The sequence below is a fragment of the Halobellus sp. H-GB7 genome, assembly GCF_030848585.1.
Lineage (GTDB): Archaea > Halobacteriota > Halobacteria > Halobacteriales > Haloferacaceae > Haloquadratum > Haloquadratum inordinatus.
Genome location: NZ_JAVDDW010000004.1, coordinates 57,138 through 275,429 on the forward strand (window position 1 = coordinate 57,138; position 218,292 = coordinate 275,429).

Annotated in this window: 236 protein-coding genes and 7 tRNA genes (2 of these 243 running past the window's edge); 107 read left to right on the forward strand and 136 right to left on the reverse strand. The window is 65.5% G+C overall.

Annotation, left to right across the window (positions count from 1 at the left end):
• Nucleotides 1-177, forward strand: partial view of a hydroxymethylglutaryl-CoA synthase gene (gene hmgB / locus RBH22_RS08820; RefSeq protein WP_306677261.1) — the end only. The gene continues 1,161 nt to the left of window position 1, outside the view; the window shows 177 of its 1,338 coding nt (coding positions 1,162-1,338); the start codon falls outside the window, past its left edge; it ends in the stop codon at nt 175-177.
• A gap of 68 nt (nt 178-245) precedes the next feature.
• On the opposite strand, the gene RBH22_RS08825 is transcribed toward hmgB, so the two are convergent.
• Entirely contained in the window at nt 246-953 is a 708-nt protein-coding gene (locus tag RBH22_RS08825) for a helix-turn-helix domain-containing protein (RefSeq protein ID WP_121569834.1), read from the reverse strand.
• Between the two features lie 204 nt (nt 954-1,157).
• Between RBH22_RS08825 and RBH22_RS08830 the strand changes: the two genes are divergently transcribed.
• On the forward strand, nt 1,158-1,859 hold the full coding sequence (locus RBH22_RS08830; protein WP_256289082.1) for a metal-dependent hydrolase: 702 nt from the start codon (nt 1,158-1,160) through the stop codon (nt 1,857-1,859).
• Nucleotides 1,860-1,934: 75 nt separating this feature from the next.
• Nucleotides 1,935-2,483 carry a GNAT family N-acetyltransferase gene (locus RBH22_RS08835; RefSeq protein ID WP_306677262.1) on the forward strand — a complete coding sequence of 183 codons (549 nt, stop codon included), beginning with the start codon at nt 1,935-1,937 and terminating at the stop codon, nt 2,481-2,483.
• 32 nt (nt 2,484-2,515) lie between these two features.
• Here RBH22_RS08835 and RBH22_RS08840 read toward each other — a convergent pair whose 3' ends face one another.
• Nucleotides 2,516-3,112 carry a transporter gene (locus RBH22_RS08840; protein ID WP_306677263.1) on the reverse strand — a complete coding sequence of 199 codons (597 nt, stop codon included), beginning with the start codon at nt 3,110-3,112 and terminating at the stop codon, nt 2,516-2,518.
• Nucleotides 3,113-3,192: 80 nt separating this feature from the next.
• Nucleotides 3,193-3,651: a pyridoxamine 5'-phosphate oxidase family protein gene (locus RBH22_RS08845; RefSeq protein ID WP_256289085.1), complete on the reverse strand. Its 459-nt coding sequence runs from the start codon at nt 3,649-3,651 to the stop codon at nt 3,193-3,195.
• A 142-nt stretch (nt 3,652-3,793) separates the two neighbouring features.
• Here RBH22_RS08845 and RBH22_RS08850 point away from each other — a divergent pair, with 142 nt between their 5' ends.
• Nucleotides 3,794-5,296 (forward strand): replication factor C large subunit, encoded by a 1,503-nt coding sequence (locus RBH22_RS08850; RefSeq protein ID WP_306677264.1) that lies wholly within the window; start codon nt 3,794-3,796, stop codon nt 5,294-5,296.
• On the opposite strand, the gene RBH22_RS08855 is transcribed toward RBH22_RS08850, so the two are convergent.
• From RBH22_RS08855 to RBH22_RS08875, 5 genes are all read right to left on the reverse strand, one after another.
• Complete coding sequence (locus RBH22_RS08855) at nt 5,289-5,825, reverse strand: hypothetical protein (protein ID WP_306677265.1); 537 nt, start codon at nt 5,823-5,825, stop codon at nt 5,289-5,291. The two genes, RBH22_RS08850 and RBH22_RS08855, sit on opposite strands and share 8 nt — an antisense overlap.
• A 73-nt stretch (nt 5,826-5,898) precedes the next feature.
• A complete protein-coding gene (locus tag RBH22_RS08860) occupies nt 5,899-6,639 on the reverse strand; it encodes an amino acid ABC transporter ATP-binding protein (protein WP_306677266.1) in 741 nt (246 codons plus the stop codon).
• A complete protein-coding gene (locus RBH22_RS08865; protein WP_306677267.1) occupies nt 6,636-7,463 on the reverse strand; it encodes an amino acid ABC transporter permease in 828 nt (275 codons plus the stop codon). Before RBH22_RS08865 ends, RBH22_RS08860 begins: the two co-directional genes overlap by 4 nt.
• Nucleotides 7,464-7,493: 30 nt before the next feature.
• The gene (locus RBH22_RS08870; protein WP_306677268.1) at nt 7,494-8,390 is read right to left on the reverse strand and encodes a basic amino acid ABC transporter substrate-binding protein; all 897 of its coding nucleotides are present in this window, start codon (nt 8,388-8,390) and stop codon (nt 7,494-7,496) included.
• Nucleotides 8,391-8,626: 236 nt separating this feature from the next.
• Nucleotides 8,627-9,469: a COX15/CtaA family protein gene (locus tag RBH22_RS08875; RefSeq protein WP_121569843.1), complete on the reverse strand. Its 843-nt coding sequence runs from the start codon at nt 9,467-9,469 to the stop codon at nt 8,627-8,629.
• Between the two features lie 141 nt (nt 9,470-9,610).
• Here RBH22_RS08875 and RBH22_RS08880 point away from each other — a divergent pair, with 141 nt between their 5' ends.
• Both RBH22_RS08880 and RBH22_RS08885 read left to right on the forward strand, forming a co-directional pair.
• The gene (locus RBH22_RS08880; RefSeq protein ID WP_306677269.1) at nt 9,611-10,783 is read left to right on the forward strand and encodes a M24 family metallopeptidase; all 1,173 of its coding nucleotides are present in this window, start codon (nt 9,611-9,613) and stop codon (nt 10,781-10,783) included.
• A gap of 126 nt (nt 10,784-10,909) precedes the next feature.
• On the forward strand, nt 10,910-13,153 hold the full coding sequence (locus tag RBH22_RS08885; protein WP_306677270.1) for an NADP-dependent malic enzyme: 2,244 nt from the start codon (nt 10,910-10,912) through the stop codon (nt 13,151-13,153).
• Nucleotides 13,154-13,184: 31 nt separating this feature from the next.
• Here RBH22_RS08885 and RBH22_RS08890 read toward each other — a convergent pair whose 3' ends face one another.
• Nucleotides 13,185-13,862, reverse strand: a complete 678-nt coding sequence (locus RBH22_RS08890) for a reverse transcriptase-like protein (RefSeq protein ID WP_256545722.1) — start codon at nt 13,860-13,862, stop codon at nt 13,185-13,187.
• 174 nt (nt 13,863-14,036) lie between these two features.
• Here RBH22_RS08890 and RBH22_RS08895 point away from each other — a divergent pair, with 174 nt between their 5' ends.
• A complete protein-coding gene (locus RBH22_RS08895; RefSeq protein WP_256545723.1) occupies nt 14,037-14,579 on the forward strand; it encodes a CBS domain-containing protein in 543 nt (180 codons plus the stop codon).
• 48 nt (nt 14,580-14,627) lie between these two features.
• Nucleotides 14,628-15,554, forward strand: coding sequence for a DMT family transporter (locus RBH22_RS08900; protein ID WP_306677271.1), 927 nt, complete (start codon nt 14,628-14,630; stop codon nt 15,552-15,554).
• A gap of 39 nt (nt 15,555-15,593) precedes the next feature.
• Here RBH22_RS08900 and cmk read toward each other — a convergent pair whose 3' ends face one another.
• Complete coding sequence (gene cmk, locus RBH22_RS08905; protein WP_256289098.1) at nt 15,594-16,208, reverse strand: (d)CMP kinase; 615 nt, start codon at nt 16,206-16,208, stop codon at nt 15,594-15,596.
• Nucleotides 16,209-16,558: 350 nt separating this feature from the next.
• On the opposite strand from cmk, the gene RBH22_RS08910 reads away from it, so the two are divergent.
• From RBH22_RS08910 to RBH22_RS08920, 3 genes are all read left to right on the forward strand, one after another.
• Nucleotides 16,559-16,840, forward strand: coding sequence for a hypothetical protein (locus RBH22_RS08910; protein ID WP_306677272.1), 282 nt, complete (start codon nt 16,559-16,561; stop codon nt 16,838-16,840).
• Nucleotides 16,841-16,968: 128 nt separating this feature from the next.
• The gene (locus RBH22_RS08915; RefSeq protein WP_306677273.1) at nt 16,969-17,565 is read left to right on the forward strand and encodes a DUF1684 domain-containing protein; all 597 of its coding nucleotides are present in this window, start codon (nt 16,969-16,971) and stop codon (nt 17,563-17,565) included.
• A gap of 102 nt (nt 17,566-17,667) precedes the next feature.
• A complete protein-coding gene (locus RBH22_RS08920; RefSeq protein WP_306677274.1) occupies nt 17,668-18,759 on the forward strand; it encodes an aminopeptidase in 1,092 nt (363 codons plus the stop codon).
• Nucleotides 18,760-18,787: 28 nt separating this feature from the next.
• Here the strand turns inward: RBH22_RS08920 and RBH22_RS08925 are convergent, their stop codons facing one another.
• Nucleotides 18,788-19,840, reverse strand: a complete 1,053-nt coding sequence (locus tag RBH22_RS08925; RefSeq protein ID WP_306677275.1) for a hypothetical protein — start codon at nt 19,838-19,840, stop codon at nt 18,788-18,790.
• Nucleotides 19,841-19,911: 71 nt separating this feature from the next.
• Nucleotides 19,912-20,676 carry a DUF1405 domain-containing protein gene (locus tag RBH22_RS08930; protein ID WP_306677276.1) on the reverse strand — a complete coding sequence of 255 codons (765 nt, stop codon included), beginning with the start codon at nt 20,674-20,676 and terminating at the stop codon, nt 19,912-19,914.
• A 133-nt stretch (nt 20,677-20,809) separates the two neighbouring features.
• On the opposite strand from RBH22_RS08930, the gene pdxS reads away from it, so the two are divergent.
• Nucleotides 20,810-21,718 (forward strand): pyridoxal 5'-phosphate synthase lyase subunit PdxS, encoded by a 909-nt coding sequence (gene pdxS / locus RBH22_RS08935; RefSeq protein ID WP_306677277.1) that lies wholly within the window; start codon nt 20,810-20,812, stop codon nt 21,716-21,718.
• A 149-nt stretch (nt 21,719-21,867) separates the two neighbouring features.
• Here the strand turns inward: pdxS and RBH22_RS08940 are convergent, their stop codons facing one another.
• Nucleotides 21,868-22,743: a homoserine kinase gene (locus tag RBH22_RS08940; protein WP_306677278.1), complete on the reverse strand. Its 876-nt coding sequence runs from the start codon at nt 22,741-22,743 to the stop codon at nt 21,868-21,870.
• Nucleotides 22,744-22,973: 230 nt separating this feature from the next.
• Here RBH22_RS08940 and RBH22_RS08945 point away from each other — a divergent pair, with 230 nt between their 5' ends.
• On the forward strand, nt 22,974-24,329 hold the full coding sequence (locus RBH22_RS08945; protein ID WP_256289106.1) for an NAD(P)/FAD-dependent oxidoreductase: 1,356 nt from the start codon (nt 22,974-22,976) through the stop codon (nt 24,327-24,329).
• A gap of 6 nt (nt 24,330-24,335) precedes the next feature.
• On the opposite strand, the gene RBH22_RS08950 is transcribed toward RBH22_RS08945, so the two are convergent.
• The 12 genes from RBH22_RS08950 to RBH22_RS09005 form a co-directional block, all read right to left on the reverse strand.
• Nucleotides 24,336-24,947, reverse strand: a complete 612-nt coding sequence (locus RBH22_RS08950) for a DUF6149 family protein (protein WP_256545732.1) — start codon at nt 24,945-24,947, stop codon at nt 24,336-24,338.
• A 178-nt stretch (nt 24,948-25,125) separates the two neighbouring features.
• A complete protein-coding gene (carB, locus tag RBH22_RS08955; protein WP_306677279.1) occupies nt 25,126-28,371 on the reverse strand; it encodes a carbamoyl-phosphate synthase large subunit in 3,246 nt (1,081 codons plus the stop codon).
• A gap of 209 nt (nt 28,372-28,580) precedes the next feature.
• On the reverse strand, nt 28,581-28,814 hold the full coding sequence (locus RBH22_RS08960; RefSeq protein ID WP_256545734.1) for a hypothetical protein: 234 nt from the start codon (nt 28,812-28,814) through the stop codon (nt 28,581-28,583).
• Between the two features lie 82 nt (nt 28,815-28,896).
• A complete protein-coding gene (locus RBH22_RS08965; protein WP_256289110.1) occupies nt 28,897-29,430 on the reverse strand; it encodes a DUF5815 family protein in 534 nt (177 codons plus the stop codon).
• 113 nt (nt 29,431-29,543) lie between these two features.
• On the reverse strand, nt 29,544-29,795 hold the full coding sequence (locus RBH22_RS08970; protein ID WP_121569861.1) for a hypothetical protein: 252 nt from the start codon (nt 29,793-29,795) through the stop codon (nt 29,544-29,546).
• 99 nt (nt 29,796-29,894) lie between these two features.
• Nucleotides 29,895-30,146 carry a hypothetical protein gene (locus RBH22_RS08975; RefSeq protein WP_121569862.1) on the reverse strand — a complete coding sequence of 84 codons (252 nt, stop codon included), beginning with the start codon at nt 30,144-30,146 and terminating at the stop codon, nt 29,895-29,897.
• Between the two features lie 46 nt (nt 30,147-30,192).
• A complete protein-coding gene (locus tag RBH22_RS08980; protein WP_306677280.1) occupies nt 30,193-31,359 on the reverse strand; it encodes a HAMP domain-containing sensor histidine kinase in 1,167 nt (388 codons plus the stop codon).
• Nucleotides 31,360-31,533: 174 nt separating this feature from the next.
• Nucleotides 31,534-32,595 (reverse strand): phosphate uptake regulator PhoU, encoded by a 1,062-nt coding sequence (locus tag RBH22_RS08985; RefSeq protein WP_306677281.1) that lies wholly within the window; start codon nt 32,593-32,595, stop codon nt 31,534-31,536.
• Between the two features lie 133 nt (nt 32,596-32,728).
• A complete protein-coding gene (gene pstB, locus RBH22_RS08990) occupies nt 32,729-33,634 on the reverse strand; it encodes a phosphate ABC transporter ATP-binding protein PstB (protein WP_256545737.1) in 906 nt (301 codons plus the stop codon).
• A complete protein-coding gene (gene pstA, locus RBH22_RS08995) occupies nt 33,627-35,261 on the reverse strand; it encodes a phosphate ABC transporter permease PstA (protein ID WP_256289116.1) in 1,635 nt (544 codons plus the stop codon). The genes pstB (RBH22_RS08990) and pstA (RBH22_RS08995) overlap by 8 nt, the downstream gene beginning before the upstream one ends.
• The gene (gene pstC / locus RBH22_RS09000; RefSeq protein ID WP_306677282.1) at nt 35,261-36,388 is read right to left on the reverse strand and encodes a phosphate ABC transporter permease subunit PstC; all 1,128 of its coding nucleotides are present in this window, start codon (nt 36,386-36,388) and stop codon (nt 35,261-35,263) included. The genes pstA (RBH22_RS08995) and pstC (RBH22_RS09000) overlap by 1 nt, the downstream gene beginning before the upstream one ends.
• An 80-nt stretch (nt 36,389-36,468) precedes the next feature.
• Nucleotides 36,469-37,674 carry a substrate-binding domain-containing protein gene (locus RBH22_RS09005; RefSeq protein WP_306677283.1) on the reverse strand — a complete coding sequence of 402 codons (1,206 nt, stop codon included), beginning with the start codon at nt 37,672-37,674 and terminating at the stop codon, nt 36,469-36,471.
• Between the two features lie 139 nt (nt 37,675-37,813).
• Between RBH22_RS09005 and RBH22_RS09010 the strand changes: the two genes are divergently transcribed.
• A complete protein-coding gene (locus tag RBH22_RS09010) occupies nt 37,814-38,818 on the forward strand; it encodes a halo transducer protein (RefSeq protein ID WP_306677284.1) in 1,005 nt (334 codons plus the stop codon).
• Nucleotides 38,819-38,883: 65 nt separating this feature from the next.
• On the opposite strand, the gene RBH22_RS09015 is transcribed toward RBH22_RS09010, so the two are convergent.
• A complete protein-coding gene (locus tag RBH22_RS09015) occupies nt 38,884-39,513 on the reverse strand; it encodes a heme-binding protein (protein WP_306677285.1) in 630 nt (209 codons plus the stop codon).
• Between the two features lie 139 nt (nt 39,514-39,652).
• Between RBH22_RS09015 and RBH22_RS09020 the strand changes: the two genes are divergently transcribed.
• Entirely contained in the window at nt 39,653-39,913 is a 261-nt protein-coding gene (locus tag RBH22_RS09020; RefSeq protein ID WP_256545743.1) for a HalOD1 output domain-containing protein, read from the forward strand.
• A gap of 261 nt (nt 39,914-40,174) precedes the next feature.
• On the opposite strand, the gene RBH22_RS09025 is transcribed toward RBH22_RS09020, so the two are convergent.
• Nucleotides 40,175-40,248: transfer RNA gene (locus RBH22_RS09025), tRNA-Ile, on the reverse strand.
• A 226-nt stretch (nt 40,249-40,474) separates the two neighbouring features.
• The gene (locus RBH22_RS09030; protein ID WP_256289124.1) at nt 40,475-40,960 is read right to left on the reverse strand and encodes an FxsA family protein; all 486 of its coding nucleotides are present in this window, start codon (nt 40,958-40,960) and stop codon (nt 40,475-40,477) included.
• A gap of 135 nt (nt 40,961-41,095) precedes the next feature.
• Between RBH22_RS09030 and RBH22_RS09035 the strand changes: the two genes are divergently transcribed.
• Nucleotides 41,096-42,814, forward strand: coding sequence for a DUF255 domain-containing protein (locus RBH22_RS09035; RefSeq protein WP_306677286.1), 1,719 nt, complete (start codon nt 41,096-41,098; stop codon nt 42,812-42,814).
• A 66-nt stretch (nt 42,815-42,880) separates the two neighbouring features.
• Nucleotides 42,881-43,702: a TrmB family transcriptional regulator gene (locus tag RBH22_RS09040; protein WP_256289127.1), complete on the forward strand. Its 822-nt coding sequence runs from the start codon at nt 42,881-42,883 to the stop codon at nt 43,700-43,702.
• A 36-nt stretch (nt 43,703-43,738) separates the two neighbouring features.
• Here RBH22_RS09040 and mptA read toward each other — a convergent pair whose 3' ends face one another.
• From mptA to RBH22_RS09065, 5 genes are all read right to left on the reverse strand, one after another.
• Nucleotides 43,739-44,668 carry a GTP cyclohydrolase MptA gene (gene mptA / locus RBH22_RS09045; RefSeq protein ID WP_121569874.1) on the reverse strand — a complete coding sequence of 310 codons (930 nt, stop codon included), beginning with the start codon at nt 44,666-44,668 and terminating at the stop codon, nt 43,739-43,741.
• Between the two features lie 124 nt (nt 44,669-44,792).
• Nucleotides 44,793-45,188 (reverse strand): hypothetical protein, encoded by a 396-nt coding sequence (locus RBH22_RS09050; protein ID WP_256289255.1) that lies wholly within the window; start codon nt 45,186-45,188, stop codon nt 44,793-44,795.
• A 103-nt stretch (nt 45,189-45,291) separates the two neighbouring features.
• The gene (locus RBH22_RS09055) at nt 45,292-45,522 is read right to left on the reverse strand and encodes a hypothetical protein (protein ID WP_306677287.1); all 231 of its coding nucleotides are present in this window, start codon (nt 45,520-45,522) and stop codon (nt 45,292-45,294) included.
• A gap of 157 nt (nt 45,523-45,679) precedes the next feature.
• Nucleotides 45,680-46,924, reverse strand: coding sequence for an FAD-dependent oxidoreductase (locus tag RBH22_RS09060; protein ID WP_306677288.1), 1,245 nt, complete (start codon nt 46,922-46,924; stop codon nt 45,680-45,682).
• Nucleotides 46,925-47,011: 87 nt separating this feature from the next.
• Entirely contained in the window at nt 47,012-47,836 is an 825-nt protein-coding gene (locus RBH22_RS09065; RefSeq protein WP_256545760.1) for an NAD(+)/NADH kinase, read from the reverse strand.
• Between the two features lie 214 nt (nt 47,837-48,050).
• Here RBH22_RS09065 and RBH22_RS09070 point away from each other — a divergent pair, with 214 nt between their 5' ends.
• Nucleotides 48,051-49,370 carry a KaiC domain-containing protein gene (locus RBH22_RS09070; protein ID WP_306677289.1) on the forward strand — a complete coding sequence of 440 codons (1,320 nt, stop codon included), beginning with the start codon at nt 48,051-48,053 and terminating at the stop codon, nt 49,368-49,370.
• 22 nt (nt 49,371-49,392) lie between these two features.
• Here the strand turns inward: RBH22_RS09070 and phoU are convergent, their stop codons facing one another.
• From phoU to RBH22_RS09095, 5 genes are all read right to left on the reverse strand, one after another.
• Nucleotides 49,393-50,070: a phosphate signaling complex protein PhoU gene (gene phoU, locus RBH22_RS09075; RefSeq protein ID WP_256545762.1), complete on the reverse strand. Its 678-nt coding sequence runs from the start codon at nt 50,068-50,070 to the stop codon at nt 49,393-49,395.
• 119 nt (nt 50,071-50,189) lie between these two features.
• On the reverse strand, nt 50,190-51,068 hold the full coding sequence (pstB, locus tag RBH22_RS09080) for a phosphate ABC transporter ATP-binding protein PstB (RefSeq protein WP_256545763.1): 879 nt from the start codon (nt 51,066-51,068) through the stop codon (nt 50,190-50,192).
• 10 nt (nt 51,069-51,078) lie between these two features.
• The gene (pstA, locus tag RBH22_RS09085; RefSeq protein ID WP_306677290.1) at nt 51,079-52,734 is read right to left on the reverse strand and encodes a phosphate ABC transporter permease PstA; all 1,656 of its coding nucleotides are present in this window, start codon (nt 52,732-52,734) and stop codon (nt 51,079-51,081) included.
• Between the two features lies 1 nt (nt 52,735).
• Complete coding sequence (pstC, locus tag RBH22_RS09090; RefSeq protein WP_121569881.1) at nt 52,736-53,695, reverse strand: phosphate ABC transporter permease subunit PstC; 960 nt, start codon at nt 53,693-53,695, stop codon at nt 52,736-52,738.
• A 66-nt stretch (nt 53,696-53,761) separates the two neighbouring features.
• Nucleotides 53,762-54,784: a PstS family phosphate ABC transporter substrate-binding protein gene (locus tag RBH22_RS09095; RefSeq protein WP_306677291.1), complete on the reverse strand. Its 1,023-nt coding sequence runs from the start codon at nt 54,782-54,784 to the stop codon at nt 53,762-53,764.
• A 364-nt stretch (nt 54,785-55,148) separates the two neighbouring features.
• Here RBH22_RS09095 and RBH22_RS09100 point away from each other — a divergent pair, with 364 nt between their 5' ends.
• Nucleotides 55,149-56,150, forward strand: a complete 1,002-nt coding sequence (locus tag RBH22_RS09100; protein WP_256545766.1) for a phosphate uptake regulator PhoU — start codon at nt 55,149-55,151, stop codon at nt 56,148-56,150.
• A gap of 25 nt (nt 56,151-56,175) precedes the next feature.
• Here RBH22_RS09100 and RBH22_RS09105 read toward each other — a convergent pair whose 3' ends face one another.
• Nucleotides 56,176-56,553, reverse strand: a complete 378-nt coding sequence (locus RBH22_RS09105) for a 30S ribosomal protein S8e (protein WP_121569884.1) — start codon at nt 56,551-56,553, stop codon at nt 56,176-56,178.
• A gap of 326 nt (nt 56,554-56,879) precedes the next feature.
• On the opposite strand from RBH22_RS09105, the gene RBH22_RS09110 reads away from it, so the two are divergent.
• Entirely contained in the window at nt 56,880-57,392 is a 513-nt protein-coding gene (locus tag RBH22_RS09110; RefSeq protein ID WP_306677292.1) for a DUF5813 family protein, read from the forward strand.
• A gap of 24 nt (nt 57,393-57,416) precedes the next feature.
• Here the strand turns inward: RBH22_RS09110 and RBH22_RS09115 are convergent, their stop codons facing one another.
• Nucleotides 57,417-57,647 carry an Lrp/AsnC ligand binding domain-containing protein gene (locus RBH22_RS09115; protein ID WP_121569886.1) on the reverse strand — a complete coding sequence of 77 codons (231 nt, stop codon included), beginning with the start codon at nt 57,645-57,647 and terminating at the stop codon, nt 57,417-57,419.
• Nucleotides 57,647-58,330, reverse strand: coding sequence for a TrkA family potassium uptake protein (locus RBH22_RS09120; RefSeq protein WP_306677293.1), 684 nt, complete (start codon nt 58,328-58,330; stop codon nt 57,647-57,649). Before RBH22_RS09120 ends, RBH22_RS09115 begins: the two co-directional genes overlap by 1 nt.
• A gap of 156 nt (nt 58,331-58,486) precedes the next feature.
• Here RBH22_RS09120 and RBH22_RS09125 point away from each other — a divergent pair, with 156 nt between their 5' ends.
• Together RBH22_RS09125 and RBH22_RS09130 are read left to right on the forward strand one after the other, a co-directional pair.
• A complete protein-coding gene (locus tag RBH22_RS09125; protein ID WP_306677294.1) occupies nt 58,487-58,720 on the forward strand; it encodes an Lrp/AsnC family transcriptional regulator in 234 nt (77 codons plus the stop codon).
• A 153-nt stretch (nt 58,721-58,873) separates the two neighbouring features.
• Nucleotides 58,874-59,194, forward strand: a complete 321-nt coding sequence (locus tag RBH22_RS09130) for a hypothetical protein (protein WP_256289148.1) — start codon at nt 58,874-58,876, stop codon at nt 59,192-59,194.
• Between the two features lie 41 nt (nt 59,195-59,235).
• Here the strand turns inward: RBH22_RS09130 and tmk are convergent, their stop codons facing one another.
• Entirely contained in the window at nt 59,236-59,835 is a 600-nt protein-coding gene (tmk, locus tag RBH22_RS09135) for a dTMP kinase (protein ID WP_256289149.1), read from the reverse strand.
• Between the two features lie 122 nt (nt 59,836-59,957).
• Here tmk and RBH22_RS09140 point away from each other — a divergent pair, with 122 nt between their 5' ends.
• The 5 genes from RBH22_RS09140 to cofG all read left to right on the forward strand — a co-directional run bounded on the left by RBH22_RS09140 (nt 59,958) and on the right by cofG (nt 65,009).
• A complete protein-coding gene (locus tag RBH22_RS09140) occupies nt 59,958-60,884 on the forward strand; it encodes a complex I NDUFA9 subunit family protein (protein ID WP_256289150.1) in 927 nt (308 codons plus the stop codon).
• A gap of 218 nt (nt 60,885-61,102) precedes the next feature.
• A complete protein-coding gene (locus tag RBH22_RS09145) occupies nt 61,103-62,284 on the forward strand; it encodes a tubulin/FtsZ family protein (RefSeq protein ID WP_306677295.1) in 1,182 nt (393 codons plus the stop codon).
• A complete protein-coding gene (locus tag RBH22_RS09150; RefSeq protein ID WP_306677296.1) occupies nt 62,253-63,038 on the forward strand; it encodes a hypothetical protein in 786 nt (261 codons plus the stop codon). Before RBH22_RS09145 ends, RBH22_RS09150 begins: the two co-directional genes overlap by 32 nt.
• A 17-nt stretch (nt 63,039-63,055) precedes the next feature.
• Nucleotides 63,056-63,766: a 2-phospho-L-lactate guanylyltransferase gene (gene cofC, locus RBH22_RS09155; protein WP_306677297.1), complete on the forward strand. Its 711-nt coding sequence runs from the start codon at nt 63,056-63,058 to the stop codon at nt 63,764-63,766.
• Nucleotides 63,767-63,830: 64 nt separating this feature from the next.
• Nucleotides 63,831-65,009 (forward strand): 7,8-didemethyl-8-hydroxy-5-deazariboflavin synthase subunit CofG, encoded by a 1,179-nt coding sequence (cofG, locus tag RBH22_RS09160; RefSeq protein ID WP_306677298.1) that lies wholly within the window; start codon nt 63,831-63,833, stop codon nt 65,007-65,009.
• A gap of 23 nt (nt 65,010-65,032) precedes the next feature.
• On the opposite strand, the gene RBH22_RS09165 is transcribed toward cofG, so the two are convergent.
• From RBH22_RS09165 to cofH, 3 genes are all read right to left on the reverse strand, one after another.
• Nucleotides 65,033-65,581 (reverse strand): metal-dependent hydrolase, encoded by a 549-nt coding sequence (locus tag RBH22_RS09165; protein ID WP_306677299.1) that lies wholly within the window; start codon nt 65,579-65,581, stop codon nt 65,033-65,035.
• A 58-nt stretch (nt 65,582-65,639) separates the two neighbouring features.
• Nucleotides 65,640-66,797, reverse strand: coding sequence for a tubulin/FtsZ family protein (locus RBH22_RS09170; protein ID WP_306677300.1), 1,158 nt, complete (start codon nt 66,795-66,797; stop codon nt 65,640-65,642).
• A 147-nt stretch (nt 66,798-66,944) separates the two neighbouring features.
• Nucleotides 66,945-68,354: a 7,8-didemethyl-8-hydroxy-5-deazariboflavin synthase subunit CofH gene (gene cofH / locus RBH22_RS09175; RefSeq protein ID WP_306677301.1), complete on the reverse strand. Its 1,410-nt coding sequence runs from the start codon at nt 68,352-68,354 to the stop codon at nt 66,945-66,947.
• Between the two features lie 150 nt (nt 68,355-68,504).
• Between cofH and RBH22_RS09180 the strand changes: the two genes are divergently transcribed.
• Nucleotides 68,505-69,542, forward strand: coding sequence for a phosphoribosylaminoimidazolesuccinocarboxamide synthase (locus RBH22_RS09180; protein WP_306677302.1), 1,038 nt, complete (start codon nt 68,505-68,507; stop codon nt 69,540-69,542).
• Between the two features lie 245 nt (nt 69,543-69,787).
• On the opposite strand, the gene RBH22_RS09185 is transcribed toward RBH22_RS09180, so the two are convergent.
• Nucleotides 69,788-70,777 carry a formyltetrahydrofolate deformylase gene (locus RBH22_RS09185; RefSeq protein WP_306677303.1) on the reverse strand — a complete coding sequence of 330 codons (990 nt, stop codon included), beginning with the start codon at nt 70,775-70,777 and terminating at the stop codon, nt 69,788-69,790.
• Between the two features lie 188 nt (nt 70,778-70,965).
• On the opposite strand from RBH22_RS09185, the gene purS reads away from it, so the two are divergent.
• The 3 genes from purS to RBH22_RS09200 all read left to right on the forward strand — a co-directional run bounded on the left by purS (nt 70,966) and on the right by RBH22_RS09200 (nt 72,687).
• Entirely contained in the window at nt 70,966-71,217 is a 252-nt protein-coding gene (purS, locus tag RBH22_RS09190; protein WP_256289161.1) for a phosphoribosylformylglycinamidine synthase subunit PurS, read from the forward strand.
• 167 nt (nt 71,218-71,384) lie between these two features.
• On the forward strand, nt 71,385-72,062 hold the full coding sequence (purQ, locus tag RBH22_RS09195; protein ID WP_256545779.1) for a phosphoribosylformylglycinamidine synthase I: 678 nt from the start codon (nt 71,385-71,387) through the stop codon (nt 72,060-72,062).
• A 115-nt stretch (nt 72,063-72,177) separates the two neighbouring features.
• Nucleotides 72,178-72,687 carry a TspO/MBR family protein gene (locus tag RBH22_RS09200; protein ID WP_256545780.1) on the forward strand — a complete coding sequence of 170 codons (510 nt, stop codon included), beginning with the start codon at nt 72,178-72,180 and terminating at the stop codon, nt 72,685-72,687.
• Nucleotides 72,688-72,769: 82 nt separating this feature from the next.
• On the opposite strand, the gene RBH22_RS09205 is transcribed toward RBH22_RS09200, so the two are convergent.
• Nucleotides 72,770-73,867 (reverse strand): archaeosine biosynthesis radical SAM protein RaSEA, encoded by a 1,098-nt coding sequence (locus RBH22_RS09205; protein ID WP_306677304.1) that lies wholly within the window; start codon nt 73,865-73,867, stop codon nt 72,770-72,772.
• A gap of 169 nt (nt 73,868-74,036) precedes the next feature.
• On the opposite strand from RBH22_RS09205, the gene RBH22_RS09210 reads away from it, so the two are divergent.
• On the forward strand, nt 74,037-75,974 hold the full coding sequence (locus tag RBH22_RS09210; protein WP_256545781.1) for an aldehyde ferredoxin oxidoreductase family protein: 1,938 nt from the start codon (nt 74,037-74,039) through the stop codon (nt 75,972-75,974).
• A 244-nt stretch (nt 75,975-76,218) separates the two neighbouring features.
• Here the strand turns inward: RBH22_RS09210 and RBH22_RS09215 are convergent, their stop codons facing one another.
• Nucleotides 76,219-77,133 carry an MBL fold metallo-hydrolase gene (locus RBH22_RS09215; RefSeq protein ID WP_306677305.1) on the reverse strand — a complete coding sequence of 305 codons (915 nt, stop codon included), beginning with the start codon at nt 77,131-77,133 and terminating at the stop codon, nt 76,219-76,221.
• A gap of 115 nt (nt 77,134-77,248) precedes the next feature.
• Here RBH22_RS09215 and RBH22_RS09220 point away from each other — a divergent pair, with 115 nt between their 5' ends.
• From RBH22_RS09220 to RBH22_RS09250, 7 genes are all read left to right on the forward strand, one after another.
• Nucleotides 77,249-77,647: a DUF5778 family protein gene (locus RBH22_RS09220; protein ID WP_256545783.1), complete on the forward strand. Its 399-nt coding sequence runs from the start codon at nt 77,249-77,251 to the stop codon at nt 77,645-77,647.
• A 69-nt stretch (nt 77,648-77,716) separates the two neighbouring features.
• Entirely contained in the window at nt 77,717-78,787 is a 1,071-nt protein-coding gene (locus RBH22_RS09225; RefSeq protein ID WP_256545784.1) for an Lrp/AsnC family transcriptional regulator, read from the forward strand.
• Between the two features lie 32 nt (nt 78,788-78,819).
• Nucleotides 78,820-79,602 carry an NAD(P)-dependent oxidoreductase gene (locus RBH22_RS09230; protein WP_306677306.1) on the forward strand — a complete coding sequence of 261 codons (783 nt, stop codon included), beginning with the start codon at nt 78,820-78,822 and terminating at the stop codon, nt 79,600-79,602.
• Nucleotides 79,587-80,987 carry a glutamyl-tRNA reductase gene (gene hemA, locus RBH22_RS09235; protein WP_306677307.1) on the forward strand — a complete coding sequence of 467 codons (1,401 nt, stop codon included), beginning with the start codon at nt 79,587-79,589 and terminating at the stop codon, nt 80,985-80,987. Before RBH22_RS09230 ends, hemA begins: the two co-directional genes overlap by 16 nt.
• Before the next feature lie 117 nt (nt 80,988-81,104).
• Nucleotides 81,105-81,380, forward strand: coding sequence for a 4a-hydroxytetrahydrobiopterin dehydratase (locus tag RBH22_RS09240; protein ID WP_256289170.1), 276 nt, complete (start codon nt 81,105-81,107; stop codon nt 81,378-81,380).
• Nucleotide 81,381: 1 nt separating this feature from the next.
• Nucleotides 81,382-81,753 carry an LWR-salt protein gene (gene lwrS / locus RBH22_RS09245; RefSeq protein ID WP_306677308.1) on the forward strand — a complete coding sequence of 124 codons (372 nt, stop codon included), beginning with the start codon at nt 81,382-81,384 and terminating at the stop codon, nt 81,751-81,753.
• 102 nt (nt 81,754-81,855) lie between these two features.
• Nucleotides 81,856-82,563, forward strand: a complete 708-nt coding sequence (locus tag RBH22_RS09250; RefSeq protein WP_256545788.1) for an HAD family hydrolase — start codon at nt 81,856-81,858, stop codon at nt 82,561-82,563.
• Between the two features lie 39 nt (nt 82,564-82,602).
• Here RBH22_RS09250 and RBH22_RS09255 read toward each other — a convergent pair whose 3' ends face one another.
• Nucleotides 82,603-84,516, reverse strand: coding sequence for a molybdopterin biosynthesis protein (locus RBH22_RS09255; RefSeq protein WP_256289173.1), 1,914 nt, complete (start codon nt 84,514-84,516; stop codon nt 82,603-82,605).
• The gene (gene glp, locus RBH22_RS09260; RefSeq protein WP_256289174.1) at nt 84,513-85,808 is read right to left on the reverse strand and encodes a gephyrin-like molybdotransferase Glp; all 1,296 of its coding nucleotides are present in this window, start codon (nt 85,806-85,808) and stop codon (nt 84,513-84,515) included. The genes RBH22_RS09255 and glp overlap by 4 nt, the downstream gene beginning before the upstream one ends.
• A gap of 213 nt (nt 85,809-86,021) precedes the next feature.
• Here glp and RBH22_RS09265 point away from each other — a divergent pair, with 213 nt between their 5' ends.
• From RBH22_RS09265 to speB, 5 genes are all read left to right on the forward strand, one after another.
• Entirely contained in the window at nt 86,022-86,390 is a 369-nt protein-coding gene (locus RBH22_RS09265) for an Hsp20/alpha crystallin family protein (RefSeq protein WP_306677309.1), read from the forward strand.
• Nucleotides 86,391-86,397: 7 nt separating this feature from the next.
• A complete protein-coding gene (locus tag RBH22_RS09270) occupies nt 86,398-88,074 on the forward strand; it encodes an AarF/ABC1/UbiB kinase family protein (RefSeq protein ID WP_306677310.1) in 1,677 nt (558 codons plus the stop codon).
• Between the two features lie 192 nt (nt 88,075-88,266).
• A complete protein-coding gene (locus RBH22_RS09275; RefSeq protein ID WP_256545792.1) occupies nt 88,267-88,707 on the forward strand; it encodes a DUF5518 domain-containing protein in 441 nt (146 codons plus the stop codon).
• Nucleotides 88,708-88,797: 90 nt separating this feature from the next.
• On the forward strand, nt 88,798-89,172 hold the full coding sequence (locus RBH22_RS09280; RefSeq protein ID WP_121569916.1) for a translation initiation factor IF-5A: 375 nt from the start codon (nt 88,798-88,800) through the stop codon (nt 89,170-89,172).
• Between the two features lie 6 nt (nt 89,173-89,178).
• Nucleotides 89,179-90,009, forward strand: a complete 831-nt coding sequence (speB, locus tag RBH22_RS09285; RefSeq protein ID WP_256545793.1) for an agmatinase — start codon at nt 89,179-89,181, stop codon at nt 90,007-90,009.
• Between the two features lie 60 nt (nt 90,010-90,069).
• Here speB and RBH22_RS09290 read toward each other — a convergent pair whose 3' ends face one another.
• The gene (locus RBH22_RS09290) at nt 90,070-90,516 is read right to left on the reverse strand and encodes a pyridoxamine 5'-phosphate oxidase family protein (protein WP_256545794.1); all 447 of its coding nucleotides are present in this window, start codon (nt 90,514-90,516) and stop codon (nt 90,070-90,072) included.
• An 87-nt stretch (nt 90,517-90,603) separates the two neighbouring features.
• On the opposite strand from RBH22_RS09290, the gene RBH22_RS09295 reads away from it, so the two are divergent.
• The 8 genes from RBH22_RS09295 to RBH22_RS09330 all read left to right on the forward strand — a co-directional run bounded on the left by RBH22_RS09295 (nt 90,604) and on the right by RBH22_RS09330 (nt 98,560).
• Nucleotides 90,604-91,368, forward strand: a complete 765-nt coding sequence (locus tag RBH22_RS09295) for a Nif3-like dinuclear metal center hexameric protein (RefSeq protein ID WP_256545795.1) — start codon at nt 90,604-90,606, stop codon at nt 91,366-91,368.
• A 76-nt stretch (nt 91,369-91,444) separates the two neighbouring features.
• Entirely contained in the window at nt 91,445-93,760 is a 2,316-nt protein-coding gene (locus tag RBH22_RS09300; protein ID WP_306677311.1) for a methyl-accepting chemotaxis protein, read from the forward strand.
• A 1-nt stretch (nt 93,761) separates the two neighbouring features.
• A complete protein-coding gene (locus RBH22_RS09305) occupies nt 93,762-94,457 on the forward strand; it encodes a bacteriorhodopsin (RefSeq protein WP_306677312.1) in 696 nt (231 codons plus the stop codon).
• A gap of 75 nt (nt 94,458-94,532) precedes the next feature.
• Nucleotides 94,533-95,636 (forward strand): deoxyhypusine synthase, encoded by a 1,104-nt coding sequence (locus tag RBH22_RS09310; RefSeq protein WP_256545798.1) that lies wholly within the window; start codon nt 94,533-94,535, stop codon nt 95,634-95,636.
• Between the two features lie 385 nt (nt 95,637-96,021).
• Nucleotides 96,022-96,324, forward strand: a complete 303-nt coding sequence (locus RBH22_RS09315; RefSeq protein ID WP_256289184.1) for a hypothetical protein — start codon at nt 96,022-96,024, stop codon at nt 96,322-96,324.
• Nucleotides 96,325-96,425: 101 nt separating this feature from the next.
• Nucleotides 96,426-97,034, forward strand: a complete 609-nt coding sequence (locus RBH22_RS09320; RefSeq protein ID WP_121569924.1) for a translation initiation factor IF-2 subunit beta — start codon at nt 96,426-96,428, stop codon at nt 97,032-97,034.
• Between the two features lie 711 nt (nt 97,035-97,745).
• Entirely contained in the window at nt 97,746-97,913 is a 168-nt protein-coding gene (locus RBH22_RS09325) for a hypothetical protein (protein WP_306677313.1), read from the forward strand.
• Nucleotides 97,910-98,560, forward strand: a complete 651-nt coding sequence (locus tag RBH22_RS09330) for a hypothetical protein (protein WP_306677314.1) — start codon at nt 97,910-97,912, stop codon at nt 98,558-98,560. The genes RBH22_RS09325 and RBH22_RS09330 overlap by 4 nt, the downstream gene beginning before the upstream one ends.
• A gap of 119 nt (nt 98,561-98,679) precedes the next feature.
• On the opposite strand, the gene RBH22_RS09335 is transcribed toward RBH22_RS09330, so the two are convergent.
• Both RBH22_RS09335 and RBH22_RS09340 read right to left on the reverse strand, forming a co-directional pair.
• Complete coding sequence (locus RBH22_RS09335) at nt 98,680-99,033, reverse strand: hypothetical protein (protein ID WP_306677315.1); 354 nt, start codon at nt 99,031-99,033, stop codon at nt 98,680-98,682.
• Nucleotides 99,034-99,128: 95 nt separating this feature from the next.
• A complete protein-coding gene (locus RBH22_RS09340; protein ID WP_306677316.1) occupies nt 99,129-99,629 on the reverse strand; it encodes a hypothetical protein in 501 nt (166 codons plus the stop codon).
• Between the two features lie 423 nt (nt 99,630-100,052).
• On the opposite strand from RBH22_RS09340, the gene RBH22_RS09345 reads away from it, so the two are divergent.
• Nucleotides 100,053-101,264, forward strand: coding sequence for an inorganic phosphate transporter (locus RBH22_RS09345; RefSeq protein ID WP_256546650.1), 1,212 nt, complete (start codon nt 100,053-100,055; stop codon nt 101,262-101,264).
• Here the strand turns inward: RBH22_RS09345 and RBH22_RS09350 are convergent, their stop codons facing one another.
• The gene (locus RBH22_RS09350; RefSeq protein ID WP_256289193.1) at nt 101,265-101,696 is read right to left on the reverse strand and encodes a universal stress protein; all 432 of its coding nucleotides are present in this window, start codon (nt 101,694-101,696) and stop codon (nt 101,265-101,267) included. It abuts the gene before it with no gap.
• A gap of 159 nt (nt 101,697-101,855) precedes the next feature.
• Here RBH22_RS09350 and RBH22_RS09355 point away from each other — a divergent pair, with 159 nt between their 5' ends.
• Together RBH22_RS09355 and RBH22_RS09360 are read left to right on the forward strand one after the other, a co-directional pair.
• Nucleotides 101,856-103,001, forward strand: coding sequence for a cobalamin-independent methionine synthase II family protein (locus tag RBH22_RS09355; RefSeq protein WP_306677317.1), 1,146 nt, complete (start codon nt 101,856-101,858; stop codon nt 102,999-103,001).
• Nucleotides 103,002-103,125: 124 nt separating this feature from the next.
• Complete coding sequence (locus tag RBH22_RS09360) at nt 103,126-103,755, forward strand: class I SAM-dependent methyltransferase (RefSeq protein WP_306677318.1); 630 nt, start codon at nt 103,126-103,128, stop codon at nt 103,753-103,755.
• Nucleotides 103,756-103,801: 46 nt separating this feature from the next.
• On the opposite strand, the gene RBH22_RS09365 is transcribed toward RBH22_RS09360, so the two are convergent.
• The 6 genes from RBH22_RS09365 to pyrF form a co-directional block, all read right to left on the reverse strand.
• A complete protein-coding gene (locus RBH22_RS09365) occupies nt 103,802-104,644 on the reverse strand; it encodes an ion transporter (RefSeq protein WP_306677319.1) in 843 nt (280 codons plus the stop codon).
• A 352-nt stretch (nt 104,645-104,996) separates the two neighbouring features.
• A tRNA-Val gene (locus tag RBH22_RS09370) sits at nt 104,997-105,071 on the reverse strand.
• Between the two features lie 84 nt (nt 105,072-105,155).
• On the reverse strand, nt 105,156-105,689 hold the full coding sequence (locus RBH22_RS09375) for a cob(I)yrinic acid a,c-diamide adenosyltransferase (protein WP_256289197.1): 534 nt from the start codon (nt 105,687-105,689) through the stop codon (nt 105,156-105,158).
• Nucleotides 105,686-105,934 (reverse strand): glutaredoxin, encoded by a 249-nt coding sequence (locus tag RBH22_RS09380; RefSeq protein ID WP_256289198.1) that lies wholly within the window; start codon nt 105,932-105,934, stop codon nt 105,686-105,688. Before RBH22_RS09380 ends, RBH22_RS09375 begins: the two co-directional genes overlap by 4 nt.
• A 165-nt stretch (nt 105,935-106,099) precedes the next feature.
• A complete protein-coding gene (locus RBH22_RS09385) occupies nt 106,100-106,231 on the reverse strand; it encodes a hypothetical protein (RefSeq protein WP_306677320.1) in 132 nt (43 codons plus the stop codon).
• A gap of 117 nt (nt 106,232-106,348) precedes the next feature.
• Nucleotides 106,349-107,161 carry an orotidine-5'-phosphate decarboxylase gene (gene pyrF, locus RBH22_RS09390; protein WP_306677321.1) on the reverse strand — a complete coding sequence of 271 codons (813 nt, stop codon included), beginning with the start codon at nt 107,159-107,161 and terminating at the stop codon, nt 106,349-106,351.
• A 175-nt stretch (nt 107,162-107,336) separates the two neighbouring features.
• On the opposite strand from pyrF, the gene hmgA reads away from it, so the two are divergent.
• Nucleotides 107,337-108,548: a hydroxymethylglutaryl-CoA reductase (NADPH) gene (gene hmgA, locus RBH22_RS09395; protein WP_256545803.1), complete on the forward strand. Its 1,212-nt coding sequence runs from the start codon at nt 107,337-107,339 to the stop codon at nt 108,546-108,548.
• A gap of 16 nt (nt 108,549-108,564) precedes the next feature.
• Here hmgA and RBH22_RS09400 read toward each other — a convergent pair whose 3' ends face one another.
• From RBH22_RS09400 to RBH22_RS09415, 4 genes are all read right to left on the reverse strand, one after another.
• On the reverse strand, nt 108,565-108,918 hold the full coding sequence (locus RBH22_RS09400) for a hypothetical protein (protein WP_306677322.1): 354 nt from the start codon (nt 108,916-108,918) through the stop codon (nt 108,565-108,567).
• A gap of 3 nt (nt 108,919-108,921) precedes the next feature.
• Complete coding sequence (locus RBH22_RS09405; RefSeq protein ID WP_306677323.1) at nt 108,922-109,458, reverse strand: DUF5817 domain-containing protein; 537 nt, start codon at nt 109,456-109,458, stop codon at nt 108,922-108,924.
• A gap of 94 nt (nt 109,459-109,552) precedes the next feature.
• A complete protein-coding gene (gene icd, locus RBH22_RS09410) occupies nt 109,553-110,815 on the reverse strand; it encodes an isocitrate dehydrogenase (NADP(+)) (RefSeq protein ID WP_256289204.1) in 1,263 nt (420 codons plus the stop codon).
• Between the two features lie 167 nt (nt 110,816-110,982).
• Nucleotides 110,983-111,846 carry a hypothetical protein gene (locus RBH22_RS09415; RefSeq protein WP_256545806.1) on the reverse strand — a complete coding sequence of 288 codons (864 nt, stop codon included), beginning with the start codon at nt 111,844-111,846 and terminating at the stop codon, nt 110,983-110,985.
• A 188-nt stretch (nt 111,847-112,034) separates the two neighbouring features.
• On the opposite strand from RBH22_RS09415, the gene RBH22_RS09420 reads away from it, so the two are divergent.
• Nucleotides 112,035-112,715 (forward strand): DsbA family protein, encoded by a 681-nt coding sequence (locus RBH22_RS09420; protein WP_306677324.1) that lies wholly within the window; start codon nt 112,035-112,037, stop codon nt 112,713-112,715.
• A gap of 61 nt (nt 112,716-112,776) precedes the next feature.
• Here the strand turns inward: RBH22_RS09420 and RBH22_RS09425 are convergent, their stop codons facing one another.
• Nucleotides 112,777-113,163 carry a helix-turn-helix domain-containing protein gene (locus tag RBH22_RS09425; RefSeq protein ID WP_256545808.1) on the reverse strand — a complete coding sequence of 129 codons (387 nt, stop codon included), beginning with the start codon at nt 113,161-113,163 and terminating at the stop codon, nt 112,777-112,779.
• Between the two features lie 120 nt (nt 113,164-113,283).
• On the opposite strand from RBH22_RS09425, the gene RBH22_RS09430 reads away from it, so the two are divergent.
• Entirely contained in the window at nt 113,284-114,339 is a 1,056-nt protein-coding gene (locus RBH22_RS09430) for a ring-cleaving dioxygenase (protein ID WP_306677325.1), read from the forward strand.
• On the forward strand, nt 114,336-114,992 hold the full coding sequence (locus tag RBH22_RS09435) for an alpha/beta hydrolase (RefSeq protein ID WP_306677326.1): 657 nt from the start codon (nt 114,336-114,338) through the stop codon (nt 114,990-114,992). Before RBH22_RS09430 ends, RBH22_RS09435 begins: the two co-directional genes overlap by 4 nt.
• Before the next feature lie 42 nt (nt 114,993-115,034).
• Here the strand turns inward: RBH22_RS09435 and RBH22_RS09440 are convergent, their stop codons facing one another.
• Entirely contained in the window at nt 115,035-115,730 is a 696-nt protein-coding gene (locus tag RBH22_RS09440) for a metallophosphoesterase family protein (RefSeq protein ID WP_306677327.1), read from the reverse strand.
• A gap of 162 nt (nt 115,731-115,892) precedes the next feature.
• On the opposite strand from RBH22_RS09440, the gene map reads away from it, so the two are divergent.
• Genes map through RBH22_RS09455 form a run of 3 tightly spaced genes read left to right on the forward strand, consistent with a single transcriptional unit; the run spans nt 115,893 to nt 118,396 of the window.
• Nucleotides 115,893-116,783, forward strand: coding sequence for a type II methionyl aminopeptidase (gene map / locus RBH22_RS09445; protein WP_306677328.1), 891 nt, complete (start codon nt 115,893-115,895; stop codon nt 116,781-116,783).
• A 5-nt stretch (nt 116,784-116,788) separates the two neighbouring features.
• Entirely contained in the window at nt 116,789-117,400 is a 612-nt protein-coding gene (locus RBH22_RS09450) for an HIT domain-containing protein (protein ID WP_306677416.1), read from the forward strand.
• Between the two features lie 24 nt (nt 117,401-117,424).
• Nucleotides 117,425-118,396 (forward strand): cation diffusion facilitator family transporter, encoded by a 972-nt coding sequence (locus tag RBH22_RS09455; RefSeq protein ID WP_306677329.1) that lies wholly within the window; start codon nt 117,425-117,427, stop codon nt 118,394-118,396.
• Nucleotides 118,397-118,495: 99 nt separating this feature from the next.
• Here RBH22_RS09455 and RBH22_RS09460 read toward each other — a convergent pair whose 3' ends face one another.
• The 30 genes from RBH22_RS09460 to RBH22_RS09605 all read right to left on the reverse strand — a co-directional run bounded on the left by RBH22_RS09460 (nt 118,496) and on the right by RBH22_RS09605 (nt 138,106).
• Entirely contained in the window at nt 118,496-119,077 is a 582-nt protein-coding gene (locus tag RBH22_RS09460) for a S26 family signal peptidase (RefSeq protein ID WP_306677330.1), read from the reverse strand.
• 169 nt (nt 119,078-119,246) lie between these two features.
• A complete protein-coding gene (locus RBH22_RS09465; RefSeq protein WP_256289214.1) occupies nt 119,247-120,500 on the reverse strand; it encodes a tRNA (N(6)-L-threonylcarbamoyladenosine(37)-C(2))-methylthiotransferase in 1,254 nt (417 codons plus the stop codon).
• A 69-nt stretch (nt 120,501-120,569) separates the two neighbouring features.
• Complete coding sequence (locus RBH22_RS09470; RefSeq protein ID WP_306677331.1) at nt 120,570-121,715, reverse strand: ABC transporter permease; 1,146 nt, start codon at nt 121,713-121,715, stop codon at nt 120,570-120,572.
• Entirely contained in the window at nt 121,712-122,377 is a 666-nt protein-coding gene (locus tag RBH22_RS09475) for an ABC transporter ATP-binding protein (RefSeq protein ID WP_121569949.1), read from the reverse strand. The genes RBH22_RS09470 and RBH22_RS09475 overlap by 4 nt, the downstream gene beginning before the upstream one ends.
• The gene (locus tag RBH22_RS09480; RefSeq protein WP_306677332.1) at nt 122,374-123,555 is read right to left on the reverse strand and encodes a hypothetical protein; all 1,182 of its coding nucleotides are present in this window, start codon (nt 123,553-123,555) and stop codon (nt 122,374-122,376) included. The genes RBH22_RS09475 and RBH22_RS09480 overlap by 4 nt, the downstream gene beginning before the upstream one ends.
• Nucleotides 123,556-123,723: 168 nt before the next feature.
• The gene (gene secY, locus RBH22_RS09485) at nt 123,724-125,193 is read right to left on the reverse strand and encodes a preprotein translocase subunit SecY (RefSeq protein WP_256545817.1); all 1,470 of its coding nucleotides are present in this window, start codon (nt 125,191-125,193) and stop codon (nt 123,724-123,726) included.
• A gap of 3 nt (nt 125,194-125,196) precedes the next feature.
• Nucleotides 125,197-125,697: an uL15 family ribosomal protein gene (locus RBH22_RS09490; RefSeq protein ID WP_256289218.1), complete on the reverse strand. Its 501-nt coding sequence runs from the start codon at nt 125,695-125,697 to the stop codon at nt 125,197-125,199.
• Entirely contained in the window at nt 125,694-126,158 is a 465-nt protein-coding gene (locus RBH22_RS09495) for a 50S ribosomal protein L30 (protein ID WP_306677333.1), read from the reverse strand. The genes RBH22_RS09490 and RBH22_RS09495 overlap by 4 nt, the downstream gene beginning before the upstream one ends.
• Nucleotides 126,158-126,811 (reverse strand): 30S ribosomal protein S5, encoded by a 654-nt coding sequence (locus tag RBH22_RS09500; protein WP_256289220.1) that lies wholly within the window; start codon nt 126,809-126,811, stop codon nt 126,158-126,160. Before RBH22_RS09500 ends, RBH22_RS09495 begins: the two co-directional genes overlap by 1 nt.
• The gene (locus RBH22_RS09505; RefSeq protein ID WP_306677334.1) at nt 126,808-127,362 is read right to left on the reverse strand and encodes a 50S ribosomal protein L18; all 555 of its coding nucleotides are present in this window, start codon (nt 127,360-127,362) and stop codon (nt 126,808-126,810) included. The genes RBH22_RS09500 and RBH22_RS09505 overlap by 4 nt, the downstream gene beginning before the upstream one ends.
• The gene (locus RBH22_RS09510) at nt 127,362-127,817 is read right to left on the reverse strand and encodes a 50S ribosomal protein L19e (protein WP_121569956.1); all 456 of its coding nucleotides are present in this window, start codon (nt 127,815-127,817) and stop codon (nt 127,362-127,364) included. Before RBH22_RS09510 ends, RBH22_RS09505 begins: the two co-directional genes overlap by 1 nt.
• Entirely contained in the window at nt 127,817-128,521 is a 705-nt protein-coding gene (locus RBH22_RS09515) for a 50S ribosomal protein L32e (RefSeq protein WP_306677335.1), read from the reverse strand. The genes RBH22_RS09510 and RBH22_RS09515 overlap by 1 nt, the downstream gene beginning before the upstream one ends.
• Nucleotides 128,522-128,524: 3 nt before the next feature.
• The gene (locus RBH22_RS09520) at nt 128,525-129,061 is read right to left on the reverse strand and encodes a 50S ribosomal protein L6 (RefSeq protein ID WP_121569958.1); all 537 of its coding nucleotides are present in this window, start codon (nt 129,059-129,061) and stop codon (nt 128,525-128,527) included.
• Between the two features lie 4 nt (nt 129,062-129,065).
• Nucleotides 129,066-129,458, reverse strand: a complete 393-nt coding sequence (locus RBH22_RS09525) for a 30S ribosomal protein S8 (RefSeq protein WP_121569959.1) — start codon at nt 129,456-129,458, stop codon at nt 129,066-129,068.
• A gap of 2 nt (nt 129,459-129,460) precedes the next feature.
• Nucleotides 129,461-129,637, reverse strand: a complete 177-nt coding sequence (locus tag RBH22_RS09530; RefSeq protein ID WP_049985035.1) for a 30S ribosomal protein S14 — start codon at nt 129,635-129,637, stop codon at nt 129,461-129,463.
• Nucleotides 129,634-130,155, reverse strand: coding sequence for a 50S ribosomal protein L5 (locus RBH22_RS09535; RefSeq protein ID WP_121569960.1), 522 nt, complete (start codon nt 130,153-130,155; stop codon nt 129,634-129,636). Before RBH22_RS09535 ends, RBH22_RS09530 begins: the two co-directional genes overlap by 4 nt.
• Nucleotides 130,152-130,877, reverse strand: a complete 726-nt coding sequence (locus tag RBH22_RS09540) for a 30S ribosomal protein S4e (protein WP_256545821.1) — start codon at nt 130,875-130,877, stop codon at nt 130,152-130,154. The genes RBH22_RS09535 and RBH22_RS09540 overlap by 4 nt, the downstream gene beginning before the upstream one ends.
• The gene (rplX, locus tag RBH22_RS09545) at nt 130,874-131,239 is read right to left on the reverse strand and encodes a 50S ribosomal protein L24 (RefSeq protein WP_121569962.1); all 366 of its coding nucleotides are present in this window, start codon (nt 131,237-131,239) and stop codon (nt 130,874-130,876) included. The genes RBH22_RS09540 and rplX overlap by 4 nt, the downstream gene beginning before the upstream one ends.
• A 12-nt stretch (nt 131,240-131,251) precedes the next feature.
• Nucleotides 131,252-131,650 (reverse strand): 50S ribosomal protein L14, encoded by a 399-nt coding sequence (locus tag RBH22_RS09550; protein WP_121569963.1) that lies wholly within the window; start codon nt 131,648-131,650, stop codon nt 131,252-131,254.
• The gene (locus tag RBH22_RS09555; protein ID WP_121569964.1) at nt 131,650-131,976 is read right to left on the reverse strand and encodes a 30S ribosomal protein S17; all 327 of its coding nucleotides are present in this window, start codon (nt 131,974-131,976) and stop codon (nt 131,650-131,652) included. The genes RBH22_RS09550 and RBH22_RS09555 overlap by 1 nt, the downstream gene beginning before the upstream one ends.
• Nucleotides 131,967-132,470, reverse strand: a complete 504-nt coding sequence (locus tag RBH22_RS09560) for a ribonuclease P protein component 1 (RefSeq protein ID WP_306677336.1) — start codon at nt 132,468-132,470, stop codon at nt 131,967-131,969. Before RBH22_RS09560 ends, RBH22_RS09555 begins: the two co-directional genes overlap by 10 nt.
• Nucleotides 132,471-132,473: 3 nt before the next feature.
• Nucleotides 132,474-132,680 carry a 50S ribosomal protein L29 gene (gene rpmC / locus RBH22_RS09565; RefSeq protein WP_121569966.1) on the reverse strand — a complete coding sequence of 69 codons (207 nt, stop codon included), beginning with the start codon at nt 132,678-132,680 and terminating at the stop codon, nt 132,474-132,476.
• A gap of 3 nt (nt 132,681-132,683) precedes the next feature.
• Nucleotides 132,684-133,619, reverse strand: coding sequence for a 30S ribosomal protein S3 (locus tag RBH22_RS09570; protein ID WP_306677338.1), 936 nt, complete (start codon nt 133,617-133,619; stop codon nt 132,684-132,686).
• Nucleotides 133,619-134,089 (reverse strand): 50S ribosomal protein L22, encoded by a 471-nt coding sequence (locus RBH22_RS09575; protein ID WP_256289225.1) that lies wholly within the window; start codon nt 134,087-134,089, stop codon nt 133,619-133,621. Before RBH22_RS09575 ends, RBH22_RS09570 begins: the two co-directional genes overlap by 1 nt.
• Nucleotides 134,090-134,091: 2 nt before the next feature.
• Nucleotides 134,092-134,514 carry a 30S ribosomal protein S19 gene (locus RBH22_RS09580; RefSeq protein WP_121569969.1) on the reverse strand — a complete coding sequence of 141 codons (423 nt, stop codon included), beginning with the start codon at nt 134,512-134,514 and terminating at the stop codon, nt 134,092-134,094.
• A gap of 2 nt (nt 134,515-134,516) precedes the next feature.
• Entirely contained in the window at nt 134,517-135,248 is a 732-nt protein-coding gene (locus RBH22_RS09585; protein WP_121569970.1) for a 50S ribosomal protein L2, read from the reverse strand.
• 2 nt (nt 135,249-135,250) lie between these two features.
• Nucleotides 135,251-135,505: a 50S ribosomal protein L23 gene (locus tag RBH22_RS09590; RefSeq protein WP_121569971.1), complete on the reverse strand. Its 255-nt coding sequence runs from the start codon at nt 135,503-135,505 to the stop codon at nt 135,251-135,253.
• Nucleotides 135,502-136,248, reverse strand: a complete 747-nt coding sequence (gene rpl4p, locus RBH22_RS09595) for a 50S ribosomal protein L4 (RefSeq protein ID WP_256289226.1) — start codon at nt 136,246-136,248, stop codon at nt 135,502-135,504. Before rpl4p ends, RBH22_RS09590 begins: the two co-directional genes overlap by 4 nt.
• Nucleotides 136,249-136,251: 3 nt before the next feature.
• Nucleotides 136,252-137,268, reverse strand: a complete 1,017-nt coding sequence (locus RBH22_RS09600) for a 50S ribosomal protein L3 (RefSeq protein WP_121569973.1) — start codon at nt 137,266-137,268, stop codon at nt 136,252-136,254.
• Between the two features lie 4 nt (nt 137,269-137,272).
• A complete protein-coding gene (locus tag RBH22_RS09605) occupies nt 137,273-138,106 on the reverse strand; it encodes an RNA methyltransferase (RefSeq protein WP_121569974.1) in 834 nt (277 codons plus the stop codon).
• Nucleotides 138,107-138,337: 231 nt separating this feature from the next.
• Between RBH22_RS09605 and RBH22_RS09610 the strand changes: the two genes are divergently transcribed.
• The 4 genes from RBH22_RS09610 (at nt 138,338) to RBH22_RS09625 (ending at nt 139,674) form a co-directional block, all read left to right on the forward strand.
• Nucleotides 138,338-138,408 (forward strand) — tRNA-Gly (locus tag RBH22_RS09610).
• Nucleotides 138,409-138,550: 142 nt separating this feature from the next.
• Complete coding sequence (locus RBH22_RS09615) at nt 138,551-138,730, forward strand: hypothetical protein (protein WP_256289227.1); 180 nt, start codon at nt 138,551-138,553, stop codon at nt 138,728-138,730.
• A 131-nt stretch (nt 138,731-138,861) separates the two neighbouring features.
• Complete coding sequence (locus RBH22_RS09620) at nt 138,862-139,281, forward strand: CBS domain-containing protein (protein ID WP_256545825.1); 420 nt, start codon at nt 138,862-138,864, stop codon at nt 139,279-139,281.
• A gap of 78 nt (nt 139,282-139,359) precedes the next feature.
• Nucleotides 139,360-139,674, forward strand: a complete 315-nt coding sequence (locus tag RBH22_RS09625) for an MTH1187 family thiamine-binding protein (protein WP_306677339.1) — start codon at nt 139,360-139,362, stop codon at nt 139,672-139,674.
• 4 nt (nt 139,675-139,678) lie between these two features.
• On the opposite strand, the gene RBH22_RS09630 is transcribed toward RBH22_RS09625, so the two are convergent.
• Nucleotides 139,679-142,876: a BGTF surface domain-containing protein gene (locus tag RBH22_RS09630; protein WP_306677340.1), complete on the reverse strand. Its 3,198-nt coding sequence runs from the start codon at nt 142,874-142,876 to the stop codon at nt 139,679-139,681.
• 432 nt (nt 142,877-143,308) lie between these two features.
• Here RBH22_RS09630 and RBH22_RS09635 point away from each other — a divergent pair, with 432 nt between their 5' ends.
• Both RBH22_RS09635 and RBH22_RS09640 read left to right on the forward strand, forming a co-directional pair.
• Nucleotides 143,309-143,746 (forward strand): type IV pilin N-terminal domain-containing protein, encoded by a 438-nt coding sequence (locus tag RBH22_RS09635; RefSeq protein ID WP_306677341.1) that lies wholly within the window; start codon nt 143,309-143,311, stop codon nt 143,744-143,746.
• Between the two features lie 4 nt (nt 143,747-143,750).
• Entirely contained in the window at nt 143,751-144,188 is a 438-nt protein-coding gene (locus RBH22_RS09640; RefSeq protein WP_306677342.1) for a type IV pilin N-terminal domain-containing protein, read from the forward strand.
• Between the two features lie 183 nt (nt 144,189-144,371).
• On the opposite strand, the gene RBH22_RS09645 is transcribed toward RBH22_RS09640, so the two are convergent.
• The gene (locus tag RBH22_RS09645; RefSeq protein ID WP_256545829.1) at nt 144,372-144,560 is read right to left on the reverse strand and encodes a hypothetical protein; all 189 of its coding nucleotides are present in this window, start codon (nt 144,558-144,560) and stop codon (nt 144,372-144,374) included.
• A gap of 223 nt (nt 144,561-144,783) precedes the next feature.
• Between RBH22_RS09645 and RBH22_RS09650 the strand changes: the two genes are divergently transcribed.
• Entirely contained in the window at nt 144,784-145,545 is a 762-nt protein-coding gene (locus tag RBH22_RS09650) for a molybdopterin-binding protein (RefSeq protein WP_306677343.1), read from the forward strand.
• 36 nt (nt 145,546-145,581) lie between these two features.
• Here the strand turns inward: RBH22_RS09650 and RBH22_RS09655 are convergent, their stop codons facing one another.
• Nucleotides 145,582-146,757 (reverse strand): CBS domain-containing protein, encoded by a 1,176-nt coding sequence (locus RBH22_RS09655; protein WP_256289235.1) that lies wholly within the window; start codon nt 146,755-146,757, stop codon nt 145,582-145,584.
• Nucleotides 146,758-146,868: 111 nt separating this feature from the next.
• Here RBH22_RS09655 and RBH22_RS09660 point away from each other — a divergent pair, with 111 nt between their 5' ends.
• From RBH22_RS09660 to RBH22_RS09670, 3 genes are all read left to right on the forward strand, one after another.
• Entirely contained in the window at nt 146,869-148,926 is a 2,058-nt protein-coding gene (locus tag RBH22_RS09660; protein ID WP_306677344.1) for a DEAD/DEAH box helicase, read from the forward strand.
• Between the two features lie 134 nt (nt 148,927-149,060).
• A complete protein-coding gene (locus RBH22_RS09665; protein WP_306677345.1) occupies nt 149,061-150,911 on the forward strand; it encodes an SLC13 family permease in 1,851 nt (616 codons plus the stop codon).
• A gap of 56 nt (nt 150,912-150,967) precedes the next feature.
• Nucleotides 150,968-151,040: transfer RNA gene (locus tag RBH22_RS09670), tRNA-Pro, on the forward strand.
• 252 nt (nt 151,041-151,292) lie between these two features.
• Here RBH22_RS09670 and RBH22_RS09675 read toward each other — a convergent pair.
• A complete protein-coding gene (locus RBH22_RS09675; RefSeq protein ID WP_306677346.1) occupies nt 151,293-153,098 on the reverse strand; it encodes a formate/nitrite transporter family protein in 1,806 nt (601 codons plus the stop codon).
• Nucleotides 153,099-153,157: 59 nt separating this feature from the next.
• Between RBH22_RS09675 and RBH22_RS09680 the strand changes: the two genes are divergently transcribed.
• On the forward strand, nt 153,158-153,454 hold the full coding sequence (locus RBH22_RS09680; protein WP_256545834.1) for a hypothetical protein: 297 nt from the start codon (nt 153,158-153,160) through the stop codon (nt 153,452-153,454).
• A 247-nt stretch (nt 153,455-153,701) separates the two neighbouring features.
• Entirely contained in the window at nt 153,702-154,928 is a 1,227-nt protein-coding gene (locus RBH22_RS09685; RefSeq protein ID WP_306677347.1) for a PAS domain-containing protein, read from the forward strand.
• Nucleotides 154,929-155,058: 130 nt separating this feature from the next.
• Here the strand turns inward: RBH22_RS09685 and RBH22_RS09690 are convergent, their stop codons facing one another.
• A complete protein-coding gene (locus RBH22_RS09690) occupies nt 155,059-157,434 on the reverse strand; it encodes a hypothetical protein (protein ID WP_306677348.1) in 2,376 nt (791 codons plus the stop codon).
• Between the two features lie 60 nt (nt 157,435-157,494).
• Nucleotides 157,495-157,899 carry a DoxX family protein gene (locus tag RBH22_RS09695; RefSeq protein WP_256289241.1) on the reverse strand — a complete coding sequence of 135 codons (405 nt, stop codon included), beginning with the start codon at nt 157,897-157,899 and terminating at the stop codon, nt 157,495-157,497.
• Between the two features lie 91 nt (nt 157,900-157,990).
• Between RBH22_RS09695 and RBH22_RS09700 the strand changes: the two genes are divergently transcribed.
• The gene (locus tag RBH22_RS09700) at nt 157,991-158,473 is read left to right on the forward strand and encodes an FKBP-type peptidyl-prolyl cis-trans isomerase (protein WP_306677350.1); all 483 of its coding nucleotides are present in this window, start codon (nt 157,991-157,993) and stop codon (nt 158,471-158,473) included.
• A gap of 88 nt (nt 158,474-158,561) precedes the next feature.
• Nucleotides 158,562-159,260: a hypothetical protein gene (locus RBH22_RS09705; RefSeq protein ID WP_306677351.1), complete on the forward strand. Its 699-nt coding sequence runs from the start codon at nt 158,562-158,564 to the stop codon at nt 159,258-159,260.
• Nucleotides 159,261-159,286: 26 nt separating this feature from the next.
• Here RBH22_RS09705 and RBH22_RS09710 read toward each other — a convergent pair whose 3' ends face one another.
• From RBH22_RS09710 to RBH22_RS09720, 3 genes are all read right to left on the reverse strand, one after another.
• Nucleotides 159,287-159,940, reverse strand: coding sequence for an L-threonylcarbamoyladenylate synthase (locus tag RBH22_RS09710; RefSeq protein ID WP_306677352.1), 654 nt, complete (start codon nt 159,938-159,940; stop codon nt 159,287-159,289).
• Between the two features lie 83 nt (nt 159,941-160,023).
• A complete protein-coding gene (locus RBH22_RS09715) occupies nt 160,024-160,533 on the reverse strand; it encodes a redoxin domain-containing protein (protein ID WP_256289245.1) in 510 nt (169 codons plus the stop codon).
• Complete coding sequence (locus RBH22_RS09720; RefSeq protein WP_256545841.1) at nt 160,533-160,802, reverse strand: glutathione S-transferase N-terminal domain-containing protein; 270 nt, start codon at nt 160,800-160,802, stop codon at nt 160,533-160,535. The genes RBH22_RS09715 and RBH22_RS09720 overlap by 1 nt, the downstream gene beginning before the upstream one ends.
• A 156-nt stretch (nt 160,803-160,958) precedes the next feature.
• Here RBH22_RS09720 and RBH22_RS09725 point away from each other — a divergent pair, with 156 nt between their 5' ends.
• On the forward strand, nt 160,959-162,440 hold the full coding sequence (locus tag RBH22_RS09725; RefSeq protein WP_256545842.1) for a hemolysin family protein: 1,482 nt from the start codon (nt 160,959-160,961) through the stop codon (nt 162,438-162,440).
• A gap of 271 nt (nt 162,441-162,711) precedes the next feature.
• On the forward strand, nt 162,712-163,398 hold the full coding sequence (locus RBH22_RS09730; RefSeq protein WP_256545843.1) for a peroxiredoxin: 687 nt from the start codon (nt 162,712-162,714) through the stop codon (nt 163,396-163,398).
• A 51-nt stretch (nt 163,399-163,449) separates the two neighbouring features.
• Here RBH22_RS09730 and RBH22_RS09735 read toward each other — a convergent pair whose 3' ends face one another.
• Together RBH22_RS09735 and RBH22_RS09740 are read right to left on the reverse strand one after the other, a co-directional pair.
• A complete protein-coding gene (locus RBH22_RS09735) occupies nt 163,450-164,646 on the reverse strand; it encodes an inorganic phosphate transporter (protein ID WP_256288894.1) in 1,197 nt (398 codons plus the stop codon).
• 6 nt (nt 164,647-164,652) lie between these two features.
• Nucleotides 164,653-164,832: a hypothetical protein gene (locus RBH22_RS09740; RefSeq protein ID WP_256288917.1), complete on the reverse strand. Its 180-nt coding sequence runs from the start codon at nt 164,830-164,832 to the stop codon at nt 164,653-164,655.
• Nucleotides 164,833-165,013: 181 nt separating this feature from the next.
• On the opposite strand from RBH22_RS09740, the gene RBH22_RS09745 reads away from it, so the two are divergent.
• Entirely contained in the window at nt 165,014-165,994 is a 981-nt protein-coding gene (locus RBH22_RS09745) for a winged helix-turn-helix domain-containing protein (protein WP_306677353.1), read from the forward strand.
• Between the two features lie 409 nt (nt 165,995-166,403).
• Here RBH22_RS09745 and RBH22_RS09750 read toward each other — a convergent pair whose 3' ends face one another.
• Nucleotides 166,404-166,934, reverse strand: a complete 531-nt coding sequence (locus RBH22_RS09750; protein WP_256288892.1) for a metallophosphoesterase — start codon at nt 166,932-166,934, stop codon at nt 166,404-166,406.
• 133 nt (nt 166,935-167,067) lie between these two features.
• Between RBH22_RS09750 and RBH22_RS09755 the strand changes: the two genes are divergently transcribed.
• Nucleotides 167,068-168,009 (forward strand): cation diffusion facilitator family transporter, encoded by a 942-nt coding sequence (locus tag RBH22_RS09755; protein WP_256545846.1) that lies wholly within the window; start codon nt 167,068-167,070, stop codon nt 168,007-168,009.
• Nucleotides 168,010-168,042: 33 nt separating this feature from the next.
• Here the strand turns inward: RBH22_RS09755 and RBH22_RS09760 are convergent, their stop codons facing one another.
• Together RBH22_RS09760 and RBH22_RS09765 are read right to left on the reverse strand one after the other, a co-directional pair.
• On the reverse strand, nt 168,043-169,074 hold the full coding sequence (locus RBH22_RS09760; protein ID WP_306677354.1) for a GntG family PLP-dependent aldolase: 1,032 nt from the start codon (nt 169,072-169,074) through the stop codon (nt 168,043-168,045).
• 107 nt (nt 169,075-169,181) lie between these two features.
• Nucleotides 169,182-169,733, reverse strand: a complete 552-nt coding sequence (locus RBH22_RS09765; RefSeq protein ID WP_306677355.1) for a DoxX family membrane protein — start codon at nt 169,731-169,733, stop codon at nt 169,182-169,184.
• 181 nt (nt 169,734-169,914) lie between these two features.
• On the opposite strand from RBH22_RS09765, the gene ddh reads away from it, so the two are divergent.
• Nucleotides 169,915-170,853, forward strand: coding sequence for a D-2-hydroxyacid dehydrogenase (ddh, locus tag RBH22_RS09770; RefSeq protein WP_306677356.1), 939 nt, complete (start codon nt 169,915-169,917; stop codon nt 170,851-170,853).
• A gap of 230 nt (nt 170,854-171,083) precedes the next feature.
• Here the strand turns inward: ddh and RBH22_RS09775 are convergent, their stop codons facing one another.
• Both RBH22_RS09775 and RBH22_RS09780 read right to left on the reverse strand, forming a co-directional pair.
• Nucleotides 171,084-172,256: a hypothetical protein gene (locus tag RBH22_RS09775; protein ID WP_306677357.1), complete on the reverse strand. Its 1,173-nt coding sequence runs from the start codon at nt 172,254-172,256 to the stop codon at nt 171,084-171,086.
• Between the two features lie 340 nt (nt 172,257-172,596).
• Nucleotides 172,597-172,669 (reverse strand) — tRNA-His (locus tag RBH22_RS09780).
• 174 nt (nt 172,670-172,843) lie between these two features.
• Between RBH22_RS09780 and RBH22_RS09785 the strand changes: the two genes are divergently transcribed.
• Nucleotides 172,844-173,299 carry a DUF5814 domain-containing protein gene (locus tag RBH22_RS09785; RefSeq protein WP_256288887.1) on the forward strand — a complete coding sequence of 152 codons (456 nt, stop codon included), beginning with the start codon at nt 172,844-172,846 and terminating at the stop codon, nt 173,297-173,299.
• 132 nt (nt 173,300-173,431) lie between these two features.
• Here RBH22_RS09785 and RBH22_RS09790 read toward each other — a convergent pair whose 3' ends face one another.
• The 3 genes from RBH22_RS09790 to RBH22_RS09800 form a co-directional block, all read right to left on the reverse strand.
• Nucleotides 173,432-173,848 (reverse strand): ribbon-helix-helix protein, CopG family, encoded by a 417-nt coding sequence (locus tag RBH22_RS09790; protein WP_256288886.1) that lies wholly within the window; start codon nt 173,846-173,848, stop codon nt 173,432-173,434.
• A gap of 170 nt (nt 173,849-174,018) precedes the next feature.
• Nucleotides 174,019-174,687 carry an RPA family protein gene (locus RBH22_RS09795; RefSeq protein WP_256288885.1) on the reverse strand — a complete coding sequence of 223 codons (669 nt, stop codon included), beginning with the start codon at nt 174,685-174,687 and terminating at the stop codon, nt 174,019-174,021.
• The gene (locus RBH22_RS09800) at nt 174,688-175,617 is read right to left on the reverse strand and encodes a replication factor A (protein WP_256545850.1); all 930 of its coding nucleotides are present in this window, start codon (nt 175,615-175,617) and stop codon (nt 174,688-174,690) included.
• A gap of 201 nt (nt 175,618-175,818) precedes the next feature.
• Here RBH22_RS09800 and RBH22_RS09805 point away from each other — a divergent pair, with 201 nt between their 5' ends.
• Both RBH22_RS09805 and RBH22_RS09810 read left to right on the forward strand, forming a co-directional pair.
• Nucleotides 175,819-176,124: a hypothetical protein gene (locus RBH22_RS09805; protein ID WP_306677358.1), complete on the forward strand. Its 306-nt coding sequence runs from the start codon at nt 175,819-175,821 to the stop codon at nt 176,122-176,124.
• On the forward strand, nt 176,124-177,317 hold the full coding sequence (locus tag RBH22_RS09810) for a sugar phosphate nucleotidyltransferase (protein ID WP_306677359.1): 1,194 nt from the start codon (nt 176,124-176,126) through the stop codon (nt 177,315-177,317). The genes RBH22_RS09805 and RBH22_RS09810 overlap by 1 nt, the downstream gene beginning before the upstream one ends.
• 99 nt (nt 177,318-177,416) lie before the next feature.
• Here RBH22_RS09810 and RBH22_RS09815 read toward each other — a convergent pair whose 3' ends face one another.
• Nucleotides 177,417-177,959, reverse strand: a complete 543-nt coding sequence (locus tag RBH22_RS09815) for a Tfx family DNA-binding protein (RefSeq protein ID WP_256288881.1) — start codon at nt 177,957-177,959, stop codon at nt 177,417-177,419.
• Nucleotides 177,960-178,040: 81 nt separating this feature from the next.
• The gene (locus RBH22_RS09820) at nt 178,041-178,508 is read right to left on the reverse strand and encodes a TRAM domain-containing protein (protein WP_121568449.1); all 468 of its coding nucleotides are present in this window, start codon (nt 178,506-178,508) and stop codon (nt 178,041-178,043) included.
• A 118-nt stretch (nt 178,509-178,626) separates the two neighbouring features.
• Between RBH22_RS09820 and RBH22_RS09825 the strand changes: the two genes are divergently transcribed.
• Complete coding sequence (locus RBH22_RS09825) at nt 178,627-179,322, forward strand: hypothetical protein (RefSeq protein WP_306677360.1); 696 nt, start codon at nt 178,627-178,629, stop codon at nt 179,320-179,322.
• 21 nt (nt 179,323-179,343) lie between these two features.
• Here RBH22_RS09825 and RBH22_RS09830 read toward each other — a convergent pair whose 3' ends face one another.
• The 3 genes from RBH22_RS09830 to RBH22_RS09840 all read right to left on the reverse strand — a co-directional run bounded on the left by RBH22_RS09830 (nt 179,344) and on the right by RBH22_RS09840 (nt 182,070).
• Complete coding sequence (locus RBH22_RS09830; protein ID WP_306677361.1) at nt 179,344-179,943, reverse strand: PH domain-containing protein; 600 nt, start codon at nt 179,941-179,943, stop codon at nt 179,344-179,346.
• Nucleotides 179,944-179,985: 42 nt separating this feature from the next.
• On the reverse strand, nt 179,986-180,954 hold the full coding sequence (locus RBH22_RS09835) for a hypothetical protein (RefSeq protein WP_306677362.1): 969 nt from the start codon (nt 180,952-180,954) through the stop codon (nt 179,986-179,988).
• A gap of 120 nt (nt 180,955-181,074) precedes the next feature.
• Nucleotides 181,075-182,070, reverse strand: a complete 996-nt coding sequence (locus tag RBH22_RS09840) for a radical SAM protein (protein WP_256288878.1) — start codon at nt 182,068-182,070, stop codon at nt 181,075-181,077.
• 138 nt (nt 182,071-182,208) lie between these two features.
• On the opposite strand from RBH22_RS09840, the gene RBH22_RS09845 reads away from it, so the two are divergent.
• Entirely contained in the window at nt 182,209-183,336 is a 1,128-nt protein-coding gene (locus RBH22_RS09845; protein WP_256288916.1) for a DUF373 family protein, read from the forward strand.
• 34 nt (nt 183,337-183,370) lie between these two features.
• Here the strand turns inward: RBH22_RS09845 and RBH22_RS09850 are convergent, their stop codons facing one another.
• A complete protein-coding gene (locus tag RBH22_RS09850) occupies nt 183,371-184,213 on the reverse strand; it encodes a polyprenyl synthetase family protein (RefSeq protein ID WP_121568454.1) in 843 nt (280 codons plus the stop codon).
• Nucleotides 184,214-184,313: 100 nt separating this feature from the next.
• A complete protein-coding gene (locus RBH22_RS09855; protein ID WP_256545854.1) occupies nt 184,314-185,615 on the reverse strand; it encodes a hypothetical protein in 1,302 nt (433 codons plus the stop codon).
• Nucleotides 185,616-185,900: 285 nt separating this feature from the next.
• Between RBH22_RS09855 and RBH22_RS09860 the strand changes: the two genes are divergently transcribed.
• Nucleotides 185,901-187,289, forward strand: coding sequence for a hypothetical protein (locus tag RBH22_RS09860; RefSeq protein WP_306677363.1), 1,389 nt, complete (start codon nt 185,901-185,903; stop codon nt 187,287-187,289).
• Nucleotides 187,290-187,397: 108 nt separating this feature from the next.
• Nucleotides 187,398-187,895, forward strand: a complete 498-nt coding sequence (locus tag RBH22_RS09865; protein ID WP_306677364.1) for a type IV pilin — start codon at nt 187,398-187,400, stop codon at nt 187,893-187,895.
• 53 nt (nt 187,896-187,948) lie between these two features.
• Here RBH22_RS09865 and RBH22_RS09870 read toward each other — a convergent pair whose 3' ends face one another.
• The gene (locus RBH22_RS09870) at nt 187,949-188,572 is read right to left on the reverse strand and encodes a methyltransferase domain-containing protein (RefSeq protein WP_306677365.1); all 624 of its coding nucleotides are present in this window, start codon (nt 188,570-188,572) and stop codon (nt 187,949-187,951) included.
• 141 nt (nt 188,573-188,713) lie between these two features.
• Between RBH22_RS09870 and ahaH the strand changes: the two genes are divergently transcribed.
• The 15 genes from ahaH (at nt 188,714) to RBH22_RS09945 (ending at nt 202,993) form a co-directional block, all read left to right on the forward strand.
• On the forward strand, nt 188,714-189,046 hold the full coding sequence (ahaH, locus tag RBH22_RS09875) for an ATP synthase archaeal subunit H (RefSeq protein ID WP_121568459.1): 333 nt from the start codon (nt 188,714-188,716) through the stop codon (nt 189,044-189,046).
• Nucleotides 189,033-191,309, forward strand: a complete 2,277-nt coding sequence (locus tag RBH22_RS09880) for a V-type ATP synthase subunit I (protein WP_256545859.1) — start codon at nt 189,033-189,035, stop codon at nt 191,307-191,309. The genes ahaH and RBH22_RS09880 overlap by 14 nt, the downstream gene beginning before the upstream one ends.
• Before the next feature lie 274 nt (nt 191,310-191,583).
• Complete coding sequence (locus RBH22_RS09885) at nt 191,584-191,820, forward strand: hypothetical protein (protein ID WP_121568461.1); 237 nt, start codon at nt 191,584-191,586, stop codon at nt 191,818-191,820.
• A 22-nt stretch (nt 191,821-191,842) separates the two neighbouring features.
• Nucleotides 191,843-192,424 (forward strand): V-type ATP synthase subunit E, encoded by a 582-nt coding sequence (locus tag RBH22_RS09890; protein ID WP_256545860.1) that lies wholly within the window; start codon nt 191,843-191,845, stop codon nt 192,422-192,424.
• Nucleotides 192,421-193,467, forward strand: coding sequence for a V-type ATP synthase subunit C (locus RBH22_RS09895; RefSeq protein ID WP_306677366.1), 1,047 nt, complete (start codon nt 192,421-192,423; stop codon nt 193,465-193,467). The genes RBH22_RS09890 and RBH22_RS09895 overlap by 4 nt, the downstream gene beginning before the upstream one ends.
• Nucleotides 193,464-193,787, forward strand: coding sequence for a V-type ATP synthase subunit F (locus RBH22_RS09900; protein WP_256288869.1), 324 nt, complete (start codon nt 193,464-193,466; stop codon nt 193,785-193,787). The genes RBH22_RS09895 and RBH22_RS09900 overlap by 4 nt, the downstream gene beginning before the upstream one ends.
• Nucleotides 193,788-193,789: 2 nt before the next feature.
• The gene (locus RBH22_RS09905) at nt 193,790-195,547 is read left to right on the forward strand and encodes an ATP synthase subunit A (protein WP_306677367.1); all 1,758 of its coding nucleotides are present in this window, start codon (nt 193,790-193,792) and stop codon (nt 195,545-195,547) included.
• Between the two features lies 1 nt (nt 195,548).
• Nucleotides 195,549-196,970 (forward strand): V-type ATP synthase subunit B, encoded by a 1,422-nt coding sequence (locus RBH22_RS09910; RefSeq protein WP_306677368.1) that lies wholly within the window; start codon nt 195,549-195,551, stop codon nt 196,968-196,970.
• A gap of 178 nt (nt 196,971-197,148) precedes the next feature.
• Nucleotides 197,149-198,870, forward strand: coding sequence for a PAS domain-containing protein (locus RBH22_RS09915; RefSeq protein ID WP_306677369.1), 1,722 nt, complete (start codon nt 197,149-197,151; stop codon nt 198,868-198,870).
• Nucleotides 198,871-199,083: 213 nt separating this feature from the next.
• A complete protein-coding gene (locus RBH22_RS09920; RefSeq protein ID WP_306677370.1) occupies nt 199,084-199,830 on the forward strand; it encodes a bacteriorhodopsin in 747 nt (248 codons plus the stop codon).
• 139 nt (nt 199,831-199,969) lie between these two features.
• Nucleotides 199,970-200,791: a lycopene cyclase domain-containing protein gene (locus RBH22_RS09925; RefSeq protein ID WP_306677371.1), complete on the forward strand. Its 822-nt coding sequence runs from the start codon at nt 199,970-199,972 to the stop codon at nt 200,789-200,791.
• Between the two features lie 2 nt (nt 200,792-200,793).
• On the forward strand, nt 200,794-201,897 hold the full coding sequence (locus RBH22_RS09930; protein WP_306677372.1) for a Brp/Blh family beta-carotene 15,15'-dioxygenase: 1,104 nt from the start codon (nt 200,794-200,796) through the stop codon (nt 201,895-201,897).
• A 34-nt stretch (nt 201,898-201,931) separates the two neighbouring features.
• Entirely contained in the window at nt 201,932-202,615 is a 684-nt protein-coding gene (locus RBH22_RS09935; RefSeq protein WP_256545867.1) for a V-type ATP synthase subunit D, read from the forward strand.
• A gap of 210 nt (nt 202,616-202,825) precedes the next feature.
• Nucleotides 202,826-202,898 (forward strand) — tRNA-Asp (locus tag RBH22_RS09940).
• A gap of 22 nt (nt 202,899-202,920) precedes the next feature.
• Nucleotides 202,921-202,993: transfer RNA gene (locus tag RBH22_RS09945), tRNA-Asp, on the forward strand.
• A 62-nt stretch (nt 202,994-203,055) separates the two neighbouring features.
• On the opposite strand, the gene RBH22_RS09950 is transcribed toward RBH22_RS09945, so the two are convergent.
• Genes RBH22_RS09950 through RBH22_RS09960 form a run of 3 tightly spaced genes read right to left on the reverse strand, consistent with a single transcriptional unit; the run spans nt 203,056 to nt 204,999 of the window.
• Entirely contained in the window at nt 203,056-203,442 is a 387-nt protein-coding gene (locus RBH22_RS09950) for a CrcB family protein (protein ID WP_306677417.1), read from the reverse strand.
• A gap of 2 nt (nt 203,443-203,444) precedes the next feature.
• Entirely contained in the window at nt 203,445-203,786 is a 342-nt protein-coding gene (locus tag RBH22_RS09955) for a CrcB family protein (RefSeq protein ID WP_256545868.1), read from the reverse strand.
• Between the two features lie 10 nt (nt 203,787-203,796).
• Nucleotides 203,797-204,999, reverse strand: coding sequence for a DUF87 domain-containing protein (locus RBH22_RS09960; RefSeq protein WP_306677373.1), 1,203 nt, complete (start codon nt 204,997-204,999; stop codon nt 203,797-203,799).
• A gap of 75 nt (nt 205,000-205,074) precedes the next feature.
• Here RBH22_RS09960 and RBH22_RS09965 point away from each other — a divergent pair, with 75 nt between their 5' ends.
• Complete coding sequence (locus RBH22_RS09965; protein ID WP_306677374.1) at nt 205,075-205,527, forward strand: carboxypeptidase regulatory-like domain-containing protein; 453 nt, start codon at nt 205,075-205,077, stop codon at nt 205,525-205,527.
• Between the two features lie 117 nt (nt 205,528-205,644).
• On the opposite strand, the gene RBH22_RS09970 is transcribed toward RBH22_RS09965, so the two are convergent.
• Entirely contained in the window at nt 205,645-206,922 is a 1,278-nt protein-coding gene (locus tag RBH22_RS09970; RefSeq protein WP_306677375.1) for a tRNA(Ile)(2)-agmatinylcytidine synthase, read from the reverse strand.
• Between the two features lie 144 nt (nt 206,923-207,066).
• Here RBH22_RS09970 and RBH22_RS09975 point away from each other — a divergent pair, with 144 nt between their 5' ends.
• A complete protein-coding gene (locus tag RBH22_RS09975) occupies nt 207,067-208,044 on the forward strand; it encodes a transcriptional regulator (RefSeq protein WP_121568474.1) in 978 nt (325 codons plus the stop codon).
• A gap of 183 nt (nt 208,045-208,227) precedes the next feature.
• On the opposite strand, the gene RBH22_RS09980 is transcribed toward RBH22_RS09975, so the two are convergent.
• From RBH22_RS09980 to RBH22_RS10005, 6 genes are all read right to left on the reverse strand, one after another.
• On the reverse strand, nt 208,228-208,485 hold the full coding sequence (locus RBH22_RS09980) for a glutathione S-transferase N-terminal domain-containing protein (RefSeq protein WP_121568475.1): 258 nt from the start codon (nt 208,483-208,485) through the stop codon (nt 208,228-208,230).
• 83 nt (nt 208,486-208,568) lie between these two features.
• The gene (locus RBH22_RS09985; RefSeq protein ID WP_306677376.1) at nt 208,569-209,963 is read right to left on the reverse strand and encodes an aryl-sulfate sulfotransferase; all 1,395 of its coding nucleotides are present in this window, start codon (nt 209,961-209,963) and stop codon (nt 208,569-208,571) included.
• 148 nt (nt 209,964-210,111) lie between these two features.
• The gene (locus tag RBH22_RS09990; protein WP_306677377.1) at nt 210,112-211,524 is read right to left on the reverse strand and encodes an NCS2 family permease; all 1,413 of its coding nucleotides are present in this window, start codon (nt 211,522-211,524) and stop codon (nt 210,112-210,114) included.
• 81 nt (nt 211,525-211,605) lie between these two features.
• Nucleotides 211,606-212,325, reverse strand: coding sequence for a phosphoribosyltransferase family protein (locus tag RBH22_RS09995; RefSeq protein WP_256545875.1), 720 nt, complete (start codon nt 212,323-212,325; stop codon nt 211,606-211,608).
• Between the two features lie 144 nt (nt 212,326-212,469).
• Nucleotides 212,470-213,000, reverse strand: coding sequence for an orotate phosphoribosyltransferase (gene pyrE, locus RBH22_RS10000; protein ID WP_306677378.1), 531 nt, complete (start codon nt 212,998-213,000; stop codon nt 212,470-212,472).
• A 184-nt stretch (nt 213,001-213,184) separates the two neighbouring features.
• Nucleotides 213,185-213,727, reverse strand: coding sequence for a CDP-2,3-bis-(O-geranylgeranyl)-sn-glycerol synthase (locus RBH22_RS10005; protein WP_306677379.1), 543 nt, complete (start codon nt 213,725-213,727; stop codon nt 213,185-213,187).
• Nucleotides 213,728-213,861: 134 nt separating this feature from the next.
• On the opposite strand from RBH22_RS10005, the gene RBH22_RS10010 reads away from it, so the two are divergent.
• Nucleotides 213,862-214,449 carry a DUF502 domain-containing protein gene (locus RBH22_RS10010; protein ID WP_121568481.1) on the forward strand — a complete coding sequence of 196 codons (588 nt, stop codon included), beginning with the start codon at nt 213,862-213,864 and terminating at the stop codon, nt 214,447-214,449.
• 206 nt (nt 214,450-214,655) lie between these two features.
• On the opposite strand, the gene RBH22_RS10015 is transcribed toward RBH22_RS10010, so the two are convergent.
• From RBH22_RS10015 to RBH22_RS10025, 3 genes are all read right to left on the reverse strand, one after another.
• A complete protein-coding gene (locus RBH22_RS10015; protein ID WP_121568482.1) occupies nt 214,656-215,585 on the reverse strand; it encodes a branched-chain amino acid transaminase in 930 nt (309 codons plus the stop codon).
• A gap of 134 nt (nt 215,586-215,719) precedes the next feature.
• Nucleotides 215,720-216,445: a 3,4-dihydroxy-2-butanone-4-phosphate synthase gene (ribB, locus tag RBH22_RS10020; RefSeq protein WP_306677380.1), complete on the reverse strand. Its 726-nt coding sequence runs from the start codon at nt 216,443-216,445 to the stop codon at nt 215,720-215,722.
• Nucleotides 216,442-217,152 carry a DUF120 domain-containing protein gene (locus RBH22_RS10025; protein WP_121568484.1) on the reverse strand — a complete coding sequence of 237 codons (711 nt, stop codon included), beginning with the start codon at nt 217,150-217,152 and terminating at the stop codon, nt 216,442-216,444. Before RBH22_RS10025 ends, ribB begins: the two co-directional genes overlap by 4 nt.
• A gap of 274 nt (nt 217,153-217,426) precedes the next feature.
• Here RBH22_RS10025 and argS point away from each other — a divergent pair, with 274 nt between their 5' ends.
• Nucleotides 217,427-218,292, forward strand: partial view of an arginine--tRNA ligase gene (argS, locus tag RBH22_RS10030; RefSeq protein WP_306677381.1) — the beginning only. 889 nt of this gene lie beyond the right edge of the window; only the first 866 of its 1,755 coding nucleotides appear in the window; the start codon lies at nt 217,427-217,429; the stop codon falls past the right edge of the window.

Consider the following 218,292-nt stretch of genomic DNA (forward strand, 5'->3'; position numbering starts at 1 on the left):
GTCGACGCGCAACTGGCGGACCGCTACGATCTCTCCTTCGAGGAGTACGAACTCGTCCACGACGTCCACAACCACCAGAAGGAAGTCGAGGTCGAGGAGTTCACCCAGCCCGAGGGCGAGTTCGTCTTCACCGGTTGGGGCCGGATGAACGAGCGGCGCTACGAGTACGTCGAATAGGTCGCTACGAGGAGCGCGGATCGGCGGCAGCGACTGTTCTTTCTCTCGCGGCGACCGCAGTCGAGTACCTACGGGAGTCGCCGCAGGTCGTCAAGCATCTCGTCGAGATCCCGATTCGAGATCGCGAGCGAGAAGCCGTCGATCGTGGCGAGCGCGGGCGCGTGCTCCCAGAGGTCGTCCTCGGTGAGCCCGTGGAGGATGACGGCGTTCGGCGTCGGATTGACGACGCGCATCGCGACCAGCGGCGACTCCCCGCGGGTGACACCCGTGAACACCAGCGCGCGCGAGGTCGACTGGCCGTAGAGGCGGTAGAACTCCTCCGAGGAGAGACGCGTGATCGCTTCGATGCTGTTGATAACGGTGTGGCCGCTGATCCGGTCCTGATCGCCGCGGACGAGTTCGGTCGCGTCCATCGCGTCGTACAGCGTCTCCAGCGGAATGGACGTCGGATACTCCCGGAGGTCCTGGACGATGTCGCTCTCGAATCCCGCAGAGATGACGCGAGCGTACTGGCGGATGCGACCCCCGCCCCGAGATTCGTCGATATCGAGGAGCGCCTCGACCATCCGTCGGACGACGCCGATGCCGGGGCTCTCGCGCCGCCCGCTCTCGTAGTCGGAGATGACCGACGAAGAGACGTCCAACTGTTCGGCGAGCGCCGTCTGTGAGACGTCGAAGTCCGTGCGCCACTTGCGAAGCGTCGCGCCCGGATCGTCACTCAACGTAATTTCGCCCGCGATTCGCCGTGCGAGATCCTCTCGAGGGACCGTCGTCACGGCTTCCAGCCCTCCGCGATCGACCGCTCACGATACATACTGCTGGGAACTGGGGGAGGCGGCCGCAAAAGCGTATCGAACGGGGGGTTCGACGAACGCCGAGAGTATAACCGCCGGGCGGGGCCGACAGGATCGCTGTCGCGGGGCGAGCAGCGGTGTAGCAACGCACGAACGTTCAAGTCTGGTCGGGCGTAGAGTACCGTCGTGCCATCGACGCTCGTCCACGTCGCGCTCGCACTCCTCATCGCCGCCGCGCTCCTCGGAGAGGAGTTCGACGGTCGGAGCGCACTCGTCGTCACCGCGGCGACCGTGCTCCCCGACCTCGACGTGGCGCTCGAACCGATCCTCTCGGGCGCACACCGCTCTGTCGGCCACACCCTGCTCTTCCCCGCGGCCCTGTTCGCCCTGCTGTGGTGGGACGCCCGACGCGGCGCCGACTCGATCGTCCGCCAGCGATACGGCAACCGCGGGCTCCGAGTCGCGTTCGTCGCGGTCGGCTGCCTCTTCGGAGCCGCGATCGTCCCCGACCTCGTCGTCGGGGGCGTGAACGCGTTCTATCCACTCCACGATACGTTCTACACGGTCGACGGGCGACTGTTCTACTCGACGGACCGCGGGTGGGTCCAGACGTTCGTCGATCTCTCACCACCCGAGACGGAATCACGGCGCACGACGGAGAACTTCGCGTTCCGGACGGTGTTGGACGTCGAACCGACACTCGGCGTCGAGACGGCGAGTGGCGACGGGAGCAGCGGCTCGGGACAGCCACAGCGCGTCGAGCGCATCTTCCCGGTGGCGATGACGGGCTTTCGCGCGTGGTTACTGCCCCTCTCGGCATTTGTGACCGCCGTCCGACTGTGGCAGACGCGGCGCGCTACCGGAGCGGGCGCGGACGCCGAGGAGTGATCGGACGGTCGAGCCTTCACTACCGGTTCGGCGGAGATGGCAGCGTTCTTGCGCTCCGGACGTCGAGTGAGACTGATGACCGAGCAGGCAACGTCGGCCGACGCCACGATCAGATCGTACGACACTGATACCGACCGCGACGCGCTCTGGGAACTGAAGCGCGGGTTCGAGCTCGGAATCGGCGCGGACACCGGTGGCGAGGAGAAGGGCGCGGTCTACGAGGAAAAACTGACGGCGGAGTACCGCGAGCGCTGGCTCGCGTGGGTCGACCGCTGCGTCGACGAGGACCCAGACAGCGTCCTCGTCGCCGTCGACGAAGCGGCAGCAGCGGAAAACAGTGAGAACGGCGACGGCGACGTCGTCGGCTACGCGTTCGTCCTCCCGGAGTCGCTGTCGTTCGTCTGGGACGCCGCGATCCTCAACGAGATCTTCGTCGCTCCCGACTACCGCGGAACGGGCGTCGCCGACGCGCTGATGAACGCCGCCGTCAAGAGCGCGCGTGCCCAGGACCTCCCGCTCGATCGGATGGTTCTCGACGTGGACCGCGAGAACGACAGAGCACAGGCATTCTACGAGCGATACGGCTTCGAGCACTGGGGCGAGATGGTCGCTCGCGATCTGTAACGCAGAGCGGCCGATAACTCAGATTCGGAGCCTCACGCGCGCCCGGGCGTGGCGAGCGCACCGAGCGCCCCGCCGAACGCGCCGAAGACGAGCGGGTAAACGAGCCCTGCGAGCAGAATCGCCGTGACTAGCGTCGGTCCGGCCGTGGCGTCGCCGACGTCGACGGCGAAGAGGAACGCGCCGACGACCGCGAGCGGGAGGTAGCCGAGGATGACCGATGCGCCGCCGACCGCGCCGGCCATCGGGGTCTCGGACCGGCTCAGGGCCGCCACGAGCGCTCCCGCGAGTGCGAGCGCGACCGGCGGGAGGACGAAGAGCGCCGCGGAGAACGTGTCGCCGCGCCCGACGAGGTTCACGGCCGTCGAGCCGAACAGCCCAGGGATCTCGCTGGTGACGAAGTGTGCGTTGTAGAACACCCAGCCGACCAGTTTCCACGTTCCGGGCTCGCCCGTGGCGATCTCTAGAACCCGGGCCGCAAGCGAGTTCGAGATCTGCTGGCCGGTCACTGCGTACGTGAGCGCGTACGAAACGAGATACGCGAGGACGCCGCCCAGCGCGGCGATACCGAGCGTTCGACCGTCCGGGGCGTAGCCTCGCCGCGACGTCGGTGTCGACTCGGATCGTGCCATCGGTTCCACGTGAGAGTACTCCCATAGGTGTCTTGTGGTCGAGTGAGACGCCGACGAAGTCGCCGTCGGCAAGCACCCGGTTACTCGATTCCGGTCGCCGGTTTCTCGCGGCGGCCGGTGATCTCTTCGGGGCGCAACCGGTAGAGCGTGTACTCCAGCTCCCGAGGCGGTTCCTCGTAGATGGTAAAGAACGGGATGTCGATCGAGCGGATCGCCTCGACGACCGTCCCGTCGATACTCGCTTCGGGGATCTCCACCAGCGGCCCGCGGACGACGACGGACTCCCAGCCGCTGCTGCCCTCGGCGGTGACGACGAGCGCGGCTCGATCGGAGCCGGCGAGGTACTCGCGTTTCTCGGAGTCGGTTCCGAACCCGAGGCGGAGATACACCTCGCCGGCGTTGGCGTCGTACCCGTAGGAGACAGGAATCGCGTATGGGTCGTCGTCGCTGGCGAGCGCGAGCACGCCGACGCCGCCCGTCCCGAGCAGTTCGTCGATCGCTTCGCGGTCAAGCACGACAGCGCTCTCGTCTGCGGACATACGTGACAATAGGTGCCACGGAACCATAAACTGTCGCTCGATTATAACAAAAGGGAGCCGTTCGGGAGCCGGCACCGACAGCGCGCGATCTGCGCGGTGCCACCCCGCAACCACTAAACGGGCCTCGCTCCTTCCACTGGTAATGACGGACTGGACCGAACGGTACCGCCCGACGACGTTGTCGGAGGTCCGCGGCAACAACAAGGCCCGCGACGCCCTGAAAGAGTGGGCCGACACGTGGGACGACCACCGCGAGCCGGTCGTCCTCCACGGCGCGCCCGGCGTCGGGAAGACCTCCGCCGCCCACGCCCTAGCGAACGATATGGGCTGGGAGGTCGTCGAGCTCAACGCCTCCGACGAGCGGACGGCAGACGCCATCGAGCGGTTCGCCGGACGGGCCTCGCGGAACGCGACGCTCGCTGGGTCGGTCGGCGGCGACAGCGGCGGCCGCCAACTGGTGATAATGGACGAGGCCGACAACATCCACTACCAGTACGACCGCGGCGGCAAGCAGGCCGTCACGCGCCTGCTCAAGGAGGCCAACCAGCCGATCGTCCTCATCGCCAACGAGTACTACGATATGTCGAACGGGCTGCGGAACGCCGCCCAGGAGATCGAGTTCCGCGACGTCTCGGCGCGCTCGATCGTCCCGGTGCTCCGAGACACCCTGCGGAAGGAAGACATCGAGTTCGAGGAGGAGGCGCTCGAACGGATCGCCGAGGCCAACAGCGGCGACCTCCGCGCGGCGGTGAAGGACCTGCAGGCGACCGCCGACGGGAAACCCCGGGTCACGCTCGAAGACGTGACCACCGGTTCGCGAAACCGCGCGGTCGGCCTGTTCGAGTTCCTCGACGCCGTGCTGAAAGAAAAGCCCGCTCAGGAGGCGCTACAGACCGCCTACGACGTGGACGAGACCCCCGAAGACCTTCTCAAATGGGTCGAAGACAAGGTCCCGCTCGTCTACGAGGGCGAAGAACTCGCCCGCGCCTACGAGTTCCTCGCGAACGCCGACGTCTGGACGAGCCGGGTCTACGCGACCGACTACGACTACAGTTGGTGGCGCTACGCGACTGACAACCTCGCCGGGGGTGTCGCGGCCGCACGCGACCACACCCGCGGCGGCTGGACGCGCTACGGCGGCGCGCCCTATCGGTCGACGCGGGACGCGACCCGCGACGAGGTCGTCCGCTCGATCGCCGAATCCGGCGGCTTCTCGATGTCGACCGCTCGGCTCGACGTTCTGCCCTTCCTCGCGGCGATGACGCACCACTGCAAGCCCCGAGAGCTGACCGTGGCGATGGCCGCCTGGTACGACCTCGACGAGGCGGCCGTCTCCTACATCACGGGGAGCGGCGAGACGACGAACAAGGTGCAGTCGATCGTCGAAGACGCTGCCGACCTCCGAACTGACGAACTCGAAGCACACGCGGGTGGGGCGTTCGCCGGCGGCGACCGAGGGGCTGGCGACGCCGAGGCCGGCGACGGGAGCGCCGGTGCGGACGCGAGCGACGACGAGGGCGACGACTCCCAGCAGACGCTCGGCGCGGAGGTGCTGGACCGCGACGAAACCGAGGCCGACGACGGCGGTGACGGGGCCGACGCGGCGGATGACGACGGTCAGGCCGGACTCTCGGACTTTATGTGAGTTCGGAGGTGCCTGCCCACGTCGCCGCCGCGTCGAGTATCGGGCCGCCGAACGCGGTGAGTGGAGCGAAGAGTGCACCGACGACCACGGCGGCCGGGCTTCCGGTGAGAAGCAATCCGACGAGCGCGCCGCCGACGCCGCCGAGCGCGTAGCCAGCCGTCGCACACCGCAGGCCACGTTCTCGCGAGGTGTCACGGAACAGTACCGTCACCAGCGCACCGAGCGCGATCGGGAGTCCCTCGACGATGGCTGCAACGAGGAGCCCACCGAGGAGAACGCCGACCGTAAATCGGGCGAGGCCGACGGTCGCACCGATCGGCGCGTCCTGGATTCCGACCGGCGAGCCAGCGGCGAGTGCGCCGACACCGACCAGGATCGCGATGGCGTGGACACCGACGAGCGTCCAGGTGAGACGTCGTCCGAGCACCGTCGCGACGAGGAGGCTCAGGCCAGCCAGAAGCGGCAGGACGACGAACGTCGCAGCCGCAGCGAGGAGGAGGACGAATCCGGGGCCGGGGACGTTGGTCACGGGCGGCGCTACGGAGAGCGCCGGTAAGTGCTTTCCCGCAGTTCGTCGCAGAAAGAGAGGACGGCAGTCCCGATCAGAGCAGTTTCGAGAGGAACTGCTCGCCGCGGTCGGTTCGCGGGTTCTCGAAGAACGACTTCGGCTCGCCGGTTTCGACGATCCGGCCCTCGTCCATCAGGACGATCCTGTCGCCGACCTCGCGGGCGAAGCCCATCTCGTGGGTGACGACCATCATCGTCATCCCGTCGTCTGCGAGCCCGCGCATCACTTCCAGCACTTCCCCGACGAGTTCGGGGTCGAGTGCGCTCGTCACCTCGTCGAAGAGCATCACTTTGGGGTCCATCGCGAGCGCCCGCGCGATCGCGACGCGCTGCTGTTGGCCGCCCGAGAGCTGATTGGGGTAGGAGGCTCCCTGTTCGAGGAGGCCAACGTCTTCGAGCAGCTCTTCGGCGCGAGTGCGAGCGGCCTCCTCGTCGATACCGCGGACCTTCCGCGGCGCGAGCGTGATGTTCTCCAGCGCCGTCTTGTGCGGGAAGAGGTTGAACGACTGAAACACCATCCCGATGCGCTGTCGAAGTCGGTTGATGTCCGCGTCGGGGTCGGAGATCGACCGCCCGTCGAGGCGGATCTCGCCAGCCTGGATCTCTTCGAGGCGGTTCGCACAGCGCAGCAGCGTCGACTTGCCGGATCCCGAGGGACCGACGACGACGCACACTTCGCCGTCTTCGATGTCGAGCGAGATCTCCTTGAGGACGTGCGTCTCGCCGAAGTACTTGTCCACGTGGTCGAACTCCAGTAAGGAGTGGTCCGCAGTCATTGGGACTCACCGCCCCAGTCCGAACGGGCTTCGAGGTACTCGACGAGGCGACCCATCGGAATCGTGATCGACAGGTACGCGATCGCGACCAACACGAGCGGCGTCCACGGGTCGAACGTGGCGCTGTTGACGTCGCGGAACTGTTGGATGAGTTCGGGAATCGCGATGACCGTCAAAAGCGAGGTGTCCTTCACGAGGATGATCTGGTCGTTGCCGACCGCCGCCAGCGCGTTGCGCCACGCCTGTGGGATGACGACTTCGCGCATCGCCTGCACGTATCCCATCCCGAGCGAACGCGCGGCCTCCATCTGTCCGTCGGGCACCGCACCGATCCCGCCGCGGACCGCCTCGCCGACGTACGCCGCGTGATTCAGCGTCAGCGAGATGATCGCCGTCGGAAGCCCCCAGTTCGAGATCGGGAACGTCCCCGGCCACAGCGTCGGGACGCCGAAGTAGATGACGAAGATCTGAAACAGCAGCGGCGTCCCGCGGAAGAACTGCACGTAGGCGGCGGAGATCCCCCTCGTGATCCGCGTCTTCGAGACGCGCGCGAGCCCGACGAAGATCCCGGAGGTCACAGAGAGCACGCTCCCCGTGACGACGATGCCGAGCACCAGCCCGTAGGCTCTGATGAACTGCGGGAGGATCGTCGGGATCAGCCCGTAATCGACTTGGACGGACAGAATGTACAGAACGAGCAAGACGACGCCCAGCGCGAACAGACTCGACAGTCCGACACCGAGATACTTCAGCGTCTGATCGTCGAAAAACCCGTCCGCGGTGGCGTTGGCTTCGGCCGGCGCGCCCGAGTATGAATCTGCCATAGTTGGGACGAAATACAGATCTGTCGAGGGTTATCCCGAGAAGTACTCCGAGTAGATCTCGTCGTACGTGCCGTTGTCCCTGATCGTCGCGAGCGCCTCGTTGACGCGCTCGCGGAACTCGTCGTCGTCCTGACGGAACGCGATACCGTAGTTCTCGACGGTGAGCGTCAGGTACGGCGGTGCTTCCTGTCCGCTCTCGGCGGCCGCACCTTCGCCTTCGAGGAACACCACGTCGTCGCGTTCGTTCGCGAACTCGGCGTTCACGGTGTTGTCGTTGATGATGGCGTTGACCTGGCCGTTGATCAGGGCCTGGAACGCGCCGGAGATCTGGTCGTACTTCTTGAGGTCGAGGTCGCCGTCGAATTCCTCTTTCAGCTGTTCGGCGGCGTTGGCACCCGTCGTGCCCTTCTGGACGCCGATCGGCTGTCCCTGAAGATCCGCCTTCGAGGAGATCGAACCGCCCTCACGAACGATGACCGTCTGGTAGGCGGTGAAGTATGGATCCGAGAAGTCGACTTCCTGCGCCCGCTGGTCGTTGATCGTCATCGCGGACATGATGATCCGGAAGTTGTTGTTGTTGAGCGAGGGGATGATCGAGTCGAAGCTCGTCGGCTTGAACTCGTAGTCGATCCCGAGCTGGTCTTCGAAGACCGCCGCCGCGATGTCGACGTCGAAGCCCGTCAGTTCCCCCGAGGTCGTCTCGTACTCGAAGGGACGGTACGGGATGTCCGAGCCGATGACGACCTTCGAGGGGACGGCCGATTCCGTCGTCGTCGCCTCGGTTTCACCCGACTCCGTCGTCGACGACCCGCTGTCGCCGGAAGTCGTTTCAGTTGCCTCTCCACCAGACCCGCCGCCGGTACACCCGGCGAACAGCCCGCCGGCGATGACGCCGGCACCAGTCTTCACGTAGGTCCGTCTGTCCATAACACCGTTGAGTTATAGAGAGGAATATAACAACGTGTCGTTTCGGTATACGTCCGTTCACCCAACTAACGGCTTTTCGACCGCTCGTGGGACAAAATTCGATCCGGCGGCGACGTCGTGCGATTAGTCCGAGTCCCCCTCGCCGTGGGGCGATTGGAGAGGCGCAGTCGGCGCAGTCGGCCGGTTACATCGTGGGGCGTCGCGCCGGATCGATCGAGTCGGCGTCGCGTCGCGGGTCAGTCGCTTCCGGGAACGCCGCGCGAGCCCGCCGAGTCGGCGCCGCGTCGAACCGTGTACCACGCGACGGCGACGAGCCCGAGCGCAGCGAGGCTGCCGGCGATCGAGACGTACTGGAGCGTCCCACCGTACACCAGCCGACCGACGACGAGCAACGAGACGACGACGAGCGCGGCCGCGCCGGCGAGTCGGCGAACGCGGCGTGACGCTCGGGCCGCGTCCGTGCCGGCCGTCGGCGACGACCACACGGCCGTGGCGAGGAGCGCGGCGTAGGTACCGAGCCCGAGGAGGTAGTAGGCGGCCTGTACGGGCGGGCCGAACGTGACGAAGGCGTGCGGCGTCAGTGCGAGGAGGACCGGAAGCAAGAGCCCAGCCGTGGTGAGCGACTTCCGCATCCGATCGTAGCTCGCGCCGGCGGAGCCGTACGTCCACGCCGCCGCCAGTGCGACGCCGGTGAAGATGATCGACGCCGTGCTGAAGTGCGCCAGCAGGATCGCCCACTGGTAGGTCTTCACCGTGAGCGCGCCGAGGATGATCTGGGAGGGAAGCAGAATCGTCGCACCGGCGAGCGCGAGACGAACGCGTCGGTCAGCGCCCTCGCGCCACGCCAGGATCGTCGTCCCGAGGACGAGGAAGCCGGTGATCATCGCGACGAGTCGGTGGAACCACTCGATGAAGCTACTCCAGTTCGCCGGGAACAGTCCGAGGAATCCGTCACACAGCGGCCAGCGGCCGGCGCAGGTCAGCCCCGCGCCCGCCGCCGCAGTGTACACGCCGAGCACCATCAGAATGCCCGTGAGCGCGGCTGAGATGCCGACGAGCCGACGGAGACGTGTGTCCATATCCACGGCTCGGGACCGGAGATACTTGAATCGCTCTCTCGGCGGGCGAGACCCTCGGTCGGCCGTCGATGACGAGCGATGTGACACCGAGGCCGCGACGGTTTCGACACGTTTCAAGTCGCAGCGGCGGTACCCGGAGGTATGACCGACGAGACACCGCCGACTGCGGCTCCGGACGACGACGCAGACCGGGACCGAACGCAGGAACACCTCGATCACCGCCGCGAGCGACTGACCGAGTTTCTCGACAGCGAGGGACTCGATGCGATCTGGTTCGGTCAGCCGAACTCCTTCGCGTGGCTGACGACGGGCAGCAACGTCGTCGACCGCGACGCCGACGTGGGCGTCGCCGCCGCCGGCTACACCCGCGACGACGGCTTCGTCGCCGTCACCAACAACATCGAAGCCGAACGGCTCGCCGACGAGGAACTGCCGGAGCCGTTCGATATCACGTCCGTCCCGTGGTACGAGTCCTCGCTGGCGTCGGCCGTCGCAGACGCGACCGCGGGCGCGGGCGCCGCCGACTTCCACGTCCCCGGATTCGACGACCTCGACGCGAGTCGGCTCCGCCGCCCGCTCTCTGCGACGGACGTCGAGCGGTACCGAGCGCTCGGCCGCGACGTCGCCGACGCGCTCGAACGCGTCGCGCGCGAACTCCAGCCCGGCGACACGGAACACGAGGCCGCCGCGGGGCTCCGCATCTCGCTCGCGACGCTGGGGATCGAAGCGCCCGTGACGCTCGTCGGCGGCAGCGAGCGCGCGCAGACGTACCGCCACTTCACGCCAACCGGTGCGCAGCTCGGCGACTACGCGCTCGTCTCCGTGTCGGCCGAGCGCGGCGGGCTCTACGCCAGCGCGACCCGGACGGTCGCGTTCGACAGCGCACCGGCGTGGCTCGCGAGCCGTCACGAGACGGCGATGCGCGTCGAGGCGTCGGCACTCGACGCGACGCAGCGCGCAGTCGGGGGCAGTGAGAGCAGCGGCACAGCCGGCGACGTCTTCGACGCCATCGCGGGCGCGTACGACACACTCGGTGAACCCGACGAGTGGCGAAACCACCACCAGGGCGGCGCTACCGGCTTCGACACGCGTGAGTGGATCGCAGCACCCGAGAGCGACGAGCCGATCGAGGCACCGCTCGCGTACGCGTACAACCCGACGGTCCGCGGCGCGAAGTCAGAAGACACCGTGCTCGTCACCGAAGACGGGGTCGAAGTCCTGACGAGCACCGGCGAGTGGCCCACCCGCTCTGTAACGTCGGCCATCGACGGGTCGGCGTTCACCATCGAGCGGCACGACGTCCGCACGCTCTGACGCCGGGCTGGGGACACTCTCCGGGGTAGCACGCCGGCCGTCGTAGCGAGTGACCAATCCGTACGTCGTCTGTCGAATGACGCTTCGACAGATAGCTTTTTTTGTGCAGCTATCCTCGCCGCCGCTATGGGACTTGACGACGACGCGAGAGAGTATCACCGCGAGGAGCCGCCTGGGAAGATCGAGATCTCGACGACGAAGCCGACGAACACCCAGCGTGACCTCTCGCTGGCGTACTCGCCGGGCGTCGCGGCCCCGTGCCGCGACATCGACGCGGACCCGACGCGCGCCTACGAGTACACCGCGAAGGGGAACCTCGTCGGCGTCGTCTCGAACGGCAGCGCCGTCCTCGGCCTCGGCGACATCGGCGCGCAAGCGTCCAAGCCCGTGATGGAGGGGAAGGGCGTCCTGTTCAAGCGCTTCGCCGACATCGACGTGTTCGACATCGAACTCGACCTCGACGATCCCGACGCGATCGTCGACACCGTTCGGGCGATGGAGCCGACGTTCGGCGGCATCAACCTCGAAGACATCAAAGCCCCCGAGTGCTTCGAGATCGAGTCGCAACTGCGCGAGGAGACGGACATTCCGATCTTCCACGACGACCAGCACGGGACGGCGATCATCTCGGGCGCGGCCCTCCTGAACGCGTCCGACGTCGTCGACAAAGCACTCGAAGACCTGAACGTAGTCTTCTCCGGCGCGGGCGCGTCCGCGCTCGCGACGGCTCGCTTCTACACCTCCCTCGGCGTGCAGCGAGAGAACATCGTGATGTGTGACTCCTCGGGCGTCATCGGGACCGACCGCGAGGGGCTCAACGAGTACAAAGCCGAGTTCGCCTCCGACACCGACGACGACACGCTCGAAGAGGCGATGGCTGGCGCGGACGTGTTCGTCGGCCTCTCGGTCGGCGGCATCGTCTCGCAGGAGATGGTCGCCTCGATGGCGGACGATCCGATCGTCTTCGCGATGGCGAACCCCGACCCCGAGATCAAATACGAGGACGCGAAGGCCGCCCGCGACGACACCGTGATTATGGCGACCGGGCGCTCGGACTACCCGAATCAGGTGAACAACGTCCTCGGATTCCCGTTCATCTTCCGCGGCGCACTCGACGTCCGCGCGACGGAGATCAACGAGGAGATGAAGCGCGCGGCGGCGAAGGCCCTCGCAGAACTCGCCCGACAGGACGTGCCGGACGCCGTCGTGAAGGCCTACGGCGACCAGCCGCTCCAGTTCGGCCCCGACTACGTCATCCCGAAGCCGCTCGACCCCCGCGTCCTCTTCGAGGTCGCGCCCGCGGTCGCGAAAGCGGCGATGGACTCCGGCTGTGCCCGGAGCGAGGTCGACCTCGAGGCCTACGAGGAGCGCCTGGAGGCGCGCCTCGGCAAGTCTCGCGAGATGATGCGCGTCGTCCTCAACAAGGCGAAGTCCGACCCCAAGCGGGTCGCGCTCGCGGAGGGCGGCGACGAGAAGATCATCCGCGCGGCCTACCAGATGCAAGAGCAGGGGATCGCCCAGCCGATCCTCGTCGGCAACGCCGAGGAGATCGCAGAGACGGCGGCCGACCTCGGCCTCGAATTCCAGCCCGAGATCGTCGACCCGCGCAGCGGCGATTGGGACCACTACGCCGACCGCCTGTACGAACTCCGTCAGCGCGAAGGCGTCACGGAGAACGAGGCGCACGAGCTGATCCGCAGGGACAGCAACTACTTCGCCAGCGTGATGGTCGAACAGGGCGACGCCGACGCGATGCTGACGGGGCTGACTCACCACTACCCCTCGGCGCTCCGCCCGCCGCTGCAGATCATCGGTACCGCGCCGGACGCAGACTACGCGGCCGGCGTGTATATGCTGACGTTCAAGAACCGCGTCATCTTCGCGGCCGACACGACGGTCAACTTCGACCCCGACTCGGACGTGCTCGCGGAGATCACGAAGCACACCGGCGAACTCGCCCGGCGGTTCAACGTCGAACCGCGCGCGGCGATGCTGTCGTACTCGAACTTCGGCAGCGTCGAGAACGCGAGCACCCGGAAGATCCGCGACGCCGTCTCGATGCTCCACGCCGACGCCGACATCGACTTCCCCGTCGACGGTGAGATGCAGGCCGACACCGCCGTCGTCGAGGACATTCTGGAAGGCACCTACGACTTCTCTCAGCTCGACGAGCCCGCGAACGTCCTCGTGTTCCCCAACCTCGAATCCGGGAACATCGGCTACAAGCTCCTCCAGCGCCTCGGCGGCGCGGAAGCCATCGGGCCGATGCTCGTCGGGATGGACAAGCCGGTGCACGTCCTGCAGCGCGGCGACGAAGTGAAAGACATCGTCAACCTCGCCGGCGTCGCCGTCGTCGACGCACAGGAGTAATCGCGCCACTGCGGGCGCGTTCGACCTCCGATCAGTCGCTCGCGCGGTTCTCGAACCGCGACGGCGGCGGGAACTGCGGGTCGTTCCCGTCGCGGACGTCGTCGGCGAGGCCCGTCCCCCGCGTTCCGGTGTCGATCGGGTCGGGGAGGACACAGCGGTCGGCGCGCCGGTTCACGTGCGCGTAATCCTGCGGCGCGTTCGCGAGCGGGTGTGCGGGATTCTCTCGGCCGTCGATTCGCGCCGCTCGGAGTTCGTCGAAGCCGGCGATGCGGGCGCGGATGCCGCGCCAGTGGGACTCGCTGCCCGGCGGGATCCGCTCGACGCCGTGCGGCCGCCACTCGGTGTCGCCGCCGGCTCCGGCCAGCACTTCGCTGTTGACTGCGGCCGCGAGGTCGTCGTGGTCGACGAGGACGCCGACGCGGGCGTTCCCGGGCGTCCTTGCCGCGAGCACGTCGAGACCCAGATGGAGCGCGCGATATTCGGCGACGTTGTTGTTCGGCGCAGTGTCGGGCAGGGAGACCCGCGCGACGCGGGTCCCGTCCCGGGTCTCGATCACGGCACCGAGGCCGCCGCCGGCACCGTCGCGACGATAGGACCCGTCGGTCGCGACGTAGAAGTGTCGATGGTGGGTGCGCGGCGGATGCGCGATGTGCGGCGTCGGCGAGTCGTCGAACAGGTCACGGAGCGTCGGACGGCCGTGAGCGGCCATACCCCTGCTAGCCAACGCGGATTCTTAAATATATCCTCGATAACGGTGCGAGCATATATAAAGCAGACTCGAACAGGTGGGTGCAGTCCATCGAGAGTCCGCTACCGGCCGAGACACGAGCGTTCGGTCCGACCCAGGCCAAACGCTTAGACGGCGACCGGCCAATACTCCCGTATGGCTCAGATCCAGACGCTGACCGCTCGCGATCTGATGACGACCGACGTGGAGACGGTGTCGGTCGACGACGACGTGAGCGAGGTGCTCAGCCGACTCGCCCGCGCGGACTTCAACGGCTACCCCGTCGTCGACGAGGACGGCTCGCTCGCGGGGATCGTCACCCAGCACGACCTCGTCGGGCTGTTCCAGACGCAGGACCGGACGCTGTGGATCCCCGTCGGCTTTCCGCCGTTCTTAGAGACGCTCACCTACGCGGTCGACGTCTCCTGGGACGACCTCGATCTCGGCATCGACCTCCTGCGAAACACGAACAAGCCGATCAGCGGGGTGATGACGTCGGACGTCGTGACCGTCGAGCCCGACGCGTCGATCGACGAGATTCTGGACCTCCTGGCCGACGAAGAGCGCGACATCAACCGGCTGCCGGTGCTCGACGACGGCGAACTCGTCGGGATCGTCGCCCGCCAGGACGTGATCCGCGCGATTCGGGACGAGCGCCGCGCCACTGAGGCGGGAGCTGACGAGTCGGGCACGGAGTGAACGCCGGGAGAGCGAAACGTTGAGGGCGGCCGCCACCGCACCTTCGCTGTGACCCGGTATCGAAACCTCCTCTTATTCGTCCTCCTCGCGGCGGCGTGGGGCTCCGCGTTTATGGCGATCAAGGCGGGACTGGAGTTCATCCCGCCGGTGCTCTTCGCAGCGCTCCGGTACGACGTCGCCGGCCTGTTAATGCTCGCGTACGCGTTCTACGCGACCGACCAGCCGATCCCACAGACACGCGGCCAGTGGGCCGTCGTCGGCATCGGCGCGACGCTTCTCATCGCGGGCTATCACACGCTGCTTTTCATCGGCGAGACCGACCCGGCCGTCACCTCGGCGGCAGCGGCGGTTATCGTGAGTCTCAGTCCCGTGTTGACCACGGGGTTCGCGCGCGTGTTCCTCCCAGAGGAGCGGCTCACGACTGTCGGCATCGTGGGGCTCTTGCTCGGCCTCGTCGGCGTCGCAATCCTCTCGAACCCCGATCCGAACAACCTCCTCACCGGGGGTGCGGTCGCGAAACTGCTCATCTTCGGCGCGGCCGCGGCGTTCGCGCTCGGGTCGGTATTGACGACTCGTATCGACGCCTCGTTGCCGATCGAGACGATGGAAGCGTGGTCGATGGTCGGCGGCGCGCTGATAATGCACGGCGTCAGCATCGGTATCGGCGAGTCGTTCGCCGACGTCGTGTGGACTGTCGAATCGATCGCGGCGCTCGCGTACCTCGCGCTCGTCGCCAGCGCGCTCGGCTTTCTCGTCTACTTCGATCTCTTGGAGCGCCTCGGAGCCATCGAGATCAACCTCGTCTCCTACGTCGCTCCGGTGTTCGCCGCGCTCGCCGGTTGGGCCGTCCTCGACGAGGTCCCGACGACCTACACCGTCGTCGGCTTTCTCGTGATCTTCGTCGGCTTTCTCCTCCTCAAGCGGCGGGCGATCCGCGCGGAGTTGCCGCGGCTCAGACGGCTGGTCCGCTCGTAGCGTTCGCGACCCACACAGAAGAAGTCCGCTCGCTTCGGGTTACAGTTCGACGTCTTCGGTATGGAACGCACCCTCGTCGACTTCGGGGTCGTACTCCTCGACCGCGGTGAGGACCATCTCCAGCGTCGCCGTGGGACTCCAGCGGGCCGTGTTGATCGAGAGGTCGTAGAAGGACTGATCCGACACGTCGATGTCGTAGTAGGATTTGTACCGTCCGGCCTCGCTGACCTCGCGAACCCGCATTTCGGCTTCCATCTCCTCGCGGTCCCGCGTGCGCTCGACGCGCACCTCCTCGGGGGCGTCGAGCCAGATCCGGAGATCGGCGCGGTTGCCGGCGAGCCAGCCGGCGAGCCGCGATTCGAGGATGAACGGCTTGCTCGACGCCCCCCACTTCTCGGCGATCGTTCGGAGGCGACGGTCCAGCGCGCGGTCGATCTCGTCGGTTTCGTCGGTCTTCGCGATGAGTTGTGAGAGCGACAGGTCCCGCTCGTCGGCGAGGTCGCGGAAGATGTCGCCGCCGGAGACGTAGCCGCAGTCGAGCGCCGACGACAGCCCCTCACAGAGGGTCGTCGCGCCACAGCCCGGCGGTCCCGAAACCGTGATGAAGAGGTTGCTGTCGACCGACCGCGCCGTCGGGACGTCGTCGTCTGTCATAGACGTTCGGGACTTACCGCCTGAGCACAAAAATCCGCGGGACTGAAGGGCGCTTCGCCGTTCGAGAGCACGTCACGAGGCGGTCCTCACCACGGGCATCGTACACACGGAGAGGGTGAGACTCACCGTGCTACCATCGCCGACGGTCGACCAAGTGTGGGGACGGCTGCTTGCACTGTCGGAACGCCATCGAAGGATTAGATCGCCGTATAAATCGTCTCGGCCGCTTTCAGTCTGCAATAAAACGTATTAGCCGGCGGCTTCTCGCGTGAACGATTATGAAGTGACGGGAACGCTCTGGCGGCTATATGACCCCTGCTACCGTAGTAGTGATCGAGGTGTCCCCGTAAATGTCGAACTCCCACCGCCCGTTCGGTTCCGAGCGGATCGGTCGCATCCGTGAGGTGATCGAGTCGCCGCCGGCCTCCCTCCAGGCCCCGATCAAGTTTCTCGCTGCGCCGGTCCGGTTCGTGTCCTTCTGGGCCGCCGTTGCCCTCCCGTTTCTGTATCTGCCCCTTCTCGCCGGCGGCCTCGAAGGGAGCGAACCGAACGCGTTCGTCGCCCTCCTCGCCGTGAACGCTGTCGCGCTCGTCGTGGGACACAGCTACCACACCGACGGCGACGCCCGGTGACGGAAGACAGGTAGTGGAGGCTGTCCTCGCCGTCCATCTGGCTCGCCCGCTCTGGACTGCCGAGAGCGATTCGCAACTACTCGCAGCAGAACCGTCAAAGGTTACGGCACGGCGCGCGTGGATTCGATATGACCGAGACACACGACTCGTCGGAATCAGATCCGTCCGACGATTCGGCGGCGTACGTCGCAGAGCTGCGAGCAAATCGCGAGGAGAAAGACGAGTTCTTCGGCTCGCATCCGCAGTCGCCCATTCCCCCGGAGCACCGCGATTCGTTCGACGGGCTGGCGTATTTCGATCCCGCGCCGGATCTCCGCGTCGAGGCGACGGTCACCGCTCACGACGACCCCGAGCCGGTGCCGATGGAGACGACCGCCGGCAACGAAGTGCGCTACGTTCGCGTCGTTACCTTCGCGTTCGAGCTCGGCGGAGAGACCCACGAGGTCCACGGCTACAAACAGCGTCCGGACGACGACGAGGAGCCGATCTTCGTCCCGTTCCGCGACAAGACGACCGGACAGGAGACCTACCGCGGCGGGCGGTACATCGAACTGCACCCCGAGGGCGACCTCGCCGACGACGAGACGGTCGTGCTCGATTTCAACCTCGCGTACACTCCCTTTTGCGCGTTCAGCGAGACGTTCGAGTGTCCGCTCCCACCCGAGGAGAACTGGCTGGAGACGGCAATTCGAGCGGGCGAGCGCGACTGGTCGCCGTCCGAGTGAGCGGGTAGTCACGATCCCGCGCCATCGTGAGTCTGCGGCGCTCGAAACTCGCGGGCGACGAGGGGGCGAAAGGTGTTTGGTGCGCACGGACGACCCACAGGTATGGACCCGCGAATCCGCGAACACGCAGGGATCGTCGCCGACCACTCGGCCGACATCGAGGCCGGCGACCGCGTCGTGATCAGCGCGCCGGCCGCCGCAGAGGACCTCGTGGTCGCACTCCACGAGGAGTGCGCCGACAGAGGGGCCCATCCCGTCTCGCTGAACAGCGACTCGCGTGCGACGCGGGCGTTCCTCCGCAACCACGACGGCGACTTCGAGACGCCGGAGCACCTGCTCGCGATGTACGAGGAGATGGACGTCTACATCGCCGTCCGCGGCGACGTCAACGCCACCGAGACGGCCGACGTCGCCCCAGAGCGCAACGCCGCCTACCGGCGCGCGATGAAGCCGGTCCTCCAAGAGCGGCTCTCGAAGACGTGGTGTCTCACGCAGTATCCCACGTCCGGGAACGCCCAGCTCGCGGGGATGAGCACCGAAGCCTACGAGGGGTTCGTCTGGGACGCCGTCAGCCTCGACTGGGAGGCCCAACGCGAGCACCAGGCGCAGATGGTCGAGATCCTCGACGAGGCCGACGAGATCCGGATCAAGTCGGGCGAGGAGACCGACGTGACGATGCGCCTCGCGGGCAACAAGACGCTCAACGACTTCGGCGAGAAGAACCTCCCCGGTGGGGAAGTGTTCACCGCGCCAGTGCGGGACTCCGTCGAAGGCGAGGTGTACTTCGATATGCCGCTCTATCGCCAGGGTCGTGAGATCGAAGACGTCCGCGTCCGGTTCGAGGACGGCCGCGTCGAATCCTACAGCGCCGGTCGGAACGAGGACGTGTTAGACGGGATCTTCGAGACCGACGAGGGGGCGCGCTACCTCGGCGAACTCGGGATCGGGATGAACCGCGCGATCGACCGTTTCACCTACAATATGCTGTTCGACGAGAAGATGGGCGATACGGTCCATATGGCCGTCGGCTCGGCGTACCCCGAGACCGTCGGGGAGGAGAACGAGCGCAACGAGAGCGCCGAGCACGTCGATATGATCGTCGATATGAGCGAGGATTCGGTCATCGAGGTCGACGGCGAGGTCGTCCAGCGCAACGGGACGTTCGTCTTCGAAGACGGCTTCGACGAAGCGTAAGATCCGGCTCTCTCGCCACCAGCCGGCGTCACTCCCAACTGAGCCCAATCGAATTTTCCGGCGCGTCGAGCGGACTCTTCGGCAGCCCCGGCTGCACGTCGGGATCGTTGTAGCCCGCGGGCGCGACGTCGTTCGGGCCATCGGGGTAGAACAGCGACGCGAGCAGTTGAATGTGATCGCGGCCGACGCCGAGTTCGAACTGGCCGCCGCCGTAGAGTGAGACGTCGCGCGCTTCGGCCCACTCGATCGTCTCGAACAGCGACTCGACGGTCCCGAAGCGTGAGGGCTTGATGTTCAGCCACTCTGGCTCGAACGGTCGCGCTTCGACGGATTCGACGCCCGTGATCGGGTAGTCCCACGACACGCGGCCTTCCTCGCCGTCAAAGAGCGGTCGCGTCTCCGATGTGAGTCCAGGGTCCTCGATGACGGCCTCGGGGAAGGCATCGAGCAGTCGCCCGTAGAGATTCGGATCGGGTTCGGTGTCGACCTGCGTCCCCTCGTAGAGCCCTTTCAGATCCAAAATCCGAACCGCGTCGGTCGCGGCGGCCGCCTCCACGACCTCGTCAGTCCACTCGGCTGTCGGATCCAGTTTGAACTCGGTGTCGGGATACGCGTCGAGAATCGCATCGAGACGGTCGGTCGTCGGCGGGTCGCCGAGGCGCGTCGAGACGACGAAGCGGAGCGGCGCGGGATCGCGGTCGACTGCCTCAGCCAGCGAAAGGGCGTTCTGCCGGAGCGCGAGATCCAGCGCGGCCGACTCGACCGCCCAGCGCCGGTAGTGCCGCGCCGTCTCACGCTCGGGCGACTTCGTCGGGAACAGGTCGACGTCGTCCAGATGCGCCGAGAACGACGCGAACGTGTACTCGCCCGCGAAATCGAACGCCGGCGCGTCCGCGAGCGCGTCGTGATCTTCGGTGTCGTAGGCGACATCCTCGCCGCGGCCGGTGTGACCCGCACCGGAGAGATGGAACGTCGTCGTCGTTCTGACGAAACCGCTCGACGTGTCGCGGTCGCGTCGCGTTCGGTCGGTCGATTCGATCGAGAGCGAGAGGTCGGCGACAGCGTCGAAGAGATCGCTCATCGAATCAGGGTACGCGTGGCGCGGGCAAAAGCGTGGGCGGTGGTGCGGTGGTGACCGGCGGCCGAGAGGCGTTACCCGCGCTCGATCTGCAACTCCAATTTCTTCACGCGCGTCGCGAGCGCGGCGAACGTGGCGACGAACGTGAGGACGACGGCCCCGGCAGCCGCGAGTTGGAGTGCAGTCGTGCCGCCGACGACCGCGCTGTCGGCGAGCGGAATCGACGTGTGGTGCGGGTCGCCCACGATGGGTACGAAGTAGTCGACGACGTCGTTGAAGCCGTACCAGACGAGCGCGACGGCGACGGCGCGGACCGGGAAGTCCGAGATCCGATGGAGGACGAACGCCTCGACGACCATCGCGAGGTGACTCACGAACAGGAAGACGTACAGTGGGAACCACGTGATGTCGAGGAACGCGTCGGCGAAGACCGAGAGCACGTACGGCGTCCAGAGGCCGAGTTTCCAGCAGCCGAAGAACGCCAACGCGACGAGGTACTCGTTCGTCCGTCCGAGCTTCCAGCTCGCAAACGCCAGCGCGATGAACAGCGTCGCCAGCGGACTGTCCGGAACGAACGGCCACATCACGACCGGTTCGGCCGCGAACTGCCAGGTGATGAGCGGATCCGAGAGCGGCAGCGGGTGAAAGCCGTAGTACCAGAAGCCGAAGGCGGTCCCGAGCAGATTGATCGCGACGACGAGCCACGCGAACCGGAGGCCGACGTTTTCGAGCCACGTCGGCAGCGGCGCGAGCCACCACGGGAGCCCGTCGGGTACCGGCAGGCCGTCGCCCGAGACGAACCGACGAAGCCCCGAAGACGACGCGGGAGACGATGTCATACAGGTGGCTCGGAGTGCGGCGAAAAAGGGGTGCCGGTTCGGGACCGAGCGCCGCCGACGTGGCAATTTGTTGGCCCGTCAGCGGCGGCCGTGGGGTGAACTGTTTAAGTGCGTCCGACCGCAACCGAGTAGTATGTCCGAGGAGACTGATCTGTCCGAACTCCGTCGCGGGACCGACCTCGTCAAGCGCGGGTTCGCACAGATGCAGAAGGGCGGCGTCATTATGGACGTCGTCGACGCCGAACAGGCGAAGATCGCCGAGGAGGCCGGTGCGGTCGCGGTGATGGCGCTCGAAGCCGTCCCCGCGGACATCCGAAAGCGCGGCGGCGTCGCGCGGATGGCCGACCCCGCAGACGTCAAAGAGATCGTCGAGTCCGTCTCCGTCCCGGTGATGGGCAAGTCCCGGATCGGCCACACGAAGGAAGCGCAGATCCTGCAGTCGGTCGGCGTCGATATGATCGACGAGAGCGAGGTGCTCACCCCCGCCGACGAGCGCTACCACATCGACAAGCGCGGCTTCACCGCGCCGTTCGTCTGCGGTGCGCGCAACCTCGGTGAAGCGCTCCGCCGGATCGACGAGGGCGCGGCGATGATCCGAACGAAGGGCGAGGCCGGCACCGGCGACGTGAATCAAGCCGTCCACCACCAGCGCAACATCAAGGGCGCGATCCGCGAACTCGAAGGCAAGACCCACGAGGAGCGCGAGAAGTGGGCCCGCGAGCACGAAGCGCCCGCCGATCTCGTCCACGAGACCGCCGAGATGGGTCGGCTGCCGGTCGTGAACTTCGCCGCCGGCGGCATCGCCACGCCCGCGGACGCGGCCCTGATGATGCACCACGGGTGTGACGGAATCTTCGTCGGCTCCGGTATCTTCGGCGCCGAGAACCCGCCGGCGATGGGCGAAGCGATCGTCGAGGCCGTCAACAACTGGGACGACCCCGACACCCTCGCCGAAATCGCCTCGAACCTCGGTCAGGGAATGAAGGGCGAGGCCAACACCGACCTCCCCGAAGAAGAGAAACTGCAGGGCCGCGGCGTCTAAGCGGACGTTCGGGTCCGCAGTCAAGTCTCGTCTAGTTCCGTTTCACGCGCGCTGTTCCGCTCGTTTTCGCCGTTGCATACATCCAGTCCCGGCCGATAGCGCGGTGCAGCGGCTCTCGAAACTGAACACACGAAGATGTAGCGACGGCGTCAGTACAGCGTCGCGCCCCGACTCACGCGCGTCTGGTACGCGCGGGAGTCGACGCCGGCGTCGGCGAAGCCGTCGACCATCGCCGCGGCGACGTCCCGACGGTCGGACTCGCTGCACGGCGCGATGACGGCCGGGCCGGCACCCGAGACGGTCACGCCCGTCGCCCCCGCCTCGAGAGCGGCTTCGCGGACCGTATCGTAGCCGGTAATGAGTTCCGCGCGGGCGGGGGTGACGACGCGCTCGTCCATCCCGGTGCCGACGAGTTCGGGGTCGTCGCGGCACATCCCGATGGCGAGCGTCGCCGCGGAGCCGACGGTGTGAACGACGTCTTCCATCGCCGCCGACTCGGGGACGACGCCGCGGGCGTCGCGGGTCGAGACGGCGATCTCGGGGAGACACGCCACGAGCGGGATCGAGGCGTCGACAGTCGTGACCGCGTCGCCGCGGGCGACGGTGAATCCACCGAGCAATGCGGGTGCGACGTTGTCGGCGTGGGCCTCACCGGAGACGACCGCTTCGCCCTCGGCGGCCACGGGGACGAGTTCCTCACGGGAGAGCCCGCGGTCGTAGAGCGCGTTCAGCGCGACGGCCGCCGCAGCCGAACTGGCCGCCGACGATCCGAGTCCCGAGGAGGGGCGGACGCCCTTGTCGATCCGGATGTGCGCCGGCGCGTCGAGTTCCTCGGCGACGGCGCCGACGACGTTCTTCTCGGGGTCCTCGGGGATGTACTGGCTCCCGACGCCGGTCATCTCGATCGTCGTCCGGTCGGCCTTCTCGACGCGGACGACGTCGGCGGGACGGTCGAGGGCGACGCCGAAGACGTCGAAACCGCTCCCGAGATTCGCGCTCGTCGCGGGGGCCCTGACCGTCTGCATACGCGTTCCGTTGCCCAACGGCGGGTAAAAAGGTAGCGAACGACGGTAATAGGGATTATCGTAAGTCCGCATAGATTTCTCGCCGGACGATACGGCGAGAATCTCTGAACAGTTACGACAATCCCTATAACTCGGCGGGATCCCGTCGGGCGGTCCTGCCGCTCGGCGGCGACACGCGGCGCCGACACCGGGAACGGAAAGCACTTTCCGGGCTGTCGAGTACTGCGCGTATGATCGGCGTCGTCGGCGGCGGGATCGCAGGTCTCGCGGCCGCCTATCGGCTACAGCAGCGCGGGCACGACGTACAGGTGTTCGAGGCCGCGCCACAGCTCGGCGGCCTCGCGGCCACCTACGAGACGCCGGGTGACGACATCGAGCAGTTCTATCACCACCTCTCGAAATCGGAGGAGACCATCGTCGACCTCGCCGAGGAACTCGGCGTCGGCGACCGGATCGAGTGGCGCGTCGGCACCAACGGCTACTACGTCGACGGCGTCGTCCATCCGCTGGACACCCCCTGGGAGATTCTCGCGTATCCGCATATGAGCCTCTACGACAAGTTCCGGCTCGGGATGCTCACGCAGGGCGTCGACGTTCGCGGCGGACTCCCAGACTTCGACGCCTACGACGACCTCGCGGAGTACGAGCACGTCACCGTGCGGGAATTCGTCGAAGAACACACCACGACGAGCGTCTACGAGAACTTCGTCGATCCCCTGCTCGACGGGAAGTACGGGGACAGAAAAGACGACATCTCCGCGGCGTGGTTCCTCGGACGCGTGCGCTTCCGCGGCGAGCGCGACCTCTTACGCGGCGAGATCCTCGGGTACTTCGACGGCGGGTTCGGCGTGCTTCTGGAAGCACTCGTCGACGCGGTTGGTCGGGAGAACATCACGGCGAACGCGCCCGTCACGGACCTCACAGTCGAAGATGGGCAGATCCAGTCGCTCACTGTCGATTACGACGGTACCCAGGCGGCCCCCGGAGCCGACGCCGAGGAGACACACGAGGTCGACGCCGCGGTCGTCGCGACGATGCCGAACGTCCTGGAATCACTGACGGGCTTTTCCTGTGAGATCGACTTCCAGGGGGCGATCTGCGGTCTCGTCACGATGGAGGAGTCGCTGCTCGACACCTACTGGCTGAACGTCGCACACGACGCACCGTTCGGCGCGCTCGTCGAACACACGAACTTCGTCGAACGGGAGCGCTACGGCGGCGACCACCTGCTGTACGTCGCCTCCTACGTGCAAGACGAGACGGAGGACCTGTGGCAACTGGACGACGACGAGGTGCGGGAGAGGTGGCTCGCAGAGATCGAATCGATGTTTCCGGACTTCGATCGGGCAGCCGTCTCCGAATTCCGGATCGCCCGCAACCCCCGCGCTGCGCCGATCTACGAGTGCGGCTATCTCGACCTCGTCGTCCCCTACCAGCTCGACGAAGAGGTCGGCGAGGGCGTCTACTACGCGGGGATGGCCTCGGAGGCGCAGTACCCCGAGCGCTCGCTCAACGGCGGGGTCGTCGCCGGCTACGAGGTGGCCGACCGGATCGACGCGCAGATCGGGTCGAAAACGGACGAGTAACGCGAATTAGGCTTCCGATTCGTCGGTCTCCGCGTCGGCGTCGACGTCCTGGAGGCCGGGCGCGATGTCGACGTCGACGTCCTCGGGTTCTTCGCGACCGCCGACGCGGACGTCGCCGTCCTCGCCCTCGACGTAGACGTCGTCGGCGAAACCGCCCACGGCGTGCGGGTGTTCGGGGTCGTCGAGTCGCTCCGGCGTCGCGGGCGCGTCGGGAATCTCTTTGGTCCGGAAGTCGCCGAGCGGGTTCGCGATGTCGATGTCGTAGCGCTCGAAGAAGTCCGCGTAACGCTCGTAGTGGGCTTCCAGTTCGTCGACGGGGAACTCCATCATCTCGGTCCAGCCGTAGTTGTAGAAGTCGAAGTTGGCCTGGATGTGGGTGATCTCGCGGGCTTCCGCCTCGCTGAACCCCTCTTCGAGCGCGCGGACGTACGTGTCGAACGTCAACTCGAAGAACGTCTCCATATGCGGTTCGCGCTCCTCGCGGTGGTCGGGGTCCGCCTTCTGCCCGAAGACGCGGACGTGGAGGTCGACGAGTTTGTCCGTCGCGATGTCGCCGACGACCGGCATCGTCAGCGCTTTCTTCGCCGCGAAGTGCCGGAGGTTCTGACGGAGTTTCATCGGTTCCGCTTGGGACCGACAGACCTTCAATCACACGCGTGCAGGCGCTGCATCGCTCACGAACGGCCAAAAGAGACAAATGAGAAGAACTGAGAGAGCGAAAGTCGACTCTGCGTCACCGACTTCGTCGTCGGCGAACGCCGCTCAAGAAGTCTATGAGGACTTACGATACTCCCTATCAGTCGTCGGACTGTGCGCCCCAGTTCTCGACGCGGCGCGGGCGATCGGAGACGGCTTCGACGTCGATCGGGTCGTCCTTCGCGTCGAGCGCCTCCAGTGCGGCGAACGCAGAGGCGGTCGTCGAGAAGTACGTGATCTCCTCTTCGACACAGACCTCGAGCGCGTCGCGGTCGCGGGAGACGACGAGGTCGATCTTGCCTTCACGGAGCGCCGAGACGAGGTCTTCTTCGTCGTCGAACGTCGCGAGGTCGAAGTACTCCGCGTAGCCGTTTTCGAGGGCGTCGCCGTCTTCGGTTCCGGGTTTGGGGAACTCCTCGGCCGAGAGGTCGACCCACGCGGTGCCGGACTCGGGGATCGACTTGCCCGTCGCGTCCTGGGCCTTGTCGTAGGCCTTCGCGAACGTGGACGCCGTACCCATCACTTCCCCGGTCGACTTCATCTCCGGGCCGAGGCGCGGGTCCGAACCCGGGAGGCGGTCGAACGGCAGGACGACCTCCTTGACGCTTACGTCCTCGGGGATCTTCTCGGGGACGTCGAGGTCCTCGAGGGTCTCGCCGGCCATCACCTTCGCGGCGAGTTTCGCGATCGGAACGTCCGTCGCCTTCGAGACGAACGGGACCGTCCGCGAGGAGCGCGGGTTCGCCTCCAAGACGTAGACCTCGCCGTCCTTCACGGCGAGTTGGACGTTCAGGAGGCCGACGGTGTCGAGTGCGGTCGCGATGTCTTCTGTGACCTCGCGCACGCGGGCCATCGTCCCTTTGTCCAGAGAGCGCGGCGGGATCATACACGCGGAGTCGCCCGAGTGGACGCCCGCGCTCTCGACGTGTTCCATAATGCCGCCGATGATCGCGCGCTCGCCGTCGGAGACGGCGTCGACGTCGAGTTCGATGGCGTCGGCGAGGAACTGGTCGATGAGGATCGGCTTGTCGGGGGAGACGCGAACGGCCTCCTCGATGTACTCTTTCAGCTCTGCGTCGGAGTGCACGACGTCCATCGCGCGGCCGCCCAGCACGTAGGAGGGGCGCACGAGGACGGGGTAGCCGAGTTCGTTCGCGAGGTCAAGCGCCTCTGCCTCGCTGGTCGCGGAGCCACCCTCGGGCTGGAGGATGCCGAGGTCGTCCATCAGGCGGTTGAAGCGGTCGCGGTCCTCCGCGAGGTCCATCGCGTCGACGCTCGTCCCGAGGATTTCACAGTCGAGGCCGCGGCGCTGGAGTTCCGATTCGAGCGGGTGGCCGATGTTGACGGAGGTCTGGCCGCCGAACTGGACCATCACGCCGTCGGCGTCGGCTGCCTCGACGACGTCGGCGACTTCCTCGGCCGTGATCGGCTCGAAGAACAGGCCGTCGGAGGTGTCGTAGTCGGTCGAGACCGTCTCGGGGTTGTTGTTCACGACGTGCGCGTCGATACCCATCTCGCGCAGGGCCTGTACGGCGTGGACCGAACAGTAGTCGAACTCGACGCCCTGGCCGATCCGGATCGGGCCGCCGCCGACGACGACGACGCTCTCGACGTCGCGGTCGACGCGGAGTTCGCCCGCCGCGGCGTCGCCCTCGTAGGGGCCGGAGTAGAACTCGGGCTTGCGCGAGGAGTAGTAGTACGGCGTCTGTGCGGCGAACTCGCCGGCACAGGTGTCGACCTGTTTGTACGTGCGACCGGGGACGGCGGTCTCGACGTCAGCAACGCTTTCGCCCGTCGAAGCGGCGATTTCGGCGTTTGTCACGCCGGCCGTCGCAGCGGTCGTGAAGTCGCCCTCCTGGGCCGCGTCCATCGCCTCGGAGACGCGCTGGTAGCGTTCGAGGTACCACTCTTTGATGCCCGTCAGCTCTTGGACATCGTCGACGCTGTACCCGCGGTCGAACGCCTCGAAGATAGCGTAGGTGCGGTCGGGGGTCGGCCGTTCGAGCAGTTCTGTTTCGAGTTCCTCGTCTGAGACGCTCTCGACGTCGGTCGCGGGCTCGTACTCCGTCGAGCGGATCGCCTTCAGCATCGACTCCTCGAAGGTCCGCCCGATGGCCATCGCCTCGCCGGTCGACTTCATCGCCGTCGAGAGCGTGAAGTCGACGTCGTCGAACTTGTCCTTGGGCCACCGCGGGATCTTGGTGACGATGTAGTCGATAGCCGGCTCGAAGGCAGCGGTCGTCTCGCCGGTGATCTCGTTTTCGATCTCGTGGAGCCGTTTCCCGAGCGCGACCTTCGCGGTCACGCGGGCGATCGGGTAGCCGGTCGCCTTCGAGGCCAGCGCGGAGGAGCGCGAGACGCGCGGGTTCACTTCGACGACGCGGTACTCGCCGCCGGGCGTGCCGTCGTCGTGCCAGGCGAACTGGATGTTACAGCCGCCCTGGATGCCGAGTTCGCGGATCACTTCGAGCGCGGCGTCGCGCATCTCCTGGTGACCCTCGTCGGGGATGACCTGCGAGGGCGTGACCACGATGGACTCGCCGGTGTGGATGCCCATCGGGTCGATGTTCTCCATATTGCAGATGATGATACAGGAGTCGTCGGCGTCGCGCATCACTTCGTACTCGAGTTCGACCCAGCCCGAGATGGACTCGGTGATGAGCACTTCGGAGTTCCGGGAGAGGCGGAGACCCTTGCGGACGCGCTCGTAGAGTTCCTCTTTCTCGTGGACGACGCCCGACCCGGAGCCGCCGAGGGTGTAGGTCGTCCGCGAGATGACCGGCAGCCCGCCGACCTCCTCGACGGCGTCGTCGACGCGGTCCTGGAGGTCAGCTTCGGTCATCCGCTGCACTTCTTCGCCCTCGTCGAGCGAAATCGTCGTCGACGCGGGGACGGGCTGGCCGATGTTCTCCATCCGCTGGCGGAACAGGTCGCGGTCCTCGGTGGCGTAGATGGTGTCGAGCGGCGTGCCCATAATCTCGACGTCGTACTCCTCGAGGATGCCCTGCTCTGCGAGTTCGGCCGTGACGTTCAGGCCGGTCTGGCCGCCGAGGCCGGCGATGACGCCGTCGGGGTTCTCCTCGCGGATGATCTCCGAAATCGCCTCGGGCGTGATCGGCTCGATGTAGACCCGGTCTGCCATCTCCGGGTCCGTCATAATCGTCGCGGGGTTCGAGTTGACGAGGACGACTCGCGCGCCTTCTTCCTGCAGCGCCCGGCAGGCCTGTGCGCCGGAGTAGTCGAACTCGGCCGCCTGTCCGATCTGAATGGGTCCGCTACCGATGAGCAGTATCGTCCGGTCTTCGGACGCTGCCTCACCGTCTGTCGAGATGTCCTCGTCAGTCATCACTGTGAGGCAGTCCGTACATCGTAATAAGCCCGGCGAAATACTACGAGATGCGAAAGGTCATTTCGAAATTCGTAATCGCTCCGGGCCGGTGCGCTGTCCTCCGTGCGCGCCGATACACAGCAGTGGCGAGACCCCGATCGGGAGCTTCATCGACGACTATCGAACGGTCCGATCCACGAACGAAAAACTGTCTCGATACAGCTGTCTCAGCGAGACGGCTCGTCGAGTCGGTAGCGGTACGGGCTCCCGTCGATGACGGTGACCGCCGCCCCACGCTCTGCGGCCCGTCCGAGCACGGTCGCGACGCGATAAGACGTCTCGAAACCGTCGACGCCTCGCGCGCGCAGGTGATCGAGAATCTCCCGGGCGGTCAGTGGTTCCTCCGCGGTGGCGAGTACGTCGCAGACCTCCTCGAACCCGGAGGGCCGGGTGATGCTCATACGCGAATGTAGAACGCGACAGGGCTTAGGATTCAGTGCGACGTGCGTCAGACGCGGTGAAACGCAGCGATCGAGACCTTACTCAGGCGTAGACGTCGTCCGCGGAGAGATCCCGTTCGGCGCGGTACTCCTCGACGAACTCGCTCACGTCGAAATCCAGCATCTGCCGTTCGAACTCCGAGACGGCGGTCTCGTCGTCGGCGTGGCTGACGGCGTGTTCCATCAGTTCGACCACGAGTTCGACGATGATCTCGTGGAGCCGTCGCGCCTCGAAGTCGGTCACCCAGACGATTCCGGCGCCAACGTCCCCGTCGTCGCTCACGTCGGCGGAGACGACGCGCTGGGGGAACTCCTCGAGGACGATGCCCATCAGGTGTGCCGTGCCGAACTCCGGCATTTCCTCGCTCGTCGTCTCGACAGCCTCCCGAAGAACGGAGACGAGAAACTCCGGCAGAAATCGCTCCGGCGGGTGGACGTCCATCACGACCGCGTGACGCTCTCCGCACGCGCACTCGAACTCGCGCATCCCCAGATCGAGCGTCCCGATCGACTTCGTCTCACCGCACGGCAGTTCGAGCGTCTCCCCGCCACCGCCCGGAACCTGCGGTTGTGCCATACGCTGCGTTGTCGACGGCGGGGGTTAAACGTCGCGTTCCGAAATCGGCCGTGACTCCGGAGCGACTCGCTCGCGTCCCGTCGACGCCGTCGAAAAAACGGAGTGGTATCCCCTCAGTTGCTCGCGGTCGCGTACAGGAGCGGCCCGATGACCAACAGTGCGAGGCCGAGGAACAGGTAGTGCAGTGGGACGAGCGACTGCGGCGTCAGCGCGAAGATCAGCCCGAACACGATCACGTTGAGCGCGAGCAGTTTTTGTGATTTCAGGGGGAGCACGCCAACCGTCGCGAGCACGAAGACGAGCAGTAACGCCTGCCCGACGTTGTAATTGAGCAGGAAACTGTCGACGAGCTGTAAGGGGAGCATCCTTGTCCGGAGTTTCGGCGCGAATCGAGTATTAAAGTTCCGTTCTTCGCGGGCCGCGACGCGGCAGCCCGTGCGGTTGCTCGATCGTTCTCGGCTCGATTACTCGGGCTTCGGTCCCGTGATGTCCATCGGACGGATCCAGCCGTACCAGATCACGAACACCATCCCGCCGTATCCGAGGATGAACACGACGATACCGACGCCGTCGTAGCCGGCTTCCGCGAGCAGGCGGCGAGCGATTCCGGACCCCGCGACGCCGATCAGGAGGATGGCAGCCAACAGGAGTTTGCTACGGGTCAACTCGAAGAGCTGGGTGCGTTCGGTGCGTCCGCCGGCGTCGTCCTCGGTCATTACCGCCAGTTGGAGCCGAAGACCCCTCAATGACTCGGTCGGCCGCTCACCGGCTGGACTCGTCGGCGGTCTCGAACTCGATGCGAACGCCGCCGTCCGAACAGTCTGCGAGTGCGACCTGCCAGCCGTGCGCCGTCGCGACGTCGTAGACGATCGCGAGCCGGAGGTCGCGACGGTCCGTCTCGTTCACCGGGCGGTAGCCGAAGGGATCGACGCCGACGTCGCGTTCGAGACCCGGACCGTCGTCGGCGACGTAGAATCCGTCCTCGTCGAGCGCGCCGATGCGGATCTCGACTGACGACCCGCCGCGGGCGACGGCGTCGTCGAACAGGCTCTCTAACGCCGTGCGGAGCCGGCGCTCGTTCGCGCGGACGGTCGTGCGGTCCTCGATCGTGAGCGTCGCCGCCGCGGGACAGACGGTGTCGAAGACGCCTTTCGCGAGGTAGCCGAGATCGACCGCGTCGGCGTTCCCCGAGAGCGGTTCGCCGCGAACGAGATCGAGGAGGCTCTCGGTGAGGCGGTCCATTCGGTCGACGGCACCGCGTGCGGCTTCGAGATGCCGCTCGTCGCCCTCGGTGCCGACGACGAGGTCGAGGTGTCCCGACGCGATCCCGACCGGGTTCCGGAACTCGTGGGCGACGAGCCCGGCGAACCGGTCCAGCCGCTCGTTTTTCCGCGCCAGCGCCGACTCCCGCTCGTCGAGCGCGGCCGCGTGATCGAGACGGTCGAGCGTCGTTGCGAACGCCTGGCCGATCAGCCCGGCGAGCGCGGCGTCTTCGCCGTCGACGCTCGTCGCATCGGGCCGCTCCGGCCGACCAGGACGCCGGAAGCACAGCACTCGGGTGTCGTCGACGGGCACGACGAACCCGGTCGTCTCACCATCGTCGACGACGACCTCGTCGGTGGCGAGTGCCTCGCGCGCAGCGGCGGAAATAGCGTCAGCCGGAGCGACACGCCCGCCGTCCGATCCGACTGCGGCGCCGTCGCCATCTTCAGCTCCCACGTCGGTACCGGCGACGCGCTCGACGGCGACCGACTCCCGCTCGGAGTCGACGGCGCACAGTCGAACGTCGGCGACGCCGAACAGTTCCGCTGTGGCCGCGGCAGTTCGCTCGAAGAGGTCCGCCTTCGACTCTGCAGCGGCGATGTCACACACAGCACCCCGGCACCGTCGCAACGTCGCTGCCGGCTCCCGCTCGGAGTCTGTAGCCATACACTCTCTCGGAGCGTTCCCCGAATGAGTGCTGCTAAGAACACTCAATAGTGGTCTGTGCCGACAATAGCGGTCCGGTACTCGCGCAGCGGTGCCGAGCGCGGGACCGACGCAACCCGCTGGCGGTGCGCAAGACCGTGAATGCGGCTCGAAGAAGCGCCTACAGACCGCCGTTTACTCGTCGGCACCGCTGGCGACGCGGGAATCCGATCCCTCGTCGGAGTCGACGCCGACGCGCACGCCGTCGCTGGTGTGACCCTCTCGGATCGCAGCGCGAAGCCCGACGGTTGCGATGCGTCCCGCGCAGTCCGCCGTTCGACGGATGCGCTCTACCGCGTTCGCCGTCCGATAGTCCGCGTCGGCGGCCTCGAACAGTCGTCGGTCGATCGACTCGGTCGTCGCGCGGACGTCGTCCCGCGCCTCGAAGACAGACCAGACGGCGTCGGGGTCGGGAGCGAACGTCGCGTCGACCGCGGTCTCGACCGCGTCGCGAGCCTGCGTCGCGACCGCGTCGACCTCGGCTGCGAGGTCGGCGTCGATCGGCTCGTCTACGTCGGCTGCGGAGCTCGCGATCCGGTCGGCGTGCGTCGCGACCTGTGCGAGTTCGGCGGCCATCTCGTAGAACTGGAACAGTTCCGGACGGCTCTCGCCGAGGCTGTCGACCTCGTCCAGCCGCGAGAGACTCCGCACGAAGTAGCGCTCGACCATCCCGTGCAGTCGGTCCCCGCGATTGTCGCTGTCGGCGACGGTCGACGCCGGGCCGTCACCGAGCAGCGCGGCCGTCGCCTCCCGGTGTCGCGACAGCGCGACGAACTGGAGATGCCGAACCGACTGCCGAACCGACACCTCCTCGGAGTTGAGGACGTTCCGGATCTCGACGTGTGACTCCGACTCGTCGGCGACGGTCACGCCGGCCATCGCTCGCGTGACCGATCGCAGGGCGGTCCGCTGTTCGCCCGTGAACTCGCCGTCGGCTTCGATGTGGATTTCGAGCGCGCCGGTCGCGTAGGCCGCTCGAAGGATCCTGGCGAGTTGCGTCGCCGTCTCATCTGAGATCGTCAGATCGATGCGTGCCGCCTCGCGCTCGTCGGCCGTCTGGACGACCAGCAAGCCGTCGATGTGCGTGTGAAGGTCGACGACCGCGCCCGCGGAGAGGCCCTGTTCTTCGGCCCACTCGCGCGGCAGCGACACCGTGTACGTCCCGTTGCTGACTCGTTGTATCTTCCGTGTCTCCATCGTAAACTTCGGTCTCTCGGGTCGGTCGCAGTCTCTACTCTGCGGTCAGTCGTCCGGACGGTACCAGCAGTGTCACGGCGCGTCGAGCGGGAGTCGGGCGGCCGACAGCGGCACGCGGGAGGGCGAAGCCGTGTTATCCGAACTTGCCGCTGATGTAGTCGTCGACACGCTGACTCTGGGGGTCCTCGAACACCTGGTCGGTGTCGCCGTACTCGGCGAGTTCGCCGCCAGTCAGGAAGACAGCGGTCTGATCCGAGATGCGGGCGGCCTGCTGCATATTGTGCGTCACGATGACGACCGTGTAGTCCTCCGCGAGGTCGTGGATGAGCTCCTCGATCTTCGCGGTCGCGATCGGGTCGAGCGCGGAGGCGGGTTCGTCCATCAGCAACACCTCGGGGTCAGTCGCGAGCGCGCGAGCGATACAGAGTCGCTGCTGTTGCCCACCCGAGAGCCCGAGGGCGTTGTCGTCGAGGCGGTCGGAGACTTCGTCCCACAGCGCGGCCTGCCTGAGCGAGCGCTCGACCAGCCGTTCTTCGGCGTCCTCGTCGCTTCGCCCGAAGACCTTCGCGAGGAGGCTGGTGTCGATGTCGCCGTGCTTTCGCGGGCCGTAAGAGATGTTGGCACGAATCGACTTCGGGAACGGGTTCGGCGACTGAAACACCATCCCGACGCGCTTTCGGAGCTCGACCAGATCGACGCCGTCTTGGTAGATCTCCTTGCCGTCGAACGCGACCGAGCCGTCGACGCGTGCGGAGTTGATCCGATCGTTCATCCGGTTGAGACACCGGAGGAACGTGGACTTTCCGCAGCCCGACGGCCCGATGAGCGCCGTGACGCTCTGTTCGGGGATGTCCATCGAGACGCTCTTGAGCGCGTGGTCGTCGCCGTAGTAGACGTCGAGGTCCTCGACGGCGAGTTTCGTGCGGCCGTCGAACTCGTACTCCGTCCACTCCGAGCGCAGCTTCTCTTCTGATTCGCCGCTCGTGGTCTGCAGCGGCTGGGTCGTATCCTTTCGTGGGTTCTGTTTGGTCTCACTCATAGTCGAGTTTCCTCCGGAAGTAGTATCGCGTCACGATGCCGACCGCGTAGAACGACAACACGACCAGCAGTAGGATGAGCGCCGTCGCCCAGCGGAACTGGTCGGGGTTGCCGACGTTTCCGGACGCGCCGACACCGGCCGTGATGAGCGCGTAGAGCTGATACGGGAGCGCAGACGTCGCCTGCAGCAGTTCGGGATTCGAGACGAACGGCGGGGCAGCCGTGAACTGGAAGCCGCCGATCACGTCGGCGGTCTGGCTCCCCGGGACGAACACCCCGCCGGCCATCGTCAGGAGAATCGGGGCCGTCTCGCCGGCGATCCGGCCGACGCCGAGGATCGTCCCCGTGACGACACCGGGCAGGGCTGCCGGGAGCACGACGCTGCGGATGGTCTGCCACTTGGTGACGCCGAGTGCCGCGCTCGCGTCCCGGTACTCGTCGGGGACCGAAAGCATCGCTTCGCGGCTCGTGATCACCACCAGCGGGAGCAGCATAAAGCCGAGCGTCAGCATCCCCGCGAGCAGCGACTTCCCGTTGCCGAACCGGGGGATGAGGAACGCGAACCCGAACAGACCGAAGACGATGCTCGGGGTGCTCCACAGTCCGTTGGTCGCTACCTCGACGACCTGCGTGAAGCGACCGCGCTCGGCGTACTCGGTGAGGAAGATCGCCGCGCCGACGCCGAGCGGGACCGCGAACAGCACCGCGCCGACGACGAGCCAGAACGTCCCCACGATAGCCGGGAGGACGCCGTTGAGGTCGTTGAGGAGACCGACGCCGTTCATCGCGAACGGCAAGTAGACCGGCCAAGAGAAGGTGACGCTCGCGCCGAACAGCGCGACCGTCGACTCCGGACCGACGCCGGGACCGAAGGTGAGGCCGCGGAAGAGGCCCGGAACGCCCTTGAAGACGGTGAACGCGACGAGCGCGAAGAGCACGCCGACGATCGCGGCCGCGTTCAGATAGACGAGGAGATACGCGCCGACGCGGCGGCCGCGGGCGCCGAAGCCGCCGTAGGCCTTCGCGGCGGCCCAGCCGGTCAGGAGCGCACAGAAGACCGTCACGACGGGCACCATAAACTCGGCCGTCAGCGACGCCTTCTGTTCCCAGCCGAGGTCCCAGACCGACGTCGGCGCGATGTAGCCACTGAGAAAGACGAGCCCCACGAGCGCGGTCACGACGCCAGCGGGGAGCGTCGAGCCGACGTCCTCACGCGGGAGGACGGTCGCCGCGAATCCGGCTGCCCCCGTCAGAATCGCCCCGAGAAGCCAGCCGGCGAGGCCGAGGCCGAGCACCTGGGAGGCGACGAGCCCGCCGACGACGAGCCAGATCAGCGTGAAGGCGACGGCGGCGACGATGCCGGCGTCCGGTCGCGGGTTCGTCTCGACGGCACCGAACCGGGAACCGACGCCGAACACGACGACGGCGACACCCTGGACGAGCAGGAGGCCGCCGAGAAGCGGGAGCGTCGGAACGCCGGCGAGCGTACCCGTGAGTCCGACCACCTCGAACATCGCGGCGAGACCGAGTCCGAAGAGCACCGAGGCGACACCCACCGCGAGCGCCGCGACCGCGTCAGCACCCGAGGTGTCCTCTCGGACCAGTCGGGTTCGCGTCGCGCCCGCCATCAGACGTCACCTCCGAACTTCTTGCGCATCCGCCACTCGACGTACTGCGACCCGACCGAGATGACGAGGACGGTGATAAACAGGATGACGCCGGCGACGAACAGCGCGTCCATCTGGAGGCCGTCTGCCTCGCCGTAGTTCCGGGCGATGAGCGACGTTAGCGTCTCCTGTCCGTAGAACACGTTGTACAGCGGGTCCGTGAGTTTGGGGACGCCGCGGAGCATCACCGTCGCGGCCATCGTCTCGCCGATGGCCCGGCCGACACCGAGGAGGACCGCCGCGGAGACACCGGAGAAGGCGGCCGGCAGCGTGATCGAAGTCATCGTCTGCCAGTCGGTCGTGCCGACCGCCAGCGATCCGCTCTTCATCGACTCCGGCACGCTGTTGAGCGCGTCCTCGGCGACGGAGACGACCGTCGGCAGCGCCATCAGACCGACGACGACGCCGACGAACAGGTACGTCCCCTGACCGAGGATGTCGAACTGATCGGACGCCCACGGACTCAGGACGGTGAATCCGATGAAGCCGTAGACGATCGACGGAATCCCGGCGAGGATCTCGACACCGGGCTTGACTAATTCACGGACGGTTCGCGGTGCGATTTCGGAGAGGAACAGCGCGGCAGCGACGCCGAGCGGCGCGGCGACGGCGGTCGCGACGAACGTGACCATAACCGTCCCGTGGATCATCGGGACCATCGAGTAGCGTATCGGCGAGGAGACCGCGTCCCACTCCGGCTGGATGAACATCCGGAGCCCGGGGATCTCGATCCCGAACACCGTCGCGCTCTCGTAGAAGACGACTGGAACCGCCTCGACGAAGATGAACGCGGTGATGAGGATCAATATCAGGATCGTGGACACCGTCATCGTCAGCGTGAGAAGCCGTGCCGTCAGGCCCTGGTGTCGGAGCCAACCGTAGCTGGCCGTGACGAGGAAGACGGCGACGGGAGCGACCGTGTACGAGGAGACCAAGAGGAAGCCGGCGAACGCGGCCACGAGTGCGGCCGACATCACGCCGACGACGGCGAGCGCCTCCCGGTCGGTCTCGTCGACGAAGTTGCGGAAGCGTCTGACGAGGTGGCCGAGCGCCTCCACGCCGGTCTCTTCGCTAGTCGTCTGAGCCATCGTTTCGGAACGTATGCATTGGAATGAGTGGATAAATGGACGAACTGGTTGTACGGCGAGGCGAGTTGCGACAGCCGGCGTTACACCTGCTCAGGGAGCTTCGCCTTCTCGGACTCGATGTCGGCGGTCGGCAGCGGGATGTAGTTGTTCGCTTCGACGAACACCTGCTGGCCGAAGTCCGTCAGGAACATATTCATAAACGCGGCCTCGCGCATATCCGTCCCGCTGGGGGTGTCCTCCGTGATCTTCGTGTACTGGTGGAGGTCACGGTTGAGCGGGTACGCGGAGTCGAAGATCGTGTTCTCGGCGTCCTTGTCGGGCTCGTACAGCGTGCCCTCGAACTCGATACCGATGGGGAGGACGGTGTCGCTCGTGAACGCCAGCGCCATATACGCGATGGCGCCCTCGTTCTGCGAGACGGCCTGGGCGACCTGCTGGTTCTGACCGAACCGGGTGTCGACGCCCGGCATCGGGGCGTCGGCGGAACCCAGCATATTGAGCCGGAACGCGGTGTCCGTCCCGGAGCCTTCCGCACGGCCGATCACGTAGATCTCCTGATCCGGACCGCCGACTTCGCTCCAGTTGGTGATCTCGTCCTGGTAGATCTTGCGGACCTGATCACCGGTGAGCTGTGTGACACCGTTGTTGTAGACGTCGCTACTGACGACGACCGGCTGGCCGTCGCGGCCGAGGACGTGGTCGACGACCTCCTCTTCGGCTTTGCTCTCGCTCCAGCCGAGTTCGGCCGTGATCGGACCCGAGGAGTTGCCGATGTCGACGAGGCCGTCGACGACCGACTGACACCCGGTACCCGAGTGGCTCAGGCCGATGCTGGTCGGGAACGGCGGCGTCGCCTGTTGACCGCCCGGCTCGAAGCCGTAGAGGCTCGCGAAGTAGTCGGCGATGCGCATATCCGGCTCGCCGAGCGCCTCCCACCCGGGAACAGTGTTGCCCTCTTCGGGGTTCGAGCCCCAGTATTCACCGTCATCCGGCGGTGCGTTGGCGTTCCAGTAGGAACTCCCTTTGTTTGCGATCGGGTAGACCGTCGAGGAGCCCTCGGCGGTAAGCATCGAGGGGCCGCTGCTGCCACTCTCGGAGGACGCCGTGTCCTGGCTCGACTGTTCGGTCGGCGTGCTCTCGTCCGCAGCAGCCTCGGTCTCCGCGTCCCCACCGGAGTCCGACTGCCCCGAGCAGCCCGCGAGCCCGGCGGTGCCGACGGCGCCAGACGCAATTAGGAACTTCCGACGTGATACTCGGTCCGCGAGACGGTCTGATTCACGCGTCATCAACTGGATCGAATCCGTATCGGACAAAAGCGGTTTATAATAGGGGTCTATGCGTCTCCACGCCCGTACCGAGGGATGGGTTCCGAGCGTAGCAGTATAGCCCGCACACACCCGTCTATAGCACTATATACACCACTGTATGGACGAACGACAGGACGTAAACCGTCTCGCTGGCAACGCGTCGATAATGACCCGGAAGCGAACGGACGGCGACGACGGGGGCGACGGCGTCGTAGGACTGTCGACGGACGCGGCGGCGGAGGCGATCGTCGCCGCAGGCCCCGAACGCGACCCCGAGACGGTACGGTCGGTGCTCGACCACGTCACCGAGGGCGACCGGGTGACGCGCGATGGGATCGAAGAGACCGTCTCGGACACCTCGAAGATGCTCGCGACGGCAGAGACGCGCGCCGAACTCGGAGAGATGGCGCTCGACGACGCGCGGGACACCGCCGAGGGCGTCGCAGATCTCGATCTCGTCCGGGGGCGCTTGGACCGCTACGAGACGACGCTCGATGAAGTCACCACGCGTGTTCGCGAACTGGGATCCGAGCTTCAGCGCGTCTCGAACCCCGAGGACGACCCCGACGGCCTCTACGAGTCGGTTATGGGACTCCGACGCGTCGCGTCGGGGGCACAGGACGTCCAGCAGCGGGCCGACGAGCTGCAGCTCGACATCGAAGACTTCGAGACGTGGCTCACGACGCCCGAGCGGAGACAGAGCGCCCTCGAAGAGGACGTCGACGCCGTCGCGGAGGCGCTCGACGTCATCGCGCCGGGAGACGATCCTGACGCCGAGACGTGGGTCGACGCGGTCTTGCGCGCCGAACTGACGGGACTGCTCGTCGCCGACGTGCGCGCCGAACTCGACGACCACCGGCAACTGAACGCGTGGGACGACGCCGACGGCGAGTGGGTCGACGCGATCGAACGCAGACTCGACGAGATCGACGCACGCGCCCAGGAACTCGGCGACGACCTCGCCGCCACCGCACGGCCCGCGTGGCGTGATCAGTACGGCGACCGGATCGACGCCTTCCGGGCCACGCTCGAATCGGTCGACCCGCCCGTCCCGTGGGGGGAGGTCCAGGCAGAACTGGAGCGGGCGCGCTCGCTCGACGAGGCGTACCCACAGTCAGCGTAGACGGGACGAAACGGGTGGGCAGGTGCCGGGCCGTCTTCGGTGGACTGCTCCTCATATTCGGTGGATCACCCCTCGTCTTCGACCGCCACGGCGACCTCGTTCCGGCGCATAAACGGCGGTGTCCACGGGTCGTTGTACCGGAGAAGCGAGGGGTCGCCGACGGGGTCGATGCCAGCCCGATCGAGCGCCGCGAGGAGCGCTCGCTCCTGCCGTGCGACCCGCCATCGGGGTGCGTACCAGGAGAACTGTTTCACGGCGACAGTTCGCTCGGGTTCGGTGGTGAGTGTCACTGTCGACGCCGTCGGTTCCGGCGCAGTGTCGGGACCGTACTCCGCCGGCAGGTAGAAGGCCATCCGCACCGCGTCGCCGTCGCCGGTCGGTTCGGTCCGCACCGGGGCCGTCATCGAGACGGACGCCCCCTGCGTCTCGACGGGTGCGGTCATCGAGATCGACGTTTCGCCTTCGTTGGCGCCCGAGATGTATCTGAACAGTCGGCGAAACGCTGTGATCTGATCCGACGCCGTCGTTTCGGCGAGCACCAACTGCGGATACCGCCGTACTTCGACGCCGTCGAGCGTTCGCACGCGTTCGAACGGCACTGACTCGGCCGACCGGGTCGCGTACAGTCCCCACGCGATCCAGCCGGCGAGGGCCGCCCCGCCGCCGACGAGCGCGGCTCTGGTGAGTCTTCCCATACGTACTGTTCGCTCGGCAGACAGATTAATTCCGCCCCCGAACCGATGCGCAGACGACTCTGACCAGTCGGCTTCGGATGCTCGTGTAAAAAAAACTTTCCTGACGAACGTTTATATGTGATGTGCCCCAGGCTGCACTATGGCCGGCGTAGAGCCGACGACGTCCGAACGTGTTGTCGAAGCAGTTGCGGAGGCATCTGAGTGCGACGTGTTGGAACTCCCCCCGCTGTACGAGTCGATCGATCCGGACGCACTCGAGGCACTCGTCGATGCGATGGCGAACGGCAATATTTCGTTCACCTACGCGAATCACCGAGTCACCGTCGATAGCGACGGGACAGTCAGCGTCGACGCCGACGTCACAGAGCGCATCGAGAAACTCCCAGCCGACGACGACTAAGCGTCTCGGGAATCCGGTCGGGGGCGCTCCCGACTCCGGCGACCGCGACGAACAGCGTCGCCGTCGGTGACCGATCTGCTTCGGGCTCAGTTGCACACGCTACTGTAGGCCGTCGGCGACGCTGACGCCACTGACGAGAGAGCCACAGAGAACGCGCTTTGGATACACGAGTCGCTCTCGAGTGTGAGTATCGCACGAAGTTAGATGGCTGGGGAGTTGGGGCCCCAACCACGGCCGGTCGGAGACCGACCGTGTGGAAGGTGGGCCAACACGGATTTGAACCGTGGACCTCCCGGTTATCAGCCGAGCGCTCAACCTGACTGAGCTATTGGCCCAGGCGAGCGCATCTACTCGTTGTTCGATGAGTAGTTTAAGGGTTTCCTTTCGGTAGCGGCTTGCGACGCAGTCACCCGATCAGCGACGGCGAGACGTGACAAAGACGGGATCAAAATCAGTCGACAGAACCGGGACGCACGTGGTCATACTGTCGGACAGACGTTCGTGAATCATATTGGCACCCACGGGGTGCTGATGATTTTCACATCGTTCTGTCCGACAGTATCAGGAGTTGTCGTCGCCGGGGCGGCCGTACTCCTCGGGATCGAGATTCACGACGTCGTCGTCGCCCGGGAAGCCGCCGACCCAGACGTTCCCCGAGACGAAGCCGCCGGTCTGTTTGTCCAGATACGGCCGGACCACGTAGCGCTTCAGGACGCCGCGGATCGGATAGCGCGTGAACGGCAGCGCGAGCGTGAACCCGAGGACGTCGGTGACGATGCCGGGCGTCAGGAGGAACGCGCCCGCGGCGATGAGGAGGCCGCCGTCGAGCAGTTCGTTCGTCGGAAGTTCGCCCGTCGCGGTCTTCCGCTGGAGTTTCGAGAGCGTGTGGCGGCCCTCGGCCCGGACGAGCAACATCCCGAGGAGCCCCGTGAGGACCACGAGAAGCACCGTCGGAACGAAGCCGATCGTCGAGGCGACCGGTAACAACAAGAGCGTGTCGGCGAGTGGGATGGCCAACAGGAGCGCGATGACCCAGCGCGTCTGCATACGCCACCGTTTGGGACCGCCGTTCATAGCCCTTGTGTCGCGCGGGTCGGCGTCTCGGCGACGAAAGTTGTGAGCGCGACGGTGCGAGTGAACGTGCCTCGAAGGGCTTACCCGCCGGCACGTCGGAGCACAGGTATGACCGACGACCGGACGCACGTCGAGTGGCGCGAGTGGGGTCCCGCGCCGTTCGAGGAGGCTCGCGCGGCCGACCGCCCCGTCCTCCTCGCGCTCACCGCCACGTGGTGTGACAGCTGTCACGAGATGGATGCCGAGACGTACGCCGAGCCGCGGATCGCCGCCAACGTCAACGACGGCTTCGTGCCGGTTCGCGTTGACGTCGACCGCCGACCGCGCGTCCGCGAGCGATACAATATGGGCGGCTTTCCCTCGACGGTCTTCTGTACGCCGTCGGGGAAGGTCATCACGGGCGCGACGTACCTCGGTCCCGACGGGATGCGGCAGGTACTCGATTCCGTTCGCGACGTCTGGGCGGACCGCGGCGAGGACGCCGGGCGGATCCCGCGCGCGCTGGCCGGCAATCCGACGCCTGCAGGTGCGATCGACGAGCGGATCGAAGCGCACCTCGCCGGCCAACTCGACGAGAAGTGGGATCCGCGGTTCGCCGGCTGGGGCGACGGCGCGAAGTTCCCGCTGCCGCGGACGATCGAGTTCGCCCTGAAGCGGGCGCGCGAGCAGGCCACAGAGACGCTCGGCGTCGTTAGCGAATCGCTATACGACCACGACGCTGGCGGGTTCTACCGCTACGCCGAGGGTCGCGATTGGACAGACCCGCACCGAGAGAAAGTGCTCGACGCGAACGCCGCCCTCATTCGAGCCTTCGCGAACGGCTACCTCTACACCGGCGACGAGGCGCTGCTCGATCCCGCCTACGGGACGCGGGACTTCCTCGTCGACCGCCTCTGGAACGGCACCGCCTTCGGCGGGAGCGTCGCCCCGGACGACGACTCGAACGGCGACGGTGACGACGACGGATTCGGACCGCGCCGCGATCTGACGGCCTTCGCCGGTGGCAACGCCCTGACCGCGGACGCGTTCCTCACCCTCGCGGGCTACACCGACGACGAGACGTCGCGGGAGTACGCCGAACGCGTCCTCGACGCGCTCGCGGCCGATTTCGTCGACGACGACGGCGTCGTCTCTCACTTCGATCCGGCCGCAGGGACTGACGAATCCGCCGACGAAAGCGACGGGGCAGTCCCCGAACTACTCTTAGAAGATCAGGCGCGCGCCGTCGCAGCTTTCACGCGAGCGCGGCAGGTCCTCGGCCCGGACGCGCTCGCGACCGAAGACGGTCCGCTCGAACTGGCGCGCCGCATCGCCGACGTCGCTATCGAGGAACTCCAGGAATCCGACGGCGCGTTCCGCGACGGCCCCGACGTGGACGTCGGCCTGCTCGACGAACCCCTGCGCCCGCTCGACGGCGGCGTCGAGATGGCGGATGCGCTGGTGGATCTCGCCGCGCTGCTCGATCAGACGGCCGACTCCGACGACGAAACAGGTCAGGGCGACCGCTACGCCGACGCGGCCCACGACGCCGTCGCCGCCTTCGCCGGCGCGTGGGACCGGATCGGCGTCCAGGTCGCCGGCTACGGTGCCGTGACCGCTCGACTCGTCCGTCCCGACCTCGTGATCGGCGTCGGCGACGCCGCCGGTGCGGACCTCCACCGCGCGGCCCTCCGCGTGGCCGACCACGAGGCGGTCGTCGTTCCGGACGCGCCGGCCGTCTCCGCCGGGACGGCCACTGTACGCCGAGGCGCGGAAACGCGCGAGGCGACCACGCCCGAGGAGTTGATGCGGGCCGTTTCGGCGCTCACCGACGGCACACAGGGGTAGTTCCGAGAACGCTCGCGGCGTGTAAACCTCCGATTCGTTTTTATTCGTGGGCTTGGAGAGTGAGGTATGGCGAGTCTGAGGGACCTCGGGTTGTCCGAATACGAAGCGCGTGCGTATCGGTCGTTACTCCGGACGGGAGCGACAACCGCCAAAGAGTTGTCGCGAGCGAGCGACGTGCCGATGGGCCGGATCTACGACGTTCTGAACAGCCTCGAACAGCACAATCTGGTTCGGAGTCAGGCGGCGAGCCGACCGAAGAAGTACGTCGCCGTCGAACCCGACACGGCGCTCGATCGACTCTTAGAGAACAAACGGCGAGAGCTTCGCGAGAAAGCCGAGCAGTACGAGAGCGTCGTCGACGACCTCACAGACGAACTGGAGACCGCAGAGCCGGTCGAAAGCCAGTTCTGGACGGCTGCGGTGGGGACCGAGGAGTCCGTCGAACTCCTCGTCGAGCGCCTCGCGGCCGCGGACGACTCGCTGGTGGTCGTCGCGGGCGCCGTATCCCCACAGTTCGATCTGGGTGCGGTCGGAAAGCGCGTCGTCGAGGAACTGGAGGCTGCGCTGGACCGCGGGGTCGACGTGTCCGTACTGATGGCGCCGGAACTCGTCGAATCGCTGCCCGAGAGCGTCGGCGAGCGCTACACCCAGCGGCTGGCGAATCATCCCGCATTCTCAGTTCGAACGGCCCCTGGACTCTCCGGGACGTTCGAGCTCATCGACGACGTGGAAGTCTGTATCGAGGTCCCGAACCCGCTGGATCCCGCCCAGGCGTTCGCGATGATCGACCTGAAAGACCCCGACTTCGCGGCTGACGTGCGCGAGATGTTCGACCCGCAGTGGGAGGCCGCCGAACCGCTCGCGTTGTCGTCACTCGGCGGCGAGTAGCGTCAAAAATCCGGGCGAACGTCAGCCAGTCGGTTGCTACTGGTTGTCGACTTCCGCCCGAAGCTGTTCGAGCGTAACCTCGCGCTCGGCGTGGGCGTTGTGCTGGTGGATCGACTCGTCGTTGGACTGCTTCATATGGACGACGGCGTCGTCGTCTAAGTGGTCGAACTCCTCGACGACCTGTTCGGCCATCGAGCGGACGCAGTCTTCGACGAACTTCGCGTCCGCGTGCGCCTGATACGTCATGTGGTCCTCGTCCGGGCGCTTCGCGAGGTTGTAGATCCGCGCGGACATCGAGTCGCGAGCCAGCTCTGCGATCTCCCGGAGGTCGACGTCGGGCGAGCCGTCGGCGGTGATCGTGAGCGTCGCGTGGCCGCGCTGGGAGTGACCGGGCTGGGGGACCGTATCGAGGAACTCCTCGATGGTCCCGTCGTCGACTTGCAGGTCCTGCAGAACCTCGCGGGCGCGAGAGGCTGACATCCCCTGTGAGCAGGGGCAGACGGTCATCCCCGTCACTTCCGCACCGATCTCCTCGCGAGTGCCCTCGTCGGTCGCCGTCGCGCTGGCGACGATAGTGATCGTGCTCTGTGTCGGGAGACCGCTCGCCGGCGTGTCCTCGCGGATGACGTAGTCGGCCGTCATCCGCACCTCTGCGGTCGAGGTGTAATCGTGCTTCGCGAGGAGACGTTCGGCCGCGTCGCCACACATATCTTCGACGCGGTAGGCCGGCTCCGAGACGGCCGCTTCGAGAGTCTCGTCGATGACCTGCATATTCCGACTCATATCGATCCCCTTCCGACCGCTCGGGAGGTCGACGAACACCTCGAACTCCGCCATCAGAACGAGCGGTCGTTTGCCGTCGCGGGCGATCTTCACTAGTTTGTCGACGCCCGTGACGCCGACCTGACTTAACCCGACGGTTACGTCGGGCTGGCTCGCTTGCACGTCAGGAAGCTGGTGACTCATTGTCACACGGGAAGGACGCAGTTTGATTAACGCTTTCGTTAGCCGAAGTTTGAGAGTGAAGTTCCCGACGCCGCGTCGGGTAGAGGCGGTTCCGTCGCGTTCCGTCTCCCGACGAAAGCGCCGCCTACGGCCAGTCGTCGCGCCCGCTGGACTCGAAGGGATCTTCCTCCTCGTCGGCGTCACCAGCGAGTTGCCAGCCGGCCGCTTCGGCCGCCTGTTCGAGCGGGAGGTACTCCCAGCCGGCCGCCTCGGCGACGTCGGCGTCCGCGTCGGTGGTTCCGACCAGGACGTGTCGGTCGGTGTCGAACTGCGCTTTCACGTTTTCGAGGCTCTCGCGAACGCCTCGCGGCCCCGAGAAGAAGTCCTGTCGGACCCGGTGCTTGCGCGTGAAGTTCGTGACGACGTAGGTGGGCTTCTCACTCACGACGCCGACGTACTCGGTCCACTGACGGGCGTCGTTGAACACGGCATTCGGGTCCGCGAGGCCGCGAAGTGCCTCTAACTCGAACGCCAGCGTCATATCGGCGTCGCCGCCGGGGCCACCCGAGGGCTCGTCGCTCATACCTGCCCCTATCGCCTACCCGCCGAAAACTGCATCGGTCCCCCACAGTCGAGAGCGAAGATCAGATGATGCGGTAGTACTCGGTGAAGCGAACGACGTCGCCGGTCGTGAGTCCGGCAGCGTCGACTGCGCGGTCAGATCCGGACACTGCGTCGAGGAACTCCCGACGAGCGGCCGGCGTGAGCTGATCGAGGTCTCGGACGCGGTCGGTCGGACCGACGTCTGATGGGTCGCACTCGACGACGACGGTTGCGACGTCCGCACCCCCCGAACCGCCAATAGATCGTGACATATGGTACCAATATACATTATAGATCATAAAGATTTTGGGCAGGTGACAGACCGGTGGTTCCGGCCAGCAGAGGTCGCGGCCGAAACCGTCGCGTAGAGCGACGGATAGCAGTGGAAAAGAGAGCGTGTAGAACGCGACTGGGGTCCGTCTGGTACCGTTACTCGGCGGGCGTCTCTTCGAGGTCGAGTTCGTCGATCTCGAAGTTCTGCTGCATCAGGACGTCTTTCTGATCGGCGACGTCGCGCCGTTCGCGCATCAGCTTCTTGTACTTCGACTGCGGCGAGAGGTCGCCGATGAGGACGCCGCCGACGATCTGGCCGTCTTTGAACGCCAGGCGCCGCCACTCGGTGTCGGAGTACTTCGCTTCGGCCTCGTCGTCGCCCAGCGTCGGATGCCCGAAGGAGAGGAACGGGAAGTCGAAGTGGGTGATCGAGTACGAGGAGACCCACTCGAAGGGCTCGGCGCCGTAGTCGACCATATTCTGCGCGGCGATCGTCCCCTGCTCTTTCGCGGAGCCCCACGCGCCGTTCTGCGCGCGCTCGCCGAGGATGAGGTCGTTGAACTCGGTGATGTCGCCGGCGGCGAAGACGTCCTCGTGGTTCGTCTGCATATACTCGTCGACGACGATGCCGTCGTTGCACTCGATCGGCGTGTCCTGCAGGATCTCCGTGTTGAAGTTCAGCCCGATCGCGATGCCGACGAAGTCGGCGTCGTACTCGTCGCCGTTGGGGTCGACGGCGGTCGTCACGCGACCGTCCTCGTCGGTCTCGAAGTGATCGACGCCGGACTGGAAGACTGGCTCGACGTCGCGCTCTCGCAGCGCGTCGTGGATGATCTCTGCGCCCTCTTCGGAGAGCGCGTAGCGCCACCAGCAGTCACCGCGCATCAGGTACTTGCCTTCGACGTCCTGGGCGGCCGTGATCGCGGCGAGGTCGATCCCGAGCAGGCCCGCCCCGACGATGACGGAGCTGTCGGCCTGTTCCATGTGGGATTTGATCGCGCGGGCGTCCTGGAACGTCCAGAAGTGGTGGACGCCGTCGGCGTCGGAGTTGTCGACCGGGAGCTGTGTCGGCGTCCCGCCGGTCGCGATCAGCAGTTTGTCCCAGGCGTACTCCTCGCCCTCGTGGGTCTCGACGGTGTGGCCGTCGACGTCGATATCGACGACGAGCGTGTTGAGTTGGAGGTCGATGTCGCGCTCGTCGTACCACGATTCGTCGTGGATGGAGATCGGCGCTTCGGGGAGTTTCCCCTTGGCGAACTCCTTGATCAAGATCCGATTGTACAGGGCCTCGCCCTCGTCCGTGATGACGGTGATCTCGGCGTCGGGTTGCTCCTCGCGGAGGGTCTCGGCGGCGGAACTGCCGGCGACACCGTCGCCGATGATCACGTACGACTGAGTCATATTCGAGCGGTTCGGGTTCGGGGTTAATGGGGATTGCTATATTGCTGGCCTCCGACGAAACGTCGGCGACTGCACGCGGCGAACCCATTACTCCAACTTCTTGAGCGCCTCGAAGAAGTCCGACGCCGGGCCAGCCATCCGAACGGGATCGTCGGCGATCTCGACGGTGACGTCGGCCGGCGGTTCGACGCGCTCGCGGATGCGCCCGTCGACGACGACAACGGCGTTCTCGGTTTCCTCGACAGTAACCGAGACCGTGGCGTCGCGGTCGACGACGAGCGGCGGCATCCCCTGCGCGCCAGCCATCTCGGTGACGACGAACCCCGAGACGCCCGGGTGGATCAGTGGTCCGTCCTCGCTGAGATTGTACGCGGTGCTGCCGGTCGGCGTCGCGATGAGGACGCCGTCTGCGTGTCCGGTGGCGTAGCGCGAACCGTCGACGCGCACCTCGATCGATGCGCCGCCGCCGTGGCCGCGGCGAGCGCCCTGGACGACGACCTCGTTGACCGCCGAGGGGAGTAGCCAGTCCTCGCCGCTGGCTGCGAGCCGCGGCATCGACCGCGTCGGGAGTTCGCCCGCCTCCCGGAAGTTTCGCACCTCCTCCATCACAGCCTCGACGGCGTCCTCGGGGTTGACGGCGTTGAGGAAGCCCACCTCGCCGAGATTGACGCCGAGGATCGGCGTCGTACGCGCGCCGTGGGCCGCAAAGAGGAACGTTCCGTCGCCGCCGATACTCACCACGAGGTCGGCCGCGTCGAAGGCCTCGATCGGCCGCCCCGGGACGCCGAGTTCGTCGGCCGTCGCCGCATCGAGCCACACCGTGACGTCCGCCGAGACGAGTCGCTCCCGGAGGTCGCCGGCCAGACGGGCCGTCCGGTCGTTACCCCATTGCGCGACGATGGCCACCTTCATCTCCGTCGCCAGGTTCGACGCGACGTCAAAAAAGGGCTCCGTCACGCGTCGGTCATCGCTCGCGAGCGGTCACTGCCACCGGCGCACACGGGCAACATTGATACCCGCGCCGGTCCTCTCGTTTCGACGACGGCGATGGAACGCAGCGGCCACCACGTGGGGCGTCGGAGTCGAGCGTCGCAGCCTGACCCGAGCGAGGGGGCGGGTGACGGCTATGAGTGACGACGACGATTGGTTCGAGCGCGCGCTTCGGGAGGACGACGAGAGCGAAGACGCCGACGAGGACGGCCGCGAGGACGGCAAGCGCGACGGCGACGTAGCGGTGGAGCGGGAGCCAACGACCGCCGAACCGCACGGCGAGTCGCCGATCGACGAGACCGAAGGCGAAAGCGGGAGCGAGGACGAAAGCAAAGCCGGAAGCGAGGACGAAAGCCAGGTCGAACCCCAAGCCGCCGCTCGCGATACCGAGGGCGCGCGAAGCGACGAAGAAACTGACCAGCAACTCGGAGAACAGGCAGCCTCCACCGGGGCCGACTCCGGAGGAGCCGACGAAAGTAGCGGCCCCGCCGGTAGCGAACCCGGAGCGACGAGCGACGAGAGCGCCGGTGACAGCCCGTTCGAGGAGGACTTCGCCTCGGCGCTCGAAAACGCCCCCGAGCCGGGGTCCGGAGTCGGAGCAGCGATGGGCGAGGCTTCGGGATCGAGCCCGCCCGACGAAGGTGGGTCGGAGAGTCCGTTCGGCCCCGCGGACGCCGGCGCAGGCGACGGCGACGACTTCGGCTTCGCGAACTTCGAGGACGACACCGACGATTTCGACGAGGAGTCCTTCGATTCCGACCTCGAACGGCTGGACATCGGGATCGGAGGACTCGATCAGATGATCCTCGGCGGCGTCCCGCGACGGTCGCTGATGGTGGCCGTCGGGTCCGCCGGGACGGGCAAGACCACGTTCGGCCTGCAGTTTCTGAATCACGGGCTCGAAAACGGCGAGGACGCGGTCTACATCGCACTCGAAGAGAGCCACGAGCGAATCCTCGCGACCGCGGGCGAGAAGGGCTGGGAGTTCGAGCGCTACGTCGAGGAAGACCGCCTCGCCATCGTCGACATCGACCCGATCGAGATGGCGAACAGCCTCGACAGCATCCAGAACGACCTCCCGGAACTGATCAAAGAGTTCGGCGCGGATCGGCTGGTGCTCGACTCCGTCTCGCTGCTGGAGATGATGTACGAGAGCGCGCAGAAGCGACGCAGCCAGGTCTTCGGCTTCACGCGGGCGCTGAAGAGCGCCGGCATCACGACGCTTCTGACCTCCGAGGCGAACGACGACAACCCCTACACCTCGCGGTTCGGAATCGTCGAGTACCTCGCAGACGCCGTGTTCGTGCTGCAGTACGTGCGGCCGAGCGACTTCCGCGAGACGCGGCTGGCGATCGAGATCCAGAAGATCAGGGACGCGAATCACTCCCGGGAGACGAAACCGTACGAACTCACCGCCGAGGGGATCAGCGTCTACCGGCAGGCGAACATCTTCTGAGAAAGAGAATCGAGTCCGCGAGTCAGTACAGCAGTTCGGCGTCGTCTTCGATCATATACAGCGTCCGCGCGGCGATGTTGACCGCGTGGTCGCCGACGCGTTCGAGGTCGCGGACCGTCAAGAGCAGTCGCGAGATGTCCTGGAGATAGGCTTCGGCGTCCTCGCTCCCGTCACCGAAGGGGTCCTGCTCGATGAGGTCACGGACGACGATGGAACTGGCGGCCTCACACATCGCGTCGAGGTCGTCGTCGCGGTCGGCGACCTCGTAACACGCTTCTGGATCCTCGTCGGCGTAGGCAGCCATCGCGGATTCGAGCATCTCCAGCGTCTCGACGCCGATCTGCTGGACGTCGACCTCGGGGAACACGTCCCGGTCGGCGTCCATCGCGTACTGCGCGAGGTTCACCGCGAGGTCGCCGATACGTTCGAGATCGGTGATGATCTTGAACGACGCGGCGATGAACCGTAGATCGGAGGCCACGGGCTGCTGAAGCGCGATCAGATCTACGCACTGGCCTTCGAGGTCGAGGTACATCTGGTTCACCTCGTCGTCGCCGTCGACGACTTCCTCGGCGGTGGCCTCGTTTTTCTGTTCGAGCGCGTCGAGGCCGAGTCGCAACCGTTCGGCGACGACCTCGCTCATATACAGAACGTCGTCTCGGAGATTCGAGAGCGACTCCTGGTACTCTTGTCGGGGCATACCTGTCGGCACACAGGACGGCAGTATAAGAGTGTCGCGAAGGAGAGGCACAGGCGAGAACAGAAAGCGGCGAAACGCAGAGCAGCGAAAGGGAGAGACAGAGACAGAATCGACGGACGTTACCCGAACTTGCCGGTAATGTAGTCTTCGACCCGCTGGCTCTCGGGGTTCTCGAAGATCTTCTGGGTGTCATCGAACTCGACGAGTTCGCCCCCGGTCAGGAAGACGGCGGTCTGATCCGAGATGCGGGCGGCCTGCTGCATATTGTGCGTCACGATGACGACCGTGTAGTCCTCGGCGAGTTCCTCGATCAGATCCTCGATCTGGGAGGTCGCAACCGGGTCGAGCGCGGACGCGGGTTCGTCCATCAGGAGGACTTCCGGGTCGGGCGCGATGGCGCGAGCGATGCAGAGACGCTGCTGTTGGCCGCCCGAGAGGTCCAGGCCGGACTCGTCGAGTTGGTCTTTCACCTCGTCCCAGAGTGCGGCGCGCTTGAGCGACTCCTCGACGATTTCGTCGTAGTCGCCGCCTTTGTCCTGGATCTTCAGCCCGTAGGTGACGTTTTCGTAGATGCTCTTCGGGAAGGGGTTCGGCTTCTGGAACACCATCCCGACGCGGCGGCGGAGCGCCACGGGGTCGACGTCGTCGTCGTAGACGTTCTTCCCGCGGAGGTAGAGATCGCCCTCCACGCGGGCGCTGTCGATGAGGTCGTTCATCCGGTTGATACACCGGAGGAACGTCGACTTCCCACACCCCGAGGGGCCGACCATCGCGGTCACACTCTTCTCGGGGATGTCCATCGTGATGTCCTGTAGCGCCTGATCGTCGCCGTACCAGACGTTGATGTTCTCCGCGCTGACGACGGTCTCTCGCCTGCTCGGCCCGTCAGACGAGGAGACGCTCCCGCTGACGTCGGTCTGGATGAGCATCTCGTCGTCCGTCGGGTCGGGCGAGCTATCCGCGCGCGCGTTTGATTCGTTCGTATTCTGTTGACTCATTGGCTGAAATTCACCCTGTTCGCTCAAACTTGTTCCGAAGCACGATCGCAACCGAATTCATCGCGAGGAGCACCGCGAGCAGCACGACCACGCCGGCGGGGACGGCCTTCGTGTAGAAGTCCTCGCTGGCGAAGAGACTCGACCACGCGTACACCTGCAGCGGCATCGCGCTCACCTTCGAGTTGAGCGCGGTCGGGAGGCTGAACACGACGTTCGGCGCACCGATCATAATGAGCGGTGCCGTCTCGCCGATCGCACGACCCAGCGCGAGGATCGTCCCGGTCAGGATGCCGGGGAACGCCTCGGGCAGGACGACGTTGCGAACGGTCTGCCAGCGCGTCGCGCCCATCCCGTAAGATGCCTGTCGGAGGTCCGACGGGACAGACCGGATCGCCTCCCGAGAGGAGATGATGACGATGGGGAGGATCAAGAGCGCGAGCGTCGCGCCGCCGACGAGGACCGTCCCCGCGGACTGTCCGAGGTACGTCACGAAGACGCCGAGCCCGAGCAGGCCGTAGACGACGGATGGAACGCCCGCGAGATTCGAGATGTTGACGTCGACGAAGCGCGTGAGCGCGTTGTCGGGCGCATACTCTTCGAGGTAGACGGCCGCGCCGACGCCGAGCGGGAACGACAGCGCCGCGACCGTCGACATCAGGAGGATCGAGCCGCCGATCGCCGGGTACAGCCCTGCGTCAACCGCCGAGCCGCTGTGGGAACTCGTCAGGAACTGCCAGTCGACCCACGACTGGGGGCCGGCGAAGCCGAACGCTTCGACCGCCGCGGCACCCACGAGCGCGCCGACGACGACCGTCGCGGCGAATCCCAGCCCGACCGGAGTGCCGTTCTCGCCGAACGCACCCCGCCAGGCGTACGTCGACGTCGGCACGAGCGCGACGGCGGTCACGACGACGGCAGGGACCGGGTCGATGCCGACGAACGGCCCGACGACCGCGCTCGCGACGCTCACAGCGAACGCGGCGAGTCCGGCGTACAGCCCCGAGCGAGCGTCGCGGACGCCGGCGACGTACGCGCCGACCGCGGCAGCGGAGCCCCCGCCGACGATGGCCGCGACCATCATCCAGTCGACCGGGATGACGGGTATTGACTGGATGAACTGGACGAAACTCGGGACGACCTGCGGGAGGCCCGCGGCGTCACCGATCGGTCCCGGGAGGCCGAAAAGCGAGAGATAGAAGGCGAACGAGGTCGCGACGAGCCGCGTCGTGAACGAGATCCGATGGGAGTTTCGGGTGAGCGCGACCGCGACCGCGGCGGGAACCGCGAGTCCGAGCGCGAACGAGAGCGCGACGAGCGGTGGGATCACGTCGACAACGAGGAGCCCGACGCCCCCGCTGAACATCAGCGAGACCACGAGCAGTCCGACGAGGAAGACGCCGAACGAGAACGCTGCGCGGTCCCGCGTGCGGACGTACGCGCCGACCAAAAGCGTCGGTACGACGAGCGTGAGGAAGTAGGTGAGATACCAGCCGGGATCCGCAGTGAGCGGCCGGATCGCGTCGTTGGCGACGTACACGAGGAGTACCGCCAGCGTGACGATGCCGAACATCGTCGCCGCGAGCAGCAGGTATCTGAAGACCGTACCGACGGTCCGGCTGACCTGTCCGAACCCTTCGATTTCTCCGTGTTCGGTTTCGGTGGCCATCTCAGTACTCCTCCCGGTACCGCTGTGCGACGAAGTCGCTGATGACGTTCATAACGAGCGTGATGACGAAGAGGACGAGACCGATCGCGAAGAGGCTGCGATAGGCCAGCCCGCCCCCGGTGATGTCACCGAGGAGCAGTTGGACCATCGCGGCCGTCATCGGGAGCGATCCCTCGAGGAACGAGGCGGGGTTGACGGGGTTCAGAAACTGCGCGCGCGACCCGGCAGCGATCGTGACAGCCATCGTCTCGCCGATGGCGCGCGAGAGCGCGAGGATGAACGACGAGAAGATGCCCGAGAGCGCCGCGGGGACGACGATGCCGGTCGCGACGTCGAACTTCGTCGCGCCCATCCCGTACCCGGCCTGCCGGAGGTCGTCGGGGACGGCCGACATCGCGTCCTCGCTGATGGAGGCGACCATCGGGATGATCATAATCCCGACGACGATGCTCGCCGAGAGCATATTGAACGTCCCAATCTGTGGGATCACGGTGGCGAGCGCCGGGGTGATGTAGATGAGTGCGAAGAAACCGTAGACGACGGTCGGCACGCCGGCGAGAATCTCGAGTGCGGGTTTGAGCACCGAGCGAGCCCGCTGGCTGGCGTACTCGCTGAGATAGATCGCCGTCGCGACGCCGAGCGGAATTGCGATGACCGCCGAGCCGATCGTGATCATCAGCGTCGCCGAAACCAAAGCGAGGACACCGAACTCGCCGCTGTTGATCTGCCAGGTCGTGCCGGTGAGAAAGTCGACGAGCGACGCCGTCTCCCCGGTCACGCCCATCAGCGGGGCGGTGATCGTGAAGAACTTCGCCGCCTCTGTCACGAGCAACACGACGATACTGATCGTCGTCACGATGGACAACGCCGCGCACAAGAAAAAGAACGTCCGCGTCAGGAGTTCTCGCGGGGAGTTCTCCGTCTGCCGCGTGAGGTCGGTTTCCAACTCGTCTGTGCTCATTGTGTATTCAGATTATTGTGGGATGAAAAAGCGCTTCGTTAGACGTACGAGCGCGGCACGCGTTGTCTAGTTCGATCCGCCGACGGCGTCGTCGATTCTGGTCAGCATCGCCTGCTGTTCGTCCTCGCTGAGCGGGACGTACCCGACTTCCTCGGCGACGATTTCGCGGCTCGTCGCGTTTTCCATCCAGAAGCGCGTGAACGCCTCGATGTGGGCTTCCTGCAGCGCCGAGACCTTCGGGTAGGTGAAAAGCGGCCGCGACAGCGGCGTGTAGTCACCCGAGAGCGCCGTTTCGAGCGACGGTTCGACGTACTCGCCCTCGCCGTCTTTGACTGAAACCGCCTGCACGGAGTCCTGATTCTCGCTGTAGTAGGCGAATCCGAGATAGCCCATCGCGTACTTCGAGCCGGTGACGCCCTGAATGATGGTGCGGTCCTGCTCGGTCGGCGAGTAGTCCTGTCGGTGGCTTGTCTCTTCGCCGAGGATCGCCTCGTGGAAGTAGTCGTAGGTCCCGGAGGCGTCGGAGGGACCGTACAGTTCGAACGGCTCGTCGGGCCACTCGGAGTTGATGTCGGACCACATCTCCGGCGAGGTGTCGGCCGACCAGATCTGCTTCAGTTCTTCGACGGTGAGTCCCTCGCCGATCCAATCGTTGTCGTTGTTGACGATGACCGTCAGGGCGTCGGTCGCGACCTTGAGCTCGACGGGCTCGACATCGCTCCCGGCGCACTGATCTTCTTCCTCGGGCTGAATCGGCCGCGACGCGTTGTTGAAGTCCGTCTGGCCCGTACAGAAGTAGTTCGCGAAGCCGCCACCGGACCCCGTCGACTGGAGACTGATGTTGACGTCGCTGTGGGTCTCCTGGAAGCGCTGCGCCATCGCCGTCGCAAGCGGGAAGACCGTCGAAGAACCGGCGATCGAAATGTCGCCTGCGAGCGCCTGTGACCCGCTGTCGGTTCCATCCGAGCCGGACTCGTCGCCGCCCGTGTTCTGCTGTGTGCAGCCAGCGAGACCGGCGACGCCGAGCCCGCCGGACGCGAGAAGGAACTTGCGACGTGAAACGCTACTGCGCTTGGATTGGCGCGTCATTATCACTCCGTATCCGTAGGCAGGATAAAACGGCTACTAATACAGCTATATAGAAAAAATATCAGTACGTACTCTATGGTCGAGTCTGAAACCGCTGTTTTCGGGACTCTGAGAGCGACTGTTCGGGCAAACTGACGCCAGTCTTTTGTTGTTATTTCGCATATAACTCCAATAAACTTCAATTGCAGAACTATTTTGGAGAAGTAGTGCTCAGTCATCACATTATGAGCAGATATAGATTTGATCGACAAGTGCGGTTGTGAGAACCTCCAGTCGTGGGAACACACCACATAGATAGGAGCGTTCGCCGATTCTATATATAGTAATGATCAAGTTTATACTATGGGGTTCACAACGGCCAGATATGGTCGAAACGCGGAAGGTGCAGGTCACCGGGGGGTCGACGTTCACAGTTTCAATCCCGAAGGAGTGGGCGACTGAAAACGACGTCTCGGCCGGAAGCGTCGTCGAATTTTACCCCGAGGGTGATTCACTATTCTTGGCACCGGCGAACGGTGAGGAACGAACCGAGGGAGCGCTCGACGTAACCGACCTCGAAGGCGACGAACTCACGCGCGCGGTGATGACGATGTACGTCAGTGGCTTCGACATCATCTCGCTCGAGAGTTCGCGGATCACGACCGATCAGCGACGGACGATTCGGGAGGCGACCCAGAGTCTCGTCGGTCTCGAAGTCCTCGAAGAGACGCGCGATAAGGTCGTCATTCGCGACCTGCTGGACTCCGCCGAACTGTCGATCCACACCGCCGTCAGGCGGATGCGGCTCATTTCGCTGTCGATGCTCGGGGACGCCATCGACGCGCTCGCGGAACTCGATACGGATATGGCCCGCGACGTCATCCAGCGCGACGACGACGTCGACCGCCTGTGGATGGTCGTCTCGCGGATCTTCCGGGCGACGCTGCGGACGCCGAAGGCCGCCGAAGAACTCGGACTCCCCCGCGAGGTCTGTTTCGACTACCAGTCCGCGGCGCGACAGCTCGAACGCATCGCCGACCACGCGACGAAGATCGCACACCTCACCTTAGAGTTCGAGAAGCCAGTTCCCGACGAGGTCATCGACGCGCTCTACGAACTCCACGAGGAGTCCCGCGAGATCGTCGACGACGGAATGGACGCGCTGCTCACAGACGACAGCGACGAGGCGACCCGGCTGGCCAACGACGCCCGCGAGTCGGTCCAGGCCATCGACGAGCGCGCTCGCAAGATCGACGAACTCCTGCGTGATCTTGATCCCGCACGCGCGCAACTACTCGGGCTGATCGTCGACTCCGTGTCGCGGAGCGCCGACTACGGCGGTAACATCGCCGAAACGGCGCTGCAGAAAGCCGCGCCGACCCCCTAGGATCGACGCGTAGTTCCGAGAAGAGTTACTCTTCGTCGACGAGAACGGCGTTGACCTGACCGGTCTGCCCCGGACGGGACGTCACGCGGGCCGTGCCCTCGCTCGTCTCGATGATCGCGCCCTTCGTGATGATGTTCCGTCGAACGTAGTTGACGTTCGCGGGGTTCTCGACCACGTTTTCGATGGTCGCTTCCTCGACTTCGCCGTCGATCGCGACCTGCGCAACGTTCGCCGAGAGGGCGCGGACCTTCTTGTTCTGGCCGCGTGCGTCGACGACCTGGAATCGCGGCTCGCCGACGGTCGTTTCGGTTGGCTGACGGCCGAGCTGGTGGCGCGTCTTCTTGTGCGAGCGTCGGCGTCGACCGCCGGTCCGCTTCCGCTTCGAACGTCCTTGGTCCTGCATACGGGATAACTGACCGGGTGAGTACTTCAATCGCTCGAATCGGTGACGCGAGTAGAGACAGTGGAGACGGCGTCGAACGACCGACAGCGACGTCTCTCGGGAGTCGACGTCGCGGAAAAGGTAGCAGCCGTCCGGGAACAGCCCGGACGGCCGCTGCCGCCCTGAATTGGTCCCCGCTGACGCTTCGGCCCTCCAGACGAAGCGTCACTTGGCGGGAAGAGTGGGAACCACTTAAACGTGCCGCACCCGGAAACCGTTTCGCCCTCGTTGACATATATAGAGCCCGGCGCGAGACGTTTTTGTCGCTACGAGTCCTTTGGGAGACAATGAGTGAGAGCGACGCCGTCGCGCGCGCCCGGCGCGCCGCGGAGCAGCACGATTCCTTCGAACGCCTCGACGACGGACGCTACGCAGTAACGACGACCGCCTTCGACGGCGAGGTCGTGATCGACAGCGACGGCGGCGCAGCCGTGTTCGCCGTCACCGTTCGCGTGCCGATGCTCGATGCCGTCACCGAGGACCACGTCGCCCCGGTCGTCGAAGACGGCTGGTTCGACACGCTCGCGCTTCGGCTCGAAGACGTCGACGGGGCGTTCCACGGCACCGACGACCCCGACCTCACGGTCGAACGAGACGGCGAACACGCGGTCCTGAACGTCGAACTCACCGATCTCGACGCCAACCGCGCTGCGGCCGACGCGGTCGCCGCCGTCGAGTACGTCGAAGGAACCTACGTCGAGGGGATCATCCCCGGCTACGACTACACGGAGCCAGTGACGCATCTCATCCAACGGGCGGCAAGCACGGGCGGGGGGACGAAGGGCGGGACGCCGCTGTAGTTCCGAGACGACGGTTCGGAGCGGTCAGTCCATCGCGATGTACGTCTGGGTGTGTTCGATACCGGCCATCTCGTGGATCGACGTCGCGATGTCTTTGACGTCGCCGGGGCTCTCTACGCGGACTTTCACGATGTAGTCGATGTCGCCGGCGACGACGCTGACGCTCTCGACTGCGTCGTCGACCGACGACATCGCCGATTTCAGCCGATCGACGTCGCCCGTCGAGGCTTTGACCATCACGTAGGCGGTGACCATCAGGCCACACCCCCCTCGGGCGCGAGTTTCTCTCCGACGATGAGCTGTCTGGCCTCTTCGAGCACGTCGAAGTCGGCGAGGACGGCGAGCCGATCACCGACTTCCAGCGAGTCGTCAGACAGCGGGAGCCCCATCGGCTTGTCGGCCTTGCCGAACGCCAGGATCCGTGCGTTCGCCGGGAGTGCGACCTCCTCGATCGTGTACCCACGCATCGGCGACTCCTCGGTGACGGTCATCAGGACCACCTGGAGGTTCTGCGCGACATCGGCGATCGCGCGCACCGAGCCACCGAGCAGTGCGTTCTTCGCGCCCAGCGCGCCGAGGCGTTCGGGGTAGACCACCTCGTCGACCTCGTCGGCGTACTTGTGGTAGACCTCCTCGCGGTAGTCCTCGTCGACGCGGAGCACCGTCCACGTGTGGTGGTACTTCGCGATCGAGCACGCCGCGAAGTTCACGTTGAGGTCGGCCGTGAGCGCCCCGAGGCCGTCGGCGTCTTCGATGCCGGCCTCGACGAGGACTTCCTCGCGGGAGCCGTCGCCTTCGACGACCTCGAAGCCGTCTTCGCGGGCGCGCTCGACCCGATCGCGGTTCTGTTCGACGAGCGTGATCTGGTGCCCTTCGTCTCTGAGAACCCGGGCGGTCCGGAGTCCCACGCGACCTGCACCAATGATAACGAACCGCATACGAATGAGGTACGCCGGCGGGCGTGAATAATGTTTCTCCGGAACGTCCCTGTACGATTCGTCGGTCCGGTCTCGTTCCGACCCGTCCTATCGAGTCAGCGTGGTACGCCACTCGCGGCACAAATGCTATGAGATGGTATCACGTACCGTGGTAGTATGGTTCACGCGTTCATTATGGTGAAGACCGGCGCCGGGGAGTCAGAGCGACTCATCGACTCCATCCGGGAACTGGCGAACGTGAGCGAGGCGCACATCGTCGCGGGCGCGTACGACATCATCGCCGAGGTGGACGCCCCCGAGGTGTACAAAGTCCTGAGCGCGTCCTCGACCGAAATTCAGGGGTTCGAGGGCGTCACCGACACCAAGACGTACATCTCGATGGACGAGTAGCCGCCGCAGGCGGGGAAGACTGCCGCGGACGGGAAAACCGCCGTAAACGACGGAATCACGCGGACGACGCGTCGGTAGCGACGCGCAGTCGCTCGGGCGGGGCGAACGCCACGGAGCCGAACGCGTAAAGTCCTCGGCGCCCCTACTCCCGGTATGGTCTCGGTCGTCGGACTCGTGCTGTTCGGGGCGGTGCTCGTGGTGCACACGCTGCTGGCAGCCGTGCTGACCCGTTTCTTCCGCCTCCGATTGAACACCCAGTGGGGATACGTCGTCTACTCGTTCGCGCTCATCCCGATCGCGCTGCTCGTGACGACGCTCGTCTTCTTCGGGATCCTCCCGATCGGCGCCGGTCTGAACCTCGGTGCGACGGCGCTTCTCGGTGCGGCCATCGCGCTCCCGCTCGCACTCGGATTCACCATCGACACGCTCTACATTCCGGCACCGGAGGAGTACGACCTCCCGGACCGACAGTGAACCGATAACGCAACTCCCCCGCGCTGCTTGGCCTCGGACAGCTATCGGTCTGCGACCAGCCGCTCGACGTGTCCTTCGACGGCGTCGATCACGTCCGGGAGCGACTGGGTCGCGTCGACGCGGACGAACCGCTCGGGGTCGCTTTCGATGAGTCGCTCGTAGTTCTCACTGACTCGTTCGAGGTACTCCGCGTGTTCGAACTTGTTCGTCGCGCCCGCCCGCTCGGCGGCCGTCTCGGGGTCGACGTCGAGATAGATCGTCGCGTCCGGCGGATGGGTGAAGACGTCGTGGATCTCCCGGATGTACGTCAGCGGGTCCCGACCGCCGGCGAGATACGATTCCGCGAGCGACGCCGCTTGATATGCGAACCGCGAGTCGGTGTAGCGGTCGGAGACGACGAGCGTCCCGTCTGTGAGCGCCGGTCGCACGACGCGAGAGAGATGGTCCGCGTGATCGGCAGTAAACAGGAACAGCTCGGCCAGCGGGTCGGCGTCGTCGTCGTGCATCGAGCGGGTGACGGCGTCGCCGTACCAGGAATCGGTCGGTTCACGGGTGAACACCGCGTCGGGGTAGTCGTCTCTGAGGGCCTGCCAGGCGGTGGTCTTCCCGCTCCCGTCCAGTCCCTCCAGCGTGAGGAGCATAGTTCGAGATGGCGGATCGGGGAGTAAAATCCCACCGAGTCGCTGCGACGCGCCGTCGAGGCACCCGTGCGTCGACGGAAACGGCAGTTAGCTTTACGTCGACACGGAGAGATATCACGGGTATGAAAGTACTCGTCGTCGGCGGGAGCGGATTCATCGGAAGTACCCTCTGCCGGGAGCTGAAAGGCCGGGGGCACGACGTAACCGCCCTCTCGCGAAGCCCCAGCGGCCAGGACCTTCCGAAGGGCGTCAACAAAGTGATGGGAAACGTCACCGACTACGGTTCCATCAAGGGCGCCTTCGAGGGGAAAGACGCAGTCTACAACCTCGTCGCGCTCTCGCCGCTGTTCAAACCGAGCGGCGGCGACAAGATGCACGACCGGATCCACAGACAGGGCACCGAACACGTCGTCCGCGCGGCCGAGAAACACGACGTCCGGCTCGTTCAGATGAGTGCGCTCGGTGCCGATCCCAAAGGTCCGACAGCGTACATCCGATCGAAGGGCGAGGCCGAGGAGATCGTCACCGAGTCCGTCCTCGACTACACGATCTTCCGTCCCTCGGTCGTCTTCGGCGAGGGTGGCGAATTCATCTCGTTCACGAAACTGCTCGCGCCGCCGTACCTCAGCGCGCTTCCGGGCGGCGGCAAGACCCGGTTCCAGCCCATCTGGGTGGGCGACCTCGTGCCGATGCTGGCCGACGCCATCGAGTCCGACGAGCACGTCGGGAAGATCTACGAGATCGGCGGACCGGACAAACTCACGCTGGCGGAGATCGCGCGGATGATCCATAAGTCCGACGGCCGGTCGACGACGGTCGTGCCGGTCCCGATGGGACTCGCGAAGGTGGGGCTCACGATCGGCGGCGCCATTCCCGGCTTCCCGATGGGCAAAGACCAGTTCCGCTCGCTGCAGTTCGACAACGTCACCGACGACAACGACGTCGACGCCTTCGGCGTCGGGACCGGCGAACTCACCACGTTGGAGGCGTACCTGAACGGGCGCGCGGGCGACGCTGGGACCGCTGCCACTGCGGCGAGTTCCGGGTGAGACCGACGCGTTGTCGCCGCTGTTGACTCACTGCCCGAATTTAAATCCTGAGAAATAGGTCCTGACCTGACGGGTACAGAGGTCTAATGACTCATTAACGCCCACTCGCAGTACTGCGGTTTCGGTGGTACGCCTCTCGTTCTGCCCGTTTCACACCATCACAAGGTTTATGTCCGCGTTTGCACTGGGATACACCCAATGGCGAGGGGACCCGATAAATGAAGCTCGCAATGATCGGTTTCGGGCAGGCCGGGGGAAAGATCGTCGACAAATTCGTCGAGTACGATAAGCGCCACAACTCGAATATCGTCCGCGCGGCAGTCGCGGTCAACACGGCGAAGGCCGACCTGATGGGATTAGAACACATCCCGAAGGACCAGCGGGTCCTCATCGGTCAATCGCGCGTGAAAGGCCACGGCGTCGGCGCCGACAACGAACTCGGCGCGGAAGTCGCCGAGGAAGACATCGACGAAGTCCAAGGGGCGATCGACAGCATCCCGGTCCACGAGGTCGACGCGTTCTTGGTCGTCGCCGGTCTCGGCGGCGGTACCGGCAGCGGCGGCTCGCCCGTTCTCGCGAAACATCTCCAGCGGATCTACACTGAACCCGTCTACGGATTGGGGATCCTACCCGGAAGCGACGAAGGCGGGATCTACACGCTGAACGCCGCGCGGTCGTTCCAGACGTTCGTGCGGGAAGTCGACAATCTGCTCGTCTTCGACAACGACGCCTGGCGGAAGACCGGCGAGTCCGTCCAGGGCGGCTACGACGAGATCAACGAGGAGATCGTCACCCGCTTCGGCGTCCTCTTCGGGGCCGGCGAGGTCGGCCAGGGCAGCGAAGTCGCCGAGAGCGTCGTCGACTCCTCGGAGATCATCAACACGCTGGCCGGCGGCGGCGTCTCGACGGTCGGCTACGCCTCCGAGACGGTCGAAAACGAGTCTTCGAGCAGCGGGCTGCTCTCCCGGATCACCGGCGGCAACGAGGAGACGGAACTCGACACCGCACACACGACGAATCGAATCACCTCGCTCGTGCGAAAGGCCGCGCTCGGCCGTCTGACGCTCCCCTGTGAGATCGAAGGCACCGAACGCGCGCTGCTCGTGATGGCCGGTCCCCCGCGGCACCTCAATCGGAAGGGAATAGAGCGCGGTCGCAAGTGGATCGAAGAGCAGACCGGTAGTATGGAAGTCCGCGGCGGCGACTACCCCATCAAGGACTCCGGAAAGGTCGCGTCCGTCATCCTCCTCTCGGGCGTGACGAACGTGCCCCGCATCAAGGAGCTCCAGCAGGTCGCCATCGAGGCACAGGACAACATCGACGACATCCGAGAGGAGAGCGAAGACAATCTGGAGAATCTCATAAACGATGACGAAGACGAGCTGGAGTCGCTTTTCTAAGCTCGCGTTAGCCTGTCTCTTCGTCCTCTCGGTCGCCACGGTCCCCGGAGCAGCCGTCTCCGTCGGCGACTCGGACGTCACCAGCGACGCTGAGGTCGGGACACAGGTCACTGCGACAGCTACGCTGACAGAACTGTATCAGAACCCCTCGCTCGAATCGTGGACGCTCGCCGGGCAGACGGACCTGACCGACGTGACGTGGACGGTCTACTACTACGACCAGACCGGCGCGAAAGTCGATCAGGAGTCCTTCGACGGGCAGTCCTTCTCGGGCGCCGAGATCTCGACGTCCGACGGGACGAACGAAGTCGAAGTCGAAGTGACCGGTACGGTACCCGAAGTCGCATCGTACTCCTACGAGCCCGCACAGACGTTCACCGTGATCGGACTCGAACAGACGCGTCAGGGCGGTTCCACGAACGAGATCGACAGCTGGAACGCGACGTACTACACCGGTGAGAGTCGCGAGGCGCGGAACGCGATCGACGAGGCGTCCGCGGCCGTCGAGCAGGTGAACTCCCAGGAGGCCGAACGGTCGCTCGGAAACGCGATCGACGCCTACAACGGCGAGGAGTTCTCGCTCGCGAGCGATCTCGCCGAGCAGGCCCAAGAGCAGGCCCAACAGACCCAGCAGTCCAATCAACTGATGCAGTACGCGCTGTACGGCGTCGGTGGACTCGTCGTGATCGGCCTCCTCGTCGGCGGCTTCCTGTACTGGCGCTCCCAGCAGCAGGGTCACGACAAACTCGGCTGAGTCTCTCCGTTTCTGCGATGCACGTCCTCGTTCCGTACACGAATCAGAACCCGAAGAGTCGCCTCGCGCCCCCGCTCTCGCGGTCCGAGCGCCACGAGTTCTCGCTCGCGATGCTCCACGACGTCGTCGACGCCGTCCGGGAGACTGGCCACGAGCCCGAGTTGCTCCTCTCGGCGCCCCTCGATGGGAGTACCGCGGGCGACGGTGCCGACGAGTCGTCGACGGTCGACGATACGGGGAGTCGGCCCGAAACCGAATTCGACGCAGGCCCCGTAGACTCTCTTTCAGCGACCATCGACGACAGACCACTCACGGCAGCGGTGAACGGAGCGTTCGATCGGATCGGCGGGGAGACGAGCGCGGTGGCGATCGTGATGGCCGATCTCGCACTCGCGACGCCGGCGGCGCTCCGTCGACTGTTCGCCGTCGGTGGCGACGTCGCGATCGCGCCGGGCCGCGGCGGCGGGACGAACGCACTCGTCGTTCGCGACCCCGCGTTCTCGGTCGACTACCACGGCGCGTCCTATCGGGACCACCGCCGCATCGCCGAGGAGGCAGGGCTCGCGGTCGACACCGTCGACTCGATGCGGCTGGCGACCGACGTCGACGAGCCGGCAGACCTCGCCGAAGTACTGTTGCACGGCCGCGGACGCGCTCGCGAGTGGCTGCAAGACGCTGGCTTCGGGATCGACACCAGCGACGGGCGAGTCGGCGTCGACCGATCGTGATCCTCACCGACGGCGTGCCGGAGTGCGACTGTTTTTGTACGTCCGACCGCGAAACGTGACCACGATGTTCCCCGCGGCCGAGGAGTACGGCGTCGACGTTACGATCGAGGAGTCGGCGGTCGACCGGCTGCTGTCGGTGACGCCGGCGGACGTCGCGGCCGCGCCGGAGCTCACCTTCTCGCGGAACGTCTTCCTGCCGTTGACGACCGCCTGTCGCTACACCTGCACGTACTGCACCTACTACGACGTTCCGGGCGAAGCGACGCTCCTCTCGCCGGACGAAGTCCGCGAGCGACTGCGCGTCGGCGCCGACGCCGGCTGTACGGAAGCGCTTTTCACCTTCGGCGACGAACCGGACGAACGCTACACAGCGATCCACGACCAACTCGCCGAGTGGGGCTACGACGACATTCTCGGCTACCTCCGTGACTGCTGTGAGATGGCACTCGAAGAGGGCCTCCTGCCGCACTCGAATCCGGGCGATCTGACCGAAGCCGACTTCGAGCGCCTCGCGTCAGTCAACGCGAGTATGGGAGTGATGTTAGAGACGACCGCGGACGTGCGCGCACACTCGGGCACGCGACGGAAGACGCCGGGGCAGCGGCTGAACACGATCCGCGCAGCGGGAGAGGTCGGTGTCCCCTTCACGACCGGCCTTCTCGTCGGCATCGGCGAGTCGTGGCGTGACCGCGCCGAGAGCCTCCTCGCGATCCGAGAGCTCCACGAGCGCTACGATCACGTCCAGGAGGTGATCGTCCAGAACGTCGTCCCGAACGAGCGCTCGGATTTCGAGCAGCCGTCCGTCGACACGATGCGGCGGGTTGTCGCGATGGCGCGCGCCGCGCTCCCCGCGGAGGTGTCGGTCCAGGTGCCGCCGAACCTCTCGCCGACGCGCGACCTCGTCGACTGCGGCGTCGACGACCTCGGGGGCGTCTCGCCAGTCACGGAAGACTACATCAACCCCGACTACGCCTGGCCCGCGCTCCGGGAACTAGAGGAGATTGCGGCGGAAGCCGGCGTCCCGCTGTACGAACGCCTGCCAGTGTACGACCGCTACCTCCCTGAGTCGCTCCGCAGAGACGACTTCGACGGCCGGCCGGCAGCGGGCCAGTGGCTCTCGGAGCCGATCGCCTCGGCGATCACCGCGGGCGACGTCCACGGCGAGCGCTACCGGAGCGTCGCACGGCGAAATGGTCCGCTGTCGGTGGACTCTCCGCTGCCGTCGGGCGGATCGGCCGACTGAGCGCCCGCGAGAGTGGCGAAGCTTCACACGCCGAGCCAGTCCGGAACCCGTTTTCTGAAGAGCGTGTACGCCGCCGCGAGAAAGACGCCGCCGACGACCAGCGCCCGGAGCCAGCCGTCGAACGTCGCCGCGGCGGGAACTGCGAGAACGACTGTCAAGAGGAGGTCCTCGGGCGCACCGTCGTAGCGGACGACGTAGCGGGGGCGGAGCCACCGGCGCCGCGGATGGAGGTAGACGGCGCGGTCGGAGGTGCGCTCCCACGGGCGGAGTTCCTCGCCCGCGCCGAACCAATCCGACAGCGAGTGCATACCCGCCGCGAGGAAGAACAGCGCGACGGCGACCGTGAGTGCCGACGGAGCGGCCACTGCGAGGGCACCAGCGAGAGCGCCGGCGGCGGAGTAGTACACCGGGAAGTGCAGCGTCTTGCGGTGGACGCCGACGAACAGATCCACGTCCGGGAGGATACCGCCGAGGACCGCTCCCACAGCGGCCGGGACGGCTAACTCGGGGGCGACGTAGGCCACGGGCGCGGCGAGGAGGAGCCCGGCCGCCACGTGCGTGGTGACCATCATCGACTGGTGGAAGGATCGGAGCGAACTTGAGTCTGTCCGGCTTCGCCGGCGAAAGCAGTCAGAACAGCGGATCGAGACCGCCCTCGTCGCCCCAGACGAGATCCCGGAGCGCCTCCGGCCGCTCTGCAGCCCTGGCTTCGAGGTTCTGCTGCGTCTCGCGACCGATCTGCTGGAGTTCTTTGATCCGCGGGACGTCGGTGACCCCCGCGAACACGACGAGCGCCGCGACGTAGTTCGACTCCGGGATCGGGTAGTCGCCGCCGCGGACCTCCATCGTGCCGGTCTCCTCCTCCAGCCAACGCCGTGCCTCCTCGATCCCCTTTCGGTTGAGGTACTTCGGCGGTCCGCTGACGACGACGAGCGCGCGCTCGGTGCTCTGGACGTTCGCCGGGAGCGTGAGGTTTCCGAGCGTCGCTCGGCGCACCGTCGTCGTGATCCGGTTGACGACGTCCGTCGCGTCGGGGTCGGCCTCGCGCCGGCCGAACAGCCCCCGAGACGCCCGTTCGAGTTCCGAGTTGGCGTAGCCGATGGTCGTCACGCCGCCGCCGGCCAGCGTGTTGATGATCTCGGAGGCGTCGACGACCGACTCCGGGACCGGCGCGTTCGACACCTCACCCGCGGTGAGGAGGACGCCGAGGCGGCGGGCGATCTCTTGGTTGATGGCTGCGTAGCCGCCGTGGAGGCTCTCGCCCGCCCGTCGCCAGGTGTCGTTGTCGAAGACGAGCAGATTGTCGACTTCCCGCACGAACGTCTGGAACGACCGCGCGGCGTTCAGCGTGTAGATCCCGCCCTCGTCGCTCCCGGGCAGGACGCCGAGTCCGTACGTCGGCTCCGTGTAGAGCCGCGAGAGTTCGCGCGCGATGACCGGCGCGGCGCCCGATCCGGTTCCCCCACCCAGGCCGGCGACGACGAAGAACGCGTCGACCTCGTGGATCGGCAGGTCGTTGATGGCCCCGCGAATCTCGTCGATGTCTTCTTGGGCGACGGTCACGCCGAGTTCGTTGTCGGCCCCGCAGCCGTGGCCTTTCACGCGCGATTGACCGATGAGGACACGGTTGTCGACCGGGATTTGGGTGAGGCCGAGTAGATCGGCCGTCGCCGAGTTGATGGCGACGGCGTCGGTGACGAAATCGGCCCGGCTCGCCGCCTCGTACTCCAAGATCGCGTCAGCGACCTTGCCGCCGGCCTGGCCGACGCCGATCAGTGCGATCTTCATCTCAGCGAACTGTTGGGAGCCAGCGACAATAAGGCTCCGCCCGGCGGGGTCCGGTGAAATCGCCGCTCGTAGGGATTATCGTAACTGTTCGGAGAGTCTCGCCGTATCGTCCGGCGAGAAATCTACGGGGACTTGCGATAATCTCTATCAGTCGTCGGCGGGGGCGGGGTCGCTGCCCGCCGGCGACTGACCGTCGAGCAGCGGCGTGCCGTCGGCCCGCGGCCCGAGACGTGGCCCGTGGGGTCGATCGTCGATGTCGATCCGGCGCACCGTCCGGTAGTCGGTCGAACGCTCGACGGGCGTACGACCGATCGCCGAGATCATCTCGACGTAGTCGTCGAACGAGCGGAACTCGCCGAAGGATCCGCCGGCGCGGGTGGTGATCTCCTCCGAGAGAATCGTCCCCATAAAGTCGTTCGCGCCGCAGTTGAGCAGTTTGAGCGCCTTCGCGTTCCCGAACTTCACCCACGAGGACTGGATGTTCTCGACGTTGTCGAGGAACAGTCGGGCGACTGCGACCACCAGTTCGTCTTCGGCGTCGCTCGCGCCGCCGTCGACGACGCCGTTCTCGTACAGCGGCGTGTTCTCGTGGACGAACGAGAGCGGGACGAACTCGGTGATGCCGCCGGTGCGGTCCTGCAGATCGCGGATCACTTTCAGATGTTCGATGCGGTGAGCCGCGTTCTCGACGTGACCGTACATCATCGTCGAGGTGACGTCGAGCCCGGCCGCGACCGCGCCCTCCATCGCGGCGACCCACTCGTCGGTACCGATCTTCCCCGGGCAGATGACGTCGCGGACCTCCTCGACGAGGATCTCCGCGGCGGTGCCGGGCGCGGAGGCGAGCCCCGCTGTCTTGAGTTCGCGGTAGACCTCCTCGTAGGACCAGTCGGTGCCGCGGCGGGCGTGCTGGGCCTCCTCGGGCGTCATCGAGTGGAGGTGGACTCCGCCGATCGACATCGCGCGCATCTGCTCGACGTACGTGCCGGGATCGGTCTCGTAGACCGTCGGCGGTTTGTAGTCGACCTCCTTCGCCGGGTCGTCGTACGTCGCCAGGATCTCGCGGTGCTCCTCGTTCAGTGCGAACGCGGGGTGGAGTCCCGAGACCGACGTCACCTCGTAGATGCCCATATCGAGCGCGTCCTCGACGACGGCGCGCGACTCCGCGGGCGGTTTGGTGAAGCCCGCGTGCTCGCCGTCGTAGTCCGCCTCGAACTGGTGGGCGGTGTTCTTGAAGTTGCAGAACAGACAGCCGGTGTTACACGCGGTCGTGACGTTGTTGTTGAGGTTCGCCACGAACGTGACTTCGTCGCCGACGACCTCGGCTCGTCGCCGGTCGGCGGCCTCGAGGACCTGCTCTTTCCGTATCGGGTCGATTCCGGGCGCGTCGGTACCGGTCGTGATCAGTTCGATCCCGTCGTCGACGGTCAGGCGGTCGCCCGCGCGGGCCTTCGCCAGCGCGTTCTCGAACGACTGGTCCGTGTCGGGGACGACGTCGAACTCGAAATCGGAAGCGGAGTCGGACCCCTCGTCCGTCGGTGCGGCTGGCTCGCGCATACCGGTTCACAACGCGATACGAGACAAAAAGTGAGGTGGTAGCGGAACTGGCGTGGTATATCACAGACGTGTATAGATCCTGCCGCGATTCGGAGAAAGTACACACGGGAGTGGAAGCCTTCTTGTGCGATGCCGACGCCACTTCGGCGTATGACGAGCGTCAAGGAGTTCCGCGTCGACGCGGAACCGACGGCGTCCGACCTCGGGCGCGGACGGTTCGTGTTCACCGACCAGTACTCCGTCTTCGACTGGGGGGAGATGCCCGATCACGTCCCGAACAAGGGCGCGTCGCTGTGTACGATGGGCGCACACAACTTCGAGCGCCTGTCCGAGCACGACGTCCCGACGCACTACGCGGGCGTCTATCCGGCGGACGCGTCGGCCGGCGACGACCCCGTCGCCCTCGAAGCGTGCGAGGAACCGCCGACCGAGATGGCGATCGAACTCACGCAGGTGCCGGACCTCCCCTACCTCGGCGACGACGAGTACGACTACGACGCCTACCACGATGCCGCCGGCGAGAACTACCTGATCCCCCTGGAGATCGTCTTCCGCAACACCGTCCCCGCGGGATCGAGCCTCCGGTCTCGGGGAACGCCCGCCGAATACGGCCTCGACCTCGCGTCGTGGCCCGACGAGGCCGTCGACCTGCCGGAGCCTGTCGTCGAGTTCTCGACGAAGTACGAAGAACAGGATCGCTACCTCTCGCGGCCGGAGGCCGACCGGATCGCCGGCGTCGCCGCCCTCGACGACCTCGAAGACCTCGCGCTCGCGGTGAACGAGGTCCTGAACGAACGCGCCGCCGAACGCGGATTCGTCCACGAGGACGGCAAAATCGAGTGTCTGTATCACGACGGAACCATCAAAATCGCCGACGTCGTCGGCACCTTCGACGAGAACCGCTTCTCCTACGACGGCCAGGAGGTCTCGAAGGAGGTCGTCCGGCAGTACTACAAGCGGACCGATCCCGAGTGGGTCGACGCCGTCTCCGAGGCGAAGTCGCAGGCGCGCGAGGAGGGCGTCGCCGACTGGCGCGGCCTGTGCGATCGCTCGCCCGAGTCGCTTCCGGCGGACGTTCTCGAAGCCGTCGCGGACCTCTATGCGGCCGGGACAAACGCCTACACCGGGTCCGCGTGGTTCGACGCGCCCGACATCGACGACGCGGTCGCCCGCGCCCGCGACCTCTGATAGGGATTATCGTAACCGTTCGGAGATTCTCGCCGTACCGTCCGGCGAGAAATCTATGCGGACTTACGATAATCTCTATGAGAAGGTCTCACCGCGGGCGGAGCAGCCGTGGTCGTAGCACTCGTCGACTCCTGTGGTACGTCGTCGCGTTAGACGGCCGTTCGGCTCGGTACCGTTGCGCAGCCCCTTAAAGAAGTGACCGCCTCACGTGGTCGACTGAGTGGTCTCCTGGGTAGTCGCGTCGCTCAGTCGTCAGCCGGGTCCGGAACCGACGGCGACTCGGGCGCGTTCCGAAGCGCCGAATCGAGGTCGTCGACGGGGCCGTCGGGTTGGGCTGCCTCGGCGTCTCCCGAGAGACCGAGCTGGTAGTCCTCGGCGTCGGCGCTCTCGCGGAGACTCGTCCGCCCGCGGTGCGAGGAGACAGCGTCGTCCAGATGCAGTCGGATGGCTTCGAGGAACGCCTCCGCTTCGAGCGGTTGGCCGCGCTCGCGGAGTTCCTCGACGGACGCGTCGTCGGGGACGTCGAACACGCGCTGGGAGATGATCGGCCCCTGGTCGAGGTCTGTAGTAACGTAGTGGGCCGTGACGCCCGCGATCCGGACGCCCTCCTCTTTCGCCTGCCGGTAGGCCTTCGCGCCGGGGAACGCCGGCAGGAGCGAGGGGTGGACGTTGATGATGCGGTCCTCGTAGCGGAAGACGACCTCGGGGCTGAGAATACGGATGAAGCGCGCGAGCGCCACGAGGTCGATCTCGTAGTCGTCGAGCACCTCCAGCAAGTGATCTTCGTCGGGGACGCCGGTCTCGTCGCCGACGTCGACGAACGGCACGTCGTAGGCGTCCGCCAGGGGTTCGAGATCGTCGTGGTTCCCGATCACGACCGCGATTTCGGCGTCGAGTTCGCCGTCGGCGCGGGCCTGCAGGAGCGCTTCGAGGCAGTGACTCTCTTTGGTCACCAGCGCGGCGATCCGTCGCGTCTCGCGGTCCGTCGGGAATCGGACCTGGATGTCGACGCCGAGGTCCGCGCCGAGGTCCGAGAGAGCATCTCGGAGCGTCTCCTCGGTGCAGACCATCTCGGAGGTGTCCGCGTGCAGCGTCATTCGGAAGACGCCATCGCGGACGGCCTGGTCGATGTCTTCGACGTTGATTCCGCGCTCGAACAGCAGCGTCGTGACGTTCGCAACGAGTCCCGTCTTGTCTCCTCCGACGACGGTGATTTCGGTCAGATCATTCGTCATCGCTTCCACCTCGCTGCCGCGGCGCGCGGTCTCATCGGTCGATGCGAATCCAGCGACGGCTAAAAGCGTTTCTTTCCATTCCGAGTAAATCCTCCAAACACTGAGACGTCTCTCCCACCGATATCACGTTCGTGTATACCCGAACCAGTCCAAAACGTCTTTTACACACGACCGCGCACTACGATTCGATGACGACGTACACCGCGACGGTGACGGTCCGCCTCAAGCGGGGCGTGTTGGACCCCGAAGCCGAGACGACAAAGCGCGCGCTCGAACGTCTCGGATTCGAACTGGAGGCGCTCCGCTCTGCGGACCAGTTCGAGCTCGATCTCGACGCCGAGTCGGCCGACGCCGCGGCCGACCGCGCCGACGAGATGGCCGAGCGACTGCTCGCGAACCCGACGATCCACGACTACGACGTCGAGGTGACGGAAGCCTGATGAGCCTCCCTTCCTCGACACCGACCGTCTTTGTCCGCCACGGAGGTCGGTCCCAGTGACGGTCGCGTTCGCGACACCGACCGTCTTTGTCCGCCACGGAGGTCGGTCCCAGTGACGGTCGCGTTCGCGACACCGACCGTCTTTGTCCGCCACGGAGGTCGGTCCCTGTGACGGTCGCTGTCGTCCAGTTCGGCGGCTCGAACTGCGACCGCGACGCGGTCCAGGCGCTCGCTCACGTCGGCGTCGACGCCGAGCGCGTCTGGCACGAAGACGGCCTCCCGTCGGATATCGACGGCGTCGTGCTCCCGGGGGGCTTCTCCTACGGCGACTACCTCCGCGCGGGCGCGATGGCCGCGCACTCGCCGATTATGAACGACGTTCGCGATGCCGCCGAAAACGGCGTTCCGGTGCTCGGCGTCTGCAACGGCGCACAGATCGGCTGCGAGGCCAAACTGACGCCGGGCGCGTTCACGACGAACGCGAGCGCGCGCTTCCAGTGTGAATCGGTCTACCTGCGCGTCGAGAACCCCGACACGCCGTGGACCGCCGCCTACGACGAGGGCGACGTCGTCGAAATCCCGATCGCGCACGGCGAAGGCCGCTTCGAGATCGCCGACGATCGCTACGACGACCTCGTCGCCGAGGATCGCATCCTGTTCCGGTACTGCGACGCCGACGGCAACGTCACCGCCGACGCGAACCCCAACGGCTCGCGCGGGAACGTCGCCGGCATCACCGGCGACCACGAGAACGTCGCGGTGCTGATGCCTCACCCCGAGCGCGCGACGCTGCCCGACCTCGGTCGGAGCATCGACGGCCAGGGCGTGCTGTCCGCGTTCGCCTGAGCCGACGCGACCCGTAGTTTCGGTCAGGCGCTTGGGAGGTGACCGACCCGCCGGCGAGCCGAAGGCGACCCATCGGCGGACGTATTATGTCGCCTGCGATAGAATATTCACTGTGATGTCATTTCAGACGAACGTCCGCCGATTGCCCACGAAGCGCCCCCTCCTCGCGCTCGTGCTGTCGATTCTGCTCGTCGAGTTCGTCGGCGCGTCGGGCGCGGTCTTCACCGCACAGGGCCTCGGCACGTGGTACGACTCGCTCGTCCGACCCGCAGTCGCGCCGCCAAGTTGGGTGTTCGGGCCCGTCTGGACCACGTTGTTCGCGCTGATGGGCACGGGACTGTGGCTCGTCTGGCGGCGGGCGACCGACGCGCCCGGTGCAGTCCGCCTCGCCGTCGTCGTGTTCGCCGTCCACTTCGTCTTCAATCTGGGTTGGTCGGCCGCGTTCTTCGGACTGCAGGCGATCGGTCTCGGTCTCGCGGTCATCGCCGCGCTCTGGGTGCTGATCGTCGCGACGATGTGGGCGTTCGCACGCGTCGACCGACGTGCGGCGCTGCTGCTCGGTCCCTACCTCCTCTGGGTGAGCTTCGCCGCGTACCTCAACTACCGCTTCTGGGTGCTGAACTGATCAGACACAGATTCCGACGGCTGCGTCGATATCGCGACAGCGACGTCTATCACGACAGCGGCGTCTATCGTACCAGCGACACCTACCGCGCCAGTGGCATCCCGTAGCTCGTCTCCTCGTCGACGACGTACTCCCAGGTGGCCTCGCACTCACAGGAGACCTGCGAGAACACCGCGGGGTCCTGCCGCTTGTCGAAGTCCTTGATCGCTTTCTGGACCCGGTCGTCGCACTCGCCGCAGTTGTGCGGGCCGCGGTCGGAGCCGTGGCCGACGGGGTCGGAGACGACGATGGCGTCGACGTCCGCGGTTGCTTCGAGGACCTCGGCGACCGACCAGAGCCACGGCGGGCGGTAGCCGCCGCGGAAGAACAGTTCGTCGACCATCGTGTACCGCTGGACGTTCGTGGGGTTCATCGAGACGGTGTGACAGCCGTCGACGGCGGCGCATCGCTCGACCGACGAGATCATATCGTCGATCGCCTCCGACTCGGAGAGGAACGGCGGCTTCATCAGCAGGTAGGCTTTCACGCCGGCGCTGACGCCGTCGGCGTCGATGTCGGCGTCGCGGGCCTCCGCGCAGGCGGCCTCGAAGTCCGCGAAGTCGAAGTACTTGTTCACGCAGTCGTGACGGACGCGGTCGGTCGCGGTCTCCAGTCCGATGGCGACGTCGGTCGAGAGGCCCACGTCGGTGAACTCGGCGATCTTCTCTTTGTCGACGAAGTCCGGCAGCGACTCGACGACGATCCGCTCGCGGTCGGCGAACGTCTCGGCGATCGCCTGGCGACTCTCGGCGCCGACCTCGCGCTCGTCGAGGAACGACCCGGAGGTGTAGATCTTGATGAGCTCTGCGGGCTCGTCCGCATTTTCCGCTTCGTGTTCGAGACAGACGTCGATCTGATCCATCAGCGCCTCGTGGGAGACGCTGCCGCCCTCGACGGACTCGGCGACGTAGCCGCACATCGTACAGCCGCCCGCGCGGGCCCACCGACAGCCGCCGGTGTTGAGGATGATCGTGAGCGAGTTGACGACCCCATCGGGCGTGTTGTCCTCGTCGAGCCAGACGCGCGTCGGCTCGTGAGGGTCGTAGTGTTTTTCTTTCTCCGACCGGATCTCTCGCATCACCTGATTGTGGGCGTCCATCCCCTTCCCGTGCTCGTAGACCTCGGGGCTCGGCTGACTCATTGCGCGTCTGTAACCGACGAGTCGGTAAATCTCCGTCGTCTGTGCGCCGGATCGGTGGACGTGGCGATCCCGACGAGTGCTCCGTCGGCGACCACGTAACTTCTTCCGGTTACCCCGTGGTGGCAACGACTAACAGATTTCCGCCCCTATGAAACAATGGACATTAACAATGACTGATCTGGGAGGATTCAACGACCACGTCGCTCGCGTCGACCTCACGAGCGGCGACGTGCAGTACGAGGGAATCGACGACGAGGACGCGCGCAAGTACATCGGCGGGCGCGGCCTCGGCGTGAAGTACGTATTCGATCAGGGCGTCGACGTCGACCCCGAGGGACCGGAGAACCTGCTCGCGTTTATGAACGGCCCGCTGACGGGGACGCAAGCGCCGATGAGCGGCCGCATCGCCGTCTGTACGAAATCGCCGCTGACGGGGACAGTCACGGACTCCCATCACGGCGGCTGGTCGGGCGCTCGACTCAAGTGGTCCGGCTTCGACGGCCTGCTCTTCGAGGGCCAGGCCGACGAGCCCGTCTACGCCTACGTCGAAGACGGCGAAGTCGAGCTGCGTGACGCCTCGGAGCTGTGGGGACTGGGCGTCCACGACGCGATGGACAAGATCGAAGCGGAGCACGACGGCACGTTCGGCCGGAACCTCTCGGCGATGGCCATCGGCCCCGGCGGCGAGAACGGCACCAAGTACGCCTGCATCATCAACGAAGACGACCGCGCCTCCGGGCGCGGCGGCACCGGCTGTGTGATGGGCTCGAAGAACCTGAAAGCCATCGTCATCAAATCCGGCACGAAGATGCCAAAGCCCGAAAAGCCGGAGACGTTCACCGAGGGCTACCAGCAGGCGATGCAACTCATCCGCGAGTCCGACGTCACCGCACCCAACGAAGGCGGCCTCTCGCTGTACGGGACGAACGTCCTGATGAACCTCGCCGAGGAGATGGACGGGCTGCCGACCCGAAACGGGAAGTACACCTCGACGCACTCCGAAGCCGAGGGGGACCCGAGCGAACCCAACATCGACGCCGAGAGGGTCTCCGGCGAGAACGTCCGCGAGAACATCCTCGTCGACGAGCCGACGTGTCACTCCTGCCCGGTCGCCTGCAAGAAGGAGACGGAAGTCACCTACGAGCACAAGGGCGAGGAGATGAACGTCCGCGGCGAGTCCTACGAGTACGAGTCGGCGTACGCGCTCGGTCCGAACTCGATGAACGACGACCGCGACAGCATCGCCGTGATGATCAACAGGTGCAACCAACTCGGCATCGACACCATCGAGGCAGGGAATATGATGGCGATGGCGATGGAGATGACCGAGCAGGGCAAACTCGACGACCTCGAAGAAGGTCTGGAGTGGGGTGACACCGAGCGGATGATCGACCTGCTCGACGAGATCGCCCATCAGGACACGGAACTCGGCGAACTCCTCGCGAAAGGTGCGCGGCGCGTCGCCGAAGAGCGCGACGCCCACGACAACTCGCTGGCCGTCAAGGGCCAGACGATCGCCGCCTACGACCCCCGCGCGATGAAGGGGATGGGAATCGGGTATGCGACCTCGAACCGTGGCGCGTGTCACCTCCGCGGGTACACGCCCTCCGCCGAGATTCTCGGCATCCCCGAGAAGGTCGATCCGACCGAGTGGGAGGGCAAGGGCGAACTCTGTGCGCTCTTCCAGGACCTCCACGCCATCTCGGACTCCTTCGACATCTGCAAGTTCAACGCCTTCGCGGAGGGTATCGACGAGTACGTGGCGCAGTACAACGGAATGACCGGCCGCGACGTCACCGAAGACGAGCTGATGGAGGCCGGCGACCGCATCTACACCCTCGAACGGTACTACAACAACCTCGTCGGCTTCGACGGCAAGGACGACGACCTGCCCGGAAGATTCGTCGAGGGCGAGGAAGCCATCCCCGGACAGGGCGGCTCCGAGGGACAGCTCTGTGAGCTCGATAAGATGAAAGACGAGTACTACGAGCGCCGCAAGTGGGTCGACGGCGTCGTGCCCGACGAACGCCTCGACGAACTCGGCATCGACATCGGACCCGGCACCGGTGTCTCCAGTGGCGACAGCCAGGCACCCGCCGACGACTGATCAAGCGGCAAGCGGTCTCGGACCGTTACACAGGGTCAACACGGCAAAGTTGATTTTAGTGCGGTCCTGACGCCGAACTGCGGCCGCCGTCGCAGCGCAGCCGAGCGCCCACGCGGCGTCGCTCGGGGACACCCGACGCGAGCGGGCGGGGTCGAACCACGCGAACCCGCGTTTTCACGGGAGATACGAGCATCAGGAGCGACGCCGCCGCGCGGGCGGCGAACTGGACGCTGTTGGTGACCGACTAGTCGTCGCGTTCAATCCTGTCGAGAGCCACGAGCACGCCGCTCGCGTTCAGATGCTCCTCGGCGCTGGCCTTCTGCTCACCCCAGACTTCGACTAGCTCCGAGTGGTTGGCGAAGAAGTCGATCACGGCCTCGTCGTCGTCGAGTTCGGCGCGCTTCTGCCGGACCGCTTCGACCCACTCGACGAGCGCGCGCTTGTACTGTTCCATCAGGGCGGCGTCGTACTCCCGTGCGCCGAAGTGCCCGAAGCAGAGTGTCTCGGGTTCGAGGTCCTCGACCTTCCGGACGTCCGCCAGGCTCTGTTCCAGGTCGAACTGCGGCGGCGGCGACGTCTGTCGGACGACGTCGCGTTCGGGGACGTAGATCCCGGCGGCGTCGCCGGTGAAGAGCAGGCCGTCCTTCGAATCGAGGAAGATCGTCTGGTGCGGGGCGTGGCCGGGCGCGTGGATCACCGAGAGTGTGCGGTCGCCGAGATCGATCTCGTCGCCGTCGACGAGCGGGTCGATCTGCGATTCGGGAACCGGCACGGGCTCGGCGTAGTACTCCCAGAGGTCGCCGACGGCGTCTTTCGTGCCCGCGACGAGGCGCTCGGGGTCGACGAGGTGCGGCGCACCGATCTCGTGGGTGCGGACCGTCGCGTTCGGACACGCCTCGGCGAGGTAGCCCGCGCCGCCGGCGTGATCCAGGTGCGCGTGCGTCGGGAGGATGTGCCGCACGTCCTCGCGCGCGATGTCGAGTTCGTCGAGCGCGTCGAGGAGGTACTCGCGGTTGCGGCCGAGGCCCGTGTCGACGAACGTCGGTTCCGCGGCGTCGATGATGTACACCGAACCGTAGCGCGGAATGCCGTGCGTCCCGACGTCGACGTAGTAGACGTCGTCCGTTCCCTCGACCGGGGCGAGATCGCCGATAGCCATAGCGGAACCGGCGACGCGCGGCGAAAAAAGCGTTCCGTCCGGGCGAGGCCGTCGATCGGTCGTCGGGGCCGACGCGAACCGCCACCCGTTTATCTCACGCGGCCGACGCACATGTATGAGCGAGACACTCGACGAGGACCTCTATCAGCGCACCCTCAGACTGCTCGAACCCGGCGACATCGAACTCGTCGGTGCGATCGTCCACACCGACCTCGCTGGGCAGGAGGATCTGGAGATGCACGAACTCACCGTCGACATCAACGACGTGATCTCAGAGCACGCCGGGAAGGGCGAGACGTACATCTACGCCGGCAACGACACCGACGAGTTCGCCTCGAATCAGTTCCAGGGGCTGACCCTCGACGACGAGGAGTTCGTCTGGGAGTGCCAGCAGTTACTCCGCGAGGGCGCGTTCGACCTCGTGTTCTACTACGAGGCCGGCCCCGAGCAGGAGACGCTTGCCAACGATCTAGAGGCCCTAGATCACGTCGAGCGCGTGACGACCGTCCCGTAGCGACCGGCGGAACCCCTCGTTTTCGAGCCCTTCGAGACGCTTATCCTCCCGGAACTCCGAGCGTCAGGTATGAGCGAGGCAGACGCGGACGTCGCCGGGCTTTCGGAACTCGATCGCGCCGCGGTCAACGCCTTTCAGGGCGGCTTTCCGGTCGTCGAACGGCCGTTCGAGCCGGCCGCGGCCGCGCTGCGCGAGCGCGGAATCGACGTGACCGCGGCAGAGCTACTCGAACGTATCCAGGATCTCGACGAGTCGGGCGTGCTGAGTCGGTTCGGCGCGCTCGTGAACGCCGAGGAGATCGGCGGCACGGCGACGCTCGTCGCGATGCACGCGCCCGAGGAGCGCTTCGACGAGGTCGCAGAGACCGTCAACGCGCATCGGGAAGTCGCACACAACTACGAGCGCGAACACCCCCACCTCAATATGTGGTTCGTCGTCAGCGTCGCCGACGAGGACCGCGTCCGCGAGGTGCTCGACGAGATCGAAGCCGAGACCGGCCAGGAGACGTACAACCTCCCGAAACAGCAGGAGTTCCGCGTCGAAGCGAAGTTCCTGCTCGACGGGCCGATCCCCGACGGCGACGTCGACCTCTCCGATCTGGGCCCCGACGTGACGCCGACGGACCAACAGACGCTCACGCCCGAGGAGCGCGACCTCGTCGTCGAAATCCAGGGTGGCCTGCCGGTGACGGCGACGCCGTACGCCGACGTCGCCGACGCGATCGGCGCCGAGACGGCGTGGGTCGTCGAGACGATCAAGCGCTTCGAAAAGGAGGGCAAAGTCCGACGCGTCGGCGTCGTTCCGAACCACTACGCGCTCGGCTACACCGAGAACGGGATGACCGTCTGGGACGTCCCCGACGAGTTGGTCGCAGAGGTCGGCCCCGCGGTGGCGTCGCTGCCGTTCGTCACGCACTGCTATCACCGTCCCCGTCACGAGGGCGTCTGGCCGTACAACTTCTTCGCGATGACGCACGGCCGCTCGGAGGCCGAGAGCGACCGCCGCATCGAACAGGTGCGCGATCGGATGGCCGAGTACTGGGACGTCGACGAAGACGACTGGGACTCGCTGTTCTCGACGCGAATCCTGAAGAAGACGGGCATCCGACTCGACGAGCGCGCCGCGGCGAACACGGAGTGATTCGCCGTGCAACGGGAGGTAGCCACAGACGGATGATTCCGCTGTACCACGATTTTACCGACGAGACGGTGCTCGTGTTCGGCGGCGGCCGCATCGGCGCGCGGAAGGCCCGCCGCTTCGCCACCGAGGCGACGGTCGTCGTCGTGAGCCCTGACTTCGGCGAGTACGATTTCGGCGACGCGGACCTCGTGCGGGCACGCCCCGATCCCGACGGCGTCGACACGTGGCTGGATCGAACGGAACCGGCGCTCGTCGTCGCCGCGACCGACGACGACGACGTGAACGATGCGGTCGCGGCCGCCGGGCGGGAGCGAGGCCTGCTCGTCAATCACGCCGACCGGAGCGTCGGCGGTGACAGTGCGGTCGACGGTGACACAGCCGACAGTGGCGACGATACCGACAGCGACTGCACGCCTGACAGCGACGACGACACCGGCAGCGACGACCTAGCCGACGGAGACGAGGCTACCACCCGAAGTGCGACTGACGTCGTCGTGCCGGCGACCGTCGAGGACGGCGATGTCCGGGTCGCAATCTCGACCGGCGGGCGGAGTCCGGCGCTCGCGAAGTATCTCCGTGAGCAGATCGAAGCCGAGATCGACGGCGCAGAGTCGATGGCGGCGCTCACAGCGGACCTGCGCGCCGAACTGAAGGCGTCTGATCTCGATCCATCGACGCGGCGTGATGCGATTCGGGCGGTTGTTCGAGAGCCACTGGTTTGGAAGGCTTTACGTACGGGGGAATCTAATCCCCGCCAAGAGGCGACACGCGTGATACGGAACACGACGGGGGGTGACCGATGGACACGGGAGTGATCTGTGGGACTCGTGTGTCGCACGACCGCGCCAGCGTCGACCAAATCGAGGCGGCCACAGGCGAGGACGTACGCAGCGTCGTCGAGACGCTTCTGGACTCCGAGGGCGCCAGCGAGGCGTTCGCGATCCAGACGTGCAACCGCGCGGAGGCGTACGTCGTCGCCGACAGCGTCGATGCCGGGCGGCGTGCGCTCGAACCGTTACACGAGGACGTCGACGACGACGTCGTCGTCGAGATGGGCCACGAAGAGAGCCTGCGGCACCTGATGCGAGTCGCCGCGGGGCTCGAATCGCTCGTACTCGGCGAGGACCAGATCATCGGCCAGTTCAAGCGCGCGATAGAGATCGCTCGCGGCGCCGGTGCGCTCGGCCCGACGTTCGAGACGGGACTGACGAAGGCGGTCCACGTCGGCGAGCGCGCTCGCACCGAGACCGGAATCAACGAGGGCGCGATCTCGATCGGGTCGGCCGCCGCACGACTGGCCGAGACGGAAATCGATCTCGACGGCGCGACGGCGCTCGTGATCGGGGCCGGCGAGATGGGCAAACTGACCGCGGAGGCGCTCGCGGACGCGGGCGTCGCAGAACTCGTGATCGCGAACCGGACGGTCCCGCACGCCGAACACCTGGCGTCGACCGTCGAGACGGCCGCTCGGGCGATCTCTCTCGAGGAGATCGGCGGCGTACTCGGCGATGCGACCATCGTCGTGACGGCGACGAACCATCCGGACTACCTCCTGGATCCGACCGACATCGACGACGCGGGCGAGACGCTCGTGATCGATCTCGCGCAACCGCGAGACGTCGATCCCGAGGCGTCGACGATCGAGCAGGTGATCGTCCACGACATCGACGCGCTGGAATCGGTGACCGAGGAGACGAAAGCCGCCCGGAAGGCAGCGGCCCGTGAGGTCGAGGCGATGATCGACGAGGAGTTCGATCGGCTTCTCGACGCCTACAAGCGCCGCCAGGCCGACGAAGCGATCAGCACGATGTACGAGGCGGCCGAACAGGTCAAATCCCGTGAGGTCGAGACCGCGATCACCCGACTCGAATCTCAGGGCGACCTCACCGAGGAGCAGCGCGAAACCGTCGAGTCGATGGCGGACGCACTCGTCGGGCAGTTGCTCTCGGCGCCGACGAAGAGTCTCCGCGAGGCCGCCGTCGAAGACGACTGGTCGACGATCCAGACGGCGATGGCGCTCTTCGATCCGGAGTTCGGCACGGTCTCGCGATCGCGGACACGAGCCTCGGCCGACCGACGCGAGGTCACAGAGGAAACAGCCGACGCTGAGCGGGCGTCGACGGACGCCGAGGGAAACCCTAACGACGCGGGCGAGGAAGACGTCCCGCCGTACGTCCTCGAAAGCGTCTCCGACGACTGATCCTGTTTCTGCGACTCGCCGCCCGGACGCTGCGGAGACCCCGCCGAACCGGAGACAGCCCGTAGTTTCGGGGTAACGGGGCGAACCATTATGCGCCCAGCGAGTGACACGTAGCGTATGGCTGAACTACTCTCCGACGACGAGATCCGAACGCAACTCCCCGACCAGTGGGAACGCGACGGCGACGAGATCGTCCGGACCTACGAGTTCGACGACTACCTGGCCGGCATCGCCTTCGTCACGCACGTCGGCGAAGTCGCCGAAGAGGAGTTCCACCACCCGGAGATCCGGGTCGGCTACGAGGAAGTCGAAGTCAGACTGACGAGCCACGAAGAGGGGGGCATCACCGAGAAGGACATCCGGCTGGCGAACCTCTTCGACGCCGAGTACTGACGTGCACGCCGCGTACGTCTTCCGCGTCGAGGCCCGCTTCGAGACAGCCCCGGGCGTCAGCGTCACGCCGGAGACCGTCGAGACGGTCGTCGAAGTCGCCGCCGATCCGCCCGGCGAGGGCGAGTGGCTGTTCTTCCGGGACGTGCTCTGGCGCGGTGAGGTCGGCGACGAGGGACACGCCCGCGACCTCGCGGAGTCGTGGCTCTCTGTCCCTGCCGACCGCGTGAGCTTCAGCGAACTCAAACTCGACCAGGAGTATCGCGAGGCGCTCGAAGCGGAAATCGCGTCGAATCCCGAGCCTTTCGACGGCGACCCGCCCCGCGATGTTCTCCATCGACACCTCGGCTCCAGCATTCGAACCGTCGACTCCTGAGGGCGACGAGCGAGGATCCGTCACCGATCACGGCTCGAATCGACCGATTCGACCTCGAACCGACGAAATACACTTACGCGGGGGCGTCCTATAGCCGGTCCAATGGTCCCCTCCGACCCCGATGCCGACTACGACTTCTGGCTGTTCGACCTCGACGGCACGATCGTCGACGCCGAGTGGTCCTACACCCGCGAGGTGTTCGATCGCGTGGGCCAGCGACTCGGCCGGGAGTTCACCGACCGGGAGGCCGAGGTCATCTGGCACGGCCTCGGCGGAGCGCGAGACCCCCAGCTCCGGGCGTGGGGGATCGACCCCGAGGAGTTCTGGCCGGCGTTTCACGCCGTCGAAGACCCGCAGGCCCGCGCGGAGGCGACGTACCTCCACGACGACGCCGCGGCGTTAGTCTCTGAACTCGTAGCCGCCGACGTCCCGGTCGGCGTGGTGACGCACTGCCAGGAGTTCCTCGCCGAACCCGTGATCGACCACCTCGACGTCGGCGACTGGTTCGACGCGTTCGTCTCCTGCACGCCCGAAATCGGGTGGAAGCCCGACCCGGCCCCAGTCCAACACGCGATCGAGCGGTTAGGGCTGGACGCCTCACAGCCGGGGCGCGGCGTCCTCGCGGGGGACGGCGCGAGCGACGTCGAGGCGGCCTGGAACGCCGGCCTCGAAGGGATTCACGTCGAGCGGCACTCGCCACACCAGCGCGGCCGCTGCGTGCTCGCGGATTACCGCGTCTCCTCGTTCGACGAACTGTCGCGTGAGTTCCTCGGTAGCAACGTCGCCGCCGACGGCGGCACGGTCGAGTAGCGGGGCAGGCCGGGTGAGGAGAGCAGCAGCCGACAGTGTTCAGGAGGAGTCGTGATCGTACCCGGAGAGCGACGCGAAGACGTCCGAGGCGGTCTCTAGTTCGGCGGCCAGTTCTTCGACGCCCGTTTTCTCGACGCGGTCCGGGTTCGCGCGCACGCGAACTGGCTCCGTACCGAGCGGGACGAAGTCGAGTCCGAGAGCGTCGGCCGTCGCGCGGAGGCCGAGTCCAGCGTCGGCGTTTCCGCGGCCGACCGCGCGTGCGGGACTCTCGAAGCCTTTCGTTCCGACGCCGTAGCCACGAATCGCGTTGGTGAGGTCACGTCGAGAGGCGTCGCGTTCGGTAGCCAGGTCCTCGATCGCAGCGTCGAGGCTCGCGCGGATCCCGGCGTCGCGGCCCCGGTTGACGAACGCGAGGTCGCGATCCACGAGGTCGGCGAGGCCGTCGACGTGTTCCGGGTTCCCCGCCGGCACGACGAGTCCCCACTCCCGGGTCCAGCCGCCGAGGTCGACGGTCTCGACGTCGCGGTCGACCGGGCCGGCGACGACGGCGACATCCGGGATCGTATTGGAGAGTCGACGCAGTCCCTCGCGGCTCCCGACCGGGAGGAAGCGCGGATTGTCGAGGCGGTCGAGCAGGCGCGAGAGCGCGGGGTCGTCCTCGCCGACGGCCAAGAGCGTCGGCGCGCGCACGTCCGGCGAGAACAGTTGGACCTCGACTTCCTCGCCCTCCCCGAGGTACTCGGTGTCGGGATCGACCGCGACGACGCCGTCGGCTTCGACGAGCGAGGTCGTCGCGCCGGAGCCTTTGTCGACCGGGTAGACGAGCGTCTGGCCGTCCGCGTCGGTCACGAGGCCGGCGGGCATCAGGCGGAGGCGGCCCTCGGCGTAGCGCTCACGGCGGGCCATCCGGCCGCGCACGGTCGCGGTCTGCGGTTCGGGGAGCGCTGCGGCCTCGCGGATCGCGGGCGCGACGAACGTCCGGAAGATGGTGAGCGCGGAAACGGGATAGCCCGGCAGCCCGACGTAGGCGCTGTCGCCGAGTTCGCCGATGAGCATCGGCTTGCCGGGTTTGACCGCGACGCCGTGTAAGAGGAGTTCGCCGCGCTCTTCGACGACGCGGTAGATCACGTCGACCGCCGAGGCCGAGGTCGACCCCGAGGAGAGGACGAGGTCGCACTCGTCGGCCGCCTCGAGGAGCAGCCGCTCCATCTCCGCGTAGTCGTCGCCGGCGTGGGGGTACAGTTTCGCCTCCCCGCCAGCCTCCTCGACGCCCGCGGCGATCGTGTAGCTGTTCACGTCGTAGATCTCGCCGCGCTCGCTGTGGAGTTTCTCGCCCGGTCGGACGAGTTCGTCGCCGGTGGAGACGATGCCGATCGTCGGCGTCCCACGGACAGGGACCTCGTCGAGGCCGAGCGCCGAGAGCAGGCCGATCTCGCGGGGCGTGAGTCGCGTTCCGGGGCCGAGCGCCCGCGCGCCGGCCGCGACGTCGGTGCCGGCGAGCATCACGTTGTCGCCGGGCGCGACCGCGTTGCGGACGGCGACCGCGCTCGGTGTCTGCGCATCGGCGTCGGTCAGTTCCTCGGTCCGCTCGACCATCACGACCGCGTCCGCGCCGGCGGGCATCACCGCGCCGGTCGAGATCTCGGCCGCCTCGCCCGCACCGACTTCGACCTCGGGTTCGGTGCCCGCGTGGACCGTCCCGACGAGGTCGAACTCGATCGGGTCGGCCTCGTCGGCCCCGAAGGTGTCGCGACCGCGGACCGCGTAGCCGTCGACGCTCGCGCGGTCGAACCCGGGGACATCGAGGTCCGCGTCGATCCGTTCGGCGAGGACGCGACCGCGCGCCTCTGCCAGCGGGACTGTCTCGGAATCGGGCGCGAGATCCAGCGACGCGATGGCCTCGCGGGCGACTTCCGGATCTGCGAGGTCGCGGAACTGCTTGCGGTCGCTCACGCCGACCACTCCCAGTGTTCGACCGTCACGGTCTCACCGACGTCGAATCCCTCGCGACCCTCGGGAACGACGACCCAGCCGTCGGCCAGCGCCACAGACGAGAGGACGCCCGATCCGGAGGCGCGCGTCGGCGTCGCGGTCGGGACACTCGACGCGTCGTCGTCGCCGTCGTTCCCGCGTCCATCGTCGTCGACTTTGACGCGGGCGAACGTCCGGACGCCGGGTTCGCTCGGGATCTTTCTGGCGAGTTCGGCCTCTGTAGTCGGCGGCGGATCGTCCGGGAGATGACCGACGTACTTCAGCACGGGACGGAGGAACTGGACCGCGTTGACGATGGCGGCGACGGGGTAACCCGGCAGCATCACGATCGGTGTGTCCTCGACGATGCCGAGCGCGACCGGGTGCCCCGGCTTGAGCGCGACGCCGTGGACGAGCACCTCGCCGAGGTCGTCGACGACTTCGGGCAGGAGGTCGCGCGCGCCGACCGAGGAACCGCCGGTCGTGACGACGATGTCCTTCGTCAGATCGCGCTGGATCGCCGCGCGAAGGGCCGATTCGTCGTCGGTGACGACGTTGCGGTACGTCGGCACGCCGCCCCAGCGGTCGACGAGCCGCGAGACAGTCAAGCCGTTGGTCTCGATCACTTCGCCCGGTTGCGGGTCCTCCTGTACGAGTTCTTCGCCCGTCGGGATCACGCCGACGGTCGGGCGCTCGTACGCAGTGACGCGGTCGACGCCGACCGATTTCAACAGGCCGAGATCGGAGGGTCGCAGGCGGTGTCCGGGCTCGAACAGCTCTTGGCCGTCCGCGACGTCCTCGCCGACGGGCGCGACGTTCTCGCCGTCGGTGACGGCGTCGAACACTTCCAGGTCGTCGCCGACGTGCTCTGCGTGTTCGATCATCACGACGGCGTCGGCACCCTCGGGGAGTTTGCTCCCGGTGTGGACCCGAACGGCAGTCTCGGGGTCGACGGGCGTCTCCGGGACGGAGTGCGGTTCGGCGTCGGCGACGCGGAGGATGCCCGGAGAGCGGTCCGACGCGCCGAAAGTGTCGCGGGCGCGGACCGCCCAGCCGTCCATCGCCGCGCGGTCGTAGTTCGGGACGGCCCGCGGCGAGGAGACCGGTTCGGCGAGCGCGCGGCCGTCCGCTGGAACGAGCGAGAGCCGCTCAGTCCGCTCGTGCGGCGTCGCCGCGTCGAGGAGTCGACGCCGGGCGTCGGCCACTCGCGTTCGGTCCTTGAACCCGGCCGATCGGCGGTCGGGAGGCGTCTCGTCAGTGTCCGCAGAATCCATACCGGAGGTTGCGCGCGCCAGTACAAAAAGAACCGCGCCACAAGAGCAATGCCGACGCACCGTTGGTGAGGCGAGCGGGACCGCCGATCGGCCACTGCGACAGCCGACTGGAAACGGCCGTCGCCGGCCGCCCCGGGCGCTGTATAGCTTTTGTGGCCGATATTCGCTAGCACAACCGCGGCCTTTTTCGACCCGCCGGTCTAACTCTCGTCTATGTCAGCCCTGCGGGACGCGCTTCAGGAACTGCCGGAGTCGGTGTTCGCCGATCTACTGGAGTCCGACAACGCCTATCAGATCGTGCTCGACCTCCCCGGAGTGACTGCCGAGACCGCCGAACTCCGAGTCGACCGCGGACGACTCGTCGTCGAAGCGCGACGCGAGAAGGACGTGCCTGCGGAGTTCCACTACGTGAGCGAGGAGCGACCGCTGTTCGTCGACGTCGAACTCCCCCTCCCGCCGGACGCGACCGGCGCGGGAGCGTCCGCGGAAGTCGACCGCGGCGTGTTCACCGTGCGCGTGCCGAAGCGGTCGGCCGCGCCGGAGCAGACCATCCCGATCACGTCGGCCGGAGACGACGCGTAACCGTCGGGTGGTCACGCTGGTGAATCTCCGTGCGTACTGGCGGTTTCTCGTCGTCGTTCGACAGTTCTTCCCCCTGATCGTCGCGTACACGCGTGACCGTCGGAAGTACGTCCTCTTCGGCGGTCGGCGGAGCGTCGACGCCAAGACGCGCGTCGAGCGCGCAGAGATCCTGCTCGATTCGCTTTTGACGCTCGGCCCGACGTTCATCAAACTCGGGCAACTGCTCTCGACGCGGCCCGACATCCTCCCGGCGGAGTACATCGACGTCCTCTCCAGTTTGCAGGACGACGTGCCGCCGGCCCCGTGGGAGGAGTCGAGGAAGGTCATCGAAGCCGAACTCGGGCCCGTCGACAACGTCTTCGAGGACTTCGACCGCGACCCGATCAGCGGCGCGAGTCTGGGACAGGTGTACACCGCGACGTACCAGGGCGAGCCAGTCGCGGTGAAGATCCGACGCCCGGGGATCGAAGAACTCGTCGAGGCCGACCTGCGCGTCATCCGCTGGTCGCTGCCGCTCATCCGGCGGTTCATCGGCCAGGGTCGGGCGTTCTCGCTGGAGAACCTCTCCGACGAGTTCGCGAAGACGATCCGCCAGGAGATGGACTACAGCAGGGAAAAGCGGATCCTCGAAGAGATCCGCGGGAACTTCGCGGACAGCCCCGATATCCGGATCCCGCGGCCGATCGCCGCGCGCTCGGGGCCGCGCGTGCTCACGATGGAGTATCTCCCGGGAACGAAGATCAACGACATCGAGACGCTCGATGAGAAGGGGATCGACCGCACGGAACTGGCGACGACGCTCCAGCGCGTCTACCTGCAGATGATCGTCGCGGACGGCGTCTTCCACGCCGACCCCCACCCGGGGAACCTCGCGGTGACCGACGAGGGCAAGATCATCTTCTACGACTTCGGGATGTCGGGAACGGTCGACTCCTTCATCCAGAACAAGATCGTCGATTTCTACGTCGCCGTGGCGAACCAGGACATCGACGCCATCCTCGACACCCTCATCGAGATGGGGACGCTCTCGCCGGACGCCAACCGCCAGGTGATGGGCGACGTGATGGAACTCGCGATTGCGGACGCACGGGGCGAGGACATCGAGCAGTACCGAGTCCAGCAGATCATCGAACAGGTCGAATCGACGATCTACGAGTTCCCGCTGCGGTTGCCGCGGGACCTCGCGTTGATCCTCCGGGTCGCGACCGTCGTCGAGGGCGTCTGTGTCACGCTCGACCCCGACTTCGACTTCATCTCGGTCGCGACCGACTACCTCGAAGACGAGGGCTACTACGAGGAGACGGCGCGTCAACTGATCGAGCAGGGCGGCCAGCAGGTCCAGCAGACGACGCGGGCGCTCTTCGAGGTGCCGCCGAAGATGAACCGGACGCTCGATCGGATCGACAACGACAACCTCACTGTCAACGTCCGACTGGAGGACGAAAACGACGTTCTCGATCGGCTGGCGCGCCGCATCGTCTACGGCCTGTTCGTCGCCGTCGGTGCCCTCTCGACGGCGATTCTCTACACCTTCGATGCGACCAGCGTCGTTCCGGCCGCGATCGCTGCCGTGCTGACGCTGCCGCCGCTGTTTGCCCTCTACCGGTCGTTCCGCAGCAAGCGCGGCATCCGCGCGAAGCCACAGTTCACCCGGCAGAGTATGCGCGAGCGCCGCGAGGACTGATAGGGATTATCGTAACTGTTCGGAGATTCTCGCCGTATCGTCCGGCGAGAAATCTATGGGAACATACGATAATCCCTATGAGATCGCAGCGGGACGGCGGGCCAACCCGGGTGGTGTCCGCTCTCCCTCGCCGTTATCACAGTTGATGATTTGACACGTACCTTTATTCGGAGTAGCGCCAAACCGGGAGATATGACGCGGTGGCGGTCCGTCGCGGCTGGGTTTGCGCTCGCGGCCTGTAGCGAGGCCCTCGTGTTCGGGGCCACCGGACGCGTGACGCTCGTCGGCGGCCTGGCGGGGAGCGCGCTCGCGGGCTATCTCGCCGGCGGCGACTCCGCGGACGGGGCGTGGCACGGGCTCTTGACGGCGATGGCCTGGGGAATCGTTCTCATCCCGGGGTTGGTCGTGCTCTCTGTCGTCTCCGACGTGCCGCTTCCGTTCCCGATGGAGTACCTCCTCCCGTTTCTGAACACGGCCGGTGAGGCGACGACGATGATCCTTCTGACGGCGAGCCTTCCGAACGTCGCGACCGGCGCGCTGGGAAGCGTCGCACGGCGACAAGACGACCGCACCCGGAGCCGCGAGGATCGGTCCCAGCAGCGACCGTCCGATGGGGACCTCGAAGAGGTCTGACCGCGCTCGCCCGTGTGCGATTTCGTCGCGTAGCCGAAGTCTCGGGGCGTTTCCAAACCGTTTATACCGAGCACACGACAATCCCGACGTATGCCGAAAGAGCAAAAGCAGGTCCGCGAACTGCAGGAAGGCAGCTACGTGATGATGGAAGACTCCCCCTGTAAGATCAACGCTTACAGCACCGCAAAGCCCGGCAAGCACGGCAGCGCGAAGGCTCGAATCGAGGGCCGTGGCGTCTTCGACGACAAGAAACGCTCGCTGAGCCAGCCGGTCGACGCGAAGGTCTGGGTCCCGATCATCGAGCGCAAGCAGGGCCAGGTCGTCTCCGTGACCGACAACGACGCGCAGATTATGGACCTCGACACCTACGAGACGTTCACGATGCGCATCCCCGAAGACGAGAACCTCTCGCCCGACGACGAGATCGAGTACCTCGAGTACGAGGGCCAGCGGAAGATCGTCTGATCGGAGATGTTCCCAGGGGCGACCGCATCGCGTGGCAACGCCGCGTACGTCGTCGTGGGCGCCCCGCTGGATATCTCGACTTCGTTCCGACCCGGGACCCGCTTCGGTCCCGAGAGAATCCGGCGGTTCGCCCGGCCGTTCGACGACTACGACCGGCGAACCGACCTGCGCTTTTCCGACTGTGCCGTTCACGATCAGGGCGACGTCCGCGCGTGGGACGACGCCGCGGAGTACCTAGAGTGGCTGACGGGCGAACTCCGGGACGTCGTCGCCGAGGACGCCGTCCCGCTTCTCCTCGGCGGTGAACACACCGTCACGGCGGCCGGCGTCGACGCCGTCTCGCCGGACGTGTTCGTCTGTCTGGACGCACACCTCGACCTCCGCGAGGCGTACGACGGCAACGAGTACAGCCACGCGACCGTCACCCGGCGGATTCTGGACGATCACGGCGCACTCGACGCTGCGGTCGAGGAAGCGATCGTGCTCGGTGCCAGAACTGGCTCGCCCGAGGAGTGGGACCGGGCCGACAGCGAGGACGTGACCGTCGTCCCGCCCGAGGACGTCCCCGCGTTCGACCTCGAATCGCACCTCGATGGCCGCACGGCGTACCTGAGCGTCGACGTCGACGCCGCCGACCCCGGGTTTGCACCGGGCACCGGCACGCCGGAGCCGTTCGGACTCGACCCGCGGGAGATGCGCGAGGTCGTCCACGCTGTGGCTCCGCACGCCGCGGGCTTCGACGTCGTCGAGGTCAACGATCGCGACGACGGCCAGGCGGCGTCGCTGGCGGCGAAACTGAGTCGGGAGTTCGTGTACTCGCACGCGGCGTCGCGATAGCGTCGGCTGCGGCAGTTGGCCCCCTGTCGTTACTGAGAGAAGCTCGACGCTCGCGAACCGCTACGGGGCGCTCTGTCTACCCTGCTTGTCGTCGATCCGGAGTTCGTACCACTCCAAGTCGAGTTCTTCGAGCGGCTGTTGGAACACGTCGAGCGACGCGATCTTCGCGTGCGCAGCGAATATCCCCGCAGCGGTGGCCGTCTGGGAATCGGGGATCTGATGCAGCGTGCCGCGGACGACCGCGCTGCGCCACTCGGTGATCGATTCCCACTCGTACACCGACAGCGAGACGGGGTTGTCGGCCTCGATGAACGAGGCCTTGGTGCTGTCCGCGCCGAACGCGAACTGGAAGATGCAGCGGTCACGCGAGCGGTCGTAACCGTACGAGACCGGAAACGCGTACCCGCCGCGCTCGCTTCCCAGCGCCAGCGTCCCGAGCCCCTGGGTCTCCAGAAACTCCGTTAGCGTGTCGTCGTCCATCGCGACACCGTACTCTTCGAGGGACATCGTCCTGTGTCTCTGATTCGACAGGACCCCTCATAAGCGCTGGTGCGGAACGATAGCCTCTATCAGGCGGCGTGTGATGGTTCCCGTATGCAGCTTTCGACGCTCGCCGACGACCTGGACGACCGACTCGACACGGACGCCTACGCCGACGTCGACGCCAGTGCGAACGGCCTGCAGATCGGCCCCGACGAGGGGACCGTAGAGCACGCCGCGTTCGCGGTCGACGCCGCCGCAGCGACGATCGAAGACGCCGCCAATACGGGCGCGGACGTGCTCGTGACACACCACGGCCTGATCTGGGGCGGTCTCGACCGCGTCACCGACCGCGAGTACGACACCATCAGCGCGCTCGTCGAGAACGACATCGCGCTGTACGTCTCGCATCTCCCGCTCGACGGTCACGACACGCTGGGGAACGCCGCAGGGCTCGCCGACTACCTCGACCTCGACGGGCAGGAGCCGTTCGGAACCCTGGGTCCGGTAACGATCGGCCAGCGGGGCCGTGCCGCAGAGTCTTACACCGTCGCGGAACTGCGCGAGCGGCTCTCGGGGCTCGATACGGGCGGCCAGGAGCCACAGGTGCTCGACTTCGGTCCCGACGAGATCAGCGAGGTCGCGATCGTCACCGGCTCGGGCGCTGACTGGCTCGGCGAGGCGGCCGACGCGGGCGTCGACGCGCTCGTCACCGGCGAAGGGAAACAACAGGTGTACCACGAGGCGCGCGAAGCGGGCGTCCACGTCTTCCTCGGCGGCCACTACGCGACCGAGACCTTCGGCGTCGAACGCCTCGCCGATCTCGTCTCCGAGTGGGGTGTCGAGACGACGGTGCTCTCGCATCCGACCGGCTTGTAACCGTTACGGCCAAGCGTTATCACCCGAGATAATCGGCGGGTCGGCTTTTTATCCGATGTGTCGTTAAAAAGTGTAGATGCAACGGTCAGGACTCTTCGAATCCATCCGGTCGAGCTATGGGGCAAAGCTCGGCGTCGCGTTGCTCGCTGTCGTCGCACTCGTCGTCGGGTTCGGCGTCGTCGTCCAAGAGGAGACCTCGGCGACACTCCAAGAGGAGGTCAAAGGCGAGTTGAGCACGTCGGCAGCGGCTCGGGCCGCGGAGCTCGATACGTGGATCAGCGGCATCGAAAGACAGACGCGGTTGCACTCGACGAACCAGGTTCTCAAGTCTGGTGACCGCGGCGAGATATCGACGCATTTGACCGAGACGGTCGATCGCGAGGCCGTCCCCGAGGGCGTCGTCGCGGTGCACTACTACGACAGAGAATCGAAAACGATACTCGCGAGCTCGATGGCCAAGATGGAAGGCGTCGACACCGCCGAACAGGGGGCGGCGTTCGCGACGAACCCGCCGGAGTTCAGCGGTACGAACGACGTGGCCGTCACGTCGCCGTTCACCGTGCCAGTCGTCGATTTCCCGGTCGTCTCGGTCATCTCGCCGATAGAGGGGACGAACGGGAAGGCGCTCGTCTATATGATCAATCTCGAAGCGCACACGCGGGCGTTCGCCGACGCCGCGGGCCAAGGATCGACGGTCGTCGTCGACAGCCAGGGTCGGATCGTCGCCCACCCCGACAGCAAGCAACTCCTGAGTTCCTACAGCCGCGACGTCTCAGAGCTCACAGACGGCGGCTTCGTCCAGGGTGACGAGCAGCTCGTCGCCGGCTCGGGAATGGACGCGGTAGACTGGACGGTTCTCGTCCGCACCGATCGGGCCGAAGCCTACGCGCTGGGCTCGCAGATCACGTCGTCGATTCTGGGGCTCATCCTGCTCGCGCTGGTGAGTTTGGCCTTCGTCGGCGTCGTCGTCGGATCGAACACGATCGTGTCCGCACGGTATCTCGCTCGTCGGGCGAACGCGATGGCCGAGGGCGATCTCGACGTCGACCTCTCGACGGCCCGGACCGACGAGTTCGGCACGCTCTATCGCGCCTTCGACGAGATGCGCGGGGAGTTGCGCTCGCAGATCCGCGCGACCGAGCAGAAAAAAGAGGCGATAGAACGGAAGAACGAGGCGCTGGAGACGACCGCCGCGGAGTACGGCAACGTGATGGACGCCGTCGCAGACGGCGATCTGACGCGGCGACTCGACCCCGACACCGAAAACGAGGCGCTTGCGGACATCGCCGTCTCGTTCAACGAGATGCTCGATGCGGTCTCGGAGACGATGGCGGAAGTCAAAGCCTTCTCCGAGCACGTCGTCACCGCCGCAGAGCGCGTCGACGACGGCGCCGACGAGGTTCGTGAGGCGTCTGCGCAGGTGACGACGGCGACGACGGAGATCTCCGACGGGGCCGAGCGGCAGACGGAGGCGTTACACGAGGTCTCGACGGAGATGGACGCGTTGTCGTCCTCCGCAGAGGAGATCGCCGCGACCGTCGACGAGGTCGCACAGGCCTCAGAGCGCGCTGCGGACGTCGGCGAGGAGGGGCAGGCCCACGCCGAACGCGCCATCGACGAGATGGACGCGGTCGAGCAGACCACCGCAGAGACCGCCGCGGAAGTGACCGCGCTGGCCGAGGAACTCGACGCCGTCGGTGAGGTCGTCGAAGTGATCACCGACATCGCCGCGGAGACGAACCTGCTCGCGCTGAACGCCTCGATCGAGGCCGCGCGGACGGGCGAAGCGGGCGACGGATTCGCTGTCGTCGCCGACGAGGTGAAGCAGCTCGCAGAGGAGACGGCGACGTCGGCCGCCGAAATCGAAGAGCACATCGAACAGATCCAGGCCCGCGCCGACGAGACCACGACGGCGATGATGGAGACCCAAGAGCGGATCGAGAGCGGCGTCGGCACTGTCGAGTCCGCGATCGACGCGCTCGACAACGTCGCGTCGGCCGTCGAGGAGACCGACGACTCGATCCAGGAGATCCGCGATGCGACGGCCCAGCAAGCGTCCTCGGCGACCGCCGTCGTCGACCGCGTCGACGACGTGGCGGCGATCGGCGATCAGACCGCCGAGGAGGCGACCGCCGCAGCGGCCGCAGCCCAACAACAGACGAGTACGATGCAGAGCGTAAATGACGCCGCCAACCGACTCACTGAACAGGCACGCGAACTCCGGACCGCGCTCGAAGACTTCACCGTCGCGAACGAACACGAGGCGGGACAGTTCGGAGGTGGCGCCGGACGCAGCGCAGGTACAGCAAGGTCCAACGCTGCCACTGGAACGACCCTGCGAACCGATGGCTCCGACGACCCGGAGTCCTGGACGAGTGGAGGGGGTGACTGAGATGGAGATCGACACGGCGGTCTGGCTGTGGCTCGGCCTCGCGGGGATGACCGCGGGAACGATCCCGACGGCGTACCAGTTGCTGACCAACGACGAGAACCGGCACCTCTCGTCGGTCCTCTTCGGCGTGACCGGCATCGCGGCGCTCGCCTATCTGGCGATGGCGCTCGGATACGGGATCGTCGAGGTGGGCGGGACGGCCATCGAGGTCGTCCGCTACGGCGACTGGCTCCTGACGACGCCGCTAATGGTGCTGTATCTCGGCTTGCTCTCGCAACCGGGCAGCCGCGTCCTCGGGGCGCTGGTCGTCGTCGACGCAGTCGTCGTCCTCGCGGGCGTCGCCGCGACTGCGCTCGGCGGCGTCGTCGGCTACGCGTTCTTCGGCGTCGGCACGGTGGCGTACCTCGTCTTGGTCGCGCTCCTCGTGTGGACGCTCCCGCGGCGGGCGTCGTTCGATACGCCCCGGCAGGCGGCGTCGTTCACGACGCTCCGAAACCTCACAGTCGTCGTCTGGACGCTCTATCCCGTCGTGTGGCTCCTCGCGCCGACGGGCGTCGGACTGCTGCTCCCCGACACGCAGGTGCTCGTGCTGACGTATCTCGACCTCGTCTCGAAGGTCGGCTTCGTCGCCGTCGCGGTCCGCGGAATGTCGGCGCTCACGGGGTCGGCGACCGATATGAGCGTGAACGCGGACTGACGCCGGCGCGAACGCTTTTGTACCGCGCTCGTCCGGATCGCGAAGCATAACCGATCGGATCGCACACGACTCGGTATGAGCGACGAGCACGAGCACGGCACAGACGAGTCGGAGGCGGGATCCGACGGCGAAGACGCCCACACACCACACCGCGAGGAGTTCCACGAAGCGCCGATCGGACACGCGCAGGTCCGCAGCGGGATGACCGTCGGCGACCTCGCCACCGAGTACGGGAAGGCCGGCATCGGCGCGGCGACTGTCGACCGCGCGGTCGACGTCTACGCGGAGATGCTCGGCCGCGAGGAGGTGACGAACTTCTTCGGGCTCGCCGGCGCGATGGTGCCCGCCGGAATGCGCCAGATCGTCGTCGATCTGATCCGCGACGGCCACATCGACGCGCTGGTGACGACCGGCGCGAACCTCACGCACGACGCCATCGAGGCGATCGGCGGCAAGCACCACCACGGTCGGGCGGAGCCGCACGATCCGCATCCGGCCGCGGCCGACGCCGAACCGACGGGCGAGACGCCGCGCGAACACGACGAGCACCTCCGCGACGAGGGCGTCGACCGGATCTACAACGTCTACCTGCCGCAAGAGCACTTCGCGCTGTTCGAGTCCCACCTCCGCGACAACGTCTTCCCGGCGGTCGAACGGCAGGTGTCGATCCAGGAGTTCACCGCCGAACTCGGGCGCGCGAACGCCGAGCAGAACGCGGAACGTGACGTCGACGAGGACGCCGGCATCGCCGCCGCAGCCTACGAGAACGACGTGCCGGTCTACTGCCCGGCCATCCAGGACTCCGTGTTAGGAATCCAGGCGTGGATCTACTCACAGACCTCCGATTTCGGGCTGGACGCGCTCGGCGATATGACGCACCTCTCGGATCTGGCGTTCGAAGCCGACCGGGCGGGCGCGATGGTCGTCGGCGGCGGCGTGCCGAAGAACTACGTCCTCCAGACGATGCTGACGATTCCGGACGCCTACGACTACGCGGTCCAGTTGACGATGGATCCCGACCACACCGGCGGGCTCTCGGGCGCGACCCTCGACGAGGCGCGCTCGTGGGGGAAACTGGAGAAGTCGGCGCGGAACGCGACTGTCGTCGGCGACGCGACGATCACGCTTCCGCTCGTCGTCGCCGCGGCCCGCGAGCGGGCGGCCGAGCGCGACTTCTGATACGGTCGGATATAGCGGTGTGGACGTTCTCGGTACCGTGGGGGATGAAGTGCCCCCGAAGGTGCCTCAGACGGGACGAGGTGTCACAGCAGGACGAGTGATACTGTCGGACAGCAGTTCGTGAACCATATTGGCACCCACGGGATGCCGATAATTTTCACATAGTTCTGTCCGACAGTATGAACGAACACGGTCGGGGGTGATCTGTCCGGACCGAATCCCCTCTCAGTCCATCGATGTGATCGCCGCAGCATTCGATCATACATTAACATTTATTATGGTCAGGGACAACGGTGCTCGTATGCCCCTCGTACGCGTACGCGAGTGACTCGTTTTCGACCCGCGTATCGCCGTACGATCGACCGCCGAATCCGACCCGAAACCAGTGAGCACACACGTCCGACACACACGCACGAAGCGCACAGACCGACAGACCGACCGATCCGCGACGACCGAGAGCACGAGCGCGGCCGGAGCGACCACCGAAAACCGTCCGACAGCAGGGCGGCCGCGACCCGGCGAGCGCGACGCGGCGACTGCGAAACCCGACAGCACGACGGCGTTCCGCGCGACAGACGGCGCGTGGGTCGAGCGCTGCCAGCGGCAGTTCGACGCAGACGCGACGGCACGCCTGGCGAACCTCGTCGACGAGGAGAATCAAGTCGTCATCGCTCCCGGCGAGGCGTAGCGACAGACAGCGGAACCCACACGGTTACCCGACCGCGAATCGCCCTCGTTCGCGAATCCGACACACGGAACGGCTATACGGCCCCGTCCATTTTGAGGCGTATGGACTACGCTGATTCTCTCGACCGGGCGCTCGATGAACTCCCGGAGCGAAACCAAGAGCAGTCCCGACTTCGAGTACCGGACCCCGAAGGCGAGACAGACGGCGCGTTCACACGCCTGACGAACCTCGGCGAGATCGCCGACGCACTCGGCCGCGACGTCGAGCACGTCCACCGGAACGTCCAGCGCGAACTCGGGACGAACGGCCAGCTCGACGACGACCGCGCGCGGTACAACGGTTCGTTTAGCGTCGCGGACTTCGAGGCCGCCATCGACGAGTACGTCGCCGAGTACGTCACCTGTACGGAGTGTGGCCTGCCGGACACCCGACTCGTCACCGAGGACGGCGTCGATATGCTCCGCTGTGAGGCCTGTGGTGCGTTCCGCCCCGTCCAAAAGGGTGCCGCGAAGACGCAATCGCAGTCCGGTCCGGCCGTCGAAGAAGGAACGACCTACGAACTGGAGATCACCGGTACCGGCCGCAAGGGCGACGGCGTCGCCGAGAAAGGCAAATTCACGATCTTCGTCTCCGGCGCGCGCGAGGGCCAGACCGTCCGCGCACTCGTAGAGCGGACCAGTGGGACGCTCGCGTTCGCGCGTGTGGTCTGAGAGACGGTACGTTTCGTCGCGGCCTCGCAACGCTCTTTGAACTCCTCTCGCTATAGCCGATCGGCCGATGACGACGGCACCGTTCCGAGCCGGGGTGGCGCTCGGTGACGACGAGCCCTATGAGTACCGAGGCCGAACTATCACCGGTCCTTCAGTCCCTCCTGTTACTGAGAGAATCGCAGGTTGCAGACAGCAGACGCCTACGAGATAGCGCAATCGACCTATTGCAGAGGAGACCTCCTCTGGCTTCTGTAATTCGGACTCAAGACCACTAATTCCCCGCCCGACACGCAGCGACTTTCTAAATTCGCCACCTCAGACAAAGCGTGATGTCGGTGTAGTCGTTGCTTGTTGGATTTAGATCCGATCTGTGGATGATTTTGAGTTTGTGACGGTCGATTTCTCTCTTTAGAACTCTTCAGAAAATGGGTTTTCTCGCATTCGTTCCAACCGATTCCAGTGATCAGCGCAGGTAACGAGAGAGCCAGACACTTGTTGTCACGACTTTGCCTTGATTTCGACTGTCCTCACGGGGATGTACCGGGACAGGCTGTACACCACCCCAGTCCATATCTTCCGAAATTATAGCAAATCCGTTACTTCAACGGTGGGAAACAAGATGAGTAGAGTAAACAAAGAGACACATCTTGCCAAAAAATTAACTAAATCAGGGTTAGAAATCACGGACGTCCAAGAGGCCTTGAAACCGCTATGAGCAACGATAGAGAAATTCTGGAACGAATGCTGGATGAACTCCGGAGACAGAGCTCGGAGGAAGGTATAAAGATCATTAAGGGAACACGGGATCCTCACTCCCCCTTTGATCCAGATGAAACCGACGGCTCAGATTTCGAAAACGGTGATGACAGAGAGTTATGACAAAATCACAGTACAAACGGAAGCTGGACGCAGACAGATACGACTACTTCCCGAACGAGATAAACAAGCGGTTCTCCGGAGGAACGTCTTGGTGGGCACGAAAAGCAGTGGTCACTCACCAATTGGTCTCCAATATCGAGTACTATAAGAGCGGATCCAAGATCTTCTCTCCATCAGAAACACTCGAATTTGGCAGCGGTGATTGCCAAGATCAAGGTGTCCTACTCTCCCAGCTATTCCTTTCATCAGGCTTCGATATCCGGATGATAACGTTAGACCGGATGGATCGCAGTGGCGCTCATTTATCCGTTCAAGTCAAACTTCCCGGAGAACGCCCTGAAGAGATCACCTCGGAGATCAGGGACACTCACGAAGACATCTTCGGGAACAGGCCTGGCAGGATAGCCTGGAGTACGATTGAAGGCGACTACTATTTCATAGCAGATCCGGAGTGGTCGAGCTATATCGGAGATAGATCAAGTCTCACAGACAGCTATATCGCGGAGTATGGTGACACCTGGGAATACTACAACGTTCGCAGCGATTGGATGGTCAACACCGACGAAGAATTCCGCAGCACGCCCGCTGAAGAGGTAGGATCCTACATTGAAGGGAAACTGCCTTCTGGACTTCTGGAGGGCGAATGAACTTAGAGATCTCGTTCAGCATCTCGATCAACGTCGTCGAGAAACTGCCGAAGAAAGGATCCAAGTCAAAACCAAACAACGCCACAAGCGGTTGTTAAAGTTCTCCAGATTTTTACCGTTCAGTCTCGTGGATGATTCATCCGAGCCTTGCTCAACGGCATTATTCCGTCCCGCTCCATCATCTCTTTCTTCCCGTTCAGAACACGTTCCTCGTCGACACCGGGAAGATACTCTCCAGTGACTTCTTCGAAAATCCTCTTCAACGTCCTCGCAACACCTTCGTAGTGTACGGACTCTTCATCCGCTTCGTCAAGTCTCTGTAACGCAGAATCACAGGCCTGTCCTACGGACTCCAGGTCTCTTTCACAGGCCTGTTCAAGCAACTCTCCAAATAATAGCTCAGCGTGCTGTAGGTCTCCTGCAGCAGTAGAATCGATAGCCTCCATCGCCTTTTCTTCCCAGTGAAAATCCATAGCCTTGGAAACACTCGCCGGTAGCCATACAGAGACGGACCACATTAATTAGTCTTAGTCAGGCCTCCCGTTCCGGGGAATTGACTCTTTTCAGTCTACCGTACCTCTGTCAACGTCATCGAGGCCTGAGTCATATCCAACGCAGTCAACACCAGTTTCCCGACGGGAACCCCGGCGACATCCTTCAACCAGTACAGGTCATCAACCACGACCTCGTCCGTCTCACCACGGTCCATCAAGTAATAGATGCACATCCGCAGAGGCCCGTAGTGATACCCGCCCTCTTTCAACGGGATACGTCCCACCAGTCCCTGTGAGGCCAAGCGGTCCAACCGTTCATCAACGAACTCTCGTTCCCGGAGACGGGAGTCCTCCCCCAAGCGACTTCCCCGACTTCTCTTGATCTCGTCAAACAGGTCATCACCTGAACCCTGGTCGAAATCGTCCTTGAGGACATCCAGTAAGAACCTGTCTTCCTCTGTAAGATCCGGCGCAGTGGAGGACTCGGTGAACCCTGCGTAGCTCAGCAAGGCCTCCGCCACCTCCGGATAACCGCTCTCCAAATCACTCCATTTCTCTTCGTGGCTCTGGTTCATCATTTCTAGTTCGTCGTCCGTACTTTTTCAACGTGATCTCGACTTTCACATCTCCCTCCAGGGCCTCTAACTCATCTCCAGATCGGAAGATAGGGGCACCGATGATTGTTTCTCACACCACCATCAGTCCTGGCGTGCAGGTTGGGGGATTTCTATTGATATTTACCAGAGTGCCGAGACCAACTTTCGGTCTGACGGTTCCCCAGGTGACGGGAACGGCCGTCGGTGAAACACACCTGTGCGCTCGCGAGAGAGAGTGGTGTCTCTCGACGGTAGTTCCGATGGGTTGTCGTACCCAAGAGCGCTGAACGTTTATACTGCAGCCAATACGGTGTGTAGGTATGGACAACACCCGAGAATGTGCCACCGTGCCTCGTCACGCTGGAGACGAGCGTCGGCACGAACTCGCAGGGTGGCACTGAGATGACGGTCGGCGTCGCCGGACTGGTGTTTTGGATTCTCGTCGCACTCGCAACGGTCACCAGCCTGGTGACGGCGTGGACCCTCGGCGCGAACAGCAACTCGCCACCGTTTGCGCCCGCGATTGGTGCGCAAGCCATCTCGACGATGAAAGCCGCGTTCCTCATCGGGATCCTCGCCGCACTGGGGGCACTGACGCAGGGAGGAAGCATCTCCGCGACGGTCGGCTCGGGGCTGGTAGCTAACGCACAGATTACCTCTCTCGGCGCGATAGCTGGCCTGCTGACGGCGACTGGCTTCATGGCGTTCGGAGTGTATTCGGGATACCCGGTCCCGGCCGCGTTCGCGACGACAGGCGCGATGGTCGGCGTCGGGCTCTCACTGGGTGGGGATCCCGTCTACAGCACCTATCAGCGCATCGCCCTCTTCTGGGTGCTCGTTCCGCCGATATCCGGCGGGTTGGCCTACCTGACCGCGAAGGTTCTCCGGCGCGACGACATCCCAGAGACGCTCGGGGTCCCGCTTCTGGCAGCCGTCGTCGGAGCGATCGTGGCAAACATTCCGCTCGGTGTCATCCCCGCACCCGCCGGTGACCAGCAGGGCACGATCGCCGGGATAGTGCGACTACTCGTCGACTCCGCAGTGCTGCAGACGGCCGGGGAGCTCCTCGTGACGCTCTTGGTCGCAGCAGTGAGCTTTCGGTTCATCCGGCAGCGGACGCAGGACTCGGTGGATCGCGGTATCAAGACGTTTCTCGTGCTTCTCGGAAGCGTCGTCGCCTTCTCCAGTGGTGGCAGTCAGGTCGGACTCGCCACTGGCCCGCTGGAGAACCTCTACTCCGTAGAACTGGGCGTCCCAGGAATCGCGCTGCTCGCACTCGGCGCGGTCGGCATTCTCGGTGGTGCGTGGATGGGCGCACCGCGACTCCTGCAGGCCACGTCCCGTGAGTACGCCCAGTTGGGCACGCGCCGCTCGATTGCGGCGCTGGTACCCGGGTTCATCATCGCGCAGGTGGCGATCACCCTGGGCATCCCGATTTCGTTCAACAACATCATCATCAGCGGCGTCATCGGTGCTGGCCTCGCGGGTGGGAAAGCAGGCGTCTCCCGCCGGAAAATCGGCGTCACAGTGGTGTTTTGGTTCATCACGCTGGCCTCGTCGACAGCGATCGGATTCGGGCTCTATCGGGCATTTGCCACCGTTCTCGGGGCGTAGTCACCGGACGACGGTGACTGTCACAGGTGCGCCACCGACGACATCAGTCGCGACAGTACCGAGGAGCCGGCGGGTGAGTTTGTGTCTATCGCCGCCGTGACCACCCATCACGATGTGGTCGACCGCGTGGTTTTCAGCGAACTGGAGGATCGTGTCGGCGGGCTTGCCCGTCTCGATAGCCGTGTCGACATCGTAGCCTGCCTGTTCGGCTTGTCGCTTCGCGCGGTCGATGAGAGTTTGGGCGCGCTCGCGGGCGGTTTCTTCCCGTTCTTCCCCAGTTTCCACGATGCCACTCTCGCTCATCGAACTGTCCACCGGCGTGACAACGTTGAGTACGGTCACGGTACAGTCGAACGTCTCGAGTGCGTGGACGAGTGCGTCGTCGGCCAGTGGCGAGCCGTCCAGCGGAACCAGCACGTGGGATGGAGCCATACGGCTACTCTGTGACCGAACGTCAAGTCGTTTGACATCCGCTCGCGGGCACCACGCATCTGGTGGGCGCTCGCGGTTGGATATAACTTATAAGCATACTTTTTTCGATTATAATAGCACAAATCATATTACGTCCGAGATGGTGTATTTCCACAACGAATGACCGTCGACCGCATCCTGACGACCCACATCGGAAGCCTGCCTCGAACGCCGAAGCTCCTCGAACTCCTGAAAAAGCGCCAGGACGGTGACGCCGTCGACGAGGAGGAGTGGCACCAGACCGTCGTCGATGCGACCGAGACGGTCATCCAGCGGCAGGCCGACGTCGGCCTCGACATCGTCAACAACGGCGAGCAGCCTCGGGTCTCGTTCAACTGGTACGTCGCGAACAGGCTCTCGGGCATCGGCGACACCCGTGACGCCCCGCTGTGGGACGATCTCGCGGACTTCCCCGAGTACGCCGAGGACGCGTTCCACGCCGAGGGGATCGACCTCACAAAGCAGCCGTCGGTCACCGGCCCCGTCGAATACATCGGCGAGGAAGCCGCACACGAGGAGATCGATACGTTCTTCGAACTGCTCGACGCCGGCGAGTACGACTTCGAGGGAACGTTCCTGACGGCAGCCTCGCCGGGCGTCGCGGCCGCCACCCTCGTCAACGACTACTACGACTCCCACGAGGAGTTCCTCTCTGTGGTCGGCGACGCCCTGAAAAAAGAGTACGAGCTCATCGCCGAGACGGGCGCGACCCTCCAACTCGACGCCCCCGACCTGCTGACGACGGGCCACCGCGGCTTCGGCGACCGACCAGTGGAGAAACTCAAACCGATCGTTCGGATGCACGTCGAGGCGCTGAACGAAGCCACGAAGGACATCCCAGACGAGCAGCTCCGCGTCCACACCTGCTGGGGGAGCTACGAGGGACCCCACCACCGCGACAAGCCGCTCGAAGAGCTCATCCCGATCCTCTACGACCTCGACATCGGCGGGCTCTCCATCGAGGAAGCCAATCCCCGCCACCAGCACGAGTATCGGGTGTTCCGCGAGCACCCCCTGCCCGACGACTGGACGCTCATCCCGGGCGTGGTCGACGTGAAGACGAACGTCGTCGAACACCCCGAAGTCGTCGCCGACCGGATCGAGCGGGTCGCTACCGCCGTCGACGACCCCACGCGGATCGTCGCCGCGCCGGACTGCGGCTTCGACACCCAAGCCGGTCTCGCGATGGTCCACCCCGACATCGCCTGGAAGAAGCTCGAAGCCCTCGTCGAGGGCGCTGTGGTCGCCACCGACCGCTTGTTCTAGAACCGTCCGACCAGCTCTGCTAAGACCATCGCGGCCGACCCGTCCGCAGGTCGACCACGACCGACCTCACGCCACGTCGCTCCGTTCATCCGCTCTTATGTCGTCACAGCACGTACCGCCTCGTATGCCCACATCGGAACCGTTCGAGACCCACACCGAGCGGTACGAGGGATGGTTCGACGAGCACCCGGACGTCTATCGCTCCGAACTGGAGGCGCTAGGACGGCTCGTGCCGACGGAGGGCTACGGCCTCGAAATCGGCGTCGGGAGCGCGCGCTTCGCCGCTCCGTTGGGAATTGACGTCGGGATCGATCCCGCCGGCGAGATGCTCGAGTATGCCCGCGACCGCGGTATCAGCGTGGTTCGCGGCGTCGCCGAGGCGCTCCCGTTCACGACTGATGCGTTCGACACCGCGCTGCTCGTGACGACGATCTGTTTCGTCGACAACATCCCGCGGACGCTGTCCGAGGCCGAGCGCGTTCTCGACGCCGATGGCTCGCTCGTGATCGGCTTCATCGACAAGAACAGCCCGGTCGGCGAGATCTACCAGGAGACGAAAGAACAGAATCCGTTCTACCGCGACGCCACGTTCGTCTCGACCGCGGAAGTCATGGACGCGCTGGACGCAGCGGGGTTCACCGACTTCGAGTTCGTGCAGACGATCTACCAGTGGATAGAGGAGATCGACGGTCCCGAACCGGTCGAGGAGGGGTACGGCGACGGCTCGTTCGTCGGCATCAAGGCGACGCGGTAGGCGACGTCGCAGGCCGTCGGCGCAGTCAGGAGATGACGGCCGGACGTCACTCCCGCGAGTCCGCCTCCTGATAAATCACGTGTCCGCACGCCTTGCAGTGTGAGGCGTCGGGGTCGTGATACTCCAGCCCGCAGTCCGGACACCTGACGTTGACCTTCTCTCTGGAGGTCCACTCTTTGAGAATCTTGCTGGCCTGCCGCGGGATGACGATGATGGCAGCCAGAATCGATCCCACTGTCACCCAGCGTCCTGGCTGTGTCACCGGGACGATGTCGCCGAAGCCGACCGTCGAGAGGGTGACGACGGTGTAGTAGAAGGCGTCGCCGAACGTCTCGACGTTCGGATTCGCGCCGCTCTCGGCGCTGTAGAACAGACCGGCGGAGGCGAAAAGCAGGACGAGAATCGTCAGAAGAAGTTTCATCGCGCGCAGCGTGTTGTCCGAGACCGTGCCGAAGAAGAACTCCGCGTCCCGCGTGAACCGGTAGAACCGGAGCACGCGAATCACCCGAAGCACGCGCAGGAAGCCGATGTTCAACGCGCCGAAAGACACCGGCAGGAGCACGACCGAGAGCGTCGGCAGAATGGCCATCAGGTCCACCATCGTATAGCCGTTGAAGAACTCCGCGACGCGGTCGCGCGCGCCGTAGAGTCGGAGGACGTACTCGACCCCGAACACCAGCGCGATCACGACTTCGAGATTCCACAGCAGTGGACGGAATCCTGCAGAGATCGGGTACGTCTCGACGATGAAGATGGCGACGAACACCAGATTCAGCCCCAGCAGCGCGATGTCGATGGCCTTCCCCGGCGCAGTTTCGTGATCCAGGAGATAGAACCGTACCAACTGCCGGGGGCGCCCCTCACCCGGCACCGACGCGTCGCTGTCCATAGGATGTGTAGTTGCTACCCCATTATAATGGGCGGCCGTCCTCGATTCTCGCGAGCGTGTTTTTGCGACCCACCGATGCGCAGGAACCGGCCGCAAGACACAGGCTGACTCGCAGTACCGGTCTCCTCATAGGACGCCGAGGGTTCTGCCCAGTTCGATCCGAGTAGCCAGTTCGACCCTCGCTACGCTCGACGGGTTGTACCGTCAGAAAGTGGGTCGGGGCGGATTCGAACCTCGGTCGGACGTGCTCACTCACTTCGTTCGCTGCGCGCGACCTCCCTGGCTCGAATCCGCGTGTCCACTTCGACGAACGGACTCCTCACTATCGTTCGTCGGTGCGGTTCGTCAGAAGTGGGTCGGGGCGGATTCGAACCGCCGGCCTGCTCCGTGTGAAGGAGCCGTCATAACCGGACTAGACCACCGACCCGCGCCTCGGTTCTTCCGCGTGGCTGGACTTAAGCGTTCTTCTTCGCGGCGTTGCCAGCGAACCGGCCGCGACCGCGTCGACCCGTCAGTACGTGGGCGACTCCTCTGGAACGCCGTCGCGGGCGTTGACAAGGCGTCCGAGGACGAACAGCGCGTCCGAGAGCCGATTGAGATACCGGATCGCCTCGCTGTTGACGGGGTCGTCGGCGGCGAGCGCGACCGAGCGCCGTTCAGCCCGGCGCGCGACGGCGCGCGCGTGGTGGAGCGTCGCGCCGGCTTCGCTCCCGCCCGGGAGGATGAACGACTCCAGTGGGTCAAGCTCGGCGTCGGCCTCGTCGATCGCGTCTTCCAGTTCGTCGACGTGCGCCTCGGTCACGACCGGGTCGTCCTCGTCGGGATTCGGGTTCGCGAAGTCCGCCTGCACGACGTGGAGGTGGTTCTGGATTCGTTCGAGCGTCTCGTCGACGTCGTCGTAGCCAGTCGGGCGGGCGGTCCCGATGAGCGCGTTGGCCTCGTCGACGGTGCCGTAGGCCTCGATTCGCGGACTCGTCTTCGCGACGCGCGACATATCCCGCAGGTCGGTCATCCCGTCGTCTCCGCGGCCGGTGTAGATCTTCATTGGTTCGAGGCGAGCGTACGCTCGATGTAGGTTTCGATGTTCTGGCTCTCGTTCATCGTGACGCCGCGCTCGTCGTCGACGAGGACGGGCACGACGCGCTGGCCACTCACGCGCTTGACCTCGTTGCGCTGTGAGTGCAGCGCGTCGACCCACTCGGTCTCGTACGCGACGTCGTGTTCCTGCAGCGCGTCGTGGACTGCCTCACAGAAGGGACAGCCGTCGAGCGCGTACAGCGTGATGCTCATACGGTCCCTTGCGGGCGCTGGACCAAAGAGATTTGCTCGTGACCACACCCCCGACTGAAGTGGGTGCGCCGCGTACGCGCACGTATGAGCGTGACGGGTGTCTGTCAGGTGTGCGAACAGCGGGAGGCGGAGTACACCTGCCACCGGTGCGGCGCGGCAGTCTGTTCAGTGCACTTCGACCAGGATCGCGGCGTGTGCGTTCACTGCGCGGATCCGGAGGGCCGAGAGGACGTGTTCGCCGAGGGCGACGCCTCCGGCGACGTTCCGGGGTTCCGATAGCGTCCCACAGCCGTTCATAGGGGTTATCGTAACTGTTCGGAGATTCTCGCCGCACCGTCCGGCGAGACATCTATGCGGACGTACGATACTCCCTATCAGCGCAGCATCACCAGTCGCCGGTTCAGCGCGGCACCGTCAGTCGCTGCCGCGGTACTGGTTCAGCCGTCGCTGGAGCCGACGAGCGGCGTCTCCCGCCGCCTTCGCGAACGCCTCGCCCTCATCCTCACCGGCGAAGATGATGCCGCGCGAGGAGTTCACGAGGCCGACGCCGTCGGCTAAGCCGTGTTCGACGGCCGCCTCGGCGTCGCCGCCCTGTGCGCCGATTCCGGGCACGAGGAAGGGGAGGTCGGGGACCTGTTCGCGGATCGACTCCAGTTCCTCGGGCGCGGTCGCGCCGACGACGAGGCCGACGTTCCCGTGTTCGTTCCACAGGTCCACGAGCGCGGCGACCCGTTCGTAGACCGCCTCTCCGGAGGCGAGTTCGAGGTCCTGGAGGTCGGCTCCGCCGGGATTCGAGGTGCGGCAGAGCACGAACACGCCTTTGTCCTCGCGGTCGAGGAACGGCTGCAGCGAGTCCCGGCCCATATACGGATTGACCGTGATCGCGTCGACCTCGTCGAGCAACTGCGCGTACTGGCGCGTCGTGTTCCCGATGTCGGCGCGCTTTGCGTCCAGGAGAACCGGGACGCCCTTGCCCTTCGCGTAGGCGATCGTCTCGCGGAGCGCGCGCCAGCCGTCCGCGCTCTCGTAGAACGCCGCGTTCGGCTTGTAACAGGCGGCGTACTCGTGCGTCTCGTCGATGATGCGACGGTTGAACGCCCACTGCGGGAGGTCCTTCTCGAGGAGATGGTCGGGGAGTCGCGAGCGGTCGGCGTCGAGACCGACGGAAACGACGCTGTCGACCCGCTCGATGCGGTCTGCGAGTCGCTCGAAGAACGGCGCGGTCATATCTGATGCTGTCTTGCGGGGGACGAGTAGGTTTCCCTTCGGGTGCGGCCTGTTGTCAGCGTAGGCGGGCGAGCGATACGGCGAATCCGTAGGATGGGGTCACAGGTGAACCCAACCTTCCCCCCGGGATCGGTGAATCGGAAACCGTTAGGGAGCCCCCGCGGAATGAGAGCGTATGACTGACGCCGCTGACCTCGCCGCGCGGGTCCGCGAGGGGGAGCTTCGACTCCACGAACTGGACGACCACGCCGACGCCGACACCGCCACCGAGGCACGTCGACTCGTCGTCGAATCGGACACCGACGCCTCGCTCGACGCCGTCGGAAACTACGGCTTCCCGGCCGAGCGCGCGGAGTCGAACATCGAGAATATGCTCGGGACCGTGCAGGTCCCGATCGGCGTCGCCGGCCCCGTGTCGGTCGACGGCGGCGCGGCCGGCGGCGAGACGTACCTCCCGCTGGCGACGACCGAGGGCGCGCTGCTCGCGAGCGTCAACCGCGGCTGTTCGGTGCTCTCGCAGGCGGGCGGCGCGAACGCGCGCGTCCTCAAGTCTGGGATGACGCGCGCGCCCGTCTTCCGCGTCGCCGACGTCGTCGAGGCTGAAGCGCTCGTCTCGTGGGTCCGCGACAACACCGACGCGCTCGTCGAGGCGGCCGAGTCGACGACGAGCCACGGCGAACTCCTGGACGTGACACCGTACGTCGTCGGCAACTCCGTCTACCTCCGCTTCCGCTACGACACGAAAGACGCGATGGGGATGAATATGGCCACGATCGCCACCGAGGCTGCCTGCGAGGTCGTCGAGTCCGAGACCGGCGCGGACCTCGTCGCCCTGTCGGGGAACCTCTGCACCGACAAGAAGCCCGCCGCGATCAACGCCGTCGAAGGGCGCGGCCGGAGCGTCACGGCCGACGTGACGATCCCGCGTGACGTCGTCGAAGACCGCCTCCACACGACGCCCGGCGCCATCGCGGAGCTGAACACGCGAAAGAACCTCGTCGGCTCGGCGAAGGCCGGCAGTCTCGGCTTCAACGCCCACGTCGCGAACGTCGTCGCCGCGATGTTCCTCGCGACCGGCCAGGACGAAGCTCAGGTCGTCGAGGGGGCGAACGCCATCACGACCGCCGAGGAGCGCGACGGCGACCTCTATCTCTCGGTGTCGCTGGCGTCGCTGGAGGTCGGAACGGTCGGCGGCGGGACGAAGCTCCCGACACAGGCCGAAGCACTCGACGTGCTGGGCGTCCGCGGCGGCGGCGACCCGGCGGGCTCGAACGCCGACGCGCTCGCGGAGTACATCGCGGTCGGCGCGCTGGCGGGCGAACTCTCGCTGCTCTCGGCGCTCGCATCGCGGCATCTCTCCAGTGCTCACGCCGAACTGGGCCGGTAACGACGCCCGCTCTCGGTCAGTCGCCGCCGAACGGCCCGAGGAGAAGCAGCATCCCGACGGCCACGAGTCCGAACCCAACGGCGACCAGCGGCGTCTCCGGGAGCGCGGTCTCCGCACCGGCCGCTGTCCCGCTTCCGAGTCCGATCGAGAGGGCGAGCCAGCCGATGCCCGAGAGCGACAGCCCGACGCCCCGGCGACGCTGTCCCTGGATCACCGCCGCAGCCGCCAGAATCGTGTGCCCGGCGAGGAAGGCGACGCCGGCGAACACGAGTTGGCGGGTGACGAGCGCGAAGACGCCGCCGGCGACGAAGCAGCCCACGACGACCGCGCGAGCGATCGTACCGACGAGATCCGAGCGCGTTCCACCCATCGTTCAGAGGAGGCGGTACGTCCCCCGCGACTCGGAGGCCTCGCCGCGTCGGGTCAGTTTGCTCAGTAGTTCGCGGGCTTTCTCGCCCGGGACGCCCCGCTCGTCCGCGTATGCCGCGATGTCGTCCGCGGTCGGGGCGTCGCATTCGCGGAGGGCGTCGCGGACGACGTCGATCTGACTCCCGGACGAGCCGGCGTGTGTCCCCTGCGAGGCGCGCTCGCCGGCGGCTTCGACTTCGTCGGCGTCGAGACCGGACCCTTCGAGGTACTCGGCGTCGTCGACGCCGCTGTCGTCGATCTCGCGCTCCATCTCGGCGACGTGTGCGGTCTCGGCGAACGCCTCGCTGTTGCCGCCCTGCTTCGCGAGCAGGGCCGCCCGCGCCTGTCGGGCCGCCTCGCGGTCGTCCTCCTCGACGAACCGGCGGAGATTCTTCGTCTGGTGAGTCCGCCCGCACCGCGGACACGTGGCCGTCTCGGCGGCTCGTGCGTCCTTTAGGAGCCAGAGGTGCTCGCAGTCGGTGCAGCCGACGACGGCGTACATACTCCGGAGTTCCTCGTGATCGGATTTGAACCTTCGGCTCGGCGGCGTCGAGGAAAAATACAGAAGAGATCCGAAACCGTGCGTCGAGCGGCGCTTACGCCAGCTCTTCGATGTTCTCGACGACCTTCTCGGCGAACTCGGAGGTCGCGAGCTTCGTGCCGCCCTCGATCTGCCGGTGGAGGTCGTAGGTGACGTCGCCCTCGGAGATCGTCTTCTCGACGGCGTCGCGGATGAGTTCGCCGGCGTCCTTCCAGCCGATGTACTCGAACATCAGGCGGCCCGAGAGGATCATCGCCGTCGGGTTCACCTTGTCCTCGCCGGCGTACTTGGGTGCGGAGCCGTGGACCGGCTCTGCCAGACAGAGGCCCTCACCGAAGTTCGCGCCCGGCGCGATGCCCAGGCCGCCGATCTGTGCGCCGGCCGCGTCGGACATATAGTCGCCGTTGAGGTTCATCGTCGCGATGACGTCGTACTCGCTGGTCCGGGTCAGAAGCTGCTGGAGCATATTGTCCGCGATGCGGTCGTTGACGACCAGCGTGTCCGCGGGTGCCTCGCCGTCGTACTCCTCCCAGAGTTCGTCCTCGGTGATGACGCCGTCGTCGTACTCCTCTTCGGCGACCTCGTAGCCCCAGTCACGGAACGCGCCCTCGGTGAACTTCATAATGTTCCCCTTGTGGACGAGCGTGACGGTGTCGCGGTCGTTCTCGAGTGCGTAGTCGATGGCCTCGCGGACGAGTCGCTTCGTCCCGAACTCCGTGATGGGTTTGATGCCGATCCCGACGGGGCCGTCGTGGATCACGTCGTCTTCGCCCATCTCGTCTTCGACGAATTCCTTTACCTGCTCTACCTCGTCGGTTCCGGCTTCCCACTCGATGCCGGCGTAGACGTCTTCTGTGTTCTCACGGAACGTGACCATATCCATCGCCGCGGGGTCTTTGACGGGCGAGGGGACGCCGTCGATGTGGTAGGTCGGGCGGACGTTCGCGTAGAGGTCGAGCTTTTTGCGGAGCGCGACGTTCAGCGAGCGGAAGCCGGCGCCGACGGGCGTCGTGAGCGGGCCTTTGATCGCGACGCGGTGCTCGCGAATCGCGTTCACGGTGTCGTCGGGGAGGTTCTCACCGTACTTCTCGCGGGCGGACTCGCCGGCGTAGACGCGCATCCACTCTACAGAGCGACCGGTCGCCTCTGCGGCGGCGTCGAGTACCTTCTGGGCGGCGGGACCAACGTCGGTTCCGATCCCGTCGCCGTGGATGATCGGAATGATCGGGGTGTCGGGGACGTTCAGCTCGCCGGTCTCCTCGTCGGCAAGCGTGATCTTCTCGCCCGTCTCGGGGGCTTCGATCTGGTCGTAGCTCATAAACATCAGCTACTTTCCGCACCTGTCGTAAATTACTGCCGTTATCGCTTTCCAGAAGCAGAACTTGCCAGCAGCAATCATACACGGAAAAACGGGAGATTCCCATCGTCAGCGTCAGTTCGCCGGTTCCGCTCCAGTTTCCGTGCGCACTTCCGCGTCTGTTTTCGTTACTCGACGACGAGCCAGGGGACTTCCATCAGCGGCGGGATGTGCGTCTCGATGTGGTGCTCCCAGACGCCTTCCTCGCCGAATGCCTCGCCGTGGTCGGCGGTGACGACGACGGTCCCGTCGAGTTTCGGAACTAGGTCTGCGATGACTTCGAGCGCGATGCGGAGGTTCTCCTCGTAGAGTTCGAGGGCGGCCTCCCGCGTCCCGTTCTGGACGAGTTCGGTGGGGTCGAGTTCGAGCCAGAGACCGGCTTTCTGTGCGAGTTCGCTGCCTTCGAGAACGCTCTCGATCCGCGGGCGGATCGTCTGGCCGAGCGACTCGATAGGTCCGCCCTCGGCGTCGTCGCCGTTTTCGACCGCCTCTTCCTGTCGACGGATCCCCTTCTGGATCTGCTTGAGTTTCTGCCCCGCGCCACGGGAGAGATACGGCGCGTGCGGCTGCATATAGTGGAGGACGGTGCGCTCGTTGCGGGCGACGAGGTCGCGTCGTTCTTCGAGCGACGCTTCGAGACTCTCTGGCGGGACCGTCCCGAGGCTCTCGTCCCACCCGTGCTTCCAGACGTCGACGATGTCGCTGATATGTTCGTTGGCGGTCCACTCGTAGTCGCAACTGGCCCCCCACTTGAGTTCGTTCAGTGGGATGCCGAGATCGTTGATGAACGGATTCCCGGAGAAGTACGCGATGTCGTGGTGGTCGGTGAACGTCCGGTAGGCCCACTCGGGCGTCGACGAGCCCACGCTCCAGCGCTTTTCGACCGTCCCGTCGAGATACTCCTCGTAGACCTCAGAGAAGACGTCGTAGCGGCACGCATCCAACACCAGACAGTAATCCCAGTCGGATGCCAGAAAGTCCTGGTCTCTCATCACCGACCGGGGATTTCATCTCGGGCACCGTATTTGTACTGTTTCACGACACTTTTCTCACCGCGTGCGAACGTGCAGTACACCCCTTCACGAGCACGTACATCCGCCACGAACGCGCGGAGCCGTGTCGCGTCACCGGTCTCGCCATCAGACGCTTCTTGTGCGCGCGCCTCCACGACGCGAACGAGATGGCCGATTCCGACACCGACGACAGTGTCAGCAGCGACATCGATACCGAGACGGACGCGCTCGCGGAGATCACAATCTACTCCGATTACGTCTGCCCGTTCTGTTATCTCGGCCGGCAGTCCCTCTCACAGTATCAGGCCGAGCGCGACGAGCCGATCCGGATCGACTGGCGACCGTTCGACCTTCGATCGAGCAAACGGCGCCCGGACGGCACGATCGACTACGAGGCCGACGACGGCAAAGACGACGAGTACTACGAACAGGCGAAAGAGAACGTGCGGAGACTCCGCGACCAGTACGGGGCCGAGGAGATGGAACTCGACATCGCGACCGACGTGGACTCGTTGCCGGCGCAGTTGGTCTCGGTCGCCGTCCGCGAGACGTACGACTACGAGACGTGGCTCGCGTTCGACGAGGCGGTCTTCGCCGCACTCTGGCACGAGGGGCGCGACATCGGCGAGGAGGACGTGCTGCTCGACCTCGCAGACGAGGTCGGTGTCGAAGCCCAATTCGTCCGCGACGCGCTTGCCGACGAGGAGCGGCGGGGCCGGCTTCGCGAACGCTTCCGCGACGCGCAACAAGCCGGGATTACGGGCGTTCCGGCGTTCGTGTACGACGATTACGCCGCCCGCGGTGCCGTCCCGCCCGAGCAACTCCGACGGCTCGTCGAGGGCGCGTAAGCAGGTGGTGAAGAATTGAGAGAAGCGAGAACAGAAGCGTTGCTGCCGCGGTCTCGGTCCCCTACTCGTCTGCAGAGCCACCGTCAAGGGCGACGGCAGCGGGGTCCTCGCCGGTCGGCGTCGCGTGCAGCCACTCGTCGGCCCACGACTCGATCTCGTCGAAGACCGGACACAGCGAGCGTCCCTTCGGCGTCAGCGAGTAGTAGGTCGCGACCGGCGCGTCCTCTTCGAGCCGCCGGTTCACGAATCCCAGTTCCTGGAGGTCGTCGAGGACGCGCGAGAGCGTCCGCGAACTGGCGTCCGTCGAGCGCTTGAGCTCGTTGAAGCGCTTCTCGCCGTCCTGAAGGTCGTGCAGGACGATGAGTCGCCACTGCGAACCGATCTGTTCCAGCGAGTCGATCACCGAGCAGGCCTCCTCGTCGTATTTCTCGTCGGGTTCTGGGGACACAGACGTCACCTGGTGACATTTTCGTCCGCGAAGGTACAAATGGTTTCGCCTCTATAGTAGGTAACAGAGCGATACCTGCCGAGAGCGACATCCGTTCGGCAGTACGCTGCATCACTCACTATGAAGACTACAGGTATTCACCACGTCACGGCCGTCGCCGGCGATCCGCAGCAGAACCTCGACTTCTACACCGAGGTTCTCGGACTTCGCCTCGTCAAGCGAACGGTCAACTTCGACGATCCCACGACGTATCACCTCTACTACGGCGACGAGACGGGCAGCCCGGGCACAGCGCTGACGTTCTTCCCCTTCGAGGGCGCGCGGCAGGGCCGTCCCGGCCGCGGGCAGGCGGTCGCAACGGCGTTCGCCGTACCCGAGGGGAGCCTCGACTACTGGGCCGATCGGCTCGACGCCAGCGACGCGACTGTCCACGACCGGCAGACGCGCTTCGGCGCGGGCGTGCTCCCCTTCGAGGACCCTCACGGGCAACCCCTCGAACTCGTCGAGGCCGAGTCGCCGATCGAACCGTGGGCGGACGGCCCCGTTCCAGCCGACCGCGCGATTCGCGGCTTCTTCGGCGTGACGCTACACTCCGAGGAACCGGACGCGACGGCGAACGTCCTCGACGTGCTCGGCTTCGACCGCGTCGACTCGGAGCCCGACCCCGACGACGGTGCAGAGCGGGTCCGCTACGCCGCTTGTGAGGATCGCGCGACCGTCGTCGACGTGCTTCACCGCGGGCCGCCACGGGGTCGCCCCGGCGTCGGCACCGTCCACCACGTCGCGTTCCGCGCGGCCGACGAGGACGAACAGATGGCCTGGCGCGAGCGCCTCTCCGATGCTGGACAATTCGTGACACCGCAGAAGGACCGGCAGTACTTTCGGTCGATCTACTTCCGCGAACCCGGTGGCATCCTCTTCGAGATCGCGACCGACGGGCCGGGGTTCACGGCCGACGAGTCGGTCGCGGAACTCGGCTCGGAACTCAAGCTCCCGTCGTGGCTGGAAGACGAGCGCGAGCGGATCGAAGCGGCGCTGCCGTCGCTCGGCGCCGCCGATGAAACGGCGGCGAACGACGAGGGGAGTGAGACAACGGCGAACGCCGAGGGGAGCGGGGCACCGACGACTGACGAGGATGGTGAAGCCACAGCGACCGACGGTGGTGAGTGCCGATGAGCCGACCCGCCGATTCCGAGGACCCGCACGCGGGGCAGCCGATTCAGACCGCCGGCGCATCGCCTGCGGAGGCCGACGCCGCCGTCGTCCTCGTCCACGGGCGAGGCGCGCGGGCCGACGGGATGCTCCAGTTCGCCCAGGAGTTCCACCACGACGGCGTTCACTACGTCGCGCCGCAGGCCCAGCGCGGCACCTGGTATCCGAACCGGTTCGTCGCGCCGATCGAGCGGAATCAGCCCCACCTCGACTCGGCGCTGTCGCACCTCGAACGCGCCGTCGAAGAAGCCCGGTCGGGCGGGCTCCCGGCTGAAAAGGTGATTCTGGTCGGATTCTCACAGGGCGCGTGTCTCGTCTCGGAGTTCGTGGCGCGCACGCCGCGGCGGTACGGCGGACTCGTGCTGCTCTCCGGCGGACTGATCGGTCAGGAGGGGACCGACTTCGACTACGAGGGCGACGTCGACGGAATGCCGTTCTTCCTCGGCGTCAGCGACGACGACCCCCACATTCCGATGTCGCGCGCGGAGGAGACCGTCGAGGTGTTCGAACGACTGGGCGCCGACGTCCGATTCGACCGCTACGAGGGTCGTGGCCACGGAATCTTCGAGGAGGAGATCGAGTACCTCGACGAACTCGTCGCGGGCCTCGTCGAGTGAGAGACAGGCGCGAACGGCAATCTCTCGTCGATCGGCCGTCGATCAGTCGGCAGCGATCGTGGTCTGCTGCGGGCGGACCCACTTCGACTCCTTTCGGGACTGGACCGTCTCCTCGGGGCAGACCGTGACGAACTCGTCGTTCCGCCAGTCGTAGGCGGTGAGTTCGTTGCCGTAGACACAGCCGGTGTCGAGGCCGACGGCGTACTCGCGGACGACGGGGGCGGCCAGCGGCGTGTGCCCGAAGAAGACGCGGTCGGGGCCTTCGTAGACCTCCCACCAGAACGGTCGCTCGTAGCCCGACGACAGCGAGCGGAAGTTCTGGAGGTCGTCGACGTCGTGGTCGGCGAGCGGCTTCCGGGGGTCGACGCCGCCGTGGACGACGAGCGTGTCCTCCCACGAGAGGGCGACCGGCCGGTCGGCGATCCAGTCGAGGTCCTCGTCGGTGAGCGCTGCGATCGACTTCGAGCCGCGGAGGAGTTTCTCCTCGTTGTTGCCGCGGACGGTCATCATATTCGCCGACTCGCGGACGAGGTCGAGCACGCCCTTGCTGTCGGGGCCTTTCCGGACGAGGTCGCCGACGAACGCGACGAGGTCGTCGTCGGTCACTTCGAGTTTTCTGAGCAGTCGTTCCAGGTCCGCTCGGCAGCCGTGGACGTCGCCGACGACGTAGACGTCGTCCCACTCGCTGACGTCCAGGCGTTCGTGGTCGACGGCCGCGGCGAACTGTGGCTCGGTCATCGTTCGTGCCGTGAACTGTCGGGAGGCCTGTAAACGGTTGCTAGTATTCTCGGTGTGATCTATATAGTCACGCGTGGGTCTTGGCCCTACTGTGGGACGCCTTTCGCCGGTCGGATCGGCGGGTCCGGAACCTCTTTGAGACGTTCGACCAACTGTTCGGGTATGAGCGACGGACCTCTCGACGAGGAGACGCTAGCGAAGTACAGGGAGGCCGGATCGGTCCTCCGGCAGGTCCTCGACGAGGCCGCAGAAAAGGTCGAACCGGGCGTCACCCACCTCGAAGTCGCCGAGTTCGCCGAGGCGCGCATCGAGGAACTCGCAGATGGGTGCGCCTTCCCGGTGAACATCAGCATCGACGAGGAGGCCTCACACGCCACGCCCGGCCGCGACGAGGAGACCGAATTCGACGACGGGATGGTCTGTCTGGACTGCGGCGTCCACGTCGACGGCTACATCGCCGACGCGGCGGTGACCGTCGACCTCTCCGGGAATCCGGAACTCGTCGAGGCCGCCGAGGAGGCGCTCGACGCGGCACTCGACGCCGTCGCACCCGGCGTCGAAACTGGCGTGGTCGGCGGCGAGATCGAGGACGTGATCCGCGGCTACGGCTACACGCCCGTCCTGAACCTCTCGGGTCACGGCGTCGCGCAGTGGGACGCTCACACGGGCCCGACGATCCCGAACCGGGGCACCGACCGCGGGGTGGAACTCGAAGTCGGCGACGTCGTCGCCATCGAACCGTTCGCGACGACCGGGCGCGGCAAGGTCACCGAGGGCTCGAAAGAGGAGATCTACAGCCTCGAACGCGACCGCTCGGTGCGGAACCGCTCGGCGCGGAAGGTCCTCGAACAGGTGAAAGAGGAGTACCGAACCCTTCCGTTCGCCGCGCGCTGGCTGGACGAGCCGCGCGCTGAGATGGCCATCACACGGCTCGAACAGCAGGGCGTCCTCCACGGCTATCCCGTGCTGAAAGAGGACGACGGCGAACTCGTCAGCCAGGCCGAACACACCGTCGTCGTCACCGAGGACGGGTACGAGAACCTGACGGCGTGAGCGAGATGGACCAGGTGTTCGCACCGTGGCGGATCGAGTGGGTCGAACGCAACGGCAACGAGGACATCGACGGCTGCCCGTTCTGCGTTCTGCCCGAGCGTCACGACGACCGGGAGAGCCGGATCGTCGCCCGCAGCGAACACGCCTTCGTGATCCTGAACAACTACCCGTACAACCCGGGGCACCTGATGATCATCCCGTACCGCCACACGGGCGAGTGGAGCGACCTGCGCGACGCGGAACTGCTCGATCACGCACGGCTGAAAGTGGCGGCGATCGACGTCCTCGACGCCGCGTTCAACCCCGACGGCGTGAACGCCGGCGAGAACCTCGGCGGAAAGGCCGCCGGCGGGTCGATCGGCGACCACGTCCACACGCACCTCGTTCCCCGGTGGAGCGGCGACACGAATTTTATGCCCGTCATCGGCGACACGAAGGTGATCGTCGAGGCGCTCGAAGACACCTACGACCGCCTGCACGAGGCGTTCGCGTCGCTGCCGGCAGCGACAGCCGACGCTGACGCGGCGGACGGAACGGCCGCAGGCGAGTCAGGTGACAGCGACGGGCCGACGCGGGCCGTCAGGCTCGACTTCGATCTGGCGACCGAAGCGACTTAGCCCTCCGAGCGGTAGGCAAAAACGATGAGCGACGACCGGAAACGGGTCGTCCGCCGCGTCGGGGCGATCGTACTCGCGGTCAATCTCGGCCTCGCGCTGGCGAAAGGGGGCGTCTGGTGGCTCACCGGGAGCCTCGCGGTCGGCTCCGAAGCGGTCAACAGCGTCGCCGACAGCGTCTACAGTATCGTCATTCTCGCCGGTCTGTATCTGACGACGCAGCCGCCCGACTTCGAGCACCCGCACGGCCACGAGCGAATCGAACCGTTCGTCTCGCTGTTCGTCGCGCTGGGCGTGTTCGCGGCGGGCGCGGCCGTGCTCTGGAACGCCACGACGGCGGTGCTGAACGGGACGTACGGCGTCGAGGCCGGAACGACGGCGGTCGCGGTCCTCGTCGGGACTGCCGTCACGAAATACGGTCTCTACCGGTACTGTCTCCGAATCGGTGAACGCCGCCACTCGCCTGCACTCGTCGCGGCCGCGCTCGACAATCGAAACGACATTCTGACCGCGGGCGCGGCGCTCGTCGGCGTGCTCGGGGCGTCCTTCGGCGCGCCGATCCTCGATCCGATCGCCGCGGGCGTCGTCTCGCTCGGCATCTTCTACACGGGCTATGAGATCGTCCGCGACAACGTGAACTACCTCGTCGGCGCGGCACCCCCCGAAGAACTCCGCTGGGAAATCATCGAACGCGCGCTCGAACACCCAGAGGTCCGCGGCGCCCACGACGTCGTCGCCCACTACGTCGGCCCCGAAGTCGACGTGAGCATCCACATCGAAGTAGAAGGGGATATGACGCTGTTCGAGGCCCACGACATCGAGTCGGCCGTCGTCGACTCGATCCGCGCAATGCCCGAGGTCGACGACGTATTCGTCCACGTCGACCCGAAAGAACTCGGCGAGTGGAAGGAAGACGCAGAGGCCGATCAGCTCCTCGAAACCGTGGCAGAGGACGGCGGCGACGGCGACCGCGCCGAACGGAGAGAGCAAGCGCGCTGATAGCGAATAGACGCGACACGACGCATAGAGCGACGAGACACGCGGACGTAGCAGACGCGAGTACTCGCATCCACCGACTCTCGACTCGTCCCGCAGTGCTCACGCCTTTCCAGCGATCGTGAGCCGGACCCACCCGAGTTCGGGGATGTGGAACTGCGCTTTCGCTCTGACCCAGGAGGGCTTGACTACCGGCGCGATGCCCGCGGCCTGGTCGTACGCGCGGTTGTTGTCGCCCTTCGTGATGTAGCCCGCGTGCGGTGCGGGACAGGCGGCCAGTTCCGCGCAGTCGTTCGCGCCGCGAAGATACGCCGGGTCGGCCTCGTCGTACCAGTTCTCACCAGCGTCGACCCTGAACTGTGCGCGGTGGATGATCGGCGATCCCGCCCTCCCGGGCGGAGCGAAGACGATGACGTCGCCAGAGTCCCCGAGGCGCGAGTAGTTCCCGGCGGTCGCAGCAGTAACGACGCCGCGAGCGTCCGCCGATTCCCCGGCGAACCGGCCGGGATCGGAGACGACGACGAGATCGCCGGTTTCGACGTGCGGAACCATACTCGGGCTCTCGATGGCCACCATCGGCGGCCACACGCCCGCGACGCCGAAGAGCACGACGCCGAGGGCGAGGACCACCGCGACCGTCGTGGCGGCGTCGCGGAGGTGGAGGAAGGCGGCGGACCGATCCATCGACAGTCCGTGCGGGACGAGGCCGAAAAAAGACCGCGGTCAGCGCCGACGCGGCAGCGTCGGAGGCGCTTGTCGAACGCGACGACTCATAGTGATTACTCTCACTGTTTACCGCCGAGCGCCACTCCCAGTGGCGATGGTCGGCGGTAAGAGACGAGAGTAATCATTATCACACCGGGTCGCCGAACGCGTACACCGTCTGGTGGCTCGTCACCTCGACGTCGAGGAAGTCGCCGGGTTCGATCCCGTGTTCGGCGGCGTTCTGCACGATGATCTGCCGGTAGGCCTCGTCGCGGCACTTCAGCGAGTCGCCCGTCCCCTCGCGGACGGCCATCACCCGATGCGTCTCGCCGACCATCGACTCGTAGGCTTCGGCGACGACGTCCATCTTCAGTTCGGACATCTCCTTCGAGCGCTCCTTTTTCACCGTCCCGCCGAGACCCTTCATCTCGGCGGCGTCGGTGCCGGGGCGCTTCGAGAAACGCGTGATGTTCACCTTCTCGGGCCGAACCTCGCGGAACAGCGCCATACTCTGGGCGTGGTCCTCGTCGGTCTCGGTCGGGAACCCGACGATGAAGTCCGTCGAGAGCGTCCAGTAGTCCAGCGTCTCGTCGAACGTCTCGACGATTTCGGTGAACTTCTCGACGCGGTGTTGTCGCCGCATCGCTTCGAGAACGGTGTCGGAGCCGGACTGAACGGGGAGGTGAATGAAGTTGTACAGTTCGTCGTGGCGCGCGAAGACCTCCGCCAGCTCCTCGCGGATGCCGTGGACGCCACCGGGGTTGGCCATCCCCAGTCGAACCCGGAAGTCGCCGTCGATCTCGGTGCAGATCCGGTCGAGCAGTTCCGGAAGCTTGCGGTCGCCCGTATCCCAGCCGTAGACGCCGGTGTCCTGGCCGGTGATCCGCAACTCCTTCGCACCGGCGTGGACGAGTGCGCGGGCCTTCTCGACGTTCTCTTCGACCGGCGGCGAATCGACGCGGCCGGTCGCGAACTTCGTGATGCAGTACGAGCAGTTCGAGAGGCAACCCCGAGCGATGGGGAGGATGCCGACGACGCCGTCCAGCACGGGTTCGGTCCCCGGGCCGGGCGTCGGGCACTCGCCGTTCGTGACCGCGGCGGGGACGTCGTCCCAGTGGAGGATCTGGGCGTCGACGTCCTCCTCGCGGAACTCCTCGCCCTGTGCGAGGGCCATACAGCCGGTGATGATGAGATCCGCCGTCTCAGACTCCAGTTCTTTGGCCCGACGGAGCATATTGCGCTCCGTCTTCTCGACCACCGTGCAGGTGTTCATAATGGCGACGTCGGCCGCCTCCGGACCGTCGACGGGGTAGTGGCCGGCGTCGCGGAGCGCGCTCTCGATCTGCCGGCTCTCGCCGCGGTTGGAGGTACAGCCGTACGTCTCGATGTGATATCGGGCCATTCGATCGGTGCGAGATACCCGACGAGCGGCCAAAAGCGCGACGGTTCGGGGACAGTCCGCTGGCCGAGATCAGCCGCGAAGCGCCTCGACCGGCGGGTCGTTCGCGGCCTTCCACGCGGGGTACAGCCCGCTCAGCACGCTCGCGAAGACGGCGAAGCCGAACCCGATCAACAGATAGCGGATGCTCTCCCAGCCGAAGACGAGCGTCGGATCACCGGCCAGGACCTGAAACACCACGAGCCCAACCGCGAACGAGACGGCGGCGCCGACGACGCCCCCGATCACCCCCAGGAACGCGGCTTCGGCGAGGATCATCCGGAGCACTTCGCCGCGGCGGATTCCGACGGCTCTGAGCACGCCGATCTCACCGCGGCGCTCGATCGTGCTCATCAGCATCACGTTGAGGATGGCGACGCTCGCGACGACCAGCGAGATCGAGCCGATCCCGATCAGCGCGAGGTTGAGCGTGTTCAGGAACGCGTCGATGTTCTCTTGCACGCTCGCGAAACTGGTGACGCTCAGCACCTCCTCGTCGCCCTCGTTGAACCGCGCTTCGATGGCGTCGGCGGTTCGCTGGGCTTCCCGGCCGTTCGCGGCCACGATCGTCACCGAGTCGTAGTACTGTTGATCGGCGAGCGCCGACAGGGGCAACACGAGTTCGTTGCCGCCGCCACCGAAGCCGCTCTGCGATTCGATCAGCCCCCGAATCCGGTAGAGCCGTCCGTCGTACTCTACCGGGTCCCCGAGCTCGAAGCCGAGTTGGGTCGCGGTGCTATTGGTCAGTAACGCCCCCGACTGTAGCCGGTCGGGGTTATCGCCCGCCGAGACGTCATAGAGCGCGCTCGCCTCCGTCAGGGCAGTCACGCTGACGCGAGCCTCCTGACCGTCACGCGAGGTGAGCGTCGTCCGGTTGGACTTCTTCGGGACGACCGCAGCGTCGCCAGCGAGGCCTCGGATCTCCTCGACTTGCTCTTCGGTCACGCCCTCGGTGGTGCTGTCCTCGCCGGCGGTGACGGTCACTTCGTCAGCGAGCGTGCCGAGATTCGCGGTCGCCTGCTGTTGGAGTGCGACGCCGGCGATGCCGAGCGACGCGATGGCGACGACGCCGATGACGATTCCGAGCGTCGCCAGCGCCGTCCGGATTCGGTTCCGGCCGAGATTCCGCCACGCCATCTGGACGCTCGGGAACCGCCACAGCGCGCTGGTGATGCTCACGACTGCACCTCCCCGTCGACGAGGCGAACGACGCGGTCGGTGTACTCGACGAACTGCTCGTCGTGCGTCACAGCGACGATAGCGATGTTCTCCTCCTCTTTCAGGCGCGTCAGTTCCTCGAGGATCGTGCGCCCGGTGTCCTGATCCAGATTCCCGGTCGGCTCGTCGGCCAGCAGAATCTCGGGTTCGTTGATCAGGGCGCGGGCGATCGCGACGCGTTGTTGCTGGCCACCCGAGAGTTGACTCGGCGTGTGACTAAGCCGGTCACCCAACCCGACGCGCTGCAGGAGATCCACCGCCCGGTCGTGCCGGTCGCGTTTCGTGTCCCACATCGACGGCAGTTCGACGTTCTCCGTCGCGGTCAGCATCGGCAGCAGGTGGAACGCCTGAAACACGAACCCGATCGTCGAGCGTCGCTCCTCGGTGAGTTCGTCTTCCGTGAAGTTGGTGACGTCACGGCCGTCGAGCCGAACCGTTCCCTCTGTCGGCGTATCGAGCAGGCCGATCATATTCAGCATCGTGCTCTTACCCGACCCCGAGGGACCGATCACCGTCACCATCTCGCCGCGGTCGGCGTGGAAGTCGACGCCTTTCAGCGCCTCGATCACCTCCTCGCCGCTCTGATAGCGCTTGACGACGCCTTCGAGTTCGATGACGCTCATTGTCGCCAGCGGTAGACGCCGAACGCGACGAGTACGAGCACGACGATGCCGCCGCCGATGGCGATCAGCGGGAGGCCACCAGCACCAGAGCCACCCGGCGACTGCTGTCCGTCGCTGTCGGCTTCGCCGTCGGTCGCAGACACGACCCCCGCGTCGAGACTCACCTGCTGTGTCGTCGTTACGCGCTCGTTGTCGACGATGTACGAGATTTCGACGGGGACCGACGACACGTCCGACTCAGCGTGCGCCGTCAGCTCGAACCGCGCGAACTCGCTACCCTCGATCGCGCCGATGAAGTACTCACCCGACGGAGGCGCAGGGCTCACACCGTCAGCGTCGGGGACGCGCACGAGGACCGACTGCGTGTCGGTGGTCCCGAGGTTCGCTGCGTCGCCCTGAATAGTAATCCCCGTGCCGGACCGGGTGACTTCCACGCCGGTGAGGCGGATTTCGCCCGTCACTGGGGTTTGGTCGTCGAGGTCGACGTCGAGCGACGTCGTGTGGGAACCTCCGCCGGCGGAGTAGGTTGCGGTGAACGTAACCGTGTCTGTTTCGAGGTCGTCGGTGTCGAAGACGGTCGATTGGCTCGATCCGGGGTCGACGTCGAACAGGAAGTTGCGTTCGATCGGCTCCCCATCGGCGGTGGCCGTGATATCGACGTCGGTGAGGTTCGTGTTTCCGAAGTTCGTGAGCGTGAGCTCAGTTCCAGACCCGCTTTCGGGCGTGCCGGCCGACAGGCTCGCTCTGACCGTCGGGTCGGACACTTCGACGTACACCGGGTACGTGTAGGAGTAGTACTCGCCCGCGTCGTCTTGGACGACCACCTTGAGCGTCAGCCGCTTTTGGCCGGGGCTCTCAAAGCTCGTCCGCACGGGTACCGTGACCGAGCCGCCGGGGGCGATCGATCCGAGTTCTTCGACTCGCGCGTACTCTCTGGTGGTTCCGGGCACGCGAACGAAGACGTCCCGCACGTTGACTGTCGAGGGACTGTTTTCGAGGTTCGAGATCGTCGTCTCGATAGTTACTGTTTCGCCCGTGTTCGGGTCCTCGGGACTAATAGTGACAGCAGACATCTGGACGGCCGGACCGGCGGCCGAGGCGGTCGTTACGACAGCGCCCGAGCTACCGAGCAGGAGGGACAGTACGACGAGCACGCGGAGGGATGTGGACCAATTCATAGTGCGTATCGTGGTGTCGTGACCCGTGGCTGTAGGTCGATCGACACGAACACGTCGCTCTGGGAGCGCGGTGCTTGCAAGTCTTTCCCTGTTCGTCCGACGAACAAGGCACCGAGAGCGACGCCACTCGGCGGTGAGAGAAAGAAGGAGAAGGGAACTATGTCGCAGCTAGTTGTTGAACATCTCGCGCATCATCGGGTGCATCTCCATCAGCTGCTCCTCGGCGATCTCCTCGTACAGCTTGTACGTGATGGAGACCGTAAGCAGCAGCCCCGTTCCGGAGACGCCGCCGATCGTGCCCAGCATATTCGCGAGCACGGCCAGCAGGCCGACGAGCGCACCGCCGATGACGGTCACCTGCGGGATGTAGCGCTCCATAACCTTCTCGATGACCTGTGGGTTCCGCCGGAAGCCGGGGATCTGCATCCCGGAGTTCTGGATCTGACGGGCGGTCGCTTCGGGACCCATCCCCGTCGTCTCGACCCAGAAGATGGCGAAGATCGCGCCACCGACGATCATGAAGATCAGGTCGATGAGCACGCGGGCGACGATCGCGAGGGGCTCCTGGGAGGTGAATCCGAGGAACCACATCCAGTCCTGACGGGACTGGATCGGCGCGAGATACCAGAACAGGCCACCGGTGACCTGTCCCTGCGTGTACTGACCGAGCCACGCGGGCATCCCCGTCCACCAGTTGTTCAGGATCTGCCCGAGGAACTGGAGGTTCGCCTGCAGCGCGCGAACGAGGATCATCGGCAGGACGCTCGCGTAGATGAGCTTCACCGGGAAGCGACCGCGGGCGCCCTTGACGTTGGCGTGCGAGAGCGGGATCTCGACCCGGACGCTCTCCGCGTAGACGACGATGCCGAAGATGAGCAACGTCGTGATGAGTGCGAGGATCTGCCCCTGTCCGAGGAAGATGTCGGAGAGACCACCCGGCGTCAGCGGCGAGCCGATCTCGGCTGCACCGGTGAGGATCCCGATCCACGTCGGGAAGAACCCGCTTTGCCCGCCGAGGCTCTGCCAACTGAACAGACCCGCGACGAGCTGCTGGCTGACGCCAGCGATAATGAACAGGCCGACACCGGAGCCGACGCCCCACTTGCTCACGATCTCGTCCATGAACAGGATGAGGACGCCGCCGACGAACATCTGCGCGAAGATGATACCCTTCACGCCGACGGTGCCGATACCGAGCGACTGCGCGAGCGGTTCGCTCGCCGGCAGGAAGTTGCCGGCGAACACCATCGGGAGCCCGGTCAGACAGATCATCACGACCACCAGCAGCTTCTGGAGACCCTGATAGAGGATCTGATCTCGGGGGTCGTCGGTGTCCAGCCCCAGCAGATCGGCTCCGCCGAGCAACTGGAGAACGATGCTCGCCGTGACGATCGGACCGATACCCAGCTGCAGGATCGACCCCTGCGAGCCGGCGAGGATACTACGGAACTGTCCGTAGAAGTCCCCGCCCGCGCCACTGGTCTGCAGTCCGAACAGCGTCACGTTCGTCAGGAAGAAATACAGCACGAGGATCCCGGCAGTCCAGCCAAGCTTCCGACGGAACGGGACGTGTCCCTCCGGACGCGCGACTGACGGCATCCGCGTCAGCACCGGTTCGGCGGCCTCCTTCCAACCCATGGATTACTCCTCGGCGTCGTCTGTGTTAGATTCTTCTGCTTCGTCCTCGGCGGCGAGCTCCTCGCCGCGTTCGGTGAGTTCGACGCTGCCGCCGGCGTCCTCGACGAGTTCGGCCGCGCCGTCAGAGAACGCGTCGGCGACGAGGTGCAGTTCCTGTCGGACCTGCCCGCCACCGAGCACCTTCACGATGTCGGCGTCTTCGGCATCGTCTGCGACGTCACGAGCGTCGACGTGGTACGCGTCGCCGTCCTTCTCTGCGAGACCGTCGGCGGCCAGCAGGGCCGCGTCCTCGTCGATCTCTTGGACGTTGACCTCAGCGATCGTTCGCTGGGAGTCCTCGGGTCGCTTGAACCCGTGTTTGCCGATCGGCTCGTAGTTGTGGAACTCGTGCTTGTCGCGACCGGCGCGACCGCGGCCGCCACGGTGGCCGGCACCGCGCCGGTTCTTGTGGGTGCCGCCGCCGTGCGTGCGCGACCCGCGCTGGCGTCGTTTCTTCGACGTCATCGCATTGCCTCCAGGAGTTCGTCGATCTCTTCGGTCTGGTGCTTTCCGAGCTGACCGCCTTCGATGGTCGGGTGCTTCTGACCGCGGTGTCCGCCGCGCGGCGGGTGCAGTCGAAGGACCGGCGAGAGACCCTGCTCACGCAGCGTCGTCTCCTCGTCGACCAGCGCCTCTGCGAGCGCACCGAAGTCGTCGTAGTCGGTGTTCTCCGCGAGCCACTCGTCGTCGACGTCAGCCTCGCCCTCCTCGGGCTCGGCTCGGGTTCGGAGCACCGTCTCGATGGCGTCCGCGCTCGGCTCGCCGTGTGCGACGTAGTCGTTGACCTTCGTGATCATTCCGCGGTACGTCTCCGTCTCCGGGACGAGCGCGCAATGGTTCACGTGATGGATGTTGAGCATCTTGAGCGTGTCGTGAACGCCCGTGCTCATATTAACATCGCCGCGGATCTGAACGACTGCCTGCATCACTCGTTCACCTCTTGTTCACGCTGCTTGGCCGCGGCGCGTCGGGGCGTCCGCGACTGCGAGGCGTTCTTCAGCGCGTTGTACGTCGCTTTCGCGAGGTTGACCGTGGTCCGCGTGTTCCCGTTCGAGCGGGTCCAGGCGTCCTGGACGCCCGCCAGTTCGAGAATGTTGCGGACGGTCGGTGCAGCCGCGAGGCCGAGGCCCTGCGGCGCGGGCATCACTTCGACGGTCACCGAGCCTGCTTTCCCTTCTGCCTTCCGCGTCAGGGAGTTGAGGCCACCGGCGGAGTCCTCCCAGGACCCCGAACCGCGGTCCACCGAGATGATGTTGAGCTTCGCGACGTCGATCGCCTTCTGGATAGCCGATCCGACCTGGTCGTCTCGCGCCTCGGCGTAGCCGAGGTAGCCGTCGCGGTTACCGATCGCGACGACGCAGCGGAACTTGACCCGGCGCCCGGAGTCGGTCATCCGCTGGACCATATTGATGTCGAGAACCTCGTCGTCGAGCCCCGGCAGGAGCTGATCGACGAGTTCCGGCTCTTTCAGGGGCAGGCCCGTGTTGAGGGCCTGCTCCATCGAGGTGACGTCGCCTTCCTGTACCATTCGGCCGAGCCGCGTGCGCGGCGTCCAGCCGTTGTCGTTGCGTTGGCTCATGCGTCCTCCTGTAGTCGCTCGAGCACTTCGTCGAAGTGCTCAGGGAGTTTCGTGGCGTCGAAGTCCCCGGAGTAGAGGTCCTCGTCGAGCTGCTCGGCGTACTCGGCGATGTGCTCGCCGCGGTTACGCGACCAGTCTGCGAGAACCGCGTCGTTGTGCGGGATCTCGAGGCCAGCGTCTATTGCTCCTTCCTGCACCGCGAACACCTTGTTACCGGGCGTCGCGGTGTTCAGTCCGATGTCGAGTACGGCCTCTTCGAGGCCGGCTTCGATGGCTCGCATCCCGGCGAGGAACCCGGTGAGGTACGCGCTCGGCAGGTTCCCAGTGGGAGCCTCCCAGCCGTACTCGCCGAGGTCCTCCGAGGACGCGGCCGCGTGCGTTTCGTCTCCGTCCGGACCGGGGGTGATCAGCTGCGCCCTGACGTGCTTGTTGCTCACGCGAGCAACGAGGCGGGGCTTGCCCGATTTCAGCAGGCGCAACCTCTGGTGGTAGTCCGTCCGGACCTCGCGGCGACGCCGCATCGGCACCTTGTAGCGTGGTCCTGTTGCCATTATTCTATCTCCACGTCGTAGTTATTCCGGATGTGTGCTTCGAGCCGCGCCACGTCTTCGAACTCGCCACCCGACGCCTTGTTGTACACTTCGCGGTACTGCGTCGGATTGAGCGGGCCGTCGTCGCGCAGTTCCTTCAGGCGACGACGCTGTGCGCGGATGCGGCTGACCCATTCGTCTTTCGAGTTCTTCCGACCGCCGGCTTTCCCCTTGCGGGAGCCGGGGCCCTTGCGGTGACCGTAGGCGCGCTTCGATGCGCGCTCGCGAGCGCGACCCTTGGAGTTGCCCTTCGCGTCCTTGGCGCGAATGGTCCCCTGATCGACCAGGTCACGGATGTCGTCGCGAGTGATGGCCTCCGCAATCTCGGACTGTTCGTCTGGATCGAACCACACGCGGTCCTTTCCGACGTCGAGGACGTCGGCGGCCATACGCTTCTGTGCTTTCAGATCCGTCATTACTCTTCGACCTCCACTTCGACGTAGGTCGGGTTGAGGACGCGGATCTCGCGGTCCTCAGCCACTTCCTCGATACGTTCGCGCTTGCGTGCGCCGACTTTCGAGGCGATTCGGACGGCCTGGGTGTCCCCGTCGACGCCTTCGAGGTCGTCGACGTTGTGGACGCGCACTTCCTCGAATCCCGAGGGGTGCAGACCGCGGGCGGCCTTCGGCGTGCGGTAGCCCGCCTCGACCATATCGCCCTTGCCCTTGATGCCGCGGCGCTGTTTCGAGAGGTTGCCGCGGGGCTTCCGCCACGATTCGGGCGTCCGCTTCTTCTTGTGGTACTGCTGCCGACGGAACGCGGGCTTGCCCTCGCGGTGCTTCTGGCCCAGCGCTCGCGCGGTATCGTCGTCGAGGGTCGGCGTCTTGTCGGGGTGGCCACGGGGACGGAGTTCGGTCTCGACCTCCTCCTCGGGCTCGGCTTCCTCTTCGGTCTCCTCTTCGACTTCTGCCTCGGTCTCCTCGGTGACTTCGAGTCCGCCCACGTCGGCCTTGATACGGGCCGCGAGCGCGTTCCCGATGCCGTCGACCTCTGCGAGTTCCGATTGGCTTGCGGCCTTCACGTCGTCGACCGACTCGTAGCCTGCCTCACGGAGCGCGTCGGCCTTCGAGGGGCCGACGCCGCTGATGTCTTCGAGTGTCTCGATGTCGTCGTCGGACATATGTTAGGCACCTCCCGTCTGCGGCTTCTGCGTGATGTAGACGCCGTCCTGGAAGACGCGCGTGTCCTTGTCCGTCACGCGAGTGAGCTGTTCGATGTCGGCGGCGGTCTGCCCGACGTCCTCTTTCGAGGGTCCCATCAGGGTGACCTCTTCGCCGTCGACCTGTACGTCCGTGTCTCCGCGGATCGGTGTCCGTCGCGAGGACTTCTCTCCGAGGAAGTTCTCGATGACGACCTCGTCGCCGTCGACGTCGACCTGCATCGGGAAGTGGGCGTAGTAGACTTCCATCTTGTACTCCCAGCCTTCGGTGACCCCGTGGATCATATTCGACACGTGGCTCTCGAAGGTCCCGACAGTCGCGTTCGTCTTGGCGTCGGTCTCGTCGGATTCGATGACGACCTGGTCGTCCTCGACGCTGACGCTGACGGAGGGGAACCACAGCGTCCGGGTGACGCTGCCGTTCGGCCCCTCGACTGTCAGATCGAGGTTCGACACCTCGGCGGAGACCTCGTCCGGAATTTCGATTTCTACTCTGGTCATTGTCTCAGTACACGTAGGCGATTACCTGACCACCGATGCCCTGGTCGCGGGCCTCGTAGTGGCTCATGACGCCGTGGCTCGTCGTGACGATGAGCGTCCCGTAGTCTCGGGCGGGGAGGTATCGCTTCTCCCACTTCTCGAACTCGTCTGCACCCGCGGAGTAGCGGGGCTTGACGGCACCACATTCGTTGATCGCGCCGCTCAGTTCGACCTCGAACTGTCCAGCCTTGCCGTCGTCGACGAACTCGAAGCCGTCGATGTACCCGCGGTCGTAGAAGACCTCGAGGACGGAGCCGATGACGTTCGAGGCGGGCTGTATCTCGTGCGACAGGTGCCCGACGCTCTCGGCGTTGTTCACGCCGGCGAGCGCGTTGGCGAGTGGATCGTTTCCTGCCATAATTATCGGTACTTCTTGAATCCCATCTCGCGGGCGACCTCGCGGAAGCACTGACGGCACAGGTAGATCTCGTACTTACCGACGAGTCCCTGGTTGCGTCCGCAACGTCGGCACTCGTGGCTCTGACCCGTGCGACGGCTCGCGTGCTCGCCCGTCTGTTCTGTCTCTGATTCGCTCATTCTGTGACCTCCACGTCGACGTCGAATGCGTCTTCGAGGAAGGCGATCGCGTCTTCAGGCGTCAGTCGGTGCGCCTTGGGGATCGAGCGCGACACCTTGTCGCGCTTTTTGACTCGGTAGCCCGGACGGACGAGGTTGACCGTCACGTCCAGCCCGTAGATCCCGATCTGGGGGTCGTACTCCTGGGAGGGGAACTCGGTGTGCTCTTCGACACCGAAGCTGAAGTTCCCCGTGTCGTCGAACTGCTTGTCCGACAGGTCGGCGATCGGCAGCGCCGTCTCCAGGAACTCGTTGGCCCGCTCGTTGCGAAGGGTGACCTTCGCGCCGACCGGGTCGCCGGTGCGCGCACCGAACTGCGTCGCGGCGCGCGTCGCCGTCGTGCGGACGGCTTCCTGTCCGGCGATCTCTTCGAGAATCTCCTCTGCATTCGCGAGTTCGCGGCCACCTTCGCCGACGCCCATGTGGACGACGACCTTCTCGATCTGTGGCTCGCGCATCTCGTGGAACGACTCGCTCATTCGTCGTCACCTCCGTCTTCGTCCTCGTCGGCGACGAAGTTCTCGTCGATGACGACGACGTAGTCTTCGATCGTCTCGAAGGCGCCGTCGTCGGTCTCGACGATGACGGTGTTGTCGCCGCTGCCGGCGGTGACGGTGATCTCGTCGATCTCGCCGATCTCACCCGAGTGGGTGCCGTCGATGGCGGTGACGAGTGCGCCCTCCTCGTAGGGGAAGTGCGCGACGATCTCCTTCGTCTCGTTATCGACGACGAGAGAGTCTTTCGTGCTGTACTCGTCGCCGCCCTCGTCGAGGCGGACGTTCGCGCCGTCGTGGAGCGTGAGCTGCGTCGCGCCGCCGCTGACGTCCTGCTTGCGGACGATCTTGCCGAGTCGGCTGTCTGCGGAGTCGGCGTCGATCGGGGTCAGCGCCAGGCGTCCACCCTCCTCGGGGAAGACGCGGTAGTACTCTTCGCGCTCGGTGAACGCGAGGATGTCGAACATCCCCACCGGGCGCTGTTCGTCGGAGACGGCGTCGCCGTTGACGAGGACCGCACCCTCGTTCAGCGCGTAGCGCGCCTCTTTCTTCGAGTCGACGTAACCGAGCACGTCGCGCAGGAGGATGAGCAGGGGAACCCCCGCCTCTCCGTGCGGACCCGCGCCGGCTTTGACGGTGAACGTCTGGGTCTTCCGTTCGACGGGCCAGGCGTTCGGTGCCGAGAGTCGCTTCTGATGTCGAGTCATTGTTCGTCCTCCGTGTCGGCCTGCAGCCGCGCCTCACGGCGGTCGTCTTCGAGGTCCAGTTCCGTCACGCGGAGGTTCGAGGCGTCGAGCGGACGAGGCACTTCCTCGCCGTCGGCCTTCTCGACCGTCACGTCTTCGACGTGTACGACCGCGTCCGTGAGGTCGACCTCGACGACTTCGGCTTCCGTGCCGGCGTAGTCGCCGCGGAGGACCTCGACGGTGTCGCCCGCGTTGACGCGAACGTTGCGCTGTCCGTACTCCTCGCGGAGGTCGTCAGACAGCGTCGCGCGGACCTGGTTCTGCCGCTCGTGCAGGGGCGCGTTCTGCTTCCGAGTTCGCTGTTTGCGTGGTTGTTTTGTCATACTGTTCAGTGTTCAGACGATCATCGTCGCCGTCGAAGCGATGCTCCCGAAGCGCTCGGCCACTTCACGCGCGATGGGACCCTTGATCTCGGTCCCGCGAGGCTCTTCCATCTCGTCGATGATGACGGCGGCGTTGTCCTCGAACTTCACGCGCGTGCCGTCCGGCCGGCGGATCGGTTTCCGCTGGCGGACGATCACGGCTTCGAGCACCTGGCGGCGCATCTCCGGCGTCCCTTTCGTCACCGAGACGGTGACCTGGTCGCCGATGCCCGCCTTGGGGTGTCGGTTCTTGGTTCCTGAGTAGCCCTTCACGCTGATGACCTTCAGTTCGCGCGCGCCGGTGTTGTCGGCGCACGTGATGAGGGAGCCTCGTTCGAGGCCCTTCGTGACGTCGGCTTTCAGCGCCTCCATCACTCCTCACCTCCGAGCACGTCGACGACGACGTGCGATTTGGTCTTCGACAGCGGTCGGGTCTCTGCGATACGCACCGTGTCGCCTTCCTCGATGTCCACGCACGGGGGTGCGTGAGCGGGGATGCGACTACGCCGCTTCATAAAGCGGTCGTACTTGGGAACGCGAACGTCGTATTCGCGCTCCACAATGACGGTTTTCTCCATGTCGGTGGAGGCGACCGTGCCTTCGAGCGTCTGACCGCGCACGGAAAGCGTCCCGTGGAACGGACAGTTCTCGTCGGAGCACGGCTCCTCCGGTTCTTCTACGTTCAGTCCTATCGCCATAGTGAGTCACCTGCCTTCTCGGTCCGCAAGGCGGGTCGTGAGAGCAGACGTGTGCCATCCACCGTAACGTAGGCCACGCCCTCGCAATTCTCGGCGTCGCGCCGAGAAGCCGCTGCGGGCTCCGCAGCCGGCCGATCAGACTGACCGGCGAATGCGCCGGCAGTATCCGACCGAAGTTCGGACGTGGTCCCCGACGCCTTCTCGGCGTCGGCGGCTTCATCTGTGCGTCCGGATGTTCCTTCCGGGGAGGGAAGCTCGAACTCCAGCGTGGAGCCCTGCTTCGGCACCTGTTTCACCCGAGTGCGACCGTCGCGAGTCGCGTCGGCGTCGTCGGTCGCGGCATCGCTGTCGCTGACGTCGACGTGCAGCGTCTGCATCGTCTCGACGACGATGCGGCCCTCGATCCCGACGAGGTCGGGGTTGGGCGCGTCGACGACGGCCACGCGGAGGCCGTTAAGCTCGTGTCGCGTCAGCGTCTCGGGTGTCAGTACCATCTGTTATTCGAGGTCGCCTTCTTCCTGCTGGATCGTCTTGATCCGCGCGATCGTCCGCTTCAGCTCGCTGACGCGGCCCGGGTTCTCCGGTGCGCCACCGGCAGCCTGGACTGCGCGCGTGTTGAGCAGCTCGGTCTCGAGCTCTTCGAGCTCGGCGTCGCGCTCTGCGGCCGTCATATCGCGGATCTCTTCGGGGTAGAGGATCGCCATCGGTTATTCCTCCTCCTCGTCTTCGTCTTCGTCGGCGTCTTCCATCTCGTCGAGGAGCTCTTCGGCTTCCGCTTCGACCTCCTCGTCGAGTTCGTCGAGTTCCTCTTCGACGTCCGACTCGTCAGGGACCTCGACGTCTTCGTCGACATCCTCAGACCCGGACTCGGCTTCTTCCTCGATGACTTCTTCGACGACTTCCTCGTCGATGACTTCCTCGGGAGCCTCGTCGGGAACCTCGACATCCTCGTCAGTCTCGCCGACGTCGGGGATCTCTTCGGGTTCCTCTTCGAGGAGGGCCTCGACGCCCTCGCTCTCTGCGACCTGCTCGACGGGCTCGACGTCGACGTCCTCGTGGATCTCGAAGTCGTCGGGGAGCTCTGCTCCCGGCGGAATGATCTTGACGGTCACGCCGATGGTACCGAGCTTCATCACGGCGACGCCCTGGCCCTCGTCGACGATCTCCTGGGCCGGTTCGCCGTTGTGCTTGATGTAGCCACGGTTGAACTTCTCGACGCGCGAGCGTGCACCGGTGACCTTCCCGCTGAGGACGATCTCGGCGCCCAGTGCGCCGGACTCCATAATGCGGTCGATCGTGGTGTGGCCCGCCTTCCGGAAGTACCAGCCGCGTTCGAGCGCGTTCGCGAGGCGGTCCGCGACGATGCGAGCGTTCAGGTCGGGCTCGTCGACCTCCTGGACGTCGATCTGGGGGTCGTCGAGGTTGAACCGCTCTTCGAGTTCGCGGGTGACCTTGCGGATGTTCTTCCCGCCCTTGCCGATGACCATACCGGGCTTTTCGGCCTTCAGGACGATCTGAGTCCCCATCGGGGTCTTCGCGACGTCCATCCCGCCGTAGCCGGCGCGGCCGAGTTCTTCGGCGAAGAACTCGTCGATCTGCGAGCGCTGCAGTCCGTCTTCGATGAACTGGTGTTCGTCAGCCATTAGGCTTCGACCTCCTCGGGTTCTTCGACGATGAGTTCGACGTCACAGATCGGCGTGTTCCACGGGTCGGCGCTCCCGAACGCACGGGGCTTGCGACCCTGCCGTTCGCCGACCTTGTGGGCGGCGACGTGTTTGATCGTCATCGAACGTCCGTCGAATCCCTGCTCGTCGGCGTTCGACGCCACGTTCTGCAGGAGTTCGAGGAACGCCTTCGAGGCCTTCTCGGGGTAGCGACCCGCGTCCCAGCCGTCGATGTCGGAGCGGTGTCCGACGCCGGTGTTGTGCTGTTTGAACGGAACGGAGCGCTTCTCGTCGATGACGTCCTGGAGGTACTCCTCCGCGTCCTCGACGGGCATCCCCTTGATCTCACGCGAGATGGCCTTGCTGTGCTTCAGGCTGATGGGCCGATCGCGGAGCATCCCCTTGGCGGTGGTCTCCGGGTCGGCCTCGACGCTGTAGTTGATACCCATAGTTATTTGAGCGGCACGAACTTCGAGGACCGGGTCGCGCCGATTCCGGCCTGACCGTGTTCGACCGACGTCCGGGTCAGCTGGAACTCGCCCAGATAGTGCCCGATCATCTCGGGCTCGACGCGGACGCGCTCGAAGGACTGCCCGGTGTAGACCTCGAACGTCTTCTCGACGAACGAAGGCAGAATGGGCATGTCCCGGAGGTGGGTCCGGATCGGGTCGTTGGCGGTCTCCTGGGGGTCGGCCTCGCTGGCCGCCTCCAGCAGCTTCTCCTGTTGGACCGTGAGTCCTCGGTTGATGGTTCGCCGCTGTCGTGCGGGCAGCAGTTCCGCGACCTCGTCGAGCGACATCTCCTGCAGCTCGTCGAGCGTGTGACCGCGGTAGGTGAACTCACCCTCGCGGCCGGTACGGTATTCCGAACTCATTGTTATTCGTTGCCTCCTTTGCCACCGCGACCGGTGCGCTTCGAGGCGATGTCACCGACCTTCCGTCCCGGCGGGGCGTCCCGCGAGACGGACTTCGGCTGACCGGGGTGCTGGCGGCCGCCGCCACCGAACGGGTGGTCGACGGCGTTCATCGCGACCCCGCGAACGCGCGGCCACTTGATGCCGCGCGCTTTCATCTTGTGGTGCTTCTTGCCGGCCTTCACGAACGGCTTCTCGGTGCGGCCCCCGCCAGCGACGACGCCAATGGTGGCGCGGCACTGCGGGTTCAGCCGCTTGACCTCCCCGGAGGGGAGCTTCACGACCGCGACGTGGCGGTCGTGAGTGAGCAGCTGGGCGCTCGTCCCGGACGCGCGGGCGAACTTCCCGCCGTCGCCGGGCTGGCGCTCGACGTTACACACCGGAACCCCCTCGGGAATCTCCGCGAGCGGGAGCGTGTTGCCGGGCTTGATCTCTGCGCTGACCCCGACCTGGATCGTGTCGCCGACGGCGACGCCCTCTGGAGCGAGGATGAGCCGCTGGTCGCCGTCTTCGAATTCGACGGCGACGACCGGCGCGCTGCGTGCGGGGTCGTGCTCGATATCGACGACCGTCCCGGAGACGGTGTCGTCCGATTCGGCCTTCTTGTGCGAGAGTTCGGCCTTGTAGCGGTGCGACGGCGCCCGGAACGTGGACGTACCGCGACCGCGACGTTGGCCTTGAATTCGACGTCCCATTTTCAGAACACCCCGATTCGCGAGGCGACTTCCTGCGCGTCGTCGTCCTCACCGAGTCGGACGGTCGCCTTCTTCTTGCCGCGCGGTGTGACCTGCGTGTTCACGTTCACGACGGCCACCTCGTAGCGCGATTCGATCTCGTCTTCGATCTCCGCCTTCGTGGCGTCGAGGTCGACGATGAACTGAAGCTTGTTGTCGAAGTCCATCTCGTCCATCGCCTTCTCGGTGACGAGCGGGTGCTCGATGAGCGAACTCATCGGTCCGCCACCTCCTCGACGGCGCTCTCGGTGAAGATCGTGAGCCGACCGGCCTGCGTCCCGGGGGCGAGGTCCTCCGCGCTGACGTTGGCCGCGGTGACCACGTCGGCGCCGGCGAGGTTCCGCGCCGCCTTCGAGGGCTCTTCGCTCGTGACGAAGAGGATCGACTTCGGACGGGTGTACTTCCGGCCACGGGTCTTCCCGCGTCCGGCCTTCACCTTCTTGTTCTCGTCAGAGCGCTCGATGTCGGCGTGGACGCCGAGGGTTTCGAGCAGATCGACGACTTCGCGGGTCTTCACGAGGTCCTCGAAGTCGTCGGAAACGACGAGCGGGAGTTCGACGTCGTCGCCGAACTGGTGGCCGCGTTCGCGGACGACCGCTTCGTCCGTCGTGGCGGCGATCGCCGATCGGACGGCGAGTTTCCGCTCTTTGTCGTTGATGTCCTTGCCCTGGTCTTTCTCAGCCTTCGGCGGGTGCGCCTTGCGACCCTTGACCGCGTGGGGCACGCGGCGGGCGCGTCCGTTTTCGCGGGGGTCGTGAGACATCCCGCGACCGCTGCCGAACGACTCGGCCGGAGTTCGCAGCCCCGCGTAGGGGTCGGCACCGTACGCCTGTTTTCGGTTCGCCTGCGCGGCGACGACGGCGCGCTCGATGAGGTCCGGACGATACGGCGTCTCGAAGACCTCGGGGAGGTCGAGCGTGCCGGCGTCGTCGCCGTTCAGGTCGCGAATTGTTGCCTGCATTGTTTAGCCCTGATTCGATTCGGTCGACACGTAGCGCACCTCGGGATCGAGGCGCGGTTGGTCGTTCGGTCGGACGGCCGGACGGAACCGAAGGAGGCGCTTGTCGGGGCCCGGGAGCGAGCCTTTGACGAGCGCGTACGGTCCGTCGACCTCGCCGTAGCCGACGAAGCCGCCGTCTACGGTCGGTTCGCTGCCCTCACCGATGTCGATGAGGCGCTTGTTCAGTTCGGTTCGCTGGTGGTAGCCCGTCTGTCCCTGCTGGGGGACCGTCGAGCGCACGCGGGAGGGGTTCCACGGACCGAGGTTACCGATCCGGCGCCGCCATCCCTGGCGGGCGTGTTTGCCCTTCCGCTTCTGGACGCCCCACCGCTTGACGGGACCCTGCGTCCCCTTGCCTTTCGTGACGCCGGCGACGTCGAGATACTCGCCAGCGCGGAAGACGTCGGAGAGTTCGTGCTCGCCGCCGTCGCCGACGAGCTCGAGCGCGAAGTCGATGCGCTCGTCGACCGAGCCGCCGCCGACTCGGGTCTCCATCACGTCGGGCTTCTTTTTGGGGACGTTCTGCATCTCGCCTGGGACGGTGTGGGTGATGAGTCGGACGTCGTCGACCTCGCCGGCCTCGACGGCCGCGCGAAGGTCCTCGGCGTCGTCCTCGAAGGAGTCCTCGTTCGGAAGGTCGAGGACGCGGTCGAGGTTCTCGTCGAACTCGTTGCCCCACACCTCAGTCAGGGGCTTTGCACCGTACGGCGTGTCTTCGTAGGCTCGAAGGGCGACGGCGCGCATCGGCGGCGTCTCGACGACGGTCACCGGAACGGCCTCCTCCATCCCTTCGCGGGGGGAGTTGGCCTCGTCGTTGACCATCATCACCTGGGTCATCCCGGCCTTGTAGCCGGCGAAGCCCTGGATACCCGGGGACCCGTCGTCGTCGGGCCACGACCGGATGCGTGGGACTTCCTTGGCCGCACGCTTGCGCGGGCTGAAGCCCATCGAACCTTTTCGTGGTCTGCTTGGTTGTGGCATATGATCACTCCGTGAGTGTCAGGGACGCGAGCGACGCGAACATCGCTTCTTCAGTTCGCACCACCTCGCTGCCCTGTCGCGGAATCGTATTCAGCCAGAGATCGAACCCCGGACCGTCAACGGGTTCGACCGCATCCTCGACGTCGACGTCGAGGATGGCCGGAAGCCCACGGCCGGGTGACCCGAACGCGACTGTCGCCCCCTCCCGCTCGATGCGAGCGGAGAGGTCCGGCAGCCACGACGTGGTCAACGGTTGGCCGAAGCGGGACGTCGCAATTGTGACGCCCGCGTCGGCGCGGCCGAGCGCTTCCTCGAGGTCCGTACGGGACACGTCGAAGCCCGGAACGGGCTCGTCGACGATCCGCGCACGGACCGGTTCTCGCGAAGAGATCCTGATGGCGACGCGCGTCCCCTCCTCGACCTCCATCGACGGAGGCGTGTGGAGAGAGACCGGGTGTTGCAGTCCGCAATTGACCCGAACGCGGCCGTCAGGTCCGACCTCGGTCACGATTCCCTGTGTTAACGACCCCGAACCGTCTGATTCGGAGCCGGTCATAGACGGGACGCGGAGGGGCGGCAGAACGCCGACGTACTCGAGTTCGTCGCGTCGCCCCCAGACCTCCTTTCGGAGGTGCGGCGGCGTGGCAGCGTATCGCAGCACCGTTTCGACGAACTCGCCTCCCCAGCGTCGCTCGCCTTCCCTGTCTGGGAAGACGGCGAGCCGATCCGCCCGAAACACCGTCGCCGCGCGGGCGACGTAGCCGAGTTTGCGAGTTGCCTCGCGTTTGTCTTCGGCCTCTCGGACGAGAGAGGACGGCACGAGTACGGTCAGCGTCATACCGGTCCCTTCAGCGTCACGTCTAGACTGTATCCCTCGTACCGTAGGGGAGCCTAAAAGACTAGCGAAACCGTTCGGGGGTGAGAGGCCGTCTCACTCCGCCCTACGGCGGTTTCGTGGGGAACCGCCCCGTGGTATTTTCACCCACGCCATCGGCCGATTTGCTCTCCGATTCGCAAGTCTTATTTATTAATCTCGCATTTTCTGGAATGCAGACGCAGACCACGACACGCGCTGGTAGTGTAGTGGTATCACGTGACCTTGCCATGGTCACAACCTGGGTTCAAATCCCAGCCAGCGCACTTCTCTCGATACTAACCGACGAGCGGAGCGGGTTCTTTATCCCCGGTTTTCGTAATCGGAGAACCGACTCCGTAGACGAGGTACGCTTATTCGCGCTACAGGCCAAGTGCGTTTATTGTGTCTGCTCGCCAATGAATTACTATGGATTCCCGACGGACGCGCTACGCCGCCAGTTTCGTCGCCGCCTCACTTGCGTACATCTTCGTCGTTCTCGCGTTCACGGGACAGTTCAACATCGTCGCGTGGGCGGTCTTTGCGGCCGCATTTCTCGTCTATCTCGTCGTCTTCGAGCGACTCTTCGCGTGGGCAGAGAGCGACTGAGTCGGCGATTGAGGAGTTCTCTGTCACCTATTGTTAACACACTACAATAATCACAGGTATACTTCCCAGTCAGTAACAAGAACAGGTAGCAATTACTCGCCGGGGCGGCAACCGATAGTGGGTGAGAGAGTATGCCAATCGACGACCTTGCTCGAAGCGACGTCGTAACAGCCGATCCGGACACACCCGTCACCGACCTCGCGGCCACGATGGACGAGGAGAACGTCGGTAGCGTCGTCATCACGAACGGTGACACGCCGGTGGGTATCGTGACGGATCGAGATCTGACCGTCCGCGTGCTCGGGAACGGAGCCGACCCGACCGAGCAGACGGCGGCGGACGTGATGACCGAAGACCCCCACACGCTCGACCGGAAGGCGGGGTTCTACGAGGCGGCGACGATGATGCGCGATAACAGCATCCGGCGAGTGCCGATCTGTGAGGGCGACGCACTCGTCGGGATCATCACGGCCGACGACCTGACCGAACTGCTCGCCGACGAGGAACAGCGGGTCGCAGAAGTCATCCGCGCCCAGCGTCCGGAGTACTGAACTCGGGTGCTGAACCGACCCGCCGCGTCCCCCATTCTGCGAGAAAACGTTTTGCGGCTCGGTGCGGAATCGACGCGTATGACCGTTATCGCGCTATTGAGCGTCGCGCCTGTGATCGAAGACAGTATGGCCGCAGAGGTCGCAAAAGCCGTCGACGCCTTGGAGGACTTCGACGTCGAGTACGAGACGAACCCGATGGGGACCGTGATCGAAGCCGACGACGTCGGCACGCTCTTTGCCGCCGCGGAGGCCGCCCACCGGGCCGTCGATGCGGACCGCGTGAGTACGGTGCTGAAGATCGACGACAAGCGAACGAGCGAGGGGCGCGCACGCGAAAAAGTAGACGTCGTCGAGGACCAGCTCGGCCGGCCGGCGCGCAGTGAGAGTGAGTAGCGAGTTATTCTCGACGGAGCGCGAGTAGCGCGGCCCCAGCGAGAGCGACGAGGGTCGCGAGGACCCCGAATCCGGGCGTCGTCGTCGGCGTCTGGACTGTCGGGATCTCCGTCACCGTCGTGGTCGGCGGTTCGGTCGTGGTCGTGGTTGTCGTCGTGGTCGTCGTCGTGGTCGTCGTTTCAGCGGGCGTCTGCGTCGTCGCAGTCGGGATGACCGGCTGGACGGTACCGTCGACAGTCAGTTCGGGCGCCGGGCCGCCGTTGACTTCGATCGTGTAGGCGTCGCCGGGACTCGTATCGTTGAACGAGAACGTCGCGAGGAACTGTCCGTCAGCGTCGACTGTCGTCGTCGTGGTTTTCAGGAACGCGGGCCGGATGTCGTCGCCGCTGCGAACCCGGATGTTGATTTCCGTGCCGGGGGCGACGGTCGCCTCACCGAAGATCTCCTGGCCGCTCGTCTCGGTGACGTTGAACGGTTCGTTCATCGAGAACTCGGCTTCGGTCGTCGAGTACGTCGTCTCGACGGTCTCGTCCTCGCCGGACTCCGTCAGATCGAGGTCGTTCTCGTCGTCGCCGAAGACGGTGAACGAAGCGCGGAGCCGTTCGTCGGTGCCCAGAGAGCCGGTCTCGTCCTCGTCGTCGTCGATCGCGCCGTCCTCGTCGGTGTCGCGGACGCCCGTGGGGCCGTCGTCACCCGTCCGGGAGATCACGTAGTACGTGTCGTTGTCTGAATCCGCGACGACCCGCGAGTTGGAGCTGTTCAACTGGAGGACGAGCGGATCGCGGTTCGGACCGGGGTCCTGTTGCTCGACGGTGAACACGGCGGGCGGCGAATCGCCCGTCCCGCTCGCGAAGTCGAAGAACTCGGCGGTGACGGTATCCTCCTCGAAGGCGTCGAGTGCGCCTTCGAGACCGGAGGCGCGGAGTTCGTAGACGACAGTGTCGCCAGTCGCGATGTCGGTGTCGCGCGTCACCCAGTCGCCGTTCGCCTCACGGAAGTCTGCCGCGGTGTCGAGGTCGCCGTATCGGTCCTCCGGAGCGGTCCAGGTCCGGAGCGCTATCGTCTCGCGGGGTTCGAGAACGAGCGTCGCGACGTCGGTCTCGCGACCTGCGGTCGCGGCCGACACCGGGTAACTCTCGGCGTCGAGGAGGTTCGAGACGCCGATGCTGACGTCGCCCTCGACGACCTCGTCGTCCTCGCTGACGCTGAAGATCTCGTTTTCACCGTCGAAGGAGCCGGTCCCGTAGGTCGACGCCGCGTAGCTGTCGAAGTAGATAGTGACGCGGTTGTCGCGGTCGTCGTCGTCGTCTTCGCCGTCGCGGACGGTCACGTTCGCGCGGAAGCCGACGTCCTCCTCACCGATTGTCACTGTCGCCTCGCGCGTGTTCGACAGTTCGACCGGGATGGCGACGACGTCACCGCGGTTGTCCGTGGGCGTGCGATCGGGGAACGTCGCCTCGGTGTCGCCCGCTTCGGTGACGTTGACCGTCGACGACTCGACGGAGATTCCCGACGTCGTGTCCGTCGCGCGAACAGTGTACTCGCCTGTTTCGATCTCGAGCGCTTCGAGATCGTAGCTGAAGTCGTACTCGCCCTGCCCGGAGAGGTCGGCGTACCGTTCGGTGTTCTCGACGACCTCGTCGTCGTCGAGCAGTTCGAGTCGGACCTCCCGGTTGCTCGTTCGGGCCGAAACCGTGCCCTCGACCGGCTCGAGGTTCGTCACGTTCCGATCGTCGATCGAAATCGCGAGATCGAGGTCACGAACAGTGATGTTCGCGACACCTTCTCCCTCGATGGTCGCCTCGTAGTCACCGAGGGTTCGGTCGTCGGTCGCGAAGAGGAAGACCCGGCTGTTGGTCCCGGTCGCGCCCTCGAAGAAGTAGGTGTCCGTGTCGTCGTCGGTCCCTTCCATCGTGACGTCCGTGTTCGTCGACGAGGCGACGACGGCGACCGTCGATCCCTTGTAGGCGCTGATACTCTCGCCGGCGGTCACGGTCGTCGGAGCGAACGTCACCGTGTAGTCGTCTGGGTTGTCGAGCGCGTTACCAGTGGGGTCCGTGATCCCGTCTTCGAGCCGGAGCGTCAGCTCTCGGCTGTCGGTGTCGTCGAGTTCGATGATCACGCGGCCCTGGGCCTCAGTGACGTCTGCGACGATCTCTCCCGTCACTTCCTCTTCGTCGTCGACGAGGAGGGCGTAGTTCGACTCGAAGTTCTGCACGTCCTCGGAGAATGCCACCTCGATAGCGGGCGTGCCGTCGGGCTGGACGTACTGAATCGCGCTCAGGTACTCCGGAGAGCCGGGGACGCCGCCGGCGTACTGGACAGTGATCTCTTCGTCTCTGGTCGCCGAGCGGTCGGCGGTGTCGTCAACCTCGATCGTCGGGGAATAGCTCGCTGTCTCCTGTCCTTCGGGGACGGCGGGGCTCGTCAGATTCACGCTGCCAGCGAGATACGCCGTCGTGGTGGAGAGATTGTCCGTGTACGAGAGCGTGTTGCCGGAGGCGCTCAGCGATCCCGCCTCGGAGCCGGTGGCATCTTTGACGACTACGTCCGACGATTCGATCGTGAACTCGCTGGGGATGGCGAGCGAAAACGTCGTGTCTTCGCCGGTGTCGACGCCGGAGACCGAGTAATTGAACGTGTGCCGGTTCTCGGTCTCCTGCGTGACTGTCGTCGGCTCGAACTCGTCTTCGACACCGATGGCGAGCGTAGCGACGTTTTCGACGGTGAGCGTCTCACTCTCCGAAACGGTCCCGTCGACGTCGGTCGCGTTGATCTTGACCTGGTAGTCGGTGTCGGTATCGACGGCAGGTGACGTCACCGTCACGTTCCCGGCGAGATAGACCGTCGACGTCGACGAGTTGGCTGTTGCTTCCAGCGTATTGCCGACTCTCGTCGTCGTGTTGAGGACGGTCCCGGTCGCGTTTTTCATCTCGACATCTGCACTCTCTATCGAGAACTCGCCCGGAACAGAGAGCGAGAGCGTGACGTTGTCAGACGTGTTGACGCCGGTAAACGAGTAGTTGAACGTGTGTTGCGTCTCGGTCTCTTCGTCGACCGTTAGCGGGTCGAACTGCGTTTCGGCTGAAACTCCGTCGACGGCGGCGACCGACCCGGCGAACGTGACACTGCCGGCGAGGACCGACAGTACCACGAGCACCGCGATCGGAACCGCACCGACTCGGAACGTGGTTCGTGTCATAGTGGGGGGGAGACGGTATCGTGGGCGGTTACACGTCGGCGGCAACCGCCGAGCGGGGAGCAGTGCCGTTTGCGGTTCGGGACTGGCAGGGTCGGGAACCTGGGACTCGGGGAGGATGCCGACGCTTCGACGATGAAACACTGCACAGCGCCGAATTCCGTCGCAAACGACAGTCCACTGATAACGTCACGGTACGGAAACATATGTTTTGTGTGCAGCGGCCGTTCGCGGCGACTGTCTTTCGGTCTTCACGGCCGCGAGAAGGGTGCGAAACCCCAATTTTGTTATCTATTTTGATAACTAGAGCACTAGATTTAATTTAGGTTAGTTTGTACGGGCAAATACGCCTCTCACGACGAGCCTGCAGCCGGGCAACAGGCAAACGAAAACCGAAGACACCACCACCGTCGTGGGACGGTATCAACACTACCAATGAAACTCAAACAACTCTTCACCGACGATTCAGCCGTGTCGCCGGTCATCGGCGTCATCCTGATGGTCGCGATCACAGTCATCCTCGCGGCCGTCATCGGCTCGTTCGTGCTGAACCTCGGCCAAGGCGTCCAGCAGACGGCACCCCAGGCGAGCTTCAGTTTCGACTACAATACGACTGGAGGCACCAACAACGTTACAATCACTCACCAGTCCGGTGACTCGATCACAGGGAACCAGTTGAACACGACCGGAACCGGGTGGGACACCTCGAAGTCCGGTAACTGGAGTGATACAACCACAGTGAGTGCTGGCACCTCAATTACGAAGGTTGCGGACAGCGCATTCAATGGTGAGACGATCCGCGTCGTCTGGACCTCCCAGAACGGCGAGACCTCCGCAACGCTGAGCCAATCCACCGCACCGGGAGGCGCATAACTCGATGAATCTTAAGCAACTCTTCACCGACGATTCCGCCGTGTCGCCGGTCATCGGCGTTATCCTGATGGTCGCGATTACGGTGATCCTCGCGGCCGTCATCGGTTCGTTCGTGCTCAACCTCGGGGGCAGTATCCAGCAGACAGCCCCGCAGGCGAGTTTCGACTTCGACTACAACGCCTCGGGAACCAACGTCACCATCACGCACCAGTCCGGTGACTCGGTTGAGGCCGCTCGTCTGAACACGACCGGTCTGAGTGCAACTCCGAGCAGCGCCGAGTGGAGTGGAAAGATAGATGGGACAACGATATCCGCCGGGACGAGCGCTGAGTTCAACAATACGCAGCAGTGGAGCGGTGAAACACTCCGCGTCGTCTGGTCGTCGCCGAACGGCGAGACGTCTGCGACGCTGAGCCAGTCGACCGCACCCGGCGGATCCTGATCGATCGGCCGACCCGCGTTTCGTTCTGCTTTTTTGGATACCTGTGACTGACGAGAGTATCGTTTGTACGTCGTCACGCACCTGGTCGTGCGCTACGGTGCGAGCAGATTGCTCAGTTGCAAACGCAACTATAGACGAGGTAGTTCGATCAGAATCGGGCCGCAGAAGTCGATTTCGCGCGTTTCAGACCGCGGGCGCCCCTTCGGAGGTGCCGACGAGCCACGTTCCGTACGTGACGAGCGCGGCGGCCGGGATGAGCGCGTAGGTGAACAGTTGCGACGCGTCCGGGAGGGCCCCCGGGAGCAGCAGCAGCGATCCGACGACTATGAGAGCGACACCGCCAAGCACGCGTGTGCTATCGAACAATCCCATAGGTGGCACTACGGCCCGTGGAATATGGACTTTCCGCTTCTGGACGTCGTCACCGCCGGACCAAAGCGGCGCCTCACCGATGGACGATATCGAGCACGGGGTTGCGCCCCGGCGCGTTATACTACCGGACGCGTCTGAAACGCAGTTCGTCATCCCGGGGAGAGGAATCTCTTGACACAGTTGTGTCCGACAATATAAGCAGCCGCCGCCCGACGGAGGGCGTATGGACGTAGCGATCGTCACCGTGGGGAACGAACTGCTCGCGGGCGACATCGAGAACACGAACGCCACGTGGCTGGCGAAGGAACTCACTGCCCGTGGCGCCGACGTCGCGCGGATCATCGTCGTCCCCGACGACGAGGGCGTCGTCGCCGGGACGATCCGCGAGTGGGCCGCCGAGTTCGACGCCGTGATCGTCACCGGCGGCCTCGGCGGGACGCCCGACGACGTGACGATGCCCGCCGTCGCCGCCGGGTTAGATCGGGAACTCGTGGTCAATCCCGTCGCCGACGCAGACGTACAGGAGACGATCGATCGAATCTACGAGGAGAATCCCGATCTGGAGTTCGAGCTCCGGCCTGAGTGGTACGCCTCGATGCCGGTGGGTGCGACGCCGATTCCGAACCCCGAGGGGCTCGCACCGGGGTGTGTTGCCGAGAACGTGTACGTCCTGCCCGGGATTCCCGAGGAGATGGAAGCCGTCTTCGCGAACGTCGCCGGGGAGTTCGATGGCGACGTGGCGACGCAGACGCTGTACTCCCCCGAGCCGGAAGGGGCCCTCGCGTCGGTTCTGGGCGACGTCGCGGAACGATTCGGGATCCGTGTCGGAAGCTACCCGAACCGGGAAGCGGGCGAGACCCGAATCAAGCTCACCGGCGACGACGAAGCAGTGCTCTCGACGGCCGTGGCGTGGCTCAGAGCGAATTCGCGCGTCGAACTCAGAGTGGCCGACGGAGACGGGGACGGTACCGAAGCCAACGAGTGAGCGCGGTGCGGCGGCTGCGTGGCGTGCGGCGGATAGTTAGCGCGGATTCGGGAGGCTCGTGGTGTCTCGCGGTGAGAGCGACGCGAGCGACCCGCGGGATTGGATGATGTTGAACGCCGTCACGAGATCCGAGCGGGAGATGAGCCCGACGACCTCGCCCTCGTCGTCGACGACGGGGAGGCGGCCGACGTCGTTCTTCTGCATCTGCTCGATGGCCGTCATCGCGTCGGCGCCGGGTGAGATCGTCGCCAGGTCGTTCGCCATCACGTCGCCGACCCGGTAGGCGTCGCGTTCGACTTCCTTGATCGAGCGGGCGTCGCTGAGCGTCACCATCCCGACGAGGCGGTCGCCATCCATCACCGGATAGCCCGTGTGGCGTTCGGTGAACATTCGCTCGAGGAGTTCGGCGACGCTTGTGTGCTCGCTCACCACGTCGAGATCCTGACGGGGCGTCATCACGTCTCTGACGGTCACGTCCTGGAAGGCGGCCTTCATCACGGTCTGTTGGGCTTCCGAGGACGCCCCGATGTAGATGAAGAAGGCCAAAGCGACCAGGAACAGATTCGTGAACAGTCCGAAGAGCCCGAGGAGAAACGCGAACACTTTCCCGACCTCTGCGGCGATTTGTGTCGCGCGGGCGTGCGGTCGCGTTCGCGCGAGGAGGGCACGAAGGACGCGGCCGCCGTCCATCGGGAATCCGGGTAACATATTGAACACCGCGAGCACGATGTTCGTCAGCGCGAGGTAGCCGACGACGAACTTCACGGGGTCGAGTGCCGATGGGAGGACGGCAAAGGCCGCATACGAGAGCACGCCGAGGGCGACGCTGACGATCGGTCCGGCGACGGCGATCGAGAGCTCCTGCTTCCAGTCTTCGGGCATCTCGGCGAAGCTCGCGACGCCGCCGAAGAGCCACAGCGTGATCGAGTCGATCTCGTAGCCGTAGCGCATCGCGACGAGCGAGTGGCCGAACTCGTGGAGTAAGACGCAAAAGAAGAGGCCGATCGCCGCGGCCGCGCCCAGTACCCACTGCATCGACCCGGCCGTCAGCGGGCCGACGTCGATGGCCGAGCCGAACAGGTCGTTCAGGACGCCCACGAGTTGCCCGACGTCGTTCCCGATGAGCCACGCGAACAGGGGGAGAACGATGAGGAACGTGAGATCGAGCTTGATCGGGATACCGAACGCGCTACCAATACGGATTCCGCGCATAGCGAGACGTTGTCGGGCACGGGACTTAAGTCCAGCCGCGGCCACGCGATTCGCTGACAGAGCCGACCGGCAGACGAACCGCTGAAATACCTCGTCCACGTACCGTCGGGCGTGTCTCAGCAGGTCGGCCGCGTCGACACGCTCTTTCTCCACGAGACCGGCGACGACTTCCTCGTGGTCGTCGAACGGGACGGGGAGCGTGTCTTTCGCGGAGTCCTCGAACTAAAGGAGACGGACGCAGGCCCTCGTCCCGCGAAGTTCCGCATCAAGCGCGGATCGACGGAAGAGCCCCGCGATCCGAGCCAGTTCATCGAGCTTGCGCGCCGTGCGTCGCGAATCCGTATTTCGGAACAGACCTCGAAGCAGCGTCGCGACGAACTTCGCGAGATGCTCGACGGCTACCAACTCGAAGCGCTAGTCGTTCGGACGTGTCGATACTGCGCTTCCGATGGGAGGTACTCGCCGATCACGGAGGATACGGCGATCAAGACCGACCGCGAGTACATCTGCCCCGACTGTGCAAAGCGGGAACTGGAGCGCGAACTCGACTTCTCGGCATCGGGGCGGCTCACCGGGGCGGCGCAGGACCGGCTCGAAGACCTCCTCTTGGAAACGCAGGACCTCGATCGGATCTCGAACCTCCTCGCCGGGGGGCTCGATCCCGATCTCACGAAGTTCGACACCGTCAGCGCGACGACCGACGAAGTCGACCTCGTCGAGACGTCGACGCTCGATCTCCACCCCGAACTCCAGCGGCGGGTCGAAGACCGATTCGACACGCTGCTTCCAGTGCAGTCGCTGTCGGTCGACAACGGGTTGTTCGAGGGCCGCGACCAACTCGTCGTGAGCGCGACCGCGACCGGGAAGACGCTCGTCGGTGAACTCGCGGGGCTCGACCGGGCGCTGAAGGGAGAGGGCAAACTGCTCTTTTTGGTCCCGCTCGTCGCCCTGGCGAACCAGAAGCACGAGGACTTCGAGGAGCGCTACGGCGGCCTCCTCGACGTGACGATCCGCGTCGGCGCGTCCCGGATCAACGACGACGGCAACCGCTTCAATCCGAACGCGGACGTCGTCGTGGGGACCTACGAGGGCATCGACCACGCGTTGCGGACGGGGAAAGACCTCGGCGACATCGGCACCGTCGTCATCGACGAGGTCCACACGCTCAAAGAGGAGGAGCGCGGCCACCGCCTCGATGGTCTCATCAGCCGGCTGAAGTACTACTGCGAGGACCGCGAGGCGGCCCGCGAGAGCTACGGGGGCGCACAGTACGTCTATCTCTCCGCGACGGTCGGGAATCCGGAGTCGCTGGCCGAGCGCCTCCGCGCGACACTCATCGAGTTCGAGGAGCGTCCGGTCCCGATCGAGCGTCACGTGACGTTCGCCGACGGCAGAGAGAAGCCGGACATCATCAACAAACTCGTCAGACGCGAGTTCGACTCGAAGTCCTCGAAGGGCTACCGCGGGCAGACCATCGTCTTCACGAACTCGCGACGGCGGTGTCACGAGATCTCGCGAAAACTGGAGTACGACTCCGCGCCGTATCACGCCGGCCTCGACTACGGCCGGCGGAAGCGCGTCGAGCGGCAGTTCGGGGATCAGGACCTCGCCGCGGTGGTCACGACCGCCGCGCTCGCCGCCGGCGTCGACTTCCCCGCCTCACAGGTCATCTTCGACTCGCTGGCGATGGGCATCGAGTGGCTCTCCGTCCAGGAGTTCGAGCAGATGCTCGGGCGTGCCGGCCGCCCGGACTACCACGATCAGGGGACGGTCTATCTTCTCGTCGAACCCGACTGCACCTACCACAACACGATGGAGATGACCGAAGACGAGGTCGCGTTCAAACTCCTGAAAGGCGAGATGGAGGACGTCCTGACGCACTACGACGAGACCGCGGCCGCCGAGGAGACGCTCGCGAACGTCGTCGTCGCCGGCAAGCGTGCCAAGCGACTGAACGACCGGATGGTCGGTGACGTCCCGACGAAACACGCGATCGGCAAACTGCTCCAGTGGGAGTTCATCGACGGCTTCGATCCGACGCCGCTGGGACGGGCGGTCTGTCGGCACTTCCTCTCGCCGAAAGACGCGTTCCGCATCCTCGATTGCATCCGCTCGGGCACGGACCCCTACGGACTCGTCGCCGAGATGGAACTCCAAGACGAGTTCTGAACGCCGGCGGCGGTCGCCGACCCGACTCATCACACTCGGGTGACGGAGGTCGAATCGGGGGCCGAAAGGGGGCTCCACCGCCGGACGTGAGAGAAATCCCACAGTATTTTGCACTGGCGAGTCGACCGAACAATGTGGCACCGATACCGCCAGGCGTCCTCGCTGTTTTCCTCGTCGTCCTCGTCGCGCTCGCGCTGTTCGTCACCGAGCCAGTTCCGGTCGACGTCACTGCGATCGGGGTGATGGTGGCGCTGCTGTTGATCCAGCCGGCGTCGGCGGCGCTGGCAACGATAGGGCTCTTGGGCGACCCGATCGTGCTCTTTGCGGACTACCCCGCGGACGCGCTCTCGGGCTTTTCGAGCGAGGCGACGCTGACGGTGCTTGCGATGTTCATCCTCAGCGACGGCGTCCAGCGCACCGGCGTCGTCCAGCGGCTGGGCGCGCGGATCGCCTCTTTCACAGGAGACAGTATGGACCGACAGCTCGGGGCGACGATCGGCGTCGTCGCGCCCATTTCCGGATTCATCAACAACACCGCGGCGGTCGCCATCTTGCTGCCGATGGTGACAGACCTCGCCGAGCGCGGCGGGACGTCGCCGTCGAAACTGCTCTTGCCGCTCTCGTATGCGTCGATGTTCGGCGGGATGCTCACGCTGATCGGGACGTCGACGAACATCCTCGCCTCCGAACTCTCGGGACGGCTCATCGGCCGGACGTTCACGATGTTCGAGTTCACGCAACTCGGTATCGTCGTCTCCATCGTGGGCACAGCGTACTTGCTGACGGTCGGGCGGTGGCTGACCCCCGAGCGGATCAAGCCCCGACAGGATCTGACCGAGGAGTTCGAGATGGGCGAGTACCTGACGGAGGTCGTCGTCCGCGAGGACTCACCGCTCGTCGGCCAGCAGGTCCGGCGCGCGCTGGAGGAGACAGACTTCGACATCGACCTGATTCAGTTGATCCGCAGCGGCGAGGTCTTCCTCGAACCGCTCGGGCCGAAGCAGATCCAACCGGGCGACGTGTTCGCGATTCGGACCGACCGCGACACGCTCGTCGAACTACTCGACGTCGAAGGGCTGGACGTCGTGCCGACGGCCGTCGACGAATCGGAGCTAGAAGCCGGCGAAGCCCGGCAGAATCTCGTCGAGGTCGTCATCGGTCCGGGGTCGTCACTCGTCGGCGAGTCGCTCGCGTCTGCGAGCTTTCGACAGCGGTACAACGCGACGGTGCTCGCGCTGCGGCGCGGGCAGGAACTCTTCCGCCGGCGGATGGACAACGTCACGCTCCGCGTCGGCGACACGCTCCTCGTGCAGGCGACCGCCGACAGCATCGAGCGGCTCGATGCGAACCGGGACTTCATCGTCGCCCAGGAGATCGAACAGCACGACTTCCGCGGGGAGAAGACGCCGATCGCCGTGGGCATCGTCGTCGCCGTCGTCGGCCTCGCCGCGCTCGACATCCTCCCGATCGTCGTCTCCGCGCTCGCGGGGTCGCTCGCGATGGTCGCGACGCGATGTCTCCGTCCGGGCGAACTCTACGACGCGGTTCAGTGGGACGTCGTCTTCTTGCTCGCAGGCGTCATTCCGCTGGGCATCGCACTGGAGTCGTCCGGTGGCGCGGCGCTGCTGGCAGGACTCGTCGTCGCCGTGGGCGATCTACTGCCGCTCGTCGGGGTGCTGGCGGTGTTCTATCTCATCACCGCGATCCTGACGAACGTCATCTCGAACAACGCGAGTGTCGTGTTGATGATCCCAGTCGCGGTCGAGGCAGCTCAGACGCTCGGTGCGAACGCCTTCTCGTTCATCCTGGCAGTGACGTTCGCGGCGTCGACGGCGTTTATGACGCCCGTCGGCTACCAGACGAACCTGTTCGTCTACGGTCCCGGCGGCTACCGTTTCAGCGACTACCTCCGGGTCGGCGGCCCGCTTCAGTTGGTGTTCGCGGCGGTGACGACCGTCGGCATCGCCGCGATCTGGGGAATCTGATTCCGGTCGACGCCGAACGAAATCCTTTACTCGGTGACGCCGCCACGTTCAGACGCGGGACCGTGGGTTAGCCTGGTATACTTCGGGCCTTGGGTGCCCGTGACCCCGGTTCGAATCCGGGCGGTCCCATTTCTGTGCGACGAACGTACGTGAGGAGCCAGAAACCGACAGCGACCGGTTCGAGGTCGGCGAGGCCGAGCCTACGAGGTCTCGATTCAGTTCGAATCCGGGCGGTCCCATCTCTGTGCGCGGAATCCTCGTGAGAAACCAGAACCGGACAGTTACTGGTTCGAATTCGTCGAGCCCGAGCGTGTGAGGACTCGGTTCAGGTCGAAGCCACTCGGCCCGATCGATGGCGAGCGCCGAGTGTGACAAACAGGCTCACCCGAACAGTCGCTGGAGGAAGCTACGGCTGCTCGATCGCTCTGCGAGCAAGACGGAGCACTCGACGTCCTCGACGATTTTGAAGTGCAGCGTGCCCGTGACGAGTCGCGTCAGCAGACCACGTTCGGTCGCGCCCACCACGAGCAGCGTGTGGTCTCGCGCTTCGCGTTCGATCGCGCGTTCGACGTCGCCGGAGTCGTCGACGATGAATTTGGCGTCGCCCAGGCCTCGCTCGGTCGCCCAGTCCGCCAGGAACTGCTCTCCGCGCTCGCGTTCCCCGGGGCTGTCGACGACGTGCAGAAGCGTGACCGAGGACCCGGCGACCGTTCGAAGGCTGGCCGCGACCTCCGCGCTCAGGTCGGCGTGCGCGTTGTCCGTAACCGGCAGCAGGATCTCCGATTCGTCCAGATCCCGGTCCCGCAACACGAGGAAATCCGACGGGAGTCGATGCGTCAGTTCGGTCAACGGTCGCTCGGTTCGAACGGCGCTCCAGATCCTGTCGTCGCCCCAGTTCAGGAGCGTGAGGTCGGCGTCCTTCCGCCGGGCGATGTCGAAGATCTCCTCGAAAGAGCGGTGGGAGACGACCGTCGAGCACTCGTAGCCGACGTCGTAGGAGTTGACGTGCTCGCGGATGTCCTCGAAGAGGGCGTCGGACTCGGCGACGATCCGCTGTCGCTGTGCCGGACCGTACGAACGGGAGGGGACCTGAACGACGTGAACCGTGTGAACGGTGGCGTTGTCGTGCGTACTGGCGATCTGACAGGCGAGTTCGAGCAGAGGCGACTCCGTTCGCGGATTCGCGATCGGCACGACGATTCGGTAGTCGACCGGCTCGTCGGCTTCGCTGGTCGTGTCGATGAGGGGAACGTACGACCGGCCGACGAAGCCACCGAAGAGCCACTCGCGGGTCGAGAGCTGTCGGGCGGACCCCTCGAACCGGGCCGATTCGAGGCGTGACTCGGTCGTCTGAAAGTAGTTGACGACCGTCACGAGCACGACGCCGCCGACGGTGTTACCGACGAGAACCGGGAGAACGAAATCGGTGAGCCCGAGCCACAGCGCGAGGTCGTTCTGAAAGACCAGATAGAGCATCTCGGTGAAAGAGACGACGACGTGGAAGAGGTTCCCCATCGGGATGGCGAGAAAGGCCAGATAGACCACCGCGATCCGGGAGATGGTGTCCCGAGAGGCGTACTCCACCCAGACGACGCCGGCCACGATCAGGCCGGCGAACGCCGCCTTGACGAACAGCGTGCCGGCTTCCGTCTCGATCCCTTTCTGAGCGAGGTTCAGCGCTGCCGTGGCGCCCTCCGGGGAGAGGACGCCGCCGTACGCCAGCGTGGCCGCGCCAACGGCACCGCCGGCGAAGTTGCCGGTGAGAACCACGACCCAGTTGCGAAGCAGGGCCGGAACGCTCGCGAGGCGTTCCAGCGTCAGCGCCACCGGCGGGAGCGTGTTCTCGGTGTAGAGCTGGTAGCCACCGATGATGATGTAGATAAACCCGAGGGGGTAGAGCATCGCGCTCAGAACCTCGTGACCGTCAGTCGAGGCCGTCAACGACGCGTACAACAGGAAGGTGATCGAGATGGCGAAGCCGGCCGCGAGCGCGCTGAAGAACAGTTCACGGCTCCCGGACGTGATCTCTTCATCCGCCGCTGCGACGATCCGCTGGAAGATTTCGTCGGAAGTGAATCGGTCTCGAACGACCGACCCGACGGCCGGGGCGCCGCTCCGGGACTGTTCGACCGCTTCGCGGACGGTTTCGCTCTCGGAAGTCGTATTCGGGTCTCTTTCGGATGTCACGATGCTACTGGCTCCGCTTCCGTCCGAGGTCTTTTAATTATTCCGGACGATACAAGAATATGACTCGGATGCAGCGTCGCCTAAGTATCGCCCTCATCGCCCTGTTGGTCATATTCACCCCGGCACTGATACTGGTAGCTACCCTCGAAGCCCTGTTTTTATTAGGGGAAATCACGCTGGCGGACATCTCTGCGCTCGAGTTCATCGAGTTGTACTTGCTCGACCTCGCGCTGCTGGTGCTCTTCGTTGTTGCCGTCTATCAGATAACGAAATACGTCGTCGGCGAGCAGCTCCCCGCTCCGCTAACGGAGACAGAAACCGAGGAACGTCCTGCAGACGACGAGTCCTCAGATTGATAGGGATTATCGTAAGTCTCCATAGATTTCTCGCCGGACGGTACGGCGAGAATCTCCGAACAGTTACGATAATCCCTATGAGTAGGTACTACGATCGGGACTGTAGAGTCGGAGGCGAGAGGTGCATAGTAGCGGAGGCGGCAAGTCTGCAGTCAGACGCTATCGCTGCTGCCGGGCCGAATCTGCGGTCTCAAAATTGATACTGCCACAGAGAGGATTATAATGATGCTCGTGATACAGATGCGTGATGGGGGTCTCATCGAGTCCGATTCGCGTTCTCCACATCGACGATGAGCCATCGCTCACAGAGCTGACAGCGACGTTCCTGGAGCGAGCGGACGACCAGTTCGAGGTCGACACGGCGACGAGCGCGAGCGAGGGTCTCGCACGACTCGACGAGGACACGTTCGACTGCGTCGTCTCAGATTACGATATGCCGCGACAGAACGGGATCGAGCTCCTCGAACGCGTCCGTGAGGACCATCCGAGACTGCCGTTCATCCTCTTTACCGGGAAGGGGAGCGAGGAGGTCGCGAGCGAGGCCATCTCCGCCGGCGTGAGCGACTATCTCCAGAAGCGGAGGGGGACCGAACAGTACCAGTTGCTCGCAAAGCGCATCCGAAGCCACGTCGAGCGCACGCGTGCGCAGCGCAAGGCCGCAGAACACGAATCGCACCTGCGGCAGGCCCAAGAGATGGCGGATCTCGGGAGTTGGCACAAGGACGTCCGCGACGACGAGATCTGGTGGTCAGAGGAGATATACGGGATCTTCGGAATCGATAGGGAGCAGTCCGACACCGACCGATCGGCCAAGCGACCGCTCGACCACCGGGAGTTTCTCACCTACGTCCATCCCCAGGACCAAGGCTTCGTCGACGAGAAGTGGCGTGCCGCACTCGACGGTGCAGCGTACGACATCGAACACCGAATCGTGACGGACTGCGGAGAGACGCGCTGGGTCCGCCAGCGGGCCGAAGTCGAGTACGACGACGACGGCGAGCCACTCGAAGCGCTCGGCATCGTCCAAGACATCACCGAGCGCAAGGCCCGCGAACAGGAGATCAAGAAGGCGAAAACGCAACTGGAGGCCGCAATCGACACCGGAGCCGTCGGCACCTGGGAGTGGGACGTCGATGCCGACGAACTCGTCGTCGACGCTCGATTCGCGCGGCTGTTCGGCGTCCCGCCGGATGCCGCAGACGACGGCCTTCCACTCGAAGCCTACGTCTCCGCGGTCGCCGACGCTGACCAAGAGCGGATCGAGCGTGCGGCCGAGACAGCCCTGGATGCTTGCGGCGAGTTCCAGGAGGAGTTCCGCGTTCACGACCCGGACGGGGAACGTCGGTGGGTGCTCGCGAGTGGCCGCGTCAAGTGTGACGGCGACGGGAAGGCACGCCGATTCCCCGGTGCACTAGTCGACATCACCGATCGGAAGGCAGACGCCTCCCGCGAGCAGCAGCCGCCAATCAACTGATACTGTCGGACAGAACGATGTGAAAATTATCGGACCCCGTGGGTGCCAACATCATTCACGAACATCTGTCCGGCAGTATGAGCCTAAGAGCTCGAAGCGGTGCGGCAGCTATATGTAGTATATGCAACTGCTACGAGAGCTTCTCGGACTGCTGCGCCTGCGTGACCCGCCGGTTCGCCTGCGCGATTCGGTTTCGCGCGGCGTTCGTGAGCGGTTCCGGAACGGTGTCGCCCGCGGCTTCGATCCGATCGAGAACGCGCTCCAGGCCGGTTTCGACCGCCTGCAGTTGCTGATCCGCGTTGCCGCGCTCGCCGGCACGAGCGCGCTCCGCTGCACGCGAGGCCGCCTCGACGATCGCATCGAACGCACGGAGAAGTCCGCCGAGCGCGTTCTGGACGCCTCCACCGTCGAGCGAGGTGCTCAGTTCGCCGTCGAGCAGCGCCCCGAGTTCGTCGCGCGTCTCGGCGGCGATCGACGCGAGGAACGCGGCGAGCGACGCTTTCCCTGTCTCCGGCCGGTCGATCCGAAGGGCACCGGACGCGTCGGGATCTGGGTTCACTCTGAAGGCCCCGAGGGCGCCGTCGGCGTCCCGGACTTCGGTCGTGTACGCACCGCCGCGGTGGACGTAGACCGCGTCGGAACCGTCCAGCGGGGCGTCGTAGAGTCGGCCGGCGAAGTCGTCTTCGACCGCCAGATCCGTCAGGTCGGCGTCGGTTCCCGAGGCGTCGACTTCGAGCTTTCGGGCGTCCTCGCGGGCGACGAGTGGGATTTCTCCGTCGATGCCGGCGGTCGCGACGCGTTGGTCTGCCGACGACGTGGGCGCGCCGGTGGTGGTCGACAATGCAGTCTCACCAGGGGTGGTCGACTCGGCTGTCGTCGACTCGGCTGTCGTCGACTCGGCTGTCTTCGGCGAGGCAGGAGCAGTCTGCTCGTCAACCGTCGTCGGCGACTCCTCTGATGTGCTCGTGTCCGTCGTCGTCACGTCCGACGCGGTTTCCGATCCGCCACTCGTCGCTGTCGCGTCTGACTCGCTGTCGCCGACAGACAGTCGCTCGCTGTGCGGCGCCTGACCCGGGGCGTTGACGGTGAAGCGGTGGTCGCCCGCCGGGACGTCGCGGACGACCGCGACGCCCTCGAACGTCGGTACGGCCACCGGATCGCTTTCCAGGAGCGCGACGGCTTCGACGGTCGCGTCCGCGGTCGTCAGCCCCTCCTGGTCGGGGGCGTCGTCCGTCGTGACGGCTTCTGTGACGCGGGCGACGACGGTGTTGATCGGCGCTGCAGCCCCGATGGCGTCGTAGCGCTCTGCCAGCGCCGCCCGATGGTTGGAGTCGGTGATGTCCGCCGCAGGGTTCTCATAGCGCGGTTGTCCCCACGGCGCGCCGGTCGTCGAGATGTGGCCCGCGATGGCGTCCTCGGCGGCCTGTGGGACCGCGAACTCGAAGCTCAGTTGCGGACCGGTGAAATCGGTGAGGTGTTCGATCTCGCTCGTCGGGACGAGATCGTACGTGTCGTCGGTCGCTGACTCCAGATCCGGGTTCGCGCCTTCGGAACTCGTGGCCGTCGAGGCGTTCCCCGGTGCGCCCTCGCGTCCGCTGTAGCGGAAGACGACGCCGGTCGACCGCTCGGGGAGGTCCGTCGGCGGTGACGCGAGGGCATCGAAGGACCGAACCGTCAGTTCGTCCGGCACGAGCGCGTCCCTGTCGACGTTCGGTAGCCGCTCGTGCTCGTACACGGGCGCGCCCTCGTACTCGGGGACGACGTAGGGAAGTCGCGCTCCTTCGTCGCGCGGCAGCCCGTACGCCAGAGGCAACTCCGAGAGCGCCTCGATGCTCGTGATCGCGGAGTTGGTGATGTCGGCGAGGAGGTCCGCCCCCGGCAAGCGCTGGAACCCGTCGGGTTCGTCGTTGACGGACAGCGCACTGGAGTGTGAGCCGAGTTCCGAGAGGAGCCGCGGCACCATCTCGGGTTCGGGGTCCAGAAACTCGTTGTTCGGAACTTTGCGGGAGTGCGAACTCGCGACGTACAGTTGCGGTCGGCCGGTGTCGGTGTCGACGAAGACGTGCAGGACCTCCCAATCGTGCCAGTGGAAGTTCGTCGAGAACTGATCGAACGCCGAGTACATCCAGAACTGGACGACGGCCAGCGGGGAGTCGTCGTACTCGACGGCGTTGGAGAACACCGTCGGGTTCGGTGGCTCGCCGGACGCCGCATACTGCTCGTGATAGCCGTCGAGCGCGTCGAAGCCGTCGACGATCGACTCGCCGTCCTGCTCGCTCGCGTACGGGCGTGGGTCCGTCGGCAGCCACGGTTCCGCGCGGTCGAAGTACAGCGTCGGTGCGAACCGCTCTGCGAGTCGTCGAGCGGCGTCGGGATCAGTCGTGGTCGCTTCGCCGTCGGGCTCGCGGTCGGTGAACGAACACCCGGCGAGCGCACTCGTGCCGACGCCGCCGAGGGCGGCGAGGAGCGTCCGACGGCTGAGGTCAGTCGTGTCGGTAGAGGTCACAGTTTGAGTGAGTCGTGGATTCGTCGCAAAAGCGGGCGACACAGCGACTTCGCAGTGTCGTTATTTGTACGCCTCGCGCAGGAACACAAGCGCCGCGCCGAACATCGCCAGGTTGCCGAAGAAGGCGAGCCGTTCGCCGCTTCGGGAGTCTTCGTCGGCGTTCCAGAAGTCGTGCATCGTCGTGGTCACGACCGCGAGGAAGGTGACGACCGCGCCGGTCGCGATCTTGGGGAGCCGCCAGAACGCGACGCCGAGACCGGCGACGACCATCATCCCCGAGGCGAACGGCGCGGCGAGTCGGGGGAACGGAACGCCCGCGGATTCGGCGTATTCGATCGTGTCTTCCATATCGCGGAAGTCCTCTGACGCCTGGAGCGCGAGGCCGAACCCGAACAGTAGCCGGCCGAGCCTGGAAGGGGCGGCGGGGCTGCCGTCGGAATCGGCGCTTTCGGTGTCCTCGACCATACCCGCGGATCGTTCGCGGGCGCTCATAAGCGTTCTGTCGGTACCGGGGGAAGCCGACAGCGTATTGCCGATCGGTTCGTCATACCCGTGTATGAAGATCGAGGCGGGCGATCGGGTCGCTGTGGAGTACATCGGCCGGTTGGAGGACGGGACCGTCTTCGGGACCTCGAAGTACGCCGTCGCGGTCGAGCACGGCCTCGCAGACGCGGAAGATCGCGAGCCGAGCGACTACGAGCCGCTCGCGTTCACCGTCGGCGAGGGCGACGTGATCGAGGGGCTCGACGAGGCCGTCCGCGGAATGCGCGTCGGCGACCAAGAAACGGTCCACGTGCCACCGGATGCGGCGTACGGCGAAGTCCGATCCGACCGCGTCCGCGAGTACGACCCCGAAACGTTCGAGAGGATGGTCGGCGAGTCGCCTGCGGTCGGCCTCCACGTCCACGCGCAGAACGGACTGCACGGGGACGTCGTCACCGTCCACGAGGACGCGGTGGAAGTCGACTTCAACCACGAACTCGCGGGGAAGACACTCGTGTTCGAGGTCGAGATCGTCGATCACCAGCGGGACGAGTAGTCGCCACCGTCTCGCGAAACAGGTCAGTCCCGCTCAGAGACGGGGATCGGCCGAGCGTTCAAATACGGAGAGGCGACCAACCGCCCACGTGTCTTCCTCGCCCGAGACGATCCCGATTTCGCACCTCGCCCGCGCGGCCTACTGCCCGCGACAGCTCTACTACGCCCGCCGCGACGACGACCACGCGCCGCCGCCGGAGGTCGACGCCGTGCGCGAACTCGCGTCCGAGTACGATGCCCTCCGGACAGCGGCGGACAGACGGCTTCAGGAGCGGCCACTTGCGGTGTCCCCGGCGACCTACCGATCGAATCTGGCGGCGCTCGCCGAGCGAGACGACTACGGTCGGCTCGTCGACCCCGCGCTCCGAAACGTCGTTCTCTACGGCCGTGACTGCCACGGCGTCGCACACAAGGTTCTCGAATCCGCAGGAGACGACGAGGACGCCCCGCCACCGACGCCGACGGTCGTGTCACCGGGCGATCCGCCGCCGCGGGGCGTCTGGGAGCCCCAGCGCGTCCGCGCCGTCGCCGTCGCGAAAGCGCTGGCGTGGGAGCGCGGGCGGGAGATTCCGCGTGCGCTCGTCGAGTATCCGTCGCACGGCGTCGTCCGAACGGTCCGGCTGACGACGCGGAACAAGAGCGCCTACCGGCGGACGCTGTGGACGGTCCGGTCGATGCAGGGAGTACCGAGTCGCATCCGCGACGAAGCGAAGTGCGAGGCCTGCGACTACCGGACGTCGTGTGGGACGAAGACGCGGTCGCTGAAGACGATGCTCGGACTCGGCTGAGCCGGACTGGGTCGGTCGGCGTCGCGTTAGCCATCCTCGAAGACCGGTTCGGACCCGGCCTCGTCGGTGAGCCAGGCCACGATAGCGTCGGCCATCGCGCCGCGTCGGTAGATCACGTTTCGTTGGGGATCGACGACCGTGCTCTCGGTACCGGGCGTGGGACCGGCGTCGACGATCGCTCCGACCGACGCCCGGAGGTCCGGGTCCAGCTCCGAGATTTCCGTCACGCTCGGAGCGCCGCTGACGTTCGCGCTCGTCGCCGTCACGGGCGTGGGAGCGACCCGCTCGAACAGCGCGAGCGCGACCTCGTGGTCCGGGATCCGGACTCCGACCCGGTCGCGGCCGGCTGTGAGCAGGTCCGGGAGCGACGGGTCGTGCTCGACGACGACGGTGACCGGCCCAGGGAGGAACGCCCGCATAAATTCGAGCGCGCGCTCGCTGGGCTGGGTGTATCGTTGTGCGACCGAGATCGTCGGCGCCCCCATCGAGAGTGGCTTCGTCCGGTCGCGGCCTTTCGTCTCGAAGACGCGTTCGACCGCGTCGGGGTCGGTCGCGTCCGCCCCGAGCCCGTAGACCGTCTCGGTCGGGTAGACGACCGTCTCGCCGTTCTCGATGGCGTCGGCCGCCTCGTCGAGAGCGGTGTCGAGTTGGTCCGTGAACGTCTCGTCGAACCCCGTCATCTAGTGAACCCGTCGTGGCGAGCCAGCAAGAGCGTGGCGGATGCGGCGGGCCGGAGGAGGCATTCCGCGAGACCGAAAACAGCTCAGACGTGGTCGTCGATCGCCGCCGCGATCTCGTCGTACGCGGGGAACTCGGGCCATTCCCCGGCGACCCACGCGTACTGGATCGTCCGTTCTTCGTCGAGCAGGAAGACCGCCGGTCGGTGCTCCGTGACGCCGGCCATCCCGTCGAGGTCGTGTTCGACGTCGTAGGCGGCGGCGACCTCGGCTGTGGGATCCGAGAAGAGTCGCGCGTCCGCGGCGCGCTCTTTCAGGAGTTCCTTGTGCTCGTACGGCGAGGAGATCGAGACGCCGACGACCTGCACGTCGGCGGCGAATCCGCGCTCGTCGATCTCTTTCCAGATGTACGTCGTCGGGAACGCACCATCCATCGGGTGGAATACCAGGAGCGTCGGCCCGTCGGCGACGATCGACGACAGCGACGCGTCCTCCCAGTACTCTTCGTTCACGAGGGGGCGCGTGAAGTCCGGGGCGATCTCACCGACCGTCGGGTGGTCCGTCTCGGGGAGCGAGACGACCTCGAAGTCGACCATCAGGCGACACCTCCGTCACCGTAGGTCTTCATCAGATACTCCACGATGTTGGCCGATTCGGACATCTTCACGCCGGTGTTCTCGTCGACGATCGCCGGGACGCTCCGCTTGCCCGAGACGCGCTTGACGACGTTTCGGTCGGCGTGCATCGGTTCGACGAACCGCGAGCGATACGGCAGATCGAGTTCGTCGAGGACTCTGACGACGCGCTCGCAGAACGGGCACGCCTGGAGCCGATACAGCGTTATGTGTGGGTCCGAATCGCTCATAGCCGGCGTACGAACGATGAACGCCTAAGCCCTTCGCACCCGGAAGATAGCGTTCGACGTACCAGCGACAGGCGAGTCGAACCGCTGTGCGCCGACGGAATCGACGGATCCGAGGGTAACTCTTAATTCCGGGGCCAGACAAGGTGACGTAGTTATATGGGTTTGTCTCCACCACTCGCATCTCTCGCCGTCGAACGGCCGCGCGGCACCGATGACTGGGCAGCGATCGCGCCGACCGTCGAATCACTCGACGGTGGAGTCGTCGAACCGACAGCCGTCCTGGGGCCGATCCTCCAGGCCCTCCCGATCAACGACACGACGGTCACCATCGCGGGCGCGGCCGCAATCTTCGTTCTCATTGCCTTCTCGGCGTTCTTCTCCTCCTCGGAGATTGCGATGTTCTCGCTGGCGAAACACCGGATCGACTCGCTCGTCGAAGACGGCGTCCCGAGAGCCGAGATCGTCAGCGACCTCAAGGCGAACCCCCACCGACTGCTGATCACGATCCTCGTCGGGAACAACATCGTCAACATCGCGATGTCCTCGATCGCGACGGCGATCGTGAGCATCTACTTCGACCCGGGTGCGGCGGTGCTCGCCTCGACGTTCGGGATCACGACGCTCGTGTTGCTCTTCGGTGAGAGCGCGCCGAAGTCCTACGCTGTCGAGAACACAGAATCGTGGGCGCTCCGTATCGCGCGCCCCCTGAAGTACTCCGAGTACGTCCTCCTGCCGCTGGTCGTCATCTTCGATTACCTGACCCGCGTCATCAACAAGGTGACCGGCGGCCGCTCGGCTATCGAGACGTCCTACATCACTCGCGACGAGATTCAGGACCTCATCGAGACGGGCGAGCGGGAAGGCGTTATCGAGGAGGAAGAGCGGGAGATGCTCGATCGGATCTTCCGGTTCAATCAGACCATCGCCAAAGAGGTGATGACGCCGCGGCTCGATATGACCGCCGTCGCGAAGGACGCGACGATCGACGAGGCAATCGAGACGTGCGTCCAGTCCGACCACGAGCGCGTCCCCGTCTACGACGGCAACCTCGACAACATCATCGGTATCGTCACGATCCGGGACCTCGTGCGCGAGAAGCACTACGGCGAGGGGACCGCGTCGCTGATCGACATCGTCCAGCCCACGCTGCACGTCCCCGAGTCGAAGAACGTCGACGAGTTGCTGACGGAGATCCAGGACAACCGCCTGCGGATGGTCATCGTCATCGACGAGTTCGGGACCACGGAAGGGCTCGTGACGCTCGAAGATATGGTCGAGGAGATCGTCGGCGACATCCTCGAAGACGACGAGGAAGAGGCCTTCGAGTTCCTCGACGACCGGGAGACGCTCGTCCGCGGCGAGGTGAACATCGACGAAGTCAACGAAGCGCTTGGCCTCGAACTCCCCGAAGGCGAGGAGTTCGAGACGCTCGCGGGATTCATCTTCAACCGCGCCGGGCGACTCGTCGAGGAGGGCGAAGAGATCACCTACGACGGGATCACCATCCGGATCGAACAGGTCGACAACACTCGCATTATGAAAGCGCGGATCACGACGCCCGAAGAACCCGAAATCGAAGAGGAGGGCGACGATACCTCGGAGGAAGAACCCTCGGAGTCGCCGGCGCAAAGCGAATAATCGCTCTCGGCCGGAGCGCCCCGGCACCGACCGCTCTGCGTCGTCGCCCCCGGCTCCGGATCGAACGGGGCGTCCAAGAGACTGAACGAACGAGTCAGTTCGCTTTTTGGCCTCTGTATTTTTTCTTCTTAGTAAATATTATTTCTCTAATCTGGTTTAGAGTTTTTTCACTACAAAATTTTGTTCTTCTTTGGCGTGGGAGAACTGAGATAGAGAGAAAACTGTTCAGAGGGAATGTACTTAGTGTGCAGCCCCCGAATAGAGAATTGCAATGGCAGAACCCACAGCAGACCCCGACGAATCGGCCGGCGCCCCCGGAATCGGCGATCAGTTCCCCCAGCTCACCGTGGAGACGAGCCACGGCGAACTGACCATTCCCGACGACTACGAGGGCAAGTGGCTCGTCCTGTTCAGCCACCCCGGCGACTTCACCCCCGTCTGTACCTCGGAGTTCGTCGCCTTCGAGCAGCGCCGCGAGGAGTTCGAAGAGCTGAACGCCGAACTGCTCGGGCTGTCGGTCGACCGCGTACACTCGCACATCAAGTGGACCGAGTGGATCGAGGAGAACCTCGACGTCGACATTCAGTTCCCGATCATCGCTGACGACCAGGGCTCGGTCGGAAAGCGCCTCGGGATGATCCACCCGGGCGCAGGCACCTCCACGGTTCGTAGCGTCTTCCTCATCGATCCCGAGGGTACCGTCCGAATCGTCCTCACGTACCCGATGGAGATCGGCCGCAACATCGACGAGATCCTCCGCTCGCTGCGCGCGCTCCAGATGAGCGACGAGGAAGGCGTCGCCGCGCCCGCTGACTGGCCCGAGAACGAGAAATTCGGCGACCGCGTCCTCCTGTCGCCGCCCGGCACCGACGCCGACGCCGAAAAGCGGACAGCCGAAGCCGAAGACGACGACGAACTCGACTACTACGACTGGTGGTTCGTCACGAAAAAGCGGTAAAACACTGATTCGACCCGTCTCGGCAGAGTCGGAACGAACTGATTTTTTGATTTACAACAGCGCGTCGAGGCCGGCGAACGTCGCGTAGGCGACGCCAAACGCGAGCACGAGCGAACCGATCCACGCGAGCGCCGTCTTGGCCATCTTCTCGCGGCTGACGCCCGCACCGCCGGCGGCGTACCCGCTCCCGATGATCGCGCTGACGATGATCTCGTTGAACGAGACCGGAATGCCGAGCGCGACGGCCGCTTGTGCGATGGCGAACGACGGGATCATCGCGGCGATCGAACGGCGCGGGCCGAGCGAGGAGTAGTCCTGCGAGAGTGCTTTGATCATCCGCGGCGCGCCGGTCCACGAGCCCACGAGGAGACCGAGTCCGCCGCCGACCAGAAGTGCCGGGAGGGGAACCGCGACCGCGTCGAGAAGCGGCACGAGCGGGCCGATCGCGAGGCCGACCTGGCTCCCGCCGGCGGAGAACGCGACGAGACCGCCCAGGACGAGGAGAAAGCGGCGCTGGCCGCGGGCCTGATCGGCGTTCATCTCGCGGCGGACGAGCGCGGCCGCGACGGCGACGAACAGCCCCGACACGAGGGCGACGCCGAGGTCTATGTCGAGGACCGGGAGGACGATCGGCGGGGTCGCCGCCGCACCAACTTCGGCCAGCGAGCGGCCGCCGTCCCCGCCGAGCGCGGCGAATCGGATGTTCGCGATGAGGAGGCCGACGACCCCGCCGAGCACGGGGACGGCGGTGCGTTCGGGGATCGACTCGTTGCGGAGGAGTCGGGCTGTGCCGTAGGCGATCCCCCCGCCCACGAAGGGCGTGAGCACCCACAGCGAGACGATCTGCTGGTACTTCGCGATCGCGGGGCCACCGCCGTTCGCGAGCCCGACGCCGACGACTGCTCCGGTGACGGTGAACGCAGTGGCGATCGGGTAGCCGGCGAACACACCGATGGCGACGAGCGCGGCCGCGACGAGCAGTGCGACCGTCGACGCCGTCGCCGTGAGGACGGAGCCGACGACGAGTTCGGTCCCGACGGCTTCGGTGACGTTCGCGCCCTGGAGAATCGCGCCCGAGAGCCCGAGGACGCCGACGATGAAGCCGGCGCGCATCACGGAGATGGCGTTCGCACCGACGGCCGGAGCGAACGGCGTCGACCCCGACGAGCCCGCGCCGATGGACCACGACATAAACAGGCTGGCGAGGGCGGCGACGACGAGCGTGGCAAGGGTAGAGCCCGCGACCATCGCCGATTACTTCCCCCGGTAGCCCTCGTCGTATCCGTCGCGGAGCCCTGTCATCGTCCGCCTGATGAACAGGTACGCGAAGAAGACGAACCCGAGAAGAAACACGAGGAGAATCACCAACGCGGGATTCGACGCGACGAAGTCGACGACGACGTCGACCTGTGCGGGATCGCCACCCGGACCCACGGCTTGAGACCGGCCGACGGTTCCCGGCTGACGAGTGAGCATACGCGGGGCTTTCCGCGGCGTCAGTAAAGACGTTTCGCCGTCTCCCAGAGCGGGAGCGGCGAACACGAGAGAGAAGCGATCGAGGGCTGCCGTAAAGAGAGGAAGACTCATCACAGACGCGACGAAACGTTCCCGAGAAATGGCCGACATCCTCCCTACCCGGCCAGATCTGCCCGACGACGACGAGAAGGAGCCACGCGTCGTCGGCCTCGACAGTGACGAGGTGGACGATCTCCTCGCTGCGATCTCCTCGGAGACGGCGCGGCGGGTCCTCGACGAGTTACACGACGAACCGGGGGCGCCCTCTGACGTCGCCGGCAGAGTCGATACCTCCATCCAGAACGCGCAGTACCACCTGGACCGACTCGAAAACGCGGGGCTCATCGAATCGGCCGGTACAGCGTACTCCGAGAAAGGGCGGGAGATGACCGTCTACGCGCCCTCGGACCGCGCTCTGGTCGTCGTCGCGGGCAACGAGGAGGACACGAGCGGCCTCCAATCGGCGCTGACGCAGTTGCTCGGGGGACTCGGCGTCGTAGCGCTCGGCAGCGTCGTCGTGGACCGCCTCGTCAGAAGCGGAGCCGGCCCGTCGCTCTCGGTCGGATCGGGCGGTGCCGGCGGCGGGAGCGGGGGCGATTCGGGAGGTGCGACGAATCTCAGCGGGACGGAAGAGTCGGACGCGTCGGCCGCAGACGCGACGGCCACACCCGCGCCGGAGACGGCGACACCAACCGAAGCCCAGACCGCGACGCAGACGACGAGCGGCGGCGACGGAGGCGGGTTCCAGATCGCGGAAGCGACAGAGACGCCGACGCCAGCGGCGACGGGGACGCCGACCCCCGACGCGACCGGCACAGCGACGCCGGCCGCTACAGAGGCGCCGGCGCCAACGCCGACGGAGACGCCCGGGAGCGTCCCGACGGAGACCGTCGCGGAGGCGACACAGACGGTCTCGGACGCGGCCCGGACGGCCGTCGAGACGACACAGACGGCCGCGGGCGGCGGGGGCGACCCGCTCGACGTCGTCGCGTCGGCGGTCGGGGGACTGCCACCTGGCGCGCTCTTCTTTCTCGGCGGCGTCGTCGCGCTGTCGTTCGTCGCGCTAGTCTGGCGGCAGTGAGCACGTGGGGGCTTCGATCGCCTGCGACCACCTCGTCCGTGGTGAAATCACGCGCGGTGACCGTGGCCGGACGGCGAGCGCCGTCGTGTAAATGCTGAAACAGCAATTTGAGTCTACGTCGTCTATATTATTCTACGCGCCCGAATTCCGCCTGCAGGGTCGTCGCCGTTTCGGCACCCCATCGGTATTCGTCTCCCCCCGACGAGCCCCGAACGGACCGTCGCGTCGGTCGCCGCAGTCATCCCTCCCCTTGCCCCTCACCCGAGACTGCACCGGTCGCCCGACGCTGCCGAGCGGCGACGACCCGAAATCCTTCCCGTTTTTCGACGACTCGTAGTGCCGGGCAGAAAGCCGTAAAGCAGTGCAGCACCGGAAGCCGAGACTCTTCACATCGGTCTATCCGACAGTATCACGCCTCGCGTGACCGATCGCCGTCGACGAGAAACGACTCGAACACCTCGCCGTCGACAGTGACGAGTCGGCCGTCGAGGCCGCCGTCGTCGCGCCGCTCGAACTCGGCGTGCGCTGCCCGGTAGCCGCGCGGTTGTGCGTGGCTGCCAGGGTTGACGAGGACGAGATCGGGCGTCCGTTCGTAGGTCGGACGGTGGCTGTGGCCGAAGAGAACGACGTCCGCGCCGCGCTGCCGACCGAACAGCGAGAGCGCCGTCGACCCACCGCGCTGGCGATGCGTCATCGCGAACGTGAAGCCGCCGAAGGTGAAGTTTCGGGCCTCCGGAAGGCGGTCGCGGATCCCGGCGTCGTCGTTGTTGCCGGTAACGCCGAGGAGTCGGGCCGACTCGCGCTCGAAGTCGTCCAGGACGGATTCGCGCATAAAGTCGCCCGCGTGAGCGACGACGTCGGCGTCGCGGACAGCCTGGAGCGTCCGCCCGGAGAGCCGGTGGGAGTCAGTGCTGTGGGTGTCGGAGACGACGGTGAGCATAGGCCGCTGTAAGCGATCGGGGGACAAGAACCGTGCGGCGCCCGTTTCGTCGGGGTTCTGCGGAAGTGCGAGCGCGAGTGAGCATCGCCGTCGGGTGAAAACCACTTTAGTCCCGTCACCAGAGAGGGATGGTATGGCCGGAAGTAGAGGCGTCGTCCTCGCAGCCCTCGTCGCGAACGGAGCCATCGCCGTCCTGAAATTCATCGGATTTCTCCTCACCGGCAGTCCCTCGATGCTGTCGGAGACGTACCACTCGATCTCCGATACGGGCAATCAGGTGTTTCTCCTCATCGGGATTCGATACAGCAAGAAGGAGACGAGCCGCGATCACCCCTTCGGCTACGGCAAAGCGCAGTTCTTCTACTCGTTCCTCGTGGCCGTGTTGCTGTTCGGCATCGCCGGCTGGGAGTCGGTCAAGCACGGCTACAACGCCATCGTTCACGGCGGACACGGCGCCGCGGGAACAGTGTCGATCGCGGGCGCGACCTTCCCCTCCTGGTACGTCAACGTGGTCGTCCTCCTCGGCGCGATCGGATTCGAGAGTTACGCCTTCGTGAAGGCGAACACGGAGATGCAGCGGCAGATCGACCAGTACAACTGGACCGGGATGCGCGAGGCCTTCCAGAAGACGAGCGACGTGACGACGCTGACGGCGCTCACCGAGGACACGATTGCGCTCCTCGGCGCGGGGCTGGCACTCGCCGGGATCCTCCTCTCGAAGGCGACCGGCAACGAGGTGTACGACGCCGTCGCCGCACTGCTCATCGGACTCCTGCTGATGGGCTTCGCGCTCGCGCTCGCCTGGGAGAACAAGCGGCTCATCCTCGGCGAAAGTCTCTCGGCCGACGTCGAGACCGACTTACGGGCCGTCATCGAGAACTCTCCCCACGTCACCCACATCGACGCCTTCCGGACGGTGTTCGTCGGTCCCCAGAGCGCTCTCGTCACCGCGGACGTGAGCTTCGACCCCGACACCGAGGCAACGGAGTTAGACGAACTGATCGCCGACATCGAGACCCAACTCCGCGAGGCCGACGACCGAATCAAACACGTCTACGTCGAACCCGAAGTGTAGTCACACAGCGACCGAGTCGCTGAGCGGTGACGGTCAGTCCCGCAGGTCGTCGACCGCGTCTCCGATCCGGTCGACCGCCGCTTCGACGTCGGCGCGGGTCACATCGAGGTGCGTGCAGAAGCGTGTGAGGTAGTCGCCGTGTGCGCCGCCGAGGACGCCGTGTTCCGCGCATACTGCCTCGAACGTCTCGGCGTCGACACCGAGTTCGTCGGTGTAGACCTGGACGATGTTCGTGTCGGGATCCGATACCCGAAGCCCGTCGATCTCGTCGAGTCCGGCCGCGAACCGGGCCGCGTTCTCGTGGTCCTCCGCGAGTCGGTCGACGTTCTCCAGCGCGAGCAGTCCGGGCGCGGCGATCAGCCCGGCCTGGCGCATCCCGCCGCCGAACAGTTTTCGGACGCGTCGCGCGTCCGCGATGAAGTCCTCGTCGCCGGCGAGAATCGATCCGACCGGCGCGCCGAGGCCCTTCGAGAGGCAGAACAGCACCGAATCGACGTCGCGAGTCATCCGCGCCGGGTCGACGTCGAGCGCCACGCAGGCGTTGAACAGGCGCGCGCCGTCGAGATGTACCGGCACGCCGCGGTCGTGGGCCGCGTCGGCAGCCGCCGAGATAGACGCTGGCGGAACGGCGACGCCGCCGCGGGCGTTGTGTGTGTTTTCGAGCGCGATCAAGCCCGTTCCCGGGCGGTGAAGGCTCTCCTCGACGTACGCCGCGTCGATCTGTTCGGGCGTCGGGACGGCGTCGACGGCGTCGACCGCGCGGGTCTGAAGGCCCGAGAGCTGTGCCAGCCCGCCGAGCTCCCAGTCGTAGATGTGCGCCATCCGATCGAGGACGATCTCTTCCCCGCGGTCGGCGTGCACGTGGGCAGCGATCTGATTGCCCATCGTCCCCGTCGGGACGTACATCGCGTCCGGAAAGCCGACACGGTCGGCCGCGGCGGCTTCGAGTTCGTTCACTGTGGGATCTTCGCCGTAGACGTCGTCGCCGACGGCGGCCTCTGCTGCCGCGTCACGCATCGCGTCGGAAGGGCGGGTTACCGTGTCGCTTCGGAGATCGATCGCCATACCTGAGCGTCGACGGCGAGCGAGAAATATCCGCGGATCGATACGGAAAGCGAGAGGAGTAGCAGGCGAAAAACGACCGAACCGCCGCACACCCCGGCCGCGCAGTCCTATCCGAGCAGGAACTTCGCGATCCGGGTCTGTGCGAGATCGAGGCGCTCGACGAAGACGTCGAGGCCCAGGATCCGGCCTGCGCCGAGCGTTGCGATGGTGACGAACAGCAGCAGTCCCATCAGGTCACCGTTGACCAAACCGTGCGCCCAGTCGGCGTTCCCCAGATAGAAGAACACCATCAGGAAGGCCCCGAAGAACGAGGCCAGTCTGACGAGCGCGCCGACGACGAGGCCGAGTCCGATGAGGAACTCGCCGGCGGGGATGGCGAGGTTCGTGAACTCGATCAGCCACGGCGTGCCGGCGACCCACGCGAAGAAGCCGTGGATCGGGCTGGCGGTCGTGCCGTGCAGGAGGTACCCCGCCGCGTCGAACGGTTCGCCGGCGACGAAGCTGAACTTCGTGAAGCCGGCGTGGAGGAACCAGTAGCCGGTGACGACGCGGAGGACCGCGAGCCAGTAGCCGGCGACTGTACCCTGGAGGTCGAAGTCGAGGATGGTGCTGAAGGCTGTCTCAGGTGTCGTAGTTTGGGTTGTCGGAGTCGTACTCATAATCGTCCACCTTACACGTGAACAGTCGCGCATAGTATCAATATAATAGGTATCTGGTTCTCAAATGGTCAGAAATCGTTCCAGAGAGTGACACACAGCGCCGAGAACCGTTACCGACGACCCGGCCCGGTGATGCGGGCCGCAGGGAGTCTTTTTGTGTGCGTGAACAGATGTGCGCTGTATGGCAGACGATGGGCTGGTGATCGGGATTCATCCGTCGGTGGCGACGATCTTTCCGCCGGCGACGTTGCGAGACGAGTTAGACGACGTGTCCGCTCGCGTGGAGTTGTTGACCGGCGGCTCGGATCTCGACGGCCTCGACGGACTCGTGACGTTCGCGTACGACGATGCGTTCCTGTCCGCCGACCTGGAGTGGATCCACTGCGTCCTCGCCGGTGTCGATGCGTTCCCGCTCGACGCGCTGGAGCGACACGGGATCAGGCTCACGAACAGTTCCGGGATTCACGGCGACGCAGTCGGCGATACGGTGCTCGGGTATATGCTCCAGTTCGCGCGGCGGCTGCACGTCTACCGCGACAACGAACCGAAGCGCAAGTGGCGGTATCCCGACTGGGACGAGACGTTCACGCTCGCGGGCGAAACTGTCTGTGTCGTCGGCCTCGGCACGCTGGGGCAGGGCGTCGCCGCGCGCGCCGACGGCGTCGGGATGGACGTCGTGGGCGTCCGACGAACGCCGACGCCGGTCCCGTCAGTCGGACAGATCTACACGCCGGACGCGCTCTCCGATGCGATCGCCGACGCGCGGTTCGTCGTGCTGACCCCGCCGCTCACCGACCGCACGCGCGGTCTCGTTGGCTCCGAAGAACTCGACGCGATGCGAGAGGACGCCTATCTCATCAACGTCGCGCGTGGGCCGGTCGTCGACCAGGCGAGTCTAATCGGTGCACTGGAAGCCGGCGGGATAGCTGGGGCCGCACTGGACGTCTTCGAAGAAGAGCCGCTGCCGGAGGGGTCGCCGCTCTGGGAGATGGAGAACGTCATCGTCACGCCCCACGCCGCCGGCGCGACCCGAGCGTACGGCGAGCGGGTCGCCGCGTTAGTCGAAGAGAACATAAAGCGGATCCGCACTGACGACGCTCTCGCGAATCAGATCGTCTGAGCGGCGTCTCACAGCAGAGAGAGCGACCGCTCTAGGCGTGGCATTTCGGAGACGGCCCGGCTGCGAGAATCGAACCCGCGTCTCAGTCACCACAAACTCTGCGTTACGTGGAAGTTGTTTGCGCTAGCACGGATGGGGCGCGTCTATCATCACAAGGGAGGAAGTGGACTACTAACACCCATTACAAAAATATTGGAATTGTATGGGGCATTCCGTGCAATATTCTCTTGTTATGAAAACAGATCGGCGATTCGGTTTATTATATCAGATAGTGTTTTCATAACCGAACTCCCCCCCTCAGATTCAGTATGCTGGTCAGTATTCGATTCGCTACTATCTGCACCCTCCCCATCAGAACCCGTTGATTGTGTAGCTGTAGCCGCGGATTTTGCAGGAAGTGTTGTTTGTGTAGGGGTGGACGTTTCAGTAGATGTTGGCACCGTAGTCGGTGTCTGGGTTACGGTCGTAGACTGAGACACTTCGGTCGGTGTTGGCGTGGCGGTGCGAGTAGGGGTTTGCGTGGCAGTGGGAGTCGGTGTTGGGGTGACAGTAGGGGTCGGTGTTGACGTGCCAGTGGGAGTCGGTGTTGGGGTAGCCGTCGCGGTAGGTGTTGGCGTAGGCGTCATAGTGGGGGTAGGTGTTGGCGTGGGCGTTGAAGTATCTTCTTCAGCATAGAATCCCAAACTCCAACGAAACGGGTCCGTGACTACCCAATCTCCATTCTTTTTGATTTCTATTTTTGAACCCAGCTTATCGTAATCTCCACCTAATGCCGTTTCAAAGTCGTTGTTAAATGTTTTTTCACTGTTAGCAGCTATCGTAGCGGAATCAAAGACTTTGCTACCATCAACAGATCCATCACTATCTTGATCGACTTTGAGCGTGACACGGACACTGTATGAGGAAGCTCCAGGATTTTCAAAAGTCTGGTAGTAGGTGACCGTTTTGTCATCTAAATATACTGTATCTCCGGGACCGAATTCCGTTCCGTCCATAGTTTCCCCTTTTTGTGGCCCCGCCCAAGGAGTCTCTCGACTAAATTCTATAGACGTAGATCCATCCACTGAGAAACTTTGATCGCCCATATAGCCACCTTCCGAAGAGTAGACATTGATATAATAATCGCCAGAGGAGACATCCCAAGAAACGTCTCCATCAGTGTCAGTTGTTTTTGATCCCACTTTGTTTCCATCACTCTGATACAAAGCGACTTCCGCTCCAGATGCGTCCGATCCATATCTACTAGTGACAGATATCGTTAAGGAATCAGATGCCGCAGAGACATCATTTGAGACTTCATTAACGATCTGAGATTCTTGTGTAGGATTTCCCGCAGAGACACCCGAAAATAGAACTAATAAAACGACAATGATGCTAACTGTCTTGAAATTTTTACCTAACATCGATCCTGAATATCATTTCAGTCTTGTTAAAGATGCTGAATCAAAGCCCACCTCGGATCGGCGTAGATATTCACGGCGACAAGGTTGTTTCCCGAATCTGACGAGACACAACTCTCGGAGCTTCTAAAGGAAAACGCAGTGTAAGTTGTCGACAAGAAGCGAGTCGCCGTTTCACCTCTCTTTCAGAATGAGCAAAAACGCACAACGTGGGCGAGGGAAGAAGTATCAAGGCCCGGGTGCGAGAATCGAATCCCACTCGCAACCTCGCTTCGCACGGTTGCTCGCCGTTTCAATCCTCTGTACGGACGTTCACCTACTCACGTTGTTCGCAGGCAGAAAGGTCCGGGTGCGAGAATCGAACCCGCGTCTCAGCCTCCACAAGGCTGAAGGATAGTCCACTACCCTAACCCGGACACGCATCTTCAGGTACCCCCGTCGAAGTCAAATACGTTACGACTCACCATCGGAGTGCGCCGGCCTCACACGGGCCGTCGCTCCGACGACTCTTGGCCACCGGCAGTCGCGACTGTCTATCGAGGACCGGCACCGAGACGTTTTTGCCGCACAGCGGCGTACGATCGACAACCGTGGCTATCACGGACAAGATCTATCTCAAGAACCACCGCCAGATCGTCTCGCAGATCGACGTCAACATCCCGAAGGGAGCGTTCAAGGGCGCGACGATGGACGTCCTCTACACCGGGGAGGGACTCTCGAAACTCGACGACGCCACGCGCGATCGACTCCTGGATTTCGCCGAGGACTTCCTCGATCCCAAGAACCCCGACGACCTCTATACGGGCTACCCCGAGCGGCAGTTCGTATCGTACCTGCTGGAGCTCCGGGCGCAGGGCCTCGGTCCCGACGCCATCGTCGACGTGATGAGCGACGAGTATATGCTGTATGCGTACCCAGGAGACATCCTCTCGTTCCTCGACAGTGCCGTCCGAACGCTGGAGGCGGCCGAGACGCTCGCGGAAGTCGAAGGCAACGAGGAGATGGAACAGAAGATGCGGCGCGCCCGGAAGGCGCTCTCGGGGTAACGCCATCGCTGGCTCGGCGTCGCAACCTCTCCCCAACGCCGTCGACGCCTCATAATGATTACTCTCGTCTCTTACCGCCGACCATCGCCACCGGGAGTGGCGCTCGGCGGTACACAGTGAGAGTAATCACTATCAGCCCAGTCGGAACGACGGCTCGTCGGCCTCGCTCTCGTCGAGGTCTTCGAGCTGGATGACGTCATCTTCGCCGTCTTCGAGTTGCTCCCGGAGGTAGTTGACGTATCGCTTGTGTTCTTCGAGTTGCTCCCGGAGGTGTTCGGCCTCCAGTTCGAGGCGCTCGTGTTCGCGGACGAAGCTCTTTGGGACCTTCACCTTCGGCGGGAAGCTCTCGTCTTCGTCATCGCCGTTGCGCAACTGTTCGAGTTCGTGCTCGGGGACGACCTGGACCTGGCCGTCGTGGGCAACGAGCGTGTCGACGTAGTCGCGGAAGACCGCCGAGAGCGAGATGTCGCGCTCCTCGGCGATCTCACGGAGCGTCTCGAACGCGTCCTCGTTGACGCGGAACGAGATGGTCTTGTTTTTGTTGCCCATTGTCTCGTCTCGTCGTTCGTCGGCGGATCCACTTAATGCTTCGTCAGACAGTGTGACTGAAACAACAGGATTTGATTCGAAGCCGGTCCGGCGACGGGACGAGAGCGCCGCTCTCGGTGCGGGTCTGAAAGTGAAATCGGGGGAATGCGGATTCGTCGGCGGTTCGCCGCCTACGGTTCGGTCTGCAGGTCGGCGTGCGCGTCGCGTTCGCTTTCTCCGGTCGTGTCGTCGACGCGGCCGCCGTCGAGTCCGAGTTCGTCGCCGTCGGACTCTTCGAGGCTCTCCAAGGCGGAGATAGTGGACTCCTTGTAGCGGTCGGTGGGGAGGTCGTACTCCTCGCGGGCCATCCGCGCGTACTCGTTACCCTCCTGGTCGAACGCCTCGATGCGTTCGAGCGTCCGCTCTGCGGTCTCGACCACCCAGCGATCTCGGGTCGCGGCGTCGACGACCTGGATCGACTCGGGTCGGACCGAGACGTTCACCGACCCGTCGTCGGTCTCGTACGTCCGCGGCTTGCCGACGACCGCGACGTACGCGGGCGGTTCGAGTTCGCGGAGCATACTCGCGGCTTCGGGCTGATACTGACCCGCGTACACGAAGAACGTTCCCGTGGGGTCGACGATCCGGCCACGCCAGTACTCGTTGTCCTCGCCGACGTCGTCCTTCTCGGTCAGCGTGCCGACGAAGAACACGCGGTTGGCCTTCGCGCCCGTCGGGAGCAGCAGATAGACCGGCGCGCGATCGTCGTCGGATTCTTTGAACGTGAAGGCGGCGTCGTTGAACTCGTCTGCGAACACACGCCGGGCGACTTCTCGGGATGGGATTTCGTTGGAACTCATTTAGATCGACCTCGCTTTGATCAGCACCGCTTCCGGATCCGCCGGTTCGGTGAGCCGTTCGACGTCGTCGGCCAGCACGTAGCGACCGAGTTCGGGGCCCGAGACGCGGTAGTACGTCCCGAGCAGGTCCTCGCGCATCTCCTCGACGACGACCGTCGTGTCGAGAGCGTCCATCGCCATCTGCTGGGCTTCGTCGAGGGTGACGCCGGTGAGTTCCTCGGTGACGTCGCGGCCGAAGATCACCTCGTAGACCTCCTCGCCGTCGTCGAGGACGCCCTTGATCCGGAGGTCGAACTCGCCTTCGACGTCGCCGTGTTCCGAACAGCGCCCGTTCTGGAGGACGCGCGTGCAGCCCTCCTCGGGGCAGCGCTTGATGAGGCCGCTACCGGACTGGATGTCGACGAGCGCGCCTTCGACGGAGACCGCGTCGTCGCCGACTTCGATGTCCTCGTCGAGTTCCTCGATCGACGTCGTCTTGTTGAGTTTCACCGAGAAGTTACCCTGGTACTCGTCGGTAACGACGTTCCCGAGGCGGTAGACCGCGCCCTCCTCCAGTTCGGGGAGATCCGATGTCTCGAAGGCGACGAACTTCGTGCGCCCGGACTCGTCGCCGAGCAGGCCGACCTGGGCGATCGACTCGCTGCGGGGCTCCCACAGTTCGACGACCTTCGCGGTCACGTCGATCCACTGTTCGTCCTCGTCGATGTCGGCGAGGCGGACCTCGTCGTTACCGCCGCGACCGATCTCGTCGCGTTCGAGGCCGGCCTCTTCGAGGTAGCTGTTGACCACCGAGCGGCGCGCCTCGTCGACGGGCACGCGGTACTCGTCGACGAGATTACGCAGTCGCTCTTCGACTTCGTCTTCGTCCACGTCGAGGTGGTCTGAGAACTGTTCCGCTATCTCCGCTGCGTGTGTTCGCAGGTCTGACATAGTTTCACTCGCCTCCGCCTTGTTTTCCGTTGGGAGGCACGGTGCGATTGGTTCCCGATCGCTAATAAAGTATCGTAACCGGGGTGAAAGTGAAGCCGACGTGACGGACGAAAGTGAGACCGACGCGACGGACTTGTGTCCGCGATCAGGTCGTCGCGACCACCAACGAACCTATACGACTCGCCCTCGCACTCTCTCCCGATGAGCGACCGTCTCGAACGCCTCCTGCGAGCGAAGTTCCGCGAGGCCGGCCGCCAGTACGCCCGCGCCCGCGATGCCTACCGCGAAGGTCGCGACGCGGAGACGGGCGGCGAGGATCGAACGGCCATCCCGACCGCCATCCCTCGGGACGACGACGGCCGCCTCCGCATCGTCTGCCGCCGTGAAGCCGACCGCCGCGCCGTCGCGGTCGACGCCGAGGGGCGCCCGGCGTGCTTCGAGGCCGGGCATCCGGACTGTGAGGGCTGCGTCGAAGACCTCCACGACGGGATCGTGGAGACGTGGTGATGACCGACAACGTTTCAGCCACCGGGGGAACCGAGGTTTCGGTCCCCGTCGTCGCCGTCGTGCTCGCCGGCGGGACGGGGTCGCGGCTCTACCCCGCCAGTCGGTCGGATCGCCCGAAGCAGTTCCTCCCGCTCGTGGGCGAAAAATCGCTCCTCGAAGGGACCGTCTCACGGGCGCGCGACGTCGCAGACGAGGTCGTCGTCGTTACCCGCGAGGAGTACACAGCGGGCGTGCGAGACCGCGTCCCCGACGCCGACGTGCTCGTCGAACCCGCCGGACGCGACACCGGGCCGGCGCTCCTGTACGCGACGCACTACGCCTCAGAACGCTACGGCGACTGCGTCGTCCTCGCGCTCCCGAGCGACCACCTCGTCGGCGAGGGGTTCGCGCCCGCAGTCCGTCGCGGCGTCGGCGTCGCGGCAGCCGAGGACCGGCTGATCACGTTCGGCGTCGAGCCGACCCGGCCCGAGACGGGCTACGGTTACATCGAACCGGCGGCGCCCACCCCAGCGGCCCCTACGACGACAGAAACGACGGAAACGGACACCGGCTCCGACCCCGCCTGGAAACCCGTCCAGTCGTTCCACGAGAAGCCAGACGTAGAAACCGCCGAGTCGTACGTCGCGGCCGGCCACTACTGGAACGCCGGACTGTTCGCCTGGCGGCCGGAGGTATTTCTGGACGCGGCCGCGACCTCACCACTAGCCGATCTTCTCGACGCACTTCGATCCGCGAGCGACCTCTCCGGCGACCACTCCGATGTGGTTTCCGGCGATCACTCCGGTGTGGAATCCGACGGCCATTCCGACGTGACCACCAGCGACCACCCGGACGTAACGGCCGCGTTCGAGGCGACTGAGTCGGTCAGCGTCGATCACGCCATCTTCGAGGGCGCCGACGACGTGGCGGTCGTCCCGGTCGCGTTCCCCTGGGACGACGTCGGCTCCTGGGACGCGCTCGAACGCGTCCTCGACGCCGACGGGACCGGAAACGTCGCCGGCGAGGACGTCACGCTGCGGACGCTGGATGCCGCGGACAACGTCGTCGCCGCAGACGGCGCACACGTGTCGCTCGTGGGCGTCTCGGACCTCGCCGTGGTCGCGTGGGACGACCGCGTCCTCGTCGTGCCGAAAGAGCGCGCGCAGGACGTCAAACGGCTCGTTCGCTCGCTCGAAGCGCGCGGGGAGTTCTGATACTGTCGGACAGCAGTTCGTGAACTATGTTGGCACCCACAGGTGTCGATACTCTTCACACAGTTCTGTCCGACAGTATGAGCCGACTCAAAAAGAGAGCTACTCGGCCGAGCGCCGCACCTGTACGCGGCCACCCGTCGTCACTCCGACGAGCAGCGCTTCACGAACCTCGCGACCCTGAATAGCGTCGCCGGCGGCGTCCGAGACCGCTTTCATCAGCTCGGGTGCCGTCCGGTTCGCCTTCACGCCGGCCTCGTCGCAGGCGTCGTACACCTGTTTCGGGACGTCGTAGAGGTCAGTCCCCTCCTCGACGGAAACCTGCACCGGGGCCGTCAGCGCCTCGGCGAAGGCGACGGTCTCGCGCGCTTTCTCGACGTTTCGGCGCGCGCTCGATTCGACGCTCGACACGTTCGCACGGGACGTCCCGAGCATCGACGCGATCTTCGACTGGCGGATCCCCTGCTCTCGGAGCACCAGCACTTCGGCCTGACGGCGCGTCAACACGCTCTCGTCGGCGTCGAAGCCCGCCTCCGCGAGCGCGGCGTCGACGTCGAACGCCGAGAGGTCCTCTCCCTCCTCGGTGTGTAACCCGTCGACCCCGTCCGATTTCGCGCTGTCGCCGTCTCTCTCGGCGTCGTCCATACTGTCGCGTTGGCGGCCCCGCGCAAAAAAGATGCAGAAGAGTGACTGTCCGTGCCGTCTCGCCCCGCCGGCGGCGGTCGATTATCCGCCCCAGAAGTTGTCGCGGCTGCCGAGCGCGGTCGGCCTGTCCGGGCCGCCCGTCCGGTCCTCAGAGCCGTCGTCTGTGGCGTCGGACGCGGCCGTCTCGTCCGCGGCTTCTTCGACGTCTTCGTCGAGTGGTAGCCGTTCGACTACCTTCTTCGCGGTCGCGTGGTTGGATTTCACGCGGTCGATGCGGACGACGGCGCGCGCCTCCGGCAGGAGGCCGTCGACGAGCACGATGAAACCGTCGTCGGTCCGGCCGACGCCCGCTCCGCTCTCGTGGATGTCGTCGACGTCGACGACGACTTCCTCGCCGGGCTTGACGGGCTGGGCCTTCAGATCGCGGATCGGCTGGTCGTAGTTGTTACACCACTCGGCGCCACCGCGGTCGCCGTAGTATTGACACCCCATCCCGTCGATTCGCTCCGAATACCGGGGACAGTCGTCGGCCAGCGGACAGTCTGACATAGCGAATATTACTCCACGGCGTGTCTAAACGCTTGCGGGTCTCGAAACGACAGTGTGGCTGAGACACGATAGCGACTCCCACCGCAACGCTTTCAGCCGTCTCGCCCCGACTGCCGGTATGAGTCGCCGCGTCCCCGAGTTCGCCGTCATCACGGGCGTCTTCCTCGGTATCTCCGTACTCGTCTCCGGATTGCTCCTCGGCTGGAGCCTCTATGCGACGGTCGTCGTCGGGGCGCTCGTCTCGTACCCGTTCGTCGGATTCGGCATCGTTCGCGACGACGACCCCGCAGCGACGATCCGACCGCGGTGGCTCCTCGCCGCCGGGAGCGTCGTCGCCGCGGCCGGCGCGTTCGGCGTCCTCCTCGACGACCCGTCGCCGCGCGGCGTCCTCTTCGCGATCCTCGTCGCCGCCGCGCTCGGTGCCCCGGCCGCTGGCTACGCGACCAGATACGGGGCAGACGTCAATCCGCTCTCGCCCCGCACGACCGTCTTCGTCGGGGCGGCGGCTGGAGTGGCCCTCGTCGTCGCCGGCGTACTCGTCGGCACTCCGTACGTCGGCGTCGGTGCCGGAGTCGCAATCGGGCTCGGAGCGGCGCTGTACGGGACTGCACGCGGCGTCACCTTCGACCGGCGGACGAAGCGACTTGCTGCGGCCGGGGGCGGCGTGCTCGGCGTCGGGATCGTTGCTGTCGGCGTCGTCCGCGGCGGACCGCTGGGCGAGTGGCTCCTGGTCGGGACGGCGACCGCGCTCGTGCCGAGTCTTTACGCCGCGCTGACCGTGGAACGAGTCGGAGCGGCGGGGCGTCGAAGTTAACGCGACAGAGTAGGGTCTCGCTCAGGTGTACTGTCGGAGCTTCTCCGCGAAGTCAGTGGCCGCGTCGACGTTTCTAATGAGAATCTCGAGGCCGGCACCGGTCCCACTGGACACCCGGATGTTTCCGACACCGACGATCGCCTCGATCGGCGATTTGCTCTCTCGGACCGCCCGAATCTTGTCCATCGGAACTTCCTTCCGAACGAGGCTGAGCAGGCGGAACTCGCTTATCACCCGCTGGTTCGTGATCGAGTACGTCGTCAGCGAGTTCGTCCAGTAGGTCAAGATGCCCGTCGAGAAGAAATACAGCCCTACGGCGAACCCGGCCGTCGGATAGACGTACGGAACCGACGTGAGAAAGAGTAGGTAGCCAGCAAGCAAGAGGAACGGCAATCCGAGAAGGATCTTCATAACCGCAGCCTTCTGTGTGGGGTGTCGGCTCGCGATGATCTCTTCACCCTCGCGGAGCGTCGGGGCCGGAGGGGCCGCAATCAGATGGATATACCAGCCGACGAGGAGAACGAACCCCCCGAAAACCAGCAACGGAACACCCAACACCTCGGGAAACGGCGTCTCTCCGAAGTAGACGTAGGCACCGCTCCCGAAGAAGGGGACACTCAACAGCGTACTCCAGACACCGGGTAATCCTCGTGCCATCTGTGATTATGATTGCCGTCCGAACAGTTGTGCGATGATTCCGACGATCGACACGCCGATCCCCGCCCACGTCAGCGTTACCGGGTCGTTGAGGAAGGCGATCGAGGAGTCCGAATCGTTCGTCAGGAAGCCGCGATACGCCTCCGAGTCGGCCGCACTCTCTGCAGGGGTCGATGACTCCCGTCTACTCTCTACTGTGGCCGACTCTTCGCTCTCGGCGGATGCCCCGCGCGATGCCGCGTCCGCGCTATCGACGTGGCCGGTAGACGTCGCCGTCCCGTCGGCGGACGCGTCCATCACGACGCCGCCGTACGTCTCCGGGTCCCGTATCGGAATCGTGAACTCGCCGTCTTCGGTCACTCGGAGGTGGTCGACTCGTGACCCGCCTCCCCCGCTTCCGGGCTCTTGGAGTTCGACGCCCACCTCGCCCGACAGTTCGATTCCGGGATCCGTTTCGTCGGTCATATAGACGTACCCATCGGAGTTCGTCGTGAAACGCCCAGGGCCAGTCCCGCTCCCGGTCGAGGCGCGGAATACGACATCGAGGTGTCGGATCGGGTTACCGTTTAAATCCTCGAACCGGATCTGAGTGAGATAACCCTCCGGAAGTTCGTATGCACCGAGGTCGGTCGCTGTCTCGTCGGTGTGGATCGTATCGTCGAGCCCGTACAGGAGCGGGACGTCGTCGAAGCCGGTGCGATAGCTCCCCGACCGGTCCTGCTGGTAAAAGGTCAGATAATACGTGACGTCTGCTTCGACCGTCGCCTCGAAACGGCCGTCTTCGACGGTCGCTTTCGTGAAGTCGTTGACGTCCGGCGAGAAGAACTCGACCGTGCTCCCGTCGATCGGCCCTGCGACCGCCGACTCGAGGGTCCCACTGACGGTTGTCGAGGCCGCGCTCGCCCGCTGGCTCGCTACGTACGTGCCCGCGAGACCAGCACCGAGGGTGGATAGAAACGTGCGCCGACAAACCATATCGCACACGTTTCAGTGATGTTATAATAGGGTTCCGGATTCGGCAGCAGTCCGCGGGTTTCACTGACGGGGCGAGACGTATTGTCTGTCCAGTTCGGTCGCTGACGGCAGCGCGAAGCGCTACGCCAGCGGCGTCCGCTCGACGACCGTCCCGTCGGCGGTCGGATACTGCTCGACGATCTCGCCCTCGGGGACGTCGCCCTCTTCGATCATCTCCTCTAAGAGCCACCACGCGACCTCGACGTGGTTCGATTTGACCGTGTAGAACTCCTCGGGAACGCCGAGGGCGTCGAGTTCGTCGGCCGTGATCCACGTCTTCCCGTAGACGAGCGTCCCGTCGTCGGTCACCTCGTCGAAGGGGCGGCGAATGGTGCGTGCCATCCGCTTGAGGCGGTTGCGATGTTGTGCGGCGTCTTTGAACACGGAGGTACAGAAGTACACGCGCTCGTGGTCGCCCATCGTGTCGAGAATCTCCTCTTTGGAGCCGTCGACCGCGGACATATGGCCTTCCTGCAGCTCGAAGCCCTGTTCTTGCATCCGGCGGTAGTTCCCGTCGCTCATCTCGAACTCGTTGACGTTGCAGAACTCCGCGGCGCCTTCGTCGAGGAAGTCCAGGAACTCCTCTTCGGCGCGGATGCCGGGGATCTCGAAGGCGGGCGTGAGCCCCTCCTCGCGGGCGATGTAGAGGATCTCCTCCCACTCGGTCCCGTGGAGATCGCCCCACTGTTCGTACGGCGGGTGGAACCGGATCTCGTCGAGGCCGGCCTCCGAGAGCCGGCGCATATTCTCGCGGCCGCCGGTGATGCCGGTGTAGAGGTGCGTGTGGTGGTCCTCGCCGAACTCGTCTTTCAGAAGCGAGAGGTAGTGACAGGTGCGATCGAGCGCTTCCTGCGGTTCGCCGCCGGTGATCGAGGTGCCGAGCGCCTGCATCCGCTTGGCTTCCTCGATGACGTCGTCGTCGGATTCGACGAGTCGCTCGTTCGCGTAGACGTCGGTGACGTTCTTGCGGTTCTCGCCGAGCGGGCAGTAAAAGCAGTCGCGCTGGTCGCAGTAACCGTAGACGAAGAGAACCATCTTACCGCCCTTCGCGCACTGCTCACAGCCCTTCGAGATCATTCGTTTCTCGATAGCGGTCCGAGACTCAAAAGTCGTGCTACTTCGGCCGCGCAGGGACACGCCGGTGCCCGCGGCGCTGGTCCATCGCTCGTGACTGCTCCCGAAAACAGATATACTCCGATGGCGTACGTCCGCCAGATGCTGTTGGTCCTCTGTGTCGACCTCGACGACGACCTCGGTCGCAAGACGGGACTGGATACGCCCATCGTCGGCCGGGACCGCGTCGAGTCGGCGGCGGTCGAACTCGCAACCGCCGACCCGGAGGACTCAGACGTCAACGTTCTGTTCCAGGGGATCCACGAGTACGACGCGCTGTACGCCGATCCCGACGTCGACGAGGAAGTGACCGTCGCCGCCGTCACCGGGACACAGGGTGGTGACGTGAAGGCGAACCGCGCGATCGGCGAAGAGATCGACCGCGTCCTCGCCGGCCTCTCGACCGGTGAGAACGTCAGTGCCATCGTCATAACCGACGGCGCACAGGACGAGTCGGTGCTGCCGATCGTCCGCTCGCGGGTTCCCATCGACAGCGTCCGGCGCGTCGTCGTCAGACAGGCGCAGGACTTAGAGTCGATCTACTACACGATGAAGCAAGTCCTCGCGGATCCGGAGACCCGCGGGACGATCCTCGTCCCGCTCGGCATCCTGCTTCTCATCTATCCCTTCGTGACGATCGCGAGCCTCTTCGACGTGCCCGGCGCGGTCGTGCTGGGCATCATCTCGGCGCTGTTGGGTCTGTACACGCTCTTTCGGGGCCTGGGACTCGAAAATGCCGTCGACGACACCGCGGACCGCGTCCGCGACGTGCTCTACGAGGGCCGGGTTACGCTCATCACCTACGTCGCCGCCGCCGCCCTGCTCGTCGTGGGGGGATTCAGAGGCTACGCGCTCTTCGAGACCGTCCGCGCGAGCGTCCCCGACCCGACGCCGCCGATCGTCCTCGCGGCGCTCGTCCACGGCGCAGTCCAGTGGTTCGCCGCCGCAGGCGTCACCTCCAGTCTCGGACAGGTGACCGACGAGTATCTCGCCGACCAGTTCAAGTGGCGCTACCTCAACGCGCCGTTTTACGTCGTCGCGATCGCGGTCGTCCTCTACGTCGTCTCCGGCTTCTTCCTGCCCCGGGACATCGCCGGCGTCCAGTCGTTCTCGATGACGCAGTTGGCGATCGGGCTCACGGCCGGGACGCTCCTCGGCGTGTTCAGCACGCTCGTGTTCGCGATCGCGGAATCACGGTTCCCGACCGCCGCAGAGGCAGCCAAAGGGTGACTGAGAATATCGGAGGTCGCGAAAGATATCGGGCTCAGCGCTCGCGGACGACGACGAACTCTGCGAGGTCCTGGAGGTAGCCGAGCGGTTCGCTGTCGTCGACATTCGACGCCGCGAGGGCCTCGAGCGCCTGCTCGGATTGGTCGTGTGCACGCTGGTTGGCTTCCTCGGCGGACAGGTCGGTGACCTGCACCAGCGAGGGACGGTCCATCTCCTCGTCTTGGCCGGTCGGCTTGCCGAGGTCGGCGGCGTCGGCCGTCGCATCGAGAACGTCGTCGCGGATCTGAAACGCCACGCCGACGCGCTCTGCGTACTCGCCGAACGCCTCGACGGTAAACGGGTCGGCGCCGGCCGCGACGGCACCGAGTTCGGCCGCCGCGCGGAACAGCGCCCCGGTCTTCCGGCGAGCGAGGTCCATATACTCGCGCTCGTTGCTCGGACGGGCGACCAGTTCCGTCGCTTCACCCTCGCCGAGTTCGACCATCGACTCCGCGACGATCTGCGTCGCGTGGTCGTTCCGCGAGAGGAGGGCGAACGCCTCGCCCAGGAGGCCGTCGGAGGCGATGATCGCGGGACCGTAGCCGTACTCGGCCCACGCGCTCGCCGTGCCGCGCCGCACGTCGGAGCGGTCGATGATGTCGTCGATGACGAGCGAGGCGTTGTGGACCAGTTCGATGGCGACGGCGAAGTCGACCGCGTCTGCGGGGTCACCGCCGCACGCTTCACACGCGAGAACCGTGACAGCCGGCCGGACGCGCTTGCCGCCGGCCAGCGCGACGTGTGCCACCTCGTCGGACAGCTCCTGAGGGTCGACCGCCTCGATGACCGCCTCGAGGCGCTCTTCGACCATCGAAACCCGACGCTCCAGGTACTCCATTACCCGTCGCTGAGGATGGCGCAGCAAAAGAGGTTCCGGAAGCGCGTCCGCTTCAGTGGGGGCGAGTGGGGGTCCGCTCGCGTTTTTGGGACGTGTGTCGTCACGTTCCGTCGCCGGGGACGCCAGTACCACCGGGCGATCCACCGTCGCCGTCCTCGTCGTCTCCCGCACCGTCGGGAAGCGAGATGAGGTTCTCGCGGCCGAGTCGGAGTTTGTCGACCCGACCCTCATCAGCCATCGCCGACAGCAACTGCGAGACCTTGGCGTCGGACCAGCCCGTCTCGTCGACGATCGTCGCCTGCTTCATCCGCCCACCGTTCTGTTCCAGCAGGTGTTCGACCCGCTCTTCGTCGGAGAGCAGCGACAGATCGACCTCGGATTCGACACTGCTCTCGGCGTCGTCTGCGCTCACGGTGCCGCCCGACGCCGCTCCGCCGACCGCTGCCGCGGCTTCGGGTTCCGACGCGGACTCGCCATTTCCGGGCCGCCCGTTCGGCGAGGGACCGCTGTCACCGCCGTTCGGTCCGGCGACGGCCCCAGAGGCGACCGAGGACCGGTCGTCAGAAACGGTAGGCTCCTCCCAGGGAAGCGTGCGGCCGCTCTCCTCACGGCCCCGGAGCACCCACGCGCCCGCGAGAAGGATTACGAGTGCGGCGAAGCCACCGCCCGCGAGAAGACCGATCGGAAGTGCCCCGGCCGGCCCGATGGCGGTGTAGGTGACGCGGAGTTCGCTCGTCTCGCCCTCGAAGTCGGACGGTTCTGCGAGGACGATGGCGCTCTCACGCTGCTGGACGGGGATGCTCGTCCCCGTCACCGTGTACCCGTCTGGCGGCCGGATGAGGATCTCCTGATCGGACCCAAAGACCGAGAGCCACGTCTTTTGATCGTCGCTTTCGGCGGTCGGGAGCGTGAACACGTCGTCGAGGACGAGCGTCTCGTTGTCGCCGCGGCGGAGGAAGTTCGTCCACCGGAAAGTGAGCGCGAGCGTGCCGCGACTGTCCGCCTCGTCGATCGAACTGTGATACGTGACGTTCTCGATCGCCATCGGCCGACCGGTCGACTCGCTCGCTCGGTCCGCGAGCGACCGAAAGAGCACGATGTCCGGTCCGGCGTTCGCTTCGCCCGCTTCGTACTGCCTCGCGAGCGTCTCGAAGGCGCGCGTCTCGTTTTCGGAATCGAGCGCGTAGTGCGTCTCGACGCGCCAGGACGCGCTCCGGTCCGAACGGAGCGAGATGTCGACCGTGGTCCGCGGTTGCGTGGCGTCCGATCCGTCGTCCACTTGCGGAACCGGGGCCGAGTCATCCAGCGCGGCCGTCTGTGACGCGTCCAGAGCGAGCGCTGATGCTGGGGCGACCGCGGCGACGACGACGAGGAGGGCCAACCACAGCGCGGGCGTCCGCATTTGACGAAACTGCACGTGGAACGCTCAAAACGCTTTCCATCAACCGCCTCTCACGCCCCGATCGAACTGTCTCGGCGCCGGAGCGTACCTCTCGCTCCGCCTCATAGGGATTATCGTAACTGTTCGGAGATTCTCGCCGTACCGTCCGGCGAGAAATCTATGGAGACTTACGATAATCCCTATCAGGCCCGTTCGCGGCCTTCCCCGTCGTGGCCCCGTAACCGCAGCCGCGTGAACTGCGACGAAAGGCGTCGTTTTTAGTAACGTCACGGCATATCTCGCGATATGCGTGCCGTTTCCCTCTCGCTCGCCCTCCTCTTGGTCCTCTCGGCGGTCGTCGGCGCAGTGCCGGCGCTGTCGGACGCGGACGGAGCGTCTGCCCCGTCGATCGACGGGTCGACGCCGTCTGCGTCGTCGGTGTCGGCTCCAGTGCCGTCGGCCGCACAACCGACTGAGCGGTTGGGCCCCGGAGGCGGCACACCGGCACAAGTGGTCGATGCGAACGCCAGCGAGGCGCAGATCAACGTCCTCGGAATCCCGTCCGCGGAGTCGACCCGGAGCACGCTCGAAACCGAGTACGTCGAACTCGGGAGCGGCCTCGCGTTCTCGTCGGCCACGACCGACGCTCACCTGGCAACGGCGACGGCGGTCGAACGGATCGAGTCCGCGGAGACGACCGAGGCACGCCAGCGCTACCTGTTGCAGGAGGTCAGCGGGATCGAACAGCAGATCGTCGCTCTGCGCGCACGTCAGCAACAAGCCGTCGCTGCATACGGCCGCGACGAACTCCCGCCGCGGCGGTTCCTCTACGAACTCGCACTGATCGACGCCGAGGCGCGTGAGCTCGAACAGCGGCGGGACCGACTCGAATCCCTCGCCCGGTCGACGCCCGGGTTCAGCATCTCCTCGGCGCGGTTCGGGAACATCGGGCTCGAGTTGAACACGCTGAGCGGTCCCGTCCGTGGCTACGCGGGATCCGTTCTGCGCGGGGAGGCCGCTTCCGCGCGGTTCTACGTGCAGACCGGAGCCGACAGCGTCACGCTCAGCGTCATCCGCGACGGCACGTACGTCCGCGAGACGTACCGCGGGGCGCTCCGGCAGGGCGACAGCAGCGGCCCGTTCTCGCTCGCGGAGGCGGTCAACGCGACCGAGCAAGCGTACCCGACGATCGCGGCGCTCCGTCTCCGCGACGATACGCTCGGGAACCCCGACAGCGACAGCACGCGTGTCACGATCGAGCACCAGCGCGGCCGCCTCGTCGCCTTCGTCGACAGCGGAAGTCAGCGCGTGTTCGAGGAGTACCAGTACCGGCCGCTCGACCAGGTCCGGACGGGCTCCTCGACGTCGGCCGTCAAGGACGCGCTGAACTTGACGGCGCACCGGACCTACCCCGGCGGCCCCGTGCGGCTACAACTCAACAGCACGACGACCGGCGATCCCGTCGACGCCCAGATCACGGTCGGGCCGGCCGGTGGTCGGAGTTCGGTTGTCGGACGGACGGGCGAAGACGGATCGCTGTGGACGCTCGCGCCGAGCGGGACGTACCAGGTGACAGCCATCGACGGGAGTTCGGTCGTCCTGCTCTCGGTCGAGCCGACGGCGACGCCCAGCGTCTACGGACCGGTCAACAACAGCACCGGGAGTGACGGAACCGCGACGACAGCCGGTTTCTGAGCGACCAGCGAGCGGGAAGCCGAGCCGACTGAACCCCAACGTCACCTCGTCCGGCGGCGGTGAGGCCGGCTCCGAACGTTCATCACCGATCGGGCGGCCACACCCCCCGTGAGGACCCGTGCTTCGGCTCCGGTGATCGGCGTGGTCGTCCTGCTTCTCGTCGGTATCGTCTTAGGCGGCGTCGTCGCGGCCGGTGCCGAAGCCGTCGCGACGGCGACGGGGGGCGTGGCGGCCGGCAGCGATGCGCGCGATACTGCGCGTCCGAGCCCAGTTGCAGTGTCGCTCTATGTAGACGGCGACACGGTCGCACTGACCCACGAGGCCGGCGCACCGCTTCGACTCGCGAGGGTTCGTCTCGTCGTCGAAATAAACGGTGAGCCGCTGGCGCACCAGCCGCCTGTCCCCTTCTTCGCCGCGTCTGGGTTCGGAGGCGGGCCGACTGGCCCGTTTAACGTCGCGAGCGACGGGGTCTGGGCGGTCGGCGAGACAGGGTCATTTCGAATCGCCGGAACGAACGATCCGCAGTTGGAGCCCGGGCGAACCGTGTCGGTCACGGTCTACGTCGGTGAGAATCGGGTGAGTCGCGTCCGCGGGACCGTCGGTTGACGCCGGAGGCCCGTTCCGGTCGCTCGATCCGCGTATCTCGATTGTAGTCTGATTTATTCCTCTGGCGCGCGTGCGATGGTCGTGATCGCCCGTGGGCTCCCCGGATACGCCTGCTGGATGTGGTGTTCGATGTCGACGAAGCCGGCTTCCTCGAACATCCGCTGGGCTTCCTCCTCGTCGTAGAACAGCATAATCGCGTCCGCGAGGTGCTGGAAGAGCGAGTTGCTCGGGTAGTCCGGTCCGACGACCAAGACCCGGTGGCCGGGTTTGACGACCCGCCGGAACTCCTCGAGCGCGGCCACGGGATTCGGCCAGTACTCGATCGACCCCGACGACCAGATCACGTCGAAGGAGTCGTCTGCGAACGGGAGCCGCTCGGCGTCGCCGCGGTAGAATCGCACGCGGTCGCGCGTGCCGAACTTCTCGAACGCCTTCTCCATCTGGTGGCGGCTCTGATCGAGCCCGTGGACGTCGTCGGTATAGCGAAGCAGCCCCTCGGTGGCGAATCCGGTGCCGCACCCGACGTCGAGGACGCGGTCGTCGGGCTGGATGGCGAGCCACTCCAGCGCCTCGTCGCGCATCTCCTCGTTCCAGATGAAGGGGTTGATCCGGTCGTACACCTTCGAGAGGTACTTGTAGAACAGGCGCGCGTTGGCCTTGTCTTCGAGGACTCCCATTGGACGGCGGTTAGAACGGGAGAATCATAACGGTGCGGATCCGAGTCGCGGGGCGTCACGGACGACGCAACGCCGAGGCTTCCCGGGTGTGTTCCGCAAACACCTTATACAGCGCTTGCGCAACGTTTCGGTGATACGAGTATGCCGAGACCAGAGGTTCTCGAACGGATCAAAACGGCTGAATCCGAGGCTGACGACATCGTTGCAGAGGCCGAGGACGATCGCGACGAGCGAATCGAGGCGGCTCGGCGCGAAGCCGAAGAGATCCGCAACGAGGCAGAACAAGAGGCCGACGAGTACGAAGAGAAACGGCTCACAGAGGCCCGCGAGGAGATCGAAACGGAGCGTCAAGAGCTCCTCGAGGAGGGCCAGGAAGCGCGCAAGAAACTGGTCGCGTCGGCCGAGGAGAACGCCGACGAGGCGGTCGAATACGCGATCAGTCAGTTCGAGGAGGCGGTAAATGCTCAGACCTGAGCAGATGAGCAAGGTCTCGGTGACGGGATCAAAGGCCGTGATGGACGAGGTCATCGAGACCGCTCACGGACTGAACCTCCTGCACGTCACCGAGTACGACGGCTCCTGGGACGGCTTCGAGCCGGGCGATCCGGTCGAAGGCGCCGAGGAGTCCTCCGATCGCCTCGTCACCGTCCGCTCGCTGGAGAGCATCCTCGACGTCGACGAAGAGGACGCGGGACCGACGCGCATCGTCACCGAGGAGGCGCTCGACGAGGAACTCGAGGAGATCCGGACGCGGGTCAACGAACTCGACGACCGACGGCAGGAACTCCGACAGGAGATCCGCGACGTGGAGGATCAACTCGACGCGATCGATCCGTTCGTGGATCTCGGCATCGACCTCGACCTGTTGTCGGGGTACGACACGCTACAGGTCGCCGTCGGCGACGGCGACCGCGACACGATCGAGCGGGCGATCATCGACGCCGACGACCTCCGCTCGCACGAAATATTCACCGGTGACGGCGTCCTCGGGGTCTTCGCGCGGCCGACGCCCGACGCCGACGACTCCGCGCTCGTCGACGCGCTCGTCAGCGCGGACTTCTCCTCCTATGAGATCCCGGACTGGGAGGGGACGCCGAGCGAGTACAAAAAGGAGCTCGAACACGAGAAACAGCAGCTCGAATCGAAGCTCTCGACGGTCGAGAACGAACTGGAAGCCGAGAAGATGGATGCGGCGGGCTTCCTGCTCGCTGCCGAGGAGAAACTCTCGATCGACGTCCAAAAGACCGAAGCGCCGCTCTCCTTCGCGACGACCGAGAACGCCTTCATCGCCGAAGGCTGGATCCCGAGCGAGCGCTACACCGAGTTCAAGGGCGCGATCAAAGACGTCGTCGGCGAGCGCGCCGAGATCGAGGAGATCGAACGCGCGACGTTCTCGAAGGACGGCACCGACCACGTGCGCGAAGACGTGTCTGCCGGCGGCAGCGGCGGTGCGGGGTCGCCCGCGGCCGCCGACGGCGGCTCGAACGCCGACGCACGCGCCGACGGCGGCAGCCCGGTCGTGATGGCCGACGACGAACCGCCGACGGTGCAGGACAACCCCGGCGCCGTCAAGCCGTTCGAGATCCTGGTTCAGGCGGTCAACCGGCCGAGCTACTACGAGTTCGATCCGACGATCGTGCTCTTTCTCACGTTCCCGGCGTTCTTCGGCTTCATGATCGGGGACCTCGGTTACGGCCTCATTTACACTGGGATCGGCTACTATCTCTACACCGCCTTCGCGGACCGACCGGCCTTCCGGAGTATGGGCGGCGTCACGATCGCCGCCGGTGTGTTCACGGCGATTTTCGGGATCCTCTACGGCGAGATCTTCGGCCTGCACCTGATCTCGACGTACTTCTGGGAGGGTGCGCTCGGAATGGCACACCCGCCGATCGAGAAGGGACTCTCGCCCGAGGGCATCGACTGGGCCCGCGGTTGGCTCGTCGTGAGCGTGCTGATCGGGATCTTCCACCTCAACGTCGCGTGGATCTTCGGGTTCCTCGAAGACCTCGAACTGCACGACCTCGAACACGCCATCTACGAGAACGGCTCGTGGCTCCTGATGATGAACGGCCTGTGGGTGTGGGTCTTCAGCGACGCGCTCCGTAGCGTCGCTCCGGGGTTCCTCTACACCACGTTCGCGAGCGACGGCGTGCTGCCGCTCGGGTTCAGCGGCTTCCCGGCGATGGAGATCTTCACGATCCCGGGCGTTGGACCGATCACTGTCCCGCTCGTGGTGTTCCTCATCGGCCTCGTCCTCCTCGCAGTCGGCGAGCCGATCGAGGCCGTCGAGTTCCTGAACGTGCTCGTGAACGTCCTCTCGTACACGCGTATCGCCGCGGTGCTGCTGGCGAAGGCAGGAATGGCCTTCACGGTCAACCTGCTGTTCTTCGGCGTGTACGTCGACAGCCACGGCGGCTGGCACTTCGGCCTCGGCGGGATGCCGGACGCCGCCGCCGTCGCGGCGCTCGGGCCGGGTGAAACCCTGAGCTACCACGGCTACGAGGTGACCGAAATTATGTTCGGCGGGCTCGTCCACGGCGACGCCGCGACGATCCTGATCGGCCTCCTGGTGCTCGTCCTCGGCCACCTGCTCGTCCTCGCGCTCGGTGTCACGAGCGCGGGCCTGCAGGCGGTGCGTCTCGAGTACGTCGAGTTCTTCAACAAGTTCTTCGACGGCGGCGGCCGCGAGTACGAGCCTTTCGGCTACGAACGGCGCTTCACGACCGAAGACTGAGCAGACGAACGAACCTCCTCGCCGACGCACGCTGCGTCGGCGACCACTCATCTGACGGCAGACGCATCCGACCGCACCGCAGGCGGGACTCGCTCTATGCGACCCGGTCGCCGCGGCGCGACTAGCGGCGCAGCCAATTCCTCGAATCGACGAATACGGCCGAGTGCGGCCGCTTCTGTCCCCGATACGGCGAGTTAGTTTGGGAAGCTTTATGAGATGCCTCTGTTCAATTACGCACGTTCGGAGACGACTATCCGGTCGAAAATTTAAGACAATGTACGCACTCCTACAGGAAGCTCAGGCAGCTGCACCGGCTCTCGAACCAACCGCCGCCGCCGCGATCGCGGTCGGCCTCGCCGCCTTCGGTGCGGGTTACGCCGAGCGTGGTATCGGCGCCGCAGCGATGGGCGCCATCGCTGAAGACAACGATCTCTTCGTCAACGGTCTCATCCTGACCGTCCTGCCGGAGACACTCGTCATCCTCGCGCTCGTCGTCGTATTCCTGGTCTAACCGCCCCCGCCTCTTTCCATCAATGAGTTTGGACAACGTCGTCGAAGACATCCGAGACGAAGCCCGCGCGCGTGCGGAGGAAATACGCGAGCAGGGTGAGCGCCGCGCCGAGGACATCGTCGAGACGGCCGAGACGGACGCCGACGAACTCCTCGAGGCGCGAAAGGCCGACGTCGAGCGCCAGATCGAACAGGAACGCGAACAGGCGCTCTCGAGCGCGAAGCTCGAAGCGAAACAGGAGCGGCTCGAAGCCCGCCGCGACGTCCTCGAAGACGTGCGCCAGCGCGTCGAGGACGAACTCGTCGAACTCTCCGGTGAGAAGCGCGAAACGCTTACCCGGACGCTCCTCGAGGACGCGACCACGGAGTTCGCTGAGGGCGAGTCGGTGTCGGTCTACGGCCGCGCCGACGACGCGGAACTGCTCGAAGAGCTCGCCGACGAGTACGACGGCTTCGAGTACGCCGGCGAGTACGACTGTCTCGGCGGCGTCGTCGTCGAGGGAGCCGACTCCCGCGTTCGCGTGAACAACACCTTCGACTCGGTTCTTGCAGGCGTCTGGGAGGATAACCTCAAGAACGTGAGCGAGATCCTGTTCGAACAATGAGTACCGCCGGCGGTTCCAACCCGGAGTACGTGACGGCCCGCGTCAGGGCGCGTCGAAGCGCACTGTACGGGGACGAAGAGTACCGCAAGCTGATTCGGATGGGGCCGGCCGAGATCGCCCGGTTTATGGAGGAATCCGACTACGAGTCCGAGATCAACGCGCTCGGATCGCGACACTCGGGCGTCGATCTCATCGAGTACGCGCTCAACCGGAACCTCGCAAAGCAGTTCGAAGATCTGCTTCGGTGGGCCGACGGGCGTCTCTACGACCTCATCGCGCGGTACCTGCGCAAGTTCGACGCGTGGAACGTCAAGACCGTCATCCGCGGCCTCTACTCGGAGGCCGACCGGGACGCGATTGCCGACGACCTCATCCGTGCTGGCGAGTTCGACGATCAACTGCTCGATCAGTTGCTCGATGCGCCGAGCATCGAGGACGTCGTCGACCGCCTCTCGGGAACGATCTTCGGTCCCGGGCTCGCGGAGGCCTACGAGGACTACGAGGACACCGGCGTCCTCGTGCCCCTCGAGAACGCGGTCGATCGAACGTACTACGACCACCTCCTCGAAGGGCTCGTCGTCGACGAAGCGACCCAGCAGTACCGCGAGTTCCTCGAAGCCGAGATCGACTTCCGGAACGCCCGGAACGCGCTGCGCCTCGCACAGAGCGGCGCGGACATCGACCCCGCCGACTACTACATCGACGGCGGCTCGCTGTTCTCGGCGAGCGAACTCGCGACGCTGGCGCAGAACCGCGACGAACTCGTGTCGGCGATCCGTGAGTCGAAGTACGGAGACGAACTCTCGGAGGCGCTCGACGAACTCGAAGCCATCGACAGTCTCATCGGCTTCGAGCGCGCGCTCGACGCCGTCCTGTTGAAGTACACGGACGCACTCGGGCACGTGTTCCCGCTCTCGATCACGCCGATCGCCTCCTACATCCTCGCGAAGGAACGCGAGGTCGACAACATTCGGGCGATTGCACGCGGACGCGAGGCGGGGCTCTCCGAGGAGCAGATCGAACAGGAATTGGTGATCCTATGAGCCAGGAGATCGCCGTCGTCGGAAGTCCGGACTTCACGACCGGGTTCCGCCTCGCGGGCGTCCGGAAGTTCGAGACGGTTTCCGACGAAGAGAAAGACGAACAGCTCGACGAGGCCGTGACGGACGTACTCGAAGACGAAGACGTCGGCATCGTGGTGATGCACGACGACGACCTCGAGTACCTCTCTCGATCGGTCCGCAACGCCGTCGAGACCAGCATCGAACCGACGCTGGTCACCCTCGGCGGCGGCGCGGGCGCAGGCGGCCTCCGCGACCAGATCAAACGAGCCATCGGTATCGATCTGATGGAGGAAGACTAACTATGAGCCAGACAGCACAAACCGTCCGCGAAGACGGTATTATCTCGAGCGTGAGTGGTCCCGTCGTGACCGCCCGCGATCTCGACGCCCGGATGAACGACGTCGTCTATGTGGGCGACGAGGGTCTGATGGGCGAGGTTATCGAGATCGAGGGCGACACGACGACGATTCAAGTGTACGAAGAGACCTCGGGCATCAGCCCGGGCGAGCCAGTCGAGAGCACGGGCGAACCCCTGAGTGTCGACCTCGGTCCGGGACTTCTCGACACCATCTACGACGGCGTCCAGCGTCCGCTGGACGTCCTCGAAGACAAGATGGGAAGTCCCTACCTCGACCGCGGCGTCGACGCGCCGGGGATCGAACTCGACAAAGAGTGGGAGTTCGAGCCCGAAGTCGAGGAAGGCGACGTCGTCGAGACCGGTGACGTGGTCGGCATCGTCGAGGAGACGATCACCATCGACCACAAGGTGATGGTCCCGCCGGACTACGAGGGTGGCGAAGTCGTCGCCGTCGAGTCCGGTTCGTTCACTGTCGACGAGACGGTCGTCGAACTCGACAACGGCGAAGAGGTCCAGATGCGACAGGAGTGGCCGGTCCGTGAGGCCCGCCCCACCGTCGAGAAGAAGACCCCGCGAACGCCGCTCGTCTCTGGACAGCGCATCCTCGACGGCCTGTTCCCGATCGCGAAGGGCGGAACGGCCGCGATTCCGGGGCCGTTCGGCTCCGGGAAGACGGTCACCCAGCACCAGCTCGCGAAGTACGCCGACGCCGACATCATCATCTACGTCGGCTGTGGCGAGCGCGGGAACGAGATGACCGAAGTCATCGACGACTTCCCCGAGCTGGAAGACCCCTCGACCGGGAACCCGCTTATGGCCCGGACGTCGCTCATCGCGAACACCTCGAACATGCCCGTCGCCGCGCGTGAATCGTGCGTGTACACGGGGATCACCATCGCGGAGTTCTACCGCGATATGGGCTACGACGTCGCGCTGATGGCCGACTCCACCTCGCGGTGGGCCGAGGCGATGCGTGAGATCTCCTCGCGTCTCGAGGAGATGCCCGGCGAGGAAGGGTACCCCGCGTACCTGGCCGCGCGCCTCTCGCAGTTCTACGAGCGCGCCGGCTACTTCGAGAACGTCAACGGGACCGAGGGATCGGTCTCTGCGATCGGTGCGGTCTCGCCGCCCGGCGGCGACTTCTCCGAGCCGGTCACGCAGAACACCCTGCGTATCGTGAAGACGTTCTGGGCGCTGGACGCAGACCTCGCCGAGCGTCGACACTTCCCATCGATCAACTGGAACGAGTCGTACTCGCTGTACAAAGATCAGCTCGACCCCTGGTTCCAGGACGAAGTCGCCGACGACTGGCCAGAGAAGCGCCAGTGGGCGGTCGACGTCCTCGACGAGGAGACCGAACTGCAAGAGATCGTACAGCTCGTCGGGAAGGACGCGCTGCCGGAGGACCAGCAGCTGACCCTCGAGGTCGCTCGCTACCTGCGTGAGGCGTACCTCCAGCAGAACGCCTTCCACCCGGTCGACACCTACTGTCCGCCGGAGAAGACGTACCTGATGCTGACGACGATCCAGACGTTCAACGACGAGGCGTTCGACGCGCTGGAAGCCGGCGTCCCGGTCGAGGAGATCATCGATATCGACGCCGCCCCGAACATCAACCGGATCGGCGTCCAGGAAGACTACGAAGAGTACGTCGACGAGCTCAAATCGGAGATCACCGAACAGCTCCGGAGCCTCTACTAACATGAAAGAGTACCAAACCATCACCGAGATCAGCGGTCCGCTGGTGTACGCCGAGGTCGACGAAGCCATCGGTTACGACGAGATCGTCGAGATCGAAACGGCCCAGGGCGAGACGCTGCGCGGTCAGGTGCTCGAATCCTCGGACGGCGTCGTCGCCATCCAGGTCTTCGAGGGCACCAGTGGTATCGACCAGCACGCATCGGTTCGCTTCCTCGGCGAGACGATGAAGATGCCCGTCACCGAGGATCTGCTCGGACGGGTTCTCGACGGATCCGGCCGCCCGATCGACGGCGGCCCCGACATCGTCCCCGACGAGCGACAGGACATCGTCGGCGCGGCGATCAACCCCTACTCCCGGGAGTACCCCGAGGAGTTCATCGAGACGGGCGTCTCCGCCATCGACGGGATGAACACGCTCGTCCGCGGGCAGAAGCTCCCGATCTTCTCCAGTTCGGGGCAGCCCCACAGCGAACTGGCGATGCAGATCGCTCGTCAGGCGAGCGTGCCCGAAGAAGAGGAAGGCGAAGGAGAAGGCTCCGAGTTCGCCGTCATCTTCGGCGCGATGGGTATCACCCAGGAAGAGGCCAACGAGTTCATGGAGGACTTCGAGCGTACGGGCGCACTCGAACGCTCTGTCGTCTTCATGAACCTCGCGGACGACCCCGCCGTCGAGCGGACGGTCACCCCGCGGATGGTCCTCACCACCGCCGAGTACCTCGCCTTCGAGAAGGACTACCACGTCCTCGTCATCCTCACCGACATGACCAACTACTGCGAGGCGCTCCGTGAGATCGGCGCGGCTCGTGAAGAGGTCCCGGGCCGCCGTGGCTACCCCGGATACATGTACACCGACCTGGCGCAGCTCTACGAGCGCGCCGGCCGGATCGAGGGTCGTGAAGGGTCGGTCACCCAGATTCCGATCCTCACGATGCCCGGCGACGACGACACGCACCCGATTCCGGACCTGACCGGGTACATCACCGAGGGGCAGATCTACGTCGACCCCGACCTCAACAGTCAGGGGCTCCAGCCTCCGGTGAACGTCCTGCCCAGCCTCTCGCGGCTGATGGACGACGGTATCGGCGAGGGCCTCACCCGCGCGGACCACGGCGACGTCTCCGACCAGATGTACGCCGCGTACGCCGAGGGTGAGGACCTGCGCGACCTCGTGAACATCGTCGGTCGCGAGGCGCTCTCAGAGCGAGACAACAAGTACCTCGACTTCGCCGACCGCTTCGAGGAGGAGTTCATCGACCAAGGCTTCGAGACCAACCGCGAACTCGAAGAGACCCTCGAGATCGGGTGGGACCTCCTCTCGATGCTGCCGAAAGAGGAACTCAACCGGGTCGACGAGGACTTCATCGAGGAGTACTACCACGAAGACGCCGGCGGCGAGACCGAAGCGGAAGCGACCGCCGACTGATCGCGGGCGGCGATTTTTCGACTTTCTTTGCGGCGCTGCGTTCGTTCCGAGCACTCACACTCCCGCGAGTGACTGCTCTCGGCCCCCGCGAGAACCTCCACGAGGGGTGCTCGGGTGGGCTCGCTCGCGTCCCCGAATCGGCCACACACGTTTTACTGCATCCCTCGCTAGCTAGCCTATGACACAGCGGTCGGAGGCGGACGTGCGGGTGCGGTCGGGTGTGGCACGGGAGCGGCCCGAAACCGACTCGCGGACGATGTCTGCGAGTACCGACGCCGTCGACGAGTCGCTGAAGACGCGCACGATGGACGAAGCCCCGGTGGGAATCACCATCGCCGACGCGACGAAGCCGGATATGCCGCTCGTGTACGCGAACGCCGCGTTCGAGCGGATCACCGGCTACGCACCGGAGTACGCGGTCGGGCGAAACTGCCGGTTTCTGCAGGGAGAGGCGACGCGTGCGAAACCCGTCGCACAGATGCGAGCAGCCATCGAAGACGGGCAGGCCACCACCGTCGTGCTTCGGAACTATCGGAAAAACGGCGAGCTGTTCTGGAACGAGGTGACGATCGCGCCACTGTACGACGAGACGGGCGAGGTCGCCTACTACGTCGGATTCCAACAGGACGTCACGCGCCGAAAACGCGCCGAGCAGGCTGCTGCGGATCGGGCCGAACGGATCGAACGGGAACGCACCGCACAAAAGCATCTCCTCGAACGGCTCGATGGCATCGTCGCAGAGGTCACAGACGCAGTAACCCAGTCACAGTCACGGAGTGACCTGCAGCGTGAAGCCGTCCAGGCGATCGGAGAAGTCTACGCCGGCGCGTGGTTCGGAGCGTACGATCCCGCGATCGAAGCGGTCGAGCCCGACGAGGTAGTCGGAGAAACGGACGTCCCCCAAGGCAGTCGATTCGTCGTCGGCGACGTGGCCGCGATGGGCGGGGGTGACGGCGACGTCAGCGACGGGGGCGAATCGCGCAACCCGGTCGAACGGGCCGTGGCCGGCGCGCTCGCCGAACGCCACGTCCGCATCGAATCTCTCGACGGGGACACCGAAGCGGCGTTGACGTCGGTCGCCGCCGTGCCGTTGCACTACGGGGAGGCGACGTACGGCGTCGTTTGCGTGTACGTTCGAAACGACGGATTCGACGACCACGAGCGGGCCATTCTGGCGGCACTGGGGCGAACCCTCGCAACCGGGATCAACGCACACGAGACCCAGCGGACGCTCCAGACGCAGGAGACCGTCGAACTGCGGCTCGCACTCGGTGACCACCCGTTGGCCGGGTTCGCCACCGATCTGCAGAGTCAACTGCAGTACGCCGGCAGCGTCGGCGACAAAGACCGGCCGACGATGCTGTTCGAGGTGGCCGAGCCGACGGCACAACTCGACGGGGAGGCAGTGCACGGCGCGGCCGCAGAACGCGACGACATCGAGGTCGATACGGTGCTCGCCGAGACCACCTGTGGACCCGTGATCGAACTCACGGTGACCGATCCGACGCTGCAGGAACTGCTCACAGCGCACAGCGGCGAACTCCGTGCAGCCGTGATCGAGCCCGGGATCGCTCGTGTGACGGTCGAAGTGGGCCGGGAAGCGCTCGCCCAGTCGTTGGCTGCAGCCGCGATGGAGCGCTTCGAAAGCGCAGAGGTGATCAGTTACTGTCGTCGCGAGACGCGTGACGACACGAGCCAGGGGTTCGTCGCCGAGCTGGAATCGGAATTGACAGATCGACAGCACGCCGCGTTCCTTCGGGCCTACACGGCCGGCTACTTCGAGTGGCCCCACGACACCAGCGGCGAGGAGATCGCCGAGTCGATGGGCGTCTGCCGATCGACGTTCCACCAGCATCTGCGAGCGGCGCAGCGAAAGGTCGCGGCCGCGCTGTTCGACTGACGCACCGCCGCGAGACGCACCGAAACGCATTGGGGCACGACGGAGTCAGCAACTTCTACACGTCCAGTCCCCGAGAGACACAACAGCGTTGCAGCCGTGTGATCTCCCCGATAACTGTCAACAGTTGTGTACGGAGGCCCGTGCCGTCTAATCGAATCCCAACTAGTTGGGAACGTTGCTTATATCATTTACCTGCAAACTTTGGGACGCAATATGCCACAACCAGGTAGTGAATCGATATGGCTCTGGCTCGGAACGCTCGGGATGTTCCTGGGGATGCTGTACTTCATCGCCAGGGGCTGGGGAGAAACAGACAGACGGAGACAGGAGTTCTACATCGTCACGATATTCATCACCGCCATCGCATTTGTAAACTATCTTGCGATGGCGTTGGGATTCGGGTTGACGATAGTGGAGGTCGGCGGCGAGGAACTGCCGATCTACTGGGCCCGGTACACTGACTGGTTCTTCACGACACCGCTTTTGCTCATCGACCTCGGGCTGCTCGTCGGGGCGAACCGGAACGAGCTCTCCTCGCTGGTCGGACTGGATATGCTGATGATCGGAACGGGCGTCGTCGCGACGCTGTCCGCCGGTCCCGGCTTCCTCAGCGAGGGCGCACGCCGACTGATCTGGTGGGGGATCTCCACCGGCTTCCTGCTGGTGCTGCTGTACATGCTGTACGGCTCCCTCGACGAGAAAGCGAGCAAACTCACCGGCGACGCCGCGTCGACGTTCAGCACGCTCCGTACGCTGATCGTCGTCGTCTGGCTGGTCTACCCCGTCTGGTGGATCGTCGGCACGGAAGGCCTACAGCTCGTGTCGCTCAACATCGAGACGGCCGGATTTATGATCCTGGACCTGGTCGCAAAGGTCGGATTCGGGATCATCCTGCTGTCGAGCCGTGAGGTGCTCGACGCTGCCGGGGCGCGAGCGTCGAGCGCCGAACCGGCAGACTAATCGACGAAGACCGGCGATTCGAACGCAGCACCGAACGCGTACCCCGCCCACCCCGCGTTCACAGTCTGGACCGTACGCCGGCGCGTGAGTCGCCGGCGCCGAGACGACGCAGACGGCCGCCAACGAGACGAGATTACAGATGACGTTTCAGTTCACGTACCTCCAATTCCACTTCGCGTTTTTACTGCCAGCAGTAATGCTGCTGTCTGCGACCGGCTTCGTGAGCCGATCACGGATCAGCGGTGTCGCCTCGTGGGACAGCAGTAGTTGGCGCAACTACTGGGCGGGGGTAGCCATCATCACCGTCGTTGCGCTCGTGTACACGACGCCGTGGGACAACTACCTCATCGCGCGTGGGGTCTGGTGGTACGGCGCCGAGACGACCGTCCTGACGATCGGTTACGCGCCGCTGGAGGAGTATCTCTTCATCGTCGTCCAACCCTGGCTGACTGCGCTGTGGCTGTCACACCTGTCGTTTTCGACGGCGTGGCCGTCGGCGTCGCATCCGATCAGGAGCCGCCTCGTCGCGTTCGGACTCGCGGTCGCCATCGGTCTCGGGGGCTGGCAGTTGCTCGGCACCGACGCGACGTTCTACCTCGGTGCGACGCTCGCGTGGGCGGCCCCGGTGTTGGCGTTGCAATGGGTCGTCGGCGCACCGCAGTTGTGGACGCGCCGGCGGACCGTCGCTCTCGGAACGGTGCTCCCGACACTGTATCTCTGCGTCGCCGACAGGATCGCCATCGAGTACGGCATCTGGATCCTCTCGAAGCAGTACACGACTGGGCTCTCCATCGCGGGGCTGCCCGTCGAGGAAGCGATGTTCTTCCTCGTGACGAACCTCTTCGTCGTGCAGGGACTCGTCCTGTATCGGCTCGTGATGCAGCGGTGGGCGGACGGCACGGCCGCGACGGCGCGGCACTGGTACGATCGCCTCCGCGCCGGCGCGGAAACGGCCCGATAACGATGGCTGGCTCGACGGCTCACGACGGCGAGACGCGGCGGATCGACAAGAGCGCCGTCGAGAGCGAGGACGACGTGACACAATCGCTGATGCGCACGATCGGCGGCCGTCCGGCGTGGTTGCTCACTGCCGGGGTCGCGATTCTCGGGGGCGGTGCGGCGCTCGTAGGGGCGGCGACGACGCTGCCGCCGTGGGCGCGGTACGCCCCACTGGCGGTGAGCCTCCTCGTGTTCGGGTTGCCGCACGGCGCAGTCGACCACCTGGCACCCGCCCGGGCGGCCGGGGAGCAACCGTCGGTTCGCTGGCTCCTGATCGTCGGACTCGTGTATCTACTCCTCGGCGGGGCGTACGCGGTGCTGTGGCTCCTCTCACCGATAGCATCAGCCGCGTTTTTCATCGGGATGACCTGGGTCCACTGGGGCCAAGGCGATCTCTACGCGCTCGAGGCGCTCGGCGGGTCACATCTCGACAGTCGAGCGGTACGCACCGGCACGCTTCTCGTGCGCGGGGGACTGCCGATGCTCGTGCCGCTACTCCGATTCCCGGAGCGATACCGAGACGTCGTCGACGCCTGGGTGGCGCTGTTCGGCGGCAGCCTCGACGCGTCGTGGCTGGTCGCGCCCGACGTGCGCCTCAGCGTCGGTGCGGCGTTCGCGGCGCTGACGGTCGGGACGCTCCTCGCTGGGTATCGGCGCAGTCCCGGTGACGGATGGCGGCTCGACGCCGCCGAGACGGGGCTGCTGTGGGTGTACTTCCTCGTCGTTCCGCCGATCCTCGCGATCGGCGTGTACTTCTGTGTGTGGCACTCGCTGCGACACATCGCCCGTCTCGTCGGCGTCGACCCGAGCGCCAGGCGGGCGTTCGCCGATCGCGGAGCCGTCCCTGCGCTCTTGCGGACGGGCCGCGACGCGCTGCCGCTGACGGTGGTCTCCGTCGGACTGCTCGTCGGCGTCGCACTCGTTGGACGCGTCCAGACCGACCTGCAGACGTTGGCCGCGCTGTACCTCGTCTTCATCGCCGTGTTGACGCTTCCCCACGTAGTGATCGTGACGTGGATGGACCGCACCGAGAACGCCGGCCTGGCCGGCCTCGTCCGCGAACAGTAAAAGGTTAACAGGCTCGGTTCACAACTGGCAGGCAATGGCCGAAGACGTCAAACCGACACGCAAGAACTTGATGGCGATCGAGGATCGGATCCAACTGTCCGAGCGGGGCCACGACACGCTCGAACAGAAGCGAGACGGCCTCATTATGGAGTTTATGGACATTCTGGACCAAGCACAGGACGTCCGCTCCGAGCTGAACCAGAACTACGAGACGGCCCAAGAGAAGATCAATATGGCGCGAGCGATGGAAGGCGACGTCGCCGTGCGCGGTGCCGCCGCGGCGCTCAAAGAGCATCCGGAGATCACCACGCAGTCGAAGAACATTATGGGCGTCGTCGTCCCGCAGATCGAGTCCTCGCGCGTGAAAAAGAGCCTCGACCAGCGCGGCTACGGGCTCCTCGGCTCCTCGGCGCGGATCGACGAGGCCGCAGACGCCTACGAGGAACTGCTCGAGACGATCATCCTCGCCGCGGAGGTCGAGACGGCGATGAAGAAGATGCTCAAAGAGATCGAGACGACGAAACGCCGCGTCAACGCCTTGGAGTTCAAGCTGCTCCCCGAACTCAACGAGAACAAAGAGTACATCGAGCAGAAGCTCGAAGAGCAAGAGCGCGAGGAGATCTTCCGTCTGAAGAAGATCAAGAACAAGAAAGAAAAAGAAGAGAAAGCCGAGAAAGAGGCCGAGGAAGCGGCCGCAGCGACCCCGGCCGACGACTGAGGCACCCCCGCCAATCGAACGACGGAACCGCGCGTCTTCGGTTATCGCTCTTCGCTCGCTTTGCTGTCTTTCGTCCGGCCGCTACTCTCGCCGGAGCCTGGGCTCTGTCCAGGGGTTTCCCCGCATCGTCGGCCGCGCGGTGACCTCTCCCACGCCGCCATCAGATGATAAGTCTTAATTAGACTACCGGGCAACGAAGAAGTGGAGCAAGCCCGGGTGGTGTAGTGGCCCATCATACGACCCTGTCACGGTCGTGACGCGGGTTCAAATCCCGCCTCGGGCGCTTGTGCTTTGCTCCGATGTGTGCCCGGGTGGTGTAGTGGCCCATCATACGACCCTGTCACGGTCGTGACGCGGGTTCAAATCCCGCCTCGGGCGCTTTTTCGATTTCAACGTCGTAGCAGGTGCTTTTTCTCGTGAGCCGATGGCGGCGAGACGATCTATATCCCCACAAGAGCAGTCCCGAGAGCCACGCCGAGGAGCGCCGACGCGAGTGTCCCAACAGCGTCGACAGCCGCGAGCCGCCAATTTTCCTTCGAGGCGGCCTCGACCACGTTGACGGCGAACGAGGAGAACGTCGTGAACGCGCCGCAGAATCCCGTCCCAGCGACAGCGAGAGTCGTCGCGTGCGGTGACGAGGTGACGAGCGCCCCGAGCGCGGCGCTCCCGAGGACGTTGACGGCGAAGGTACTCCGACGGCCGCCGCCGAGTGCGACGTCGACTGCGTACCGGCCGAGTGCGCCGACCGCTCCCCCGACTCCGACGAGAATCGACAGGGGAACGCCGTCGAGACCGGCGAGTATCGCGAGAACGACACCGAGGGAGATAGTCACGCGAACCGCCTCCCTGCGGCGAGTCCGAGGAATGCGGCGAGAAAGCCGAACGCGTAGTTGGCCCCGACGTTCGCGAGGCCCCAGGTCGGGCCGAGCGACATCGTCTCGACGGCGAAGGTGCTGTACGTCGTGAACGAGGAGAGCAATCCCGTCGCGAGGAAGAAGCGGAGGCGACTCGACCGGACGACACCGATCGAGAGCGCGAGGACGAAACTTCCGAGGACGTTCACGACGAATGTCCCGCGTAGCCCCGGCACGGCCGTGCCGACGAGATAGCGTGACGTCGCTCCGAGGAATCCGCCAAGCGCGACGAGCACGGGGACGAGCCTGTCGGCCATCGAGCGTGGATCACACGCGAGTGTACTCGTCGGTTTCGGTCGCGTCTGGGTCAGCCGTTCCCGTGTCGGTCGCCTCCGCACTGTCGGCGTGAGATGCGGCAGCCGATGGGGGCGACGCCGCTGCAACCGCCGACGCGCGCGGACTCGCCCCGCCGTGCGGCGTGTCGCGTTCGCGGACCGCGACCGTGCGAGTCGCTTCCGCGGTGTCGTCGACGACGAGCGCTTCCCCGGGAGCCGTCGGCATCGCGTCTGTGACGTCCGTATCGACGTAGGCAGGATCTGCGGCCGCGAGCGCGCGGACGTCCGGCCCAGCCGTCAACCGATGGACGATACGGAGGTCCGACTGGGAGACGGCGACGGCCGGGAGCGCGCTCGGGCGCTGTGTCGCGGCGACGAGCGAGACGCCCGGTGCGCGGCCGCGAGTGAGGATCGCCCGGAGCGATGCACCGGCGACGCCCTCGAAGAAGACGTGTGCTTCGTCGACGAAGAGCCAGGGGAGACGTTCGACCGTCGGCGGCTCGGCACCCGCCACACCCGCAGCACCACGCCCGAGACGGGCGTCGTAGAGCGCCGCTGCGACGCCGGCGACGACCGCGTTCGAAGGCGCGTCGTCGAGCCCAGAACAGTCCAGAATCGTCGCCTCGCCGCCGGCGAGTGCGTGTGCGTCGAGTCCCGCGGGATCGAAGACACCCCACGAATCGGCACGCCGGAGACGGTTGCCGGCCGCGCGGCGAACGTCTGCCGTTGCGTCGGCCGCGTCGACGACAGCACGCATCTCAGAGAGCGTCGCGGCCGTCGATGCGGCGTGCCAGACGAGCGCGCCGACCGGCTGGTCGGGGTCGCTCCCGACGAGTTGCGGCCACCGCGCCGGCGGAATCGCGTCTGCGCGGATCGTCGGCTCGTCGACGATCCGAGCGGGGACGGGCGTCCCGGTCGCGTCGTCGGCCAAGCCGCGAAAGACGCCCATCGGATCGACGACGACGGGGGCGACGCCGCGCGCTCTGGCTGCTTCTTCCGCCAGGACGCCGAGCGTGTAGGACTTACCGTAACCCCGCTTGCCGACGACGAGCGCGGCGTGCGGCCGGTCGAGATCGATCCCGACGGGTGCGCCGCGGCTACCGTCGCGGGCGCGGTGGGACCCGAGGCGGCCGGCGGGACCGTCGGGAGCCGTTCGGCCGCACTCGTCTCGACGACCGAGAACTTCGGTGTGCATCAGCGGGAGTACCCTCGGGATGTGATATAAACGCACGGCCGACTGTTTATATACTGAGACGGGACCACGGCCGGTATGTTCGACGAACTCCGCCGCTTCGCCGCCGACGACCGTGCGATCGAAGGACTGCCGATCAGACTCGTCATCGCGCTCGTCGTGGGGGTCGCGACGATGAGCGTGATGCTGAATATGTTGTCCGGCGTGCAGGGACTCGCCGTCTCCGAACTCGACGTCAAACCCTCACCCGACGTCGTCCAGCCGGGCGAGCAAGAACTCTCGCTGACCGTCGTCGACGACGACGGCGACGGGGTCGAAGGTGCGACGGTGATCGTGAAAGACGGCAGCGCCGAGATCGACAGCGTGGTGACTGCCAGCTCAGATGCCGACGGCGTCGCGACCGTCACCATCGAAGCCGACACCCGGGCGAATCAGGAGACGGGGACCCTCGTCGTCGACGTGAAACCTCCGTCGGGGAGCCAGTTCGTGGACCGCCGCGCGAACACGGAGATTCTCGTCGTCGAGGAGTAGCGCGGGTGACGTTGGCGTCGGCCAGCGCCAGCCGTTCATACTGTCGGACAGAACTCTGTGAAAATTATCGGCACCCCGTGGGTGTCAACACAGTTCACGAACTGCTGTCCGACAGTATCACCGCTCGGGGTGCGTCGGCGCGTCGAAGCCGCCACGAACGAGCGGCTTAGCGATGTGTCGACGGGCACAGGGTGGGACCTCGTACCACCCGACATCGAGGTCGCGGTCGACCGAGACGGTTTCCGGACCAGACCGCGAGGTACCGCAGTCGCGACACCGGTACCCCTGGTTCCGGCCGGCGCTCTCCATCGACCGTCCGCACTCGCCGCACGTCGGCGTCGTCTCCACGGTGCGCCGGAGTGATCGGACGGCGAACTTCTCCAGTTTGATCGTCCCGTCGCTCACCTCGCCACAGACGGTGACCTCGTCACCGGAGCGAAGCGCCCGCACGCGGTCCCGAAACCGCTTCGTGGGTTCGAACGCGACGCAGTCGACCGAATCGTCGGCGTCGCCGCGTGCTTCGAGGTCGAAGAACACGTGGCCCCCACGACGCGTCTCCGGGTCGGAGGCGACGGTCCCGTCGATGCGATAGGCGCGCCCGTCGCGCAGTTCACCGAGCGTCCCCTCGCGGAGATGGACATCGGTTCCCTGGTTCGTCAGAAACGTCGCCGACCGTTCGATTGACTCACTGTCGATACGGGCTGCGAGGTCGCTGACGGCGTCGGGATCGTCGCCGCGAATCCCATAGAGGATCGGTCCGGGCGCGTTCGGGACGCAGACCGGTTCGTCCTCCTCGCGGTCGACCGTGTCCCACGCCTGCGGGTGGAATTTCGCTGCAGCATCGAAGACGGACTCCGTGTTGACTTCTCGGGGAGTGCCACACCGGTCGAACGCGCGGTAGGAGATGTGCTCGTAGGTCCACTCCTCGAGTGCGGCCCACGCGCCGACGGCCGCGAGCGCACCGATGCGGCCGCGGCCCCCCGCCCAGCCGCGGTGGACGTATCCGGCGTCATCCGCGACCCGAAGCGCGTCGGCGGGCTCCAGAAAATCACGGATTGCACGTCGCGTGAACGTCGACACCGCCTCGGGAACGTCGCTCGGATCGTCGTCGGCGACGACCACGCCGGGGCTCGTCCGCGGATCCGCAGTCTCCGCAAGCGGTTCGAGTTCGGCGGTAGCGAGATCGAGCGCGTGTTCGGGTTCGAGATCGACGTGAAGCGCGAGCGCAGCGTTCCCACGGGTCTTGTGCTCGACCGCCGGATTGAGCCGGATCAACAGTTTGCGGTCGACGCGCCCCCCGGCGTCGACGACGGCCTCGGCGAGTCGCGCGGCGAGGTACGTCGTGCACATCCCGCGCTCGCGGGAGTCGGTGTCGTCGAGGCCGACGATAGTCATCGGAGGGGCGTAGTCGGCGCGGCGTCTAACGGCTTTCGCTCACGGCTTCGGGAGGTCCAGTCGCAGCGACAGCCCGAGAACCAGTGGACGCAGGCGGCCTCGACGGCACAACGCATATATGCGCTGAATCGCGTACAACCGGGTATGTCTCGGTCCGCGCTAGTCGGAAACGTCACAGCGATGCTCGAGGACGCCGGATTCCTCGTCAGCGAGCGCTGTGCGATCCGGCCGAAGAGCTTCGACGTCGCCGCGAGGCGAGGCGAGGACCTGGTGCTGCTGAAGATTCTAGGCAACATCGACGCGTTCGACGGAACGACCGGTGAGGAGATGCGACGGCTGGGTACCTATCTCAACGCGACTCCGATGGTCGTGGGACTGCGAACGCGCGACGAGGATCTGAAGCCCGGTGTCGTGTACTTCCGGCACGGCGTTCCAGTCCTGAATCCCGACACGGCGATGGAACTGTTCATCGAGGGCGTCCCGCCGCTCATCTACGCCGCGCCGGGCGGCCTCTACGTCAACATCGACGGCGACCTCCTGGCAGACGAGCGCCGCGATCGCGGGTGGAGTCTCGGGCAGTTGGCGACGGAACTCGGCGTCTCGCGCCGCACCGTCTCGAAGTACGAAGACGGGATGAACGCGAGCATCGAGGTTGCGATCCGGTTAGAGGAGATGTTCGATCAGCCGTTTTCCAGCCCCGTCGAGGTGATGGAGGGTGCGGAAGACGTTCGCGACGCCGAGCCGACACCCGACGATCCCGACCCAGAATCCGACGACGAGCACGTGGTACACGTTCTGACGCGCGCCGGCTTCACCGTTCACCCGACCGCCCGCGCACCGTTCAAGGCAGTCAGCGAGGACGACGAACGCCGACGGGACTTTATGCCGATGCTTACCGGGCACTCAGCCTTCACACGGAGCGCAGAGAAGCGAGCCCGGATTATGTCCTCGCTCGGCGAGGTCACACAGACCCGTTCGGTCTACTTCACCGAAGATCGATCGAAGCGCGACGCCGTCGAAGGCACGGCGCTCGTCAGCTGTGAGGAGTTAGCAGATATCGACGACCCCGACCGCATCCGGGATCTCATCCGAGAGCGGTCACAAGAGCCGACCGAAGCGTAGCGACGGGAGCGGGCGCTGTTTCCGACTGTGTTCTGAGTCGTATCAGTGCGCGACCGTAACCGAGGACGAATACGACGAGCCGCCGCCGACGGGTCCCGACGCTCATAGGGGTTATCGTAAGTCCTCATAGACTTCTCGCCGGACGATACGGCGAGAATCTCCGAACAGTTACGAGAATCCCTATCAGTTCGCGCCGTCGCCGTACGTTTCTTCCAGGTAGGCGATAATATCGGTGCTTTCCGGCATCCCGTGGACGTCGTGTTCCTCGTCGACGAGCACGGGAACGCCCGTCTGCCCGCTGATCTCTTTCACTTCCGTCCGGTTGGCGTGCGATCGCGGCACCATCACCGATTCGTACTCCAGATCGAGTTCCTCCAGTTTGTTCCTGACTCTGATACAGAAGGGACAGCCCCCGACTTCGTACAGGACGAGATCAGACATCGACGATCGGTACGCGATCCGACCTAAAGAGTCACGTGGTGGACTGCGCGGCGGGCGCACTCCCGTACCGTGTTATCGCGTCGCTATCGGTCCGCGAGGCGCCGGATGCCGGCGACGATCTGTTGGCGGCCGGCGATCAACTCTCCGCCGGCCCACACGAGGCCGACGAGAAGCGCGCTGATCGCCCAGACGAAGTCCCAGCCGGACATCCAGACCGGGCGGAGCCACGGCGTCACGTGTGCCCAGCGCGTCGCGAACTCGTTCATCGGCCCTTCGAGGGCCGTGCCGGCGAACGTCGCGCGAATCCGCCCGGCGAAGCCGACGCTCTCGTTTCCGCCGGCGGTGAGGTTCGCACTGCCGGTGATGTCGTAGGAACCGCTGGCGTTCAGATCACGGATCGTCGGCCCCGACGACTCGGGGCCGGTGCCAATGCGCTCGGCGTCGTAGGGGCCCCACGTGGCGTAGTACTCCCAGACGACTTCGCCCGTGGGCGTGAGTTCCATCACGCGGTGGTTGAGCGTGTCCGTGACGAGCGTGTTTCCGTTGGGGAGTCGGTCCGCATCGCGCGGCCAGGTGAGCGATCCCGTGCCGACCTCCCAGGTCCGGACCCACTCGCCGTCTTCCTTCGCGTACTCGACGACCCGGTTGTTACCGCTGTCGGCGACGAGGATCGTCGGCGTGCCGTTCTCGCTCAGGAGCCAGTCAGGGTTGTGCTGCTCGCGCATCACGTCGTAGTCGTCGTCTGAGCCGAGTCGCTCGACGATCTCTTTAGATTCGATGTCGACGACGATGGCCTGATCGAAGTTCCGCGGCGAGAGCAGCAGGCGGTCCTCACCGACGGGGTCGACGTCGTTGACGTGCGACCAGTCGTCGTTGTAACCGCCGTCGGTGCTCTCGGGGAAGTGGTTCTTGAAGTACCACTCCCAGGTGAACTCGCCGGTCGAGCGGTTGTAGATGACGATGCGGTCGTCGCTGACCTCGGCGGACGCGTTCCACTCGCGCATATTCGCGATCGCGATGCGGTCGTCGCCGAGATACGCGACGTCGTGGGTGTCGGTCATATTGAACCGCTCCTGCCAGACGCGTTCTTGCGTCTCGGGGTTCAACTCGAAGACGACCGTATCGCCGGCCCGCGGCGAGGAGACCAGGAGGTTCCCGTTCGGCAGCGGGTCGACGTCGAAGAACCACGCGCTCCCGCCGACAGAGTCGTTGTGGGTCCACTGGAGGTCACCGCGCGGGCCGACCGAGAGGAGTCGCGCGGGCTTTTTGGGATTCGTATTGCCCTGGAAGGTGTAGCCCTGGACGCTGATGACGGTCGATCCGTTCGCGGGACTCGTGATCGTGCCCGGTTCGAGGCTCGTGTCTGTCGAGGGGTCGTACGTCAGCGCCGACACACCGGCCGGTGCGAGGAGAGAGACGACGAGCAGCAGCGCGAGGAGCCGCACTGCGTTCGCTCGGGAGCGCGGGGAGAGCGTCACGTACTCGATTGCGACAGTGAATAATGAATCTCTTGCGGTCCGACGGCAGTCGCGGGGGTGAGAGTCAGACGGCGAGGAGCGCGGGAGTGAGTCGGAAGGCGAAAAGCGAGGGTGAGTCAGAAGGCCAAAAGCGCGAGCGAGCGGTCGGTTACACCTGCGCGGCGAGAATGCCGCCGGTGCGGACGACGAAGTAGACGACGAACGCGCCCGCGAGTGCCCAGTGGCCCAGACGGACGTCGTCGCCTTCGCCGGCCGCGAACTTGATCACCGGGTACGAGACGATCCCGGCGGCGATACCGTAGGCGATCGAGTACGCGAACGGCATCACGAGGATCGTCATTCCGGCGGGGATCGCCTGCGTGAGGTCGTCCCAGTCGATGTCGACGACGTTGCGGAGCATCACGACGCCGATCACGACGAGCGCGATGTGGGAGGCATACAGGGGAATCGCGGCCGCCAGCGGGACGAGCGCGAGCGAGATGAGGAACAGTACAGCGACAGTGAGCGCCGTCAGGCCGGTGCGGCCACCCTCCTCGACGCCCGAGGCGGACTCGATGTAGGTCGTCACGGTCGAGGTCCCGAGCATTCCGCCGACCGTGGTGCCGATCGCGTCGGCCATCAGCGGCTTGTCGATGTCGGGGAGATCACCGTCCTCGTCGAGGAAGTTACCGGCCTGTCCGACGCCGACGAGCGTGCCGGCGGTGTCGAAGAAGTCGACGAAGAAGAAGGTGAAGACGACCAGCGCGAAGGTGAACGCCTCGACGTCGCTGAGGCCGGAGATGAACGCGCCGGCCAGCGGAGTGATGTCGTAGGAGACGGACGTAGAGCCGGCGACGAGGCCAGCGTCAGCCGCGATGGGGCCGAACGCGGTGAGAAGCCACCCGAGGACGGACGTGAGGGCGATTCCGATGATGATCGATCCGGGAACGTTGCGGGCGTAGAGCGCGAACGTCAGAAAGAGGCCGAACACGGAGACGATCGCGACGGGGTTCGACGCGATCGATCCCATCGAAATGAGCGTCGCCGTGTCGTCGACGACGATCCCCATCGCCTGCAGGCCGATGATAGCGAGGAAGAGCCCGATACCCGTCCCGACGGCGAACTTCACGGGTTCGGGGAAGAGTTTGATCACGTACTCGCGCGCGCCGATCGCCGTCAGGATGATGAAGATGATCCCTTCGACGACGACGGCCGCGAGTGCGGTCTGCCACGGAATTCCGAGCGCGCTGACGACGGTGAACGCGAAGAACGCGTTCAGGCCGAGCCCCGGCGCCTGCGCGAACGGTCGGTTGGCGTAGAAGGCCATCACGAACGTCGCCGTCGCCGCCGCGAGGATCGTGACGACGGCGAGCATCGACTGGATCTCGCCCGGCGGGATGCCGGCGATCGAGATCCCGTCGGCACCGGGAATGTTCGGCTGGTCGGTCAGGATCGAGGGGTTGACAACGACGATGTAGGACATCGTCAGGAACGTCGTCAGCCCGGCGAGGAGTTCGGTCCGGACCGATGATCCGTGTTCTTGCACATCGAAGTAGTTTCCGAGTGTTTCAGCGAGCCCCATAATGCACGTGTGAGCATAACCCCGAAACGGTCGATAAGGGTTTTCATCGACGCCGGGCACAGTGAGGCCCGTAGCGGCCGATCACTCGGCGTCGAACGTCGAGAGCGCACCGACGGGTGCGTCGGTGAGTTCCCGGGCGCGGTCGATGCCTTCCTCACCGACGGAAATGAGCGCGAAAACGCCCGTAACGTCCGCATTCGCCTGTTTCGCGATGTCGAGGAGAAGTTCCTGGGTTTCGCCCGAGCGGATGAGGTCGTCGACGATGAGGACGTTCTCGCCGCGGGAGATCGCGCGGCCGGGGAGGTAGTAGGTCAGTTCGATGCCCGAAGCGAGGCGCTGACGGGACTCGATGAAGTCCTCGACGGCCGTCTCTTTGGACTTCTTCGCGTAGGCGACGCGGGCGTCGAAGTACCCTGCCATCGCCGCGCCGAGCGTGATGCCGTCGGTCGCCGCCGTCAGGACGACGTCCGGGCGCTCGAAGCCGAGCGCGTTGGCGGCGACCGGAGCAACGAGATCGAGAAACGACTGGTCGAAGACGATACCGGAGTTGTCGACGTAGCCCTCGTCGTCGAACTCGACGCGCGCGCGGAGTTCCGTCGCGAGGGCGTCGCGGCCGACCCCGTCGACGACTTCGCGGGCGCGCTCTACGCCCGGCAGGACGTGGCCGTTGACGTACCGATTGAGATCGCCGGCGGGGAGTCCGCTGAGTTCGGCGAGTTCGTCGTACGTCCGGGTCTCCTTCAGCATCCGAAGGACGGCGACCGCCTGCAACTGGAGGGCCGCTTTCTCCGCTCTGTTCATACTTCGATCTGCGATGTTGCGTAAGTATGAATATGTCGATACAGATACAGCGTGAAAAAACCACGAACGTGGATTAGACGGCGAGAGAGAACGTCCGGTCTCGGGGCTGAAAACGGCCCGAAATCGCGAGGTTCGCGAGAAGCGCTACAAACGGTCCTCGTCGTCGAGGAGGTCCGCCGCAGTCACGAGGGCGTCGAGTTCGACGTCGGCCTCGGCGAGTCGTTCGCGTGCACCTTCCTGACGGTCGACGACGACGAGGACGCGGTTGACGACCGCGCCGGCGTCGCGGAGTGCTTCTACGGCGTCGAGTGCGCTCTTGCCGGTGGTCGCGATGTCTTCGAGGACGACGACTTCCTCGCCCTCGGAGAAGCGCCCCTCGATACGGTTGGCCGTGCCGTACTCTTTGGTCTTCTTGCGGACGATGACGTACGGCGTGTCGGTCTCGACGCTCGTGACGGAGACGAGCGGGACGGCGCCGAGCGCAACACCCGCGAGCTTTTCGCCGGACAGTTCGTCCGCGAACGCCTCGGCGATCAGCTGGAGGCAGCGGGGGTCTGTCTCGAAGAGATACTTGTCGACGTAGTACTCGGAGGTGCCGCCGTGGGAGAGTTCGAACTCTCCGAACTGGACGGCGTCGGCGTCGCGGAGCGCCGCGATGAGTTCGTCGTTCGCCATTGGATATGAGAGGGCGGGCGAGGCGCTTAAACGGGGCGATTCGGAGGCGGCGCGGAGTCGAAGCTCTCGTACCGCGAGGCGAGCGAATGCGAGCCTCGCGGCTTTTTCCCTCCAGGTTTTTGCGCGGTGGGTTCCCGCAGCGGCGCTCCGCGCCGCGAGGAAACCCACCGTGGAAAAAGGTGGGTTAGTAGGGCTCGTCTTTCAACCCCAGCACGTACGCGATGGCATTCGTGAGGACGTGCAGGACCGGCGTGAGAACGATCACGACTCCGAGCACGGGGAGCGTAAATGTGGTCTGGAACCAGCCGAAGTCGAGAACGGCGGCACAGGCGAGCGCGCCGGCGACGAAGTCCAGTTGGTCGACACCGGGGAACGGCGCGCCGCGCTCGCGGCCCGTCCGGCGCTTGAGAAACGAGGCGGCGATGTCGCCGAGCATCGCGCCGAACGCGAGACCGAACGCGGCGGCGAGCGGGAAGACCGGGACCTCGAATCCGGTCACGCGGACGACGACGGACGCGAGGACGTTCAGTCCGAGCGCGAGGAGGACGCCCGCGAGCGTGCCGATAGCCGTTCCACGCCACGTCTTGCCGTCGCCGAGGAGGCGGCGGCCACCCATCGTTCGGCCGCCGTCGATCGGTGCGCCGCCGCCGGCGAGGACGGCAGCGTTGTTCGGGACGTAGGCGGGAAGCATCGCCCAGAAAGCGACGACGACGAGATCAACGAGCATACGTGTCGCGTCCGACGGCGACGACAAAAGTCTCCCCAATTCGGCCACTGCGACGCGCCGCCGCAGAACAGCGGTTCTGTGACCGAAGCGACAGCAGTTCCTTTAACTCTCCGGCGCGACGTACTGGCAGATAGATGTCCTCCTGGAGGCGCGACTTCGCAAGCGGCTTGATCGTTCTCACGCCGATCCTCGTCATTCTGTTCGTTCTCAACTACCTCTACTCGAAGATCGTCGACCTCCCGGTCATCCGACGATTGGACGACCCCATCGGGTTCCTCGTCGCAGTCGTGGTCTTCATTATGCTCGTCCTGTCGGTGGGGTACCTGATGCGGACGACGGTCGGCCGCCTGTTCGAGACGTATCTGGATGCGGCGATGAATCGCGTGCCGCTCATACGCGTGCTCTACAACGCCTCCAAGTTAGCCGTCGAAACGGCCGTGACTGGGACCGAGGACCTCCAAAAGCCGGTGAAAGTCGAGCCCTGGCAGGGGATGCGGATGACGGCATTCAAGACTGGAAAGGTGACCGACGACGGCCGCGTGGTGCTGTTTATGCCGACCGCTCCGAACATCACGACTGGCTTCGTGATGGAGGTCGATCCCGAGGATATCACCGAAACCGACGAGCGCGTCGAAGAGGCGCTGACTCGGGTGTTGTCCGCGGGATTCGGCGAAGAAGAGCGGGACGCGCCGATCGAGATCGACGCCCGGTCAGAAGACTGAGCGTCGGTCTAGTGCGGTGCCGGGCGGTGCAGTGCAGTGCTGTGCGGTCCCGGGCGGTGTCGGGCGGTACGGTGCTGTGCGGTAGTCGAGAAGTCGTACCGCGAGGCGAGCGAACGCGAGCCTCGCGGCATTTTTCCCTCCAGGTTTTTGGACCGGGGTCGAGCGCCGCCGAAGGCGGCGCGAGGCCCCGGTCGAAAAAGGTGGGTTTAGACGTACGTGAACCACTCGTCGTGGGCGTCGTCGCGACGCTCGACGAGGTCGAAGAACGCCTGCTGGAGTTCCTCGGTCACGGGGCCGCGCGAGCCGTCGCCGATGACGACGTTGTCGACCTTCCGAATCGGCGTCACCTCGGCGGCGGTGCCGCTGAAGAACAGCTCGTCGGCGGTGTTGAGTTCGCCGCGGGAGATGGTCGCCTGGTCGTGGACGGTGTAGCCGCGCTCGCGGGCGAGTTCGATCACCGTGTTTCGGGTGATGCCGTCGAGAATGCTCTCGGAGAGACCGGGAGTGTAGATCTCGCCGTCGCGGACGAGGAAGATGTTCTCGCCGGGACCCTCCGCGACGTTGCCTTCCTTGTTCAGGACGATCGCTTCGGTGTAGCCGTTGCGGCGGGCTTCCTCGCCCGCGAGAAGCGAGTTCACGTACAGACCGGTCGTCTTCGCGTTCGTCGGGATCTGACTGGAGGCGTGCTTGCGCCACGAGGAGATCATCACGTCGACGCCCTGTTCGAGCGCTTCCTCGCCGAGGTAGGCGCCCCACGGCCACGCCGCGATCGCGACGTTCACCGGGTTGTCTTTCGGGCTGACGCCGAGCGATCCGTAGCCGTAGAACGCGACCGGGCGGATGTAACAGGAGCGCAGTTCCTCACGGCGAATCAGTTCCAGCGTCGCCTCCGTGAGTTCTTCCCGCGAGAACGGAATGTCCATCTCGTAGGGTTTCGTCGACTCGTAGAACCGATCGAGGTGCTCTTCCCAGCGGAAGATCGCCGGCCCGTTTTCGGTGTCGTAACAGCGGACGCCCTCGAACACGCCGGATCCGTAGTGCAGACCGTGCGTCAGAACGTGGACCGTCGCGTCGTCCCAGTCGACGAACGAACCGTCCTGCCAAATCGTCTCGACGTCCATCTCGTCGAATCCCATATGCCGTGATTTACTCCCCGGGATATAAAACCCTACAGGAGTGTTTGCGGCGAATTACGCCGTCGGTGCGGTGGATCTGCGGGGGCAGGAAAACGGAGTCGGCAGCCCTCAAGCGGGAACGCGGAACCGTCGGCTCAGACGTGGTCCATCTCGTCGGCCAGTCGCTCGATGATGTCCGCACCTTCGACGTAGACGAGATCGTTCTGACGGGCGTATTCGAGCGCGGCAGTCGGCGTTCGAGCGCCGCCGGAGTCGGCGTCGAGCATCTCGCAGACGACGACCGCAGGCGGGCGGTCAGCCGCCTCAGCGAGCGCGAGGCCGAGTTCCGTGTGCCCGCGGCGGTCGTCGAGGAGTCCCGGGGCGCCGCGGAGGACGTGCACGTGGCCCGGCGTGCGGAACTCGGCGGCGAACTCCGAGGCGTCGTAGTCGCTGTCGGGCTCCGCTGCATGTTCGGCGGCCGAGGAGAGTTCGCGGATCGTGAGCGCGCGGTCGTCGTCAGTGATGCCCGTGAACGTCTCGCGGTGGTTCACCGGCAGCGAGAACGACGAGCGGTCGTCGTAGCCGAGGTCGTGGTCCGCGGCCGCGGGGTGGTCGAACTCGTCTTCGAGGAAGGGCAGTTCGAGGGTCTCTGCGACGGGATGTGAGACGGCAGTGCAGATCAATCCCCCGGCGTCGCTCCGAAGACGGACGACGTCGTCGGCGTCGACCGCGCCTGCGGGGTAGATGATGTCCGTCTCGCCCTCGCGGTCGGCGGCGTCGTGGACGAGCACTGGCTGGCCCTCGCGGAACGCCTCGATGGCGCGGTCGACGGCGCTCTCACCGGTCGTGTCGACAGCGACGTCCGAACGCGTGCGCGTCATCGAACCGCCTCCACGCGAACGGAAACCGCGTCGCCGTCGTCGAGATCGAGCGCATCCCGAAGCCGGACGGGCGCGATGATCTCCAGTTGCGTCTCGTCGTGGTGCGTGCGCTCGGGGACGATGATGTGCGTCGTCTCGGCGACTTCGTCGTCGTACTCGACGGTCGCGTCGTAGCACGTCGCCGGCCCGAACGTCCGTTCGTCGTCCTCCCAGCCGTCGATGGGGACGCCCGAAAGCGACGTCATCGCCGAGCGAGCACGGATGCTCTCCTCGTCGAGGTCGACGTTGAGCGTGCCGGGGAACGGCTCGTAGCCGAGTCGCTCCTCGAACTGTTCCATATAGCCCGACAGAGAGATGTAGTGTCGTCCTTCGCCCATTCCACTCGTGACGGTGCCTTCAAGTTCGACGGCCGAGGGGTCAGTGCCCTCGAAGATTCGCCGGTAGTGGGCGTATTCTCGGTGCAGCGCCGCCTCACCGGAGTCGGTCAGCGACACCCACTGACCGTCGGCGACGACGTCGCGCTCGACGTGGCCGGCGGTTTCGAGCCGCTGGAGCCGACGCGAGGCGGTCTGGCTCGACGCGTCGAGGCGTTCGGCGAGGCTCGAACAGGAGATCTTGACCGGGCCGGAGAGCGCGCCTTCGAGGGCGACGAATTTCAGCGCCGCCAACTCGTCGTTTCCCACGGCGGAGACTGCCGATTCAGACATTATCCGGAGTTGGGAGGCTGCCCTGTTAAGTATAACGGCTATGAGATGTATAACAGAAGTGTTACGGTAAGCCGTCTCCGGAATCACGGAGACGAGACTTATCTCAGTATTGTTCATTCCCGCTCCTAAAGGCGTCGATCGCAGTGCGGCGGGTCGGTTGCATCACCTCCGTTCCGGCCAGCAATCGCACTGTGTTCGTCTGCCCCCGAGGGAGTGCTCCCCGAGCGCGAGAGCGTTCGGAAAGGCATTTAGCCGCGGTTCGAGAACGGCGAGTATGTTCAGAACCTTCCGTTCGGAGGTCGAGGACGCGGTCGAGGCGGCGCTGGCCGCGCTCGACCTCCCGACCGACGACCTCGGGGTCGAAGAGCCGCCGGAGGACGTCCCGGCGACGCTCGCATCCAGCGTCGCCTTCCGCCTCGCCGGCGAGGTCGGTGCACCGCCGCCGGCAGTCGCCGAAGACGTCGCCGAGGCGATCGACCTCGACGACGCGGAATACATCGCGAGCGTCGACACGCAGGGACCGTACGTGAACTTCTACGTCGCCGACGCCTACTACGCGGACACGCTCTCGGCCGGCCGCGACGCCGAGTACGGGGCGCTCCCCGATACGGGCCAATCGGTCGTCGTCGAGCACACGAGCGCGAACCCGACCGGTCCGGTCCACGTCGGTCGCGCTCGAAATCCGATCTTCGGTGACGCCGTCGCCCGCCTGCTCGAGTACGCCGGCAACGACGTCGAAACGCACTACTACGTCAACGATGCCGGCCGCCAGGTCGCCGTCTTCACCTGGGCCTACGAGACGTTCGAGGGGTCAGAGCTCCCCGAGCCGGAACGCGACCGCGCGGACTACGACCTCGTCCGCTACTACCGGAAGGGCAACGAGTATCTCGAATCCGCCGACGACGAGGAACTCGCGGCCGCCGAAGAGGAGATCGCCGAGATTATGCAGGGTCTCGAAGCGGGCGACGAGGAGACTTACGAACGCGTCGCGGTCGTCGTCGATCAGGTGCTCGGCGGGATGCGGGAGTCCCTCGAACGCCTTCCGGCGGAGTTCGACCGGTTCGTCAAGGAGACGAAGTTCATTCGCAACGGCGACGCCGACGACGTCGTCAGACGGCTGAAAGACTCCGAACACGCCGT

Excerpts from the sequence above, each read along its gene's own strand:
- RBH22_RS08975 (WP_121569862.1), bottom strand. The coding sequence starts at position 30,146 with ATGACCGAGGACGACGCCGGCGGACGCACCGAACGCACCCAGCTCTTC.
- RBH22_RS09910 (WP_306677368.1), top strand. The coding sequence starts at position 195,549 with ATGAAAGAGTACCAAACCATCACCGAGATCAGCGGTCCGCTGGTGTAC.
- RBH22_RS09870 (WP_306677365.1), bottom strand. The coding sequence starts at position 188,572 with ATGGGAGTCCTCGAAGACAAGGCCAACGCGCGCCTGTTCTACAAGTAC.
- RBH22_RS09035 (WP_306677286.1), top strand. The coding sequence starts at position 41,096 with ATGACCGACGACCGGACGCACGTCGAGTGGCGCGAGTGGGGTCCCGCG.
- RBH22_RS09580 (WP_121569969.1), bottom strand. The coding sequence starts at position 134,514 with ATGAGTTCGGAATACCGTACCGGCCGCGAGGGTGAGTTCACCTACCGC.
- RBH22_RS09655 (WP_256289235.1), bottom strand. The coding sequence starts at position 146,757 with ATGCGCGGAATCCGTATTGGTAGCGCGTTCGGTATCCCGATCAAGCTC.
- RBH22_RS09305 (WP_306677312.1), top strand. The coding sequence starts at position 93,762 with ATGGAGATCGACACGGCGGTCTGGCTGTGGCTCGGCCTCGCGGGGATG.
- RBH22_RS08915 (WP_306677273.1), top strand. The coding sequence starts at position 16,969 with ATGACCGAGACACACGACTCGTCGGAATCAGATCCGTCCGACGATTCG.
- RBH22_RS09720 (WP_256545841.1), bottom strand. The coding sequence starts at position 160,802 with ATGAGCGATTCGGACCCACACATAACGCTGTATCGGCTCCAGGCGTGC.
- rpl4p (WP_256289226.1), bottom strand. The coding sequence starts at position 136,248 with ATGCAGGCAACAATTCGCGACCTGAACGGCGACGACGCCGGCACGCTC.
- RBH22_RS09335 (WP_306677315.1), bottom strand. The coding sequence starts at position 99,033 with ATGGATTTTCACTGGGAAGAAAAGGCGATGGAGGCTATCGATTCTACT.
- RBH22_RS09555 (WP_121569964.1), bottom strand. The coding sequence starts at position 131,976 with ATGGCGATAGGACTGAACGTAGAAGAACCGGAGGAGCCGTGCTCCGAC.
- RBH22_RS09975 (WP_121568474.1), top strand. The coding sequence starts at position 207,067 with ATGTCTCGGTCCGCGCTAGTCGGAAACGTCACAGCGATGCTCGAGGAC.
- RBH22_RS09005 (WP_306677283.1), bottom strand. The coding sequence starts at position 37,674 with ATGACGCGTGAATCAGACCGTCTCGCGGACCGAGTATCACGTCGGAAG.
- RBH22_RS09540 (WP_256545821.1), bottom strand. The coding sequence starts at position 130,877 with ATGACTCGACATCAGAAGCGACTCTCGGCACCGAACGCCTGGCCCGTC.
- RBH22_RS09010 (WP_306677284.1), top strand. The coding sequence starts at position 37,814 with ATGGACGAACGACAGGACGTAAACCGTCTCGCTGGCAACGCGTCGATA.
- RBH22_RS09880 (WP_256545859.1), top strand. The coding sequence starts at position 189,033 with ATGCTCAGACCTGAGCAGATGAGCAAGGTCTCGGTGACGGGATCAAAG.
- RBH22_RS08890 (WP_256545722.1), bottom strand. The coding sequence starts at position 13,862 with ATGGCCGCTCACGGCCGTCCGACGCTCCGTGACCTGTTCGACGACTCG.
- RBH22_RS09550 (WP_121569963.1), bottom strand. The coding sequence starts at position 131,650 with ATGGAGGCGCTGAAAGCCGACGTCACGAAGGGCCTCGAACGAGGCTCC.
- RBH22_RS09350 (WP_256289193.1), bottom strand. The coding sequence starts at position 101,696 with ATGGCTCCATCCCACGTGCTGGTTCCGCTGGACGGCTCGCCACTGGCC.
- RBH22_RS08850 (WP_306677264.1), top strand. The coding sequence starts at position 3,794 with ATGACGGACTGGACCGAACGGTACCGCCCGACGACGTTGTCGGAGGTC.
- RBH22_RS09590 (WP_121569971.1), bottom strand. The coding sequence starts at position 135,505 with ATGAGTTCGCTCATCGAGCACCCGCTCGTCACCGAGAAGGCGATGGAC.
- RBH22_RS09210 (WP_256545781.1), top strand. The coding sequence starts at position 74,037 with ATGACTGATCTGGGAGGATTCAACGACCACGTCGCTCGCGTCGACCTC.
- RBH22_RS09325 (WP_306677313.1), top strand. The coding sequence starts at position 97,746 with ATGAGCAACGATAGAGAAATTCTGGAACGAATGCTGGATGAACTCCGG.
- RBH22_RS09070 (WP_306677289.1), top strand. The coding sequence starts at position 48,051 with ATGAGTGACGACGACGATTGGTTCGAGCGCGCGCTTCGGGAGGACGAC.
- RBH22_RS09850 (WP_121568454.1), bottom strand. The coding sequence starts at position 184,213 with ATGGAGTACCTGGAGCGTCGGGTTTCGATGGTCGAAGAGCGCCTCGAG.
- RBH22_RS08875 (WP_121569843.1), bottom strand. The coding sequence starts at position 9,469 with ATGGACACACGTCTCCGTCGGCTCGTCGGCATCTCAGCCGCGCTCACG.
- RBH22_RS09960 (WP_306677373.1), bottom strand. The coding sequence starts at position 204,999 with ATGCACACCGAAGTTCTCGGTCGTCGAGACGAGTGCGGCCGAACGGCT.
- hmgA (WP_256545803.1), top strand. The coding sequence starts at position 107,337 with ATGACTGACGCCGCTGACCTCGCCGCGCGGGTCCGCGAGGGGGAGCTT.
- RBH22_RS09730 (WP_256545843.1), top strand. The coding sequence starts at position 162,712 with ATGGCAGAACCCACAGCAGACCCCGACGAATCGGCCGGCGCCCCCGGA.
- RBH22_RS09170 (WP_306677300.1), bottom strand. The coding sequence starts at position 66,797 with ATGAAGATCGCACTGATCGGCGTCGGCCAGGCCGGCGGCAAGGTCGCT.
- RBH22_RS08910 (WP_306677272.1), top strand. The coding sequence starts at position 16,559 with ATGTCGAACTCCCACCGCCCGTTCGGTTCCGAGCGGATCGGTCGCATC.
- RBH22_RS09600 (WP_121569973.1), bottom strand. The coding sequence starts at position 137,268 with ATGCCACAACCAAGCAGACCACGAAAAGGTTCGATGGGCTTCAGCCCG.
- RBH22_RS09125 (WP_306677294.1), top strand. The coding sequence starts at position 58,487 with ATGGTTCACGCGTTCATTATGGTGAAGACCGGCGCCGGGGAGTCAGAG.
- RBH22_RS09990 (WP_306677377.1), bottom strand. The coding sequence starts at position 211,524 with ATGGGGCTCGCTGAAACACTCGGAAACTACTTCGATGTGCAAGAACAC.
- pyrF (WP_306677321.1), bottom strand. The coding sequence starts at position 107,161 with ATGACCGCGCCGTTCTTCGAGCGACTCGCAGACCGCATCGAGCGGGTC.
- RBH22_RS09625 (WP_306677339.1), top strand. The coding sequence starts at position 139,360 with ATGACCGTTATCGCGCTATTGAGCGTCGCGCCTGTGATCGAAGACAGT.
- RBH22_RS08865 (WP_306677267.1), bottom strand. The coding sequence starts at position 7,463 with ATGGCAGATTCATACTCGGGCGCGCCGGCCGAAGCCAACGCCACCGCG.
- RBH22_RS09700 (WP_306677350.1), top strand. The coding sequence starts at position 157,991 with ATGAAGATCGAGGCGGGCGATCGGGTCGCTGTGGAGTACATCGGCCGG.
- RBH22_RS09925 (WP_306677371.1), top strand. The coding sequence starts at position 199,970 with ATGACGTTTCAGTTCACGTACCTCCAATTCCACTTCGCGTTTTTACTG.
- RBH22_RS09855 (WP_256545854.1), bottom strand. The coding sequence starts at position 185,615 with ATGCGGACGCCCGCGCTGTGGTTGGCCCTCCTCGTCGTCGTCGCCGCG.
- RBH22_RS09290 (WP_256545794.1), bottom strand. The coding sequence starts at position 90,516 with ATGTCCCTCGAAGAGTACGGTGTCGCGATGGACGACGACACGCTAACG.
- icd (WP_256289204.1), bottom strand. The coding sequence starts at position 110,815 with ATGAGCTACGACCAGATCGAAGCCCCCGAGACGGGCGAGAAGATCACG.
- RBH22_RS08970 (WP_121569861.1), bottom strand. The coding sequence starts at position 29,795 with ATGCTCCCCTTACAGCTCGTCGACAGTTTCCTGCTCAATTACAACGTC.
- RBH22_RS09300 (WP_306677311.1), top strand. The coding sequence starts at position 91,445 with ATGCAACGGTCAGGACTCTTCGAATCCATCCGGTCGAGCTATGGGGCA.
- RBH22_RS09460 (WP_306677330.1), bottom strand. The coding sequence starts at position 119,077 with ATGGATCGGTCCGCCGCCTTCCTCCACCTCCGCGACGCCGCCACGACG.
- RBH22_RS09825 (WP_306677360.1), top strand. The coding sequence starts at position 178,627 with ATGAGTCGCCGCGTCCCCGAGTTCGCCGTCATCACGGGCGTCTTCCTC.
- RBH22_RS09755 (WP_256545846.1), top strand. The coding sequence starts at position 167,068 with ATGGCCGGAAGTAGAGGCGTCGTCCTCGCAGCCCTCGTCGCGAACGGA.
- RBH22_RS09365 (WP_306677319.1), bottom strand. The coding sequence starts at position 104,644 with ATGGACAGCGACGCGTCGGTGCCGGGTGAGGGGCGCCCCCGGCAGTTG.
- rpmC (WP_121569966.1), bottom strand. The coding sequence starts at position 132,680 with ATGGCGATCCTCTACCCCGAAGAGATCCGCGATATGACGGCCGCAGAG.
- pyrE (WP_306677378.1), bottom strand. The coding sequence starts at position 213,000 with ATGGCGAACGACGAACTCATCGCGGCGCTCCGCGACGCCGACGCCGTC.
- RBH22_RS08860 (WP_306677266.1), bottom strand. The coding sequence starts at position 6,639 with ATGACTGCGGACCACTCCTTACTGGAGTTCGACCACGTGGACAAGTAC.
- RBH22_RS09450 (WP_306677416.1), top strand. The coding sequence starts at position 116,789 with ATGGACCAGGTGTTCGCACCGTGGCGGATCGAGTGGGTCGAACGCAAC.
- RBH22_RS09355 (WP_306677317.1), top strand. The coding sequence starts at position 101,856 with ATGACCGTCGACCGCATCCTGACGACCCACATCGGAAGCCTGCCTCGA.
- RBH22_RS09295 (WP_256545795.1), top strand. The coding sequence starts at position 90,604 with ATGCAGCTTTCGACGCTCGCCGACGACCTGGACGACCGACTCGACACG.
- RBH22_RS09845 (WP_256288916.1), top strand. The coding sequence starts at position 182,209 with ATGCTGTTGGTCCTCTGTGTCGACCTCGACGACGACCTCGGTCGCAAG.
- RBH22_RS09930 (WP_306677372.1), top strand. The coding sequence starts at position 200,794 with ATGGCTGGCTCGACGGCTCACGACGGCGAGACGCGGCGGATCGACAAG.
- RBH22_RS09680 (WP_256545834.1), top strand. The coding sequence starts at position 153,158 with ATGACTCGGATGCAGCGTCGCCTAAGTATCGCCCTCATCGCCCTGTTG.
- cofG (WP_306677298.1), top strand. The coding sequence starts at position 63,831 with ATGTTCCCCGCGGCCGAGGAGTACGGCGTCGACGTTACGATCGAGGAG.
- RBH22_RS09385 (WP_306677320.1), bottom strand. The coding sequence starts at position 106,231 with ATGAACGGCTGTGGGACGCTATCGGAACCCCGGAACGTCGCCGGAGGC.
- RBH22_RS09055 (WP_306677287.1), bottom strand. The coding sequence starts at position 45,522 with ATGTCACGATCTATTGGCGGTTCGGGGGGTGCGGACGTCGCAACCGTC.
- RBH22_RS09415 (WP_256545806.1), bottom strand. The coding sequence starts at position 111,846 with ATGAGAGACCAGGACTTTCTGGCATCCGACTGGGATTACTGTCTGGTG.
- RBH22_RS08940 (WP_306677278.1), bottom strand. The coding sequence starts at position 22,743 with ATGCAGACGGTCAGGGCCCCCGCGACGAGCGCGAATCTCGGGAGCGGT.
- ddh (WP_306677356.1), top strand. The coding sequence starts at position 169,915 with ATGGCAGACGATGGGCTGGTGATCGGGATTCATCCGTCGGTGGCGACG.
- RBH22_RS09815 (WP_256288881.1), bottom strand. The coding sequence starts at position 177,959 with ATGGACGACGCCGAGAGAGACGGCGACAGCGCGAAATCGGACGGGGTC.
- RBH22_RS09440 (WP_306677327.1), bottom strand. The coding sequence starts at position 115,730 with ATGACCGAGCCACAGTTCGCCGCGGCCGTCGACCACGAACGCCTGGAC.
- RBH22_RS09020 (WP_256545743.1), top strand. The coding sequence starts at position 39,653 with ATGGCCGGCGTAGAGCCGACGACGTCCGAACGTGTTGTCGAAGCAGTT.
- RBH22_RS09475 (WP_121569949.1), bottom strand. The coding sequence starts at position 122,377 with ATGAGCGTCATCGAACTCGAAGGCGTCGTCAAGCGCTATCAGAGCGGC.
- RBH22_RS09640 (WP_306677342.1), top strand. The coding sequence starts at position 143,751 with ATGAATCTTAAGCAACTCTTCACCGACGATTCCGCCGTGTCGCCGGTC.
- purS (WP_256289161.1), top strand. The coding sequence starts at position 70,966 with ATGACGACGTACACCGCGACGGTGACGGTCCGCCTCAAGCGGGGCGTG.
- RBH22_RS09500 (WP_256289220.1), bottom strand. The coding sequence starts at position 126,811 with ATGAGCCAACGCAACGACAACGGCTGGACGCCGCGCACGCGGCTCGGC.
- ribB (WP_306677380.1), bottom strand. The coding sequence starts at position 216,445 with ATGACGCGCACGCGTTCGGACGTCGCTGTCGACACGACCGGTGAGAGC.
- RBH22_RS09570 (WP_306677338.1), bottom strand. The coding sequence starts at position 133,619 with ATGGCTGACGAACACCAGTTCATCGAAGACGGACTGCAGCGCTCGCAG.
- RBH22_RS09105 (WP_121569884.1), bottom strand. The coding sequence starts at position 56,553 with ATGCAGGACCAAGGACGTTCGAAGCGGAAGCGGACCGGCGGTCGACGC.
- cmk (WP_256289098.1), bottom strand. The coding sequence starts at position 16,208 with ATGACAGACGACGACGTCCCGACGGCGCGGTCGGTCGACAGCAACCTC.
- RBH22_RS09120 (WP_306677293.1), bottom strand. The coding sequence starts at position 58,330 with ATGCGGTTCGTTATCATTGGTGCAGGTCGCGTGGGACTCCGGACCGCC.
- RBH22_RS09130 (WP_256289148.1), top strand. The coding sequence starts at position 58,874 with ATGGTCTCGGTCGTCGGACTCGTGCTGTTCGGGGCGGTGCTCGTGGTG.
- RBH22_RS09230 (WP_306677306.1), top strand. The coding sequence starts at position 78,820 with ATGATTCCGCTGTACCACGATTTTACCGACGAGACGGTGCTCGTGTTC.
- RBH22_RS08845 (WP_256289085.1), bottom strand. The coding sequence starts at position 3,651 with ATGTCCGCAGACGAGAGCGCTGTCGTGCTTGACCGCGAAGCGATCGAC.
- RBH22_RS09380 (WP_256289198.1), bottom strand. The coding sequence starts at position 105,934 with ATGAGCATCACGCTGTACGCGCTCGACGGCTGTCCCTTCTGTGAGGCA.
- RBH22_RS09765 (WP_306677355.1), bottom strand. The coding sequence starts at position 169,733 with ATGAGTACGACTCCGACAACCCAAACTACGACACCTGAGACAGCCTTC.
- RBH22_RS09050 (WP_256289255.1), bottom strand. The coding sequence starts at position 45,188 with ATGACGCTGGCGTTCGAGTTAGAGGCACTTCGCGGCCTCGCGGACCCG.
- RBH22_RS08840 (WP_306677263.1), bottom strand. The coding sequence starts at position 3,112 with ATGGCACGATCCGAGTCGACACCGACGTCGCGGCGAGGCTACGCCCCG.
- RBH22_RS09575 (WP_256289225.1), bottom strand. The coding sequence starts at position 134,089 with ATGGGTATCAACTACAGCGTCGAGGCCGACCCGGAGACCACCGCCAAG.
- RBH22_RS09835 (WP_306677362.1), bottom strand. The coding sequence starts at position 180,954 with ATGGTTTGTCGGCGCACGTTTCTATCCACCCTCGGTGCTGGTCTCGCG.
- rplX (WP_121569962.1), bottom strand. The coding sequence starts at position 131,239 with ATGACAAAACAACCACGCAAACAGCGAACTCGGAAGCAGAACGCGCCC.
- RBH22_RS08925 (WP_306677275.1), bottom strand. The coding sequence starts at position 19,840 with ATGAGCGATCTCTTCGACGCTGTCGCCGACCTCTCGCTCTCGATCGAA.
- RBH22_RS09970 (WP_306677375.1), bottom strand. The coding sequence starts at position 206,922 with ATGACTATCGTCGGCCTCGACGACACCGACTCCCGCGAGCGCGGGATG.
- RBH22_RS09030 (WP_256289124.1), bottom strand. The coding sequence starts at position 40,960 with ATGCAGACGCGCTGGGTCATCGCGCTCCTGTTGGCCATCCCACTCGCC.
- RBH22_RS09715 (WP_256289245.1), bottom strand. The coding sequence starts at position 160,533 with ATGGTCGACTTCGAGGTCGTCTCGCTCCCCGAGACGGACCACCCGACG.
- RBH22_RS09980 (WP_121568475.1), bottom strand. The coding sequence starts at position 208,485 with ATGTCTGATCTCGTCCTGTACGAAGTCGGGGGCTGTCCCTTCTGTATC.
- RBH22_RS09920 (WP_306677370.1), top strand. The coding sequence starts at position 199,084 with ATGCCACAACCAGGTAGTGAATCGATATGGCTCTGGCTCGGAACGCTC.
- RBH22_RS09860 (WP_306677363.1), top strand. The coding sequence starts at position 185,901 with ATGCGTGCCGTTTCCCTCTCGCTCGCCCTCCTCTTGGTCCTCTCGGCG.
- RBH22_RS10015 (WP_121568482.1), bottom strand. The coding sequence starts at position 215,585 with ATGGGATTCGACGAGATGGACGTCGAGACGATTTGGCAGGACGGTTCG.
- RBH22_RS09630 (WP_306677340.1), bottom strand. The coding sequence starts at position 142,876 with ATGACACGAACCACGTTCCGAGTCGGTGCGGTTCCGATCGCGGTGCTC.
- RBH22_RS09895 (WP_306677366.1), top strand. The coding sequence starts at position 192,421 with ATGAGTACCGCCGGCGGTTCCAACCCGGAGTACGTGACGGCCCGCGTC.
- RBH22_RS09405 (WP_306677323.1), bottom strand. The coding sequence starts at position 109,458 with ATGTACGCCGTCGTCGGCTGCACCGACTGCGAGCACCTCTGGCTCCTA.
- RBH22_RS08980 (WP_306677280.1), bottom strand. The coding sequence starts at position 31,359 with ATGGCTACAGACTCCGAGCGGGAGCCGGCAGCGACGTTGCGACGGTGC.
- RBH22_RS09330 (WP_306677314.1), top strand. The coding sequence starts at position 97,910 with ATGACAAAATCACAGTACAAACGGAAGCTGGACGCAGACAGATACGAC.
- RBH22_RS09915 (WP_306677369.1), top strand. The coding sequence starts at position 197,149 with ATGACACAGCGGTCGGAGGCGGACGTGCGGGTGCGGTCGGGTGTGGCA.
- RBH22_RS09465 (WP_256289214.1), bottom strand. The coding sequence starts at position 120,500 with ATGGCCCGATATCACATCGAGACGTACGGCTGTACCTCCAACCGCGGC.
- RBH22_RS09650 (WP_306677343.1), top strand. The coding sequence starts at position 144,784 with ATGGACGTAGCGATCGTCACCGTGGGGAACGAACTGCTCGCGGGCGAC.
- RBH22_RS09605 (WP_121569974.1), bottom strand. The coding sequence starts at position 138,106 with ATGACGCTGACCGTACTCGTGCCGTCCTCTCTCGTCCGAGAGGCCGAA.
- pstA (WP_256289116.1), bottom strand. The coding sequence starts at position 35,261 with ATGGCGGGCGCGACGCGAACCCGACTGGTCCGAGAGGACACCTCGGGT.
- RBH22_RS09340 (WP_306677316.1), bottom strand. The coding sequence starts at position 99,629 with ATGAACCAGAGCCACGAAGAGAAATGGAGTGATTTGGAGAGCGGTTAT.
- RBH22_RS09795 (WP_256288885.1), bottom strand. The coding sequence starts at position 174,687 with ATGAGTTCCAACGAAATCCCATCCCGAGAAGTCGCCCGGCGTGTGTTC.
- RBH22_RS09635 (WP_306677341.1), top strand. The coding sequence starts at position 143,309 with ATGAAACTCAAACAACTCTTCACCGACGATTCAGCCGTGTCGCCGGTC.
- cofH (WP_306677301.1), bottom strand. The coding sequence starts at position 68,354 with ATGCGCGAGCCAGCCGCACCGACGGACGAGGGGTCCGACTCCGCTTCC.
- RBH22_RS09185 (WP_306677303.1), bottom strand. The coding sequence starts at position 70,777 with ATGACGAATGATCTGACCGAAATCACCGTCGTCGGAGGAGACAAGACG.
- RBH22_RS08895 (WP_256545723.1), top strand. The coding sequence starts at position 14,037 with ATGGCTCAGATCCAGACGCTGACCGCTCGCGATCTGATGACGACCGAC.
- RBH22_RS09805 (WP_306677358.1), top strand. The coding sequence starts at position 175,819 with ATGAGCGACCGTCTCGAACGCCTCCTGCGAGCGAAGTTCCGCGAGGCC.
- RBH22_RS09060 (WP_306677288.1), bottom strand. The coding sequence starts at position 46,924 with ATGACTCAGTCGTACGTGATCATCGGCGACGGTGTCGCCGGCAGTTCC.
- RBH22_RS09710 (WP_306677352.1), bottom strand. The coding sequence starts at position 159,940 with ATGACGGGGTTCGACGAGACGTTCACGGACCAACTCGACACCGCTCTC.
- RBH22_RS09530 (WP_049985035.1), bottom strand. The coding sequence starts at position 129,637 with ATGAGCGAATCAGAGACAGAACAGACGGGCGAGCACGCGAGCCGTCGC.
- RBH22_RS09760 (WP_306677354.1), bottom strand. The coding sequence starts at position 169,074 with ATGGCGATCGATCTCCGAAGCGACACGGTAACCCGCCCTTCCGACGCG.
- hemA (WP_306677307.1), top strand. The coding sequence starts at position 79,587 with ATGGACACGGGAGTGATCTGTGGGACTCGTGTGTCGCACGACCGCGCC.
- secY (WP_256545817.1), bottom strand. The coding sequence starts at position 125,193 with ATGGGTTGGAAGGAGGCCGCCGAACCGGTGCTGACGCGGATGCCGTCA.
- RBH22_RS09520 (WP_121569958.1), bottom strand. The coding sequence starts at position 129,061 with ATGACCAGAGTAGAAATCGAAATTCCGGACGAGGTCTCCGCCGAGGTG.
- RBH22_RS08835 (WP_306677262.1), top strand. The coding sequence starts at position 1,935 with ATGACCGAGCAGGCAACGTCGGCCGACGCCACGATCAGATCGTACGAC.
- RBH22_RS09905 (WP_306677367.1), top strand. The coding sequence starts at position 193,790 with ATGAGCCAGACAGCACAAACCGTCCGCGAAGACGGTATTATCTCGAGC.
- mptA (WP_121569874.1), bottom strand. The coding sequence starts at position 44,668 with ATGAGTCACCAGCTTCCTGACGTGCAAGCGAGCCAGCCCGACGTAACC.
- RBH22_RS09965 (WP_306677374.1), top strand. The coding sequence starts at position 205,075 with ATGTTCGACGAACTCCGCCGCTTCGCCGCCGACGACCGTGCGATCGAA.
- RBH22_RS09820 (WP_121568449.1), bottom strand. The coding sequence starts at position 178,508 with ATGTCAGACTGTCCGCTGGCCGACGACTGTCCCCGGTATTCGGAGCGA.
- RBH22_RS10010 (WP_121568481.1), top strand. The coding sequence starts at position 213,862 with ATGTCCTCCTGGAGGCGCGACTTCGCAAGCGGCTTGATCGTTCTCACG.
- RBH22_RS09995 (WP_256545875.1), bottom strand. The coding sequence starts at position 212,325 with ATGAACAGAGCGGAGAAAGCGGCCCTCCAGTTGCAGGCGGTCGCCGTC.
- RBH22_RS08870 (WP_306677268.1), bottom strand. The coding sequence starts at position 8,390 with ATGGACAGACGGACCTACGTGAAGACTGGTGCCGGCGTCATCGCCGGC.
- RBH22_RS09115 (WP_121569886.1), bottom strand. The coding sequence starts at position 57,647 with ATGGTCACCGCCTACGTGATGGTCAAAGCCTCGACGGGCGACGTCGAT.
- RBH22_RS09165 (WP_306677299.1), bottom strand. The coding sequence starts at position 65,581 with ATGATGGTCACCACGCACGTGGCGGCCGGGCTCCTCCTCGCCGCGCCC.
- RBH22_RS09810 (WP_306677359.1), top strand. The coding sequence starts at position 176,124 with ATGACCGACAACGTTTCAGCCACCGGGGGAACCGAGGTTTCGGTCCCC.
- RBH22_RS09685 (WP_306677347.1), top strand. The coding sequence starts at position 153,702 with ATGGGGGTCTCATCGAGTCCGATTCGCGTTCTCCACATCGACGATGAG.
- RBH22_RS09535 (WP_121569960.1), bottom strand. The coding sequence starts at position 130,155 with ATGAGCGAGTCGTTCCACGAGATGCGCGAGCCACAGATCGAGAAGGTC.
- RBH22_RS08960 (WP_256545734.1), bottom strand. The coding sequence starts at position 28,814 with ATGAGCATCACCCGGCCCTCCGGGTTCGAGGAGGTCTGCGACGTACTC.
- RBH22_RS09935 (WP_256545867.1), top strand. The coding sequence starts at position 201,932 with ATGGCCGAAGACGTCAAACCGACACGCAAGAACTTGATGGCGATCGAG.
- RBH22_RS09585 (WP_121569970.1), bottom strand. The coding sequence starts at position 135,248 with ATGGGACGTCGAATTCAAGGCCAACGTCGCGGTCGCGGTACGTCCACG.
- RBH22_RS09435 (WP_306677326.1), top strand. The coding sequence starts at position 114,336 with ATGAGCCGACCCGCCGATTCCGAGGACCCGCACGCGGGGCAGCCGATT.
- RBH22_RS09885 (WP_121568461.1), top strand. The coding sequence starts at position 191,584 with ATGTACGCACTCCTACAGGAAGCTCAGGCAGCTGCACCGGCTCTCGAA.
- map (WP_306677328.1), top strand. The coding sequence starts at position 115,893 with ATGAGCGACGGACCTCTCGACGAGGAGACGCTAGCGAAGTACAGGGAG.
- pstB (WP_256545737.1), bottom strand. The coding sequence starts at position 33,634 with ATGAGTGAGACCAAACAGAACCCACGAAAGGATACGACCCAGCCGCTG.
- RBH22_RS09430 (WP_306677325.1), top strand. The coding sequence starts at position 113,284 with ATGAAGACTACAGGTATTCACCACGTCACGGCCGTCGCCGGCGATCCG.
- RBH22_RS09725 (WP_256545842.1), top strand. The coding sequence starts at position 160,959 with ATGGGTTTGTCTCCACCACTCGCATCTCTCGCCGTCGAACGGCCGCGC.
- RBH22_RS09240 (WP_256289170.1), top strand. The coding sequence starts at position 81,105 with ATGGCTGAACTACTCTCCGACGACGAGATCCGAACGCAACTCCCCGAC.
- RBH22_RS09400 (WP_306677322.1), bottom strand. The coding sequence starts at position 108,918 with ATGGGTGGAACGCGCTCGGATCTCGTCGGTACGATCGCTCGCGCGGTC.
- RBH22_RS09620 (WP_256545825.1), top strand. The coding sequence starts at position 138,862 with ATGCCAATCGACGACCTTGCTCGAAGCGACGTCGTAACAGCCGATCCG.
- RBH22_RS09790 (WP_256288886.1), bottom strand. The coding sequence starts at position 173,848 with ATGGGCAACAAAAACAAGACCATCTCGTTCCGCGTCAACGAGGACGCG.
- RBH22_RS09695 (WP_256289241.1), bottom strand. The coding sequence starts at position 157,899 with ATGGTCGAGGACACCGAAAGCGCCGATTCCGACGGCAGCCCCGCCGCC.
- RBH22_RS08950 (WP_256545732.1), bottom strand. The coding sequence starts at position 24,947 with ATGAAACTCCGTCAGAACCTCCGGCACTTCGCGGCGAAGAAAGCGCTG.
- glp (WP_256289174.1), bottom strand. The coding sequence starts at position 85,808 with ATGGATTCTGCGGACACTGACGAGACGCCTCCCGACCGCCGATCGGCC.
- RBH22_RS10025 (WP_121568484.1), bottom strand. The coding sequence starts at position 217,152 with ATGTCTGAATCGGCAGTCTCCGCCGTGGGAAACGACGAGTTGGCGGCG.
- RBH22_RS09265 (WP_306677309.1), top strand. The coding sequence starts at position 86,022 with ATGTCAGCCCTGCGGGACGCGCTTCAGGAACTGCCGGAGTCGGTGTTC.
- pdxS (WP_306677277.1), top strand. The coding sequence starts at position 20,810 with ATGTCCGAGGAGACTGATCTGTCCGAACTCCGTCGCGGGACCGACCTC.
- pstA (WP_306677290.1), bottom strand. The coding sequence starts at position 52,734 with ATGGCCACCGAAACCGAACACGGAGAAATCGAAGGGTTCGGACAGGTC.
- RBH22_RS09525 (WP_121569959.1), bottom strand. The coding sequence starts at position 129,458 with ATGGCAGGAAACGATCCACTCGCCAACGCGCTCGCCGGCGTGAACAAC.
- RBH22_RS09510 (WP_121569956.1), bottom strand. The coding sequence starts at position 127,817 with ATGACGGATCTGAAAGCACAGAAGCGTATGGCCGCCGACGTCCTCGAC.
- RBH22_RS09495 (WP_306677333.1), bottom strand. The coding sequence starts at position 126,158 with ATGCAGGCAGTCGTTCAGATCCGCGGCGATGTTAATATGAGCACGGGC.
- cofC (WP_306677297.1), top strand. The coding sequence starts at position 63,056 with ATGCACGTCCTCGTTCCGTACACGAATCAGAACCCGAAGAGTCGCCTC.
- RBH22_RS09900 (WP_256288869.1), top strand. The coding sequence starts at position 193,464 with ATGAGCCAGGAGATCGCCGTCGTCGGAAGTCCGGACTTCACGACCGGG.
- RBH22_RS09200 (WP_256545780.1), top strand. The coding sequence starts at position 72,178 with ATGTCATTTCAGACGAACGTCCGCCGATTGCCCACGAAGCGCCCCCTC.
- RBH22_RS09145 (WP_306677295.1), top strand. The coding sequence starts at position 61,103 with ATGAAGCTCGCAATGATCGGTTTCGGGCAGGCCGGGGGAAAGATCGTC.
- RBH22_RS09310 (WP_256545798.1), top strand. The coding sequence starts at position 94,533 with ATGAGCGACGAGCACGAGCACGGCACAGACGAGTCGGAGGCGGGATCC.
- RBH22_RS10005 (WP_306677379.1), bottom strand. The coding sequence starts at position 213,727 with ATGCTCGTTGATCTCGTCGTCGTCGCTTTCTGGGCGATGCTTCCCGCC.
- RBH22_RS09890 (WP_256545860.1), top strand. The coding sequence starts at position 191,843 with ATGAGTTTGGACAACGTCGTCGAAGACATCCGAGACGAAGCCCGCGCG.
- RBH22_RS09745 (WP_306677353.1), top strand. The coding sequence starts at position 165,014 with ATGGCCGACATCCTCCCTACCCGGCCAGATCTGCCCGACGACGACGAG.
- RBH22_RS09515 (WP_306677335.1), bottom strand. The coding sequence starts at position 128,521 with ATGTCCGACGACGACATCGAGACACTCGAAGACATCAGCGGCGTCGGC.
- RBH22_RS09140 (WP_256289150.1), top strand. The coding sequence starts at position 59,958 with ATGAAAGTACTCGTCGTCGGCGGGAGCGGATTCATCGGAAGTACCCTC.
- RBH22_RS09095 (WP_306677291.1), bottom strand. The coding sequence starts at position 54,784 with ATGACGCGCCAATCCAAGCGCAGTAGCGTTTCACGTCGCAAGTTCCTT.
- RBH22_RS09205 (WP_306677304.1), bottom strand. The coding sequence starts at position 73,867 with ATGAGTCAGCCGAGCCCCGAGGTCTACGAGCACGGGAAGGGGATGGAC.
- RBH22_RS08930 (WP_306677276.1), bottom strand. The coding sequence starts at position 20,676 with ATGACATCGTCTCCCGCGTCGTCTTCGGGGCTTCGTCGGTTCGTCTCG.
- RBH22_RS09505 (WP_306677334.1), bottom strand. The coding sequence starts at position 127,362 with ATGGCAACAGGACCACGCTACAAGGTGCCGATGCGGCGTCGCCGCGAG.
- RBH22_RS08920 (WP_306677274.1), top strand. The coding sequence starts at position 17,668 with ATGGACCCGCGAATCCGCGAACACGCAGGGATCGTCGCCGACCACTCG.
- RBH22_RS09455 (WP_306677329.1), top strand. The coding sequence starts at position 117,425 with ATGAGCGACGACCGGAAACGGGTCGTCCGCCGCGTCGGGGCGATCGTA.
- RBH22_RS08880 (WP_306677269.1), top strand. The coding sequence starts at position 9,611 with ATGACCGACGAGACACCGCCGACTGCGGCTCCGGACGACGACGCAGAC.
- carB (WP_306677279.1), bottom strand. The coding sequence starts at position 28,371 with ATGACTGACGAGGACATCTCGACAGACGGTGAGGCAGCGTCCGAAGAC.
- RBH22_RS09280 (WP_121569916.1), top strand. The coding sequence starts at position 88,798 with ATGCCGAAAGAGCAAAAGCAGGTCCGCGAACTGCAGGAAGGCAGCTAC.
- RBH22_RS09490 (WP_256289218.1), bottom strand. The coding sequence starts at position 125,697 with ATGACGTCGAAGAAACGACGCCAGCGCGGGTCGCGCACGCACGGCGGC.
- RBH22_RS09220 (WP_256545783.1), top strand. The coding sequence starts at position 77,249 with ATGAGCGAGACACTCGACGAGGACCTCTATCAGCGCACCCTCAGACTG.
- pstB (WP_256545763.1), bottom strand. The coding sequence starts at position 51,068 with ATGAGTCAACAGAATACGAACGAATCAAACGCGCGCGCGGATAGCTCG.
- RBH22_RS09360 (WP_306677318.1), top strand. The coding sequence starts at position 103,126 with ATGCCCACATCGGAACCGTTCGAGACCCACACCGAGCGGTACGAGGGA.
- RBH22_RS09250 (WP_256545788.1), top strand. The coding sequence starts at position 81,856 with ATGGTCCCCTCCGACCCCGATGCCGACTACGACTTCTGGCTGTTCGAC.
- RBH22_RS09110 (WP_306677292.1), top strand. The coding sequence starts at position 56,880 with ATGAGTGAGAGCGACGCCGTCGCGCGCGCCCGGCGCGCCGCGGAGCAG.
- RBH22_RS09615 (WP_256289227.1), top strand. The coding sequence starts at position 138,551 with ATGGATTCCCGACGGACGCGCTACGCCGCCAGTTTCGTCGCCGCCTCA.
- RBH22_RS09750 (WP_256288892.1), bottom strand. The coding sequence starts at position 166,934 with ATGCTCACCGTCGTCTCCGACACCCACAGCACTGACTCCCACCGGCTC.
- RBH22_RS09800 (WP_256545850.1), bottom strand. The coding sequence starts at position 175,617 with ATGTCAGACCTGCGAACACACGCAGCGGAGATAGCGGAACAGTTCTCA.
- RBH22_RS09225 (WP_256545784.1), top strand. The coding sequence starts at position 77,717 with ATGAGCGAGGCAGACGCGGACGTCGCCGGGCTTTCGGAACTCGATCGC.
- RBH22_RS08885 (WP_306677270.1), top strand. The coding sequence starts at position 10,910 with ATGGGACTTGACGACGACGCGAGAGAGTATCACCGCGAGGAGCCGCCT.
- tmk (WP_256289149.1), bottom strand. The coding sequence starts at position 59,835 with ATGCTCCTCACGCTGGAGGGACTGGACGGGAGCGGGAAGACCACCGCC.
- RBH22_RS09345 (WP_256546650.1), top strand. The coding sequence starts at position 100,053 with ATGACGGTCGGCGTCGCCGGACTGGTGTTTTGGATTCTCGTCGCACTC.
- phoU (WP_256545762.1), bottom strand. The coding sequence starts at position 50,070 with ATGCCCCGACAAGAGTACCAGGAGTCGCTCTCGAATCTCCGAGACGAC.
- RBH22_RS09180 (WP_306677302.1), top strand. The coding sequence starts at position 68,505 with ATGACGAGCGTCAAGGAGTTCCGCGTCGACGCGGAACCGACGGCGTCC.
- RBH22_RS09320 (WP_121569924.1), top strand. The coding sequence starts at position 96,426 with ATGGACTACGCTGATTCTCTCGACCGGGCGCTCGATGAACTCCCGGAG.
- RBH22_RS09420 (WP_306677324.1), top strand. The coding sequence starts at position 112,035 with ATGGCCGATTCCGACACCGACGACAGTGTCAGCAGCGACATCGATACC.
- RBH22_RS09560 (WP_306677336.1), bottom strand. The coding sequence starts at position 132,470 with ATGGTACTGACACCCGAGACGCTGACGCGACACGAGCTTAACGGCCTC.
- RBH22_RS09100 (WP_256545766.1), top strand. The coding sequence starts at position 55,149 with ATGGTCGAAACGCGGAAGGTGCAGGTCACCGGGGGGTCGACGTTCACA.
- pstC (WP_306677282.1), bottom strand. The coding sequence starts at position 36,388 with ATGGCTCAGACGACTAGCGAAGAGACCGGCGTGGAGGCGCTCGGCCAC.
- RBH22_RS09215 (WP_306677305.1), bottom strand. The coding sequence starts at position 77,133 with ATGGCTATCGGCGATCTCGCCCCGGTCGAGGGAACGGACGACGTCTAC.
- RBH22_RS09735 (WP_256288894.1), bottom strand. The coding sequence starts at position 164,646 with ATGGTCGCGGGCTCTACCCTTGCCACGCTCGTCGTCGCCGCCCTCGCC.
- RBH22_RS09480 (WP_306677332.1), bottom strand. The coding sequence starts at position 123,555 with ATGAATTGGTCCACATCCCTCCGCGTGCTCGTCGTACTGTCCCTCCTG.
- RBH22_RS09775 (WP_306677357.1), bottom strand. The coding sequence starts at position 172,256 with ATGTTAGGTAAAAATTTCAAGACAGTTAGCATCATTGTCGTTTTATTA.
- speB (WP_256545793.1), top strand. The coding sequence starts at position 89,179 with ATGTTCCCAGGGGCGACCGCATCGCGTGGCAACGCCGCGTACGTCGTC.
- RBH22_RS09955 (WP_256545868.1), bottom strand. The coding sequence starts at position 203,786 with ATGGCCGACAGGCTCGTCCCCGTGCTCGTCGCGCTTGGCGGATTCCTC.
- RBH22_RS09375 (WP_256289197.1), bottom strand. The coding sequence starts at position 105,689 with ATGAAGATCTACACCGGCCGCGGAGACGACGGGATGACCGACCTGCGG.
- ahaH (WP_121568459.1), top strand. The coding sequence starts at position 188,714 with ATGCCGAGACCAGAGGTTCTCGAACGGATCAAAACGGCTGAATCCGAG.
- RBH22_RS08965 (WP_256289110.1), bottom strand. The coding sequence starts at position 29,430 with ATGGCACAACCGCAGGTTCCGGGCGGTGGCGGGGAGACGCTCGAACTG.
- RBH22_RS09015 (WP_306677285.1), bottom strand. The coding sequence starts at position 39,513 with ATGGGAAGACTCACCAGAGCCGCGCTCGTCGGCGGCGGGGCGGCCCTC.
- RBH22_RS09275 (WP_256545792.1), top strand. The coding sequence starts at position 88,267 with ATGACGCGGTGGCGGTCCGTCGCGGCTGGGTTTGCGCTCGCGGCCTGT.
- RBH22_RS09840 (WP_256288878.1), bottom strand. The coding sequence starts at position 182,070 with ATGATCTCGAAGGGCTGTGAGCAGTGCGCGAAGGGCGGTAAGATGGTT.
- RBH22_RS09645 (WP_256545829.1), bottom strand. The coding sequence starts at position 144,560 with ATGGGATTGTTCGATAGCACACGCGTGCTTGGCGGTGTCGCTCTCATA.
- RBH22_RS09150 (WP_306677296.1), top strand. The coding sequence starts at position 62,253 with ATGACGAAGACGAGCTGGAGTCGCTTTTCTAAGCTCGCGTTAGCCTGT.
- RBH22_RS09040 (WP_256289127.1), top strand. The coding sequence starts at position 42,881 with ATGGCGAGTCTGAGGGACCTCGGGTTGTCCGAATACGAAGCGCGTGCG.
- RBH22_RS08985 (WP_306677281.1), bottom strand. The coding sequence starts at position 32,595 with ATGGAGACACGGAAGATACAACGAGTCAGCAACGGGACGTACACGGTG.
- pstC (WP_121569881.1), bottom strand. The coding sequence starts at position 53,695 with ATGAGCACAGACGAGTTGGAAACCGACCTCACGCGGCAGACGGAGAAC.
- RBH22_RS09065 (WP_256545760.1), bottom strand. The coding sequence starts at position 47,836 with ATGAAGGTGGCCATCGTCGCGCAATGGGGTAACGACCGGACGGCCCGT.
- RBH22_RS08945 (WP_256289106.1), top strand. The coding sequence starts at position 22,974 with ATGATCGGCGTCGTCGGCGGCGGGATCGCAGGTCTCGCGGCCGCCTAT.